Genomic DNA, 230,686 nt, shown 5'->3' with positions numbered 1-230,686 from the left:
GGGCGACGGATCGGAGCCAGACCAAGGCTTTTTTGGCAAACTCCTATCGGCTGGTTCGCGTTTAATTACCGGCGAATCGCTGTTTATGACTCATTTTACGCACCGGGGGCGTAATCCAAAAACCCGGGTAGGATTCTCGGCGCCTTATCCGGGTACTATTATTCCTATTGATTTAAGCCGTTCGTATAACGGTATTATTGTGCAGAAAGATGGTTTTTTGGCCGCCGCTTTGGGAACAAAAATTCAGGTTCACTTTAATCAAAAATTAGGGTCCGGCTTTTTTGGTGGCGAAGGTTTTATTCTGCAGCGATTAACTGGCGATGGGTTAGCTTTTATTCACGCGGGCGGTACTGTTATAGAAAGACAACTGAACAACGAAACTTTACGGGTAGATACTGGCTGCGTAGTAGCTTTTGAAAACGGTATTGATTTTAGTATTGAACGTTCGGGCGGCTTAAAATCAATGATATTTGGGGGCGAAGGTATTTTTCTGGCTACCCTACGCGGTACGGGGCGGGTGTGGCTACAATCTATGCCAATTAAAAAGCTCATCGAAGCCTTAATGCCCCGAGGGCAGAACACGAATAAAGAAGGCAGCATTTTAAGTTCTTTCTTGGAGTAAGAATTTACTATTTTTGTTAAAACAAAGCCGCCAAGTTTATACGCTTGACGGCTTTGTTAATTATTAAATTAAAGCTTTATCAATTATAAAGTGCAGGCATAATTGGGGCCTTTCCAGATAACCTTTTTATTCTTAATGCTATTATCTTGCTTCGCGTTTTGGCCTAAGGTAAACAGTTCTTGGCCTTTACAATTAAAGACAGTTGGTGGTGCCGTATTACAATAAGGGCAGCAGGTTCCGGTAAAAAATACAGTTTCACCTTTATAATTTGCCTGAACAATATATAAGTATTCAGAAATATCGGACGAATTCTTCTCTAGACTCTCTACCTCTGCTTTCAGCCACGGTAAATTTTGTAGGGGCTCGGTTACCCCGCAAGCACTGGTACCACATTCCGGTTCTTCCTTCTCACAGGAAAAAGCCATTAAACTTATCACTCCGGCTAGTAGAAGTAATTTTTTCATAGGCTTTACTTAAGTTAGTTTTATTCATGACCCTTAACTTGTTAATAGAGTTGCAAAGCCTAAAACTAAATTTGCAAATAGCCATCTTTTAGTAAATTCAGGCTTCCTCCATAAACGCCCAACACCATTAGGCTGTTGAACTTTGAAACGAACACCAAATTATTACCTAACCTGTAAGCAAAAAATAAATTATAGTACTAGGGAACAACTATTGGGCAAGCAATGCTAAAATTTCTTCTATGTACTCGCGGGAATTACTTAAACGAGGTACTTTATTCTGCCCGCCTAATTTACCTTTTTGCTGGAGCCATTGGTGAAAAGTGCCCGCTGGGGCAAGCTGAACAATAGGAGGTTGTAAAGCTAAATCATTCTGGCGTTTGGCATCATAATCGGAGTTTACGGTGCGTAGCGTTTGGTCTAATACTTCGCGGAAAGTTTCCAAGTTATCAGGCTGTTGCGAAAATTCAATTACCCACTCGTGCCCGCCCCGGTTTTTGCCTTCGAAGTACACGGGTGCCGCCGTAAAATTAGAAATAATAGCATTAGTTTTCTGGCAGGCTTTAATAATAGCGGATTCGGCGTTCTCTATAATTAACTCTTCTCCGAATGCATTAATAAAGTGCTTTGTACGACCTGAAATTTTAATGCGGAAAGGCTCCAGGTTCGTAAATTTAATAGTATCGCCAATTTTATAGCGCCATAAACCGGCATTAGTAGAAATAACTAAGGCGTAATTTTTATTTAATTCTACCTGGTCTAAAGTAAGAACTTTGGGGTTATCCGAATCAATTTCTTCCATTGGAATAAACTCGTAATACACGCCATAATCCAACATAAGCAGCATTTCGTCGTGAGTACCGGCCTGGTCCTGAATACCAAAAAAGCCTTCGGAAGCATTGTAAATTTCGAGGTAATGCATTTGGTCCGACGGAATAAGTTGCTTGAATAACTCGCGATAAGGCCCAAAAGCAACCGCTCCGTGCGCAAATAATTCTAAATTAGGCCAAACTTCCAGAATATTACTTTTGCCGGTAAGTTCCAGAATGCGGTTTAGTAGCACATAGGTCCAGGTGGGTACGCCCGTTATACTGGTTACATTTTCCTTAATGGTAATATCGGACATGGCTTCAATTTTTTCTTCCCATTTGTCCATTAAGGCAACTTTAAGGGGCGGAGTACGAATAGCTTCGGCCCAAATAGGTAAGTTTTGCATGATAACCGCCGAGACATCGCCGCAATAGGTGTTTGGATTGTACTCGTTTTCGCGTAAACTGCCTCCAATTGATAAACTTTTACCGTTAAATACACGGGTATCCGGGTACAGATTGGTATAGATGGAAAGCATGTCTTTCCCACCTTTATAATGACAATCTTCCAACGACTCCGGCGATACCGGGATGTACTTACTACGGGCATTAGTTGTGCCTGACGATTTAGCAAACCAGGAAATAGTAGAAGGCCACAGCACATTTTGTTCGCCTTTCATTACCCGTTCGATACAAGGGAACAAATCTTCGTAAGTAGATATGGGTACGCGCCGTTTAAATTCTTCTACGGAAGTAATTTCAGCGTATCCATATTTTTTTCCCCATTCGGTATTCTTGGCGGTATCCAGTAAGTTTGAAAATAATTCATTCTGAACATCGTGTGGGTATTTACGAAAAAGGTCAATTTGGTGTATACGCTTTTTCATGACCCAAGTCATGATCGAATTTATTATTTCCATTCAAGTTTTATTTGTAGTTAGTTGATATTCAAGAGCACTTAATATAATCTGAAAGATTTACTTTCAGACTTGGATACAATCCGCTAAACCTTTCTTTTTAATTCGAAATGCTTGCCCAGGTAAACCCGGCGCACTTGTTCATCGGCAGCTAACTCTTCGGCAGTGCCCGATTTTAGAATTTTACCTTCAAAAAGTAAGTAAGCCCGGTCCACGATAGAAAGTGTTTCGTTTACGTTGTGGTCGGTAATGAGGATACCAATATTTTTGGTTTTTAATTTAGCTACAATAGATTGGATTTCTTCAACAGCTATTGGGTCTACGCCGGCAAAAGGCTCATCCAGTAAAACAAATTTAGGATCTACGGCCAAGGCACGGGCAATTTCGGTGCGGCGGCGTTCGCCCCCGGATAATACAATACCTTTATTATGGCGCACATGCGTTAGGGAGAATTCTTCGAGTAAGGCTTCTACTTTATCTCGCTGCTCTTGCTTGGGCTTATTGGTCATTTCGAGCACCGCCAGGATATTTTCTTCTACGGTAAGGTCCCGAAACACCGAAGCTTCCTGCGCCAGATAACCTACTCCCTTTTTGGCCCGCCGGTACATGGGCAATAAAGTAATTTCTTCGTTCTCTAAATAAATTTTACCGGAATTAGGTTTTACCAGACCCACAATCATATAAAATGAAGTGGTTTTGCCGGCTCCATTTGGGCCAAGTAATCCTACAATTTCGCCTTGTTTTACCTCCACCGATACGTCGTTTACAACTGTTCGGGATTTATATTTTTTAATAAGGTGCTCCGCTCTTAGTATCATTCATTCAAAATTATATAATTAAAGCAGAAGTCTAATAATAATGCCGGGCTTTGCTTTTAAAATTTACTTTTAATTAAAATTTAAATCTATTAAACAGCTTTTATTTACTAAAAAAGTATTACGGATAAACGCATTATTGTACAGGTGGCCAGTACAAATTACTTTTACTCGTCATCTTTTTTTTATCTACTAACTGCTCGGCTAGTTGCCCGTAATTAGCTTCCGGATATTCGTAAGCGGCCTGCCGTAAAAGCGGATATACCGATGCAGACTCCATGCTTTTTATTTGTTCTTTTTCCCACACTTTCTCGCCCCGGGCAAATGGAAGCAAATAATCTAAAGCTTGTTGAATACTACGCCCATCAGAAGTTGTATAATGCCAATAGTCAAGGCCTACATTATCGGCTAAAGAGGCTAAGGCAAAAAAGGCATTCAGGTTCATGACACTATACGTATAGGAAAGAGTACGGGAAAGCTCAAAGGGCTGGCGGCCATCCGGATTAATTTGCGTTGCCAAACGTTTTTTTAAAGCCGCTTGCAGAATATTTTTAGCTACCCCATTTTTATTTACGAACAAGGCAATGGAGGCAGCCTGCACATCGTACCAGGTGCCATGATTATTTTTTTCTTTCGCCGCTTCGCGGCCATTCTGGTTATCCTGCAACCATGCTAAGTACTCGCTAAACCAATCCTGCAGGCCTTGCTGATCAGCTTTAGACCAATTGGGCGATTCTTCTAACAGGCCGATGTCATCTATTAAAGAAGGAAACTTGTGCGTATCAATAATTCCAATTCCGCGTCCGTGGCTTACGCCCGGAATTGCTTGCCCAAAGTTTAAGTTAGGATTCATCCGGGTATCTTCCTCTAGAAACCAGGTACGCAATAATTGAGCGGCTTTTTCGGCGTATTTCTCGTCGCCGAAGAAATAATAAGCCAAGGCAGTATTTTCTACCCCTTTTATCATATTATCTAAATCCTTATCATTCTTCAGGAGTTTTATTTCTGGGTTTGCTTGTCCATCGCGACGAACATACGGTAAGCCATTTGGGGTAAGCGGATTCGGCCACCAGTACGTGCCCATGCTCATATAATCATGCTTATCGCCGCTGGGAGGTAAAAATTGTTTATTTACTACCGAGTAAAGCGGTCCGGCTACTACTTTATCGGCTGCTCCGCGTAAGCTTTTGGCCGCTGGCATAATCGCCGGATTATTTACTGAAATTTCTTGCCTGGTTTTAGCCAGCAACTCAGGCTTTAAAATAAATACGCGCAGGGATGATTCTAATGGATTTTTCTTGGTTTTAGCTTGGGTGAATAACAAGGGAATAGTTGTTGCAATTAAACCAAATAAGCAAACTTTATAAATAAATCTCATGAGCTCTTTTACTATAAACATTCTTTAAACGAAAATAAAGACAATAAATGACAGCCCAACCTAAAATAAATAGTCGGTTCCTTTAAAGGAGTATGGTAATAGGGTGCCTGAGGGTAGTTTAACTTATATCGAGCATGCAATTATTGAGGTATTTCATTGCTTCTTTTTCCGTTAATATTTCGTAGGTGGTTTGCAGCGACATATCAACTAACCTAAAAGTTGTTGTTTCTAACAGATACATCCCGGAACCGGTGCGGTAAACAGCGAAAGTATCGGGTATATAGGTTTGATCCTTTATAAATTTTTCGGACTCAATAACTCCTACAGCTACTTGCTCAAATCGATCAATCTTAAAAGTTTGGCCGCAAACAGTAGTAATAAAATTAGAAAGTGTCATGATATAACAACCAAATAAGTTAAGAGAACAGGAAATTAGTAAAAGAACATACGAAAATAGAAAGCAATTAGCTTTACGTACTATTTTTACATATTAATAATTTATGCATTTTAATTAGAACTTTCTGTCGCTTTAATGTTTTGCCTTGTTAGATAACATATTTACCTCTAAAAGTTTCATGCATCTAATTAATACTAAGCTTATTAATTCATAAATTTTTTAGCAGGACTATAGACCGGCAAAACCAGCTTAAGCTATATTACAAATAATTGCGTAAGCAGAATTTTGACGGTTAATTACGCACCATTACCTTATGGATTCTTTGTATCAAAAACTTACTATCCGGGAGATTCGGGAAGAAGCAAGAGGGGTAAAAATATTTTATTTTGAGGAAGACTCTGCTAATAAAGTAAATTATCAGGCAGGACAATATTTAACACTGGTGCGGCAAACCTCTACCGGCGAAATCCGGCGTTCTTATTCTATCACTTCGTCGCCGGTGTTATTTGAGCCGTTGGCTATTGGCGTGAAACGAATTGAAAACGGTTTTTTTTCCCGGTATTTAGTAGATCATGCCCAACCCGGCGATCAGGTATGCACCACGGGCGCGGCTGGTTTTTTTACCTTACCGCCAAATGTCAACGGGTACCAGCATGTTTTATTTTGTGCTGCAGGAAGCGGCATTACCCCCATTTACTCTTTGCTGAAAACAATTTTACACGCGCAGCCTACTTTAAAAGTAACCTTAATCTACAGTAATCATTCCTTAGGAGATACTATTTTCCGGGAAGAACTTGAGGAATTAGCGCAGCGCTATCCGGATAAGTTGCAAATTGAGTTTTTATATAGTAATAATCGTAATTTAAATCGGGCTAGGCTGCATAAATCTTTACTGCATACCTTCTGGCAACAATACGTGGCCGTTCCGCCGGAGCAGGTGCTAAGCTATATATGTGGGCCGTTAAATTACATGCGCATGTGTACCTATGCCTTGCGTGAGGTGGGTATCTCTGGTGATAATATTCGCAAAGAAAATTTTAGTACTGAGAAACCTATAACCCGAAACGAACCGCCGGACACAGAACCGCACGTAGTAAATATTACTTATCAAGAACAAACCTATTCGTTGGTAGTACAATACCCGAAAACCATTTTGCAAACGGCTAAAGATGCAAGTATTGTTTTACCTTATAGTTGCGAGGCGGGTAGGTGCGGCAATTGTGTAGCCCAGTGTATTAAAGGGGAAGTATGGTTGTCGTACAACGAAGTATTAACAGATCGAAATTTAGCAAATGGATTAACGCTTACCTGTGTAGGTTATCCCATAAAGGGAGATGTTGTACTAAGTATTTAGCTATTTAAGCTATTTAAAAGACATCTGCTCCCATCAGGAGCGTTTAATTGCTTTACTTACTGATTGATTTTTTACTTTATATACTATCAGGCAGGAATACGAAACGGGCTTACTATAAGTCTGAGTATTTATTTTCTTAGAAATACCAGTAGTTCTGTTCGCTTTACTTAACCAGTTAGTCATATTATCTGCTACCAGCACCATACCTTTTATAGATTTTTCTTTTACCTGGCCTTTCTCGTAACCATTCGTTTGTCCTGAACTGGAGAATACCGGCAAAAGAAGAGCCACAACAATAATAAGGGTTGTACTCCATTTCTTCCACTGGAAAGCTAATAAGAGTGATTTTGCTGGCTTCATGACATTAAGACTTAAAATAGCACATCTAACGGTACAAAGATAAACATAGTATTATGTATTGCAAGGTACCTTGGTGATTTTTTTTGAAATCAATTTAAATAAAAAAAGGCTGCCCTATTTGGGCAGCCTTCTGTAAGAATTTAATAAACCAGATTAACTAGTAGTAGTTTTTAATTTAGCCTTAAACTGTTTTTCAAATTTATGCACTTTAGGCGCTGTTACCGATTGAACGTAAGGGTTGTTAGGGTTATGTTCGTAGTAATCCTGGTGGTAATCTTCGGCAGGATAAAATATTTTATAGGGTTGTAACTGGGTAACTATCCGGTTAGGAAATGCTTTTTTTGCTTCCAGTTCTTTCAAGTAAGCGGCGGCTTGCTGTTTCTGCTCCTCGTTGTGGTAAAATATGGCAGACCGGTATTGCTTGCCCACATCTGGCCCTTGCCGGTTTAAGGTGGTAGGGTCATGGGTAGCGAAAAATACTTCCAGTAATTCGGGGTAAGTAACTTGTTTTGGATCAAAGTAAATTTGTACTGATTCAGCGTGCCCAGTCTCACCCGAGCCAACTTGCTCGTACGTAGGATTCTTTTCAGGGCCGCCGGTGTAACCCGAAATTACCCGATCAACTCCCCGCAAACGCTCAAATACCGCTTCGGTACACCAAAAACAACCACCAGCAAAGGTAGCTATCTCCAATCCTTTTGCTTTTACTTCTGCCGCAGAAAAAGCTGGTAACGCTGGCGCGGTTACTGGTTTGGTTTTGCCTTCGGTACAAGCTTGTAGCAGCAGTACCAAAAAGGTTAATAAACTAAAATATATCCGGTTCATGTTATAAATAAATTTTATGTGGTAAGTCTACTGGAATTTATAAGAACAACTTTATAACAATAAAAAATGAATCTTGATTTAATTTTAGGATGAATTTAGTAAATTATTAGTAGCATTATAACTCTGGCAGGTGGCTAATTTACTTAACGTACGAAATAAAATTACTGTCAGCTTTACGCAGGTGAAAGCAATAAAAATAGAAAGCAAAAAACTGTCCGATTCTATTTAAATAAATTAGACAATCCTAATAAATCTACTATCGGAAACAATTACCTAAATTCTTAAGGAATTCTTTAGTAATTACGTCAAACTGTCTGTTTATTTCTTTAACAACGACAATATGGCTATTTTATAGCTCTAATTTAGCCTGTTGATAGTCTTACGGTAGCTGGTACAGCATTTGTATAATACCCAGTACAACATTACCTTGGAGATAGAGATGAAGCTAATAAAAAATAAAGAATTCTTACAGCAAATTGCCCATCAAATTGACGTGTTAAATACTCTGGGTGGCGGAATTAGTCTGCCTCAGGTAAAGGTAGATAAACTCGAAAAAGGGGCAATTATCTGGGTAGCCATTCCTTCGGTAAGTCCAGAAGCTTATCAGATTGCTTTAAATCACAACCAATTAACCATTATGGCTACTCACCAATCTGACGCTGACTCAGAGGAGGCTATTCCGTTGTTCAGCCAGCATTTTATGCTGCCGCCGCAAGTAGATTTATCGCGGATCGACGCCGTGTTCGCTGACCAGGAATTACAGGTACGTTTGCCGTATCATACCTCGGTTTACCAAACGCGTAGTATTGATATTAAATACTAAACAACAAACTATATAAAAGTAACAATGAAGGATACTCAAAAGGTATCCTTTTTTATTTTATAGCTTACCAGATAGAATAATCTGCAATACGGTTAGTTGTTCGTGAATAGCTCTCCACTAATATTTACTTTCTAAAGCGGGTATTCAGCAGAAAGTTTACGTGCATTGTTTATAAACTTTATGAAAAACGCTTACATTGCCCAATACGCTAACTTGGGTTAGATTCGTTTCTTTCAAATGAAAAATTACTTTTTAATTCTTTTACTCGGTCTGTTCTCTCCTTTTTCCTGGGGGCAGACCGTACAGACTAATATTCAGGAACCTGGCTTGTTTATTGGCTTAAACAATGGCCAGCGAGTATATGCCCGTAAGCTGCAAATTAAATCGCCCATATTTAAAAAAAGCTTTTTTCTTATAAACGATTCGGCGCAGTACGACATGACAGCCGTGCAATACTTTCAGGATGAGGAAGGTTTTTATACCCGGATAAGCAATAACAAACGTTCTGATTTTGCTAAAAGAGTATCCGCTGGCAAAATTTCTAAATTTTACACTTCTAAAACTTCCTACGATAATTATTATCCGGGCATGTATGGTCCTTACGGCTACGGGGGTTACGGCTATGGCATGCCTTCTACGCGTAGGGTATATTATTTCTCGAAAGATGGTGGTCCGTTAGCTGATTTAAATTACCAGAACTTACGACAAGCCCTCAGCGACAATGCCGGCAGCGTAGAAGTTCTGGAGAAGTACCGCCGCAGCAAACGCGTTGAAACCGGTTTAACGGTGGCTGGGTCCGGCGTTTTTATTTATGGTTTAATTAATTCTTTAAAAGCCCCTGCGACGGGTGTGGTGCAGCGGGCCGATCCTACTATGTTTGTAGGTCTAGGTTTAGCGGCTATTCCGTGGGTAATGCACTTTTTCCGCAAAGATCATTTAAGCGAAGCCATTGAGCTGTATAATTACGACCTAGCCCAACAACCATCGGCACCTCGCTAATAGGATAGGGTTTGGGTAAGCTTCTATGAATTGGTAGAGGAAAATCCTCACTTAACGAAAAATATTTTAAACTAAATCAGGTACTTGTACGGGTCAATTTAATTGACTCTCTCACTATTAATTTATAAAATAGAATGGATGAATTTATGCAAATGGCCATTGCCGAAGCGCAACAAGGTTTAGCAGAAGGAGGTATTCCGATTGGCTCGGTATTAGTAAAAGATGGGCAATTAGTAGCTCGCGGCCACAACAAACGCGTGCAGGAAAATAACCCCATTCTGCACGGCGAAATGGATTGTTTGAACAATGCCGGGCGCATTGGAAGTTACCGCAATACCGTTATTTATTCTACTTTAATGCCTTGTTACATGTGTGCCGGTACTATTGTTCAGTTTAAAATACCCAAGGTAATAGTGGGAGAATCGCAAACCTTTAGTGGTGCCCGCGCCTTTTTGGAAGCCCACGGAGTTGAAGTTATTGATTTAAACTTGCCCGAATGCGTAGAAATGATGCAGCAATTTATTCAGGAGAAACCCCAATTATGGTTCGAGGATATTATGGAACTTTAAGGAGGGCGCCATTAGCTGCTTATTTTCAAATTTTATTTTGGGCGCTAATTTTAATTGGGCTTTTAAGCGGCTGTGCCAGCAGTACTGGTACCTGGAAAGGCTACACCGAAAAAGGCAATGCTTCATTTTATTCAGATAAATTTCAGGGTAAAAAAATGGCTAATGGCCAGCCTTACCGTAAAGGAAAGTTAACGGCCGCTCATAAGAAAATACCGTTAGGTTCCCGGGTAAAAGTTACTAATCTTAAAACCCATCGGTCGGTAAAAGTAAAAATTACCGATCGGGGACCGCATAGCCGCAACCGATCTATTGATTTATCGCGGGCGGCCGCTAAAAAAGTCGGAATGATTCAGGCGGGAGTAGTTCCGGTAAAAATTAAAGTACTTAAACCTAAAAAAAGCAAAGCTCAAGCTAGTTCCACTAAGTAACGAGAAAAGTTTTTTCTGATTTGCAACGAATTACACCTGAAACTTACTCTCTAAAAGTAATAGGTTGCTATGCTATCTTTGGCCAAAGCTGAAAATAACAGCAAAGCAATCAGGTCTCGAAACTTCTTAATATATTAGAGTTCAGAATTAGCGGGTATGAAGCGACTTTTCTCACTTTTTAGCAGCTTGGTATTTAGCTGGCTTTTCTTTATTTCAGTTTCACAAGCGCAGATAACAAAACCCTTGGCTCTACCGGCACGGGTAAGCAACCAGCCCGTAACCGATAAAAGCCTGCAATTTGTTCAAAATAAAAACCAGTGGCCAGCGGCTGTACGGTTCGCAGCTAACTTACCAAATGGCCGTCTTTTCCTGAAAGAAAATGGTTTGGTTTATAATTTTGTAGATGGTTCCCAAATACCGCAGCACCACGGCGAGCAGGTGGCAATAAAAAGCAGCGCTGTTCCGGGTAAAGCTAAAGGCCATGCGTACCAAGTAAATTTTTTGCATGCTGCTAAATCAAACCTTCAAACAATAGGTGCCGACGAACGGCCCGGCATCCGAAATTACTATCTGGGAAAAGATCCAAAAAAATGGGCTTCCGGAGTTAAAAGTTACGGCGAGGTAACGTACCAGAGTTTGTATCCTGGGGTAAATATGCACCTGTATCAGAAAGGTAGTCATTTAAAATACGAGTTTCTGCTTCAGCCCCGTGCCAATCCTGACCAGATTCAGCTACAATACGATGGAGCCGAAGTTGTACTGCTAAACACCGGCGACTTGCAAATTAAAACAACTGTTACTACTATTCTGGAACGAAAACCAATCGCTTTCCAAACCATAAATGGTCAGCAACGCGAAGTTGCCTGCCGGTTTAAATTAATTAATAAGGTGCTTTCATTTGAGTTTCCCGAAGGTTATAACCAGGACGTACCTTTACTGATTGATCCGGAGCTAATTTTTTCGTCGTATAGCGGTTCAACAGCCGATAACTGGGGTTTTACCGCTACTTATGATAATGCGGGTAATATGTATTCCGGCGGAATTACGAATGAAGTAGGTTTCCCAACTAAAATGGGCGCTTACGATTCCACGTGGAACGGCAACCTCGATGGCAGCGATGCACCGGATGGAGGCTGGGATATGGCCATTCTTAAATTTGATCCTGCCGCTAATGGAGAGGCCTCGCTGGTGTATGCTACTTATTTAGGAGGTAGCCGGGCAGATATTCCCAGTAGTTTGGTAGTAAACACCAAAAACGAATTAATGATTTTAGGTACTACCAGTTCCTTAGATTACCCAATAACGTCGGGAGTGGTAGGACCTTCGTATAAAGGTGGGGGGCAAATAAGCCCTTTGGGGGAAGGACGAGGTATTACTTACAGCCAGGGCTCCGATTTAGTAATTAGTCGCTTGAGCGCCGATGGCACCGCCTTACTGGCTTCCACGTTTATGGGCGGCTCGCAAAACGATGGCTTGCTGGAACGTACGTCCGAGCTTACCCGTAATTACGGCGATCAGTTCCGGAGCGATATTATCACCGATACGGCTGACAATGTATATGTAGTTTCTTCCACAGCCTCTACTGATTTCCCGGTTAAAAATGCTTTTCAAACCAGTACCGGTGGTCAAACAGATGCTGTTATTTTTAAAATAGATGCTAATTTAAGTAACGTAGCCTGGAGTTCGTACCTGGGTGGTTCCGGAGCCGACGCCGCTTATTCTATTCAACTCGAACCAACAACCAACACTATATTTATTTGCGGCGGTACTAATAGTTCTACTTTACCGGGTGTATCGGGCGCTTACCGGCCAGTTTTTCTGGGAGGCTCCGCCGATGGGTTTGTGGCGAAAATTAGTAATGATGGGCAACAGTTACAACGGGTATCGTATTTGGGTACGAATGATTTTGATCTGGCGTATTTTGTGCAGCTAGATGGCGCTGGGGATGTGTACTTACTAGGTCAAACTTTAGGCAATTACCCGGTTACCCGGGGCGTTTATACTGCGCGTAGTGGCCGCCAGTTTATTCAGAAATTAAATAATAATTTAACTGCTTCCATTTTTTCGACGGTTTTTGGAAGTAACGACAACCCCGTTGTGCCCAATATATCGCCAACGGCTTTTCTGGTGGATGATTGTAATAGAATTTACGTTTGCGGTTGGGGCGGTGGTGCTAACGCACCCTATGGCAATGGCACTACGGATGGTTTACCAGTAACAGCTAATGCTTACCAACGCACCACAGATGGCCAGGACTTTTATTTAATGTTATTATCGCGCGATGCGGCCACCTTAGAATATGCTACATTTATGGGAGGCGCGCAGGGAGCCAACCTTTCCGGCGAACACGTAGACGGTGGTACCAGCCGGTTTGATAAACGGGGTTTTGTATATCAAGCGGTTTGTGGGGGTTGCGGTGCTAATTCTTTGTTTCCGACTACTCCTAACGTATGGTCCAATACCAATCAATCGACTACTAATTGCAATAATGCTGCTTTTAAGTTTGATTTTAACATTGTTCAAGCCCGAGCCGGCGATAGTGAATCAGTATGCGCTAATTCCGCTCCTATTCAATTAACCGGGTTTTCTCCGGCTGGTGGTGTTTGGTCGGGACCAGGCGTAACTTCCGAAGGGGTTTTTACGCCCAGTAAAGAGTTAATTGGGGTGCAAACCATAAACTATACCGTAGCCAATGGTAGCTGCGTTAGTACCGGCACTAAAACCATTACCGTAGTTGCGGTACCCGAAGCTACTTTTAGTAATTTGCCACCCAAAATTTGCTTACCAAATAGCCCTGTTACTTTAATTCCAACACCAGCGGGCGGCACTTTTACCGGACCGGGTATTACCGGCGATGTATTTGACCCAGCCGTGGCAGGTATAGGCACCCACACCATTACGTACACCATAGGTAATGCAACCGGTTGTGCTTCTATTAGTACCCAACAAGTAGTAGTTGGCGAAACACCGGTGGTGGTTGCTGGTCCGGATGCGCGTATTTGTTCTGGCTCTTCTCCCATTCAATTAACTGGTTTTTCCCCGGCGGGAGGCACCTGGTCCGGAACGGGCGTAAGCTCAACGGGGCTTTTTACTCCCACTGAATCTATGTCGGGCACTTACGTGCTTACTTACACCGTTACGGCTAATAATTGTACTGCTTCGGCTACCAAAACTATTATTATTGATCCTACAAGTGCGTTTACTCAAGGACCTGATCAACTAGTTTGTGCCGATAGTGCCCCTTTTATGATTACCGATGCCATGCCACTCGGTGGCACCTGGTCTGGTAATGGAGTTAGTCCTGCTGGCTTATTTACGCCGGGGCCACAAGTAATTGGTACGAATGTACTTACATATACCGTTACAGTAGGGGCTTGCAGCGGCATTAGCACCAAAACAATTACGGTAGTGCCCGCTCCCGAAATAAAAGCCGGTGCAGAACCTACCGAATGCGGTACAGCTACAGCTATTCAAGGCTACGCACCTTTTACGGCCAAATTTACCAATACTACAACGGGCGCTACTGGCTATCTCTGGAACTTTGGCGATGGTACTACTTCTACGGAAGTTTCTCCCAGCCACGTATATACTAACGATGGTAATTATCAGGTAACACTTACTGTTTATTTTGGCGATGGTTGCCAGACTACCCGCGAAGTGGTTTCAGTACTCACCGATAAAAATCAACTTATTCCCAATATTTTTACTCCTAACGGAGACGGTAAAAACGACACTTTTGCGCCGCGCGTTACTTGCTTGCCCACCGATTTAAAAGTATTTAACCGTTGGGGACAGGTGGTATACAACCAAAAGAATTACCAGAATACCTGGGATGGCAACAGCTTACCCGAAGGCATTTACTATTATCATTTAACCAATAGCAAAGGCAATAACTGGAAAGGCTGGGTAGAGATTGTGCGGTAAGGGTTGGAGATGTACGTTTGAGGTTGCATGTACTTCCAATGTTATTAACAATAATAACATTGTTAATAAAAATTGTAAAGCGTTTTATCAAAAAGCCTGAAAGCTTCAGTTGAATTAGAACCTGTTTAGAGTTTTGGACTTTTATTGATTTTACGAATGAGTTGGACGGTAAAAGCTAAAAAGTGAAAAGCCCTCCAATGCTGGGCTTTCGTTTCAAAGCGGATGAGCAAAGTCTTGAAGCTTTCGAGCCAGGCATTCGCTCGTTCAATGACGTTTCTTCTTTTGAAGAGTTCTGCATCAAAGTACACATATTCTTCTGATGGTTCTCCCTTTCTGGGGTTAAAGGCAATATTGGCTTCTATCTTCATTTCCGAACATTGTTGTCGAAACACTTGGCTGTCAAAGCCCGCATCGGCGTTTAAGAACAATCCGGCTATGTCAATGTCCGCCTCTTTTAACAAGGCACCTAGTTCTTCAAACACCTGCCTGATCTGATACAGATCATGATGTTGTCCCGCTACCGGATAGCTACCAGCCAGCATTAAGCCTTGATTATCGGCTAAAAACAAGCTGTTACAACTTTTAGCCGCTTTTCTGTTTTGATAGCCAATACAATCGCCCCCATTCTTACAAATAGTTTGGCTGCCATCCAACTGCACACAAGATAAATCCAGCAGCCCGCGTTGTTGTTTGAGTAGTTCTACCCACACTTTTCTGATGCTCCCGGCACTTACCCATTTCCGAAAGTGATGATACACTCCTTGCCAGCTTAAGCTTTTCTCTCCAAAGAATTGCTTGACGGGTAGCTGCCGCCACTGGCAGCCACTTTTGAGCTTATACAAAATGGCTCCTACAATTTCCGATAACTCTACTTGGGGCTTTCTGCCCCTCTTTCCGGTGCTTAAAAAAGGAACTATCCACTCCTTTATGCTATCTTTGCTTATTACTTCCATTGAATTAGGACTAGGTAGAAAATGTCTGCAAACACTTTTACCTCCTAATTCTTTGGAAGTTCTTATATTCTAAACAGCTTCAAAGTAAATATTACTAAGAACTTACAACCTAAGACCTAAAGCCTTCTACAACCAATCGCTAAGTAGTGAGAGCAACACACCCGCCAGAGTAGCTAATAATTTACGCCGATTAAATTGGTGTTCAGGACTGGTTTCAAAAAGAATAGTGGTAGAGATATGCAGGAAGTTTCCGGCTACCAAACCGGTTAAAACAGTATAAACAGTGCCCGTTTGCACCTGATCGTGGAGTACATAATTACTAAACCATAAACCCAACGGAGATGCTATAGCAAAAAAGCTTAAATAAAAGAAAGCTTTCCGGAAGTTACGTAACCGCGAAACTAAAATAGACATCAGGGCAAAAGCGGCCGGAATATGATGAATGGCAATACCCGCTAAAATCCGGTAAAAGTTACCTGAACTAACATGGTGATGATGCCCAGGTTGTTCCCCTCCTTGCACAAGAATACTACCCTCCAGAAAAGAATGAACCATTAACGAGAATAAGAGCAAATACGGGATAGTATCGGTTTGCTGCTCGTGGTGGTGCATGTGGCCGTGCTCAATACCATGGGAGAACATCTCTAAAATGAGTTGTAGAAAAAAGCCGGCCAATATATAATACCCTACTGCGTGCGGATTAGGAGCTTCTACCAGTACATCGGGTAATACATGGATTATGGTTAAGGTAAATAAGTACGCTCCGCTAAAAGCTAAAATTAATTTAAGCCATTTTTGGTTTTGCTGCGGAAAAAAATGCACCAAGCTACCCGAAAATAAAACGGTAAGAAATAAAATAATACTGGCCAGAAACATGCCGGTTATTTTTTAAGAATAAAAATCATCCGTTCGCTGGTTTCCGGATGATAAGGTTCCAGGCTGTACGACCCAAATACATTTACCATTCGTAAACTGGTCATCCGGAAGTACTCCATAAAATGATCGTACGTGAGCGCGCGTACTTTTTCGTGAAACGTATGCGACTGATCGGCATCTTTAATAGAAATGGTTTTTACGATATAACCTTTTTCTACCTTGCGACTAATGTTGAAGTGGACACCCTCTGTTTCTTTTTCTTCGGTATGAACTAAGTGCCGGATGGCATAATTGGTATTCATGAAATCTAACACCAGTTTTCCGCCGGGTTTTATAGCCGCTACCGTAGAACGTAAAGCAACCACGTTTTCCGTTTCGGAGTTAAAATGGCCAAAGTTAGTAAATAAGTTTAAAATTAAATCGTAGTAAGCCGTCCGGAAAATATCGCGCATATCGTGCTGATAAAAATGCAGTTTTTCGTTCTCAAACTGCTGCGCAAAAGCAATATTCTGTTCCGATATATCGAGGCCGGTAACATTAAATCCTTTCTTATTCAGAAAAAGAGCGTGCTGGCCTTTACCGCACCCCATTTCTAATAGCCTATAGGTGAGTTTGGTTTGCAGATGCCCAATTAAATTAGTAATAAACGTTTGGGCTTCTAGTACATCGTTGTTTTTATATAGAAGGTCGTAGTACGGGGAATTGAGCCAGGTGCTGAACCACTCCTCTTCTTGCTGGTGCATGGGCATAATTTTAGTAAATGGCCGCAAAGGTAAGGGTTATTTTACAAATCAAGCTCATGAAAAATTAATTTTACTAGTTATGTTCTTTTAGGGAAAGTAAGACGCACGGTTTTAGAAAAAATTTCAAGTAGACTTTATTTAAATAAAGAATCAAACCGCCTAAATGCACATTGGTATCCGCTTTTATCTATTTAAAAATAGTTTTATTTACCACAGCGAAACTCTCTTTCTGCATTTAAAACGCTTCTTTGGAAAACAGACCTGAAAACTGGACAGATAATAGTAAACCAACATGTATTCAATAAAAAAGACAGATATTTCTACCTGTCTTTTTACTGTATGTAATAATTTTAATCATCTATAAAGCTGTTGAGTCTGCAACAGTAGTACCTTTAAAATCAGGGTTCTTTACCAAATCCATGGTACAAACCGGGCATTTACCCGGCGTGTTGCTGGCGCTGCCTTCGCACTGCATCGGGCAGATATACGCCAACTGGGCGGTGCTAGCTGAGTCCGGAGCCGTATTTGTTTCGGCCGTTTCAGTAGCGGTACTCTTTTCAGAATTTGTGTTATTACAAGCTCCTAAGAAGCTGCTGCTTGCAATAAGTATGGCAAATGCAATATTTTTTAATTTCATGCTTTAAAATAGGTCTAACGCAAAATAATCCGGAAGAATAAAACGTATTCCTTTTTACTGATTATTCGTGGTTTTCTACTGCATCTTTCTGAGTAGTTTTAGTAGAATCAACTACTTGTTCTTTTGTATTATCAAGCGATTGATTGGAGTGCTCATCGTGGTTCAGCATAACATCTTCACGGGAATTATCATGCGCACTGTTGTCGGCCGCGTTGTCCAGGTTACCGCTAGTACGGGTTCCTGGCGGTACTTGATCCACGGAAACTTTGTTCTCTGGTCGTAAATCTGAAGGTTCGCTGCTGCAGGCCACTAACCACGAAGTACCCAAAGCAAGGGCTAAAGTAAGAGCTTTTGTTGTCATTTATTTCTTAATCTATTGAGTATAACAGCAATTTTATTATTTGCTAGAACGATTCTTTAAAAGAATGGATACCTTTAATGCTGAATATTTACTAAATCCAGCGCTATTATTGTCTTCGGCTAGTTACTAAAGTTAAGCAATCAGATTCTTACGTTTTAAATAAGCATCCATCATTTTAAGGTCGTTAGGTCCGGAAAATATCCGGAAAGGTAAGTGAATAAACTGAGCTTTTGATAACGAAAGTAGGTAGGCATCGTTGGTTTTCTTGGCACTTTTGATCATTTCCCAAGTTACCGGCATTCCTTGCTTTTCGTTTATTTTCATTAAAATCTGACGACCATCGATCTCGTAAGCCATTTTCTCGAAGATTATTTTATTTTGTTCTAATTGGGTAACGCCGGTAAACTGTACGGCCCAGAACAGTAAATAGAGCACTACAATTAAAATAGCGCCGGAAATAAACCACCACGAAGGCCAGATAAAGGCCAGGCAAGCCACGGCAATTGGCCCAATAATGAACCACCATTGCTTGCGCAATAATTCGAACATGGCCATTTTAATGTACGTACTCGTTTCTAACTTGTACTTTTTGGTTTTAATAATCACGCGTTGGGTAATTAGGAATTAATAAATTTAAAGCGGCACAAAAGTAGATAAAATTTAACTTGTTAAAAAAGCCAGATTAGATTTTTGCCGCTTACTTAATGGCTTTTTGATTTGGAGGTTTAAATAAATTATTTTCTTGCTTTCAGGCTTATATCCATGCTTCGTACCGAATGGGTAAGAGCTCCCACGGAAATATAATCGACGCTGGTAGCTGCTATGGCCGCAATTGTTTCGTTTGTAATACCACCCGAAGCTTCGGTAGTAACACGTCCGCCAATAAGTTGCACGGCTTCCCGCAACTGATCAGGTGTCATGTTATCCAGCATAATGCGATCTATACCACTGGTTTCTAATACTTGTTGTACTTCCTGTAAATTACGGGTTTCCACTACTATTTTTAATTGCCGGTTTGTTCGTTGCAGGTAATCTTTAGTGGCCGCAATAGCTTGCTTAATACCGCCGGCATAATCTACGTGGTTATCTTTCAGAATAATCATGTCGAAAAGACCATACCGGTGGTTTACGCCGCCACCAATTAATACCGCCCATTTTTCCATCATCCGGAAGTTGGGCGTAGTTTTGCGGGTATCCAGTAAACGAGCGTTTGTACCGGCAATTAGTTGATTTAATTGGTGGGTATAGGTAGCAATGCCACTCATGCGCTGCATGCAATTTAAAACCAGACGTTCGGCGGTTAAAATAGACTGGGCTTTACCAGAAACAATAAAGGCGACATCGCCGGGTTTAACCGTAGCGCCATCGGTTAAATATACATTTACGCGCAAAGCAGGATCTACGCAACGAATAATTTCCTGGGCCAGTTCTACGCCTGCCAATATTCCCGTACCTTTTATTAACAACTGGGCTTCATTTTGGGCACTATCCGGAATAGAGGCCAGCGACGAATGGTCACCATCTCCTACGTCTTCGGCTAATGCTTGCTTAATAAATTGTTCCAGGGCTTCGTCGGTTATATAAGATGGTCTCACAAATCAGTTATTTAATACACGTTAAAGGTTGCAAGTTACAGGTTAATTTAGTTTTAGGCTTTAAAAGCACCAACTGTTTCATTCCTCAACTATTCGTCATTACGCCAAAACGCCTCATAAGATTAATGCTGAATTTATTTTTTAACACAAAAAAGTAAATAGAAAAAGGTATTTGCCATAAAATAAAAAAGCGCAGAACTTTTTGGTTCTGCGCTTACTAATAACTAGTTGGTAATTTATTTCTATCAACTATAGGCTATACACCCACTATTACTATTCTTTTGTAAATTCAATAGTGTCTATCAGATTAGCGCCTCTAAATTGTTTAATGTACACCATTACCCGATAAGAACCACCGTTATATTTGTATTTCATAATTTCGTACGTTAGCCCCTGGTCAGATGAACCATTGTGTAAGCGTTCTAAACCTGTTGGAGCTTGTTTACTAAAAAAATCACGGAGTACAAATTCAGCTTGCGTTTGGCTGTAAGTAGATTTATTACCATCAATTCCTATTTCAACGGAAGTATTAAAATATTGCGCTAATTGTTTTGAATCTCCGGTACTGAGTGCTGTCCGAACACCACTCAGCACATCGTCCTGAGCATATACCTGACCTGTAAATACCCAAGAGGTAATGACAAATGTCAGCATTGTCAGAACTAATTTAATCGTTTTCATAAGTGACCTAAAGTAATCTGATGGCCTAAGTGCTAAAACTGTGCCAAGGTGTTCGCTACCAATAATTGTATTATTCGGATTTTAATGCAGCAAGTTAACAAAAATTATACATTTTAATGCAGAATATTATCTTTGCAACATGAACAAAAAGGTTATTTTAATAATTCTGGATGGCTGGGGAATTGCTAATGATACCCGGGTATCCGCTGTGGACCAAGCTCAGACTCCTTTTGTAGACTCTCTTTACCAACGTTTCCCGCACGCTAAACTTGAAGCCTCGGGCGAAGCGGTAGGTTTGCCGGAAGGACAGATGGGGAATTCAGAAGTAGGTCACATGAACATTGGTGCGGGCCGGGTTGTTTACCAGGATTTGGTAAAAATAAACGTTTCTATTCGGGAACACGAACTCGAAACAATGCCGGTTTTAGCCGAAGCTCTGGAATATGCCCAAACGCAGAATAAAAAAGTGCATTTTATGGGCCTTGTTTCCGATGGAGGGGTACACTCGCACCTAGACCACCTGAAAGCCTTATGTTCTATTGCCGCTGATAAAGGCTTAAAGCACGTGTACGTGCACGCTTTTACCGATGGCCGCGATACTGACCCCAAAGGTGGGGTAGGTTATTTGCAAAGCTTGGAAAGCCACATGGCTCAAACCACCGGTGAACTAGCCTCTATTGTGGGTCGCTATTACGCTATGGACCGGGATAACCGCTGGGAACGGGTAAAAGAGGCCTATGATCTAATGGTACATGGCATCGGGCAAACCACTACTAATCCTATTGCGGCCTTACAAGATTCTTATGTTGCTGGCATTACCGATGAGTTTGTAAAACCGATTGTGAAAGTTGATACGGGCGGTAAACCTGTAGCAATTATTGAAGAAGGCGATGTAGTTTTGTGTTTTAACTTCCGTACCGACCGGGGCCGTGAAATAACCCAAGCTTTAACGCAGCGCGATTTTCATGAGCAAAATATGCACAAGCTCAACCTGTATTACCTTACTCTTACTAATTACGACGATAGTTTTGTTGGGGTAAAGCCTATTTTTGATAAAGATAATTTAAATAATACGCTGGGCGAAGTAGTTGCCAATGCCGGAAAAACGCAAATCCGGATTGCTGAAACCGAAAAATACCCGCACGTTACCTTTTTCTTCTCGGGTGGCCGCGAAGCCGTTTTTAACGGTGAAAAACGTTTATTGTGTGCTTCGCCTAAAGTAGCTACTTACGACCTGCAACCAGAAATGAGCGCTTTTGAACTTCGCGATACAATTGTGCCGGAACTGCGTGACAAAACCGCTGATTTTATCTGTCTTAATTTTGCGAATCCGGATATGGTAGGCCATACCGGGGTGTTTGAAGCAGCCGTAAAAGCCGTAGAAACCGTAGACCAGTGTGCCGAGGCAGTAGTAACCACTGCTTTAGCCAGCGATTATGCCTGTATAGTTATTGCCGATCATGGCAATGCCGAAATGATGATTAATCCGGATGGAACTCCTAATACTGCTCATACTACTAACCTGGTGCCGTTTATTTTGGCTTCTAATGATTATCAGGGAACTTTACAGAATGGCAAGTTAGGCGATTTAGCTCCTACTATTCTGGAATTGATGGGCATACCGCAACCACCAGATATGACCGGAAATTCGTTATTACAGCACGTTTAATTATTTTATTTGTCTTGATTCGTTATCTGAAATATAGTTTGCTGATAGGAGCAGGCTGGTTGATTAGTTGTAACAACCAGTCTGCTGCACCGGCACGTTCTACAACGGTGGCTGCACCGTATTTTAATTTGAATGAATTTATTGCCGGTCAGGTAAAGCAATTAGAAACAACCCGTGCGCAAGTAGAAAAAAAAGTAAGTACGCAACCAGGCTCTCCGGAAACTACCTTATTACCTCAGGTAAATTGGGCGCGGGAATTAGAAACTTTTAGTCAGGCAGATATAAACAAACCGGCTCTTCGGGCTGCCTACGACATATCAAAATTAACCACTTCCGATGGTCAGAGTAAAACTACTTACCGCAAACGCGCCGGTTACCGCGATGCTACCGTGGAATACCTGGAAGTTAGTCTTTCGCCTGAGCAGCGGGTAATCCAAATTTCCGGTAAATACCGGGAAGATAATTATCTGGTATCATCGGCAAAAGATTTTTCCCTTACTTGCGCTCCCGTAAACGGTAAAAACCAGATTGCAACTTACCAGATCAGTGGCACTCAAAAAACTATTTTCTTTGATCCTCTGCGCTACCAGGTACAGGCTACTATCCGATAATACGCCTGCGGCATATTTTAGTAAATGCTTTGTTTTACTTTAACTGTGGCTTACTTTCTTAATAGTTTTTAAGCAGATTTAATCAGCCGCCGCATCAGGTTAAACATAAATTTTACTTTTTTCAATTACTATTTATTTTCTAACCCAAGTTGTCCCAACTCAAATAATCTTACTTGTTATAATTTCAAAATAATTTATTACTTTCGGCTAGCACGTTTGTGTACAAAACGAAATCATCTTTTTAACAACCATGACCAACAGTTCGGTATCTCAAAAGCCTGTTCCAAGTCCGGCCGCCACAAATGCACATTATATGCGCTCCATTGTAATAATAGGGGCGCTGTTTTTTATTTTCGGGTTTGTAACCTGGTTAAATTCGGTATTAATTCCTTATCTAAAAATTGCTTGTGAGCTTAATAATTTTGAATCGTATTTAGTAGCCTTTGCTTTTTATATTTCTTACCTGGTCATGGCTATTCCATCGGCGTGGGTGCTTAAGGTTACTGGTTTTAAGAAAGGGATGTCGGTTGGGTTATTAATAATGGCCGTAGGCGCCGTAATATTTATTCCAGCGGCTCTTACCCGGCAGTATGCCTTGTTTTTACTGGGATTATTTATTCAGGGTACCGGGTTAGCCATTCTGCAAACAGCCTCTAACCCGTACATTACTATTTTGGGGCCATTAGAAAGTGCCGCCAAACGCATTAGTATTATGGGTATTTGTAATAAAGTAGCGGGGGCTTTAGCTCCTATTATTTTAGGGGCCATTGTATTACAAGATGCCGATGCGCTTAATGCCCGTATCAGCAGCATGGATGCCGTACAAAAAGCCGCCGAATTAAATGAACTGGCGGCTCGGGTTATTACGCCTTATTTAATTATGGTAGCGGTGCTGGTTGTTTTAGCTATAATGATTTATTTCTCCGGCTTACCCGAAATTGATACCGACAAGGAAGATGAAACAGTAGCAGCGGCTAATGTACGTAAAACCAGTGTATTCCAATTCCCACATTTAGTAATAGGCGTGCTCACCTTTTTCTTATACGTGGGGGTAGAAGTAATGGCCGGTGATACTGTTATCAGCTACGCGAATAATTATCATCAGATTCCACTTACGGTGGCTAAGTTTTTTACCACGTATACGCTTATTGCTATGATTGTAGGCTACATTGTGGGAATTATTTGTATTCCGAAGTACTTTACGCAAGACAAAGCCCTTAAAGTATGTGCTATTATTGGGGTGATATTATCTTTAGCCGCCATATTTACAGATGGGTATGTATCCGTATTATTTATTTCGCTATTAGGCTTAGCCAACTCGCTTATGTGGCCGGCGCTTTGGCCTCTGGCCCTGGCAGATTTAGGCCGTTTTACTAAAATAGGTTCTTCTTATATTATTATGGCAATTTCTGGGGGAGCCATTATTCCTTTACTTTACGGTAAATTAGGCGATGTTATTAACTTACAGCAGGCTTACTGGATTATGGTACCATGTTACCTGTTTATATGGTATTATGCCGTTGCTGGTCACAAAATCAGAACCTAGTTTTTAAGAAATTAAATTACACGAAAGCCTGGCTTTATGCCGGGCTTTTGTATGATTATACCTTTTACATTAATAATGAAGTAAATGGTTCTTGTAATTATTAAACGAAAAGTAAATAGTTTATCGTTTTAATAACCAGGCATATGATTTTAACGAATTACCATATGTATGCTTAAACTTCTACCAGTTTTGAAAATTATCTCCTTGCGTTTAACTAATTCTGTTTGTATTATCTGGCTACTTTTACTAGCGGGTACTGTTATGGCGCAACAACCAAATCCAAAACCTCGCTGCGCCACCAACGAAGTAACACAACGCTTGCAGCAACTTCACCCGGATTTACTTAATCAAATGCAAAAAGCAAAGAAACGGGCTCAAAAGTATCGGCAGCAGAAAAAGTTGGCGCGGTTGCAACAACCAGTAACCGTAGTGCCGGTGGTATTTCATGTGGTGTATCACACTAGTCAGGAAAACATATCTACCGAGCAGATACTCTCGCAATTAGAAATTTTAAACGAAGATTATCGTCGCCTTAATGCGGATTCTTCCCAAACATTGCCGCAGTTTAAAGGCGTGGCTGCCGACTCCCGCATTCAATTTTGTTTAGCTACCCGTGACCCCAAAGGTAATCCTACTACGGGTGTTACACGCAAGTTTACCTCCACTACTGAATTTGATCAGGACGATGCCGTTAAATTTTCAGTTTATGGCGGTCAGAATGCTTGGGATAGTGAACGGTATTTAAATATTTGGGTATGTAACCTTCAAAGTAAAACTCTTGGTTACGCGCAATATCCAGGTAGTCTTGCCGAAACAGATGGAGTAGTGTTGGATTATACCACTATTGGCCGGGCACCCGCTAATCCGTTTGCCTCCAGATTTAATTTAGGCCGTACGGGTACGCATGAAATTGCTCATTGGTTGGGATTACAACATATCTGGGGCACTAACGATACAGGTAGTTGTAACGACTCCGATGATATTAATGATACCCCTAATCAGGATAAGCCTTCTACTGGTTGCCCAACGGGCAAAGTAGAATCCTGTAGCAATGGCTCGGCAGGCGGCAATATGTACCAGAACTTTCTCGATTATACCGATGATGCCTGTATGAATTTGTTTACGCAGGATCAGGCCGAATACATGCAAAGCATCTTAAGTACTGTCCGTCAGAATATATTAACTACGGCAGTGGTGTGTACCAGTCCGCTCACCGCCGATTTCGAAGTATCTGATACTATTATTGTAGCTGGAACAACGGTGCAGTTTCAGGATGCTAGTATTGGAGTACGAGCCAACGGATGGGCCTGGGCGTTTGAAGGGGGTAACATCGCTACTTCTACAGAACAGAACCCAATGGTTCGGTACGATCAGCCAGGTATTTACGCCGTTTCGTTTACGGCCAGTTTTAGTTCTATATCCGATGCGGTTACTAAAACGCAATACATCCGCGTAACTGGAACAGAACCGGTTATTTTTCCTAATCCGGCTCAAGAGCAAGTTTCAATAGTAGCTCCCGCGAATAAAGAATTACAGCAAGTTCAAATAGTAAATAGTGTGGGACAAGTAGTCTTAACCCAAGCTGCTACAGATAACTTTGTACTTTTAAAGCTCCCGAACCTTGCTAATGGAATGTACTATTGTCGGTTATGGTATGCCAATAAATTAATTGAAACAAAAAAGTTAATAATATCAAGGTAATTTTTAAAATGTAAAATTCTTTGGGGTTTGGTACTGGTAAAGGTTATGAATCTATAATTTTAAAAGTTTTACGGAACAATTACCTAATAAAAATGTTATTTGCTTGCATAAGCCGCAATTGTTTTGGAGCTTTCTTAAAAAAAATAAATCTAAGCTGCTGGAAGTTCGTAACATACCTTTATATTTACGGCATTAAATAAAATAATGAATACACAAAACGCTTTTTCTGCTATTTTCTGCAATTCCATGGCATGCTGTGGTTTCTGTTGTATGGCTTTGGCAGGGAAGGCTTGATTGTAAAATATATTTTTAATTAAGGCCTTTTCTGCAAACCAGGAAAGGCCTTTTTAATTCCGGGCTAATTCTATTAAAACGATATAGATAATATGGTATATACTCTTGCTTCCTGTTGTTGTATGTGTTGTTGTGCTGCGAATGATGGGCCATTATAAGCTATTGCCTTTTATAAAGTAAATAGTTGTGTGTTGGGCCTTTCTTTAAGTAAGAAAAGGCCTTTTTAGTATTAAGTTGGATAAAAGAAAATAAAGAAATATAGTATGTTAAGTTTTCGGACAGAATTCGAGAATCCATTGGTTTCAAAAGAAATAATTGATCTCGACAAGAAAATACGCCAATTCCGGGGCGGTCAGCTACCAGACGAAAAATTCCGGAGTTTACGTTTAACCCGGGGTATTTACGGCCAGCGCCAACCTGGGGTGCAAATGGTGCGCATTAAATTGCCTTTTGGCCGTTTTACTGTAAAGCAATTACTCAAAATTGCCGATGTATCCGATGAGTACGCTAGCAAAAACTTGCATTTAACTACCCGGCAGGATATTCAGATTCACTTTGTGAGCCTCGACCGCACTCCGGAACTATGGTCTAAGTTAGCCGAAGATGATATTACTTTACGCGAAGCTTGCGGTAATACTGTACGTAACGTAACCGCTTCCCCCGACGCCGGTATCGACCCGAACGAGCCATTTGATGTATCGCCTTATGCCTACGAAACGTTCCGGTATTTTGTGCGCAATCCTATTTGCCAGGATATGGGCCGGAAGTTTAAAATTAGTTTTTCCGCTTCAGAAGCAGATACGGCCATGGCCTATATGCACGATGTAGGATTTGTGCCTAAAGTTAAAATGGAGAATGGCGAAGAAGTACGCGGTTTCCGGGTAGTGTTAGGCGGAGGTTTAGGAGCACAGCCTATGTTGGCCAAACTCGGTTATGAATTTTTACCCGAAGACCAGGTTATTCCGTTAATCGAAGCGGTTATTCGGGTATTTGACCGCCACGGGGAACGTACCAGCCGCAATAAAGCCCGTTTGAAATACCTGATTGCTAAAATTGGCTTTGAAGCTTTTATAGATTTAGTAGCACAGGAACGTACGGCTAATAAAAGTAAATCGTACGTTATCGATCGCAACGCTATTCCACAACCCGAGCCAGCTCCTGAACGGGAAATACCGGCCGTAGAAATTTTAAATCAAAATCATTACGAGGCCTGGTTGAAAACCAACGTAGTGGAGCAAAAGCAAAAAGGTTTTTATTCGGTAAGAACACGGGTGCTAATGGGCGATATCAAAACCGATGTTGCCCGTAAAATAGCCGATTTAGTAAAAGATTTTGCCGCCAATGATATTCGGGTAACGGCTAACCAAGGCTTACTGTTTAAATATATCCGGCTCGAAGCTTTACCTTACTTTTTTCAGGAATTAAATAAATTAGGGTTAGCTAAACCAGGTTTTGACAGTACCGCCGATATTACTACCTGCCCCGGTACCGATACTTGTAATTTAGGAATTACCAACAGCATGGGTATTGCCGAAGTGCTGGAAAATATGATTGCCGAAGAGTTTCCAGATTTAGTATATAACCACGACATTAAAATAAAAATTAGTGGTTGCATGAACTCTTGCGGGCAGCACGGTTTAGCAAATATTGGTTTCCACGGCAGCTCTATTAAACACGGCAATGCCGTTGTTCCTGCTTTACAGGTAATGCTGGGTGGCGGTACGCTGGGTAACGGCGAAGGCCGTGTAGCTGACCGGGTAATTAAAGTGCCAACTAAGCGGGGGCCACACATTTTGCGCTTCCTGTTCAACGATTTTGAAACTAACGCTTACGACGGCGAATATTTTAACTCGTACTACGACCGTCAGGGTAAAAATTATTTTTATCAGTTATTAAAACCACTTGCCGATTTAAGTACCATGGCTCCCGACGATTACAAAGACTGGGGCCACGTAGAAGAATACGCCACTGCAATTGGAGTAGGAGAATGCGCTGGGGTAATGATTGATTTGGTAGCTACTTTGTTGTATGAGGTAGAAGAAAAACTGGAATGGTCAGTAGAAGCCTTAAAAAACGGCATGTACGCGGATTCTATCTATCATAGCTACAGCATTTTTGTGGGTACCGCCAAAGCATTATTGTTGAGTAAAGGAATAGCCTGCAATACGCAAATTGGTATTATCAACGATTTTGATACGCATTTTGTAGCCAATGGCACTTTTACCTTCGATCCGGATTTTAAAACGCATGTGCTGCAAATTAACCAGAACGAACCAAGTCAGGAATTTGCCCTGCAATTTTTAACCGAAGCCGATAGTTTCTTAACCGCTGCTAAAACTTATCGCGGCGAAGAAGTAAAACGTCCGGAAGTATTAGCCGATTTGCTGAATGTTTGAAGCGCGGATTAACGCGAATTCCACTACTATGATTAACATATTGAATCAGAATAATTAAGTTAATCCTCTTAATTATTCTGATTCAATATGTTAATCATAGTAGTTTATTTTGAAATAAGTAAAGTCTCTTTAAACTTTACAAGTTTTTAGGTAAACCCGTGGAATCCGCGTCAATCTGTATATCAGAAATAAATCTGCTAAATCTGTGTAATCCGTTTAATCTGTGATTTAAAATTTGTGTTAACTGAACCTAATTCCTTAACTGCTACCGACCAGGAAAATTATCTTTTTCCGGTTTTCCTGAAACTACACGAACTGCATACCTTAATTGTGGGCGGGGGGCTAGTGGGAGAAGAAAAAATATCAGCAGTGCTTCGTAACAGTCCGGAAGCTAGGGTTACGCTGGTTGCAACGCAAATTTTACCGCAAATAAAAGAACTGGCCGAACAGCATCCCCACGTAACCTTACTGGAAAGGCCTTATACTATTACCGATCTAGAAGAAAAAGATTTAGTAATTGTAGCCACCAATGATAAAGCCCTAAATAGGCAGATTAAACAAGAAGCAAAAGATCAGAAATTACTGGCCAACGTAGCCGATACGCCAGATGAATGCGATTTTTACCTGAGTTCTATCGTGCAGAAAGGCAATCTAAAAATTGCTATTTCTACTAATGGTAAATCCCCAACGGTAGCTAAACGAGTAAAAGAAGTATTAAACGAAACTTTCCCGGACGAATTAGAAGCTGTGCTAGACAACTTGCAGCAAATCCGGAATAGTTTAAAAGGCGATTTCGCGGAAAAAGTAAAACAACTAAATACCATAACTTCGGTTTTGGTAGAAAAACCGGGAACTTCAACTGAAGTGATTGCAGCTGAACCACCTAAACCTGCTCCCATTCCTTTAATACCGCATATTAAACATTCCCGGAGGTATCAGTTTATAGTTGCCTTTGCCTGTTTAGGATTAATGATTTCCGGGCATTTGCTTTTTAGCCTTTTACCCATGGATACTCTTGGCGTTTATGCCCGCCAGGCCGCTCAAAACATTGATTCTAAAATACTTTGGTTTATGTTGGCTGGTTTCGTTGCTCAAATGATTGACGGCGCCTTGGGTATGGCTTACGGCGTAAGTGCCACTACTTTTTTGCTTACGGTGGGCGTTCCACCAGCCTTTGCCAGCGCCAGCGTGCATGCTTCCGAAATATTTACCAGCGGCGTATCCGGATTAATGCACCTGCGTTTCCGGAATGTAAATAGTAAATTATTTAAGAATTTGTTATTACCCGGCGTAATAGGCGCTATCTTAGGAGCTTACGTACTTTCTTCCGCCGAAAATTACGTGTATATCATTAAACCATTGGTAGCATTATACACTTTGTTTTTAGGGGGTGTTATCATTAAGAAAGCTTTAAAGAAAACTACTAAGCGTAAACCTATCCGGAAATTAGGCATACTCGCTACGGCAGGTGGCTTCCTGGATTCGGTAGGTGGCGGGGGCTGGGGACCAATTGTGTCGTCTTCGTTAATTGCCAGTGGCCGTAGTCCTTTGTACACTATTGGCTCCGTAAACCTGGCAGAATTTTTTGTTTCACTGGCAAGCTCCATTACTTTCTTTGCCCTTATTGGCTTTAACCATTGGCAGGTAATAGCCGGATTAGTACTCGGTGGCGTGGTGGCAGCCCCCATTGCAGCAATCCTAGCCCGTAAACTTCCGATAAAAACCATGATGATCTTAGTAGGATTAATTGTGATCCTCGTAAGTTTGCGAAATATCATCACAATGCTTTTTTAATTTTAGATAGGAAAAAGTAAAATTTAGTTTACAACTGATTAAGCCAGTAAGAGTAAGCTAGCTTTTATTCTTTAGCCTGTAACTTGCAACTAGTAATTACAAATTGTGGAAAATAACGAAACCAAAGTAATACGTACTCATCCGAATCGTAGCGAATTTCGGGAGCATTCAACGCCGCTTTACCTTACCTCCAGTTTCACTTTCGAAACGGCCGAGCAGGGACGTGCCTTATTTGCCGATGAACTGGAAGGGAATATCTATTCCCGCTTTTCCAATCCGAATACATCTGAGTTCATTGATAAGATGTGTTTGTTAGAAGGTGCCGAAGATGGCTTTGCCTTTGCTACAGGTATGGCGGCAGTTTTTTCTGGTTTTGGAGCCATCTTGCAATCCGGCGATCATATTCTGGCTTCACGTTCGGTGTTTGGGTCGTCGCACCAATTGCTTACCAAAGTTCTGTCTAAGTGGGGTATTACGCATACCTATGCCGATGCAGCTCGTCCGGAAGAATGGGAAGCGCTAATTCAGCCAAATACTAAATTAATTTTTATCGAAACTCCTTCAAATCCGCAGTTGGAGTTGATAGATTTAGAATGGCTGGGCAACTTAAAAAAGAAACACAATTTAATTTTAAGTGTTGATAACTGTTTTGCCACACCTTACCTGCAAACCCCAATATCTTACGGCGCAGATTTGGTTATTCATTCGGCTACTAAATTTATTGATGGCCAAGGCCGGGTATTAGGTGGTATAATTGTAGGACGGCAAGATTTAATCGACGAAATTCGTTTTTTTGCGCGCCATACAGGGCCGGCTTTATCGCCGTTTAATGCCTGGATTTTAAGTAAAAGCCTTGAAACTTTACCTGTCCGGATGGATCGGCACTGTCAGAGTGCTTTAACTTTAGCAGAGTTCTTAGATAATCATCCTGAATTGGAGAGCGTTTTGTATCCGTTTTTACCCTCGCACCCGCAATACGAGTTGGCTAAAAAACAAATGAAACAAGGCGGTGGCATTGTTACCTTCGTGGTAAAAGGTGGTTATGCGCGCGCGCACCAATTTATGGATGCTTTACAAATCGCTTCTAAAACAGCTAACCTGGGCGATACGCGTACTACTGTTACGCATCCGGCTTCTACTACCCATTCTAAACTGACCGAATCTGAACGGACGGCAGTAGGTATTTCTGATGGTCTTATCCGGATATCCGTTGGATTAGAAAACGTGAACGATTTAATTGCGGATATTGATCAAGCTCTGGTAGCTACTAAAGCATGAAAAAAGTATTGTATTATTTAGCGGACGTTTTCACGGATGAGGTATTCGGAGGTAACCAACTAGCGGTTTTTCCGGATGGTCAGGAAGTGCCCGAACATTTAATGCAACGCATCGCGAAAGAATTAAACCTTTCTGAAACAACCTTTGTACTGCCCCCAGAAAATCCGCAGAATGATATAAAATTGCGAATTTTCACGCCGGGCAAGGAATTGCCAATGGCAGGCCACCCAACTATTGGCACTGCATACGTGTTATTACAACAAAAATTATTATCGGCGGAAGGTCGGAACCGGTTAATTTTTGAAGAAGGAGTAGGAGATATACCAATAGTATTTGAGCAGAATGGTCAGGATTTGGGATTAATTACCATGTCGCAACCCTTACCGGAGTTTGGGCAAACCGTAACAAATGCGCAGGTTTTAGCAGATTTACTTTCAGTTGATGTAGCAGATATTGTAACGGAACAACCGGCACAAGTAGTTTCGTGCGGTGTACCTTACTTGTATGTTCCATTAAAAAGTATGGCGGCGGTTAAAAAAGCGCGTTTGCGTACCGAAGTACTCGAAAATCAGCTACGTTATATAAATACCGACAGCATTTTTCTGTTCTCCCTAGAAACAGAGCAAGCGGCACATACTGTACACGGTCGCATGTTCGCTCCTGCTTTTGGCATTCCGGAAGATCCTGCTACAGGTAGTGCTTGCGGTCCTTTGGGTTGTTACTTGGTGCATCACGGCTTGGTACCAACAGAAACGGACACAACCGAAGTTAAAATTATCTGTGAACAAGGCTTTGAAATGGGTCGCCCCAGTTTATTGTATATTACCATTGGGCACGAGAACGATACCATTACCGGAGTTAAAGTTGGGGGTAAAAGTGTTTTAGTAGGAGAAGGTTACTTTTACTTATAAGTTAACTCACCTGCATAAAAAAGGCAGTTATATAACTGCCTTTTTGTTTATAACTTAATTTTTTTTCTTTGCCTTTCATTAATAGAGATTCGCTTCTCAAGCTCATTAAAGTGATTCTTGATTTCTTTCCGCTGAGTTACTCTTCCATTTAGCTTTTCTACCGTCTAAATTTTTAAATTAGCAGCTTTTTTTTACATCCAATGAATAGGAACAAATTCTGTTCGCGGAACTACACGTGTATTTTCAATCGGGTAAATTAGCCCGAGTTTTTCGGTTGAATAAAAAATGTATTTAGTAAAAAAATTAAATTTTGCTTTAATTTTCTGCAATATAACTTAGCTTGTTTTCGTACTATTTGGGTATTCTTCTAAATCAATCCAAACTTTAAAACTTATTTCTTTTTGCACTGTTTTGCTCCTGTTTATTCTGCTGATTCAGGCAGTATAAATTATTAGTTTCCTATATGAGATTAATTCACATTATTTCTGTAAATTATCTTCTGTAAAGGAAATCTGCTAATAGGGTAAAATATAAATTACCCTTTCGTATAAAATCAGGATTTATATGCATCAAAATAATTACCCAAATAAAGTACGACGATTAAAAATTATATTTTTACTAGGTTCCCTAAGCTTTTCCTCGTTGTCTGTTCCAACAGTAGCCCGTGAGCACATCGTTACGGTTTGGGATGTTCCCGTAGGCGGTACTGTAAAAGTACAAGGCGCTGGTGGTACCGAAAATGGTGCTGGGGTAACGGTAGTGGAAAAGGGAACTAATAACGGTACTACCACCGATGCCAACGGTAATTTTAAATTAACCGTGAAAGACAATGCTGCGGTACTGGTATTTTCAATGATTGGTTATAAAAGTCAGGAAATTCCGGTAGCGGGCCGTACTTCTTTTAATGTTACTTTGTCTGAAGATATTAGTGCTTTAAATGAAGTGGTGGTTACTGGTTACCAAACTATTGATCGAAAGCTATTTACTGGTTCGGCCGCTCTCCTGAAAGCCGATGATTCGAAGCGGGAAGGAGTAAATGATGTAAGCCGCATGCTGGAAGGGCGGGTTGCCGGTGTATCGGTACAGAACGTATCGGGAACCTTTGGTGCGGCGCCTAAAATACGGGTACGGGGCGCTACTTCCATTACCGGCGAAAACAAACCGTTGTGGGTAGTAGACGGCATTCCCTTAGAAGATATTGTAAACGTATCGAATGAACAATTATCTACCGGCGACCCTTCTACTTTAGTGGGTTCTTCGGTGGCTGGTTTAAACCCGAACGACATTGAAAGCTTTCAGATTCTAAAAGATGCCTCGGCTACGGCCTTGTACGGAGCCCGCGCCATGAACGGCGTAATTGTAATAACTACAAAAAAAGGAAAAGTAGGTAAACCTATTGTTTCCTATACGGGCAATTTTACTACTTACTTAAAGCCTACCTACAGTAATTTCAACATCATGAACTCCGCCGACCAAATGTCGGTGTACAGTGAGCTGCAACGTAAAGGCTGGCTGAACCATTCAGATGCTTCGCGGCGGCAAGATGGGGGCGTATTTACTAAAATGTACGACGAGATTAATCGTTTCGACCCTGCTACTGGCCAGTTTGGCTTACAAAATACGCCGGAGGCGAGAGCTGCTTTCTTAGAGCCCTATGCCCGCGCGAATACCGATTGGTTTGATACATTATTCCGCAATTCGTTCATGCAGGAGCATTCCTTAAGCGTATCATCGGGAACCGAAAAATCACAATTTTATATTTCTACTAGTTATTTACAGGATAACGGTTGGACCGTGGCCGACCAGGTAAAGCGCTTTACCGGCAACGTACGGGCTAACTTCAATGTGTCGGATAAAATTTCGTTTGGTTTGATTTCGCAAGGCTCCATCCGCGACCAACAGGCACCGGGTACTATTGGCCGGGTAAGTAATGCCGTAAGCGGGCAGTACGACCGCGATTTTGATATCAACCCTTACAGCTATGCTTTAAACACCAGCCGAACCCTGCGGGCTTACGACCAAAACGGTAACCGCGAATATTTCCGCCGCAACTATGCTCCCTTTAATATTCTCGACGAACTCGAAAATAATACCCTTGATATTTCTTTACTGGACTTAAAGCTGCAAGGCGAATTTACTTACAAGATTCTGCCTAATTTAAAATATAGCTTTTTAGGAGCCCTGCGGTACGCCAGAACCGGCCAGGAGCACAAAGTGCGGGAAAATTCGAATATGGCTAATGCTTACCGCGCCGCTGGTGATGCTACTATTCGGGAACGGAATAAATTTTTGTACCGTGACCCGGATAATCCGGAGGCAGAACCTGTAGTAGTATTGCCTTACGGCGGATTTTATAATACCAACGATGATAATTTGGTTAACTACAACTTTCGCAACCAGTTAGAATGGGATAAAACTTTCAACGAAATTCATACGATACGTCTTTTTACTTCGCAGGAATTACGTTACACCGACCGGCAAAATAAAATTTTTAATGGCTACGGTTACCAGTACGACAAAGGTGGGGTACCCTACGTAGATTACCGCCTGATTAAACAAAATGTAGAAGGTAATTTTAATTACTATGGCATGACCATGCGCTACGAGCGCTTTCTGGCCTTTATGGCCAACGGAGCATATTCGTATAAGGGTAAGTATAACCTAAACGGAACGGTTCGCTACGACGGTTCTAACCTACTCGGTCAGGCCCGTGCCGCCCGCTGGTTACCTACCTGGAATGTGAGCGGCTCCTGGAACGTAGATACCGAAGGCTTTATGCAAGCTTTCTTAAACAAAGTAAACCGGCTCACTTTACGGGCTACCTACGGACTTACCGCCAGTATGGGAAATGCCACTAACTCCAGTCTAGTTTTAGAAAATATCAGCACCCGGCGGCCTTATTTATCCGAAGTAGAATCAGCTATTGGGATTCAATATCTCGAAAACTCTGAATTAACCTGGGAGAAGCAATATGAAACCAATGTGGGTATGGATATTGGTTTGTTTAATGACCGGGTATCAGTAACCATAGATGCTTACAAACGCAACGGTTTTGACCTGATCGGTAGTATCCGGACTTCGGGTATTGGCGGGGAAGAATATAAAGTAGCGAACTACGCTGATATGGAGTCGAAAGGCTTGGAATTAACGCTAGGTAGCAACATTATAAACGAACAAGATTACGGCTTCCGCACTCAGCTTACCGGCGCCTATAATAAAGGCAAAATTACCGAACTACGAAACGACCCCGATATCTGGGCATTAGTTGGTCCGAATGGCGGCGCTCTGCAAGGTTATCCGTACCGCGGTTTATTTTCCATTGATTTCCAAGGGCTCGATTCCCAAAACGGCTCGCCCATCTTTATAAACGAAGACGGGGAAAAGAGCGGCGACGTGTACCTGCAAAGCGACAAAATACAGCATTTAAAATACGAAGGTTCCGTTGATCCTATAGTTACTGGTGGTTGGTTTAACTCTTTCCGATATAAAAATTTCTCGTTATCCGCTTTAGTAACCTATAGCGCTGGTAACGTAATCCGGCTGAACCCCGCCTTTAAATCGAGCTATACTGATTTAGATGCCATGCCTAAAGAATTCTTAAACCGCTGGACTTTACCCGGCGACGAGAATACTACTAATATTCCTTCTATTCTAGACCGTATTGAAGTAGCGCAGTTAACGGGTTATCCTTATAATAACTACAATTATTCTACTGCCCGGGTGGCTGATGGTGATTTTGTGCGCCTGAAACAAGCAACCCTTACTTATAATTTACCAGCAGCTCGCTTAAGCGGGATAGGTTTTAATACGGTATCTGTAAGCTTAGTAGCTAATAATATCTGGCTGATTTATGCGGATAAAAAATTGAATGGTCAGGATCCGGAGTTTTTTGGCGCGGGCGGAGTAGCTACTCCTATTCCCCGGCAATTTACTTTATCGCTGAAAGCCGGATTTTAATAAGTTAGAAGGCTAAATAAAAAGTTGGAAAGTTAAAAAAGGGAGAAGAGTTAATTTGTTAGGTCTTATAAAAAGTTTTCTCTCTAAGTGCAGAAAGGAATGTTTTACGAACAGAGTACCAATTTTCAAAAAGTTTAAGATGAAGCATATATTTAAATATACTTTACTATGCAGTATTATGACTCTATCCGGCTGCCAGGACGATTACCTGGAACAGGCCGTAGACCAGCGTACGCAGTTAAATACCGTAGAAAAAGTAAGTGAATTACTCGTTACAGCCTATCCTCAGGCCGATTACGCCACCTTTACAGAAGCAATGTCGGACCTGGCCGAAGATAAAGGCACAAACTCCGTTATTACGGAAGATGTTAACCGCGACCCGTATTTTTTTCGTGATGTAGAAAGCAAAGCGCAAGGTTCAGCCGATAATTACTGGAATGCGAGCTATGCGGCTATTGCCGCCGCCAATCATGCACTTGAAGCTATTGCGAATGCTCCCAATCCAAATGATTATAGTGCGCAAAAAGGCGAGGCTTTAGTAGCCCGGGCTTATGCTCATTTTATGTTGGTAACACTTTATTCAAAAGTTTACGATCCGGCTACTGCTGCTACTGATCCGGGGATTCCATATGTAACAACTCCGGAAAAAGTAGTATTAGGCAAATATGAACGTAAAACGGTAGCCTACGTGTACGAACAAATCGAGAAAGATTTGATGGAAGGATTGCCCTTAATTGTAAATACGGTTTATCGGGTTCCTAAATACCATTTTACCACTGCCGCCGCGCATGCATTTGCCACCCGTTTTTATTTATTTAAGCAAGATTACCAGAAAGTAGTGGAGCACGCTAACCAAGTATTCCCGGGCGGAAACATTGGCCCCAATTTACGGCCTTGGGTAAGTGTATACAGCAATTTAACTGCCAACGAGGGTCTGGCTATTTACACGCAAGCTACCGAAAATGCAAACTTACTTTTAGTAGAAACGCCTTCTAACTGGGCCCGTTACAATGCGCAGTACCGCTATGGATTATCTACCCGTTTAGTTGATAATCTTTTTCGGCAACCTAATGTAACCGGCGACACTTGGGTATATCCTTTGTACACGCAAAGAGCTGATAATTGGCTCATTCTTAAATTCCGGGAGCATTTTGTTCGCACAGATTTAAATGCTACCACCGGTGTTCCTTACACCATTTTCCCGTTATTTACCGCCGAAGAAGTTTTGTTTAACCGCGCCGAAGCTAATCTGGCACTTGGTAATATAGAAGCTACCCGCACCGACTTAAATTTGTACGCCAGCGCCCGCATTGCCGACTATAATCGTACTACCCACAACATCAGCAATACTAAGATTGCGAATTATTATGGCACTGGTTCTAACGTAAGGTTAGGTATGCTCTATACCATTTTAGATTTTAAAGCGGCTGAGTTTGTGCAGCAAGGAATGCGCTGGTTCGACCTATTGCGGCATAAAATTCCGGTAACGCACTATACAGTTGATGGTCAAGTAATTCAATTGGGTCCCGAAGATCCCCACCGGTTACTCCAGTTACCCCAGGAAGTTACGCTAGCCGGCATAGAACGCAATCCTCGATAAAGAATATAGATATTATATCATGGAAAAAAAATATTTTAAATTATTCCTCCTGTTTTTTGCGCTTAGCTTTTTATCAGCTTGCTCCGAAGAGGATGACCCGGATACCGTATTAACGGATTTAGGCGGAGAAACCTGGACCAAAGGTCCTCTGGATAATTGGCTGCTTGAGAATTTTGTAACACCCTACAATATTGAAGTAAAATATCGCTTCGACCGTTACGAGCTCGCCCTGGATAAAACTTTAGTTCCCCCGCAAGAAGATAAAATTATTCCGGCGCTGGAAACCATCAAGAAAACCTGGATTGCACCTTACGAGCAAGTAGCTGGCCCTAACTTTATAAAGCGTTTATCTCCTAAACAATTTGTGCTGGTAGGTAGCCCCGAGTATAATACTGATGGAACTATTACATTAGGTACCGCTGAAGGTGGCCGCAAAATTGTGTTGTACCAGATTAACAGCTTTGATAAAGCTAATAAAGCCCAATTAAAGCTCACGCTACGAATAATTCACCACGAGTTTGGCCATATTTTGCACCAAACTATCCAGTATCCGCCGGAATTTAAGAGCATCACTCCCATTTATACTGCCAATTGGTTTGATTACCCGCTGGCAGATGCCCGATCAAGAGGATTTATTACTGAGTACGCTCGTAATATACCTGACGATGATTTTGTAGAGATGATAGCTATTATGATGATTGAAGGACGGACAAACTTTGACGCCATCATTAACAATATTAAGATGCCTGACCCATCTGATCCAACTAAAACCATTTCTAATACTAGGGCGCAAGCGGCTTTACGCCAGAAAGAGCAAATAATTGTTCGTTATTTTAAAGAAGCCTGGAATATTGACTTTTACACTTTACAAACAAGTGCCCAAACGGCTATCAATTCCTTATAATCATTCAGCTATAATGCTTCGCGCTATCTGCTGTTACCGCAACATCTACATGAAAAAAATATATTTCCTGAGTTTGGTTTTACTTACCCTGCTCTCGGCCTGCCAGAAAGACGATAACGATCCAGCGCCTGGCCAACGCCCCGATGAGCGTCTGGTCAAAGCTCTCGCCGATTACAAAGTCCAACTTACTGGGGCACCCTACGGTTGGAAGGCGACTTTGATAACGGGCCAAAACCGGAGATATAACTTTTTCCTGAAATTTAACGAGAACGATCGGGTAAGTATGTCAGCGGATGTAAGTTCCAGTTCGGCAGGTACGCCTACCGAAAGTTCTTACCGTTTAAAAGCCATGCAGCAACCCGCATTAATTTTCGATACCTACTCGCCGCTGCATCTCTTGGCCGATCCTGATCCTGCTGTATTATTCAATTTATCGGGGCAAGAAGGCGATGAGGGCCAAGGTATGTATTCGGATTTTGAATTTACTATTGATTCTGTTACTACCAATGTTGTTCGATTAACCGGTAATCTGCAACAAAGCAAAATGGTTTTAGTTCAGGCTACCCAAGAGGAGTTTGATGCTTATACAGCAGGAAAACTCAAAACTATAATCGACGAAACTGCTGCTTACTCCAAAGCCAATCCTTTTCTTTTTTTGCCAAGTGCCAGTGGCACGAAACTACAGGTAGATATTAACGCTGCCAACAGAACTTTTTCATTAGTAGCCCTGCAGAATGGTACGGTGCAAATTATTTCTACTTCGTTTACCTACACGCCCCGTGGATTATTATTTGAGCCGCCATTGGTACTTAATGGCATCACTATTTCGGAGTTGCTCTGGGACAGCGCGCAGCAAGTATATTACGCCGAAGTTAATGGTAACCGGGTAGTAGTGCAGTCCTCGCCAACGGCTATTATTCCGTTGTATAATTTTATTGGGGTTACGTTTAACACCGTAGCAGTACCACCTCAGCCCTTACCAGGCTGGTCGCCGGATTTTACCAGTAAGCAACAACAAATTGCAACCACTTTGCTAAACGGTAATTATAATTTACGATTAGATTACATGTTGTTTTTATTTAATCCTCAAAGTAGATCTATGCAATTATATGTAGTAATATATCAGGGTAGCGCACAATTTTATGCCGTTTATCCTTATACTTATACCCAAACTGCTGATGGGGTATATAAATTTACGGCACAAACTCCTAATGGCAACGGGCAGGTAATAGCAGAGGATATGAGCCCTATTTTAAATCATTTAAACACCGAAAGTTTTGTTTTAGATTATTTCCGAGACCCAACCGAAGGACCCTTGGGCCAGATGAAGAGCATAGAAAACCCGGATTTTTATTTTACCGGTTCTTTAGAAACTTTACAGTAGCAGCAATAACAAGAAGGTCTTATATTTAATTATAAGACCTTCTATATTTTAATATAAATCTTCTTTTGTCTTACTTTTAAAATATTAACCTGAACCGGGTAAGTACGTAATCAGGGTAGTTTAAAAGTTATAATAAACGTACTTTTTCTGCGAATACCTATGTTTAAGTAAAGTAACCTCCCGTTAAAGTTTATACTTTTGCCTGTGTTAAATCGTTTTTTCTCTAATCAACTTATAAATTAACCTGTTATGGATAAAAGAACTTTTCTTAAATCGGCGGCCCTGCTTGGGTTAGCCGGGCTGGTTAAGCCATTAAAAATTATGGCGGAGCCCGTAGCCGATACCTTTACGCTTCCTAAATTGCCTTACGAGTTTAATGCGCTGGAGCCGCATATCGATAAGCAAACCATGGAAATTCATTATACCAAGCACCACCAGGCTTATGTAACGAACTTAAACAAAGCCGTAACCGGTACCGCATTAGCCAGCATGAAACTGGAAGACATCCTGAAAGATATTAGCAAGCATCCGGTAGCCGTGCGTAACAACGGAGGAGGACACTGGAACCATACTTTTTTCTGGAATATTTTATCGGCGCAAGGGGGCAAACCTACCGGTAAATTAGCCGCCGCTATTGACAGCGATTTAGGTGGGTTAGACAAGCTTAAAGAAACGTTTAACCAAGCGGCTACTACCCGCTTCGGTTCGGGTTGGGCCTGGCTAATTGTGGATCCGGCAGGCAAACTGGCGGTTACTTCTACTCCTAACCAGGATAATCCTTTAATGGACGTAGCCGAAAAGAAAGGCAAGCCCATTATTGGTTTAGATGTGTGGGAACACGCTTATTACCTTAAGTACCAAAACCGTCGGCCCGAATACATTGCCGCTTTCTGGAATATTGTAAACTGGGCAGGAGCCGAGAAAAATTACTTAGCCGCGCTTCAGAAATAATTTATTTAAAATAACAAAATAGCTTTTAGTAGGGATGTAAAACTATCCTTACTTAAAGCTATTTTGTTTTAAAGTCCTATAGAAACGCCAAATTTTAAAAATAAGCTGCCGGGAACGCGGCAAAACGCCTGGAGCCAGTAAAGTAGATTTACCAACAGCGTTTACCGAAAGAGTTTTATTGCGTACTTTTGCATAAGGTTGACAGGCTGTTATCCGGCAAGTAAAGCAGGACAAATCAGACCAGTTTTTTAAACTTTTATCTTTTACATTACTACTATATGGATACTATAACCGAGAAATTAGTTGATAAAATCCCGTCGTTAGATTTAGCTGATTTTACTTCCGGGAATGCGGAGCGTAAACATAAATTTGTACAGGATTTAGGGGAGGCATTTCAAAGTATTGGCTTTGTGGCAATCCGCAACCACGGCTTAAGTGATGAGCTATCCGGCCAATTATACAATGCAGTTAAAAAATTCTTCAGCCTCCCCGACGAAGTAAAACAAAAATACGAAAATCCAACTTTAGCGGGGCAGCGTGGCTACGTTGGTAAAGGAAAAGAACACGCAAAAGGCCGTAATACCGGCGATTTAAAAGAATTTTACCACGTAGGCCAGGACTTGCCGCAAGAAGAGTTAAAAGCCGAAAGCTACCCGGCCAATATCTGGCCCAACGAAGTGCCCGAATTTAAAGAAATGACTTTGGCGGCTTACCGGGCCTTAGAACAGGCTGGTACGCATATGCTACGTGCCATTGCTCTTTATTTGGGCCTCAACGAAGATTATTTTGACGCAAAAGTTTACCACGGCAACAGTATTTTAAGGGCTATTCATTACTTCCCGATTGAAGATCCGGATAGCGTACCAACTGATGCTGTAAGAGCCGCAGAGCACGGTGATATAAATTTAATTACTTTATTGATGGGAGCTAGCGCTGATGGCTTGCAGGTATTACGGCGTGATGGCAAATGGATTCCAATAACGGCCTTGCCCGAGCAAATTGTAGTAAACGTAGGCGATATGTTATCGCGGCATACGAATAACAAATTAAAATCTACCATTCACCGGGTAGTAAATCCGCCCCGCGAGCTTATGCACACTTCCCGGTATTCTATTCCGTTTTTTATGCATCCTCGTACCGAAATGGATCTAACTTGCCTGGAAGGTTGTATTGACACCGAAAACCCGAAGGCTTATCCCGATACCACCGCCGGCGAATTCTTAACGGAGCGTTTGATTGAACTAGGCTTACTGAAGAAGTAGAGTTATTCATGGTCCATAGTCTACAGGCTACGAAAATCATCCTCATAGAAAGAAACGAAATAGTAAAAACGTACAGGTAGTAACAAATCAGGTAGCCTACGTAGGCTACGCTTTTAAATATTTTACTAAATTTATCGACCACGAACTACGGTTTATCAACTGTAGAATATGAACTAATAATTATCAATTATAAAAACTGGAGACTTTGGACCATGGATTATTAACGGACCCTAAATTAGTGGACTCTAAGCCATGGTCCAAAGGTCAGAAAATCTTAAGCCCCAGAAATTACATTTTCCTGAAAGATGTACTTTGGTTGGCGCTAGCTGCCTTTGGTGGGCCTCAGGCGCATATCTCCATGATGTTTAAGTTGCTGGTAGAAAAACGTCGGTATCTTACCGAGAGCGAGCTAATTGAGCTAAATGCATTGTGCCAGATTTTACCAGGACCCACTTCTACCCAAACTATTACGGCTATTGGCTTTCGATTAGGAGGGCCCAATTTAGCTTACCTTACTTTGCTCATCTGGATTGCGCCCGCTACTATAATTATGACTCTGGCGGGGTTAGCCATGTCGTACCTGCAAGCCAACGAAATTTCGCTTAGATTTACGCGTTTTATTCAGCCCATGGCCGTAGGCTTTGTATCATTTGCGGCTTACCGTATCAGCTCCAAAGTGGTTAATACCAAAACAGGTATTGGCATGATGGTGATTTCGGCTAATATTTCTTACTTTTTTAATATGCCTTGGGTGTATCCTATCTTACTGGTATTAGGAGGTGCCGTTACTGCCCTGCGTTACAAAGCGCAACCCATTGAACCAGACAAAAACATAAGAATTAATTGGAGTAATTTTATTTTATATACGGCAGTATTTATTGCAGCAGCAGTATTGGGTGGAGCAACGCAACTACGCGGCTTTAAACTTTTTGAAAATTTCTACCGCAACGGCAGCTTAATTTTCGGTGGGGGACAGGTACTGATTCCACTTATGTATTCACAGTTTGTAGAATTTAAGCAGTATTTAACTTCCGAAGAATTTCTATCGGGGTTTGCGATTGTGCAGGCGCTCCCCGGGCCGGTTTTTGCTTTTTGTACTTACCTGGGAGCTTTAGCCATGCGCGATTACGGTATTGGCGGAGAACTGTTAGGAGCCTTTATTGGTACAGTAGGCATTTTTCTGCCAGGTACCTTCCTGATATTTTTTGTAATCCGGTTTTGGGGCGAATTAAGAAAGTACCGCGTTATTAAAGCTTCTTTAGAAGGAATAAATGCGGTAAGCTCCGGCATGGTAGCTGCTGCTGCTATTTTATTGTATCACCCTATTGAATCGAATCTGGCAAATGTGGCCATTGTTGTAGTAACTTTCTGTATTCTGCTCTGGACTAAAGTTCCGCCGCCCTATATTATTTTAACTGGTTTATTAACCGGCCTTCTTTTTTAAAAAAGTAAATTTTGCTTACTCCCCCTGAAGTGTAATTACTAGCCAGCGACGGGTAGCCTGATTGCGGTGTTCGCCGAGGTAAATGCCTTGCCAGGTACCTAAATTAAAGGTTCCATTAGTAATCGGCACAGTTACTGAACTACCCATTAGCGAAGCTTTAATGTGTGCCGGCATATCGTCGGGTCCTTCTAGCGTGTGCCGGTAATAGGAGGCATTTTCAGGTACCATTTTATTTAAATGACTTTCAAAATCCTGCCTTACCGTAAAATCGGCATTTTCGTTAATGGTTAAACTCGCGGAAGTATGCTGAATAAAAATATGGGCTAAGCCAATTTTAATTTCTTCCAGTTCCGGCAATTCGGCAGTAAGCAAATCGGTAATTAAATGATAGCCGCGTTTAAGAGCAGGCAAGCGAATACTTTTCTGGTACCATTTCATGGGTTCAGGCGTTCGTAAGCACCCGGGTCGGGTGTAGTTAAATGACGATTTTTATCTACTAAATCTTTTAATATTGCTGGTGTAGCTACTGCCGTGTTACTAACCGGTGATAAACTATCGAGCCGAAAATCGAGCAAGTTAGATTCCGCGCTTTCAATAGGTGCTTTAAACAGTGGGTCTACATTTAGTAAATTATCACAACAGGCAAAAGCCGGATGGTCCTGGTAACTTTTTGTTTGTACAACCGAATGATTAATTTGTAACTGCGGCGTCGTTCCAGCTTCATTTTTCAATTGAATTTGATCTTGAGCGATTAACGAGTTGTGCTTACCTGCCCAAACTATCGAATTCTGCATTAGTAATTGAACGCGGTATTCCTGATTAGGTCGATCAGCTACCTTTAATTGGTCTGTTAATAACAAAGTAACACTCCCAGGCCGAAAACCAACGGTATAATTAGCTAAAGTACAATACGTAAAGTTGTAATTGCCTCCACCTAAACCCAATACAGCACTTTGTCCGCAATTCGTAATTAGAGTGTTCGTAACTTGTACATCTGCCCCGTGGCTTAAAATACCCGTTTCGAACATATTCTGAATTATGGATTGTTCTATTTTTAAATCATAATCCGTTTCGTCCTGATCCGGATTAGCTGCCCAAAGCCCAAAAGTAGCATTTTTAATATCGGCAAACTGAATGTAGTTATAAGTACTAGTAGCTTCAAACTTAATTCCCAGCCATTGCCCGGGCACTGCCGCGTATAATCGTTCGCGCCGGTCGCCGGTAAACAAGACACGTTTGTTGACTGTACCCTTAACTTCTAAGCTTCCTTTTACAATTAAGGCAGCATCCTTGTGAAAATAAATTTTAGATCCAGGTTCAATAATTAGCTTACCCCCAGCCGCCACACTTACCGAGCCATATACTACGTGCGGTTTGTCGGCTTTCCAGGTTGTGTTAGTCGTTATCTCGGTTTTGGAATGGAAGTAGGCATTTTGCCCGTAACTTACTAAAACTACCCGCTGCTGATTTGAATTAACCAAAAACGAAAGCGCATCCGTCTGGATAAAAGCAGCTGTATCTTGAGTAGCCGGAATCGTAACTTTTACTATCACAAGCAAGCTGTCTTTACCGCGCAGTAAAACATTATTGGCTTGGGTAGTTTCCTGACCATCTACAATTAATTGGTAAGCAGGATTAGCCTGTTCCAGTTTAATTTCAGTTATTTTTATTGCATTAGAACGGCGATTATACACCCAAACTGCCCTGCTGGCACTAGCAGTATTTACAAAAACGGTATTAAACTTTAATGAATCCGTTGAAAACTCCAGTTGAGCTTTACTATCGGTGGTAACAATTTCTTCTTTGGGTTCGCAAGAACCTAATCCGTAAATAAACAAGCAGAATAGGCAGCAACGCAACAGTCCTTGGAAAAGTAATTTACTTCCATTTTTAAGTGGAAAGCTACTTTTGGCTTTATGAAGTCGCAACCGTTTAATCAATAGCATTAAATCAGGAAAGCTTTTCTACTAATAATTTACAATTGCTGGGTAGTACTTATTATAAAATATAATCTACCTATGCCTTAAAACAAATGTAGCGAGTTCTTGACACCCGCTACTCTGTTCTTCTCTATAAAAATCAACTTGCAACCTATAACCTGCAACTTGTAACTATTGAATCCTTACGCCACACCTTCTTTCAAGCGTTCAGCATTTTCGGCAATACGTAACTCTTCAATAAAATCATCGATCTGGCCGTCCATTACGCTGGGCAAGTTATAAACGGTATAACCAATGCGGTGATCGGTAACACGGCCTTGTGGGTAATTATAAGTCCGGATTTTATCGGAGCGGTCGCCGCCACCTACCATGCTTTTACGCTGAGCACCCATTTCTTCGTTCTTTTTAGCCAGTTCTACTTCGTAAATCCGGGAACGCAATACTTTCAGAGCTTTTTCGTAATTCTTAATCTGCGATTTCTGGTCCTGGCACTGAGCCATAATACCGGTAGGTAAGTGGGTTAAACGAACTGCCGAGTAAGTAGTATTTACCGACTGACCACCTGGCCCGGAAGCACAGAATAAGTCTTTCCGGATTTCGTTCATATCCAGTTCAATGTCAAATTCTTCTACTTCGGGCAATACTACCACGCTGGCTACCGAAGTGTGAATACGACCTTGTGTTTCGGTGGCTGGTACGCGTTGTACCCGGTGCACGCCCGATTCGAACTTCATTTTACCATAAACATCTTCGCCGGAAATACTACTGATAATCTCTTTGTAACCACCAGAAGTACCTTCCTGGGCATCAATCAGCTCCATGCGCCAGCCTTGCTTTTCTGCCAGGCGGGAATACATGCGGTGTAAATCGCCGGCAAAAATAGAAGCCTCATCGCCACCAGCGCCAGCCCGGATCTCAATAATAATATTTTTACTATCGTCTGGATCTTTAGGAATAAGCAAGTTTTTAATCACTTCTTCCAACTCTTCTAACTGCGGGTACAGTTCATCGAGTTCTTCTTTGGCCATTTCCCGGAATTCCTCGTCTTTTTCAGTAGCAATTACCTGCTTGGCATTGTCAATGTTGCCGAGTAAATTTTGGTATTTTTTATACTCAATTACAATTTTTTCAAGGTCTTTGTATTCTTTATTAAGCGACTTATATTTTTTCATGTCGCTCATGCTTTCGGGTTGTTGTAAAAGCTGATTTACTTCGTCGAAACGTTCTTTAATAGCCTCTAACTTATCTAACATAACTGTAAGTATCTGTTTTAAAACGCAAAGATAATAAAAAGTTACTGGTTGGTAGTTGCCGAAACAGGTAAATTGCTCGCTGGATCAATGCGCCACTTCTCTTTGTTTCTTTTTTACCTAACACTGATATTTGCAGGTAGTAAAACGCCATTACCCACCAGTACGTTTTATTCTTATAAAACTCTTTTTTATGCAGATTCGTTCTTTTTTGAATAAGCTACTATTGCCAGTTGTTTGGATAGTTCTAGCCATTTTTGCTTTACTTGCTAACAGCAGTTGCGAACCTAAAAAGCTGTCTAACGGCAAAGAAATAGCCGATGAGATGGAACGCCACCTAGTGAAACGCATTACGGGCTCTATGATATTACAGGAAACCCGCCGGGTAGGTGATAGCCTTATTCGTACCGCAGAGCAAAACATGCTTACCCATTTAAAAACAACCTTAGATTCCGGTAACTTTAAAGCTGCCTTAGATTACCATAAATTAGAGAAGTATCCTGAAGTACAAGAAATAGCAAAGAAGTACCTGGCAGATGTGGGGCGAACCGGTAAAGTTTGGCCAAATTCAGCTACTGATCCGGCTAGCTTGCTCTTGCAGGAACAACTGCAACAATATACGGCACTTAATAATCAAAAACAGGTTTTAGAACCCCAGATAAGCCGGGTGGGTGCCACAGAATTACTTTATACCAAACCTATCCGAATGACAGATCCACTTTGCTTACAATGCCACGGGCAGCCGGAAAAATTAGTAAATCTAGAAACTCAGAAAGCTTTACCAGAAAATTTTGCAACACCCCGTACCGGCTATCAGTCTGGCGAATGGGCCGGAATGTGGTATGTTCGGTTTAAAACGCAAGGTATTTTAGATAGTATTACCCAGAAACGTAAAAAGTCCCGGCGCGGACAATCGCTATTTAGTAAACCTGATTCGACAAAAAGTAAATAATAAAGTAAATGCTGAATTAAATTACCCAGGAAAGGGCGCCAAAAAACAAGAACTGCAAAAGAAAAACAAAAGGCGCTAAAGAATTAGTTTTTCGAAAAGCTGCTTGCTGAAAGTAAATTTGCAGTACTAACGCCACCAGAAACCAACCCACAAAATTAGAAAGAGGGATTACATTTGCTTGCCACGACCAAAAATCCAGATGTACCGCAACCGGTTCGATGAAGTAATCTAAAGCTACCATTAGAGCTGCTCCCAGAACAGCTTTTATCCACCACGTAAACCGCCCTAAATAATTTACTGTATGACCTGCAGTATAAACCAGCATTAGCCAGTTTAGTCCAATAATTAAAGGTACTTTAAAAAGTTGCCAGCCTAAGGCCGCTCCGTAAGTATAATGCCCGAAGAGTAAGGCCGTATGAATACCTATCACTTCTGCCAGAAATCCTACGCTAAAAACAATAAAGGCAAACAACCAAAACGGACGGGAAAAATCTTGGTGAAAAAAGAATAAAATAAGGTTTGTAAGTAGCAGATTAAAAGGGACTAAGCTTAAAAAAAGTGCTTGGTAATTACTAAAAACTAAACCATAAAAGCCCACGGCATAAAAAATAACTAATACAAATATGGCTAGTAGTTCTTTTCTTTTAACAGGCAAGTACGGGTTCAAATCTTTCGGTTTTAAAATTTTACTTTATAAATTATTTATCACTCGGAGATGGTACCAAATCACCAACAATTTTAGCGGAAAGTAAACATAATGGAATACCACCTCCGGGATGTACACTGCCGCCGCAAAAATATAATCCTTTTACTTTACTTGTAAAATTTGGGTGCCGCAGAAAGGCAGCTAATCGATTATTAGAGCTGCTACCATATAAAGCTCCCGCAAACGAAGAAGTGTCTGCTTCAATGCCTATCGGGTCCCAAACTTGCTCGCAGGTAATGTAAGCGTTTACATCCGTTTGTAGTGCTTTGCTTAGCTTGCTGATAACTGTTTCACGTGTAACTTTTACTAAATCAGCCCAATCCTGACCGCTGTTATGCGGCACATTTACCATTACAAACCAGTTCTCGCTGGCTTCCGGAGCATCTTCCGGCGAAAGCTTAGAAGTAATATTTACATATACTGTTGGGTCGGGGCTAATGGTTTTTCGCTGGAAAATATGCTCGAATTCAATCTTATAATCCTTACTGAAAAATATATTATGGAGGTGCAATTCCTTAAACTCCCGGTTAATTCCCCAGTAAAATATTAAGGCTGAACTGGATCGCGGTTGTTGTAATGTTTTCTCGGGAGCGGTTAGTTGCGGTAATAATTTCCGGTAAGTGGGCACCACATCCATGTTACTCACCACAATTTCGGCCGGTATTAATGTTTGTTTAACCGTACGTACACCTGTTGTTTTGTTATTTTCCGTAAGTATTTCTTCTGCTCTTTCGTTGTAAAGGAAATGTACTCCGAGTTCTTCGGCCAGTTTAACCAAGCTTTGGGCAATCGCATAAATACCTCCTTCAGGATAGAATGCTCCCAGGTTGTGCTCCAGGTGCGGAATTAGATTTAGCGTAGCCGGAGCTTGATACGGGTCGGAACCATTGTAAGTAGCAAAACGGTCGAGAAGTTGTACAAAGCGCTTATCCTTAAATTCCTTAGTGTTAGCCGCGTGCATGGTGGTAGTTAAGCCCAGTTCTGGTAAAACCGGAATGGTTTTGAGTACGTCGCCGCTCAAGTACGTTTGTACTTGATGCAGCGATTTATGCAGAAAAGTAGGGGCGGTAGCTTCGTAAATACGGCGGCTTTTAATTAAATATTTTTCTACTTTTTCCCGCGAAATCTTTAGCTTCTGTTCTACTTCGGCGGCAAACTTCGCTGGTTCCTGATAAGCTGTTAAGCGTGTTCCATCTGCAAAAAAGTATTGGGTAATAACGTCTAACCGTTGGTAACGAAAATAATCTGATGAATTACGGCCAGCCAAAGTAAAAAGCTCATCTACTAATTGGGGCATAGTAAACAACGAAGGACCTTTATCGAAACGATAGCCATTAAGCGTAAACTGGGTCATTTTGCCGCCAAAACTGTTATTTGCCTCCAGCACGTTAACGGCATAACCTTTTACCGCTAACCGAATGGCTGCTGCAATACCACCTATTCCCGCCCCAATAACAATGGCTTTTTTCATTTTTTACTTGCAAATAGCTTCACTCCGCACATTTAACTGGCAGTTATCCGAAATGTTTTCATTGATTTTTATTTTACATCCCAATATTCCAAATAAATTGCTCCAATAAACTAAGCTGTTTCTCCTATGACCTTCACTGAATTTAAAGCTACGCTTACTAAATCTACCCCACCCGCTGATCTTAGCCCGGAATTACAAGCTTTGTGGTACGATGGCAAAGGCGACTGGCACCAATCGCACGAAATAGCCCAGGAAAAGAATACTCCTGCATATTGCTGGATTCATGCGTATTTGCACCGCAAAGAAGGCGACCAATGGAACGCGAATTACTGGTACCAACGCGCTGGACGTAAAATGCCTAGCGTTTCGCTGGAACAAGAATGGGAAAGTATTACTATCGAATTACTTCAAAGTTAACAAGCAAGGTGCGCAAAAGATATAATTAAACCCATAGTTATGCTTAGGATGCGGATAAGCGGACTGCACCCATAACTGAATAGCCAATCTCCCGATCCATGTCATTAAGTTAAGGACTTCCGCCCGAATCTACCTTTAATTATAGGCCATTAATCAAAAGAGAGGCACGGAAGTAACTTCCGTACCATAGATTGGCGCTCGAAAGAGGATTTTTTTCTTCTGATTGGCTTAACTTAATGACATGGATCTCCCGATTGGCGAATCTACTTACTAAATTGATTTGTTAAGCCTACAATTAGGACTAGTAAAATATCTATTATAACAGCATTTTAATAAAAATAAACCCGATAGCGTTTGAAAACTATCGGGTTTAACCATGTTTAGTTTTAAATTTTGCTACGCCAGTAAACTCTCAATATCGTCTTTAGTCAAACTCTTGATAATAGTTTCGTCAGTAGAAATAAGGTCGGTTACCAATTGGATTTTCTTATTTTGCAGGGCCAGTATTTTTTCTTCCACGGTATTCTTTGTAATAAATTTATAAGTAAATACCTTGTTCTGCTGGCCAATGCGGTGTGCCCGATCAACGGCCTGAGCTTCAATGGCCGGATTCCACCACGGGTCGAGAATAAACACGTAATCGGCGGCCGTTAAATTTAACCCCACGCCACCGGCTTTCAGCGATATTAAAAATACCCGAATATTTTCATCCGTCTGGAAACGTTCTACCTGTTTGTGACGGTCTTTGGTGTTGCCATCTAAGTAAGTAAACGGAATTTGTTTTTCATTAAGCGAGGCCCGCACAATGTCTAAATGCTTCACAAATTGACTAAAGATTAAAACCTTGTGTCCTTCAGCAACTACGCTGCGCGTCATCCGAATTACTTCTTTCATTTTACCCGAATCTCCTTCGTAGTTTTCGTCGGCCATACGCGGGTGGTTGGCAATCTGGCGTAATTTCATCAAGCCTTGTAAGAGCATAAATTGAGTATTTACGCTGCCACTTTCTTCAATATTTTTTAAAATTTTATTGCGGTAAAACGACTTCGTTTCTTCGTAAGCGTGCTCTTGCTCTTCGGTCATTTTGCAATAAGTTGTATTCTCAATTTTCTCGGGCAGTTCCGTAGCTACCTGCGATTTATGCCGCCGCAAAATAAACGGTTTAATGAGCGCGTGTAGTTTTTTAGTTTTTTCCTCATTCTTTTCTTTTTCAATCGGTCGTAAAAACTCGTTTTTAAAGAAAGTTTGATTACCTAATAAACCCGGATTGATAAACGACATTTGCGACCATAAATCCATCGTGCTGTTCTCTACGGGCGTACCGGTTAAGATTAACCGATGTTTTGATTTTAAGCCACGTACTGCCAATGAAGTATTGGAACCAGGATTTTTAATGGCCTGTGATTCGTCGAGAATAATAAAATCGAAATAATAATTTTGCAGCAGTTCAGCATCCAGGCGCACAATACCGTACGAAGTCAAAATCAAATCGTAATGCTTAAACTGCGATACGGTTTTCTCGCGGTAGGTGCCGGTGTAGTTTAAAACCCGTAAACCAGGGGTGAATTTTTGCGCTTCGTGCAGCCAGTTATAAATTAGCGAAGTGGGCATTACCAACAACGAAGCACTCTGCGCTCCGCTTTCTTTCTGGTGCTGCAGCATGGCTAAAGTCTGGATCGTTTTACCTAAACCCATATCATCGGCCAGGCAGCCGCCGAACTTATAATCTTTAATAAAATGCAGCCAGTTGTAGCCCGCTTTCTGGTAAGGGCGCAGTTGGCCTTTAAAACCTTGCGGTAATGGTTTATCTTCAATGGTTTCAAATTCCCGCAGTTTTTCGAGCTTGCGGGTCATGGTTACTACTGCCAGATTCCCGTTCTGCAATTCGTTTACTAAGGTTAAATGATGCTTGCGCAGCTTTAACTCCCCTTCGCCTTCCGAAAAAGCAAATAATTCAATGTACTGGGTAAACCACTCTTCTGGAATTATCGCAATTTGACCGTTGGGTAACTGGTATTCGTTATTTTTGGTGAGAATATGATTCTTTAGTTTAATAAACGGTACTTCAAACTCCCCAAACTTTACCACCCCGTAAATATCAAACCAATCGGCATTTTCGCGGATGCCTACGCTTACGCTTACTTCCCCGATAAAGTAATTTTTTGCCGAAGCATTAGTTTGTTTAATCGTAAAGCCGATGCGTTCGAGTTCCTGCACGTGGTTATTTAACCAGGAGAAAGCATTGGCTTTTTCCAGCACGGCTTTCCCGTTCTTCACTTCGAGCGCCCGGTTGGTTAGTTCCCGGATATATTCTTTCTCGTGGTCAATGTTGCGGATCAGGCGATGGAAAATATACGAATCCTGCGTTTTCTCTACGTTTACGCTTATACGTTTTGCTTCCTGATTATTATGGACAGTATGCGCCCCGTATTTAAAACTCAGATTAAATAAAATTTTGTCTGAACGGCTGGCGCTTCCATTGCCATTAGTACCATTTAGTTTGCCATTTAACCGGGTAGTAGGAGTGCCGAATAACTGGGGAGTGGCATCTACATCGGTAATTTCAGTAAAAGTAAGAAAAGGATCCGGGTTATATTTTTCTGATTTTATATCAAAACCTTTGGCATAAACATCGAACGATTCAACCAACGGTGCTACAAACTTCTGGTAATACGTTTCTTCTACTTTACGCGGAATAACAATAAATTTTTTATTTAAAAAAGGCTGCAATTTTTTACCATCAACTTCTTTCTGAAAAGAATACAGAACATCGTCGAGTAAAAGCCAGGCCGGTTCGTTACAAACTAAAGTGGCATTCCGATTTTGAAACTCCAGCTTTTCGTTTTGGTATTTTATGGTCGGGAAATAATGCGTATTATCTTCGTTGCGCCGGAAGTGAAACAAGATGCTGGCTTTCTGCGGAGCTACCGAGATTTGCTTCCAGGTAGGTTCGCCGTCTTTTCCCATTATAAAAACCTGCTTACCTCCTAGTAATTCTAGAATTTTAGCCATGCGGTGTTGCACATAGCTATCAATGGCTTCTTGTACTGCTTTATCCCCCTTTTCTGGGTCGTACGTTTTTAGAAAAAAATCAGCTACCGAAAGCTTCTTCGTTGAGAATTTCTTTAAGATAGCATCTTGTTGGATTTGGTCGGTTAGATTAATTAGTTTAAAGTCAGTGGAGTCGAGCCGGGCCGAAAACTCAGCAGCATTTTTTTCGGCCACGTTTTGGTGCTGCAAGGTTAATTGACCTTTTGAATTAACCTGCACCACAAACGACTCGAATAAATAACCCAGATACTCGTGCTCGAACAACGAGTAGACTATCTGAAAAGGTTGAGTAGTATATACTTTCATAGTTAAGGGCAAAGATGCAATGTGAATATTAGTATTCTTTACTAATAAAACAACTATTTGATTAAATATTTTTTAAAGAATCAAACAATTACTTATGGTATTTTTTACAAAAAGGTACTTAGAGTTAATATTTTATAATGCCTAAATCGCACGCATAATGTTTGTTGAAAATGCTACTATACTATTAAGTGGAACTTAAACCGGAGTTAGAACAGAAAGGTTTGAGGAACTAGGTAGGAAATAGATTCTGCTTCTGGCAAACCAGGAAAGAATTATTAAATAGGAAAAAGATTTAACCTATTCTGTTTAAGAAAAGCGAAAAGAAAATTAGATGTTATCCCGCACTTCGGTAGCGGCTGCCGCCCGGGCCGGACGAATAGATACAAGTAGGGTAATAATGAATATAGCCAAGCCGGTAAGTAAGAAATCCTGCAACTTCATTTTAACGGGATAAGCTTCTACTAAGGCCGTAGCCATGTTCATAGAAATTAAACCAAAGGTTTCTTGTATCCAGCAAACGAGCAGCCCCAAAGCTAACCCAATAAATGCCCCTACAAACGCCACAATAGCACCTTCTGCCAAAAATATATTCCGGATTACCTGCGGACTAGCGCCAATAGAAGCCAGAATAGCAATATCTTTTTTCTTATCAATTACTAACATAGAAAGAGAAAAGAAAATATTAAGCGAGGCGATAAGCAAAATAAAGGCAAAAGTGATAAACACGAACATTTTCTCAACTTTCACGGCGCGCAATAAACTCAGGTGTTGTTCGTCGCTGTTTTTTATTTCGAACTTAGGGCCTAATACCTCTTCCAGCCTTTTCTCGACTGTTTTTAACTCCCGTTTACTTTCTACGCGCACTTCCAGCGAAGTTCTTTTATTCCCATAAGCCAGTAAGTCGCGGGCAAAATCTAGCGGTACAAAAATATAATTATCGTCGTACTGCCGTTCAATTACAAATACGCCCCCAACCATTATGGGTTTTTCACGGAAAGTATTTTCCGGGTCCAGCGAAAGCGATGCCTTAGCTTTAGGGTAAAGCAGAAACATGGGTACGATGGCGTTAGTGGCCCGGATGGATAGCTGGTACTGCACTCCCCGCCCAATTAAGGCATAGTTATTTCCGCCCCGCTGCAATTGGTAGTTGCCTTCTATAACCGCCGAATCTATTTTGTTCTGGGCAAAAAAGTTGGGGCTCACGCCTTTCATTTTTATTACCATCTGGCGGTCTTCGTAACGCAGTAAAGCATTATCTTCTATTACTTCGGTAACAAGTAAAACACCCGGGGTTTTCCGGATGCGGGTTATAAGATCCTCATTTAATTCAAAGCCTTTCCCCTCTATGGAAGTAATTTTTAAATCCGGATCAAAGCTGCCGTAAATACTCCGGATTAAATCTTCAAGTCCGTTAAATACCGAAAGCACAATAATTAAAGCTGCCGTACCAACGGCTACCCCAACCATGGAAATAATAGAAATAATATTAATAATGTTTCTTTTCTTCTTGGAGATAAAGTAGCGTTTTGCAATGAGAAAAGGAACGTTCATAATTTGCAGGGGCTGATAAAGCAGTAATTAAACTAACGGTTTAATAAAAATAAATTAGTAAAGTATACAACTCTTTGGCCTTACGGTTAAATAAATAAATGGGTATATCTTTCTTTATTAAAAGGAGAAAGTATGATAGATATTCATTTAGTAAATAAATGAGCCTTTTTTATAAGTTTTATGGCTGATGTTTCGGCTCTTTGCTAACCTTACAACCTTACAACTTTTTAACTTTTCAACTAACAGCTACTTCCACGCTTTTACGATTAAACCGGTGCCCGAAGCGTGTTTGTTATTCGTATCTAACCAATTTAAAATTAGGCAAAACGGAAAAGTAATTAGGTAATAGAAAGGTAATAATAAGAAAAAAGCTTTGGATTTACCCAACAGCAGAATAGGGTACTTCATTGAAAGCCGCCACGATACCTGACCGGGTTTGCCATACGAATACCGGGCTTGCACTTGCGTAAAACCAGCAATCTTAAGTTTATCGGCTATTTCGTTTATATTATACCCATCGCGTACATGTTCTTCAATAAAAGAACTTTCGTCGTTGTCATGTACGTCGGAGCCACCTTGGTCAGAAGGGGTAGAGATAAGCAGCATGCCGCCTTTCTTAAGAGACGCGTAAATATTTTTAAATACTTCTACGTCTTCCAGAATATGTTCCATCACATCCACGGACAAAGCCAGGTCAAAAGTTTCCGGTTGCTGAAAAGTTACTAAATCGGCTACAGTAAAATGTACTTTAGGGCGGCCAATCTGCTGGAAAAATTGATTACTATCGGCTATTTGTTCTTCTTTTACATCAACGGCCAAAATCTGCCAATTCGAGCTCATGCCCGACAGGTAATACGTATACTGCCCGTAACCCGAACCCGCATCTAATATAGAAATAGCTTTAGAACGTTTGCCCTGCGCCCAAGCCCGCAGTTCTTTGTGTACGTGCCAGGTACGAAGTAAGAGTAAATCGAGTAAGTGGTAAAATAAGCGTCTGAGAAAGGGAGTTTTATTAAATGCTTCGCCGAGAGCGCGTTTTATCGGGTCGTATTGCATGCCAGATTTGCAAAAAAGTAAGAGCGCAAGTTACGCCTGCGCCTATTAATAGAGCTGAAAAATTTATTTTTCTTCTTCGGTTTCAGAATCTTCTTTATCGGCGGGAGGTATATCTAAACCAGAGAACAATTCATCCATCCGGGCAGCGTATTCGGCCGTATCATCCAGATAAAAAATTAATTCCGGAATAACCCGCACTTGATTTTTTATGCGTTGCGCCAGTAAATGACGAATGGTTTTGGTATTTACTTTTATTTCCTGAAGTAGTTCTTTCGCGTTAGCACCCACCAACACACTTAAATATACTTTAGCCACGCCTAAATCGGGCGATACCCGCACGACACTCACCGACACATATGCCCCTTGAAACAAATGCGAGCATTCCCGCTGAAACACTTCGGCTAACTCTTTCTGAATCAGTTTCGCGAACTTTTGTTGTCTTTTACTTTCCATCTGCCTGCAAATATCACATTATTTTCGCACTTTTACCTGCTTGATACTTTACGTATAATTAAAAATTATGAATCAAGCCTTGGTAATTAGAAATTGAAAATTATGAATTAGTAATTGTTTTTACCTGGAAAGACACTCCTAATATTAATGAAAGTGCCTTCTATAGATCTACCTAATCCTAAATAGTATCCACATGCATCCATATTAAGTAAAGAGACACAAGTATCATGATATTAGATGTTAGACTTTTTTGATAATAAGTAACTGCTTAGTAATAGTATACCATCAAGCATCTACATCAAGTATAGTAAATTAATTTTGTCTGGTTACTTTAAATAGTCTTCAAAATTTCTAATTAAATAAAATTTGATTGGTTACTTCCGCAGCCTGCTTTTGTCGCGGCTTTTTTCTTTGGTACTACTATTTCTGGCTATTCGGATGCCTTTGGTATTTTGGGGCATGCCGTTAACCCTACCAGAGCTGAAATCGATGGTACTCGGCGAGCGCATGGCCGATGGTTACCTGCTGTACCGGGATATCTTCGATAGCGAAGCACCACTAGCGGCCGGTATCTTTTGGTTGATTGATTTGCTGGCGGGCCGTTCTTTACTGGTGTACCGGGTATTACCCATTATCTTACTTTTTTTACAAGCCATTCGCCTGAATTCAATTTTTAACCGGCACAACGTACACTCCGAACGCACTTTTATACCCGCTTTACTTTATTTAGTAGGAGGCAGTGTTTTTTTTGAGCTCGATACACTCACGCCTCTGCTACTGGGCATGACCTTCGTGGTGTTCTCGCTAAATTATTTAATTTCTTTTTCGAAGGAAGGAGAAAATAACCGGCAATTATTTAAAGCGGGCTTTATTTTAGGATTAGGTGCTTTATGTTATTTACCGTTAGTGTTGTTCTTAATAGTAGCTTTTTTTGCTATAATTTTATTCGCTTCCAGTTCTCTGCGTAGCTCCTTGCTGTTATTATGCGGATTTATTTTTCCCTATAGTTTGGTGCTTACCTATTATCTCTATACCAATACTTTAACTAATTTCTTCGACTTTCATTTATTTCCGAACTGGAATTTTCAGGTAGATTTTTTATTAGAACCCTTAGCTGTTTTTAAAATTTTACTATTACCGTTGCTCTTTTTAGTTATTAGCGTGGCGTATAATATTGCAAACGCACCGGGGCTAAACTATCAGGTTAAAATTTTGCAGCTAATGCTTATTTGGCTACCGGTAGCTATTGCAACGGCAATTATTGGCAAGAAAATTTCCACGGAAGCATTGCTGCTGCTTTTACCTGCTTTGGCGTATTTTGGTACGGCATTTTTTCTGCACTTTCGGAAAGCTTTGGTCCGGGAAGTATTTTTTCTGATATTTTTGGTAGGTATTATGTTGCTGCGTTATAGCCCTTTTTTAGGCTTAGCCCCTTTACTAAAGATTAATACGCCTAATTTATTTATTAGCTCAGATCCTAAATACCAAGCTATTCAAAACAAAAGCTTTCTGGTGCTTAATCGTGATTTAAATTATTATATTCATAACACCGTAACTACGCCGTATCTGAACTGGGAAATTGCGCAGCGCGATTTTAAAAAGCTCGATACCTACCAGGCAGTTTATCAAATTTACCGACACATTGCACCCAACTACCCGGATTATATAGTGGCCGACCCAAAGCTTATGCGCGAGCTACAGTATAAAATTCCTACTGCGTTCAGCAACTATAAACCAGTAGCGAACAATCAGCAGCTTTTTGAAAGAGTTAAATAAACAAAAGCCCGGTAAGCATAAACTTACCGGGCTTTTGTTTATTTAAATTTACTTTATTTAAGAGTTATGCAGCCACAATACTTTCTTTGTAAAATTAACAGCTAATTTTGGAAACTCTTGTCTGATGGCGGCCACCTTCAAAAGAAGTGCTTAAAAATTCTTCCACCATTTCGTGGGCAATCTGTTCTGTAACAAAACGGGCCGGAATACAAAGAATGTTGGCATTGTTGTGACTGCGGGCTAATTGGGCTAATTCGGGTAACCAGCACAAAGCCGCTCGTACTTGCGGGTGCTTATTAGCAGTTATAGCTACCCCATTTCCACTGCCGCAAATTAAAATACCAAAGTCTACTTCTTTATTCTCCACCGCTTTTGCCAAGGGATGCACGTGGTCGGGGTAATCTACTGACGCATCTGAATCGGGACCAAAATCGCGCACGGTATGCTTTTGTTCCTGTAACAAAGCTATTAAGTTCTTTTTATACTGGTATCCGGCGTGATCGCCGCCAACGGCAATTACTAATGCCATAATAATTAAAGTATAGGTTTTAAGTTAAAGATTATCAATGTATTACCCAGTAGAACCGTACCAGTAGTAAAGGCTATGTTCCGTTAAGAACTTACAATTTTACTTATCCGTTTAGTTCTTCGTTCAAACGTTTTATATCATTCTTCCGGACAACCTTTGCAATAGTAATACTTACTTCGTACAATAAAAGCAACGGTATTGCAATCAGCATCATACTCATTACATCGGGCGGAGAAATAACGGCAGCCACAATTAAAATAACTACCACTGAGTGCCGGCGATATACTTTCATAATTTCGGGAGAAAGAATACCGGCTTTTGCCAGGAAGAACACGATCATGGGCAACTCAAACATGAGCGCACAGGAAAATGTCATGGTAGTAAGGGTAGAAATGTAAGAAGCTAAGTCAAACTCATTCAGAATGCTGGCATCTACCTGGTACGAAGCCAAGAAATTAATAGATAGAGGAGCTGCTATGAAATAACCGAATAACGTACCCACGAAAAATAAAAAGGATACAAAAAACACAGCACCCCTTGAGTTCTTCTGTTCGCGTGGGTACAAGCCTGGTTTTATAAAGCGCCAGATTTCCCAGAAAGTATACGGAAAGGCCATTACCAAACCTATAATAGCCGATACCGTCATGTGCGTCGTAAACTGGCTACTCATTTCCCGACTTTGCAGCGTAAACGAGATTTTATCGATGCATAATTCAGGTCGGCCCAGATAGGCACCTAGTTCGCATAACTTGCGGTAAGTAAAGAAATCCGGGCGCGAAGGCCCCAGAATTAAGTCATGAAAAATAAAATCTTTCGAAAGGAATGCCGCCGTGGCAAAAACCAAAATAGATGCTACCGAACGAATTAAATGCCATCTTAATTCTTCCAGATGGTCGATAAACGACATTTCGTTTTCACCACTTACTACAATTTCTTCTTCCACCGCTGCTTCTCCGGGCTAGATGTAAATACTGATTTTAAAAATTAAATAAAGGAACGTTACTCATCCAAGCGTTTATTTCCTGCTTCACAGCGCTAATTTTGGCGTCATTATCATAATTGGTTAGAACTTCGTCGATTAAGGCTATAATTCGTTCCATATCATTTTCTTTTAAGCCCCGCGTGGTAACAGCCGCCGAACCAATACGCATCCCCGATGTAACAAACGGCGATTTATCATCAAAAGGCACCATGTTTTTGTTAATCGTAATATCGGCTTTAATTAAAGTATTCTCTGCTAGTTTACCAGAAAGGCCTTTGGAACGTAAGTCGATTAACATTAAATGATTATCGGTACCACCTGAAATTATCTGGTAACCGCGCTCGGTTAACGCTTTGGCCAGCGCTTTCGCATTTTTTTGTACCTGAATTATATACTGCAAATATTCTTCGGATAAAGCTTCGTAAAATGAAACTGCTTTAGAAGCAATAACGTGCTCTAACGGACCACCCTGCGTGCCCGGGAAAACAGCGGCATCTAATATGGAAGACATCATCCGGAGATCGCCTTTCGGTGTTTTTAAGCCCCAAGGATTTTCAAAATCCTGCGGCATCATTATCATGCCACCCCGTGGTCCCCGCAAGGTTTTGTGCGTGGTAGTTGTAACAATATGGCAATATTCAAACGGATCGTTTAGTAAACCACGGGCAATTAACCCGGCCGGGTGCGAAATATCGGCCATTAACAAAGCGCCAACGGCATCGGCTGCTTCGCGTAAGCGTTCGTAATTCCAATCGCGGGAATAAGCCGATGCGCCGCAAATTATTAACTTTGGTTTTTCTTTTACGGCAATATCATATACTTTATTCCAATCAATTAAACCAGATTCTTGTTCTACCCCGTAAAAGAGTGGCTGGTATAATTTGCCAGAAAAATTTACCGGCGAACCGTGGGTTAAATGACCACCGTGCGATAAGTCAAATCCTAATATTTTATCGCCGGGATTAATAACTCCAAGCATAACGGCTGCATTGGCTTGTGCGCCTGAATGTGGCTGCACGTTTACCCAGGCCGCATTAAACAATTCTTTCGCCCGATCAATCGCTAACTGTTCTGCCTGATCGACAATTTCACAGCCGCCATAATACCGTTTGCCGGGCAAGCCTTCGGCGTATTTGTTGGTTAACTCGCTGCCCATTGCCTGCATTACCTGCTCCGATACAAAATTTTCGGAAGCAATTAACTCAAGGCCGTGCATCTGGCGTTCTTTCTCCTGGCGGATTAAATCAAAAATGGCGGTGTCTTTCTGCATTTTAAATAATTATTGAATGATAAAGCGAGCCCAAAATTACAGTAAGAAGTTTAATAAACCAATGCCATTTTTTAGCTAAATCTATATTAAGATCAACGCGTTCTATTGTTCGGATTAAAGCACATTGCCAGTATAAACGACAAAATTTTAAATTCAGATTGCGGAAATAAAAAAGGAAAGCATTTGCTTCCCTTTCCCTAAAAGTATGGAATGGCATATACCAGCTAGTATTTACTAATTCCCAGAGCAGTTATGAGAAAGAGGCAAAACCAGTTGGTTATCAAAATAGGAGTGTCCGAAACGTGAATAACCCAGTATAAAGAAAGCAAAGATATGTAGAATAAGAATTGGTTATGAAAACAAGAGGCTTTCGGTAAAGGATTTACTAAATTACCTATCTGAAAGCCTGCTAGATGCGTTAGCCACGAAGATGAAGGTGGATTTTCAAGTCAATATGTATGCTCTTGCTTTATGCTGGGCTCATCGAGGAACAGCACGGCGGTATTAGCAGGGGCTACTTTTTGAGCCAGGGCTATTGCTTCCCGGAAGGCCGGCGTTTGCCCGATTATATTCCAGAAGGTATAATTATAAAATAAAGTGTGTTCCGTCTTTCGGAACGGTTTATTAATCGGCTAAACAGGATTCTATAACGGAGGTAGTTTCTAAAGGAGAACTTAAATTGGGGCAATGACCAGTAGCTTGCAATTTAATAAACACACTTTCTTCTATTACCTGGCTCATGAAACGGCCTACTTCTTCCGGGGCAATCATATCGTCTGAACATTGTAGAATATAAGTCTTGGTTTTGACCAAGGCTAAATCCGACCGATTATCTGATAAAAAACAAACTTGAGCAAAATGCTTCGCTATTTCCGGGTGGGTATTGCAAAAACTATCTGTCATTTCTTGAACATGAGCAGGATGGGGCTTATTGCCTAAGATAAACTGAGCAAAGGTAAGAGACCAGTTTACATAGTCTGTTTCCATGTGGTTCAGCATATCCTGAATATCCGTATAAGTAAAGCCGCTGTAGTATTCTTCCTGCTGAAAATAGCAGGGCGAAGGCCCAACCAGAATGAGTTTTTGGAAATACTCTGGTTGACGGATCGCACTTAAAATACCAATCATGGCACCAACGGAATGACCAATTAAAATAACATTGCTTAAGTTAAGTGCCTGGCAAATAGCCAGTAAATCTTCGGCGTATCCGTTCAAGGAATTATACTTTTGCTTATCATAGGCAGATAAATCCGAATTGCCCGCTCCTACATGATCGAACAGAACTATTTGGTAGTCGGTCACAAAGTTGGCTGTAATTAAACGCCACATGTTCTGGTCACAACCAAACCCATGACTAAATAACAGCGTTTTATCTCCCTGCCCGAAAACCTTTACATTGTTTCTTTTTAAAACGTCCATTCTGTGTATAAAGCTGTTTCGTATTTTTCTATTTAAAACCCCATCCTTATTGCGGAAATAACAGCAAGTAATCTAAAGGATTTCTTAAAAATGAGCAATGATCCCATTAGCTACTTGTTTTAAGTAAAAATACGAAACAGCTTCTTTAGATGGGTAAATGCTACAAAATAATTTTAAGATAATTAGATAAGAAAAAAGCGGCCTTTTAGAAAGCCGCTTTTTTCTTGTGTTTCAATATAGATTTCTGGCGATGCAGCCAGTTGGTAAGTATTATTTCAAAGAACCGGTCATATCTTCCGGACGAACCCATTCGGTGAATTGCTCATCAGTTACGTAACCGGTGGCGATGGCAGCCTGGCGTAAAGTAGTGCCTTCTTTATGGGCTTTTTTAGCAATTTCGGCGGCTTTGTAGTAGCCAATGTGCGGGTTAAGGGCCGTTACCAGCATTAAAGAGTTTTCCAGGTGGCGCTGAATAATTTCGTGGTTGGCCTGAATACCATCAGAGCATTTTTCGGTAAACGATACGCAGGCATCGCCTAATAACCGGGCCGATTGTAACACATTGGCGGCGATCAATGGTTTAAATACGTTCAGTTCAAAATGCCCCATCGAGCCACCTATTGAAACCGCTACATCGTTCCCCATTACCTGGGCGCACACCATGGTTAAAGCTTCGGGTTGCGTAGGATTTACTTTACCCGGCATAATAGACGAACCCGGCTCGTTATCCGGAATAATAATTTCGCCGATACCACTCCGGGGGCCGGAAGAAAGCATGCGGATATCGTTACCAACTTTCATTAATGCCACGGCGGTGCGTTTTAAAGCGCCGGATAATTCTACCATGGCATCGTGGGCGGCTAAAGCTTCGAACTTATTAGGAGCTGTAACAAACGGGAAGCCGGTAAAATCGGCAATTTTTTGCGCTACTAAAACGTCGTACCCTTGCGGCGTATTCAAACCAGTACCTACGGCAGTTCCGCCCAGAGCTAATTCTTTTACTACTTCCAAAGCGTTTTTAATGGCGCGCATGCTGTTATCAATCTGCTGCACATAACCCGAAAACTCCTGACCTAGCGTAAGCGGAGTGGCATCCATAAAGTGGGTGCGGCCGGTTTTTACCACGTCTTTAAATTCTTCTACTTTGCGCTGCAAGGAGTCGCGCAGGGTTTGCAGGCCTGGTAAAGTGATTTCGGCTACTTGCTTGTAAGCCGCAATGTGCATGGCCGTCGGAAAAGTATCGTTTGACGACTGCGACTTGTTTACGTCGTCGTTGGGGTTAATTTGTTTTTTTTCGTCGTTTAAAGAACCGCCCAGTAATACGTGCGCACGGTTGGCAATTACCTCGTTTACGTTCATGTTGCTCTGAGTACCCGAACCCGTTTGCCAGATTACCAGCGGAAATTCGCCGTTGTGCTGACCAGCCAAAATTTCGTCGCACACCTGGCTGATAATATCGCATTTATCTTGAGTTAATACGCCTAGTTCTAAGTTGGCGTGGGCAGCTGCTTTTTTGAGGTAAGCAAACGCATACACTATTTCTTTGGGCATGCTGCCTTCCGGACCAATTTTAAAATTATTGCGCGAACGCTCAGTTTGCGCTCCCCAGTATTTATCGGCGGGCACGTTTACCGGTCCCATGGTATCTTTTTCTACGCGAAATTCCATATTGTTTTTCTTAAAAGGTAAGTTTTACAAAACGGCTCGAAAGTAAAGAATAAATTTCCGAAAGCAGAGCGGATACTTCTTAAAAAAGTAAGTACCCCCTCGACCAGGCAGCCTCTCCTCCTCTGTTTTTAAGGGAGGAGAGGCTGCTTGGTTCATTAAATTCAGATGTTCTTTTTCGTGAGTGTCGTCGTCCGGTCTATGGCTGATGGAGTATTTAGCTTCTCTTAGTAAAAGTAAATCGGTTGGCCCGGCCAGAGGCCTACCGGAGTAGACACGAGCGAAGACGCTCGCGCTAGATTTTCTACCAGAGAACTTAACGGCCCTGTCCTCAAAAAAGGAAAGGTGTCGCAAGCGAAGGAGTTTACAAGTAGTTGAGTAACAGTAAAACTAAACCAATTACTACTACTAAGCCGCCTAAACCATACAGGAACGGAACAACCAGACCTAATAATACCAGTATCAAACCAATTACAATAATTTTAATAGCTACATCATTGGTTACCGGTCCAGCTGCCTGAACTTTTTTAGTATCTGCTTTCTTTAGTTGTTTTATTTCTTTTTTGGCTTTTTTTACTTCTTTAAAAGCCGTTTTCAAAGCTGTTATTTTTTCTTTCCGGGTAAGGTCTTTGGTTTCCGGAGCCGATACAGCGCTAGTAGACTTTGCTAATTCAGTAGCCAGAGCCTTCGCATTTATTTGGGCAGATGTCGAAATATCTTCTGCGGCAAGGGCCGAAGCAGCAGGCTCCGTACTGGCCGTTAAAGAACCGGCAGCCTGGTTGGTAGTAGCCGCCACTTTAACAGGTTCTGCTACTTTTTTGTATTCAGTTGGGTGGTTCGAAAACAAGAGTCGCTGCGGCTCGTGGGCACAGGAGCTAACTAAAATTGTTAAAAGAAGAGCTAGAAAAGAATTAACCGGACGGGCAAAAAAAGAGATAAAGTTTTTCATAGGATAGCGGATTAAATAATTTAACCCTAATATACTCTTGCTTGAATAAAAAAGATTTGTTTTTTACCTGCCTAAAAGCGGCTTCCCGCGGAATTAAGTAAGATTCAGGTAACTAATTAAACGAATTACCCGCATGTCTTTATTTTTTCTGCTAAAATTGAGCCGCCGCCGAGTTGCACAATAAGTAAATTACTACTTTTAATGGTGCTTTTTTTAGGGTAAAAGGAAGAGTAATTATGGTCTCTAATCTGCTTTTATAGCCCCGAAAAAATCTGCCTTAAAAAAGCGGAATTATGCTTAAAAATGTTTTCATTTGTTAAAACCCTTACCTTTATGACTAAAATAAGCCGTCGGGATTTTACTTCTTTGGCCATAACCGGAGTTGCCGGATTGTTGCTTCCCCGGGCCCTACAAGCCGCTAAGCCGGGCGTTATCATCGGGGTGCAAAGTTACAGTTTCCGCGATCGTTCCCTTGACGAAGCTTTAGCGGCCATGCAGGAAATCGGGCTGAAAAGCTGCGAACTCTGGAGCGGGCACCTGGAGCCGAAAGGTATTTCCAGAGAAGAATTAACGGCCTGGCGCAACAACAAAGCTTTAAGCGTTTGCCAGGAAGTAAAGCAAAAATTTGCGCAGGCAAAAGTGAACATTCAAGCCTTCAATTATTCATTCCGCGAAGATTTTTCGGATGCTGAAATAGAACAAGGATTTAAAATGGCGCAAGCCTTAGGTACCAACACCATTACTTGTTCTTCTACGGTAAAAGTAATGCCCCGGGTAGGTAGGTACGCTAATCAGTATAAAATTAAGGTGGGCATGCACAACCACGATCATACCGAAGACCCGAATGAGTTTTCAACTCCCGAAAGTTTTACGAAAGGAATGGAAGGCAGTAACTCGCCTTACGTACAGATGAATTTAGATATAGGCCACTTTACGGCGGCTAACTTTGATGCGGTAGAATACATTAAACAACACCACGCTAAAATTTTGTGTTTGCACATAAAAGACCGCAAGCGCGACCACGGCGCAAACCTGCCTTTTGGCGAGGGCGATACTCCTATTAAAGCTGTATTAACCTTGTTGCGCGATAATAAATGGAATATTCCGGCTAATATTGAGTACGAATACAAAGGTGCGGATACCGTAGCCGAAGTAAAAAAATGCTTTGCATATTGTCAGAAACAACTTGCCTGAAAATTAAAGAATTTAATTAAAAAGAAGACCAGCCCAGCCAGGACTGGTTTTCGCATTTCTAGTGTATGATAACCACCTCTTCTCCTACTCAGCCTTCTAAAATAAAGCAATTATTGCAGATACCGGTAGTGGTAGCTGCCTTAGGGTATTTTGTAGATATTTACGATTTACTATTGTTTAGCATTGTGCGGGTTCCTAGTTTAAAAGCTATGGGCTTAAGCGGCGACCAATTGCTCGAAGATGGATTTTTCCTGATTAATACCCAAATGAGCGGCATGTTGGTTGGGGGCGTTTTATGGGGCATTTTAGGCGATAAAAAAGGTAGATTATCGGTGCTGTTTGGTTCTATTTTACTGTATTCGCTGGCGAACATTGCCAATGGATTTGCTACTAATGTTACCCAGTATGCTTTGCTTCGCTTTATTGCCGGTATTGGCTTGGCCGGCGAATTAGGTGCCGGTATTACTTTGGTGGCCGAAATTTTACCTAAAGAAATCAGGGGTTACGGTACATCGCTGGTAGCTTCAGTAGGTATTTTGGGGGCAGTATTGGCTTATTTTATGGCCGATTTATTTGACTGGCGCATTGCTTACTTTATTGGCGGTGGTTTGGGTTTGCTGCTGTTAGTATTACGGTTCAGCGTATTTGAATCCGGAATGTTTACAAACGTAAAAGAGCAAGAAGTAGCCCGGGGTAATTTTTTTCAGTTATTTTCTTCGGGAGGTACTTTTATGAAATACCTGCGCTGCATTTTAATTGGTTTGCCTATCTGGTTTGTAATTGGCGTGCTGGTTACTTTTTCGCCGGAATTTGCCGTAGCTATGGGCATTAGTGAGCCGGTACAGGCAGGTAAATCGGTGATGTTTGCGTACCTGGGTTTATCCGTTGGTGATTTAAGTTCCGGCTTAATTAGTCAGTACTTTAAAAGTAGAAGAAAAGTAGTATTAGGCTTTATTCTGCTGAGTATGGTATGCGTGCTGGGGTATTTGCTGGTAGATTTACCTACAGCCGAAGCAGTTTATTTTGTTTGTATGGCCTTAGGATTTTCTATTGGCTACTGGGCTTTATTTGTAACTATCGCCGCCGAACAGTTTGGCACCAACATCCGGGCTACCGTAGCTACAACCGTTCCTAATTTTGTGCGGGGCAGTTTAATTCCGGTAATCTGGCTGTTTGACTATCTTAAAACGCATGCCGGCTTAATGCAAAGCGGCTTAATCGTGGGCACGCTCACCTTTATTATTGCCTTGATAGCGCTTTGGGGGATGTCCGAAACTTTTGGAAAGGATCTGGATTTTATTGAAAGATAGAAACTGCCACCTCCTACAAATTGGGCAACATTAAATAGTATCCGGAGTACTTATTTAAAAAGAAGTACTTATTTACAATTAGATCGTATTTTCGCCAAATAATCCTGACCCCTTGAAAATGGGTGGGCGAATTTTAAATTTTAAAATATCCGGTATATGGATGCATATTACGTCGATAAAATGGCGGGAAAAACGGAGGTAGAATTACTGGAATATTTTCAGAACCACCAGAAATACGTGCCAGCCGCCGTACTGGCCGCTGTTAACGAATTACAAAAACGAGGACGCACATTTACCGAAGCGGAACTAGCCACTCTGGAACCTGAGCGCCAAGCCGTAAAACAAGCGGCCCTGGAAGAGGCTTCTGAAAATACGGAAGCGGAGGAAGCAGAGGAAGTTCCTCGATTATACACTCCCAGTGCTATTTTAGGTTTTTCGGTGTTTTTTAGTTTACTGTTTGGCGGTATATTGCTAGCTACTAATATCCGGCAAATTGGCAATCGGCGGGGTAGTTGGGCTGTTATCGGGTTCAGCCTTTTGTTTATGTTTATAGAAGTAGTGGTTATGTACCAGTTAAAACGCAGTTCTACCTTAACAGTAGCGTTTAACCTGGCCGGCGCTTTTATTTTAAATTATTACTTTTGGCCGAAATACGTGGGAGTGCAGCGGCCTTACGAAGCAAAACCCATCTGGCGGGCGCTTCTTATTTCTATTTTAATTGTGTTGCCGCTAATTGTTATCATAGCCTTATTCCCGCCGCAGCAATAACTTGTTTTTTTTTAATCGAAAATGTTTTGCTTATCCATTATTGAATGGGGCTTACTTTTTTTAGGAAGTTTTGGCTGATTGCTCCATCTTAATTTTTGATTTTATAATTCTTTCAGGGACGGAAAATTAGTAAATTTTTGTTCTATAAAGACGGATTTACTGGAACGAGCACACCAACTGTTTCTTCTGTCTAGAAGTTTTCCGTTACCTTTATTCATTCAAAAATTAATAAATGGCGAAAATAAAAACCTCTTACTTCTGCCAGAACTGCGGGGCTCAATCGGCCAAATGGATTGGCCGTTGCCCGGCGTGCGGCGAATGGAACACCTACGTAGAAGAAGTACTGCAACGCGAAGAGGCCGCTGGTCCGGCTTCCTGGAAATCTTCTTCGTCGTTGCAAATTGCAAATAAACCCCGGCCCATTGCCGAAATAAGCTACTCCGAAGAATCGCGCATTGACACCCACGACCAGGAATTAAACCGGGTGCTGGGCAGCGGTATTGTACCGGGTTCTATGATTTTAATTGGCGGCGAACCCGGGATTGGCAAATCAACCTTAATGCTGCAAATTGCTTTAAACTTAAAGAACCAGCGGGTATTATATATTTCCGGAGAGGAAAGCGAACAGCAAATAAAAATGCGTGCCGAGCGCCTGGGCGTGCAGCACCCTAACTGCTTTATTTTAACCGAAACGGCTACGCAAAATATTTTCAAGCAGATCGAGCAATTACAGCCCGAAGTTTTAATAGTAGATTCTATCCAAACCTTACACTCGGCTTTTATTGAAAGTGGAGCGGGTAGTATTTCGCAGGTACGCGAGTGTACCGCCGAGTTGTTAAAATACGCCAAAGAAAGTGGAACCCCGGTTTTTTTAATTGGGCATATAACCAAAGAAGGCAACCTGGCCGGGCCAAAAATCCTGGAGCACATGGTAGATACGGTGTTGCAGTTCGAAGGCGACCGGCACATGACGTACCGCATTCTACGGACTACTAAAAACCGTTTTGGCTCCACCTCTGAGTTGGGTATTTACGAAATGTTAGGCACGGGTTTGCGGCAGGTAAGTAATCCTTCGGAAATATTGATTTCGCAGCGCGAAGAAAATTTTAGCGGTATTACCATTGGTGCTACTTTAGAAGGTAACCGGCCTTTGCTGATTGAAGTACAAAGTTTAGTAAGCCCGGCTACGTACGGTACGCCGCAGCGGTCTAGTACCGGCTACGATGCCAAACGGTTAAATATGCTGCTGGCCGTTTTAGAAAAACGCAGCGGCTTTAAATTAGGCGCGCAAGATGTATTTCTGAATATTGCGGGCGGCATAAAAGTAGAAGATCCAGCCATTGATTTAGCGGTTTGTGCTTCTATATTGTCGTCGTTTGAAGATTTGGCTATTCCGCATACTACTTGTTTTGCCGCGGAGGTAGGTTTAAGTGGGGAAATACGTGCCGTAAACCGCATTGAAAACCGGATTAGTGAAGCCGAAAAGCTAGGATTCCAGGAAATTTATATTTCTAAGTTTAATTTAAAGGGCATCAACCTTAAACGATTAGGAATTAAGGTAAACGCGGTAAGTAAACTGGAAGAAGTTTTAAGCTCTTTATTTGGATAATTATAAGAAAATAAGATAACTTTATTAATGAAAGCAGAATTATCAAGAAAAAGTTTGGATTATTTCATAAATATAGTATAGAGATTCCATATATTAGGGACAGATGGAGATTCTGTAGGTTCAAGTTTCTTGAAGTAACAGACCCGATTTAGCATCCTGCTTTTATTCAGGAGATTTTTATACATAAATAATTAATCCAATCCGAACGAAGCCCTGGTTTCCATTACGTGAAATCAGGGCTATTTCATTTTTACTCCTTCACATAAGTCAGGCTTTCTTAATTTTTATATCCTATTTCTTATAGACATAAATATCAAGATAGTAGAAGTTAGACTTTTATGTGTATAAGTAAACTAATTTTAAGGTTTTTACTTGTACACTTAGTTGTGCTTAGAGTTAGCGCAGCGCTATAAGTGCATCCCGGACAGCCAATCTCTGATTGGCGTTTACCATAATTTTGAGTTACGCCAATCAGAGATTGGCTGTCCGAAAATGAGTAGAAACCACTAGCGTGAGTTCTACTCATAACTTTTGTATGATTCCTAAATTGAAGGTCAATTCATTAATTACACAAAAGTCTAACATCTAATATCCGTTTACTTGTGGCTGTTTATTTAACTGGTTTAAAGCATAAAAAGTAAATAAGGTAAGTTTATGCACAACATTTTGCCGAAATACCGCCTAAACTCGTTACTTTGTTTAGAGCAAAATGGGTTGCTCGGCCATTAGCATGACCGGAAAATTATCGGATACTTTAAACTTACTTTCTAAACTTACCTGGCGACGGTTAAGTAATATGGGGCAGGTAGCCGGCAGTTATTTACTTTCTAAATGGACAAAACAAGCAAGGCACTGGGGCAGTCCTATCAGTATTTCTTTTGAACCTACTACTTCCTGCAATTTGCGTTGCCCCGAGTGCCCGAGCGGTTTGCGGTCTTTTACCCGCCCTACCGGCATGTTGCCCGACGATTTATATAAAGATACGCTCGATCAGTTACATAAAAATTTACTTTATCTGATTTTCTATTTTCAGGGCGAGCCGTATTTACATCCACGGTTTTTAGAATTAGTAAAATATGCCACCCGTAAAAAAATATACACGGCCACTTCTACCAACGCCCATTATTTATCCGATGAAAATGCCCGCAAAACCATAGAATCGGGCTTAGACCGGATTATTATTTCCATTGATGGCACCACCCAGGAAACGTACCAGGCTTACCGCGTGGGTGGCAGCCTAAACAAAGTACTGGAAGGCACCCAAAACCTGATAAAATGGAAAAAACAATTAAAATCGAAAACGCCTTTTGTGGTTTTTCAGTTTCTGGTAGTACGGCCTAACGAGCACCAACTGGCAGAGGTGAAACAATTAGCCAAAGAAATAGGGGTGGATGCCGTCTGGTTTAAAACGGCCCAAATTTACGATTACACACAAGGCTCCCCGCTTATACCTACCATTGATTATTATTCGCGTTACCAGAATAATGGGGATGGCAGCTATCGGATAAAAAATAAATTATTAAATCATTGCTGGCGCATCTGGCATTCGTGCGTTATTACCTGGGATGGCTTGGTAGTACCCTGTTGTTTCGATAAAGACGCCGATTACCGACTCGGAGATTTAAAAAAAGAAGATTTTCGTACCTTATGGCAAGGTACTCTTTACACTAAATTCAGGCAAGCCGTATTACAATCCAGAAGTCAGGTAGAGATGTGTAAAAATTGTACCGAAGGCACCAAAGTATGGGGGTAAGCTATACCTTTATACTGTAACAGTTAAAGCTAAATTTTTAACGTACAACTGTTTACCTTTTTACACCTACAATTAAAGAAACAAAGTTACCCCCACGCACATGGCAAATAAATTAATTACTATTGCCACTTTTCCGGATGCGGTAAAAGCCCAGATTATGAGGGGGCGTTTAGAAGCAGAAGGAATACTGGCCTTTATTGCCGATGAACATACACTTACCAATCAGCCTTTTTTATATATGGCTTACGGGGGCGTGCGCCTGCAGGTAGCCGAACAAGATCGGGAACAGGCACAAGCCATTTTAAACACCGGTGATTCTTTCGTGGTAGAAACTACGCCGGAGTACTTACCGGACCAATGCCCCAACTGCCATTCCGATAAAGTAAAAGAAACAACCTCGGCTGCTAAGCAATCGTTATTAACTTTTCTCCGCAATGCACTTACCGCCCGCAGTCACCAGCCTGTGGTCCGGCGATTTACCTGCAATAACTGCGGCTACAAATGGATAATTGAGAACTAAAAGAATGACCGAGTTGGAAGAAGCCTTAAGTTTATTAGTTAAAAAATTAGAGATATGGATGAAGCAACTCGTATTAATGTTGCCTAATCTGTTTATCGCTTTAGTTTTACTGGTAGTTACTTTTTACGTAGCCCGGCAAATGCGCCGGTTTTCCGACAAATTATTGCCCCGGGTATCTCATAGTGCCGCCCTTAATAATTTATTTGCCACTATGGTGCAAACGAGTACTCTCCTACTGGGTGTCTTCTTTGTGCTTACTATATTAAAACTCGATAAAACGGTTACTACCATGCTGGCCGGGGTAGGTATTATTGGTTTGGCCCTGGGTTTTGCTTTTCAGGATATTGCTGCCAATTTTATTTCGGGGGTGATAATAGCGGTGCGCAAGCCTTTTGGGGTAGGCGACGTAATCGAAACCAACGAATATTTTGGCACTATTGAGCGCATTAACATGCGTACTATTGATTTGCGCCGTGTTACCGGCGAATTAGTAAAAGTACCCAACCGCAAAGTGTTCGAAAATGCCATGATTATCTACACACATTATGGTCTGCGGCGAATTGATATAAAAATGGGCGTATCGTATGCCGAAGACCTGGAACGGGTACAAGACATTGTAAAAGCATCGGTTACCGGTATTAAAGGTATGATTGAAAACCGGGAGGTGGAAATGGTGTACGAAGAATTTGGGGAAAGCTCGGTTAATTTTTTAGTCCGGTTTTGGATTCAATACAAACGGCAAACCGACTTTGTGTACGCCAGAAGTGCGGCAATAATAAAAATTAAAAAAGCTTTCGACGACAACCATATTCAGATTCCATTCCCAATCCGTACCCTGGATTTTGCCATTAAAGGTGGTGAATCCCTGAACCAGCAATTAAGAGAAACTTTAGAAGAAACCCGGGAAAGTAACAGAAAAATACCTTCGCAAAATGGCAAAAAAGAAGCGGAAGAATAAGAATTCTACCGCTTTTTGCTGTATAGTTAAAGAAAATAGCCTAGGTTCGTTTTTCCAGGTTTTTTCCTAAATTTTCTACTTCTACCAGAAACTGGTCTACTTCGGTATCAGCTTTTGGCCCATATGAGTTGCTAATAGTGCCTTTCGTGCCATCGTTGCATTCAATGGCGTATAAGATAGACATATCATCCGGGTCGGTTTCTCCTTCGAAACGGTAAAAATTTACAATCCGGACGTCTTCTACGCCGTAGGATTTATCGCTGTTCAGAGAACAAAGCCGTCCTTCTGAAACGCGGAAGTCTTCTGTGAAACCATCGCTGTTCAGGCGGTTTTCCACTTTAATCATTGTTGTTAACTCCTCTTTATCTTGCATAGCTTTATAGATTTTTCGATTTTATAGGTCAGATAAAAAATATAGTATAGAGACTATACGCAAAAACTAAAATTTGTTCTACTGCGCTAGTGGTTTTTTTCGATATTGGCGGTATAAATTAATGCATCCATCTGGTTTAACTGCCAGCTATCGCATTTATCACGTACGAGCCATTAACTTTTTGTTATACGTAGTACTTACCTTAACTAGAGAAGATAATTAGCCCTACTTTTTCTAATTTCGCCAACTATGAAAAACAAGCTACTCTTCTTTTTACTTTTTCTACTACCCTTACGTAATGCGCTCGCGCAAAAAGTAGGCCCTGATACTACAGCCATTCTACAGGTATTAAACCAACAAGTTCAGGCCTGGAACCAAGGCGATATTGATAGCTTTATGCGCACGTACTGGAATTCACCGGACTTGGTTTTTGTATCGGGAACTACTGTAACTAAAGGCTGGCGACCAACCCTGGAACGGTACAAAAAAACGTATGGTTCGCGGGCGAAAATGGGGACCTTACAATTTACTAAATTACAGGTTAGTGCCATCGCCAAAGATTCAGCTACGGTTTTAGGCAATTGGGCTTTAACGCGGGCTGGCGATCATCCACACGGAAAATTTACTTTAAAATTCCGTAAGTTTAATAACCAATGGTTTATTGTACGGGATCAAACTATTCAGGAATAAACCCCACCAGGTAGTAAATCTAAAATTTTTGAAGCAGGGAACGGTAGCAGATGAACGGAATAATTTTAGCGTTACCGCAGCAAAGTGGATTTAGCTTCCAAATCGTTTTTAATTTTATTAAAATCAATAGTAGAACAGGCACCACCGCAGCCTTTAGCGCAACCCCCGCCTTGTTTTGGCCGGAAGTTGGCAATAAGTAACCGAATAACATAAGCGGCTGCTAAAGCAAAAATGATAAAAATAATAATTTCCTGTACCATTATTTAGGGAGCATTACTTATTCTATAACCTTTACCTGGCTAAAAAAGTTTAGCTAGCTTGGCAAGTGGTATTTATTAGTACTACAACGTAGTTTTACCCTTGCCAGTACTCGCCAATTACTTGCAGCATTTCGGTGTGGATTTGTCCATTGCTGGCTACAATTTCGCGGTCGAATACCGGGTCGCCGTTATTATCCGTGAACATGGTTACGTGCCCACCGGCTTCTCTTACTAAAATAACTCCGGCCGCTACATCGTAAGAATTCAGGTTAAATTCAAAAAAGCCCTCGAAAATACCTTTTGCCACGTAGGCCAGATCAACTGCGGCCGAGCCTAAACGCCGTACGCCGTGCGATTTCTGCATGTAGCTTTTCAGAATTTGCAGGTAAATATCAGTCTTTCCAAAATCGGTATATGGGTAACCTGTTACAATGAGAGAATCGGCAAGTTTTTCCGCCCCCGATACCCGGATGGGCTGATCGTTACAAAAAGCACCATTGCCTTTAGACGCATAAAAACACTCATCGCGGTTTATTTCGTACACTACTCCCAGCACAATTTCGGAATGCTGCATTAAAGCAACGCTAATAGAAAAAAGCGGTAAGCCGTGAATAAAATTAGTAGTGCCGTCCAGCGGGTCGATTATCCAGTTGTACTCGGCTTCTCTTTCGGTTATGGTACCTTCTTCGGTTATAAATCCGGCTTCGGGTAATAATCGCTGCAAGCCTTTTACCAGTTGTTCTTCGGCTTGTTTATCTACGTACGATACTAAATCGTTTAAGCCTTTATGCTCAATCCGGTTACGATCGAACGATTGAGCTTCGGTGCGAATAAAGGTACCGGTAGTTTTAGTAACCGCAATTACTTGTTGGCAAAGTTCAGAGAGCAGCATAATAAAAATTTGTTAAAAATACATCAGGCAATTAAGCAACTTACTTTTATGTGCCGCAAAGGTTATAAATACTAATGAAAAAATGGCTATAGATTTTTTAAATTTTACTAATTAACCGAGGAAATTACCCAACAACTTTGATGCGGAAATTATTGAAATTGTTAGTTTGATTTATTTTAAAACCAAGTCTGATACCTTGATACCATGTCATTTTATTTAATAGCTTACTCTTTGTTGAGTTCTTTTTTGAATAAAATGTTTTTGGGTGAAATAAATATATCCTGCCCGCAATCCTAACAATAGTAACACAGGAAAAAAAGCCGGATGGTATTCCTGCGGAATCCACTGCCACAGAATAAGTAAAAGCCCTGTTACAATAGCCGTAATTAAAAAATAGGTTTTTACAAAGGGCAAAGTTTTTTTGCGGAGCAATAATAAACCTACTGGCAAATGCAGCGGAATAGCCCAAAGTAAATTTAAGTTTCTGCCAAAAGCTTTATAATCGCTGCTCGTAGTTAAAAATAATAAAACAAAGCCTAGTAAGCCAACTACGCTAAAAAGTACCACATCAAAGCTGTAATCGGGACGTTTCTGCCGCCATTGCCACCAGGTAAGTACTACTCCTAAAATAAATAAAGCCCAACAAATAATACCTGGCCGGAGAGGCACAAGTACCAAAACCGGTGAATCAGCTTTAAAAAGAGTAGCAACAGGTTGTGCAAATGGTGCTTTGCCATTTCTGTTTTGTAACGTAGCTGTTGAAAATCCTTCTTGCAGGTAATCCGGAATAAACATATATTCAGATGCAGTTGCTTGCCGATCGCTAGTTGCACCCATGGCCAGGTCTACGCCAAAATCAGCCCACGGAAAAGGGTTCTGGTAAATACCCACAATTTGCCGAAAGCTCAGCTTTTTATGATTTAATGCAGGATTAAACCGTAAGCTATCGCCCAAAGTATTTTGAAATACATCCCGGATGCGGGTCGCGCAATTATCAAAGAAAAAATCATAATAATATTCGCGGTTTTCGGGCAAATAGTTGGTTTGTAAAAACCGAAATACATTATTTTTTTGAGGTAGGGTTAAGTTTAGTACTTGCTCGTATACCGATCGATTATAATATTGGTAAGCTGCCAGAAAATCGGATAAATTGGATACTGCTAGTTTGTACTTAAGTTTACCCATTACAAATTTAGGGTAAAAGTTAGGCGTGCTAAAATCAAAAGTGCCATAATTAAATACGTAATCAATCCCGTAAGTGGGGTCGGCTACCCGAATAGCGCTATGCCCGTACATAGAGTACAATTCGTCGCCGGGCGAACAGGTAATTAAACTAATGCGGGCTTGCGGCGATAAATTTTGCGCTATGGCCAAACCTTTGCCTAAGCCGAATAAAAATAAAGTGATCAGAAGCCACTTATTTATAAAAGAGCGCGATAAAATCATGAATAAATTTTAAAATAGTAAATGAAAGAGAGCAAAAATAAATGTAAGTAATAAGCTTTATTTTTAATTAAACACTTTGTAGCAATTGTTTAAGGTTACTTTATGCTGTTACTATTTCTATCTAAAGCTTATTTTAGTTGATTATGAGTTTTTACTTTGCCCAAAAATACAGTTAAATCCTGGATAAACTGCTTGGGGCGTTCATAATGGATATTATGGCCGGTATCTTTATATATATTATGGGTAATGTAGTTTGGATGTTGCTTTTGAAGGGAGCTGTTTTCTGCTTCAAATGGCATAAAATCATCTTTACTAATCGGGTCTAAAATCAAAAGTGGCACATTTAAATTGCGGTATACAATTTTAGGTTCCAGTATCGACATGGACTCCGCAAAAAGAGGAACCCGGGTAAAATGAAGAATATTATCGGACCATTGCCTGGCAGAGCGCATATGAAACAAATCTATAACTCCCGGGCTTATGGCCCACCGGCCTTTATTGTTTTTCGTAATCCAGGCTAATAAGTTAAATTGATTGCCATTGGTACTAGTATCATAATTAGCGTAATAGGCTTCAAATTCGCTGGCATAGGAAGTGTCGGCAGGCCAATCTTTTTCAATTTTTTGCAAGGTGCTGCCCAGTTTCTCTGGGTCCATTTGATGATAATAGGTGTTCATATTTACCGATCCCCCATCTTCTAATACTAAACCCAAAACTCTGTCGGGATAAGCGTCATAAAATGCCGTGCTGATATAACCACCTCGGGACCACCCGCCAATAATTGCTTTTTTAATTTTTAGCTTATCCATTAACTCTTTTAGGTCGTCGGCAATGTGGTACAAGGATACTTCATGCGTAGGAATTGTGGTTTGACCATGCCCATAATAATCAATGGCAATAACGTAATAGCCAGCTTTTACCAGGCTAGGTGCTACATCAAAAAGTTCGTAACCGTTCGTTAAACTACCATGCGACCAGATGAAAGGTGTACCGGATGGGCTGCCCCAGGTTAGATAGTGCATCCGGACATTTTTAGTTTGAATAAATGCTCCGTGTTCTTTTTCGAAGCGAACAAATTCTGCTTTGGCTTCTTTATACAAGGCTTGGGCTTTAGCTCGCTCCAGAATAGGAGTTTTATTTTGGGCATTTAATAGTAAAGCAGGATACAGGAATAGCAAGATAAAGAAACAAAATCTCATGGGCAGGATAGCGTATTTTGTTCAACGAGAAGGGCTATTTTAAAAACTTTAACAGCATTAATGGTTTAAATAACTCCTGATTATTTCGTAACAAAATTTACTTTAGCCCTTCCAGCACTAGCACAAATTCACCTTTAATGGCTTTTTGCTGAAAAATAATAATTACCTCGGCCAGGGTACCGGTTATGGTTTCTTCAAATAATTTAGTAAGCTCCCGCGATACCGAGACCATTCGCTCTTCGCCGAAAGTTTCTTTAAACTGGTCTAACGTTTTTAGAATACGGTGCGGCGACTCGTAAAAGATCATAGTACGCTCTTCGGTACTTAAACTTTGCAATCGGGTTTGCCGGCCTTTTTTAATAGGCAAAAAACCTTCGAAGGTAAAACGATCGGTGCTAAAACCCGATTTTACCAGGGCCGGCACAAAAGCCGTTGGGCCAGGTAAGCATTCTACCGCTACACCGCTTTTCAGGCATTCGCGCACCAGTAAAAAACCCGGGTCAGAGATAGCCGGCGTGCCCGCATCCGAAATCAAGGCCATTTTTTCGCCGTCGAGTAAGCGTTGTACCAAATGAGAGGCCGCTTTGTGCTCGTTATGCAAATGATGGCTGTGCATCCGTTTTTCAATACCTAAGTGCTGCAATAATTTGCCACTAGTACGGGTATCTTCGGCCAGAATGGTATCTACCTCCTTTAATATCCGGATAGCGCGCAGGGTAATATCTTCGAGGTTGCCGATAGGCGTAGGCACCAGGTACAATCTGGTTTCGTTGGGAGTAGCCATGCTACAAAGGTAGATAATTTGACTTAAGGAAGTAAAAGGTTTTTGAGGTAATAAGTAGCAGGTAAGAAGTATTTCAATTATACAATGTCATTACATTACATTACATTATCTGCCGGCAAGGGATAGGCAATCTTATTTTCTACTTAGTTAAGCAAGTTTTATTTACTAATTCAAGCTAGAGTTAGAGACACAGGTAATTACTTGGCCAACCTACAACTTAAAACCATCTACTCCTTTGCATTATAAGTAGCAGCTATTTCATCAATGCGTTCAGCCAGTTTATGATCGCGTTTGGTTACTGTGTTGCCCGCATCAAACGTATATAGTTCAAAATGAACAACGTTGTACATGTTTCGCCATTCCGGGTGGTGATCCATTTCTTCAGCCGCTGCGGCTACTTCGGTCATAAAAGCAAAGGCTGTTTTAAAATCCGGAAACCGGAACGTCTTTTTTAATCTATTATCAGTTTCCTGCCACATAACAGCTTTCATTATAAAAAGTAAATTTTAATCGTTGCCTAACTGTGCTATCTATTTGATTTAACGTTAATAATAAAAATAAAGCAGATAAAAAGGACTATAAAAATTAAGGCTATAGCAAGTTTTAGTAAGTTTAATTAACTAAGAACAGGTGCTTTCCTCTGCGATTACGCGAATAAATTTAAATAATTAAGCCGAAGTTAAAATTTTTAAAACTGCGATAAAAGGGTTGCGTATAGAATGGCTCTCGTTCGATTTTTTTACCAATAAAACTATGGAAAACAAACCAACATCGCAGCCGGACCAACACCAGTCGGACCAGCCCGGTGATGAATATAAAATGACGCCGAAGCCCGAGATAATTCGGGATAATTATAAAGGTAGCGATAAATTAGCCGGTAAGGTTGCTTTTATTACGGGTGGGGATAGTGGTATTGGCCGGGCAGTGGCCGTCCATTTCGCCCGCGAAGGTGCCGATATAGCCATTGTTTACCTCGACGAAAACGAAGATGCCCGCGAAACCAAACGGTTAATTGAAGCCGAAAGCCGCAAATGCTTATTAATTAAAGGCGACCTGCGCGAAGAAAGTTTCTGTAAAAATGCTGTGCAGCAAGCCGTTGACGAATTTGGTGGTAAACTAAATATTGTGGTAAATAATGCCGCAGAACAACACGAGCAAAAAGAATTGGAAAGCATCAGTCAGGAACAACTGGAAGCTACTTTCCGGACGAATATTTTTGCTTATTTCTATATTGCGCAGGCAGCCATACCGCACCTGCAAAAAGGCGATAGTATTATTAACACCACGTCGGTTACTTCTTTCCGGGGTAGCAGCCATTTAATGGATTACTCCGCTACCAAAGGCGCTATTACTACTTTTACCCGTTCGCTGTCGCAAAATTTAGCGGAGAAAGGGATTCGCGTAAACGCCGTGGCTCCGGGGCCTATCTGGACACCTCTTATTCCGGCCACGCTCGAAAAAGTAGCTGATTTTGGTTCTGATACTCCTTTAGGTAGAGCCGGGCAGCCTTCAGAAGTAGCACCCGCGTACGTATTCCTCGCCTCCGAAGATGGCTCTTATATTACAGGCCAAATAATTCACGTAAACGGCGGCGAAGTAGTAGCCGGTTAATTTTTTAAACCCATTACCCTAAAAAGCAGTAAAATACTCCATCCGTACAGGAGTGATTTGTAATTGTATAACTTTAACCTATTTTAAAATGGCAACTGTAACAAACAAGGCCTTGGGCGACCAAACAACTAACCGCTCCGGGAGAGTTCGGGTTTTAGACACCGACACCGATTTTGACGAAATGAACGCTGGGCATATTATACCGGGAGCTGATCCACCTAAAAATGAGCATGCTCGCGGCGGATTTGGCGACCGGGACGGTCGCAATGGCTACGGCACTGATTCTCCTAACGGAAGTACCGCTTTATCTTTAAACGAAGATTCCGAAGATGTGAATACGCATACCGATGGCTTACAAACCAGCGACCAATTAAACCGTGGTCAAACCATTTACGCTCTCGGCGATGACGATGACGTGGCTGATGACGATGATGATTTTGATGATGTAGACACCGATGATGATTTCGACGATGATGATTTAGACATCAGCGAAATACCAGACGATGATTTTGATACCGATCTGGACGATGACTTCGATGATGACGACGATCTGGACCTGGATGAGGACGATGAAGACGACGATGATCGTTTATAAAAAATAAATTAGCGGCTGCTTCAGGGTTTACCTCAGAAAAACTACCGGCACTAAATAATACAGTAAGAAAATACTTAAGCTGTATTGGTGTTAGCCGTTAGGATTTTCTATTGCTTTTACATAAAACTTAGTATACCAAAGAGCCGCCATTAAACTTTTAGTAAATTTTAAATAAAAGAAGGAGGTAGTTATGCCGTACAAAAGTAATAATACCAGTAAGCAATCTAAAAGACCAATAGGCGATCCGACTGGCGATGGAGTAGGAGGAATGAAAGATATTGATGCCGAAAGCTCGCTTAAGGCAATGGATGAGCTAGGGGAAAAATATACCGACGAAAACGGAGAACCAGATCTTCCTCAAACACCTGGCAGCCATCCTAACCGGAATACCAATAAACCCAATATTGATAAACCCGCCTACGGGTAATAAACTACTATGGCAAAAAATTAAAAAAGCTCTGTGTAATACAGAGCTTTTTATTTTTATAACTATTTAATGTTTAAAACTTGTACTTATTTTAAAATATTGAATAAAAATTCATAAACAAGGCAGGGTATTGGAATAAGAATAAATCAGATTAGGTTAAAACACCGTACCTTTTACTTTTTTGAGTGAATAGTAGCTTTATGATTATATAATTGTTGAAATAAATTTACTAAAACCTAAACAGTACCTGTTTCAAAATTCTTTTCTTCTTTCCTTATTAAATAAAAAGAACAGAGTAAGCTTTGTTTACCTAGCTATGGACAAAATGCAGCCAGTAACTTTTAAATAGTAAGGAAATATTATTTAAATAGCCTAGCGATGAACATTATTTACCCAAGTTATAACTGTAAAGTACCATCCAGCCTAAAGGTTGTATTTCTATTTTCTTTACTTCTGATAACAGAATTAGCATACGGAGAAACTAATACTCCGGAAATTAATTTAAAACAGGGAACTACTAATAAACTAAGCGGCAGCGATTATACATTTGCCAACCAAAATGTTAAAACTACGGGCCCAACGGTAACATTTACCATCGAAAATAGCGGCACAGGCAATTTAACTATTTCGAATATTACTTTAACCGGTGCCAATGCCGACCAGTTTACCCTTAACAAAACCGCCACGACCTTAGTAATAGCCCCGGGTACCAATACTACTTTTACGTTAGATTTTTCGCCGAAAAATAATGTACCAGGCATTAAGAATGCCGTAATTACTATTGTAAATAATGATGCAGATGAGGAAACGTATATCCTTAATGTAACGGGTACAGCAGTAATTTTAGCGGCTACTATATCTTCGCTTTCTCCTGTTGGTGGGGCTGCTGAAGGAGCTACTGCTACTATTAATGGTACTAATTTAATTAATACTACTGGTGTTACTTTTAACGGAGTCCCCGCGGCTAGCTTTTCTATAGTTAGTAATACTAGGGTTACTGCTATTATACCACCGGGCGCTACTTCCGGGCCCATAAGTGTAAGTAATGCCGGTGGCACGATTATAAGTGCCCAGACGTTTTATATTTTACCCAAAATCACCAGTTTTACGCCAACATTTGGCCCAACAGACGCTTCTGTGGTAATTACCGGCACTAGTTTTACTGGAACAACATCCGTTAAGTTTAATGGAACGGAAGCCAGTTTTACTGTAAATAGTGCCACTAAAATTACTGCTTTAGTACCAGCGAATGCTAGTACCGGTATCATATCAGTGACTACCCCGAGCGGTACGGGAACCAGTTCCGCCTCATTTACTCCCCCGCCCTCTATTATTTCCATAATTGGTCCCGGTAGCGCTTCATCGGCTATAATTGGGAACACCATTACTATTAATGGTACCAGTTTTACTTCTGCTGCTACCGTTAAATTTACAGATAAATCCGGTAACAGTAACAGCGTAACAGCTACTAAAACGTTTGTGAATAATACCCAATTAACCGCCGTTATTCCGGTTGGGGCAGCTACAGGTTTAGTAACTGTAACTACAACCTCGGGCTCTGCAAGTGCTCCTTTTAACATAACAAATACCACATATACCTGGAATAACACTTCTGCTAGCTGGGCTAACCCAAACAGCTGGACACCAGCCCGTACTTCGCCTTCTACTAATGATTTACTTATATTTGAAAGTGTTTCTGTAAATCCAGTTCTGGATTTTGCTTCTTCTGAAGAAACAATTGGTTATCTGAATGTTGTAAAGGATGTTAATGTTACTTTTAGTGTTGCTACGGATAAAACTTTAAATATTAACAATGATGTAGCAGTAGGCACCGCGCAAGATTTTATAATAGCTACCGGAGCCAAACTTGTTGTAACTAATTCAACCGCTGGAGCCGATCTCATTATTAATATTTTACCGGGAGCAACGGGTACCGTGGTGGGTACTATTACTTTTCTGGGGGTAGGATTAGCCGAGCATCGGTTATATGCCAATAATATATCAACCGGAGGTAATACACTAGTATTTCAATCGGGCAGCACCTTTTATGCCGGAGCTAACTTTTCGGGTTCTCCTTTTGGTAGTACTTACAACAACTCGGTTCAATTTTCTTCTAACTCCGTCTACTATAATCAGTCTGTTACGGGTGGTTCCCCTTTTGGTACCAGTACCAGTAACGTAGTTGTATTTGAGGTAAATACCGTTTACCGCCACGACGTAAATACGGTTCCGGATCTACTAAACCGCACGTATGGCACTATTAGTTTTAATGCTGCGTCTTTTAATCAAACCATAACCGGTACCGGAAACTTAACAATATTAAAAGACTTAATCTTATCGGCTCCTTCCGGATCTCCTAACCCTGTTTGTAACTTAAATCTGGTCGGCACTATAACCATAGGCAGAAATATAACAGTAACCAAAGGTTCGTTAAGTTTTAATCCGGCGACAGCAACTACTATAAAGTTAACCGGTAGTGCGGGCGGAGCAGCTAAAGCCGGAACTATATCCGGAGCGGGTACTGCTTTTAATCTTGGACCTAATGCTAATTTAACTATTGAACCAGGAGCGGTTATAACACTAACCCGAAATATTGTTGGTACCGGAAAAGCAACTATAAACGGAACGGTAACTACGGCTAATAGTAATGGTTTAATGAGCGGCACCAATACTTCCTTTGCCAGTTCTTTAAGAGTTACTTTAAATCCGGGTTCAACGGTAGAGTACAATGGTACAGCCTCCCAAACAGTTTCCGCTGGAAACTACGCGAACTTAACTATTTCCAGTACTAGGGCAGATAACTCCACCATTACTTTACCAACTTTACCAGCTACCTTAAAAATTTCGGAAGTATTTTCCCCGGTTGCTGTTGGGGTGAGTTATACCACCACTACCACAACTATCGAGTTTAATGGGGGCGAACAAACAATTCCACCTTTCAATTACTATAATTTAGTTATTTCCGGTACGGGAGATAAATTGCTGGGAGAGAGTTTTATCGTGGGCAATAATGTAAATATGGTAGCTAATAATATTATTACGGAAAGCAATTTCTTGATATTAGGTACTGCGGCCACTATTACCGGAGAAGCGGAAGGGAGATACGTAGTGGGCAATTTAAGTGTTAACCGAATAATAGATAATGCTGGTTCTGATTTTGGCGGCATTGGATTTACACTAGGCAACGGAGCACAAACGGGTAGTACTAGTGTAACCCGGGTGGCGGGTCCTGGTAGTAGTATTTTGATACCAGAAAATGGCCATGAAGGCATTAACCGCCGCTGGGAGGTGCTACCCACTAACCAACCTGCTGGCCCCGTTAATGTTACTTTAGCCTGGGTAGCCGACGATGATAACGGAAAAGATTTAAGTAGCGCCCGGGTCTGGAAAACGCAAGGCGACGATTTAAGTACGTATTATGATGTAAGCAAAGTTAACCAGGATGCCAGTAACCATCAAATTTCAGCTACCGTAACTTCTTTTTCTACCTTAACTGTTTCGGATGAGAATAACCCACTACCGGTAGAATTAACTTATTTTAATGTGGTAAAAAAAGGCCAAAATGCGGTATTAACCTGGCAAACGGCTACGGAAAAAAATAATGCTGGGTTTGGTATAGAAGCATCATCGGATGCTATTCATTTTGAAGGAGTAGGTTTTGTAAAATCTCTTAATCCGAATGCAACTACCTTGCAGGACTATACATTTACGCACCGCCCATTAGGAACCGGAACCATTTACTACCGCTTGAAGCAAACCGATTGGAATGGAACCAATAAGTATTACGGACCTAAGGCCCTCCGTTTCGACCAGGTTGTTCCAACGCTGTTAGCTTATCCAAATCCGGTTACAGATAAAGATGCCGAAGTAACGGTTCAAGTTGGAGCGATGCCCTTGGAAAAAGTAACAATAACGGTAACAGATGCTTTGGGTAAAGTAGTTTACCATCGAACAGAATCAAAGAATTCAACTGGCAACGAGCTAAAAGTAAATGTACAACATCTACCGGCCGGTATTTATATCTTAAATATTACTACTCCTACCAATGCTGCCCAAACGAAAATAGTGAAGCAGTAGGTAATACCCAATCTTCTAAATTAACTACTTTAAGCCATAGCCCTTATGATAGTTAATTTAGAAGATTTTGCATTATTTTAAATGAACTGCTAATCTACTTGCCAGCATCATTCAAAACATCTTATTGCTCCAGCGGAAAAGACACGGAAGTGAATCCGCAGGCCAGGAGGCAAACTGGTTACGGTTCCACCACATCAGGGCCATAGAATGGAGACGGTAACTGGCTTAAAGTACACAGATAACGAACTCTTTTTTGTATTAGCAAAAAGCTTAATCTAAACCACCCCGGCGAGTAGGCTGACGCGGTTCTGGCCAGGAGCCCGGCTGCCCGGTTTGGGAGTTAATCGGCAATACGCTTTTATCGCGCGAAGTTTTATCAGGGTCTTCGCTGGCCATGTACGCTAGAATTGCGGTTAAAATGGCATTACTCCGTACATCATCAAACACAATTTTATCGTAGGTATCGCGGTTGGTGTGCCAGGTATAGGTGCCGTACGACCAGTTTAAAGAACTTAAGGAAAACGCGGGTGCTCCGGCCGCCACAAACGAAGCAAAATCAGAGCCACCGGTACCCGGAGACCCGGGGAAACTGGTTTGAATTTGCGAACGAATTTCATCGGGCACTTTGGTTAACCAACGGCCCAGGTACTCGTACGAATTTAAAAATCCTTGTCCCGCTAAGTTTACTACCCGGCCAGTGCCGTTATCCTGGTTAAATACTGCCTGCACGTTCTGCACAATTTCCAGGTGATCGGCCACAAAAGCCCGCGAACCGTTTAAACCTTGTTCTTCGCTGCCCCAGTGACCAACTAAAATCGTGCGTTTCGGGTTCGGATAAACTTTCTTTAAAATGCGCATGGCTTCCATCATGGTTAAGGTGCCGGTGCCATTATCCGTTGCGCCGGTGCCTCCATCCCAGGAATCAAAATGCGCCGACAAAATAACGTACTCGTTTGGTTTTTCAGAGCCTTTTATTTCGGCAATGGTGTTAAAAGCAGGCACCCTCCCTTTTTCCTTCGACTCGGTTTGCACCCGTATTTTAGGTTTATGGCCCGATTCGGTGAGGCGGTAAAGCAAGCCGTAATCTTCCAGCGAAATATCAATCGTAGGTATTTTTTTAGTGTAGGCGGCAAATATTTTATTCACGCCAAAACCATTCGACCAATTACAGGTAACAACGCCGGCTGCTCCAGCTTTCTCTAAGGCTACGGATAAAGTACGCGGGGTATGCCCGGTTTTGCTAATGCGATTCCGCCAAGCTTCGGTTTGCGCGGTGCGGTCGGCTTTCATTTTCTCGAAAGATTCTTTTTTAGCAAATTCCTGCCAGTTATAATCGGGCCGGCCGGTGGGCTGGTTCATCGAAATCAGGACAAACTTACCTTTTACCGCTGGCATCCATTTCTTAAATTCCATCGAATCGGTTACATCCGGAATAATAATGAGCTCGGCAGTTACGGCTTTCTTCATGCCCGGGCTCCAGGCTAATTGCATTCCTTCCAGCGATTCGGTGCGGGGATAAACTAAATCAATGTGCGAAATACCCCGTTCCCAACCACGCCACTCGCCCCAATTTTCCGTGCGAGCGCTAATGTTCCAGTCTTTGTATTTGGCTACTGCCCAATCGCCGGCTTGTTTCATTTGCGGCGTACCTACCAACCTCGGCCCAATTACATCCATAAGTTCGTGCGCCAGTTTTTCTAATTGTGAATTCTCGTTTGCTTCTTTCACAATGCTTTCTATCACAGGATCTTTTACCTGCGCTATCGCTAAACTTCCGGAAAGCAGAAATGTGAGAAATAATAAAACCCCTTTTTTCATGTAAGAAATTTAAAGATTAAGCCTTTTATTTAGAATCCGAAAGTACAGAATTAATCCTTATCTTTCCTTGCTCACCCTATTTTACCTTCTTCCAGCTAAATCATTGGTATATTTTATTCGCTTCGCTGGATTGGTGAATAATTTAATTTTAATTAAAACGGCATCTGTTATTTTTCAGCCAGCGGCTCTTTTCTTTGCTACATTCCTTAACTTTTAAGCACTAAGTAAAGAGACACAAGTATCAAGATATTAGCTGTTAGACTTTTGTTTAGTTAAGTCTTTTATTATTAGTAAGATATTGCAAATTCCGCATCCTGTATAAGAAATTAAATTTGTTTAGTTACTTATTTTAAGAAAGGATAAGGTGTTGCCTATGGGGTAAAATTATTATCTTGTATTTTTGAAAAAAGACCTAATACTGAATTTGCCCGAAGGAATAAGTCTTTGGGGAGCAGATGAATTACTAAAAAGAAAAAAATAATTTGAGCTATTTGCTAGTAACAACTTAAACTATTGAAACTATGACCTTTACTTCTCGCCGCGACGCTATTAAGATTCTGGCTTTAAGCAGCGCAACTGCTATATTCTCGCCCAACACCTTGTTGGCCGCTACCCGCCCGCAGAAAACCCGCTTGGGGGTAGCCTTAGTGGGTTTGGGCTATTACAGCACCGATTTACTGGCTCCGGCTTTGCAGCAAACCAAAAATTGTTACCTGGCCGGTATTGTAACCGGCTCTCCGGATAAAGCCGAAACCTGGAAAAAGAAGTATAACATTCCGGATAAAAATATTTACAACTACCAAAACTTTGATACCATTGCCAATAACCCGGATATAGATGTGGTGTACGTGGTGCTACCCCCTTCTATGCACCGGGAGTACGTGGTTCGGGCAGCTAATGCGGGGAAAGCGGTGTGGTGCGAGAAACCAATGGCAGTAACCTCTGAAGAGTGCCAGGCCATGATAGATGCTTGCCGGAAAAATAAGCAACCGTTGGCTATTGGGTACCGTTTGCAGCACGAGCCGAACACGCAAGAGTACCGGCGCATTGTAAAGCAACAATTGTTAGGTAAAGTTCAGAGCCTAAAATGCGCCGCCGGTTACCGCGATGACCGCACCACTCACTGGAAACAGAAAAAAGAAATGGGCGGTGGCGTAATGCACGACATGGGCGTATACGCCATACAAGGAGCCCGCTTAGGTACCGGTATGGAACCTATTGCCGTAGTAATGGCTAAAACATCTACCACTCGCCCCGAAATTTACAAGAATGGTTTAGCCGAAACCGCAGTTGCTACCTTAGAGTTTCCGGGTGGAATTTTGGCCGATATTAAAAGCAGTTTTGGGGAGAATGTAAACTTCATGAACATTAACTGCGAAAAAGGAGACATTAGATTGGCGCCTTTCTCGGCGTACGATGGCGTGAAAGGTAGCAGCCCACTCGGAGAAATTAACCATCCGTATAAAGCTCCCTGGCAGCAAGCCAAGCAAATGGACGACGATGCTCAAGCTATTATGCAAGGCAAACCCCTACTGGTGACCGGCGAAGAAGGTTTACGCGATGTAAGAATTGTGGAGGCCATTTATAAAGCGGCGGCTACCGGCAAGCAGGTGAATTTAACAGCTTAGTTTGCGGTTGCAAGTTGCTGGTTTTTGCAGGAATTTTCCTCATTCTTGCTATTCAGAAGAAACCTGGGTAGCAACTTAACCCGATGATTTGTTCCTGAATAACAGGAAAATAATTCTTTACTGGAATGGTCTTCCAGCCATTAATTGTCAGATTAAAAGTTTAATGGCTTTATATTGGTGACTATTTACTAAAACCAATTTGTATTTTTAAAAATTTAAAACTTTAACTTAATTTCTGCTTCTATGAAACGCATTTTTGTTTTGCTTTTAGTTTTTGTTTTCGCTGGTTTATTGCCGCACGTTTATGGCCAAACGCAACCGAAAGGTGGCTCCGTTGCAGATGTTAGCTTTATTCAGGGTAACTGGAAAGCTACTGCTGCCGATGGAAGAACGATAGATGGGGTTTGGCTGGCACCGGAAAACGGTAATATACTAGGCTTTATGCGCATGATGAAGGACGGCAAAGCAAATTTATACGAAATTCTGGCTTACGAGCAAACGTCAAATGGATTGGTTTCGTTGGTGAAACACTTTCAGCCGGGCTTAGTGGGAACAGAAGAAAAAGATAAACAAGACCGTTATAATTTCGTGGAAGCGAGTAAAGACCGGGCTATTTTCCAGAAAGAAGGAGAAGATTTAAGAATTTTATACGAGAAACGGTCGCCTACCCAATTTGTTATTGCCCGGGGTAATCAGGAAAATGGCAAGTGGGTGTTTAAAGATTTATTCGTGTTTAATCGGGCTAAGTAAATTTTACTATTTCACCTATGACTCAAGCGCCTAACTATTTTAAAATTGGTTAGGCGTTTTTTTTAACAGCAGATTCGGTTCATCCGTTGATACTTTTCAAGTCTCAATAGAATAGTGCAGATACGATTTTAACAGTCCGTGTTTGCCTCGTGGCCGGCGGGCCTCGTTTGGCTATGGAGGGCGGTTTAGCGAACCTTGGCTCGTTGCACTGCGCCATGCTGCTTTGCAGCACCGGAACGGTAAAAGGCCCGAGAGAGCCAAACTGGTGTTGGTTGCCTGTAGTTACCGGGTACTATCGCATAGCGTTATATAATTTGAATTTAATATTATTCATTCCTTATTTTTCTTTGCTATTTGTACTTGTTTAGCCTGGCTTAAATAAATTTTTCTGGTTTAAAAACACACTGCCATAGGGTTGTCAGTGGCGGTTATTTACTTTGTAGCATAACACTAAAACTATAAAACTATGCCCGAAATTCAAACTTTGTCCGTACTCGATTTGCTTCCCAAAGAACTGGCCCAGGAAGTAGAAACTACCCGTAAAATGTTATCCCGCATTCCGGATGACAAGTACGACTGGCAACCCCATCCCAAAAGTATGACTATTCGGCAATTGGCTACGCACATTGCCGAATTACCCACTTGGATAACTATGGGCCTTACTACCGACGAACTGGATTTTGCCACAAGCCCGTATAATCCGAGAAAAATAAATACTACCGCCGAGCTATTACAGCTTTTAGAAGAATCAATTGCTTCTGGTACTGAATCCTTGAATAAAGCTTCCGAAGAAGACTTGTTACCTAACTGGACCTTACGTAACGGTGATCAGGTTTACGCTGTTTACACCAAATATGAAGTTATCCGGCATGCCCTTAGCCAGCTCATCCATCACCGGGCACAGCTAGGCGTTTACCTGCGGTTGTTAAACATTCCTATCCCAGGCAGCTACGGACCCAGCGCCGACGAAATGGGTTCTTAACATAATAGATTATAAAAAGAAAAGTATTATAAAAGAAAAGGTCTGCTTCTACTATTGAAGAAGACCTTTTCTTTGCCAGAAAATTAAAATTTACTTTTTTCAAAAGGATCCTTTATCTACTTAAATACTATATTAAAACCAATTTAATACTGCGCTTATATTTTAGAAGAATGTTTAGATTTAGAGCTTTAACCAATTTTTAACTTCGTTTAAGGCGCATAAATCCTAACATATTAGTATTAATATGTTAGGAAGGAAAACGTGATCATTCATTCTATTACCGCAATGTGACAGAACCCAGAAGCTACAAGCACTGACACCAGTTTGGCTATGGAGGGCCTTTTAGTGTTCCGGTGCTGCAAAGCAGCATGGCGCAGTGCAACGAGCCAAGGTTCGCTAAACCGCCCGAAAGAGCCAAACTAGGCCCGCCGGCCACGAGGCAAACTCAGCCTTGTCAAATCTCATTAGCACCGCCGCCTGGAGACTTGAAAAGGCTCGCGGAACAACTTTTATTAACTCTGTTATAACAAGCTAACCTATCAAATCAAACTTTTTAATGCGCCATTATCCGGCTAACTTGCTAGTTATAACTCCATTCTTATGCAAACCTACATAGCTTTATTGCGCGGCATTAATGTAAGCGGACAAAAAATGATGAAAATGCCTGAGCTGCTTGCTCTGTTTCAAAGTTTAAATTTAAAAAATGTTAAAACGTATGTGCAAAGCGGGAATGTTGTTTTTCAGACTGAAAAACAAGGTGCAACTAATTTAGAAGAACAAATAGCTCGTGCCATTACCGAAAAATTCCAGTTTTCTGTTCCCGTGCTGGTAAAAGATCAAACCGAGTGGGAGCGGGTTTTACAAAATAACCCTTTTATCATCAACCAAGACGAAGACACTTCCAAACTGCACGTTACCCTCTTAGCCAGCGAACCCACTCCTGATCGAGTAGCCAAAATAAATCCTGCCCTGTACCTGCCAGATGAATTTAGAATAGTCAAAAATACCATTTACCTGTCTTGCCCGAATGGCTACGGCCGAACCAAACTGCACAATAATTTTTTCGAGAGTAAATTAAAAGTAAATGCGACTACCCGCAACTGGAAAACCATGCAAGCGTTAATGAACCTGGTAGAAAGTATAAACTCTTAAAAAAATAGTAAAAATTCGGGTTTACTCCACAGCCAGTATTCATTTTATGTCCTTTTAGTCTTTTCTGTTTAGTACCCGGTTATTTATAGCTTGCACTTAGTAAATACCAGCGAACACGGCACGTATAATTGCGTTAGTTAGAGCAAACGTAGAGGTAAAACATGAGTTATCAACCAATAGAAAATTACGGGGTTATAGGAGATTTAAATACAGTTGCCTTGGTAGGCCTAAACGGCTCCATCGATTTCATGTGTTTCCCTAACTTCGATTCGCCGAGCATTTTTGCCGCCTTATTGGACGCAGAAAAAGGCGGAAGCTTCTGGATTAGACCGGAGTTTACTCAAGTAAAAACAAAACAGCTCTACCTGCCCGATACCAATGTGCTGCTTACCCGCTTTTTATCTCCGGATGGTGTGGGGGAAGTCACTGATTTTATGCCGGTAGAAGAACTGTATAACGGCAAAGAATTAATTAGAAGGGTAACTACCGTACGCGGCGAAGTAAAGTATACCATGCACTGCCAGCCCCGTTTTAACTACGGCCGCAGCGGTCATACCGTAGAAGCTAAATCTGAAACAGTGGTAATTTTCACCAGCGACGGTCCCGACAAAACCGTTTTAAAATTAATGAGTTCGGTTCCGCTCCAAATTAGAAACGGAGATGTGGTGGCAGAATTCTCCTTATCTCCCAACCAAACGGCCGATTTCCTTTTAGAGCATATTGATCAAAACCATAACCAGCAAAAAGACTTCGAAAACTTTATTACCGAAAGTCTTTTTAGAACGGTTAATTATTGGAAAAACTGGATTGCCCAGTCTACTTACAAAGGCCGGTGGCTGGAAATAGTAAATCGCTCCGCTTTAGTTTTAAAATTGCTTACCTCTTATAAGTATGGTTCCATAATAGCCGCTCCTACTTTTAGTTTGCCCGAAAGCATTAGAGGCAAACGGAACTGGGATTATCGTTATACCTGGATTCGGGATGCCTCTTTTACCGTGTATGCCTTTATCCGGTTGGGTTATACCAAAGAAGCAAGTGCCTTTATGAACTGGATAGAAAAGATTTGTCCGGACGTGAAGGGGCAAAATCGTCTGGGCATTATGTACTCCATAGACGGAAATCGACAGCTGGAAGAAACTATCCTGGAAAACCTGGAAGGTTACCAGCAATCAGCTCCGGTCCGGATTGGCAATAATGCTTATAGCCAATTACAACTGGATATTTACGGCGAGCTAATGGACTCCGTTTACCTGTATAACAAATACGGCGATCCTATTTCGTACGATTTCTGGAAAAACCTGGAAGAACAAATAAACTGGCTGAGCCAAAACTGGAACCAACCCGATGAAGGTATTTGGGAAGTAAGAGGTGGGCAAAAGAATTTCCTTTACTCCCGTTTACTGTGCTGGGTAGCGCTGGACCGCGCCGTTAAAATTGCTGAAATGCGGTCTTTCCCCTTAAATGAAAACTGGCGCAAAGAAAGAGATCGTATTTTTGACAGCATTTTCACTGATTTCTGGAATCCGGAAAAAGCCGCCTTTATGCAGTTCCCCGGCTCCACTACCGTCGATGCTTCTTCGTTACTCATGCCCTTAATCCGGTTTATCAGTCCCAAAGATCCCAGATGGCTATCTACGTTAAAAAGAATTGAAAGCGAACTTGTTTCTGATTCGCTCGTGTACCGGTACAACCCCGAAGTGGCAGCTTCGGACGGTTTAATTAGCCGGGAAGGAACGTTCTCTATGTGTACGTTTTGGTACGTGGAGTGCTTATCCCGGGCCGGTGAACTGGAAAAAGCCCGGTTTTATTTCGAAAAAATGTTGGGCTATGCAAATCACCTGGGGCTCTATGCCGAGCAGTTAGGCTTTCAGGGCGAACACCTGGGTAACTTTCCGCAGGCGTTTACCCACATGGGCTTAATTAGTGCCGCGTATAGCTTGGATCGGAAATTAAACGACAGCAGAAACAAAGATATCCACTACTAACCGAGCAATTTAGTAAAGTTGAATTTTATAAAGTTAAGTTATTGTACAAAATGAATGTACTATACTTGAGGTCGAGATCATAGTAAAAAGAATAAACCTTTGATTACTTATTAATTACACAAAAGTCCAACATCTAATATCCAGATAATTGTGTCTCTTTACTTTGTATTCCGAAAGAGGGTAATTGTTCTTATCAATTTTAATTTAAAATCAGCGGCACAGTAAAAACAAAAAGGGGCTGAGCCAATTAAAAAACTAAGATTTATTTTACAACCATCTATCTTCTGTTTACAATTCATCTTATATTTCAAATTATATTTCAAACTTAAATAATTAACCGGTTTAAACTTTAAGATGAAAATAAGTACTACTCTACAGGTAACGCTGTTTTGCCTGCTACTCTTATCTGCTACAATTACTCTGGCTCAAACAGCTTCAACCTTGCCGCTGATAAGTGTGCAGGGAAATAAGTTTGTGACGGCTGGCGGTAAGCCCATTGTTTTTAGAGGTTTAGATACCAGCGACCCCGATAAACTGCAGCGCGACAGCCACTGGAATAAAGAATATTTTGAAGTAATGAAAAGCTGGGGTGCCAATGTGGTACGGTTCCCGGTTCACCCGAATGCCTGGCGTAAACAAGGTTCTGAAAATTATATAAAACTACTCGACCAGGGCGTACAATGGGCTACCGAATTGGGTTTGTACGTGATCATCGATTGGCACAGCATCGGTAATTTGCGCTCAGAGTTGTACCAGAACCCCATGTACGAAACTACCAAGAAAGAAACTCTGGAATTTTGGCGCACCATGGCCAAGCATTATAAAGGCAATACCACCGTGGCTATGTTCGAGCTGTTTAACGAGCCTACCGTAATGGGCGGACAAGCCGGTACCTGCACCTGGCCGCAATGGAAAGAGATAATGGAAGAAATAATTGTTGTAATCCGGGCGAATGGCTCGCAAGCCGTACCATTGGTAGCCGGCTTTAACTGGGCCTACGATCTTACGCCGGTAAACCAAGATCCTATCAACGCTCAAGGCATTGCCTACGTTAGCCACCCGTACCCCATGAAAAGGGAGAAACCCTGGGAACCGCAATGGGCCTTGGACTGGGGCAATGTAGCCAAAAAATACCCAGTTATTTTAACCGAGATCGGCTTTTGCGGCCCCGATGATAAAGGCGCCCATGTGCCGGTAATCAGCGATGAATCCTACGGCGATGCTATTACCAAATACGCCGATGCAAATGGGATTTCCTACACCATCTGGGTTTTCGATCCGCAGTGGGCGCCCATGCTCATCAGCGACTGGAAATTTACCCCCACCCGCCAGGGCCGTTATTTTAAAGCTGCTTTGCAGAAGTACGGCAAGAAGTAGGCTTATTCTACCTGATTACAAAACGATCAATGTGTTATGCGTAGAGTTAGCAAAGCGCTCTACGCATAACAGAACAGCCAATCTCCTGATTGGCGCATTGGTATGATAAAAGGGTAGAGCCCGCTGACGCGAGTTCTACCCTTAACTGAAACATTTTAAAAAATCAGGCCAGCGCTTTACGGGCTTCGCGATCTGGGTCGTTTTTAATAACGGGAACATCGTCCAGGAACATGGTTTCACCGTTTTCCGGAGTGTATTTAGGCCAGGTGGGCAAACCACCGCCGTTCGGATTACCGGTACGGGCAAATTTTAAAAACGAATCCGCCATTTTCGCCGAAAGTTTTCTAGGACGTGAACCACCACCGGTATGGGTGTACATTAAATCGGTATTGTAGAACCAGAAACTAATATCGCTGCAATGGAAGGCACGCATGCGGTTGTCGAATAAGGGCGGTTGCCAGCCAAACCAGGCCACGTATACCGGCGCTTTCTGCTTGGATTTAGCATTCGCCAGGGCCACTACATTCTGCCGGTTACTTACCGCCATCGACCATATTTCAATAGGTTTTCTCTCGGGGAAAGCTTTGGCATAAGAATCAATTACTTTTCCGGCATTATCACCAAAACGGTCTTTTACTTTTTCTTTTACCGCATCTAAAGTAATATTTTCCAGGGAAGCATCGGAGCGGCTCGGCGACGATTCATTCAACGTGGAGCATAGTATCAATGGCACATCAGCCGACAGGGGAGAAGCAACCGGATCGAAAGGATGTTGCGGCAGGAAATGACCATCGGCTACCGGCGCCCAATTTCCGCCTCGCTTACCAGCGGCTTTCATTTCATCGGCTAATTTCTTACTGGCTCTAGTGGCTATTTCGTAGTATTCTTTCCAGGGCATTGCTTGCAGCTTATCTACCTGGTCGTTGGTTAAACCAGCTTCCTGTAAAATATAAGCTCCTAACTTTTCGGAAGTTTCTTTTTCGGTAACTTTTAAGGTTGCTCCACTCAAGGCTACTCCTTTATGAAATAAACCTTTCGCCGAAGGCATCGCCATTAAAGTACAAACCTTACCACCGCCCCCGGATTGGCCAATAATGGTAACGCTACCCGGGTCGCCACCAAAGTTGGTGATATTGGCTTTTACCCATTCCAAAGCCGCTACGCAATCCAGCATTCCTACATTACCCGAAGCCGCGTACTTGGTGGCATTAGCACCGGCAAAGTTGGCAAAGCCCATGGGTCCTAAGCGGTGGTTAATCGAAACGTATACCACATCGCCGCGGCGGCTAATATTTTCGCCGTGGTAACCGTCTTGCTCAATGGCGTTGCCATTGGTATACCCGCCGCCGTGTAACCATACAATCACCGGCCGTTTTTTACCATCGGCAATGGCGGGTGTCCACACGTTCAGACGCAAACAATCTTCGCTTACATCGTCGTAGTTCCAGTGGTCGATAAACGAACTAACTGGGTCGGCGTAGCGCTTTTCCATGTTTTGCGGGGCGGTATTGCCCCACCAGATAGTAGGTTTTATCTCGGTCCAGGGAGTTGGTTTTTTAGGTGGCATAAACCGGTTTTCGCCGGAAGTATCGGCCCCGTATGGAATACCTAAATACGTATAAATGCCTCGGAGTTTAAAACCGCGTACTTTGCCATAAGCGGTATTAGCTATTGCTATTTTTTCCCCGATGTACAAAATCTGCTCCTCTTCCTCCTTTTTTACTTTAGCAGATCTAGCCAACGAAGGCAAAGAAAAAGCGGTGCTCAGGCCAAAGGCAGTAGTGCCTAAACCAAGCTTTTGCAGGAAACTTCTACGGTTATTTGCCATGAATTTGAATATGGATGCGTTAGATGATTGCTAAGTAAAACCAGACTAAAAATTCTGAGTAGCCAGAGTAATTTCAGGTTTATGACCTCCAATTTAAGTAAATTACCGGCAGAAAAAATGATTTGCTCTTATTTTAAATAACACTTTTAGTTTTGAAAGTCACTTGGTTAGCCGGAATTCTGTAATCATTTACTTATTAATTAATTTGCGGTTCCCATAACAATTTATAGTTAGTTCTGGTTATTTTTAATCTGTTCCTCTTCTGCCCTTAATCTATCCGTATGAAATTGCTTTTTGAATATTTAAAACAATACAAATGGTTGGTTTTTCTGGCCTTGTTGCTAGCCGCCATCAATCAAACTTTTTCGCTCTTAGACCCGCTTATCCTGCGCAAAATAATTGACGATTACGCCACAGCCGCCGTTACTAAAAAATTAAAATTATCTACCCCGGAGTTCTTTAAAGGAGCTGGTACTTTAATTTTACTGGCCATGGGCGTTGCCATGGTATCCCGGATAGCCAAAGCTTTTCAGGATTACTACGTGAATGTAATTACCCAACGGCTGGGCGCGCAAATTTATTCGGATGGTTTGCGTCATTCCCTGGATTTGCCTTATTCCGTGTTTGAAGATCAGCGCAGCGGCGAAACTTTAGGTAAGCTGCAAAAAGTACGTACCGATGTAGAGAAGCTTATTTCTAACTTTATCAACGTTCTGTTTACGTCTTTAATCGGTATTATCTTCGTGGTGGTATATGCCATGAATGTGTACTGGGTGATTGCACCGGTTTATTTTTCGGCAGTGCCTATTTTGGGGATTCTAAGCTCGGTATTAAGTAAAAAAATTAAGGTAATTCAGAAAACCATTGTAGCCGAAACCACCTCATTGGCCGGGGCTACTACCGAATCGCTGCGCAACATTGAACTGGTAAAAAGCTTAGGCTTAGCGCAACAGGAAACCATTCGGTTGAACAACACCACCGATAAAATTTTAAAGCTCGAACTAAAAAAAGTAAAATACATCCGCAGTTTAAGCTTTGTGCAAGGTACCTGTGTGAATTTGCTGCGCAATGTTATTCTGCTACTCATGCTTTATCTGGTTTTTGTTAACCGCATTACCGTAGGTGATTTTATTTCTATGTTTATTTACTCGTTCTTTATTTTTGGGCCTTTGCAGGAACTGGGTAACATTATTAATATTTACCGCGAAACCGAAGTCTCCCTGGATAACTTCCAGAAAATACTGGACACTCCCAAAGAAGCTCGTCCGCACCAGCCGGTTCCGTTGCGTACTATCCAGACTTTGGCTTTTGAGAACGTGGGCTTTAAGCACCAAACCGCCGCTAACCGGGCTTTAGATGGTATTTCCTTTGAAACGCACTTAGGCGAAACCATTGCTTTCGTGGGGCCATCGGGCTCTGGTAAAACTACACTGGTAAAATTGCTGGTAGGCTTGTACAAACCCGAGCAAGGACGCATTTTATACAACAATATTCCGGGCGAGGAACTGGATTTAGACACCTTGCGCGAACAAATCGGCTTTGTTACCCAGGACACGCAATTATTTGCCGGCACCATCCGCGAAAATTTACTTTTTGTAGCTCCCAGCGCTACCGATGCCGATTGTTTAGAAGCTCTTCGGAAAGCGGCTTGCAGCTCTTTGCTGGCTCGCGCCGATAAAGGTTTGGATACCGTAATTGGCGAAGGTGGAGTAAAAGTATCGGGTGGTGAAAAGCAGCGGTTAAGTATTGCCCGGGCTTTATTGCGGAACCCTGCTATATTGGTTTTCGACGAAGCCACTTCCGCCCTGGATTCTTTAACCGAAGAAGAAATTAGTAAAACGGTACGCGATGTTTCTTTAAGCGCCAGCCACATGACCATTTTAATTGCGCACCGCCTTTCTACGGTGCTGCACGCCGATTGCATTTACGTTTTGGAACGCGGTAAAATCGCTGAATCTGGTAAACACTTAGAATTACTGGAACAAAAAGGCTTGTATTACGCCATGTGGCGCCAGCAAATCGGCGAACGGCACCTGGAAGAAAAACCGGCTTTGGTATAAGTGTTCTGAATCGCGGATTAAACGGATTATTGTCGGAAACTTGATTTACTTTATTAAAGGATTAACTTGATAATAAGTAAATTATAGAGCGGATTATTTAGTAACACCAGATGGTCGTGAAACGATTTTCCTGCTTTTGAGAAAATGATTTTCCAACATTATCTTTCCATACCAACAATTTATAATCTGCGAAATCCGTTTAATCCGGGATTCTGACAAATAGTATTGAATGCATAAATATAAACCAGTCCGAAAAGTAGTTCTATTTAATGCTTTCTTATTGCTGCAGGTCTTAAGCTGGCCTGGCATTCTAGCCGCGCAACAACCATCTACTGGCCGCTTGGAAGTACAAGTACTAGATGCCTCAACCAATAGATTAACGCCGGTTCGGGTACGTTTAAGCCGGAATGGGTGGGCGGTAAAAGAATTGCCGAAAGAAGCCGTGGCTGTGATGTATGGCGTCTGGGATCATGCCGATGGTTACAATTATCAACCGGATAGTTCTTTTTATGTGGTCGGTCAGTTTAGCTTGAATTTGCCACCGGGCACGTATCATTTATCCTTGGCGAAAGGACCGGAATATGTAGAACAACAACACGACTTGCAAATAACTGCCGGACAAGTACACCAAGAAAAATACCAGTTGAAGCGGTGGGTCAACATGCCCGCAAAAGGTTGGTATTCCGCGGATGACCACATTCATATCCGGCGTTCGCCGCGCGAAGATTCCTTGCTTTTAAACTGGACCCAGGCCGAAGATGTGCACGTAGGCGTAATGCTGCGCATGGGCGATTTTTGGGAAACGTATTATCCGCAATATGCCTGGGGCGAAAAAGGCGTTTACCAGAAAGAAATTTTTTTACTTACCTCCGGTCAGGAAGACCCACGCACTCCCGAATTAGGTCATGCTTTAGGAATAGGAGCCTCCGACAAGGTTCGGTACTCCAAAGAATATTATTACTACGATAAGGTTTTTGATAAACTCCGCGAATTGGGCGGATTGAGCGGTTATGCGCATCAGGCCGAAACGTTTCACGGGTACCGGGGCCTTACTCTGGATGGTTTACGGGGGAAAGTAGATGTGCTGGAACTGCTGCAATTCTGCGCTTCAGATAAACCTTTAATTACTAATCATTACTACCACTTGCTGGATTTAGGTATTCCGGTTACTGCTGTAGCCGGCTCTGATTTTCCGTGGTGCGGCAACGATCACGACAAAGGTCCACCGGAACGCTCGGCTCGCTTGGGTAATGTTCGTTTTTATACCTACGTAAACGGTCCTTTTAATTATAATAACTGGAAAGCAGGATTAGCTGCCGGACATACGTTTGTTTCCAGCGGTCCCATGTTAAGCTTTGAAGTAAATGGCCAACTTCCCGGTAGTAAATTGCCGGTAAGTAAAGGCACGACTTTGCACATAACGGCTCACGTTTACGGCCATTCCACGCAGGTACCTTTACAAGCGCTAGAAATTATTGGGCACGGCAAGGTATTAAGCCGGATTACCGTTGAGGAAGCTGGCCAGTCGCTGGAACATCTTTCTGTAACCCTCGATATTCCGGCGGAGCAAGGCATCTGGCTCGCTGCCCGTGCTTACGGAAATCCTACTCAAGCCGCTCATACTACCCCAGTATACGTGCAGGTAGATGGGAAAAACTTTCATAATCCGGCCACGGCCCCGCACTATTTAAAATTAAGCGAGAAATACTTAAAGGAACTTAAAAAAGAACTAAAAAACCGCCAAGCCGACCCCCAATACCAAGCCTGGCATTATCGGGCTGGTTTAGAAAGACGTATTGCCGAAACGCAGCAAGTAATCAAGGGCATGAAGAAGCAGTTAAAATAAAGTGCCTTCACTTACTACTTTAAGGTAATAACTTCTTAATATCTCCAAATTCTTTTACTTGTTTACTAATAAATATTCCACGCATTTAACATCATCTTACTAAAATAAGAAAATTAGTAAAAGCAGCAGCTACTAGTAACCAACACCAGTTTGGCTATGGAGGGCCTTTTAGCGTTCCGGTGCCATAGCGCAGTGCAACGAGCCAAGGTTCGCTAAACCAGAATCCTCCCCTTTTTTCAAGGGGAGGTGCCGAAGGCGGAGGGGTGAGCCAAACGAGGCCCGCTGGCTAGGAGGCAAACTTAGGCTCCTAACGGGCATCAGCCCCGAACCTTAGAGCCTTGCAATGGCTCCACAAATAACCCCCAAAGCCCCTAACATATTTGCTAACACAAAATTAACTCAGCCAATACCCGAAAAATTTTGTAAAGCCGAAGCAAATAAACTAGCTTTAATACCGTTTTTAAGTTGTCGCGTAAATCCGGTACAATACCTCCGAAGAGACTCTTTTGACTTGCCGTGGGCTTGCCTCTCTTTTTTAATAACCGGCTAATAAGCTTTGCTTAACCAATAACTTTCTAGTACCCAATTAGTGCATTTACAAGGTGGAATAATAGTGTTATACACGGTTATTCCTGCTCGCCATGCCTATAATTACTTTGCCCGCAGTTGGATTTTCAAGTTTGTTTATAACCGGTTCTAATGAAACAATTTTTAGCTATCCTCTTCCTTAATCTGGGTTGTTGTTTATTTTCATTCGCTCAAGATAATGCACCTGCTTTTCCTGTTATTTCCGGCACCGTAAAAGGAATTATTCAGGATTCCTTAAAAAAGGAGCCTTTAGGTTACGTTACCGTTATTCTATTGGAAAAAGGAAAAAACGAGCCCGTTAAAACAACTCTGTCAAAAGACGACGGCTCCTTCGAAGTAAATAACTTACCGGCTAAGCCGTATCAGTTAGCGCTGGCTTTTGTGGGGTACCGTAATAAGAAAATAGATTTACCGGCTTTTACACCCGAAAAATTAATGGTAGACGTGGGTATAATGTATCTGACTACTACTACCAAACAGCTGAAGGAAGTAGAAATAGTAACCGAACGGCCCCTGGTAAAACAAGACATTGACAAAATTACCTACGATGTAGGGGCCGACCCGGAAAGTAAAAACCTGACGGCCCTGGACATGCTCCGCAAAGTGCCGCTTATTACCGTAGATGCCGACGATAACATTGAACTAAAAGGCAACAGCAACTACAAAGTGCTGGTAAACGGCAAAACCTCGTCGTTGTTTGTGCGCAACCCCAAGGATGTTTTTAAAAGCATGCCCGCCAGTTCCATTAAAAACATCGAGGTTATTACCAATCCACCGTCTAAATACGAGGCCGAAGGCGTGGGTGGCATTATTAATATTATCACCAATAAAAAAACCATGGGTGGTTATAACGGCTCCATAAATATTGGGGCCGGACAACCGCAGAGTTACCTGGGAGGCGCTTACATAACGGCTAAAATAAAAAAGTTTGGTGCTACCGGTAATTACTTTTTCAACGATTACACCTCACCAGCGGGCCGCAATAATTTGTTCCGGCGCGATGCTTTCAATAATCAATTAAACCAGGTGGGCGAAAGCCAGTACAACGGCGATTACCGGTATGCGGGCGGGGAGTTGAGTTACGAAATAGATACACTAAACTTACTAACGGCTAACTTAGGTTTTAACCGGGGCCGCAACAACAACGACTTAACCCAGAAAGTACAAAACCTGAATAATACCGGCGCGTTAACGCAAGCCTACGACCGGTTAAATAACGGCAGCGGCCAGTGGCGCGGGGTAGATGTAGGCCTCGATTACCAACATACGTTTAAGCGCAACAAAGAGCAGATATTTACTTTATCTTACAAATTTAACCAAAACGGCGACGATTCTTATTCGGATTTTAGGGTAGTGCCCGTCCTGAATTATCCGGAAAGTATTATCAGCAAAACCGAAAATAACGGTAAAACCAACGAGCAAACTTTTCAGGCCGATTACGTGCAGCCCATTAAAAAGCAAACCTTGGAAGTGGGCGTAAAATCTATTCTCCGCAATAGTAAAAGCGATTATTATTACTCCGACCTGGACGAAAGCAGTCAGGCTTACATCGTAGACCCTACCCGCACCAACAACTTTGAATACCAACAAGATATTTACGCGGCCTATACTTCCTTAAGTTTAAAGAAAAATAAATGGGGCCTACGGGTGGGCAGCCGTCTGGAAGAAACGCGGATTGATGCTAATTTTAAATCGTCGGGCGAGTTTGTGAAACAGGATTATTTTAATTTGATTCCGAGTGTGGCGCTTTCCCGGCAATTAAAAGGTACGGCTTCCTTAAAAACTTCGTATACGCAGCGCATCGAACGCCCCGGGCTTTGGTACTTAAACCCGTACCGCAACGAGATCGATCCCCGGAACATTTTCTTTGGTAACCCCGCTTTACAGCCCGCCGTTAATCATGCTTTTGATGTATCGTACAGTAATTTTATAAAAGGTTCTTCTATAAACGGCAGCTTGTTTTATAATTTCACGAACGAGTCTATTCAGTCTTTTACTACCTTAAACGGCGATACCGCCATTACTACTTACGGGAACATTGGTAAAAACCATACGGTGGGTTTGTCGCTGAACGGGAACGTGGTAATTACCAAAAAGTTTAACGTAAATATTAACGGCAGCGCCAGCTACGTGCGGTTAAGTAGTTTTTTAAGGGGTTTACCGGTAAACAACGAAGGTGTTACTGCCAACGTTTTTGGCTATGCCAGTTACCGCCTGGACAAAGGCTGGCGGTTAAGCGCGAATCTGGGTGTAAATTCGCCGCGCATTACCTTGCAGGGTACTTCGGCTTCGTATTCCTTCCACTCGTTCTCCGTGAACAAACAATTGTTTAAAGGCGAAAAAGGCAGTGTGTCCTTTTCGGTAAATAGTCCTTTCCAGAAGCGGCGGCGTTGGTTAAGCGAGATTAACGATATTCAGTTTTACCAGCGGCAAGAATCTTATTACGTGATGCGGAGGTTTAACTTATCGTTTAATTACCGTTTCGGTAAACTCCAAAGCGGCATTGCCCGCAAAAAACGCGGCATCCAAAACGACGACGTAAAAAGCGGCGGTGGCCAAAGCTCCGGCACCGGCAATTAAGGCAACGCTTCAGTAAATTTCCTTTATTCTTTAATGGTGAAGTTCCGGTTATCTGCTTATTTTAACAAATAACTGGAATCTTACTCTGTTTATACTGCCAGAATGGGAGTATATGTGGAATAACTCCGTTTATCTGCTAGTTGGCAGTAATAGAAGTAATAAGGTTTGCGACAGTTGATTATAGAATTAATAAATAATGTATCCTATGAAAAAAATGCACTTACTCATTTCGCTCTTGGCTATAGTGGCGAGCATAGTTAGTTGTAAAGAAGATAATGAGCCTACCGCTCAGTTGGATGGTGTTTGGATCGAGCAAACAGATAGGTCGGATACAATTGTTTTTAAAAGACTCGATGGTGGGTCGTTTTTATCACTGGGTAGAGGAAGGGAAATCAGGAATGGAAATGAACTTCCAAAATACGGTTCTGGCTTATACAACTATCAAATAAAGGGCGATTCCATATCTCTGCTTAGCTTGTTTTCAAGCTGTTCTACATGCCATGAGACCTACTATTTTGTGATTAATGGCGCAGAATTAAAAGTTGGTGACTTTTACAGAAAGAATTCAGCAAATCCCCAGCCCCTAACCTTTATAAAAGAATAGAAAACTACTCCTGCCAACAAAGTATATAAGGCATGAACGCCTCATACACGAGGCAGTTAGCCGATATGCTAAACCAAACTCAAACTTGTCAATAAATCATGTACGAACAATATTCAATACAAGCATTACCGCCGAAACATTATCGAGAATTACTCGGTTCAGCAATTTGTGTTTTTAACTCTAATAATCAATTCGTAACTGAAAACATACTGAGAATTGACAATGCAAACTTTAATTGGTATAATTTGATAGATAAAACATCAGGTCAATTCAACGACCCAATTAAAAATACTATAACAGAGAATTCAAGCGATGAAATTGCTGTAATATTTAAAAGTTTAGTTTACAAAAGAAATCGAATTGTTCATAGTTTCCAAATAACACATGAAGACGAGCAAATATTAGCTACAAAAGATAAAAATCATAATCAATTTATAATTACTGAGGAATATTTATTAGAATTTATAAAAGAGAATGAGTTACTATCTTCCAAGCTACATGAACTTAGGGGGCATTAAAAAAGCACAATCGGCTAACAAGGGTTTTGCAATAGTGGGGCGGAACTGCAAATTTCAACGGTTGTTCTTCAATTGAAGTTTTGTGCAAAATTGAAGATTTGTCCTTCGATTTCCCCCCATCGCATAGCCCCGAACCGTTAGCAACAAGTAAAAATATAAATATGGAAAATTTTGACTGGTCTTCTTTTACGAAGCGAATAGCAGTTAAATCTAGCTTGTCGGAAATTTATGATGCTTGGACGAAACCTAGGGAATTGGAAAAATGGTTCTTAAAGAAAGTTAATTTCTTCAATTCAGATAAAACCTCGTTCGAATACCAAGTTAACGTTTTAGAAGACACACTTTATGAGTGGTTTTGGTATTTGTATGATGAACCTATGAAAGGAAGGATTACAAGTGTGAATGGGAAGGATTTTATACAGTTTACTTTTGAAGGCGAATGTTTAGTGGATGTGAACCTCGAGGAAATTGACGAATATGTTATAGTTACACTGCGGCATCATAATATCCCATTAGATAATAATTCTAAACAATATGTCCGCTTGGGTTGCTCCAATGGATGGGCTTTCTATTTGACTAACTTAAAGTCAATTTATGAAGGTGGATTGGATTTAAGGAATAAAGATGAGAAGTTACGCCCAATGATTAATAATTAAAAGTACCACTTGCTAACGGTTAGTGCATAAGCCATGCTACGACTGACGGCCTTGCACGTCTCAAGCACTAGCCGTTAGTAGCAATCCTATTTGATAAACTCTGCTATTTAAACAGCACGATTAGGAGACAAAAACATGCATCTTTACATTAAAAATATGGTATGCAACCGCTGCGTTATGGTTGTTGACCAGGAAATGCAGAAACTCGGCATTGCAGGCAGCAAAGTGTCTTTAGGAGAAGTAGACACTATTGCGGATATACCAAAAGACAAATTGGTGCAGTTTCAAATGAACTTAGATGCATTGGGGGTTGAATTATTAGACAATTCCAAACAACAGCTAATTGAGAAAACCAAAAATATCATAATAACACGGGTTCACTATTCCGAAGAAGAATAGCAGCACAATCTTTCTGACATTCTTTCAAAAGCCCTGCATAAAGATTACTCTTACCTAAGCAGCCTCTTTTCTGAAGTTGAGAACATCACAATTGAAAAATACTTGATCAATCAAAAGATTGAGAAAGTGAAAGAGTTTATCATCTATGATGAACTAAGCCTTTCAGAAATAGCATACATATTTGGGTACAGTAGTGTGGCTCATCCTTCCAATCAGTTTTAAAAAGTCACCGGCTTAACTCCCCGCCATTTCAAAAAGTTAGGGAAAACAAACGAAAGCTCTTAGATAAGGTTTAAGAGTAACCTCAAAATCTTGTAAGTCTTCTCCATAATTGTGTAACGCCTACCCCTTCAGACATTCGTAATTTTGTGTCATAAATAATAACTTATAACACATACATATAACATTACCGGAATGACCTATGACAACTGTGTAGCGAAAGCGAAAAGCCAATTGTTAATGTTAGGAGACGTTACAGAAGCTGACGTACAGCTTTCAGCAACACAGGCAAAAACTACAATGCAGAAGCATATTCCTGTGAGTGCTTTACAAAATGCACTAAGCAAAGCGGGAAACTATACCATAACAGAAGCAGATGGCGGGATGCACCACATGGCTGCAGCTGAAGAAAAAACTTCATGGCTTGCCACTTATAAACCCATTTTTCTCATTGGTGCTTTCATTACAGGCATTACTTTATTGGCCGAGATAACAAGCAGTGCTTTTGTTGGGAAAGCTGGATGCAGAATTTCATGGCAGCGTTCTTTCTGGTTTTCTCATTCTACAAAATGCTAGACCTGAAAGGCTTTGCTGAAAGCTATTCCACCTACGACATCATAGCGAAAAAATGGGTAGTTGGGGTTATGTATATGCCTTTATTGAACTCTTGTTAGGCGTAGCCTTTATTACGGGGTCTAATCCATTTATTACCAATGCTGTCACCTTTGCTGTAGTGACAATAAGCATTATAGGAGTATTTCAAACAGGTCTCAACAAACGGAAAATCAAATGTGCATGGTTGGGTGCAGTATTCAATCTGCCGATGAGCACCGTAACAATAATTGAAGACGGGTTAATGATTGCCATGTCTGGGTTAATGCTTACACAGTTCATCTAATTCATCAAAGTAGCTAAATCAGATTTTAAAGAGGAGTTAGTAAAAATAATTTAGTAATGAAAATGATAACAAGAATAGAAGAACAAAGAATAGAAGCAAAGAAAGGTAGCCACCTTAAAATGGCGCTGGCTGTGATTGCAACGGCACAGTTGATGTTCGTTTTAGACGATACCATTGCCAATATTGCCCTGCCCAGCATACAAAGGGAAATGAATGTATCATCGTTGACCCTTCTTTGGGTTATCAATGCTTACATTTTGGCTTTCGGCGGGCTTTTGCTTTTTGGCGGCAGGGTCGGAGACCTTTATGGAAGACGTAAAGTACTTCGCGTTGGATTAGTAGTATTCTCAACTGCCTCACTAATCGGGGGATTGGCAAACAATATCGGTTTTTTGATAGCTGCACGTGCTTTACAAGGTATCGGAGCAGCATTGGCTGCACCAAATGCACTTGCCCTGATTACAACGAACTTCCCCGTAGGTAAGCCACGTAATTCTGCTATGGCTGTTTATGGCGCTATGTCTGCACTGGGCATCATCATTGGTGTTCTGTTAGGTGGCTTTCTGGTTGCAGTGCTAAATTGGCGGTGGGTCTTTTTTATTAATGTTCCGATTGGTTTAGCCGTGCTTCTTGGTTCCAAGCTACTTTTGGAAGGTGAGCGCAATAGCGGCAAACTGGACTTTGTAGGAGCTGTAAGTGGTGTTGCGGCAACAGTTGCCCTTACTTACGGTATTACACGGGGCGGTGAGCATGGATGGAGCGACCCATTTACAATAGGTAGCTTTGTGATTGCTGCACTCGCAACAATTATTTTCATCATACTTCAGAAACGTAGCAACAACCCAATTCTTCCTTTGAGCTTATTTAGTGACCGTAACCGGTCTGGCTCCTATGTGACAATGCTTTTTGCCGGTATGGGGTTGATGGGAACGGCTTATTTGCTCATCTTATTCTTGCAGCAGGTAGTGTAATTCAGTCCTTTAAAGACGGGTCTTTCTTTACTCCCTTTTAGCTTTGGTATCATTTTCGGTTCAGTTGCAAGCTCCAAATTAGCTGAACGTTTTGCGCCTCGTTTCCTTGCCACTCCCGGTTTTTTAGTAGCTGCAATAGGTATGTATTGGCTTTCTACCTTAACAGCCAGTTCTTCTTATTGGGGTCATGTGCTACCAGCCGTATTTACGACCTCTTTTGGTTTAGGACTTGCCGCAGTTACCTTAACGTTAACAGCAGTTCATCGGGTAGCAGAGCAGCAAACAGGTGTTGCTTCAGCCCTGGTAAACATGGCACAACAGGTTGGAGCAGCGTTTGGTCTTGCGATATTCACGACGATAGCAACTACAGTTACCAACAAACAATTACCCGAAGCTGTCAGTGCTCTACAAAATGGATTGGCAAACAAAAACAAAGGGATAGTGATACAAGCCGCAGAAGCACTAAACTATGGATATACGGCAGCTTACTTTGCCGGTGCAGTATTACTTCTAATTGCCGCTGTAGTTGTGCTGCTAATGATAACGACAAAGCATACACAAAGTGCTGCTAAACCCGAGGCAGTAGTTTAATTGAAAAGTGTAGTAATTGTTCATCTAACAACAGACGAAACATGAAAAAGGTCTTTTTACTTGCAGGCTTTGCATCTATTGTACTTGCTTGTAATACTAATTCAAATACCAGTTCCGCAGGTCAAGATACATTAAATCATGCAGCTCATAATGAAAGTAATTCCAACACTCAAAATCAAAATAAAATGAACCCGATTACAGCAACAATGGATAAGATGATGCATGATATGCACGCTGCTAAACCAACCGGCAATAACGATATAGATTTTGCTGCAATGATGCTTGAACATCATAAAGGGGCTGTAGAAATGTCTAAAGTAGTAGTTGATAAGGGAAGCAATGCAGAACTTAAAGCATTTGCTCAAAAGGTAATTGACGACCAAAACAAAGAGATAGGATTGATGCACGACTTTATTTCTAAAGTTGAAAAAACAGCATCATCAAATTCAGAAGAATTTCAAAAAGCATTGACCCATTCCATGATGGCAATGATGAATGACAATACAATCATCTACAACGACATTGATAAGGATTTTGCAGCCCAAATGATACCACACCATCAAAGTGCTGTTGATATGGCTAAGGCATATCTTGAATATGGGCATGAAAAGAGTTTGACAACACTTTGCGAGAATATTATCAGTTCGCAGGCTAAAGAAATTGATTGGCTGAAACAGTGGTTAAAGAACAAGATCATATAAGGAGTTTTAGCTTCAGAGCTGATACGCCAAAAGAAGGGAATGCTGCTAACATCGGCTTTGCAATATGGTGGCTGACAAACATGTGCTCAACTATAGAATTCTATCTACTTTATTGATAAATTTACTCTGACATAACACGGAATACCGCCACATCGCAAAGCCGTTTTCCGTTAGCTCTAAGCTTAGAAAAAATGAATACTAGCCAATTTCCGGAAATAAAAACTGATCGGTTGCTTCTGAGAAAATTAAAGTATTCGGATTGGAAAGAAATTTCTTTTTTACGCTCCGATGAGACTGTGAATCAATATGTGGACAGGCCAAGTGCGGAGTCACAAGAGGAGGCAAACAATTTTATAAAAAGAATTAACGAAAATGTGGACCTGCACAGATCATTTTATTGGTGCATTTCACAGCTCGGCAATAATGAAATGATCGGAAGTATTTGTCTTTGGAATATTTCAGAGGACCGAAAAACAGCAGAAGTGGGATATGACTTACACCCGCACTTCCAAGGATGCGGAATAATGAGCGAAGCATTAATAAGTATTTTGCATTATGGATTTAATAATTTGAATTTAGAAAAAATAGAAGCATTTACTCATCGTAATAATGAAAGTTCACGAAGGTTACTGTTAAAGAATAATTTTGTTTTAGTCGAATACAGGAATGACGATGATAATGAAAATAATGTAATTTATGTGATTGAAAATAAACAAGCCAAGCGCTAACAACACCTTTAAGGTAGCTGCGCCACCGCAAAGATCCAGGTCAGGGTTTAGAACATTGCACCCAAAGCGCAACTTGTTTAATGCGGGAAGGCAATGCGGAGAAAGATTCCTTCTTAATGTTGGGTTTCGAAATGTGCTAGCATTGCAAATAGCGGGTTGCTGCCTCTCTTAAATAAAGAAATATTAGTAGAAGTTGGGAAGGTAATACCCCTATTATTTAGGAATAAATAAATTTAGAAAGGTAATAAAACTTGCGCCGACACGATGTATTGCAGGCCCTTAGCAGTCAGCCTTTAGCCCTTCATCTATATCCATGGGTATTTTCCGACAATACTGCCTGTGATTAAGCTCCTCCATTATAGGCGTAATACTTTGGCGGCCGCGCACACTTCAACCAGCAAACAAAAAATTACTAATTAATTAAATGAAACAGAATGAGAAAGCTAATTGCCGCTATTAATATGACCGTTGATGGGTTTTGCGACCATACCTCAGGTATCCCTGGCGAAGAAATACATCAGCATTACGCCGACTTGTTAAATAACGCAGGCACTATTCTATACGGCAGAACAACCTATCAACTGATGGAATATTGGCGAACTGTATTGGAAAATCCGACGGGTGAAAAAGCAATGGACGAATTTGCTGTAGCAATCGATAAGATACCTAAAATTGTTTTTTCGCGCACGCTGCAAAATGTTGACTGGGAAAGCGCCAAATTAGCAAACCAAGACATGGAAGAAGAAGTTTCAGAACTTAAACAACAGGTAGATAAAGATATTTTTGTGGGCAGTCCGGGTTTAATAGTAGCCTTAACTAACCTAAATTTAATAGACGAATACCAACTTTGTGTTCATCCGCTTATAGCAGGAAGCGGTTTGCCTTTATTTAAAAATATATCTGAAAAGATTACTCTTAAACTAGTAAATACAAAAACCTTTGGTGGTGGGGCAATAATTCTCTACTATGAACCACTTAAAAATAGCAATAGCCCATCCGCATAATAGACTATTGACAGTAAGCAGTCTCACGAGCTTCGATTTAGTACATGGGCATAACTCAATTTCTGGTTTCTAATGCAGCTTTAGCACTAAGAATACCTCCTATTGCTAAACTGCGCCACGTAAGCAGCAAATGGATGAAAGCTAAATCAGACAAGACAATACCTTATATTATTATTGGGTATGGATTAGTTTTTATCATTCCGGCCTTGCTATCGCCTTCTTTAGGGCTTACTTCCCCTGCCGGAATAATTTGGTGCAGCCTGGGAATAATTCTTTTTGTGCTGCCGGGATTATGGAAAATAGAAACCTATGAATTAGTAAATACAAATTTATTTAAATCTAATTTTTGGGGCTTATACAAAAGAACTGTTGACCTGACTGATTTAATGCATTATAAAGTAAAGCTAGTTAATATGGATTTTGCATCCAATCCCTTGAATGTTGTCCGATTCTTTTCAAAAGATATAAAGTATTTAAAGTATAGGAAATTAACTCTGAAATTTGAACATGGTTCAAAAATAACAATAGACGAAAGAACAATAGATAAGGCTGACTATAATAAACTTTTAAATAAAATAAGAGGAATCAAGAGTACAAGAAAAAAATAACTTACAGCTATTACCGGCTACCGTTAAGGTTAATAGGGGGAATGCTTTTGTTCCGGCTGATTTTTTTCCTCAAGTAGCGCCTCACTGGTATATCATAGAACTTCATTACCAGATAAGCAAAAACGACCAGGACAATGATACTGGGTATAATGATATAGGGTAATTCGCTGAGCTGCGGCTTTTTACTGGTAAAATAATTCCCAAAGATCCATAGTACGGCGTAATGCGTCATGTAAAGCGGGTAAGAAATGTTACCGGAAAACCGACAAACTTTTTTCCATTGCGGCGATAGGCTGGAGCCAGCTCCCAGGGAAACCAACAGTGGAAAATAAAAGAGTACCACCAGGGCTTCCGTCAGCCAGTTCCATTTAGACCCGGGCAGGAGAAAGGCTAAAAACAACAAAATACCCAGGCCGGCAAACCCCAACCGGTTTTTAATAATCCAATTAGAACGGTACAGTAACAAGCCCGCTAAAAAAGAGTAAGCCACCCGGGCACCACCGTCTAAGAAAGTATCTTTCGACCATCCGCCCAGCAGGTTGCCGGCCCGGTAACTAACCAGGCAAATGCCAATAGCCGCCAGAATTGTTAATACAGTTAGGGAGCGACGGCCTAACCGGTAAAGAATCAAAGCATAGAAAAGATTGGCCACGTATTCGTAAAAAAGTGACCAGGAAGGCGCATTAAGCCCAAAAAGATTAAAGGCGCGGTCTTCCATTACCGGGAAAGGAATGAGGAAAGCGGAGCAAACAAACAGCAAAAAAAGTTTACCGGCGTTGTACGTAATAGGTGAGGCAAAAGGATCTAAAAGAAGGGCTAATAATCCTAAAACAGAACCCAATACTACTAAAGGGTGTAATCGTATCAGCCTTAACTTAAAAAACGTTCCTGTCCCCATTCCCCGGATGCGGTCATCGTACGCGTAGCCAATAACAAAGCCCGATAAACAAAAGAAAAAATCAACGGCTAAAAAGCCATGCCCAATAATGTTTTTGTTGATATCAGTAAAAATCCATTCCATAAAGTGGAAAATGACCACTGCCAGTGCGGCAATGCCTCTTAGCCCATCTAAAATCTCAAAATGCTGCTTCGTATTTAAAGTACCCTGGTTCAGATTTTCCTTGTTCATGGTGCTAAGATAGAGCGAAAAAGTAATGCGCCGCTAACCTGGGCTGTAAGCAATAACGGCTGAAAGCAGTAAATTTAAGTAACAAACCAGATTCAGGCTATAATGCTGAGAGGATCTGAGAACTCGCCAAAGCGGCTACTGCTTAAAGCGCCTTTTTAATAAAAATATTTCTTACCTAAAGTGGTTATACCTATAATGCAGATAAGTAAATTGTGTATCAGGTAATAGTAAGCTGGGATACTTCCAAGACCACTCCTTGATTACAAAATTTATTTATAAACTCGAAAAAGCTATTATCTGCTTTATTAGCGTGGTCTATCTATAAAGGCTATTTTTTGACGAGTATACAAGAGAAACATTAATATAAAAAAAGTAAAATTATCTCCTAAGTAAAACCTATTCCATGAAGCTCGACATATACGTTAATTATCCGGGCACTTGCAAAGAAGCCTTCCAATTTTATGAGCAACATCTGGGCGGCAAAATCACCATGATGATGCCCCACCAACAGCAAACTAATAGCGCCAACATTCCGGAGAATTGGAAAGAGGCCATTCTGCACGCCAGAATTGAGATTGGCAATACAGTGCTCATGGGAGCCGATATTCCGAATGCCGAGCCCATGCGTAGTGCTTATCTTTCTCTTAGACTAAATACCGTAGAGGAAGCGGAAAAACTGTATGCCCTACTTTCCGTAGATGGGCAAGTTTTCATGAAAATGGAAGAAACCTTTTTTGCCACTCGCTTTGCCATGCTCCGCGATAAGTTCGGTACGTCGTGGATGCTTCTTCATGAAAGTTAAAAGAAGTGCAATAAAGACTTTCAGTCGGCAAAATTGGAAAAAATAGCTACGCTCTCTTTATTTATTTACTAAAATACCGGCGAATAAATCTTTGTAGAACAGCAAAAATTTTTGTTTAATTTAGAATTGAAAGCAACAACCGAACTGCTATTGCCGAGCCGTAGCAGTTACCAGCAATATTTGTCAACAGCACCCGCTAAAATACCCGATATGAACACGTCCGCCACCCACAATCAACGTATCGCAAAAATGACTTTCGCATTGGTTTATCCTCTGTATCTCGCGAAGGTAGAGAAGAAAGGCAGAACCAAAGAAGAACTGCACCAGGTTATAGAATGGTTAACTGGCTTCGATGCTAATAAACTGCAGGACCTCATAAAAGAAAAAGTAACTTTTGAGCTGTTTTTCCAGCAGGCCACGCTCAACCCCAATGCGCACCTCATTACTGGCGTAATCTGTGGGTATCGCATAGAAGATATTGAAAATACTTTAACGCAGCAGGTTAGGTATTTAGATAAGTTGGTGGATGAATTGGCAAAAGGCAGAAAGATGGAAAAGATTTTACGCGGCTTGTAGGGGCTGGTAAAGCATTGTTGCCGAAAACGCCGGCAAATTAGCAGAAACACTGCTGGTAAAAGCAATTTTGTGCATGGGCACCTGACAGGAAACCTGCGAATGGGCCGACAATTGCGCCCTATGTAACCGCTACTAAAGCAAAGCCGCAAATTTAAAAGTACAACCAGAAATTACATGAAAGTTCATACTACCAACTATCCAAATACCTTTATTCAAATTGCAGAAGATTGCCCCGCCGCAACCGGAGAAATACCACCCGTGAAAGGAGATACAAAAACTGTTGCGAATATTCAGTTTGAGCTCGTTATTAAAAATCCTTACACGTTTACTTCCGATGATGTGCTTTTTCAAGTATTTGCGGAACGGAATGCGTTAACGGAAAGCGAACTGGAGCAGGCAAGAGAAGTGTTTTTCTCCAAGGGCCAACCTTGCTTTAGAGCATCTCCCTTAACAAAACGTTATGGCTGGGGAGTACACAGCGACAAAGACGGAAGAATTGCCTTAGTAGCCTGTGATACGCCTGAGTACAAAAAATTAGCATCAGACAGCAATTTGAAAGTTTTTAAAGCAATGCGATCCAGTAAGTAATAATTAAACAGATTTAGTAATTTTTTAATAAAGTAAGAACAATCTACAGAAGAAACAGAAATATGGAGCAAACAAAAATTAAGGTTGAGGCCACAATTGCCGGGGAAATTAGCAAAGTTTGGGAATATTACACCAAGCCCGAACATATTACAAATTGGAATTTTGCCACCGATGACTGGCAATGCCCCCGCGCAGAAAATGATTTAACGCCCGGTGGAAAGTATAGTGCCAGAATGGAAGCGAAGGACGGTAGTTTTGGATTCGACTTTGAAGCTGTTTATGATGAAGTGGTGGACCAAAAGAAGCTAACCTACACCATGGGCGACGGCAGACAAGCCACAACCGATTTTAAAAACCTGGAAGGAACCACAAAAGTTACCACAACTTTCGACGCTGAAAACACCAATGAGGTAGAAATGCAACGCTCCGGTTGGCAGGCAATATTAAACAATTTTAAAAAGTACGTTGAAGCCAATTAACTAGCTTTAATACAAATTATTTACAGGAGCTTTGCGTTCGGCGCAGTTTGAAAATAGATTCGTTATCCAGCTTTTTACTTAATACTTTATCTTGTATTGGGCCGGATAGTACGCTATTTCTACCCTCAATGCAAAGCTCCCTACCGTTAAGCGAAATACTCAATCTAAAACCATGAACGGCAACCGCGAAAGAACCATTTATTTTATTACGGGTGCTTCTGGTGCAGGGAAAACAACTTTAATTACTCAACTCGAAAATAAATACAAAAGCAAACCTTGGGAATTCTTTCACTTTGATTCAATCGGCGTTCCTTCCGTACCGGAAATGATAAATGAATTTGGGTCGCCTTCCGGCTGGCAAGAAGCTAAAACGTACGAATGGATTGATAGGATTTTGCAAGAACATGAAAAGAAGAAAATCTTTTTAGAAGGGCAGGTAAACTTAGAATTTATTCGCGCGGGTTTTGCCAAACAAGGCTTTAATGAATACACCATTATCCTATTAGATTGTAGCGAAGAAGAAATGAGGAAAAGGCTCACCTACAATCGTAGGCAACCCGGGTTATTTACTGCCGATATGAAAAACTGGCTTAAATATTTGAGAAAACAAGCCGAAGAACTAGGAACCCCGCGCATTGATACCAGTCTCTTATCAGAGAAAGAAGTACTGCAGGTATTTGAGGAAATAATTAAACTTTAATTTATTAAATATACCGCTCCCAACGCTGTATTTGCTTAGGCACCTTTAAAATCCCAAACAAAATTTACTATTTTAGACACTAATATTTTTTATATCTTATTTATAATAAACTATTTAGCTACACAAAAATCTGGTATCTATTATCGGGATACTTGTGTCTCTTTATTTATTTTGAATAACATACACCATTATTTCTCGTCGGGTTTGAAAGCCAATTTTTGTGTATAAGTTATAAGCCGAGTTATTATCGGTATTTAAATGAAGCATGGGAATACGAGATTCGGCCAGTATCTTATTTACCAGAGCAGTGACTATCTTTTGCGCCAATCCCCTTCCAGTATAAGCCGGGTCGGTGCAAACGGCACTGATTTCGGTATACACGCCTGGCTTTAAACGCTGACCGGCCATGGCTATTAACTTACTGCCCTCAAAAATTCCGATATAATTACCCAACTCAATGGTGCCGGATAAGAAAGGCCCCGGTTTCGTTCTTTGGGTTAAATCGAGCATGGCCGGAACGTCTTTTTCTTCTAAAACCACCAGGTTAGTATCGGCTACTATAGATGGAGGCGAAGGGTGCAAATATACCATTTGCGTTATGGTTTTCTCCACCAAAGTTGTCCAGCTGGCCGGCACCTTAATTTTTTCGTGGGTAAAAAGAATAAAATAATCTCCTGGCTTACTTTGTTCCAGTAAATAGACAAAGTTACTTTCAGAGTACTCTTCCATAGCCGCAAAAGGGCCAATATCCCGTTGCATGAATTTAACTTGCGCGTTGCCGCTAGCTATGTTCTTGTTTCCGGATTGAAGCGCAAACCAGATTGGATTATTGAGTAGGTGTTCCAAGGGTATTAGATTATATCCTATTATAAATTTACTTGTCAATTGTGGTTATACAACAAATAATAGCTTGCTAAACGTAATAATGATGTTTAGCCGTTAGTTAGTGACAATGCTATACCGACTTTAAAAGTACATTGATAAAAACTAAGTTTATAAATTGAGTTAGCAAAATGAAGACACCTATTTTTATAATCGCCCTAAAGATATTTGCTTACACATTTTTCATGTCAGCTATAGTAAGTTGTAAATCCAACTCAGACAATAAAAAAGTACTCAAAAGTGATTCATTAGTGGCTGCCACCACTTCTGAAAATAAGGAATCCATACCTGACTCCATTGTTCAATTCTTAATTACTTCGGCATCTAGTGATTTTCGTCATCACCAGCCTCCTACTCCCATTGATTTCCGTAAAGTAAAAGTGGGATATTTAATATCATCTACTAATGAAAAGACCTTCCTTTTATGTGGTGAGTTCCTCTCTCAAGAGAAAAAGGAAGAATGGGAAACATTTGCCACTGTTAAGACATCTGGATACGAACAATATATAGGAAATCAGGCCCTGCCATTCTGTCAAAAAGCTACTATAATTTCACCTGATGAAACCAATTTATCAGTTGAATTAAAAAATAGACTGGTTGAGTTAAGAAAACAAAAATGAGTTTAAAGTAACATGAATTCAAAAAGCTGTTAAAACCAATTTTTGACTTTCCAATTTGGTATTTTTAGGTTAAGGGTCACCGGACAGATCACTTTTCTTTCGCAGTCCCCCTTGTTTGGGTGTGAGGGGATTACGAAAGAAAAATTTAAGCTAAAGCTACTTGGTAATATCTGATCCAAATACCTCTGTTTGTAAGCCCAAATGGTTACTTTTATAGCACAGGTATCATAATCGGCTGATACCTTACTCGGTGCTAGTACGGCGCCTTTTAGCTACCATTTAGCAATTTACAGCAAACATTATCTGAAATATTTTAGCCATACCCCTTGATTTTCCGTAAACTAATTTTAACTTTGAAACACAAAGTACTTTAATATGAATCAGCAGCAAGATCAGTTAGAAACCCTGCACGAAATCCGCAGCATTATGGAGCGTTCTTCCCGCTTCCTCTCGTTGAGCGGATTGTCCGGAATTTCGGCCGGTTTGTCGGCGCTTGCTGGAGCGGCGGTGGTTAAATGGTACTTTACTCAACACAGCATTAACTACTACCAACAGGTGGGCGGCAACTTAACCCGCGAAGATATCTTGTTTCTGCTAGCCGTTGCGGTAGGCGTTCTTATACTGGGTTTTTGTACCGCTACTTACTTTACTATGCGTAATGTCCGTAAAAAGAACCTTCGCTTCTGGGACAATCAATCCAGGCGGTTACTTTTAAATCTGGCTATACCCTTGGCTACAGGAGGTGCTTTTTGTGCAATACTTATTTACCACAATATTTTATTTCTGGTGGCACCGGCTATGTTGGTTTTTTACGGATTGGCCCTGCTAAACGGTAGCAAGTATACTTTAAGCGACATACGTTATTTAGGTATTTTCGAGATTGTACTGGGTTTGTTCGCCAGCGTTTTTGTGGGTTATGGATTGTTGCTCTGGACAGTAGGATTTGGTGTACTGCACATTGTATATGGGACACTGGTGTACTTTAAATACGAACGCTAGCAACCGGTGAAGGAGTATCTGGAAAATATAAACAAGGCCTTCGAGAGCAAAGTACGACTGGGCATTATGTCGGTGCTGCTGGTGCAAGAGAAAGTTGATTTTAACACTTTAAAAGAAACCTTGCAACTAACCGATGGTAACCTGGCTAGCCACTTGCGGGCGCTGGAAGAAGCAGAGTACCTGCGCGTGGAAAAACAGTTTGTCGGGCGTAAGCCAAACACAACCTATTACCCTACATACGCGGGTTCTAAAGCTTTTAAGAACCATTTAGATGCTTTAGAGCAGTTAATTTTAAACAACAGACAGAATGATGCATTTTTTTTATAGTTATACTTTGAATTACAAAGTTCTTTAAATACAAATCAATTTACTATTCACTTAAAATTTTAAACCATGACAGAGCAAAACAAATCTCAAAACCAGTCCATTTATCGGGCATCATTCGTTAAACCAGTAGTAGTAGGAGCAGGAATTGCTTTACTCGTAATCTCATTTTTTGTATTTGGAGTAGATAACCCTCATCCGGAATGGGGCAAGTTCTGGCAAGTTCGACCATTAATTATTACGCCATTAGCCGGGGCGATAGGTGGTGCATTTTACTCTTTCCTGGATTATCAGAGTTCCCGCGGGTTCAACAGAACAGTGGCTATTCTCCTGAGCATTGTGGTATACCTCATTGGATTGTGGCTGGGTATTGTTTTAGGGTTAGCCGGTACTATGTGGGATTAAAAAAAAGTAAAAATCAGAATGAAAATTCCTGATTAAAAAAGTTTAAAGCATAAACGGATGAAGAACGAAATCCTCTCTAATCTAAACGATCCGAGGCAATTAGAGAAACTGTACCGGGAAAATAAGGCCGATTTTAAGCAGGAATTCAGGCGCCTATACCCGCAACTTAGCGGTAATGTACTAGCCGATTTCTGGCACGAAAGGCTAAACTACGAATCGGATGAAATCTCCTGGGGTTCCGGTAAAGAGTTCCGGTTCGTTGTAGTGACATCTTTAATAGCGGGGTTACTAGCTAAAATGCCCGCTATTTTAGCCATTAGCGAGGAGTTTTTTTATCCGAGGAACATTGGTTTTATTGTGTTCCCGTTTTTAGCGGCCTACTTTGCCTGGAAAAACACATTACCGGTTACTAAAATAGCCTTTATCAGTGGCGTTATAGTAGTGTGTTTAGGGTACATCAATTCTCTACCCGATAATGTTAAAAGTGACACGCTTATACTAGCCTGCATCCATTTGCCTTTACTGCTGTGGGCTTTACTGGGCGTATCGTTTGCCGGCAACGAACTCCGTCATTTTAAAAAGCGACTCGAATTTTTGCGTTTTAACGGCGATCTGGCTGTAATGTCCGCTTTGTTGGTAATAGCCGGCATATTAATGACAGGCATAACCATCGGGTTATTTAACCTGATTGGTTTTAAGATTGAGGATTTTTACTTTGAATACGTAGTGGCTTTTGGGGCACCTGCCGTACCTATAGTAGCTACTTACCTTACCCAAACCAATCCGCAATTAGTAAACAAAGTATCGCCGGTTATTGCTAAAATATTCAGCCCGTTGGTTTTAGTAATGCTGGTTATTTATTTGGGAGCCATTATTTATTCGGGTAAAGACCCTTATAACGATAGAGAATTTCTGTTACTGTTTAACCTGCTTCTAATTGGCGTAATGGCATTGATATTCTTTTCCGTGGCCGAAAGCTCCACCAAATCAACCTCTTTTTTAGATGTATGGGTGCTCTTTCTATTGTCAATAGTAACGATTGTAGTAAATGGAATTGCGCTATCGGCTATTTCTTTCCGGATATCGGAATGGGGAATTACTCCTAACCGGGTGGCGGTGCTGGGCGGTAATATTTTAATGCTGGTACATCTGCTGTTAGTAACGGTTATGCTGTTTAAAGCAATCACTAAGAAAGCCGCCCTTACCGAAGTAGGGAGGGCTATTACCTTATACTTACCCGTTTACTTTACCTGGACAGTTATAGTAGTTTTTCTTTTCCCCGTGCTTTTCCATTTTAAATAAATAAGATAAATAGACACAAGTATCAAGATATTAGATGTTAGACTTGTGTATGCGTAAGTAATTGATTAATAATTATTTTTTACTGCAATCCCTGCATCCAGTATATAGAATTAATTATGTTCAGTTACTTAAGATAAACCGGCAATTTTTAAAATGAACAAAATAAAGAATTCGCAATTAAATAGAGCTTTATAAAAAGTTAAAAAGTAAGGAGACATAATTATGATTACGCAGAATAAAAGACTTGTTAGTATTGTGCTCACCGTAGCGCTTCTACTGCTTATCCCATTCATAGCCATGCAGTTCACCAATGAAGTAGATTGGTCGTTGTTTGATTTTATGGTGGCGGGATTTCTACTGCTCAGTACGGGGTTCCTGTGTGAGTTAGTATTAAGAAGGATAGATAAAATGGAGCACCGAATTGCTATTTGTGCGGCTATTCTGGTAGCGTTGTTCCTTATGTGGGCAGAACTTGCCGTTGGTATTTTCGGCACCCCGTTCGCCGGAAGTTAGACGGTGAAATCTAGATATGCTTGTCTAAGGAATATAAACGGGAATAATAAAGTATATCCGGTAATTATGCGCAACCGCTTTCGGCAATATGGCTTTCATTAGGGAGACTAACTTTAGTAAATAGTGTTAAAATATTTAGCAGTAATGGACATTAAAACGGACTATAATTAATAGGCCATGCACATTTCCAGAACAAAGTTTATTTCCGGCTTCCTTATTTGGGCGTTTGCCTTTCTTGTGGGCACCAACTTGCTTTTAAACCAGCCACCTGAATCTTTCCTGGGATCAGAATCACAAGCAGCTTGGCAATCGGTCTTATCCCTATTCTGGCTCCTGTTAAATTTATTTTAATAGTACCTCTGTTACCTTTTATTAAACTCTTGCATTAAGATCCGGATACACCGCCTCTATTTTTTCTGGTTGGTTTTGCTTGCTACTGGACTATCCTGACCCTGATTTTCTATTCTATCTTCAGAAAAAAAATCAATTAGAAGACTTTTTTAACAAGATTGCATTCGGGCAGCTTTTGGAAAATTTGAAAAAAAGTAATAACGGTTGAAAGGGTTGAGTGGCCCGTTAAAAATATGGGGTAAAACATCTTTCTGAGTCATTGAAATTCAACGAGGTTATTTGCTAACCAAGTCAAAGGATTTAACGGCTTTTTCCTCACCGTTTAAAATTAAACCTAGCCGGTGCCCGCCCGGGTAAAACGTGCGGGTAGTAATTCGTTTGAAACTTTGCTGCCGGGTAATGGTAACTTCTTCGAGGGGTAAAAACAAGCGCTCGCTTATTTTAAATACTTTTTTGGCGTAAGTATTATTTTGCTTTAGGTAGTAAACAGCGTATTCTACCCGGATTATTTGGTTAGCCGATTGCTCGTTTTTAACCTTAAAAACAAATTCTAAGTTGCCACCAATAGGAACTACCGGAGTATTTACTTCGAAGCCGGAAAGAATTACGTTTTTAGCGGACAGGCCGTAATGGGTTAAGATCTCCGGGTGGCCTTGTTTAAGCAAAGTACGGCAGCCGTGTTTTATCAGCGCATCGGTTTCTTTGCTGGCACCCTTCCATTGAGTGGCAGTTTGTACTACCAGGTTCGGATGGTCTTTAGCAATATCGTTCAGGTTATTAGCTACACTACGCCGGACAATCTCCGATGGATCAGCTTTTAAATTTTCCAGAATAGGAAATATAGGAGTAGGATCTTTCTTTAAAGCCGGTACTGCCATTGCCCAGGGCAGTCGGGGGCGGGAGCCTTCGCTGGCCAGCCGCCGTACCTGGTATTTTTCGTGCCCCGACCAGACGAGCATTTGAGCCAGGGTTGGTTCGTAATAATGCCGCAAAAATGGCCGGATGGCAAATTCACAGGTAATGTATTGGGTAACGTGCTCCAGCAACTTTATCGAGTTTTCGTAATGGTTTAAGCCATAGGTTTCAATATAATCCGGCAAAAACAGGAACTCCAATCGACCTTCTCCGAAGCCATCGGCTTTTAACTGAGTGATAGTAGTTGGCAGTAATTCAGCGGCTTCGGCAAAATTAGCGGGCATAAAGGCGTGCAAAGCCTGGGTAGTATGCCGCATCCGCTCTTTTAACTCCTTCAATTCAAAATTTTCTGTCAGAACCAAAGAGATGAACTTCTGCTTATCAAAACTTGGTAGTACTTTTTCTAAACTTGCGGCTAACCGGTTATAAAAATTTGGCGAATAAATATCTTTCAGCAGCGTACTCATAAAAAACAAGAATCAAAATGTTCGGCGGTGCAAGTAAACGAATAGTTAATTAAAATCAGATACTTTAGAATGGCCGCAAAGTATCTTTTTTGAAGTTATAGTTTTATTTTACACCTGCCGTTTTACGCTCCTCTATAATCATTTACGTAACTGGATAAAATTAAATTTACTAAATTGATTATCAGGATTGTGGTAAGATACTATGGCTAGATAATCGGTTAATATCACCAAAGTCTAACATCTAATAGCTTGAAAATTTTGCTTCGTTATCTATAAGTTATTATAGTAAAACTAGTTAGCTTACTCCTTTGAGCAATTAACTTTATGCTGCTCTAATTATTAAATCGCACCTTATTTATTATTGCTTAATAATTCGGCAGTAACTCATTCCAACAATAATAATTTCTGTAAAAGAAAAATTGTTAAACTTTTTGCTCCTGAAATTTGTATAATATACCAAGTGGTATAAATTTGTACCATCATCAGTATTAACAAAGTGAGCAAAGCAGAAAGAACCCGGCAGTTTATTATAGAAAAAACGGCGCCTATTTTCAACACCAAAGGCTATGCGGGTACTTCTATGTCTGATATTACCGATGCTACGGGTTTAACTAAGGGCAGCATTTATGGTAATTTCGAGAACAAAGACGAGGTAGCATTAGCCGCTTTTGATTTTAATCTGGCACAGGTCCAAAAGATCTTAAATACCGAAGTAGAAAAGCAAACTACCCTTACGGATAAATTGCTGGTGTATGTGCAGGTATACGATAACTTTTTAAAATATCCCTTTCCGGTGGGGGGATGCCCCATTTTAAACACGGCTATTGAAGCCGATGATACCCACCCACTTTTAAAAAATAAAGCCGCTGAAGCCATTACGGATTGGAAAAGTAAACTAGCGCAGCTAATAAGTAAAGGGGTGCAAAATAAAGAATTTAGAGCCGACGTAAACCCTGAACAAACAGCCTTAACCATTATCGCCATGATTGAAGGTGCCATTATGATTACTAAACTCACCGGCAAAACCAATTTCCGGAAAGCCATCCTGCAATCCGTCGAAAAATTAATCCAAGGACTAGCTTGATTTTTTTGGTTATAAATATACCGATTGGTATAAATATAAATTGTGGAAACTACCAACCTGCAACCAGAATACTATTCCGCATTTAACCAACCAATATCCGGATTAGATTATTTAACCGTTATTATGAATGGTAATATTCCTTATCCGCCTTTGCTGCAAACGCTGGATTTTAAAGCTGTAAATATTACCGAAGGAGAAGTCGTTTTTAGTTTTATTCCGCAGCTGCTTCATAATAATTCTATTAATACGGTACACGGTGGTGTTATTTCGGCTATTCTGGATACCGCCATGGGTTGCGCTTTACATAGCACCTTGCCGGCTGGTACGAGCTATACCACTATAGAACTTAAAACTAATTTCTTAAGGGCCGTCACGCTTAAAAGTGGGGAACTGCGGGCAATAGGTAAAATAATTTATTTGGGCGGCCAAACGGCGCTAACCGAAGCGCAATTACTGGATACACAAAACCGGCTGTTTGCGCACGGGGTAAGCACTTGCCTCATTTTTAAAATTTAAAAAATTAAAACCAATACAACTTTATGAAAACAACTAAAAACACCATCCTGATTACCGGCGGGAGTGCCGGTATTGGTTTAGAATTAGCCAAACTATTAACGCAGAACCACAATAAAGTAATTATTACCGGCCGCAACCAAGAGCGCTTACAACAAGCAGCCATTCAATTGCCCAATGTTACCACCATTGCCTCAGATGTGAGTAAAGAAGCAGACGTAAATAATCTGGTAAACACGTTATATACTGATTTCCCAGACTTAAATATTGTTATTAATAATGCCGGACACGCTTTATTGTACGATATTACTAATCCCACGGCCAATGCCTTTGGTAAAGCAGCCGACGAAATGCATACTAATTATTTATCAGTCATCCGGCTAAATGAAAAGCTGTTACCAATTTTAAAGAATCAACCCGAAGCGGCTATTGTTAATGTGTCGTCGATCGTGGCTTTTGTGCCTGGAGCTTTGGCGGGCTACTCTGCGAGTAAAGCGGCCTTGCATTCGTATACCCAATCGCTCCGGATGGCTTTAGCCGAAACTTCAGCCATTAAAGTTTTTGAATTAATGCCGCCCTTGGTAGATACCGAATTTTCGCGACCAATTGGCGGACAAAATGGGATTTCAGCACGCGCCGTTGCCGAAGCTTTTGTGAATGCACTGGAAAAGAACGAATATGAAATACGGGTAGGCAATACCGAGCAAATTTATCAATTATTCCGTTCGTCGCCGGAGGCTGCCCTGCAAGCCATGAATAAATCGCGGGAGCAAGCGCAAACGCATAATAGTTAAGTTTTAAAGCTGCCTTAAATCTACTAAAATGAAGCAGAAAGTGGCTTTTGCTTTTACGATGGCTTTAATTACTACTGGTCTGGTATCTTTTACAATTATCTTTGTTAATTTAGGCTTTACTTTAAATTTTCTGCAAATCTGGTTTAAATCCTGGTTAATAGGTTACTTTGTAGCCATTCCGGCAATTTTATTTATTGGCCCACGGGTACAATGGCTGGTAAACAGGATGTTTTAAGCAAACTCTGGGATATCAGGGATATTATATGAAAAGAGTAGTAATAACAGGTTTGGGCGCCATAACGCCCCTGGGTAATACCGTAACAGAATTCTGGGAAAACATTGTAGCCGGTAAAAGCGGTGCGGCTCCCATTACTAAATTTGACTCTAGTAAGTTTAAAACGCAGTTTGCCTGCGAAGTAAAAAACTTTCACCCGGAAGAGTTTCTGGAAAAAAAGGAAATCCGGAAGTACGATTTATTTACCCAGTACGCTATTGCGGCTAGCGACCAGGCTATTCAGGATGCCGGGCTGGATTTTGCGCAAATGTCGGAAGCAGAAAGATACGAAGTTGGTGTTATTTGGGGAACGGGTAACGGAGGCATTGGTACATTTGAAGAACAACTGCGGGAGTTCCATAGCGGCGATGGCACGCCCCGGTTTAATCCCTTCTTTATTCCCAAAATGATTGTGGATATAGCGGCGGGCGTTATCTCGATCCGGCACAAATTGTATGGTCCTAATTATTGTACGGTTTCGGCGTGTGCTTCTTCCAATACGGCTATCATCAGCGCTTTCGATACCATCCGGATGGGCAAGGCCAGCATTATGGTAGCGGGCGGTTCCGAAGCGGCTATCACGGAATCATCGGTGGGTGGTTTTAGTTCGGCGCAAGCTTTATCCAAACGCAACGATCATCCCGAAACTGCCTCGCGGCCTTTCGACCAGGACCGCGATGGTTTTGTAATGGGGGAAGGTGCCGGCGCTTTAATTTTAGAAGAATTAGAACACGCCGTTAAAAGAGGTGCCCGCATCTACGCCGAAATGGTAGGCGGAGGCATGGCAGGCGATGCTTACCATTTAACCGGTACTTCGTCGAATGGATTAGGAGCGGCCCTGGGCATGGAAAAAGCGCTCCGCGATGCGCAACTTACCCCGAACCAAATTGATTACATAAACGCCCACGCTACCTCTACCGGAATCGGCGACTTGAGCGAACTAAACGGTGTTAAAAAAGTATTTGACGCCGTACCCGTAACTATTAGTGCCACCAAATCTATGACCGGGCATTTACTGGGAGCAGCTGGGGCCGTAGAAAGTATTATTAGTGTAATGGCGGTGAAGGAAGATATTATTCCGCCCACCATTAATACTCAAAATCTGGATCCAGCTATTCCGGAAGGATTAGAGTTAGTATTAAATAAATCTATTTCGAAACCGCTACATTATGTTCTAAACAATACGTTTGGGTTTGGCGGCCATACGGCAAGTTCTATTTTTAAAAAATATACGGATTAGATTATCAAGTATTCCTTTTTTCTGGGCGCTAGGATGAATTTGGAATTGGGAGATGGTAATAATAGCAATAGTATGAACGAGATCTCATTCTTACACTAGGTTGAATTAAAAAGGACTTTTGATAGAAATCAAGGCTTTACTTTGGAGCCGGTTCCCGCCTCCATGCTCGGGTGCTATCTAGTTTGATGCTTCAAGTTTGCCTCGTGGCCGGCTGGCCTCGTTTGGCTCTTTCGGGCGGTTTAGCAAACCTTGGCTCGTTTCACTACGCCATGCTGCTTTGCAGCACCGGAACGCTAAAAGGCCCTCAACAGCCAAACTGGTGTCAGTTGCTAGTAGCTACCTGGCTCAAGTTATTAGAGATAATAGAAAGAAGAGGTATTTATAAATTACAAAATTTATAAATACCTCTTGTTGTTTCCGGATTAGCATTCCCTTTCTCAAACACAATTCACAAAATTTGGGTACGAACAGTGCTTACCCTTAACGGATAAAGCCAGAAAAGCAGATGCTATTGGAAAGAACAGCAGTCGGGGCAACGAGGGCCTGCTGGTTTTCCAGTGCTGCAAGCAGCATTTCGACGTCAGGAGAAAAGGGAAAGCAGCCCGCCCTCATTGCCCCGACGAGGCCCGCCGGCTACGAGGCAAAACTTGAAGTCTCAAATTAGATAGCACCGCAGCTTGGAGACTTGAAAAGGCTCCACAGAAAAGCCCTTAATCCAACTGTATACAGCGTTGAATTTATACTCTTTGGTAGAAGTCAGGAGTATAAAGATATTTTCTAGGCGGAAGCAATCAAGAGCTAAAAATACAATCTAATCATTCTCAAACTGCCGCCGCAGCTTTTCTTCTTCCAGGTCCAGTAAGGCCAGGTGTTTGCGTATCACTTCTTCGTCTACTTCGGCCTTTTTGTTTATTTGGTGCAACAATTGGCGTTCGTGGGTTAATAAGCCACCCATAATTTCGCGGTAGCTTTCTATGTTATCGTCGGCCCATTTTTCGCCGGTTTCCGGCTTAGTAAAATGATCCAGAAAAGTAATATCGCTTTGCAGCCGAACATTTAAAATTTTTATTAATTCGTTGGTATCTAACTCTGCCGCGTATTTCTCCTGGATTAAATCTAATGCGGCATTTTTTAATTTTTTACGCACTTTTAAATCTTGCTCAGTTAAAGATAAGGGGTAATCCGTTTCTTTTGGGTTTACCCACCGGATAACCAAAGGCAGCGTTAAGCCCTGAAATACCAGCGTTACCAGAATTACCGTGAAGGTGATAAACAAAATAAGATTTCGCTGCGGAAAAACTTCGCCGTTACTCAGTAGTAGCGGAATAGATAAGGCCGAAGCTAACGAAACAACGCCTCGCATACCGGCCCAACCCACAATTAAAGGTTGCCGCCAACCTGGTTTGCTATCGGCGGTGGTAATAAACCGGCTGATAAACCTAGTAAATACCGAAGCGCCCATAACACACAAAAGGCGGGTAATAATAACCACCAGCGAAATAAGTAAACCGTATTTAATGGCATCGTTTAAAGAAGTATGGTCGCCGAGCTGTTTAACAATAATAGGCAGTTCCAGGCCAATCAGCATAAAGATAAAACCATTCAGGGCAAAGCCCACGGTAGCCCACACATTGGCTCCTCTGATCCGGCTCAAATGACTCAACATCCGGTGACTGTGATGTGATAAAAATAAACCACCACTTACCACGGCTAAGACGCCCGAAAAATGGAATTTCTCGGCGGTAATGTACATGAGGTAAGGCGCGATAAAAGTAAGCACGGTATCCATGCTGGGGGTAGTGGGCAACCACCTATGGATGGCGTAAAACACAACCGCCACGCCTAAACCGGTAAGCGTGCCCATAATAATAACCACAAAAAAACTGGTAACGGCTTCGTGCAAAACAAAACTGCCCGAAACTACTGCGGTTAAAGCAAACCGGAAAACAATTAAGCTCGACGCATCATTAAGCAAACTTTCGCCTTCCAGAATAGAAACTACGCGCTTGGGTACCTGCACGTCTTTTAAAACCGAAGTAGCCGAAACCGCATCTGGCGGCGAAATAATAGCCCCCAATAAAAAACCCAATGCCAAAGTAAAGCCCGGAATGAGCGCCTGCGAAATAAACGCAATAACGGTAGCGGTGAGAATGACCACTAAAAAAGCAAACGAACCAATTACCCGACGCCATTTCCAGAATTCTTTCCAGGAGGTATACCAGGCCGCTTCGTAGAGGAGCGGCGGTAAAAATATCAGGAATATAAGCTCTGGATTAACTTCAATATTGGGCAGTCCCGGAATAAAGCTTAGCAGTAATCCGCCTAAAACCAGAATAATGGGGTACGACACTTTTAAACGCCGGGCCAGCATCACTAAAAATAAAATAACCAGCAACAGTGCCAGGTAAAAGAACAGGGTATTTTGCATAGAGGCTACAAGTAGATACCGGCCTTAATGTTATTTAAAAAATTACATATTATAGCCATGTTCCGGCTAATTTTACAAGATCGCAAGATGTTTGTTTTCTGTTAATTCTGCTTTTTAGTTTCAGGAATTAATTACAGGTAGTTGCTGCCAAAACCCGGCGGTATTCTATTTTACCAATTCCTATTTTTAAATTTTTCTTAAATAATCATCCCCTGTAAAGCAGCTTCAATAATTTAATTAAACAACTCATAATTAATAGTTTAATTAGTATCCAGGCTATTTAAAACATAAATTTTAAATTTTCTTTCACCCCAAAAAAGTAAAGGCGTGTCTTTATAAGCAGAAAGACTTAAAGTCTACCCAGATTAAGCGCTAATCTTTAAACATCCATACTGAAGTCGATTTGTACGCAAGCATGGGAAGTAGGGTAAGGAACATTACTTTTGCCGGAAGAAAACGGTTCGTCTTTTCAAACTTCTTCCTTTAAAAGTAAATAAGGTGTAGCCGGGTTAATGGTTAATGGTTGGCTACACCCTTTACCGCACAAAGTAGTTTTAAATAAAACAGATACTTGCTTCTCTGGTAAACGGAATTAGGTGCTCCGGTTACCCTGGTACAAATCGACCTCCTTTATATAAGTATTATTTACTTTAAACAAGAAAGGAGAACCGCTTAAAGTTATAAAAATTTACTAATTCCATCCCTCTTTTAGTACCTGCTTCCCGGTTGGCTCTACGTCCGTAGTGCCTTACAATTCCTTTGCTTCGGGTTTTAAATCAAAAAAATACTAAAATGTTTTTGTATGAAAAGTGCTCTACTTTGGCTTAAAAGTAGGCTGTGGCCTATTTTATTTTTTAAAAATTCAGGTTCGCCTTATTATCTAAGTATGTTGTTGGCAGTATTCCTGTCTTTGACTGGGATAAATGCTTTGGCCCAAACAACTGCCGTAAAAGGCACGGTGCGCGATGAAAAAGGCGAAGGTTTGCCGGGAGTAAGTATTCAGGTAAACGGTACTACTCAGGGTACTATTACAGATGTGAATGGGAGCTTCACTATTAATGCGCCAGATAACGGCAACTTAGTTTTTTCTTACATTGGTTTTGTAAACCAAACCGTGCCGGTAAACGGCCGTTCCGTGATTGATATTGTTCTGGCGCCCGATGCTAAATCGCTGGACGAAGTAGTAGTAACAGCTTTAGGAATAAAACGAGAAAAGAAGGCGCTAACCTACGCAGTCACCGAAGTGGGCGGCGAAGCGCTGACCAAAGCTCGGGAAGTAAATTTAGGGAATGCCTTAGCAGGTAGAGTAGCTGGGGTTACCGCTAGTAATACCGCCACCGGACCTAACGGTTCCAGTCGGGTAATTATCCGGGGCAATGGTTCTTTAAGCGGCGATAACCAGCCTTTGTACGTGGTAAACGGCGTACCTATTAACAATACTACCCAAGGTTCGGCGGGTACCTTTGGCGGCATCGACCGGGGCGATGGTTTAAGCAGCATTAACCCCGACGATATTGAAAGTATTTCGGTGCTAAAAGGCGGTACGGCGGCAGCTTTGTATGGCTCCCGGGCTGCCAACGGCGTTATTTTAATTACAACTAAATCGGGTAGGGCGCAGAAAGGCTTAGGCGTAGAATTTAACTCCACGAGTACCTTTGAACGGCCGCTAACTTACCCCGACTGGCAGTACGAATATGGTTCCGGTTCCCGGGGTGCCAAACCTACCATCCAAAGCGAAGCCATTGCCAATGGCCGTATGTCGTGGGGAGCAAAGCTGGATGGTTCATCGGTTATTCAGGCAGATGGAGTTGCCCGGCCTTACGTGGCGCAGAAAGATAACATCAAAAACTTTTACCAGACCGGTACCACTTTTTCCAATACCTTGGCTCTGACGGGCGGCAACGAAACGGCCAACTTTCGGTTTTCAGCTTCAGATTTAAATAACAAAGGCATCGTGGAAAATGCTTCCATGAACCGCAAAACCTTTAATTTAAATGCCAATGCGAATCTGGGTAAGAAGATCATTTTTGAAGGTAATGCGCAATACAACATCGAAGTAAACAAAAACCGGAGCAACATCGCCGATTTTACCATGAACCCCAATGCGTCGGTGGGGGTACTGGCTACCAGTATTGATGTGCGCACTTTAGCTCCCGGCTACGACGAGAGAGGCTATGAAACCCCCTGGAACGATTATAACTTTGTGGTGAACCCATATTTTGCCATTAACAAAGTCCGTAACCAGGACGAACGTCGGCGCTTTATCGGGACCTTCAGTACCCGCTTTAACATCACTGATTTTCTGTATGCCCGGGCGCGCATCGGCATTGATTATTTTAACATCGAAGGTAATAACATTACTCCCACCGGTATTTTGTACAATGCCCAGGGCCAGATGAGTACCAATCAAAATACCACTTACGAAAACAACGCCGAAGTATTAATAGGGTTCGAGAAGACTTTCGGTAAGTTTTCGGTAAATGCCTTAGCGGGTGGCAACAAAATGCACAACCAGGTAAACGGCACTGATCTTTCCAGCGGTTTGCTCAACGCTCCGTTTCAGTACTTTATTGGCAATGGCAGCAGCCAAACCTTTGCTACTACTTTCCGCGAATCGGGCATTAATTCCTTGTTTGCCTCCGCCGACGTCAGTTTTAACAACATTTTATATTTAACCTTAACTGGCCGGCAAGATTGGTTTTCTACTTTATCGGTAAATAATAACAGCTTGTTTTATCCTTCGGCGGGTTTAAGTTTTGTTTTCTCTGATGCCTGGAACAGCAAACCCGCCTGGCTGGATTACGCCAAAGTAAGAACATCCTGGGCGCAAGTGGGCGGTGGCGCTCCAAATCCCTACGGCCTGGATTTATCTTATACCGCGCAATCGGTTACGCACCTGGGTCAGCAATTAATGGGTATTACCGGCAATACTATTCCCAATTCTTTAAAACCTTACACTTCTACTACCGCTGAAGCCGGCTTGGAAATGAAAGTTTTCCAAAATCGTTTAGGCGTGGACGTAACCGTTTATGACCGGACGACCACCAACGACATTGTTAACGCTACGGTGCCTATTTCTTCCAGTTATAACAGCGTGTCGTTAAACGTGGGAAAAATGCGCAACCGGGGCATTGAGTTGCTCTTAACCGGTACGCCCATTAAATCGGCCAAAGGTTTTAGCTGGGATGTAAGTTACAATATGGCCTACAATCAGAATACGGTAATTAAAATTGCCGAAGGCTTAACTAGTCTGGCTTTACCGGGTGCCCGCCCCCGCACCGAAAACGCGTATATCTACCATTACGAAGGCCAGCCCTTTGGCATGATTGCCGGGTTCCAAATGAAGCGGGATGCCAACGGGAATATCGTGTACAATAAGGCTAATGGTTTGCCCATGCAAAGTGCCATTACGCCTTTGGGCCGCGGCGTACCGCCTTTAACCACTGGCTTAACCAACAATTTTAATTACAAGAATTTCTCGTTTAGCTTTTTACTGGATGGTCGGTTTGGTTCTAAATTATATGCCTCTACCAATGCCTACGGCACTTATTTTGGCCTGGATAAACGGACCGTGGAAAATAACGTGCGCGAAACCGGCGTAACCGTAAACGGCGTAGACCAGAACGGCGACCAATTCTCGAAAGTGGTGCCGGCGCAGGATTATTACCAAGGCATTGCTTATACCATCACGGACCAGTTTGTGTATGATGCCAGTTTTGTAAAAGTGCGGCAGCTTACGTTCGGGTATTCTTTACCGCAAGCCATTCTGGCCAAAACGCCTTTCCAATCCATTAGCTTGTCGCTGGTAGCCCGCAATTTGTGGTTGCTGTACAGCAAAGTACCTAACGTAGATCCGGAGTCGAATTACAACAACTCCAACGCGCAGGGTTTAGAAAACTTTGGGGTGCCTACTACCCGCAGTTACGGGGTTAACTTGCACGTGCGGTTTTAACCTTTTTTGTACTGGTTAATTAGTATTCTTTCTATTTAAAATAATCGATATGAAAAATATACAAATACCTTTCTTTCGTCATGTTCGGCAGATAATGGTGGCAGGCGCCCTGTTGTTAACGGCTTGCGATAATGGTTTTGAAGAAATGAACAAAAACCCGAACGCTTACATTGAGCCGGTGGTGGGCAGTTTATTTTCTTACAACATTATCCGGACAGCCGGAGCCAGCGACGATAATACGTTGTACCCCAACGATAAGCTTTCCGGGGCTTTCATGCAGTTTTTTGCTTCACTCAACCCTTACCAATGGACCGGCGATAAATATTTAGCCAAAGCTGGTTACTCCGATGGTTTGTTCAATGCTGGGTACAACGTGGAGCTAAAAGAAAATATTCAAATTTTAAATTTAACTAAGGACAACCCGACCCAGAGTAACTTGTACAACATTGCCCGTATCTGGCGGGTGTACATCATGCACCGCATTACTGATATGTACGGCGATGTGCCTTACTTTGAAGCGGGTCAGGGTTATATTAACGGTCTGTACAAACCCAAATACGATCCTCAGTCGGCTATTTACGCCGATATGCTGAAAGAACTGGACGAAGCGGCACTGGCCCTGGACCCGGCCAAGCCATCTTACGGTGCCGCTGATTTTCTGTATGCCGGCAACACTGATAAATGGAAGAAGTTTGCTTATTCGTTGATGTTGCGCCTGGGCATGCGTCTCACCAAAGTAGATGCGGGCATGGCCGAAAGCTGGGTAAAGAAAGCCATTGCCGGCGGCGTGATGCAGAGCAATGCCGATTTAGCCAAACTGAACCATACCGATGGAACGGCACTACAATTTTACTGGAGTGGCCGCGAGTTGCGGGGTGGGGAAGGCGTACCGCCTTCGGCCAAAGGAAAAGGCTACGGCAAAATGGCCCAAACTTTTGTGGAACATTTAAAAACCACCCAAGACCCGCGCCTGCCGTTTTACATTACACTGTGGCCCGGCAACGCCGACCCGACGCAATTACCCACTAGTACTGAGCCGAGCAAGCAAAAAGGCTTACCCAATGGTTACGATTATTCTACTATCAAAACTATTATCCCCAACTGGACGGACGATATGCTGGCGGAGTATTCCGAAATCAATTTAAATACGGTGGGCAACAACGCTACTCCCAGCATTTTCCAAAGTTACGCCGAAGTAGAGTTGTATTTAGCCGAAGCCGCTTTGCGGGGTTGGGGGCCCGGCGATGCCAAAACGCACTACGAAACCGCGGTAAAAGCTTCCATGGATATGCAGCCTTTGTACCCGGGCGGCATGAGTGTTACCGAAGAAGAATACGCTGCTTACCTAGTCGCTAATCCTTACGTGGGAGGTAGCTTTGACGAACAGATGGAGCAAATCCATACGCAATTATGGGCTTCGCTTTTCATGAACAATATTGAGGTGTACGCTAACTGGCGCCGTACCGGTTACCCGAAGCTAACTCCTACCAACTACTCTGGTAACGAAACGGGTGGCCAGATTCCTCGTCGCTTGCCTTATCCGCAATCCGAGGCCAGCTTAAATACGGAGAACTACGCCGAGGCAGTGAAGAATCAAGGCCCGGATTTATTTTCGACGCGGGTGTGGTGGGATAAAGAGTAAATTAGTAAAATCAAAAAGAGCCGGTAAGTTATACCGGCTCTTTTTGATTTTACTAATTTACTTTTCTTACCTGGAGCCTGTGCCAGTCTCCAGTTGGCAGCGCTGATGCGGTTTGAATCGGCTGAGTTTGCCTCGTGGCCGGCAGACCTCGTTTAGCTGTTTCGGGCGGTTTAGCGAACCTTGGCTCACTCCGTTGCGCCATGCTGCTTTGCAGCACCGGAACGCTAAAAGGCTCTCAACAGCCAAACTGGTATCATTGCATTTAACTACGGCTTTCCTGAATCTTTAATAAATGAATGAAGCTCAAAATGAAATTTTAAAAGTTGTTTGCTATACACCAAACGTCTTTCCTTCAGGTGTAGACATTGCCTTTCTTTTGATAAGTGATTAGTGACCTAATTTATAAAATAGTAAGTGTATTTGCAGGCTCGAAAATAAATTCTGCGGCATAAGCGAAAGAAGCTTAGAGCGAGATGATTTATCCTTTAAAAGAAAAGGCATCCGGCAGATTTTAAACCTGCCGGGTGCTTTTTCTTTTAATCAACAATAAGTTTTACTAAATCGAGAAGTCATTACTTCATTAATGTCTAGAATCTAGATTCTTGTGTCTAATTTTACTTGTGTCTAAAAGTTAAGCTTTCTTTTTAGTTTTAGGCGTATTTTGCGCGCTGGCTTTGGAGCTTTTCGGTAAAGTTATCTTCCAGATATTTGCGTCGGATTGGCCGGCATATTCCATGATATACACTTCGTTTCCAACCATTACCGCATCAACCGGAGCATTAAAATTGTCCACGAGGCGGTAGGTTTTAACAAAATAATTATCGGTGGCCGGGTCATAAGTTAATTTTAAATGCAGTAAGTCTCTGCCTTCTTTCCGGAGTAGGTTATTGGCCCCAACTCTGCCGCCACCTGTATAGCGCATTACAAATCCATCGCCTCTAAATTCTTCGGATAAAACTTTTTTGGTATCAAAAAATAAAGCCAGTGGTGAGCTGTGCGCATTAAAGGTGCTAACTGCCTGACCGGTTAAATCGCCATCGGTAACTTTGCCGGAGGCTATGTCGCGGTATTCGTTGGCGGCCGGACCTAAGTTTTGGACCCCTGGAGTAAACTTAACTCCAGTTGGAGGTTTCGGAAAAGTAGGATCGTCGTGGAAGTATTTTACAATCCAGGCGTGGGCATTTTTACTAATAAACGGGTCGGTTTCGGGACTAGGGTTCCATCCCGGATATTGCTGCGGATTATCAATGCCGCCAAATACCCAAGGAAAACCATAATGATGACCTTGCCGGAGCCAGAACATATCTTCGGGCGCGTCATAATCTGGTGAGTTGGATACCCCAAATAAATTTCCGCTCGGGTCAAAAGCCATGTCAAAAACATTTCGTACACCTTCGGCAAATAAATAGCCATCAGCTTTTAGCTTTTGCACGTCATCAGGTAATAGCAAATTCTTCGCATTAATTGGGAAACGGTAAATTTTAGCGGTTAAAGCGTTGTCGCGGGCATTGGGGTAGGCTCCCCGGTTATCCTGTACTTCGCCATGGTCGGTACGAGCCCCGGTATTTACGTAAATAAATTTTCCATCCGGACTTACTTCCAAAGCATTCCAGCCGTGGTCGAAGGTGGTAGCGTTAGTGCCGTATTCTACGGTGTTAAATACTTCGGTCATTGTAGGTTTTCTGCCGGTACCTAAATCGTAGCGTACCATGCGGCCGGTAGTGCCTTTGCCGTTATTTACGCTGGTATTGCCGCACAAAAACAAGCTGTTGTTATGGAAAACGGCTCCTTGTAAACGGATAATACCATGCTCCGCTGCGGTAAATATTTTTTGCGTGCGGGCATCTTTTTTATCAATATTAATAATTCTATAAACGTCGCCTTCAAAAGTGTTATACCAGAATTCGCCGGTTTGCGGGTGGCGGAATAAACGAATAGCCGATGGTCCAATTTTCATTACGTGCGATACTTTTATATCGGGCCGTAAGGAAGTGGGTGTTTTAATTTCAGGCCCGGCTTTAGTCGCTTCAGCCGCAGGAGTATTAGCGGTTGTAGAAGCAGGTGGAGCAGAAGGAGAAATATTTTGCTTCGGTTCCGGCGATTTAGTAGGCGTTGCGGCAGTCTTCGTCTCCGGAGATGGTTTTGCCGGAGTTGTATTGGGTTGTGCGGTTGGTTTAGAAGTTGGAGCACCTGCCGCTGTGTTATCTACGGTTTCGCCTAATTTACGCAGGTAGGCTACTAATTGCCATCTTTGTTCTTCGGATAAGGATTCTTTAAAAGGTGGCATGTTGCCCCGCCCTTCGGATAATTTCCAGAATAAGGCTCCATCGCTTTGTTTTTGTACTACCGGCGAATGGAAGTTGGCCGGCTTTATTCCCATGGCACCACCGGCCGCGCCATCGCCGTAGCCATTTTCGCCGTGGCAAGGAGAACAATACATTACAAATAATTCTTCGCCCTGGGTTAAGGTAAGTGGTTCTACCGGGTACGGGCTTTTTAATTTGTCGGCGGTAGGTGGCGCTACCCATCTTCCTCCGTCCTGTAAAAAGGCCGAGGTATCAGTTACAGAAATATAAGAAGTTAGCCCACAAATACAGATACTAGCGGCTACTAAATACTTGGTTAAGGTTGGTTTAAGCATTTATAATGGTAAACTTTTTAGCTGATGCTAAATTTAAAATCCGGCAATTACTAATATAAGGTTTATTTAGCAGATAGAGGCGCTTTTAAGGGTAATTATTAAATGGAGTAAATGCTTCGGCTATTTATTTCTTAAGGCACTTTCCCGAATTTTCTTTTCGCAATATTGTCAGATATTGGTTAAATAAACTTCCAGAGTATTTACAGGAAGAGCTTAAATTTTACTTCCTAAAAACTTCCAAAAGCTTAAAAGAAGAAGGTAGAAATTCAACTACTTAATTCCTCTTTGAAGCAGAAATATCAAATAATTAAGCATTAAGGTAAATGCAGTTGAAGTAGGAGAACAGCCCTCTGTTTCTGTCCTTCAGAAGGAAACTATTTAGCTACGTAGTTAAATAGTTTCCTCCTGAAGGACAACTTTACTTTGCAATTTACCTCAGTCACAATTAAAGATTTACTTTATTGCTTAGCTAGATAAAGGCGGACCAATTGGTACGAATATGGTTTGGTGCGAATCGGGGTAAACGTATTTTTTAGCGGTAAATTTGGCCGTCAGGTACTCGCCCATGTGGATATCGCCGGACATGGTATCGCCGGCAACGGTGCCGGAGAAAGTAAAACTGATACCATCGCCGGGTGCCCGGTACATACTTCGGAAAATTACTTTATCGCCTTCTAACGTGCCAGACATATCCCGTACATCAAAGTCGCCTTTGTGCGAACCTTGCAACCAATTGCCGTCTTGTTTTTCAACGAACAGCGTGTGCTGGCTCTGGCTATTAAAAAAGTTAATAGTAGCATCCCAGCGGCCGGTAATATTAGTGCTCGGCGACTTCATGGTAGTAACCCGCGGCGGGCGTTTCCGGGCAAGTACGTCATAAATCCGGTCGGCCACTACTTTATCGTTGCCTGGTTGCATCATCCAGGAACTAATGGATAGACCTGTTACATTTGGATCGGGAGTACCGTTGCGGTTACCGTTGTAGGTACTTAGGGCAATGCGGGGTTTGGTGCTGGATAGCTCGTTGGCTAATTCAATCCCAATAATATTTAATTTAGCCGGGTCCCAGGAAATGATTAGGCTAGGTGTGTGGTTAGCTAAACCGGTTGGTTCTTTAATGGTGGTTTGTACGCCGTCAATCTTTTTAACCCGGTTGGCAATGGTGTCCAGGTAACCCATCCAGGTTTTGTACTCTTTGTCGTGGTCGCGTTTTACCCAGGTTTCTACGGCGGCTAACATGCCCATTACTTCTTCGCGGCCTACTTTATTATCCCGGCCAGGTCCGTGGTGCGGGGCACTGGCTTGCCAGGCAGCCATTAAAATGTCTTTTTTACCTAGCAGCAAACCGGCGCATTGCGGGCCCCGGATACCTTTACCACCGCTGTAAGCTACCACCGAAGCACCTTTCTGCAAATGTACGTTCGGGATGGTTAACATTTCCGCGGCCGCATCTACCAGAATTGGAACGTTTTTCGGTTTGGCAATGGCGGCAATACTTTCTAAAGAAAGCGGACCCGAAGCAGGTAAGCCATCGGCGTTGGCGTAAATCATGGCCGTACGTGGGCTAATGGCGCTGCGTAGTTCATCCTCCGAATCAACCATTATAATTTTTACCCCAATGTTCCGGATGGCGTGGTCGTACACGTTGCGGGAGTCTTTCGGAATAATTACTTCGGTTTTATCGAAACCGGCTAAATCCGGAATCCGAATTAATTTTTCCGGATTGCCGCCCGTTACACAGGCTGCCGTAACGTGCTTCATACCCGCGGCACAACCCGACGAAACCATACCCCATTCGGCTCCGGTAATTTCTGAAAGTCGTTTGCCCACTCCCAGCGCTAACTCATCTAATTGTACAAAATAACGACAGGCATATTCCATGGCTTCCCGTACTTCGGGCAATTCCACGGAAGCACCAATAATGGTGAAAGTTCCGCGGCAATTAATAATAGGTTCCACCCCGATAGATTGATAAATATTGGGTCCTGCTTTGAGTGGTCCCATCATTTCCGGGCTTTCCGTGCGCTTCATGTAATTTAATAAATCGAACTCGGAAGGCGCTTCCGAATGCGCCATAGCCGATTGACTAGCGGCCACCACTCCGCTAATTGGCAAAACGGACAAGCCTTTAAGAATATCTCTGCGTTTCATACTACTATTTAAAATGAGGGCATTTTTATTTTTGAATGGATGAATTTTGGTTTCTAATCTGTATCCAGGAAAGTAAAATAATTTCTTTTCTGATTAAGGTTACATTTAGTAAAATATTACAATGTAATGAATATAAATAAGGAGTAAATGGGGAGTCAAACAATAAAAAACTAATTTGTTCCTGCTAGATTTTAATTGAACTCATTTAATTCCTATCCTTTATTGGTTTGTTCTCGCCCATTTAATTTCCTGATTATTTAAATGCTGTTTTCTGTTTTGTTACGCCGATGAAAAAACGATTAGTACAAATTCCGGGCACTATTAATCTTTAAAAAATACTTATTAATATAGTGTTAATTTAAAGTAACAGAAGAGATTTAGCAATTTTTATCGGTTTAAGTAAAGACACGCCACTAAGCTTTTCGGGTGAAAGAAGGGAAGAATTTCCTGTAATTTATTTAAGAAAGAAAAACAAATGATTTCTTCTGCTTTTAACAAGAGAAGGTTATAGTTTATGAAGTAGGAAGTAATGCCTATACGTTGTGCTAAATATTTAACTAGCAGGTATTTACTGATTAAATAACTAATAACTACTATTTGCTTAACAAAATGGATAATCAAATAAAACCAGCAGTAAGGCAAACGTTTCTGGGTTAAGCCGCAGACGGAGTAACTGCATGGCCCGTTGTTTTTGAGTTTTAACGGTGTTAATGGAAATGCCTAATGTAGCCGCGATCTCGTGGTTTTTCATGCCTTCCAGATAACCCATCCGCGAAATGCGTTGGCAACTTTCCGGTAAAGTTTGAATGGCCTGGTGAATTTCAGCCAGTACTTCAGATTGAATAATATAATTAACTACAGTGGTTTCTTCTACTTCGGCGGGGGTAAAATTACTCTTATATTTTTCTACTACCTTTTCATGCCGGACAATATTCAGGCTGGAATTCTTAACGGTAGAATATAGAAAGTTTTTAATAGCCACCGGATTCATGGTAACCTCTTCTTTGTGGTCCCAGAATTTAATAAACGCTTCCTGTACAATGTCCTCGGCTTTAGATTTATCCGCCAGAATCTGGTAAGCGAAGTAAACTAACCGGGAGTAATAGCTTTTAAAAAATTGTTCAAAAACTTCTTCCTTGGTAAGTTCTGCAAAGTTAGGCTCCGACTTTTGGCATATTTTCATAACTTTTAGAAAGGGGCAAGTTAAAATTTTATGGGTTTATGGTTTAAAAGTAATAGTTTTATCTAAAGATAGGTAATATTTGCAGTATAATTTGCAATAAAAACCACTTTTTGTAGAAATATGCTTAAAATTTAAACTCACTTCTAGTTAGCAGAAGTTGCCTGCCGAGTATTAAGGATTGGGTTTGGGTTTGTTTATTTGTTAACGGATTACCCGTAATTTATCAAATTGTAATCAAATTATAAAGCCCTCCTTTATATTTAGTAAAATTTTTAGTAAACTTTTTCAATATAGAGTAATTCTTTACAAAAGTATTCCAAGATTTTAGGTCTGATTCAATTAAAATTTAACTTGTAAGGAAACATAAAAGAGGTTTTCTGATCTGAAAATCAGGCAAGTTGGGGATATTTAGTGGTATAAATCCAGTACTGTATTAAGTTGAATAAAAGGTATTCTTTGGAGCCTTTTTAAGACTACATACTAGGGTGCTATCTGGTTTGATATTTCAAGTTTTGCCTCGTGGCCGGCCGGCCTCGTTCGGCTCTCTCGCACTCGCTATCCTTTTTTTTCCTCGAATCCGTCTGCGGAATACTGATGCGCAGTACCGGAAGCTTAGCAGGTGCTCCATAGCCAAACTGGTATTGTTGGGAGTAGCTACTGTTGCCTCCAGAATATTAACTATAGTATTTTAGTAAAATTATAATTTTTAAAGCTTACCGTTTCATATGGGTTTGCCTTCCTGATGGATTTGCTTCCTAAATTGAACCCTTCAATCGTATTCATCATTCAGGAGGAAACTAGTTGGTTACGTAGTTAACTAGTTTCCTCCTGAATGATGAATACATTTAGCTTATTTTATGCAGGCACTCAATTAGTAGATGCTCTAATTGGTTAAAACTCAAGAACAGTAGCTACTAGCAAAGACACCAGTTTGGCTGTGGAGGGCCTTTTAGCGTTCCGGTGCTGCAGAGCAGCATGGCGCAACGCAGTGAGCCAAGGTTCGCTAAACCGCCCGAAAGAGCCAAACGAGGCCAGCCGGCCACGAGGCAAACTTAGGCTTGTCAAACTAGATAGCACCGCAGCCTGGAGGCTTGAAAAGGCTCCAAAGAAAAATAGTAAATAGGCATAGGTAATTTAAAAACCTTTAAGCCGAAATTTGATCCTATTCGTTATAGAATAACGTTTACACAATTAGTTATTAAAAGCAAAAATCCCAGATTTTATCCGAACTGCATCCGGTAAAATCTGGGACATAGATTAAAGTTTAGCTAAATTTCTTTGTTAAGTCGGATATAATAAATTAAAAATCTTAATAGGCTTATTTGCTGTTATTTTGACTGACAAACTCGGTTATTTTGGCTTTAGAATCTTTGGGTAAAGTAATTTTCCAAAGATTGCCGCCTACCCGGCCGCCGTATTCAATTACATATACTTCGTTGCCCACCATTACGGCATCACTTGCTTCTTTAAAGCCATCTACCAGGCGAGTGGTTTTTACGAAATAATTATCAGCGGCTTTGTTATAGGTTAAATCCAGGTGTAATAAATCGGCTCCTTCTTCGGTAAAAGGTTTCATTAAACTGGAACGGGCGCCTAAAGAATACCGGATTACAAAACCATCGCCTTTTAAATCTTTGGCCAAAACTTTCTTCTTATCAAAAAGCAAACCCAGCGGCGAAGCGTGCGGTGTAAACGTACTAATGGTAATTCCGGTTTGGTCACCGTCTACTACTTTGCCTGCGTTGGTGCGGTACTCGTTGGCATCTGGTCCCAGGTTTTGTACGCCGGGGGTAAACTTTACGCCTTCCGGTCTTTTCGGAAATTCAGGGTCGTTGTGGAAATACCGTACCTGCCAGGCATGCGCAAATTTATTGATGAATGGGTCGGTTTCCGGACTTGGTTGCCAATCGGGGTATTGCTGCGGATTTTCGATGCCGCCCATTACCCATGGAAAACCGTAATGGTGCCCTTCCCGGATCCAGAACATATCTTCGGGCATATCATAATCCGGGGAGTTGGAGACGCCAAACAAGTTGCCTTCACCATCAAATGCCAGATCGTAAGCATTGCGAATTCCTTCGGCGTATAGATAACCATCGGCTTTTAATTTAACTAAATCGTTGGGTAAAAGAACGTTTTTAGCAGAAATTGGAAAGCGGAAGATATTGCCCGTTAAAGCGCCATTACGGGCATTGGGGTAAAGCCCGCCGTTGTCCTGTACCTCGCCGTGATCGGTACGGGCCCCGCTGTTAACGTAAATGTATTTCCCGTCGGGGCTTACTTCCAGGGCGTTCCAGCCGTGGTCGAAGGTAGTTTTGTTGGTGCCATATTCTACGGTATTAAATACTTCCGTCATGGTAGGCTTGCCCGGAGTGCCCAGGTCGTAGCGTACCATGCGGCCGGTAGTGCCTTTGCCATTATTTACACTTGTATTGCCGCATAAAAACAAGGTATTATCTAAAAAAACAGCTCCCTGCAAACGGATAATGCCATGTTCCTGCGCCGAGAATACTTTCTGGCTGGCAGGCGTAGCATCTTTATTATTTTTTATCTGATACACGTCGCCATCGAAAGTAGTATACCACAAATCACCGGTTTTGGCTTGATACAACAACCGGACGGCTTTGGGTTCTACCGTCATCACGTGGCTTATTTGAATATCTGGCCGTAATGCCCGCAATGGTTTAATGGCCGGAGCATTGGTAGGCTGCGTGTTGGGAGTAGTTTTTTCAGGGTCTTTAATATCCTGACTCAGGCATAATCCGGGAATGGCCAATAAAGCACCCAGAAAGCAAGCCCGGTTTAAAAAAGTAGAAATAATTGCCATTGTGGGTATCCTAAAATTTTCTTGTTCACATTTATAAGTCAATTATTCTGAATCTGGAGGAGCCAACCCCTTAACTGAATCTAGTTTTTAAATTTTTAATTAAGAAGTTGGTTCTGATTTAAGAAAATGGCTTACGCTACCGTTTAATGTGTTCGGGATGATTGCGTAGTTGGGCGCGAAGCAGGAGCGTTCCGGGGTAATACCACCGGCGTAGTAATACCATTTAAATTGTATACTACTTTGCCGTCGCGTACGGTAAGTTCGCATTCCAGCCTTTTATCGGTATCAATTTTATAACCGGTATAATCAAACAAACCAAATTTACCTTTGCGCACCCCCAATACCGCCACGTCGGCCGGGGCACCTACGGATAAATGACCTAGTTCTTCGTGTTTAATTACCTGAGCAGGGGTCCAGGTGCTGGCTTTAATAACACTTTGCAGATCCATGCCCATCGCCAAAAATTTAGACATGGTGGTAAGCATATCTTTCATGGCCTCGTTCATGCTACCAATGTGAATGTCGGTGCTGATGGTGTTAGGATAAAATTTATTAGCCAGGGCGGGTACGGCCTGTGAAAAGGCAAAACTAATTCCGCCGTAACCCACGTCAAATATAATTCCGCGTTTCTGGGCTTCCCACACAAATGGCTTTACTTTTTTGGTAGTTAAATCCACAATGTATTCACGGCTAGCTAACTGGCCGAAAGCGTGCGTGTAAATATCGCCGGGGCGTAAGTGTTTGGTAAACAATTCTTCAATAGAAAGAGGAGGGTTGCTGCCCCCAAAGTCAATCATTACCGGCAGGCCACCAGCTAATTTACCCGCTTCCACGGCGCGGTCTACGGGAGTCCAGTCCGGACCTTCGAAGTGGGCTACTTTAAAACCTACCACGTAATCTTTGTATTGCCGTGCGGTATTAGCCGATAATTTAGCATCCATGTCGCTGGTGTTTTGCTCGTAATTGCCCCCACGCATGCCTTCTCCGGAAATATTTAAAAAAGCCAGTACGCGGGTTTTAGAAGCATCAATGGTTTGTTTTTTATAGATGGGGAAGGTGCGCCAACCTGGGCTACCGGCATCTACCACGGTAGTTACGCCATTCCGGAAAGTAAAACCATCCGGCGGAAAAGCATTGGGTCCATTCATGTACGTCTGGTCCATGTTGGTGCCGTAAAAATGGTGCGTATGGATATCAATTAAACCCGGTGTAACGTACAATCCTTTGGCATCTACCACCTGTATGCCTTGTTTAGCGTCGATGTTTTTAGCTACCAGAGCTATTTTTCCATCTGTAATGGCTACATCCATGGGGCTATCAATATTGTTCTTCGGATCAATCACGTGCCCACCTTTAATAACAATGTTGTAAGGTTGGTTCTGAGCAAAAACGAGCGTGTAAGGTAACAGGCACAAAGCGGCAATTAAAGTTTTTAGCATTGCTTCTAAGTTAAATTCTTAAACAATAATCAATTAGTCCTTCAGCTTAAAATGAAGAATGAAGGATAAAGAATCGGGTAATTATATTTCTCTAAAAAAGTAATTTAATAAAGGAAAATTGTTTTAATAATTATGATTTACTAAAGGTAAATCGTGTTTTTAAATACAGCAAAGCATTAAAGTAGATATCCTAAATCCTCCCCCAGCCCCCTCCAAAGGGGAACTTCTCTTCAAAGCAGCGTTTTAAATTAAATAGGTGCCTTAAAAGGCTCATAAAATTTGATCTGCTGCTGCTCCGTAGCTAAATAGGTTCATTCTGAATGACACCATGGATAGAATTTTAAAAATTTAAAATTTTGCTAATCTACTATGCAACAAGTAGCACTAACCAGGTGCAAAGAATGACGATAAACTATTCGAGCGGTCAGCGAATTTATAGCGTCTTGACTTTTTTGGTTCTTTTTGTGTCAAGACAAAAAGAACAAGAAAGCGAGCAATGAAACAACTTCAGGTAGAAATCACAGCTAATCAGCTAGTTATGCGAACGAAAGCTTTAGATAATTATAACCAGCTTGCATTTAAAGTAAGACACGGAAGTAACTTCCGCGCCATAGTAGTTATTTAAAAAATTTCTTTTCTAGGCCAAAAGCTTTTCTCAAAGATAAACAATACAGGAAAAAAGCCTTCGAACCCAGAAAAGAAAAAATTTAAAAAATTACACGTAAGCGATGCAATCCATTTCTACGAGCGAATCGCCGGGTACACCGCCGTAAGTTGCAACTGTGGTACGTACCGGAGGTTTGCTGCCGAATTTGCCTTTGTACACTTCGTTCATGGCTTTGTAATCGTTTAAGTCAGCGAGGTAAACGTTTACTTTTAACACCTTCTGCATAGAAGAACCCGCCTTGGTTAGCTCGGTTTCTAATTCTTTTAATACGTGTTCGGTATGCGCTTTAATATCGCCATCAAAGTGAGCTCCTTTACCCGCAACAAAAATTAAATTACCGTGCTTGGTAGAACCAGAAAATAAGGGTACATCCTGGTAGTTGGTAATGTTAAAAGCTTCTTTTTCTGAGCTTTCCAAACCGTTCGCTTTGGCAGCTAAACCAAATCCGCTAATGCCAGCCACAGAGGCAAGTAACTTTTTTAAGATGGATCTTCTAGGCGTCTTGTTCATTTTTATAATGGTTTTAAATTATTTAAGGTTGTAAGTTACACAATGCATTTTTATTTATCCCACCAGATGCGGGTTAAGAAAGTATTACCCCCTAAGCGATTTACAGCTTCCTGCAGATTCTCTGGGTTTAAGCTTTCTTCAATGGTTGGGTATAACATGCGCCGGAAAATAGTGGCATTAGTAGCATTACCCGGAACATTGTTCGGAACTAAAGCCGGATAGCCCGTGCGCCGCCAGTTGGCAAATACTTCCTGCGAATCAGGGAAAAGTGAGGCCCAGAACTGTGTATGAATTTGCTCCATTTGCTGCTCTAAAGTACCAGCAGCATTGTAAGGATGGCTGGCTAAATAAGTAGTAATTTGTGCATCGGAAATAAGGCCGGCGCCGCCCCATGCGCCCCATTGTTTCATGGCGGAACGCACCCCGTTGTTATATAATTGTTCCGGAGTTTCGCCGGTATACCAGCTCCGCAAAGCGGCTTCGGCGAGTAAGAAATTCATTTCGGCGCTGGTCATAAGTAAAACCGGTGTATCTAAGCGCAGCAAAGTGGCTGGGTTCGGTTCGGAATACGTTACAAAATCGGCGGGTTTGGTTTGGAAATTCTGCGGCATGCCTTTTTGAATAGCGGCCGTAGTATCGGGTTTGCCATTTACCCAAACTACCGAAAGTACTCTTAAGCGCGGGTCGTTATTGTTTTGTAAATAGTTGATGAACGTATTGGCATATTTACCGCCTTCGCGGTTGGTGCTGCCATTGGCCGCAGAGTAATCGCTGGAAAGGTAAGAATTGGCTAAGGGGTTTTGATTGATCGCCTGGCCGCCGGCCACGAATAGTACTTGCGCAATATCCGCATCGTTTACGATTACTCCGCCCGCAATGGCTTTTCTCACCCAGGCTTCGGCCAGAGTTGGGTCTACTTTGGTCAGGCGCATGCCCAGGCGTAACATCAGGGAATAACCAAATTTTTTCCATTTATCAATATTGCCGCCGTAAATAACATCGGCATTACCAAAAGTTGGTTTAGAAGCATCAAACTGACTGGTAGCTTCTTCCAGCTCTTTCAGCATGTCTTTGTAAATATCTTCCTGTTTGTCGTATTTCGGTTTTAATATTCCTTCGCGGTAACCCAAACCAGCCTGGGTGTACGGAATGTCGCCGTATAAATCAGTAACTCTATGGAAGCTGTAAGCCCGCCAAATGCGCGATGCTGCCAGTTTATTACTATTATTCGGGTCGTCTTTAATGCTTAAAATAACATCGGTAATTTCCTGAATTTCGTTGGTGTAGGCGCTGGTAAATACGCCGTAAGGCGCCGAGCCTTGGAGGAAAATGTATTTAGAACCAAAACCGGCTACTTCGTTAAAACTGGTGGTGTACTGCATGGCACCATCGGCGCCGCCCAGCCGGTTGCGGGTACCGTCGTACAAAGCTTTACTGAACATAAATTCCGGAACTACTTTTTCGTAAGCGTTCGGATTCACGTTCATTTCTTCAAATCCATCGTCGCAGGCTGTGACTAAGCATAAAGAAGCGCAGAGACTAAGGCTATATATAAAGGAGGATAATTTGCTATTTATTTTCATGATGATTACTCGCTAAAAATTAAAATCTAACCATAAAATTCACACCCATGCTGCGGGTACGGGGCAAACCAAACGATTCAAAACCCTGCGCATTACCGTTGGTAAAGCTGGATTCCGGGTCGAAGTTGTCGGTTTTGCGGTATAGAATGGCCAGGTTACGCGCCACAAAAGAGATAGAAGCGTTCTGTAACTTGAGTATAGGAATTTTATTGGCCGGGATATTATAGGTGAAAATTACCTGACGAAGCTTCACGAAACTACCATCGTGTAAAAACACATCGGAGTAATTCTTGTAATTATCATACCATACCCGCAAATCTTTTACAGGTACCGTACGCGAATAAGGAGCACCTTCCGGGGTTACGCCATTAACTTCTAAGCCATTTTCCCGGCCGGGTAAAGTCATTTTAAGCAAACCCATCCGGATCCCGTACACTTCCATCATCGAGAAAACTTTGTTGCCAAACTTTCCGTCGAGCAACACATTTAAAGAGAAGTTTTTATAAGTAAACTCGTTGGTTAAGCCCATGGTGAGCGGGGCTACCCCGTTACCTAATTGTTTTAAAGGCGAGCGTACCGGAAAGCCTGATTTCGGGTCGAAAATAATGTTGTTATTTTCGTCGCGGGCCATGGTATAACCGGTAATTACCCCGTAAGGCTGACCTACCGTGCTGTTTACGTTGGCGTAGTTATTTACCGTAGTAGCCATCTGAATGGTGTTTAAGCCTTCGGCTAAGCGCACTACTTCGTTTTTGTTATAGGCAAAATTGTAGCTGGTATTCCATGAGAAATTGTTGGTTTTAACCGGTGTACCGGTAATTAAAGTCTCAATTCCTTTATTGTACATTTCGCCCACGTTTAAAATTATGTTCTCGAAACCGGAAGTAGGGCTAATAGCGGTAGAAACAATATCATTGGTGGTTTTGCGGTTGTAAAGTGTTACATCTAAACCTAAGCGGCGTTCAAAGAATTGTAAATCCAAGCCTACTTCGGCGGTAGTAGAAGTTAAAGGACCTAAAACCTGGTTAGAAATGGTAGTGCTGGTTACGTCCTGCAAGGGCACGGTACTGCTGGGAACCATGCTGTACGATAAATTAATCTGGTACGGATTAGGTCCGCCGCCGCCAACCTGCGCCCAGGAAGCTCTTAACTTAGCTAAGCTAATGGCCCGGGGCAATTGCAGCGCCTGTGATAAGATAAAGCTACCACCAACCGATGGATAAAAAACACTGTTGTTCTTCGGGCTTAAGGTCGAAAACCAGTCGTTTCGACCAGTGAAAGTTAAATACGCAAAACCTTTGTAATCTAAATCTACGGAACCGAATAAGGAATTAGTAGCGGTTTCGGAAAAACTCTGCGATTGGGTGGTATTGGTTAAGTTAGAGAAAGTATAGAAAAAAGGAATAATAAACTGGTTACCCGCTAAATTATAGCTCCGGATGTAATTATTACGCCGGTTAGCACCGGCTAATACATTCAGACCAAAGTTTTCGCTAAGATTGGTGTTGTAGTTGGCGGTGACCATGGCGTTGGTTTCACTCGATTCGTTGGTGAACTGGCTCATTTCGCCTTTGCTACCCGTGGTATAAATAGTACCGGTTGGAATAGTCGATTCGAAGTTGTAGTTACTAAAATCGCGGGCTACCTGGCCTTTGATGTATAAGTTGTCGAGCAAATTAAACTGGATGCTGGCCTGACCGATAAAGCGGTTTTTGCTATCGTTATTCTGAAATTTATTTACTACAAAGTAAGCGTTGGTAGCTACGCCGGCATCGTTCCAGGGAGTTTCCATGCCGTTGGCATCGTAGCCCGGTCTTAGCCACCGCATGTCTACGGTGTTGGCAATCATGTAAGGCGTCCAGTTGGGGTTACCGGTAGCATCGCCGGCACTAGGGCGATTATGGGCTTTTTCGTTGTTGTACTGGGCTAAACCTTCAATGGTAATTCTTTTGCCAATTTTGCTGTTTAAACTTAAAGTGGCGTTTTTGCGGTCGTAAGTAGAATTAGGAAGAATGGCTTTGCTGTCGAGGTCGGATAAAGAAAGCCGGAAATTTAAAGCTTCGGTGCCGCCGTTAAAAGCCAGCGTATTAGTAAAAGTTTTACCAGTCTGGTAGAAATTTTTAATGTTATTTTTCTGAGCTACGTACGGGTGGGTTTTGCCATCGGCTGCAATAAAATCAGAGCCATCAATCTTAGCTCCCCACGACCAGCGGCCCGTTTGAATCGCCTGCGAAGCATCGGCTGGTTTCCGGCCTTCCAAGCCCTGGCCGTATTCGTATTGCCAATCCGGGAAAACAGAAACGTTCTCGGCGGTAAAGGTAGAATTATACTGCACGCCAATACCTTGCTGCGCCCGGCCTTTTTTAGTGGTAATTAAAATAACGCCGTTGGCGGCCCGGGAACCGTACAAAGCCGCCGCCGTACCACCTTTTAGCACGGAAATACTTTCTATATCGTCGGGGTTAATGCCGGCAATACCATCGCCGCGGTCTACGTTGGTGCCACCTCCGTTGGTAGTAGCGCTACCACCTGGCGTAGAGTTATCCAGGGGCATACCGTTAATTACATATAAAGGCGTGTTAGAACCAGCCAAAGAACCATTGCCCCGGATAATTACCCGGCTGGAACCACCCGGGCCCGTAGATAAACCCGTAGCATTTACCCCGGCAATTTTTCCGGTTAAAGCATTGGCAAGGTTGTTTTCGCGGGCTTGGGTAAATTCATCGCCTTTTACTTCGGATACCGAATAAGCTAAGGCTTTCTTTTCCCGGGAAATACCTAAAGCCGTAACCACTACTTCGTTTAAAACCTTTTCATCGGCGGCCATGGTAACGGTAATTTCAACCCGGCCATTTACTGCTACGGTTTGGTTGGCATAGCCAATGTAGGAAAAAATTAAACTGGCATTTTCCGGGACATTAATCGAAAAATTTCCAGAAGCATCGGTTACGGTACCTTGGGAAGTGCCGCTTATCTGAATGCTCACACCGGGTAAGGGTTCCCCTTTTTCGTCCTGAACTTTTCCTTTTACATCAATATTTAATATTGCTGCTTTCGGAGGAGCGGCTTTCGCCCGGATAATAATAGTTTTATCCAGCAAGGTATAGGTAAGGGGCTGGCCTTCCAGAATAGAGCTTAGTGCTTGTTCCAGGGAAACGGCTCTTAAATTTAACGTTACCGGTTTGGCCGTTTTTAACAGTTCGTTGTTGTAGATAAATAAATAGCCACTCTGCTTATGAATAATTTCAAAAACTTTTTCCAGCGAAGTGTTTTTCTCTGAGATAGAGATATTCTGGGAATTTGCTTTTGCACTTACTTGCAGAAACGCAACGGTTAGCAGCATTATAGTAAGTTTCATAATAATTAATTTTTTGAAAGAGTACAAATAGAGGTTTGGTAAGCTCTTGCCGCGTCGATTTACTTTCATAAATTTGCTTAAGGATGAATAAAAGATTTAGTACAGGGAAATATTAAGTCTAACAGATTAGTCCGGTTAAGGCCAGCCGTGCGCCAACACGGCTGGCCTTTGTTTTAAAGACTTATCTATTAGGTAGTATCTTCTGTTTTAAGGCAGTATAATTACTTTTTTGCCTTCTATTTTAAAGTTTAATTTTCCGGATAATTGAATCATTTTTAGTACCTGGGCAATGTCGTTTTGCTGCGAAATAATGCCGGTAAAATGCTGATTACGGATAGCACCTTTAAAACTAATTTCTATCCCGTACCATCTTTCCAGTTGTCGCATAATCGTTTTTAAATCTGTGTTCTGGAACTGAAACAAACCTTTTTTCCAGGCAACCGCAGCGTCTACATTTACTTTTTCTACTTCAATGGTTTTTCCGGCTTTGGCCTGGTAGCCGGGTTTTATAATGGTATGGCTGTTGTTGTTACTAATTTTAACCGAGCCTTCCAGCAAAGTAGTATTAATGGATTTTTCTTCCTGGTAAGCCATCACATTAAAATGAGTGCCCAGCACTTCTACCGTGGTATTATTAGCCATTACTAAAAAAGGTTTATGTTTATCTTTGGCTACTTCAAAATAAGCTTCGCCGCTTAGCTCTACCACGCGGTTTTTCTTTTTAAAAGAATTCGAAAAACTTAAGGTCGACGAAGCATTCAGCCACACCTCACTACCATCGGGTAAAGTTATTTTATATTGACTGCCCGCCGGAGTAGTTAAAGTATTTACTCCACTTTTATCGGTATTATGAATGGCATCAGGCGAAAAAGAAAAATGCAATTCTGTTTTGTTTTTTGTAATCCGGGCACCGTTTTTATTCCAGATAATGCCATTCTGTTGGTTCTCCAGATCAATGACCGAGCCGCTTGCTAAAAGAAGTTGCGCCTTATTTTTTTTAATTTTTGTAGCAGGAGTTACTCTTTTGGGCTTTTCAGCGATACTTAAATTTGCTTTATTATTGGTGTTCTGGTTAAAATAAATTTTTTTAAAAGCAAAAGCTCCCGCCAGGCAAACGAGTAGAAGAACCGCCGCGTATTTCAGGTATTCGGTGTTGCGCCAAAAGCTAATGTCCTTTTTTGAATCACTAAGCTGCGGCGCTATTTTTTTCCAAGCTGCCGCCGTATCAACAGAACCAAAAAAGTCTAATTGTTCTTGTAGGGTATCTTCGTCTTTTAAGCTTTCGGCAAAGTGTCGGTTTGCTTCGTCCTCGGCTAACCATTGTTCCAGTCTTTCGCTTTCCTGGCTATTTAATTCACCTTGGTAGTAGCGCAAAATCAGATCAGCTTTTTCAAAAATATGCGGGTCCAAGGGATATTCCTTATTTTCCATAATTATTCTTCTGCTTGTAAAGACACCTTCCTGACCGGAAAGGGTGAAATAGCGCCTGGTTTATTTTTTAGACGCAAACTTTTTGAAAGTAGGCAGGTTCAAAAAAGTAAATTTAAAGGCGCAGGTAGGCAAGGGCAAGGAGAAAAATGTAACCTGAAGGAAGAATATTGTCCGGCTGTACTACAACTTACCTCTAATACGTAGAGGTGCTTCAGAATTAGTACAAAATTGAGCATTAGATTAGCCGGCCTTGACTGTATTTGATTTTTTCTCGTACTAACCCATAATCCTTAAACCGCTTACCATCTGTTTATTAAAAAATGCAAAAGTTTTTACTCCTGTTAATTTGTTCTCTAAGTTTTTTTCCAATTTATGCGCAACGTCTAGCGGTTTTTGGTTCGGTGCAGAGTGCGGCCGATAAAAGTTTTTTGCCCGGAGCTACTGTAATTCTAACCAAAGAAACCGATTCGGTTCCTATTATGGGCGGCACCACTGATGTAGAAGGAAAATTTAGATTAGAACCCGTAACTCCCGGTAAGTATATGCTGCGGGTGCAATTTATTGGCTTCTATCCTTTGGCTAAGTCCATCGAAATCGGGCAGACGTCTTTAAATATGGGCACTTTGGCTATTCAGGAGGAAGCCGTTACTTTAAGTGCTGTCGAAATTATTGGTCGTACGCCACCCGGAGAATTAAAAGGCGACACGGCTCAGTTTAACGCTGCCGCTTTTAAAACTGCCGCCGATGCCAGCGCCCAGGATTTAGTTCAGAAAATGCCCGGCATCATGATTCAGGACGGAGCCATTCAGGCACAGGGCGAAAACGTGCAGCAAATTTTAATTGACGGTAAGCCTTTCTTTGGTACCGATGTTAATACCGCTTTGCAGAACTTACCCGCCGATGTAATTGCCAATATTCAGGTATTTGATAAAAAAAGCGATAAAGCCGAACTAAGCGGTTTTGACGATGGCGAAAGAATTAAAACCATTAATATTGTTACTAAGCCAACCCGCAAAATAGGTCGTTTTGGCCGGGTATCGGGTGGGTATGGTTCCGATAACCGGTATCTGGCCGGAGCGAGCGTTAATTTTTTCAGCGACGACCGCCGCATTACCGTTACAGGGCTGGGCAACAATATAAATACTTTAAATTTTTCGGCCGATCCTAATTCCGGCGACCAAAGACCTCAAAATGGCATTATTACTTCCAACGCCATAGGATTGAATTACGCCAATAAATGGGGAAAAAAAATAGACGTTTCGGGCAGCTACTTTTACAATAATCGTCGCAATCTTACCACGCAAAACCGCTACCGCGACTACATTATTCCTACGGATGTAGAACAAGCCAGTGCCGACTCCGGGCAGGTATACACCGAAAATAGCCGTTCCAGGAACGTAGATGCCAACCACCGTTTTGCCATGCGCCTGGAATACAAAATAGACGACCGCAACCGCATCCTTTTTCGGCCGAACTTAAATTTGCAAAATTATGATTACAACTCGTATTTTCTGGGCCGTACCGATTACGATTTAGGAATTTTAAATCAAACGGAGAACCAGTCTAATGGCGACCAGTTGAACGGTGATTTTAATAATACGCTTTTGTATAGCCACCGCTTTTTAAAAGAAGGTCGCAGCATTACCTTTAATGTACGCAGCGGGTACCATACAGATGGCGGCGATAGCTACCGTTTAGCTACGAATACTTTTTACAACCCCGATAGCAGCCAGACTTTAAACCAATACACCAACCTGGACAGAAAAGGCTTTAACTGGGAAGGTGAAGTTTCCTACACCGAACCCATTGGTAAAAACGGACAGGTAGAGCTGGAATACGAAATTGGTAACCGCTTAAACGATTCAGATAAACGCACCTACGATTACCTCGAACAACTAGGCGATTTTTCTTTGCTTAGTCCGGGCTTGAGCAATACCTTTAACAATGCTTATTTAACGCAGGAAGCAGAAGCCGGTTACCGGTACAACACTGAAAAAATCAGGTTGCAGGTAGAAGCATCGTACCAGCAGGCTACCCTGCGGAATGAACAAGAATACCCCAGTGTGTACAACATTAACCGTACTTTTGAAAGTATTTTGCCAAATGCCCGCCTGGAATACCGGTTTTCTAAATCAAACAACATTCAATTAAACTACCGGGCCTCTACCAGCGCTCCTTCCATCAATCAGTTGCAGGATGTAATTGATTATTCGAACCCACTACAGGTAAGAAGAGGTAACACCGACTTGCAGCAATCTTACCAAAATTGGTTAAGGCTCGAATACCGGGCCCATAATCCGGAAACCAACAAATCTTTTTACGCGAACGTGCAGGGTACTTTTATCCAGGATTATATTACCAATAGCACCTTAATTGTAAGAGAACCCCTCCAACTAAACGAGAGTGTTACTTTGGGTCGGGGCGCCCAGCTTATCCGGCCGGTAAATTTAAATGGTTATTATGATGTTCGCTCTTACTTTAGCTACGGCCAGCCGGTTACTTTTATTTCCTCTAACGTAAATGTGAATGGTTCAATAGGTCGTACCCGGCGGCCGGGTTTAATTGATAATGATCAAAACATAGCCAACACCAGCAATTTCCGTTTGGGGTTATCTGTAAGTAGTAACATCAGCGAGAATTTAGATTTTACCGTTTCTACCAACTCCCGATATAATATTGTAAAAAATACCCTGCGCCCGAACATGAACAACAATTATTTTATGCAGAATACCCGCCTGCGTTTTAATTGGGTGTTTTGGAGGGGCTTTGTTTACCGTACCGATTTAAACCACCAGGCAAACGCAGGTCTTTCGGATATCAGCAACAACTTTTTGCTTTGGAACATGAGCGTAGGTAAAAAAATATTTGCCAATAAGCGCGGCGAAATTAATTTAAGCGTTTACGATTTACTAAAACAAAACAACAGTATCTGGCGCAACATTTCCGATGCTTACGTAGAAGACGTACAAACCAACGTGCTGCAACGCTACTTTATGCTCACCTTTACCTACAACATCCGCTACTTTGGCGTGGGAGCCAGCGAAAAAGATTTTGAAAATAAGAATAGCAACGGCAATAATCGTAGCCGGAATTAATCTGTTTTTAAATTTTTACCGGAACTGCGGACTTAGTACGCTTCCTATAGTATCAGTAAAACTTAACTTATTCTTTGTCAGACTAAATAGCGAAAGCATAAACCAGAAAGCCATGTGGCAGTGCCCGTAATTCCAGTTTTATCTGGTTTGTTTTCGTATAATAGATAATGGTTAAATTGATCAATCTTACCTCATTTAAAAAGTTTATTCAATCGGGTTCGGCCGGCGGTTTTTTGCTCTTAGCTTTTTTAGTTCTTTCGCTTGGCATTGCTAATTCTCCTTTAGGCCAACCTTTTGAAAATTTGCTCGCGCTTGAAATAGGTTATTCTTCAAGTCAGGTGCAGTTAAAGTACCCGATTCTGCTCTGGATTAACGATGGTCTGATGGCCATTTTTTTCCTGCTCGTTGGTTTGGAGATAAAGCGCGAACTAGTAGAAGGCGAATTGTCTTCTTTTAAGCAAGCTGCCTTACCGGTTTTTGCAGCCATAGGAGGTATGCTGGTGCCGGCAGCCATTTATGCTTTACTTAACGGCGGTACGCTTACCGCCAAAGGTTGGGGTATACCAATGGCTACCGACATTGCCTTTGCCATTGGCATACTTTCGTTGTTGGGTAACCGCGTGCCTTTATCGTTAAAAGTATTTTTAACGGCTCTGGCTATTGTAGATGATCTGGGTGCGATTCTGGTAATTGCTTTTTTCTATTCCACAGAAATGCACCCGGTGTACTTACTGTATGCGGCCGGAGTTTTTGCACTGTTACTGCTCTTTAACCGCTTAGGCGTTAAAAATATATTTCTTTACCTGATACCCGGGCTATTTATGTGGTATTTTGTGCACCACTCCGGGGTGCATGCTACTATTGCCGGGGTGCTCACTGCCGTAACGCTACCTACTACCCCCGATGCTACCGAATCGCCGTTAGAAAAACTGGAGCATGCCTTAACCAACCCGGTTAATTTTGTAATTATGCCTTTATTTGCCTTGGCTAACACCAACATCCGATTCGAAGCGGGCATGCTAGAAGGATTATCCAGTAATTTAGGTATGGGGATTGTGTTGGGACTAGTTATAGGAAAACCGCTGGGTATTACTTTATTGTCCTGGCTTTCGGTTAAACTCGGCATTAGCGCTTTGCCCCCGGATATAAAATGGGTGCAGTTGCTTGGAGCTGGTTTGCTGGCCGGAATTGGTTTTACCATGTCTATTTTTGTGGCCCTATTATCTTTCGACGCTCCCGAACTGCAAGCCGAAGCTAAATTTTCTATATTGGTTGCTTCCTTGTTAGCTGGTGTTTCAGGCTACTTATTTTTAAAAAAAATGTATAAAAGCTCCTGATTTACCTTGCCTTGATGCGATTCTGACTCATGTAATCCTGGGTTAAAGCTAACGCATTTTGTGTTTGTCAAATTTGCCTTTGTTAAATATCCTGTGACTTTCTTCTTAAAATTAGCCAGTTGGTGAACGAACAATTTACACAAGTACTTTACAAAGTAGTGAATTAGTTGTGGGGCAAGTCACGGAAGTAAATCCGCGCCATAGTAAGGGCTTTTTCTAATATCTCTATCCAGTAGAACCAGGCAATTAATAGTAACGGACATCAGTTTGGCTGTTGAGGGCCTTTTAGCGTTCTGGTGCTGCAGAGCAGCATGGCGCAACGCAGTGAGCCAAGGTTCGCTAAACCGCCTGAAAGAGCCGAACGAGACCTGCCTGCCACGAGGCAAAACTTGAAATATCAAACAAGTTAGCACCGCCGCCTGGAGACGGGAAAAGGCTTCATAGAAAAACAGTTATTAATTCAACTTGCATTCCGAAGATAACCACTTTCAAGTTTACCGTTCAAAATTTGGCTTAGTATCAAACTTATCCGATTGCAAGCCTTTTAATTTAACTTTTAAAATAACGCCTTCCGGCGTTAAAGTAGAATGATACACTTCGTCGCCGTTCCAATTCCGGATTTTCTGCCAAACGCTGTCTACATAGGTTCCTTCTTCCACGGCAATAAACTCCGCAGTAGAAAACCCCGAACCTAATTTGGGGCGGAACTGAAATTTAGTATCGAAACCCATTAAAATAAATTCGTTAGGGTTTAGCTCTCCTATGAGTACCCGGCCCGTCATTTCATTGCCGGTTTTGTAAGTAGGAAAACCATAAGTAAGCAGCAAATCATACTGGCTAAAGTGCAGCAATTCGTCGCCTAAACCATCTTCTTCGGCGGCGGCCTGTAATTTGCCCGTTCCTTGTAAAGAAGTAATGATAGGAATAGCCGGCCGAAGCAAGCGGTAATTAGCCGCAATACCCGCAAATTTAATATCGAGCTTTTCTTTATCGCGTTTGTCATTGGGGTCGGCGTGGAAAGGGTCGATGCCGTAAGGAGCGACGCCAATGGCATTATAATCGCCAAAAGCATAAAAATGAAAACGGGCGAAAGTAATTCCCCGACCGGTTTCCGGAATAAACAAAGCATTATCAGCCCTGCCGTACTTTTCGCAAAGGTCGCGGAATTGCATGTAATTGCGGTGGTAAATATCTACGGCCAGCAAATCAATGCTGGGAGCGGCTGCTTTGTAAATATCCAGCATGTTAGAGGTTGGTCCGCCGCTAGGATGCTCACCCGCTCGACCAAAGCGGTTTTCCCGAATCCAGGCGTTCACGTACATGGGTAAAGAGTATTCTTTTTTACCAGCCTCCGTGATGTAGTTAATGTATCTTGCCATATTGTAAGCCGAAAATGCTTCAGCGGCATCCGGCCCAAAAACCTGCTCCCAGGTACCAACTGGTTTCTTCAGGGCGGTAGTTAACGCCGCTGGCACCGGGCCTTTAAAAAGTTGAGTGGCTTCTGGTGAATAATCCCGGTCGGTACCTAACGAACCCGGTTCATTTTCCGGCTGCATCATGATTACGGTGCGGTAATTTTCATCTATCTGCCGGATGTGGGCCATAACTGCGGTAAAGGCGCGGGCATCGGCATCGCGGTTTTTAGTAGAAAGCGAGGAAAGAACTGCAATTGGGCGGCCGGTAGCATCCTGCATGCGCGGGTATTCCTGCGGATTTTCTTTTACCCAGGCGGGCGTATACTGCGATTGCCCGTTTTTGTAAGAAGCAAACCACAGCAACACTAAACGAATATTTTCACGCCGGGCATCTTTTATTAATTTATCCAGGTTAGTAAAATTAAATTTTCCGGGTTCGGGTTCTATCTGCTCCCAGTAAATAGGTACTTCTAAAGTGTTGCAGTTTAATTCTTTTAATTGAGGCCAGGTTTTATCCAGAATAGTAGGCCACCCGCTGGAATTCCACATTTGCGCACCTAAAATCAGGTAAGGTTTGCCATCTACCAGTAAGGTATGTTTCCCGTTCTCGGTTACTAGCCTCGGTAAAGGCAATGCTGACCGGTTACTGCTATTGCGCGTTTTCCCGGATTGGGCATTCGTAGTTAAGAAGTTGATTGAAAGAAGAAAAAGTACAAATGCTTTAAGGATAATTATTCGCATACGTATAACCTGAAACCTGAAAAGGATTAACAGAAAAAAACTTCTTTAAAAGTATACTGGACTTAATATTAAAGGATCACTCCCTACTAATCAGATATATTTCCCTCTAAAATAAGAAAGCCGCCCCAATGGGCGGCTTTCTTATTTACTTTTTGCCGGCGTATGTAATCCGGTAAATCGTGCCTTTTAAATCATCAGACACATACAAAGCACCATCCGGGCCTTGAGCCAAACCACAAGGACGGTGTTGAATGGGACCAGTGGGCTGCACTAAATCTACCCCGGCAAAATTATCAGCAAAAATTTCCCAATCGCCGGATGGTTTGCCGTTTTTGAAAGGTACAAAGGCTACCATATACCCCTTCTGTAACTCCGTTGATTTCCCGTGAAAGGCTATAAAAGCGCCGTTTTTATACCGGGCCGGAAACATAGTGCCTGTGTAAAATAACAAGCCATTAGGACCCAGGTGGGCCGGAAAAGCTACTACCGGATCCAGGGCTTTTTCGCCGCCCGTTTTTTTGCCGTCACCACCGTATTCCGGGGTAAGCATTTTCTTCTTTTGCTTGTGGTCGTAGTAAACATAAGGCCAGCCCGCATCTGCTCCCGGTGCTTTTAGTTCAAACATGGTTTCGGCGGGTAATTGCATCGATTGCTCCGGCGTATAATATTGCGGAAACTTATCGTGGAATTGCCCGCGGCCGTGCATCATCGCAAATAAAGAATTCGTGCTGGTATTCCAGTCCAAGCCTACTACATTTTTTAACCCGGTGGCATAATGCACGGCATCGCTGTAGCTCTGGTTCTTTTTGTTTGTTTTAAACTGCCAGATGCCACCTACCGAATCTAGTAGCGGACAAGGCATTATCCCTTTGCCGCTGTCATCGCGACAGGTTTCATCCGGTGAACCCACTGTAACGTATAAATTTCCTTTATTATCTACCGCAATTGATTTAGAAACATCGCGGGTTTTGGCTACCAAACCTTTAACAATTTCTTCGGGTTGTTCCGGCTGCATTACTTCTTCTTTGGCGTTAAGTTGATAGCGGTACACACCTGTATTAGAAGCCGAATACAAATAATTATTTTTAAGCGCAATGCCGGTGCCCGGGTAATTACCAATTCCGGTTTGCTGGTCCAAAAATCCGTCCTTATTGGTGTCGCGCAAATGATACAAACCTTTGCCGTCTTTCAGTTTAGACAATTTAACGTAAATATCGCCGCTCTTACTTACTACCAAATGCCGGGCAGCTACCAGGTCATCGGCTACAACAGTAGCCTTAAAGCCAGTTGGCAACTTTAAATTAGCTTGTTCTGTAGTTCTTTTAATTTTTTTTGCATCCAAATCCTCGGAGTTGTAAGCCGATAAGCAGGTAATGCCAGCTAAGAGAGTTAAAAAGTAAGTAGTTTGTAATAAAGTTTTTTTCATGAATTTGCTTTAACGGAATGGTATCCAAAATAATTTTGCAGCCTACTGCACTAATAAATTTCGTTAAAAGAATCAGTTTAACAAAGGCAGTGTTTTATAAATGCAATTCTTCTTTATTTAATTTACCAGGTTTAAGAACGAGCAGTCATTTATCAGCGTGCGCAATATATTATTTTGCCGGAGGAATACTTCCATTCTTCTAAAGGATTCTTAAAATTTATGCGAAGCGGCTCTTAAACAGAAAATGTTGTAGAGGAGCAACAATTTACTGCAAATTCGGTTGTTTTATTTGCTAACCATAAAGCAAAACCGGGCCTCATATAAATACTTAAGTATAACTACAGTGCTATTTTGGGTATTTGTTATTTTTCTAAGTGTTTATACGGTGCCAAACGTAACTATTATTAAAAATTTAGGTAAACCTTAGGGTATAACTTACTCGTAAGAGCATATAATTAATTTCTTTTTTGTTTAATAAAATGGAGCAACTGAATAAAGTTTTAATAGTAGATGATGATACGGTTGCCCGTTTTCTGGTGGAGAGGATATTGACCCGAGAGAAAATCAGTAAACAAATTTTAACGGCCTCCAATGGAGAAGAAGCCTTAGAATTGTTAAAGAGCATTAGTAACCACGAAAGCTATCCGGATTTAATATTTCTTGATATTAAAATGCCCGTAATGGATGGCTTTGAGTTTTTAGAAGCTTTGCAGCATTCCGGATTAAGCGAATTGCCTATAAAAATAGTTTTATTAACCTCTTCTCATAATCAGCATGATGTAGAAAGAGCGAAAAACTATTCTGTGGCGGCTTACCTTATTAAACCGCTTGTAGGCGAGAACTTAAGCACCATTATAGCATAAACAGTTAGTTCTCTATTCCAAGCTTGCTAAGGTAAAAGCATTGAAATCATTGCGACTGGTAAAAATATTAATTTTCTAATAAGAAAATTATTCACTTCCTTTTAAATAATGGCTTTTATTCAAATAAGGATGGCTTAATAGATTAAAACTAACGTATACCACTCTCTCAAAGCATAACTATAACTCCTTTAAGGCTACCCATCCGGCCGCATGAAAAATTACAAAAATTACCTTGTTGATCTTACCAATTGCGATAAAGAACCTATCCATATTATTGGCCGCATTCAACCGCATGGTTTTTTGTTGGTAATAGATAAAGTTACCCATGCGGTAGAGCAGGTTAGCGATAATCTGGCAACATTTACGGGCTTTGATCCGGAAGATGTGATAAGTGCACCATTGCAATCCTTACTTACCGCCGAAGAGTATTGTTTTATTGCCGAAATAGTAAATCAGGAATTGTTTGTACAGCCGCAGCTTATCTCGTGGCGAGGGCAGCCTTTTTTTGGTTTCTTTCACTTTTCCGGCGATAAAATTATTCTGGAATGCGAGCCCTATAACAACCAACCAGATAACGATCAGTTACGACATAACAACCGGGTGGCGCAACTAAGTCAACAACTAAACCAAATGGAAGACTTAACCCACGTGGCGAAAGCAGTAGCCTTAGCTATGGCCGAGGTTCTGGCTTACGACCGGGTAGAAGTTATTCAGTTTGATCCGGAATGGAACTCCGAAGTAATTGGCGAAGCGCATAATTCTTCTTTACCGGCGTACTTGGGGCATCATTTTCCGGCCAGTGATATTCCGGCTCCGGCCCGCGAACTGTTACTAAAAAAACATATCCGCCAAATTCCGGATGTCCATGCCGAAGCGGCCGAAATTATCCCGTATCATAATTCTGTAACCGGAGCTCCCACTAATATTCTATTATCGGAGTTGCGCAATCCTTCGGAAATTCATCTGGAATACGTGAAAAATATGGGGGTAGCTGCTACCATTTCGTTTTCTATTTTGGTAAAAGGAAAATTATGGGGCTTAATTTCCTGCCATAACGTAAAGCCGGTTTTTCTAAACGTTTGGCAACGGCAGGTAGGCGATTTAATTACGAAAACGTTTGCTAATGTTATTTTATCAATTCAGGAAAAACGGGATGTAAAACAATGGGCTCGGTACCGGCACAATGAAGAACTGCTCATTAACCAAATAAACCAGAGTAAAGATATTCGGGCGGGATTACTACATAAAGATTTAACCTTATTAACTATTACAGAAAGCACCGGCGCTGCTTTATTTTTAGATAACAAATTAACCACATTCGGCCAGGTACCCACCGAAGAGCAGATGCTGCATTTAATTAATTGGCTCACCGCTAACGAAGTAGAACGCATGTTTTGCACACGCGAACTATCTAAAAGATTACCGGAAGCCGTTGCTTATCGAAACGTAGCAAGTGGTTTATTGGCTCTGGAAATATCGCGGTATAACAAAGAATACTTATTGTTTTATAAACCCGAAATGAAAGAAACCCGGGTTTGGGCGGGTAATCCGGAGCAACCTAAAATGGGGGCCGACTTGCGCTTGCATCCCCGGAAGTCATTCGAGAAATGGGAAGAAGAAATTAAAGGAAAATCTTTGCCCTGGTCGCTCAACGAACAAGAAATCACGCAGACTTTACTAAAAGATATTATTGCTATTCAGTTAAGAAACCAGGCATCCGAACTGGAAAGCTTAAATAAAGGCTTAACTAATGCCGCCGGCAAGCTTCAGGCTAAAAATACGCAACTTGAAGATTTTGCTTTCATTATGTCGCATAATCTAAAATCGCCATTAAATAACATTAATGGCTTGCACCAGGTGTACCAGCAAGAACCTAATCCGGAAATGGCTACTATGGTACTGGACCGGATTAAACTGGTAAGCGATAATATGGCCAAAACCATCGATGATTTAAACGTTATTTTAAAAACCCGTATCGATAACCAGTTGCCGTGGGAAGAAATATATTTGCCGGATCTTATTCTAAAAGAAACGCAGAATTTAGCAGCTATTATCGAGCAAACGCAGGCTGAGGTCCAAATAGATTTGCAGGCACCGTTTATTTACCTGCCTAAGATTTACGCGGAAAGCATTTTGCACAACTTCCTGTCGAACGCTTTAAAATACCGGTCGCCTAGCCGGAAACCTTACATTCAGGTAAAATCGTGGTTCGAAAACGCCCGCACTTTCCTCTCCGTAACCGACAATGGTTTGGGAATGGATTTAGATAGAATGGGGAGCAAGCTTTTTGGCTTGTACAAAACGTTTCACCGCCACGAGCATGCCAAAGGTTTAGGCTTGTATCTGACTAAACTGCAAATTGAAGCTTTAGGTGGCGAAATAAAAGTAGCCAGTGAACCAGATAAAGGCACTACGTTTACGGTAAGTTTTAGCACTGTAGGAGATTGATTGTTAAATGTTTAAGAGAAGATAGGGGAAGTCTTTGTCTTCTTAATTTATCTTTTAATAAAATACGTATTGACAGTTGGTCTTTGGCGCCTTTTCAAGTCTCCAGGCTGGGTTGCTAATGCACTTTGAACAGTAACCAGTTTGCCTCGTGGCCGGCGGGCCTCTTTTTGCTCTTTCGGGCGGGTCTAAGCTTCCTTTGTTCGTTCCTCACAATGCTAAAGCACCGGAACCTTAGAAGGCCCTCTACAGCCAAACTAGTGTCAATTTCACTTAGTAACCGCCCTTGCCATTCATAAATCAGTTGGACTATTGAATAAGTAAATATCTCTTACTTATTTCTATTTAGTAAACCTGATTTGGATTTTACATTCTAAAATATCATCTTACTTAGTTAAAATCGGAGTTTGCGGTTTGGCTATTATATTGGCCGTATTGCTGATTTTTCTTGTTTTTACCTGAATTTATAACCAGCCTAATTTTAGCTTTTATGCTCGTAAACCGGAGAGATTTTTTAAAACAAATAGGTGCCGGAGCAGTCGGCGTTAGCTTTATTCCGTGGGTACCCAGCCCACTAATAGCTTCTACCTTAAAAGCAGGCGGTTTGCCCCGGAGCACGCCGGAACAACAAGGCCTTTCTTCGGCGCATATTTTAGCTTTTATAAAGGCAGTTGAAGAAAAAAAACTGGGTTTACACAGCCTAATGGTAGTGCGCAACGGGCAGGTAGTGGCCGAAGGCTGGTGGGCACCGTACGCCCCGGAGTTAAAACACACCTTATTTTCGTTAAGTAAAAGCTTTACTTCCACGGCAATTGGCCTGGCTGTGGCCGAAGGTAAATTAAAAGTAACCGACAAGGTAATTTCTTTTTTTTCCGACGACAAACCTGCAACTGTTAGCCCCAATCTAGCGGCCATGCGCATAAAAGACTTACTTACCATGACCACCGGCCACGAGCAGGATACTATACCGCCTTTGTTAAAGGAAAAATCGGGTGATTGGGCGCGTAAATTTTTGTCGTTGCCGGTAGAGCGGGAGCCGGGAACCCATTTCTTGTATAATACCGGGGCTACCTATATGTTATCGGCTATTTTGCAAAAAGTAACCGGCCAAACAGTGTTGGATTACTTAACACCGCGTTTATTTAAACCCCTGGGCATTGAAGGCGCTGACTGGGAGAATAGTCCGGATGGTATAAATACGGGTGGTTTTGGCTTACGGGTGCGCACCGAAGATATTGCTAAATTCGGACAGCTTTACCTGCAAAAAGGTAAATGGAACGGAAAGCAAATTTTACCGGCTGCCTGGGTAGAAGAAGCCACTGCTTACCAGGTACCAAATGCCGCCAGTACTACTCCGGCTACTGACTGGAACCAAGGGTATGGCTATCAGTTCTGGCGTAGCCAGCACGGCAATTACCGTGGCGACGGCGCTATGGGCCAGTATTGTTTAGTAATGCCGGAGCAAAACACTATAATAGCCATTACCAGCGAAACCCACGACATGCAGGCCATTTTGACGCAAGTATGGGATATAATTTTTCCTAATTTAAAGCCTTCGGCCTTACTCCCAGATAAAAAAGCACAAACAGAATTAAAGCAAAAATTAGCTTCGCTTACTTTATTACCCGCTAAGACCAGCGCTACTTCGCCCTTAATTGCCAGTATTTCGGGTAAAACGTTCCGGTTGCAGGATAATCCATTACACATAGAAACGGTAGCTTTTTCTTTCGCAAAAAATGCCTGCACCGTAGAGTTAAAAGATAACAAAGAAACGTACCGGATTGTGTGCGGCTTAAACAACTGGGTGCAAGGCGAAACCCGGGTTCCCGGAAATCCACCTTCGTTTGTGGCGATGGAGAAAAAAGAACCTGTGCCCAAAGAAAAAATAGCAGCCTTCGGCACCTGGACTTCCCCGGACACTTTTACTATGACCTGGGTCTTCAACCAAACGCCTCACTCCGAAACCATCACCTGTAATTTCGAAAATAATTCCGTTCGGCTGGAGTTTAAAGACAGCATTAGTGCTAAAGCACCAAGCCGGAAAAAAGAGCAACCAATATTAATAGGGCAAATGATTGGGTAATCTCCTTTTTCACCCATGATCCGTTCTTTTTTCCTCTGGTTAGTTCCTTTCAGGATGACTAAAGAAAATTAAGTAGCTACTATCAGGCTATAGTTCTGGCAAGTTTTCGATAATACTGTTTATTAAACCTACCAAGTTTAAGACGTAGCCCTTATGGCAGTTAATTTAGTAGATTGGGTATTAGTTAGAGGCCCAAAATAAGATAAAGTAGAATAGCTTCTTTCCATAGATGTTCTTTCCTTATCTCGAACGCTCGTTATTTAGTAAAGTAACACCAGTTTAGCTGTGGAGGCCTTTTAGCGTTCCGGTGCTCAGGAAGAAGGCATGGCGCAACGGAGTGAGCCTAACGAGACCTGCCGACTATAAGGCAATTTTAGCCTTTTCAACTAAGTTAGCCCAAGTACCTGGAGACTTAGAAAGGCTCCAAGTAATCGCAGAAAATTATTCAAATAATGTATTGTCCTTCCCCAATCCCCACCGAAGGGGGCATTCTCCTCATTGGCTCTATTCATTTAAAGAAAGTTGTAGAAAGCTCCAAAGTGAAACAGAAGATAAAAGAATGCCTTAGGCCAGAAACAATCCAAAAAATACCACTTACCACTGCAATCTCACCATTCGTCAAAAAAAGTTGAGCGGCAGAAGTTTCCAGCGCATTATTACCGGAAACAGAAACTATGGAAACAAATTACTCCCGCCAATCTTACCTCGACTGGTTACGCATTATGGCCATTGTAGGCGTGCTGTTTTTTCACTCGGCCATGCCTTTTGTGCCCGAAGAAGTCTGGCACATTAAAAACAAAGAAACGAGTAATCTACTGCTGGAATTTAATTTTTGGCTAAGTCGATTTAGGATGCCGTTGTTGTTTTTTATTTCGGGTACCGTTACTTTTTTTATGATGAAAAACCGGACGGGCAGCGATTTTGTACTATTGCGCTTGAGACGGTTATTTATTCCCTTGTTGTTTAGTATTTTAGTAATTGTTCCCCCGCAAGTTTACTTGGAACGGCTCACCCAAGGCTTCCAAGGTAATTTTTTAGATTTTTATCCTTCTATTTTCAATTTTGAGCCTTACCCCAAAGGTAATTTCAGCTGGCACCACCTGTGGTTTATTGCCTATTTGTTTGTGTACGATATATTGTTCGCTCCACTTTTCGTATGGCTGAAACAAGAACCCGGGAAAATTTTTTTGCAAAAAGTAAGTGCATTAGCCATGGGCAAAAGAATTTACGCATTAATGCTGCCGGGAGTAATACTATTTACCAGCATGGTTTTAAAATACGATCAAACCAACGACTTATTTCATGATTATTGTTTCTTTTTGTATTGGTTGTGTTTCTTGCTCGCCGGATACTTTTGCATTGCTAGTCCGGCTTTAATGGATAGCCTGGAACGGAACCGCCAATTTTCTTTAACCCTGGCTTTTTTAGCAATTTTACTTTTAAATTACTTCCGCTGGAACGACATTGAACCGTTTAATTTACTGCCGGATTATAGGAATGACTGGCGGACTTATGTTTACCTGGCTATTTTTCCGCTGAATGCCTGGCTTTGGGTATTTGCGGCCATTGGTTACGGCAAACGTTATTTAAATAAATTTCACCCGGCTATAAACTATATCAACCAGGCAGTTTATCCTTTTTACATTCTGCACCAAACGGTAATTGTTATTATTGTATATTATGTGGTGCAAACGTCTGATACTATTTTAATGAAGTATCTTTTTACGGTATCGGTATCTTTCGCGGTGTCCATGCTGTTGTACCATTTGCTGATAAAAGAATTTGCCTTAACCCGGTTTTTATTCGGCATGAAACCCAAAAAGGCCAGCAAAGACTTATTAGCAAGGATTGATAAAAATGAAACAACTGCCACTGAACAACTAACCCCAAGCATCTATTCTGTTTAAGCAGCATGAACAAAAATTTTAACTATTTCTTTCCGGCTTTGTTTGGCTTGCTTATTTATGCCAATATCCGGCTGGTGAACGACACCGTGGCGGGCGAGAAGTTCTGGGAACGGCCCTGGCAAACCAACGTTATTGAAATAGTTTTTGTGGTGGGCTTTGGTTATATCATGCAATTTCAGCTCAACTACCTTATTCAGAAGTTTAGTTCAGATACCACCCGAACCATAAATCCCAAAGTTATTTTAAAAGAATTTGCCACGGTGTTTATTGCTTGTCTGATTCTGTTAAATCTGTTCCTGATACCTTTTATGGCCGTAACCGACGATGGCTTGCAGATTCAGGATGTGGTAATTGGTAACATTATTCCGGGTTTGTATTTGTTGTTGTATTTTGCCATTGTGCGAGGCAACCGGTATTTGCAAGCTTTTATTCAGCAAAGAGTAAAACTAGAACAAATTGAAAAAGACCAGCTTCAGACCGAGCTTAAATTTTTAAAAGCTCAATACCATCCGCATTTCTTGTTTAATGCCCTTAATACCATTTATTTTCAGATGGATGAAGACGTAGAAGCCGCTAAAAAAACAGTAGAGAAGTTTTCGGAATTGCTGCGTTACCAATTGTACGGCCAAAACCAGACCGTGCCTATTGGCCGCGAGCTAGGCTATCTGCAAACTTACATCGATTTACAAAAAGCTAGAATGAATGAGCATTTGCAACTGGAAGTTTGTTTTGAGTGGCAGTTAAAAGAACAGCCTATTTACCCGATGTTGTTGTTGCCCTTAATAGAAAACGCTTTTAAATATGTAGGCGGAAATTACTGGATAAAGATAACCGCAAAGTGGCAAGATCATAAGCTTTTGTTCCGGGTAGAAAATGCCATTCCGGCGAATACGGTTAGAACGAATAAGGATGGCGGCATTGGTTTAGAAAATTTACGGCGCCGCTTAAATATGCTGTACCCCAACGCCCACTGTTTACAACTGGAAAAAAATACCGAAAGTTATCAGGCTACCCTGGCGCTTACCATATGAAAATACGTTGCGTTATTACCGACGATGAACCCATGGCCCGCAAAGGCTTACAGGGCTACGTAGATAAAATAGACTTTTTAGAGTTAATTGGTGTGTGTAGCAGTGCCATTGAACTAAATAATTTACTAAAAAGTAACGAGGTAGATTTGGTATTCCTCGACATTGAAATGCCTTACTTATCAGGTATTGAGTTGTTGCAAAACCTACCCCAGCCGCCCAAAGTAATTTTTACCACCGCCTACGAACAGTACGCCCTTAAAGGCTACGACTTAAATATAGTCGATTACCTGCTTAAGCCCATTTCTTTCGAACGGTTCCTGAAAGCCGTTAATAAAGCGCACGACTTATTTCTAAATGCCAAAGCTCCAGCTGTTGATTTTATTTTTGTAAAAAGTAATAACAAGCTGGAGAAAGTTTTTTTCCAAGATATTCTCTACCTGGAAGCCCTGGAAAACTACGTAATTATTCAAACTTCTACTTCCAAAATAATTACTCATACCACTCTTAAACACCTGCTGGAAAATCTACCGCCCAGTAACTTCCTGCAAACCCATAAATCTTTTGTAGTGAACATCGATAAAATTAAAACCATCGAGGGCAATACCTTGGGCATTCAGCAGTTTACCGTTCCTGTTTCGCGTAATTTAAGAGAACTGGTGATGGAGAAAATCTTAAAAAACCGCTTTTTGAAGAAGTAAAAGTGTTTAGTGATTTGCGTCTAACCTTAGAAGATACAGTTGATTTGTTGTTTATCGGTTCAACCGTTGCGACTGTACCAGTCGCAACGGTTGAACCTAATCTATATTAAAATAACTATCTGAATAGTAATAATTCGGGGTTTATTTAAATTTTAATGATTCCTAAGACTATCTGAAACTTAGTCCGCAACTGGTACATGGTTTGTAAGTGCCCCATTTTTCGGACAGTGTAGATGAGACTATTCTCATTGTTTTTACTACCACTATTATGAAGTAGGAATGTGGTAAACTGGCTGCGCTGAAGGAGTGTGCTGGGGCGAGTTTTCCATATTCCCACTTCTGCTTTTCAGCAACCACTCGTTTGGGGTCAGATTTCCTAAAGCTTCATGCGGCCTACGGGTATTATATTCTTCTAGCCAATTTTCTGTCAGTTGCCGGACTTCCGCCAGTTCAAAAAACAGATAAGCATCTAATATTTCCCGGCGATAACTGCCGTTAAAGCGTTCGATAAAGCCATTCTGCATGGGTTTACCCGGCTGAATATAATGGATGTTAATTTCTTTTTCTTTACACCAGTTCGTAAAATCAACACTAGTAAACTCCGGGCCATTATCTACCCGGATGGCCGTTGGCTTACCGCGCCAGTCAATCAGCTGCTCTAAGGTGCGAATCACTCTTTTGGCGGCAATTGAAGTTGCTATTTCAATGACCAGTGCTTCCCGGTTACAATCATCTAGCACATTCAAGGTCCGAAACTTATTACCTGATGCTAAGCTATCACTCATAAAATCCATGCTCCAGCTACTGTTAATCTCTACCGGTTGCAGCAATGGTTGCTTTACTCGGGTTGGTAGCCTACGTTTTCCTTTTCTTTTTTTGTTGAACTTTAACAGTTTATAAACTCGGTATACCCGTTTGTGATTCCACGGCTGACCGGCTCTTTTCAGATAAGCTAACAGCTTCCGAAAACCATAAGCTGGATGAGCAGCAGCTAACTCCTGCAAGGCAGTGATCACTTCGGAATCATCTTTACAGCTCTTGTAATAAAATTGAGAACGGGTCAGACCAGTTAAGTGGCAGGCCCTGACAACGGGTAAGTCGTAGTCCGAGATGATTTCATCGGTTAACTGCTTTTGCTGCCAGAGCCCCAACCTTTTTTTGTGATGACCTCCTTCAGGATAGAGTGATCCAAGCTTAAATCGGCATACATTTTCTTTAACCGGGCATTCTCCTCTTCTAACTCTTTGAGCCGCTTTACATCCGAAGCTTCCATACCTCCGTATTGGCTCTTCCACCGGTAAAAGGTAGACCGGCTAACTTCTAATTCCCGGCAAATGTCTTCTGTCTTCCGACCCGACTCATTTTCCTGTAGCGATTTGATAATCTGACTCTCGGTAATCCTTGTCTTTTTCATCTTTTCAGTTTTAAAGTATCCATTTTCTGTCTCCTTTCAAACTGTCCGATTTTTAGGGATACTTACAGGTTAGGGCAAATTCGGGTATGAGTTAGTGCATAAAGCGGTAAGAACCTCTGTTGTCTCAACTAAAAATGTAAAAGTGTTTTACCTCGAAACACTATAAACTTACTCCCAATTCAGGATATTGAGTTTGTAGCTTACTGCCTTTATTGCTATTACTCGCCTGAATAAAGATACAAGGTTCGCTATCTTAAATGTAACAAGCCTGCCTCACTTACTTTTAAAATCAAGTGCTTCATACTCTCATTTTAGTACTGCTTGGGAGTGAGCCACTTTTTTTAATTCTTTCATTTCTTTTTCTGGGTTCTCTTTAGACCTGAACAGTATAATTACGTTACAAATGCTTAAGAACTAAGTTTTTGTGTCCCGGAAACTTGCTGAAACCACCCGCATTTTTTATATTTATTCAAACGTGTTGCTGACTGCTATGATAAAACGTTTTACGCTGCTTTTATTTATATTCTGGTTGGTGGGTTTCCCCTCGTTCGCCTCCCGAATACTCGTTGCCATGGACGACACGCAGAAAGACCACCTGAAAGCGTATGGCGTTACTTACTGGGTTTTACAGCATGAGCAGGAAGCCGACTGGCTTCTGAATTACCGCGGCGGTAGTTTTGGTTTCCAGCACGCCCCAGAAACGGAAAATGAACTGCGGGTGCGGGGTGTTTCTTACGAAGTAATTTCGGATGCCCAATACAACCAGATAGTGGCCCAGATTGCTGCCCCGGATGCCAATATGGATGTAATAAAACTAGAAAAAGCGCCCCGTATTGCCATTTACTCACCTAAAATAAAGCAACCCTGGGACGATGCCGTTATGCTGGTGTTAACCTACGCCGAAATACCTTACGATTTACTTTTCGACGAAGAAGTATTAGAAGAAAAATTATTAAAATACGATTGGCTGCACTTGCACCACGAAGACTTTACGGGGCAATACGGAAAATCGGTTCGGTGGCAATGGAACCAAGATTGGTTTCAGGCGCAAAAGCAGGAATCCGAAGCATTGGCTAAAAGATTTAATTTTGCCAAAGTACCGCAAATGAAACTGGCCGTAGTGCAAAAAATTAAAGCCTTTGTGGCAGGAGGTGGGTTTATGTTCGCGATGTGTTCGGCCACTGATACGTATGATATTGCCCTGGCCGCTAACGGAGTAGATATGGTAGATGCCCTATTTGATGGTGATGGCGTGGACCCGCAAGCGCAGCAGAAACTGGATTTTACAAAAACGTTTGCTTTTAAAGATTTTACCATTGTGTCCAGTCCATACGACGGGGAATTTTCGAGTATTGATAACCAGCGCCGGGAGCGGAATGTGTATCAGGATAACGATTTTTTCTCGCTGTTTACTTTTTCGGCTAAATGGGACCAGATTCCGACCATGCTCACCCAAAATCACGAAAAAATTATCAAAGGTTTTATGGGGCAGACCACCGCTTTTAAAAAGCAATATGTGAAATCGGAGGTGGTAATAATGGGCGAGAACAAAGTAGCCAATGAGGTGCGCTACATGCATGGTACCGTAGCCAAAGGTACCTGGACTTTTTACGGTGGCCACGACCCCGAAGATTATCAGCACATGCCCGGCGAAGATCCTACTGATTTGGCTCTTCATCCTAACTCACCAGGTTATCGCCTTATTTTAAATAATATTCTATTTCCAGCCGCTAAAAAGAAGAAGCCTAAAACTTAGCTGGTTTTTACCTTTTATTTTTAAGTTTCTGAGATTGACTGTTTGTCTTTGGAGCTTTTTCAAGTCTCCAGGCGGCGGTGCTATTTACCTCTATTACTAGCAATATCAGAGCTACTAGCAACCACCACCAGTTTGGCTATTGAGGGCCTTTTAGCGTTCTGGTGCTGCAAAGCAGCATGGCGCAGTGTAACGAGCCAAGGTTCGCTAAACTGCTCTAAAGAGCCAAACGAGTCCCGCCGGCTAGGAGGTAAACTTGAAATATCAAACTAGTTAGCACCACCATCTGGAGACTTGAAAAAGCTCCAAAGAAAAAACATTTACTTAACTTATAGGGCAGGCACTAGCAACGTAAAACCTATTACTTAAAACTTTTAACATTTTAACTAGTTTTAGGCAGCTCTATTTCATTTTCTTCTTCCAGTTTTTTTCTGATTTCTACGTTTTGCTCCCGGAGTTGGGGCTCTCTCATCGGGCTTTCACTGGGGCGTTCATCACCTAATAATACTCCCCATTGATTCATTTTATCGGTGCGGTCGAATATAACTTTTAATATAGCAATAATTGGCAAAGACAAAAACATACCGGCTATTCCGGCTATAGCCCCACCGGTAAAAACGCCTATTAAAGTAGCCAGTACATTAATTCTAACTTTTGAGCCCACAATGCGCGGCATTAAAATATTATTATCCAGAAATTGAGCCCCGGCAATGGTAATTAATACGGTAAAAATAGGCCATAAATCCTGCGAAGAAGCCAGCGTTAACAATACGCCCAGAATATTCCCAATTAAAGCGCCGATGTATGGTATTAAATTTAGAAATGCGAATAGTACCCCAATAAGTAAAGCGTGCTTTATGCCTACCAGAAATAAGGTGCCACCTACCAGTACCGTCATGTACGTAATTTGAATGAGCAAGCCAATCAGGTAACTTTTTATTATAGTTTCGGTTTCCGACAAAACTTCCCGTACATGTTCGTTGCGTTCTTTCGGGAACCATAAGAATACAAACCGTATAATCAGGTTTTTATAGTAAAGAATTAAAAAAGTATAAAGCGGCAGGAGCGCAAAGAAAAGTAAAACCGAAGTAACGGAACCTACGGCTCCCTGAAGCAAATTGCCGGCATAGCTCAATAGTCGGTTGCTTTGCTGGTTAATAAACCTTACTTGTTCATCCGGAGAAAAGCTGGTTTTCTTATTTATCCAGGCGCTTAAAGCCGAAAGGTGGATGTTTATATTGTTGCGGATAACCGGTAAATCGGCTAATAGATTACTGATTTGAGAGGTGAAGAACCAGATGATAATGCCAAATACCGTAACAAGTACCAGAACACTAAGCGTAATGGCTAATACTTCGGGTAAGTGTTTATTAAAAAAACGGTAAACTGGCAACATAACCATGCTAAGGAAAAAAGCCATTAAGATGGGGGCAATAATGGGTTTACCCAATACTAATATCCAACCTAAAAAAAACAGTCCCATCAATTCAATTGAACGACGGACTGTAACCGGCATAGTTTTCATAAAGAAGCTTTTTCTTTCAAGTTAATTTTATAGTGGTGTTCTATTTTATAATTGGTTGGTATCCAACAAGTTTTTAATTTAACGTAATTGCGGGTAGTTTGGGCAGGCTCCGAAAACAAAAATTGCCTTTATAAGTTGGCGTTCATCAAAAAGATTTACTTTTTAGAAAAATATACGGTAATCTAGAGCTTAATTTTAGATAAAGGAAGAGCAGAAAGGCTACAATTTACTAATCGCTACTTGGTAAAAGTTTAAATTTAATTAACCCCAAAGTGGCTATACGTCGTTTATGCGTATATTTTGCCGCTAAATGAATTACTAGTTCCCCCGCTATGAACCTTAACGAAGCTTTAACCATCCTTTCGGCCATGATAACGCCGGCCGTACTGATAGTTGCCAGCGGTTCTTTAATCCTGACCACTTCGCAGCGCCTTAGCCGCTCCGTAGAACGGGTAAGAACCTTATCGGATCAATTGCGAAAATTAATTATGCACCCGGAAGAAAGTAATTGGTTTGAAGATGAACATAACATTTTGGTTGAGCTAATTCATTATGCCAGCAGAAGAAGCCGTTTGTTGCAGCAATCGCTTACTATCTTATATATCACCCTTGGTACTTTTGTTGCCATTAGCATTACCATTGGTATTCTGGAGTTTTCGGGCATGCAACACACCTGGGTGCTTACCCTGCTCACCGTATTGGGCGCCGGTTTTTTATTTTATGCGAGTATTTTACTTATCGTAGAATCGCAGATTGCTTTTAGAGCCGTGAATTACGAAATGAATACCGTACTAAACCGGGTAAAAAGGTATAAAAAATCGAAAGCCGACTAAGTTAAAGTTAACTGATCAACCAGGTAGATTCAAAAATATTGAAAACCTAACTGGTTTACCCGGGTATTATTAAAGAACAATCCATAGATGAAGGATGGAAATTCTAAAATTTAAGACCAACGTAACCAGTCAGGATGAGGTAAATAAAGTAACGCCACTGTTAGATAAACTAGATGGAATTAGTAAGTGGCAAATCAGTACCGATTCAGAAGAAAATATATTGAGTATTTCGGGCGATAACGTAAACCCGCAACAAGTAGAAAATGCCTTAACCGAAGCAGGATTTACCGGGGAATTTTTGCGCGTTTTAGGCATTAGCGGCGAAGAGCTATAACGGGAGCCTAAACCGCAAATTATTGTAGACTGTCCACTAACCCCCGACTCCGGGAAAGAAGCTTTCAGCTTAATTAAAAATAATACGTTAACGGCTGTTAAGGGCAGCATTGCCCTAAATCTGGAAGGATACGGTTACAACTGGCTGGGGGTAGGTAGTGCTATCCGGTAAAGAATAATGCTTTATTCTTATTACATCCATAAAGTAAATTTTCTTCAAAGAAATATAAATACTGGCATACTTTACCAAAAAGTAAGTGCTGGAAGGTTAGAGATTTACCTGGATGGAAGAAATCAGGTTGATTTTTAGTAAAAATAAGGTTCTGGCCCGAAACACAGCAAACCTAGGGAAAGGCTTCGGAGTAGAAAGAAATTCAAATAAAATAACATCCCCAATTTCTTATCTGAGCAATGAAAGACCTTAACGATACTATTGATTCTCCGATAGAAGGCGAATATACTCGCCGCGATTTTTTAACCAACGCGGGTAAAGGCATTTTGGCCGCTACCGTGCTGAGCAGCATTGCTTCCTGTACTGCCGATGCGCAGGAAGGAGGAAGTAAAAGCCCCACGGATAAAGATATTCACGCGAACTCGGTTACCAAACCCATTGAATTAAAACCACTAGAAGATAAATCGGAGAAGCCCCAGGAACCATTACCCGCCCCTTTGGAACCAGGTAAACGGGTAGGTTTTGCCTTAGTGGGCTTAGGCAACCTAACCTTGGCCGAACTGTTACCCGCTTTTGGGGCTTGCCAGTACGCCAAAGTAACGGCTTTAGTAAGCGGCAACCCCGAAAAAGCAAAAAAAGTAGCCAAGCAATACGGGGTACCGGAAAAAAGCATATACTCTTACCAGAACTTCGATAATATCAAAAATAATCCGGATGTGCAGGTAGTGTATATTGTGCTGCCTAACTCCATGCACGAAGAATTTACTATTCGGTCGGCGAAAGCCGGTAAGCATGTGCTGTGCGAAAAACCTATGTCTATTAATTCGCAGTCGGCCCAACGCATGATTGAGGCCTGCGAACAAGCCGGTAAAAAATTAATGATTGCCTACCGGATTCAATACGAGCCTAATAACAAAAAGGCTAAAGAATGGACCCGTAGCGAGAAAATGGGCAAAGTAAAAGTGATTGATGCGGCTAATAATCAAAATCAAGGCGATCCCGGACAATGGCGTTTAAAGAAAGCATTAGCCGGCGGTGGTTCCTTGCCCGACATTGGTATATATTGTTTAAATACTATCCGGTATTTGCTCGGCGAAGAACCCGTGCAAGTAACGGGTACTATTTACAGCACTCCCAACGATCCGCGGTTTAAAGAGGTAGAAGAAACCGTATTATTTCAGCTCCAGTTTCCTAGCGGGGTGCTGGCTAATTGTACTACCAGTTATGGCGTGCACGATGCGCAGTGGTACCGTTGTTATGCCGATAAAGGTGGTTATTTTGGCTTAGATCCGGCTTTTTCTTATCAGGGTTTACAGATAGATGGTGCGCAGGTGCAGGATGGATTAGACCTGAAATTAAAATCGAGTGCCGGAGAGAAGAACCAGTTTGCGTTGGAAATAGACCATATGGCGCAATGCGTACTGCAAGATAAAAAGCCTTTTACTCCCGGCGAAGAAGGCCTGCAAGACCACCTAATCATGGAAGCCATTTACGAATCGGCGAGAACCGGAAAACCCGTTAAATTAAAGAAAATAGATAAGCAAGACGCCTTTCGGGGCACGTCGCCGGATGATTTGAAAATAGCCTGAGTAGTAAAATAATTACTGCTTCGGAAATATACGGAGAGTAAAAGATTATGCAAGGATAGACGTATGCCCGGTTGATGGAAAGCTTTTTTTATGAAAGATAAAGTAAGTGTCGGGTACCACATTTCCCACGAGCAATTTAAACCTAGTCAGTTGCTAACGTTGGCGCAGCAAGCCGAACAGGCTGGGTTTACGCATGCTTTATCTTCAGATCATTATTACCCGTGGAGCCCAGGGCGTGAGCGGTTTTGCCTGGAGTTGTCAACTCTTCATGCTAACTCCTTCCATTTAGGTAATAATTGCTTTAGGTATCGAGTGTTCTCTTAACCAAGGGTTTGAAATTTCATCTAAAGCCTTAAATTTCGCTTTTCTTTTACTCTAACGCATATACCTATCAAAACAACTTTACTTTTTATCTTTGCCTGAATCTTTACCAGCTATTAAGTAAGGGCTCAAGGTTGTGTAGCTATTCGGAGTACGGGTGGTTTGTGCACAATGGCTTCCCATCCGGATAGTGTTATGTCTACGGGTAGTTGGGTGTTGGCAACAAATAACCGGTACTTTAAATCTTTCCGTCATTTTAAGGGCCGGGAAGAATAGAAAGAAAGACTACAATTAGGCACCGAAGTAATTAACCATCAATTCGCGATGGATATTTCCTTAACCCGTAACATAAATAGCCGTTGGTCGGTGATGGTGGATGTGCCGTTACTCTTTAATTCGCGGTCTTCTTTGTATGAACATGGCCGTACGGAACGCGGCGTGATGCATTCATCCGGTATCGGTGATGTTCGGGTAGCGGCTTACCGCTGGCTTTTAAATCCGGCGAAGCATCATCAGGGTAATGTTCAGGTAGGTTTAGGTTTAAAACTACCCACCGGCGATTATGATTACAAAGATTACTGGCAGAATGTAGGCCCAAATGGAATTAAAGAACTGCGCACCGTTGATCAATCTATTCAATTAGGGGATGGCGGCACAGGAATATCGGCCGAGGTAAATGCTTTTTATTCTATAACCACTGGCTTAGGGGTTTATGGTAATTTTTACTACCTGGCTAATCCTCGGGAGCAAAACGGTGTGCGTACCTACCGCGAATTGGTAAGCCCTACTTTAGCCAACGAAGCTATTATGAGTGTTCCGGATCAATACATGGGTCGAGCCGGCGTTAACTACTCGTACCGGGGAATAATTTTATCTGCAGGCATGCGTTTAGAAGGTATTCCGGTTTACGATTTAATTGGCGGTAGCGGCGATTTCCGGCGTCCGGGTTACATTTGGTCAGCAGAGCCAGGCTTGACTTACCAAATGAAAAAAGTAAATCTTTTTGCTACGGTTCCGGTGGCTTTAGTCCGTAACCGCACTCAAAGTGTAACCGATAAAGAAAATTCAGCTATCCGGCAAACATTTGTGCAGGGCGATGCAGCCTTCGCCGATTATTCCGTTAACCTTGGCTTTTCAGTAAGGCTATAAAATTTAAAATCTTTTTAATAACCAGAAAGCCACTTCGTAAAGGAGTGGCTTTCTGGTTTATTCAACTTTTTTAATCTGATTTTTTGCTACCAAAAGTTTATATCTGGAAGGTTAGCGGGCTCGTATGGCTCTCTAAAAAAATTAAATTATTCACTTTCTTCTGATAATATAAATAGATGCAGAAGTGCTTAACAATACTTTAAATTAAACGTAAATAATATAAAATTACACAATACTAAGGCAGGTAATTAATAAACAGGATTTTATTTAAAATTTTAAAGTTCTTGTTAGACTCTCTTTTCTATTTAGGTTATCCATGTATTTAAGATAGTAACCATTACCTGGATCTATCAGCTTACTGCTTATTTAAATAAAGATTTTCTAGTTTAACTATATTCATCTTTTAATATGTGGGTATGATAGTGTTCGAGAAAAATAATATTGAATTAGAAGTCCATCCGCAGTTTAAAATTATGGAGGTAAGATGGATGGGCGTATTAGAAGAGGAAGAATTAAAAATAATGATTCATAAGATAGTAGAAGTGGCGAATAAGTATGCTATAGAAAATATATTATTAGATGCTACTTACGTGGAAGCTTCTAAAAGCATAGCTATTTACGATGTACGGGTGCAACAGCATTTTCAACAAAAGTTCGCCATGCCTACCGTTAAAAAAATTGCCCGAGTTTCGTCCGGATTTGCTTCTTACGATGAAGCTATATCGCAACATTATAATACTTTATTACAGTACAATCCGGCTAATTTTGAGTTCCGGAATTTTAATCACCATTATGAAGCCATGGACTGGATCATCGGGAGGTAAATTATTTCCTTAAACTTAATTGTTACCTCACCTGAATAAAATAAAAGACTGGGCAAAAAATTGATTTTATATACATGCTATCCGGATCGTAGTAAAAAGATTTAGTAATTAATAGCTTATAAAAAACAAGTTTAACATCTAATATCAAATAGTAAGGAGTAGTTGTTATAACAGATTTTGGTGTTGTCCTTTGGAGCCGGTTCCCGTCTCCAGGCGGCGGTGCTAACTTGTTTGATATTTCAAGATTTGCCTCGTGGCCGGCGGGCCTCATTCGGCTCTCTCGGGCGGTTTAGCGAACCTTGGCTCGTTGCACTGCGCCATGCTGCTTTGCAGCACCGGAACGCTAAAAGGCCCTCCACAGCCAAACTGGTGTCTTTGCACTTAGCTACGGCTTTTCTTCACATTCTGTATAATTAACTTGTTTTATTAAGGAGAAGGAAAATAGCTTTTATGATTGATAATAATTTCAAGATTAACGGAATTAAATTTCCTGTTCTACTTCCTCTCTCAGCAGATTCTAATAAATCCGACTTAATACAAGCTAATACTACTAAAAAAGTAAAAGCCGTAGCTAAGAATAGTTAACATCAGTTTGGCTGTGGAGTACCTGCTAGCGTTCCGGTGCCGCAGGCATTCCGCAGACGGAGTCGAGGAAAGAAAGACTAGCGAGGGCGGAAGAGCCAAACGTGGCCCGTCGGCCAGGAGGCAAACTGGTTACTTGTCAAATCGCATTAGTACCAATAAATGGAGGCTTGAAAAGGCTCCAAAGAAAACGCTTACCAGCAAGTAAAATCTAGGATAGCTCTTTGATAAGATTTGGTATAATATCTTGATGCTTGTGTCTCTTTACTTAACAATAGCTTCAGTATTTTTTCTTTAAAATATAATCCCGGCTCATTGCCAAGCTTTCGAAAGGTTCGCGGCTGGTTTGGTCTTGCTCTACAAACCAATACTTTAATCCGGCTATTTCCCTGGCGGCAAAAATCCGGTCGAAATTAATAACACCGTGGCCCACTTCGGCAAATTGCTCCGAACCTCTTTCCATATCTTTTACATGCCACAACGGAAACCGCCCGGGATGTTTCTGGAAATAAGCTACCGGATCTACGCCCGCTTTGGTAATCCAGAAAAGATCGGCTTCCATTTTTAGTAAATCTTTATCTGTGCGTTCCAATAAAAGATCATAAGGAACAATGCCGTCTATTGCCGGAAATTCAAAATTATGGCTATGATAACCTAACTGGATTTTTACTTTTTGGCAAGCCTCGCCCGCTTTGTTTAACTTATCGGCTAATTCTTTATAAAGGTCAAGGCTGGTGCGCTCTTCTTTAAATAACCAGGCACAAACCATATACGGAATGTTCATGAGAGCGGTATCTTCTACGGCTTTATCCCAACCATACCACAAAGTACCTTTGGCTTTATCAATGCGGCCGGTTTCAAAGTGAGCGCTTATAATAGTAAAGCCTAAGTCGGTACAAATTTTACTAAATTCTTTCGGAGTTTTGCCCCAGTAAGTACCATCATAACCAAAGAGTTCTAATTGGTTATAACCTAATTTAGCCAGCTTAGCTAAAGAGCCGGTTACATCTTTTTTAAGATATTCCCGGATATTCCAGAGTTGAACGCCTAATGATTTTGGTGGGAGAAAAGGCTCCAGGTTAGGCAGTATAGAAAGGCTCGTAGCCCCTAGTGCAAGCGATTTTACAAAATTTCTTCTTTGCATAACCTGTTGTTTTTTATCCGAAAACCAGTTTAAGGTACTAAAATAAACTTATGATTACCAAAAGCATTTGAGCAGAAATAAGGTAGAAAATATAGATACCTTACTTTATTAAATTTTTTTTAGTAAAAAGATTGATTTCAAAATTTTAAGGCCTTGCTGTTCCTAATTGGATTTACTTTATTTTCTTAAGGCAAACACGTTCCTTTTTAAATATTAAAAACGGTATATGTATAAACCTTTTAATTTTTTAATGGATTCGTTGAGATTATTATAAAAAAAATAAAGGTTTATTAAAGCTAAGCATCTATTTAGCCGGGATTTATAGATGTATTTGAAAGTTAATGGTTTCCTGAAAGGTAAAGGGTTGCAAACTTCCCAGGCATAGATTACATTTGAAATAATTTAATAAATGTATTTTTAACACTTAAATATTTTAGAAATCTGGTTCTACTTTGAGGTAAGTTCTCTCCTGAAAATAGTTGAAGTGCTATTTCATTTCTAAAGCGAAAGTTAAAACTAGGTAATTGTAGTAACTCCTGGTTTATAGGTTAATTTTTAAAATATTTTAATTCCAATCTATTGTTAGGCACACTGCCATAGGTTTAAAAATTATAAGACGAAAACAAGTAAAATTTATAACACCTTTACAATGAATAAAATAAAATTAAGTTTGCTTTTTCTGGTCAGTGGTTTTTCTGCATTTGCCCAGAATTCTATCAAAATTAATCCGGCCGGAACAGGCAAGGCTGAAGTAAAAATTAATAAACACATTTACGGCCATTTTGCCGAACATTTAGGCGCTTGTATTTACGGTGGCTTTTACGTAGGCGAAAATTCCAAAATACCTAATACCAACGGGGTTCGGAACGATGTGGTGGCGGCCCTTAAAAATTTAAAAATTCCTAATTTACGTTGGCCGGGCGGCTGTTTTGCCGATACCTACCATTGGAAAGATGGTATTGGCCCGAAAGAAAAACGCCCCACAATTGTAAATACCTGGTGGGGTGGTGTAACCGAGAACAACAGCTTTGGTACCCACGATTTTTTAAATATGTGCGAACTTATCGGCACTGAACCTTACCTGGCCGGTAATATTGGTAGCGGCAGCGTGCAGGAACTCGCCGATTGGGTACAGTACACTAACTTCGACGGCGAAAGTCCAATGTCGAAGCAGCGTCGCGAGAACGGCCGCGAAAAGCCCTGGAAAGTTAAATACTGGGGCGTGGGTAACGAAGCCTGGGGTTGCGGCGGCAACATGACCGCGGACTATTATGCCAACGAATACCGCAAATACGCCACTTTTATTACAGATTGGAACAAATCCGGCGACTTGTTCCGGATTGCTTCCGGCGCCAATTCTGCCGATTACAACTGGACCGAAACTTTAATGAAAAATATTCCGGGTACTTTGTTAGAAGGGGTAGCCTTGCACCATTATTCGGTAATCGACTGGAATAAAAAAGGGCCTTCTACCGATTTTAACGAGCAGCAGTATTTTACCACCATGCAAAAAGCTTTGCAAATGGAAGAATTAGTAACCAAACATTCGGCCATTATGGATAAGTACGACCCACAAAAGAAAATTGCCTTAGTGGTAGATGAGTGGGGCGGCTGGTACGAAGTTGAACCGGGTACCAATCCGGGCTTTTTATATCAGCAAAATACCATGCGCGATGCCATGATTGCCGGGGTAACCTTAAACATTTTTAATAACCACAGCGACCGTGTGCGGATGGCAAATCTGGCCCAGGCTATTAACGTGTTGCAAGCCGTTATTCTGACGAAAGACGAAAAAATGATATTAACGCCTACCTACCACGTAATGGAAATGTACAACGTGCACCAGGATGCTACTTTGCTACCGATAGAAATTAAAACGAAAGATTATGTAATGGGTGATAAAAAGCTGCCGGCTGTTTCAGCCTCGGCTTCCCGCGATGCCAAAGGACTAACTCATATCTCGCTAACAAACATTGATAGTAAAAATGCTCAGGAAGTAAGCATCGATATGCCCAGTGCAAAAAATGGTGGTGTAACCGGTAGAGTATTAGCTTCCGGAAAATTGCAGGATTATAATTCTTTCGAAAACCCTAAAAAAATACAACCAGCTACTTTTAAAGATGCCAAGTTAAACGCCGGTAAATTAACCGTGAAAGTGCCGCCGTTTTCAGTTGTTGTGTTGGAAGTAAAGTAGTTAAGTAAGCGTAATTACGCGAAAGACTAAAGAGTTATTCTGAAGTTTCCTTCGGACAGGCTGTAATTCATTTAGAAATTCATGGGGCTTGAAACAGATTACCCGAAACCCATAACGTGCCTGGAACACTCGTGCTTCGCCAATTTAATTTTTAGAGTAAGCTTTATCCAAATACTTAGCAGAAAATGAATTTAAACCTCACTTCTAATTCATAATTCTAATTTTTGATTTAGCGAGGCACGAGTTTTAGTTTGGATTTTAGCTGCCAGAGAGAATAATCCTTTATAAAAATTTAAATATCAGTGCAATTAACGATGCGGAAAAACTGTGTAATAGCCTGTTCAATGGCCATTGGTTTATTTACTAATTACCAGGAAAGTAACGCCCAAACCAAAACATTTACGGTAAAAGCCAACGAAGTGAAAGCCTCGGTTCCGGCTACTTTATGGGGAGTTTTCTTCGAAGATATTAACCTGGGAGCAGATGGGGGAATTTACGCTGAATTAGTAAAAAATCGCTCTTTTGAGTTCGATACTCCTTTAATGGGTTGGAAATTGCTGCAAAAAGGAGAAGAAACAGGCAGTTTGCTGGTAAATAACTGGGGCGAGTTAAACGGGGCAAATTCACGTTTTATCCGGATTACTTCTAAAACCCCAACCGGTAATTTTGGTTTCTCAAACGAAGGCTTCCGGGGAATGGGCATTAAGAAGGGAAATCAGTATGATTTTTCTGTTTTAGCCAGCCAACAAGAAGGTGCTGTTTCGCTGGTAATAGAATTAGTAAATAGTAAAGGCGAAAAATTAGGATCAACCACGGTTACGCCGGCTGGTAAACCCTGGAAAAAATATAATGCCAGCTTTACCGCTACTGTTACCGAACCCAAAGCCGTTTTAAATATTTATGTTAAAGGACAGGGAGTGGTGGATCTGGATATGATTTCTTTGTTTCCGAAAGATACCTGGAAAAACCGGCCTAATGGTATGCGTGCTGATTTAGTGCAACTTTTAGCCGATATGAAACCAGGCTTTTTACGCTTTCCGGGTGGTTGTATTGTAGAAGGCCGGACGTTAGACGAACGTTTTCAGTGGAAGAAAACCATTGGTCCGGTGGAAGACCGGGGCTATTTGATTAACCGCTGGAACACCGAATTTAAACACCGCCTTACCACCGATTACTATCAATCGTTTGGTTTAGGTTTTTACGAATATTTTCAATTGGCTGAAGATATTGGGGCCGAGCCGCTTCCTATTTTAAACTGTGGCATGGCCTGTCAGTTTAACACCGCCGAAGTAGTACCGCTGGAAAGTTTAGATCCTTACGTGCAGGATGCCCTGGATTTAATTGAATTTGCGAACGGCTCTGCGGATACAAAATGGGGTAAAATACGGTCCGAAATGGGTCATCCGGCGCCATTTAATTTAAAAATGATGGGCGTGGGTAACGAAAACTGGGGAGAGCAGTACATCGACCGGTTAAAGATTTTTACCCAAGCCATCAAGGCTAAATACCCCAATATTCAACTAGTGAATAGCTCGGGTACTGACCCGAATGGCGAGCGTTTTGATTATTTAAATGGCGAGCTACGGAAAATGAACGCCGATATTATTGACGAACATTATTACCGGGCACCGCAGTGGTTCCTGGATAATGCCAAACGTTACGACAACTACGACCGCAAAGGACCTAAAATATTTGCCGGCGAATATGCCGCACAAAGTGTAGCCATTGCTAGTCCTGATAATAAAAACAACTGGCAATGCGCTCTCTCCGAAGCAGCCTTTATGACGGGTTTGGAGCGCAACGCCGATGTAGTAGCCATGGCGTCGTATGCTCCTTTGTTTGCCCACGCCGAAGGCTGGCAATGGACTCCCGATATGATTTGGGTAGATAATTTAAAATCCTACGGTACGCCTAATTACCAGGTGCAGAAATTATTTTCGACTAACAAAGGAACGAACGTAGTACCCTTATTACTCAACAACGAAACCGTAACCGGTCAGGAGGGTTATTACGCTTCGGCGGTACTGGATAAAAATAAAAAAGAGATAATCTTGAAAGTAGTAAATGCTTCGGATAAAACCCAAGATACGGATTTTGTAATTGATGGCTTAAACAAAGTAGCTGCAAAAGGCACCGTAACCGTACTGCGTAGCGACCAACTGGACCAGGTAAACTCTTTTGAAAATCCAACAGCCATTAGCCCGGTAGTAAAAGATATAACCGTAAAAAATAAAAAAGTAAAGGTAGCGCTTCAGCCTTATTCCGTGAACGTGATCAAGCTAAAGTTTTCTTAATAAAAAATAAACTTTCCTTATTAAGTAGAGCTACCATTAGGACTCAAGTAGAAAATTTAAAGGGAAAAGCCAGAAAAGCATTAGCTAAGAGAAACAGACAGCAGTCGGGGCAACGAAGGCCTGCTAGTTTTCCAGTGCCTTTAGGCATTTCGACGTCAGGAGAAAAGGAAAAGTAGCCCGCCCGAGTGCCCCGACGAGGCCCGCCGGCCACGAGGCAAACAGGGACCGTTGGACAGCATCAGCACCATCAACTGGAGACGGGAACCGGCTCCAAAGATAAGCAGTCGGTTTTAGGAGTTTTTTTCGAAATGTTATTTAATATCGGAGAAGATCGAAGAATCAGGAAAAACTCGATTAAAATATCAAAACGAGTATGAAATCAATATTTAAATTTTTGCCTGTGCTCGGGCTACTTTCAGGAACAAGCCTGGCTCAAACCTCCGGTTACAAAGATTACCCGATTGCAGCGGTAGACATTAATAAAGTAGAACTAACGGATAATTTCTGGCTGCCGAAAATTAAAACGGTACAAAATACTACCATTCAGTTTGGCTTTAAAAAGTGTGAAGAAGAAGGGCGATTAGAAAACTTCCTGATTGCCGGTGGTAAAATGGAAGGTAAAACGCGGGGGAAAATGCCTTTCGACGATACCGACGTGTATAAATTAATTGAAGGGGCCTCTAATTCTTTAATCAGCGCTCCGAACAAAAAACTGGACGCGTACCTGGATTCGGTTATTGCTATTATTAAAGTAGGGCAGCAACCCGATGGTTACCTCACCACCTGGCATAGCATCGACCCGAACCATCCGCCAGCCACTTGGGTAAAACCTGGCCCGAGGTGGAAGAGTGAGGCTATGAGTCATGAATTGTATAATGCCGGCCATTTGTACGAAGCCGCCGCTACGCATTACATTGCTACAGGCAAGCGTAACTTTTTGGAAATAGCCCTCCGGAATGCTGATTTACTGGTTAAAACTTTCGGACCGGAACCAGGTAAATTACAACTCCCACCCGGCCACCAGATTGTTGAAACGGGATTAATTAAATTGTACCGGATTACCGGGAAAGAAGATTATTTAAAACTTGCCAAATTTTTCCTAGATCAGCGTGGTGTAAAATCTAACGGGCGGGAACTCTACGGACCTTACAGCCAGGATCATTTGCCAGTATCCCAACAAACCGAAGCAGTAGGGCATGCCGTACGGGCAGTGTACATGTACGCCGGTATGACCGATGTAGCCGCTATTTACGGCGATAAAGCTTACCTGAACGCGGTGAAAACCATTTGGGATAACATGGTAGGCAAGAAAATGTACGTAACCGGCGGTTTGGGAGCCCTCTACGAAGGCGAATCTTTCGGGAAGAATTACGAATTGCCCAATAAAACAGCTTACAGCGAAACCTGTGCGGCAATCGGCGATGTGTATTTTAACCACCGTTTGTTTTTACTCACCGGCGATAGTAAATACTACGATGTTATTGAGCGAACCTTGTACAATGGACTAATTGCCGGTATTTCTTTATCCGGTGATAAATTCTTTTACCCAAACCCACTGGAATCGGATGGCAAATACGCTTTTAACTTTGGCTCCTGTACCCGCCAGACCTGGTTCGATTGTTCTTGCTGCCCTACTAACCTGGTTCGTTTCGTGCCAGCTATGCCGAGCTTAATCTACGCTACCCAAAATAACAATTTATTTATCAACTTATTTGCCGCAAATAAAGCTCAGGTTAAGGTAAACAATACTAATGTTACCGTAGCGCAGCAAACCGATTACCCATGGCAAGGTAAAGTTACCGTAGCCGTTGATCCGGAAAAAGCCACTAATTTTAATTTAAAAATCAGAATTCCGGGTTGGGCCCGCAATGAGGTTGCTCCGGGTAATTTGTACGCGTATGCTGATAAAGTGCAGGGAGAAGTTACGGTAAAAGTAAACGGCCAAAAAGTAAATATTACTCCCAATCAGGGTTACGCTGTTATTAACCGCCAATGGCAAAAAGGCGATAAAGTGGAGGTAGGGCTTCCCATGAACATCCGGCAGGTAATTACCAGCACCCAGGTAAAAGAAAACCAAAACCAGGTAGCCCTGGAATACGGGCCGTTGGTGTATTGCGCCGAAGCAGTAGATAATAATGGTAGTCTGGCCAAAATCCGGATGCCAGCTAGTGCGCCTTTAAAAGTTGAGAAAAGACCTGAATTGCTGCAAGGAGTAAGTGTTATATCCGGTCAGTTAGCCGGGCAAAAGTTTGTGGCCATTCCGTACTACGCCTGGTCTAACCGGGGAGTAAACGAGATGAAAGTATGGTTACCGAAAGCTAGTCCGGATAACAAAAATTAAAATTAGAAGCTGATATTTTGCAAAGGTATTTAGGGTACCGTTGGCGGAGTAGAGCTGTTTAGTTTATTATTTATTCTATCGCGAGCGTTCCACTCGTGAGAAGTATCGCCTGGCCACTGACGGGTAGAAATTTAACTGAATTACTTTTAAAGAACGTTTAATAGTATGCCCGGCCAGAGGCCTACCGGATGGTTAGACACAAGCGTGGACGCTCGCGCCAGTTTAGATATTAAATAGATTGTTGGTCCGACTTTCCAGGAAAACTGCTTAACGTTTGGCTTCACATTCAATAATTAAAATGAATATCAGGTTTAAAGATTTTCTCCTTATTCAAGTTCTAAATGAATAAACCTTAGGTAAATAATATTAGGATGCGTTCTTCAGACTTGGTTTTAAGTTTTTTTCTGTGTTTTCTTAGTCCGTGGTTTGTGCAGGCGCAGGTAACTACGCCACCTACAGAAACTAGCCAAAGCCAGGAATTACAGAAAAATATCTCCGTACACGATCCGGTAATGATTAAACAAGACGATACATATTACTTGTTTGCTACTGGTCGGGGGATTGCCGTTTGGTCGTCGAAAGATTTACAGCAATGGAAGCGCGAAGAACCGGTATTTTCATTGGCTCCGGAGTGGGCAGTGCAAGCCATTCCTACTTTCAAGAATCATATCTGGGCGCCTGATATTAGCTACTACAAAGGCACATATTACCTGTATTATTCGGTTTCGGCCTTTGGTAAAAATACTTCAGCTATTGGGTTAGTTACTAATACTACCCTGAACCCGGCAGATAAAAAATTTAAATGGGTAGATCATGGTCAAGTAATTCAATCGATACCCGGTAAAACTAACTGGAATGCCATTGATCCTAATTTAGTAACCGATAAAAAGGGCGATGCTTACCTGGCTTTCGGTTCTTTCTGGGAAGGTTTAAAATTAGTTAAATTAAATAAAGACCGGAAAAGTCTGGCGCAAAGTATCGAGAGTTTACCAACCATTGCCAGCCGCAAAACGGAAGGGACTTCTGCCAATAATTTGCCTACTGCTGATAACAAACCAGTAAATGCGGGCGACAACGCCATTGAAGCACCTTTTATATTTAAAAAGAACGGGTACTATTATCTTTTCGCTTCTATTGATTATTGTTGTAAAGGGGTAAACAGTACTTATAAAATAATAGTAGGTCGGTCCAAAGAAGTGCAAGGTCCTTACCTGGATAAAGTGGGTAAAACAATGGCTCAAGGCGGCGGTTCCATAGTGCTTGCCGGTAACAATAGCTGGTACGGGGTGGGGCATAATGCGGCGTACACGTTTAACAACCAGGGCTTTTTAATTTTTCACGGGTATGATGCCGCGGATAAGGGTAAATCTAAATTGCGCATCGAACCTTTAACCTGGGATGAACAAGGTTGGCCGGTAGTTTCAGGAAATACCTCGGGGAAATAGATTAAATTGTTACTTTTAAAGCCAATTAGTAAATTTTTAAAAATAAAAGCTATACTTTAAACTTTCCACTTTCATACGTAAAACTAGAAAATGAACCTTCGACTGAAATTACCTTTTTCTATTCTGGGAATCTTTTTATTGTCCTTAAGTGCCTGTAACAATGGTAGCAAAAACCAAGCGGCCGAGTCGGATAACAGCCAGTCCACCGATTCTACGGCTACAGCTTCGTCTTCGTCGGAGGACGTAAGTTTACCCTCCAAATCTGATTTTCAGAATGTTTTTGCTGATAGGAAAACGGACTTGTATGTGCTGAAGAACAAAAATAACGTGCAGGCGGCTATTACCAATTATGGAGGACGGGTAATAAGCTTACTAGTTCCGGACAAATCCGGAAAAATGACCGACGTAATTGTGGGCTTCGATAAATTAAAACCTTTTACCGAAGGAGGTGATACCTATTTCGGCGCTTTAGTTGGCAGATATGGCAACCGGATTGCGAAAGGAAAATTTACCCTTGATGGAAAAACGTACACCCTCGCTACCAATAACGGCCCGAACCATTTACACGGCGGTAAAGTAGGTTTTTCGCGGGTTATCTGGGATGGCAACCAAAGCAACGACAGCACTGTGGTGTTAACCTATGTATCTAAAGATGGGGAAGAAGGTTATCCGGGTACTCTAACTTCTAAAATAACGTACACCCTCAGCAGCGCAAATGAGCTGAAGATAGATTACGAAGCTACTACCAATAAAAAAACGGTAGTGAACTTAACCAATCACTCGTATTTCAACTTAAACGGTGCGGGCAGCGGTACCATCCTGGGCCACCAATTACAAATTAACGCCGACCGGTATACGCCCGTAGATTCTACTTTAATCCCTACGGGTAAAATAGAAGCGCTGGCTGGTACGCCGCTCGATTTCAAAAATGCTACTGCCATTGGTGACCGGATTAACGATGCGCATCAGCAAATAAAATTTGGCAAAGGCTACGATCATAACTACGTATTAGCTACCCAAAGAAGCGCTACTTTAAAGCCAGCGGCTGCCGTGCTCGGCGATAAAACCGGGATCTACATGGAAGTATCTACCCAGGAACCTGGTATCCAATTTTACAGTGGTAACTTTTTAGAAGGTAAGAATCAAATAAAAGGTGGCAAGCAAGACGAATACCGCTCGGCCTTTTGCCTCGAAACCCAACACTTCCCTGATTCCCCGAATCAACGTAATTTCCCTTCCACGGTATTAGCGCCGGGGCAAACCTATAAAACTTCCACCGTTTATAAGTTTTCGGTAAAGCAGTAAGTAATGGAGAAGTGGGATAATCAAATTTTTAAAAATTTGATTATCCCACTTTGCTGTTTCGTTCTACAGGAATGGTATATTCTTTAAAAAGATTACTTCTGAAGTATACTATTCCTCATTAAAAATTACTTTCGTTAAGCTTACTACCTAGCCGTACCCGCAGTTTTACTTTAAAAAAGATACAAGTATCTAAATATTAGCTGTTAGATTTTTGTGTAAATTATCTATAAGTCAGCAATTTATTGCAGCAATATCAGAATCAAGTAGATTAAATTAACTCTGGCCAGGTACTTGGGATATGGGCAAAAGCAGGCAGTGAGGACACTGCCCACGGGCGATTAGATTGTGGTGCTGGTTCCAGTGTTGGTGACTTCATAAACGACTTTGGTGCCGTTCCGATGCCATCGTTTGTGTCTTCACAAACGATTTTACATGTCAAACGACTTTTTGCGTGCCTTCGCAAACAACTATATTTACCTTTTGCGAAAGCCCGCTAGAAGAAATATTTCCTGCAACAATCAAGGTTTATTCCGGAATTTACTTTTATTTAAATCACGTAGTCCTCAGGTAGTAAATTTTAAAATTTTATATTTCCCGGAAGATTAATTGTTCATCCTTCCTTACTCTATACGCTAAATGATGAAGTATATAGGTCAAACCCGGATATTAGTCGCGGTAGACTGCATTATATTCGGTTTTGATGGTACCGATTTTAAATTATTGTTAATTCAAAGAGGGTTTGCGCCGGAAAAAAAGAAGTGGAGTTTAATGGGCGGGTTTATTCAGCCGGAAGAAACTTTGGAAGTAGCCGCTAACCGGGTGCTAAAGCAATTAACTGGTTTAGAAGACGTGTACCTGGAACAATTACCCGCGTTTAGCGGTCCGAACCGCGACCCCGTGGAAAGAACCATTGCCGTACCTTATTTTGCTTTGATTGATATTCATAAATACGAAAAGCAAATTAGCCACGAGTACCACGCCGAATGGTTTTTACTAAACGACATGCCGCAGTTAATTTTCGACCACGGCGAAATGGTAGAATTAGCAAAAAAACGACTGCGCTACAAAGCTGCCTTGCATCCGGTTTTATTTGAATTATTGCCCGAAAAATTTACCATTCCGCAATTACAAGCCCTGTACGAAGGTTTGTACGAAGCTGAATTTGACAAGCGCAATTTCAGCCGGAAGCTTTTATCAACTGGTTTGCTGGTGAAGCAAAATGAAAAAGACAAAGAAAACTCCCGCAAAGGCGCCTTTTATTATAAATTGGATAAGAGAAAGTACTCCGAAAACTTCCAGGCATTTCTAAAATTTATTCCGAACCCAGATAAATTTCTGGTGTAACCCATAATTTAAAAAATTTTTAAAATTTTCGTTCACTGATACAATACAGCTATGAAGAAATTACTCTTAATAATTGGTGTTACAACAAGTGTATGGGTATCTGCTTGTTCAAACGAAAAATCCGGAACCAGTAATACATCATCTGAATCCGGAACTTCTGCCAACACGGATTCCAGCACCACCAATCCCATTAATTCTGAATACGGCACCCCGAACGCTTCCGAAAACCCGGTAGATTCTGCCCAGAGCGCCAATCAGGATACAGTCTCAAATTAACCTTATTTCTTAAAAAAAATATTTTGGTAAAAAAAGCCGAAAAGAACCCGGATATTTTTTTCTAAAAATAATAAGCGTTAATTTGACATTTTAAAATTTTTTATGGATAAAGAGGCATATGTAATTGGGATTGATTACGGCACGGATTCGGTAAGATCGGTTGTGGTAAATGCGCTAAATGGGCAGGAAGTTGCTGCTGCCGTGTACCAGTACCCGCGCTGGCAAAAAGGCTTGTATTGCATCCCCACCGAAAACCAGTTCCGGCAACATCCTTTGGATTATATCGAAGGTTTAGAGCATACAGTTAAAGCTTGTCTGGCGGAAGCCGGACCGAAAGTAGCCGCAGCAGTAAAAGGCATAGCCGTTGATACAACGGGGTCTAGTCCGGTAGCCGTGGATCAATCGGGTACCCCGCTGGCTTTGCTGCCGGGTTTTGAAGAAAATCCGCACGCAATGTTTGTGCTCTGGAAAGACCATACGGCCGTAAACGAAGCCGCCGAAATAAACGAACACGCTAAAATTTTTGATACAAATTACCTGCAATACGTAGGCGGAATTTATTCTTCGGAGTGGTTCTGGGCCAAGTTATTGCGGACTTTACGCGCCGACGAACAAGTGCGAGCCGCTGCCTATTCCTGGGTAGAGCACTGCGATTGGATTCCTTTTCTGCTAACCGGCGGTACCGAAGTACAGGAGATGAAACGCAGCGTGTGCGCCGCCGGTCATAAATCGTTGTGGGCCGCAGAATTTAATGGTTTACCCCCCGAAGAGTTCTTTGCCTCTTTAGATTCTTTGCTGGCTGGTTTCCGCGAACGTTTGTTTAACGATACTTATACCTCTGATAAACCGGCCGGTAAACTAAGTGCAGAATGGGCGGAACGTTTGGGGTTATCTACGGACGTAATAGTAGGAGTAGGGGCTTTCGATGCGCACATGGGTGCTGTTGGTGGCCAGGTTGAGCCTTATCATTTAAGCAAAGTAATGGGTACTTCTACCTGCGACATGCTGGTTGCCCCTTTAAATGAAGTAAAAGATAAACTGGTAAACGGCATTTGCGGTCAGGTGCCGGGTTCAGTTATTCCGGGTATGATGGGTATGGAAGCTGGCCAATCGGCCTTTGGTGATACCTACGCTTGGTTCAAAAAAGTTTTACTCTGGCCTTTGCAACAATTGCTTGCTCAGTCAAAAGTAATTAACGCTGAAACGGCAAATGATTTATTAGCTGAAATTTCTGCCCGCATTATTCCGGAACTTAGCGCCGAAGCAGCTAAAATACAAGTGTCGGGAAACCTGGAATATGTCCTCGACTGGCTCAACGGTCGACGTACTCCCGATGCGAACCAGCTTTTAAAAGGCGCTATCTCGGGATTGGGTTTAGGCAGCGATGCTCCCCGCATTTTTCGGGCTTTAGTAGAGGCTACTTGCTTTGGCGCTAAAAAAATTGTAGACCGGTTTAACGAACAAGGCGTGCCGGTGAAAGGCTTAATTGGCTTGGGCGGGGTGGCTAAAAAATCGCCGTTTATCATGCAAATGATGGCCGATGTGATGAATATGCCTATCCGGATTCATAAATCGGAGCAAACCTGCGCGATTGGAGCCGCTATGTTTGCTGCTACTGCTGCCGGTATTTACTCTAGAGTAGAAGAGGCTATGGCAGCCATGGGGCAAGGATTTGACGCTGAATACTTCCCGGATGCCGAACGGGCGAAAGTGTATGCCCAACGTTATGAAAAATACACCGAATTAGGCGGATTTGTGGAAGGCCAGTTACGCACCGTAAAATCACCGCTGATTTCTGATTTACCCGAAACGGGCACCAAAGCCCAGGAGCCGCACACCAACGAGGAAAAGCAAAAAGAAGATACTCTGGAAACGGCTTCTAATAATAGCAATTAAAAAATATGAGTATCTACGCCCACATTCAGGAAGAGGCCTACCGGGCCAATATGCAATTACCTAAATTAGGATTAGTACTATTTACTTTTGGCAATGTAAGCGCCGCCGACCGCAGCCAAGGCGTTTTTGCCATCAAGCCTAGCGGTGTACCCTACGAGGACCTGACCCCCGGAAAAATGGTTATCGTGGATTTTGACGGCAACACCGTAGCCGGCAATCTTCGTCCTTCATCGGATACCAAAACCCATGCGGTGTTGTACAAACATTGGGACAAGATTGGCGGCATCGTGCATACGCATTCTACGTACGCTACCGCCTGGGCGCAGGCGCAACGCGATATTCCGATTTACGGCACCACACACGCCGACCATAATACTGTAGACATTCCGTGTGCGCCACCCATGAGCGACGAAATGATTCAGGGGGATTATGAATACCAAACCGGTTTCCAGATTATGAATTATCTGCAGGAGAAAGGCATGAGCTACGAAGAAGTAGAAATGATACTGGTAGGCAACCATGCACCTTTTACCTGGGGCAAAAACGCCGACAAAGCGGTTTATAATAGTGCCGTGGTGGAAGAAATCGCTCGGATGGCTTACTTAACAGAACAGATCCGGGCAGACGTACCCCGTTTACAGAACTCCTTAATCAAAAAACATTTCGAACGTAAACACGGACCGCATTCTTATTACGGACAATAATCTTAGACCATAGTCCATGGTCAATGGACCACAGACATAGGTTTTTTGATACTAAGTCTGTAAACCGATTGATTGCAGTAGCTGTAGGGCGAACTTAATTAAAATTTAAAAATTTTTAATCTCTTCCATGGACCGTGGCCCATGGACTATCGACTAAAATACATGATAAACTTAAAAGAATTGGAAGTCTGGTTTATTACGGGTAGCCAGCATTTATACGGTGAAGAAACGTTAAACCAGGTAGCCGAGCATTCGCAGCAAATAGCCCAATCCTTAGATCAGGCCGAGCAGATTCCGGTTAAGGTTGTTTTTAAACCCACCGTTAAAACTACTGAAGAAATTTACCGCATTTGTCAGGAAGCCAATGTGGCCGAAAAATGCATTGGGGTAATTACCTGGATGCATACTTTTTCACCGGCTAAAATGTGGATTACCGGCTTAAAAATTTTACGAAAACCTTTGCTGCACCTGCATACCCAGTTCAACCGCGATATTCCGTGGAATTCTATTGACATGGATTTCATGAACCTGAACCAAAGCGCTCACGGCGACCGAGAGTTCGGTTTTATGGTATCGCGGATGCGCATTAACCGCAAAGTGGTAGTTGGTCATTGGCAAGACCCTGAAGTACTGAGCCAGGTAGGTGGCTGGAGCCGGGCAGCAGCCGGTTGGTACGATTGGCAAGGTGCTAAATTCGTGCGTTTCGGCGATAACATGCGCTACGTAGCAGTAACTGATGGCGATAAAGTTGAGGCCGAAATGCAGTTCGGGTTTTCGGTAAATACCCACGGCATCGGCGATTTAGTAAAAGTAATCAATGAAGTTCCGGATTTGGCAATCGAACAGCTTATTCAGGAATACGAAGCAAGTTATACCTTAACCGACTCGCTACGTAAAGGCGGCGAGCAATACACTTCCTTGTGGGAAGCCGCCAAAATTGAAATTGGCTTACGTACCTTTTTAGAAGAAGGTAACTACAAAGGCTTTTCCGATACTTTCGAAGATTTGCACGGCATGGTGCAATTGCCGGGTATTGCGGCCCAACGGTTAATGGCCCAGGGCTATGGCTTTGCTGGCGAAGGCGACTGGAAAACGGCCGCTTTGGTTCGGGCCATGAAAGTTATGGGTAGCGGCTTGCCGGGTGGTAACGCCTTTATGGAAGACTATACTTACCACTTCGATCCCAATAATGCTTTAGTACTTGGTTCGCACATGCTGGAGGTAGATGAAGCTATTGCTACGGGCAAGCCTTCCTGCGAAGTACATCCCTTAGGTATTGGCGGTAAAGCCGACCCAGTGCGGTTGGTATTTAACGTAGCCGGTGGACCTGCTTTAAATGCCTCGGTAGTAGATATGGGTAACCGTTTCCGGTTAATTGTAAACGAAGTAGAAGCTGTAGAGCCGCAGCACAATTTACCTAAATTACCGGTAGCCCGCGTGCTTTGGAAACCATACCCAGATATGAAAACCGGTTGTGCCGCTTGGATTCTGGCCGGCGGAGCGCACCATACCTGCTATAGCCAAAATTTAAGTTCCGAAATCCTGCAGGATTTTGCCGAAATGGCCAACATAGAATTCGTTTTGATCGACAAAGAAACCAAGCTGAATCAATTGCGCAACGAGTTGCGCTGGAGCGAAGTGTACTATCAGGTAAACAAGAAATTTTAAATTTTTAAAAATTTAGGCTTTAAACTTTTGATGTAAATCAAATTCTGGAAGAGATGATCCTTTCCAGAATTTGATTCTGGTATTTAGATTTTAGCTGATGAAATCTTCCGTTAAAGTAGGCAGTGAGGCACTGCCTACGGCGGGCTCTTGGATTGCGCCTTCTATGCCGCCGTTTATGTTAATGCCCTCGTTTGTGTCCTCACAAACGACTTGCGAAGAAATATTACCAGCATCGCTAAATATTTAAAAAATTTGCCCGACCATAAGCAATCTGCTGGAATGCTTATGCAAGATTTAGATTAAGGTTCTTTAAAAAACATAATCCGAAACTATTATAACGAAAATTTAATCTTATCACTTTTAATTAATCCGGCATGAGCAAATTCGCTACCATTGATTACGTTATTTTTTTCGTCTACTTTATTGTAGTATCCGGTTATGGCTACTGGGTTTACCGGCGCGACCGCAACGTAAACGCCGACAGTAAAGATTATTTCCTGGCCGAAGGAACCCTTACCTGGTGGGCCATTGGCGCTTCTTTAATTGCTTCTAACATTTCAGCGGAGCAATTTATTGGTATGAGCGGGAATGGTTTTGTGGTAGGTATTGCCGTGGCCGCTTACGAGTGGATTGCTGCCATTGCTTTAATTATTGTGGCTGTCTGGTTTATTCCGGTATACCTTAAAAACCGGATTTTTACGATGCCGCAGTTTTTGCAGAACCGCTACAACAGCACCGTAGCTTTAATTATGGCTATTTTCTGGCTGTTCCTGTACGTTTTTGTAAACTTAACGTCTATTTTATACTTGGGAGCATTAGCCATTAATAATTTGGCTGGTGGCGCTAATTTTCATTTGATTGTAATTGCCTTAGCCATATTTGCTATTATTATCACGCTGGGCGGGATGAATGTGATTGGTTATACCGATGTAATACAAGTAACCGTGTTGATTTTGGGAGGTTTGGCTACTACTTATACTGCTTTAACACTGGTAAGCGAAAAGTTTGGTTTAGGTAGCGATGTGATTGCCGGTTTTAACGCTCTCTTGCGAGACTCGCCGGAACACTTCCGGATGATTATTGATAAACCTGGACCGAATTCATCACAAGCCGATATTAATAAATACCTGATGCTACCCGGTATTGCCATGTATTTTGCCGGTATCTGGATTGTAAACCTGAACTACTGGGGTTGTAATCAATACATCACTCAACGGGCTTTGGGCGCTAACTTAGAAACTGCCCGTACCGGTATTTTATTTGCCGGTTTATTAAAGTTAATGATGCCTATTATTGTAATGTTGCCGGGTATTGCGGCTTACGTGTTGTACAAGAATGGTTCTTTGCAGGAAGAAATGGCGCCGGGTGGGGTATTCAACGCCGATAATGCTTACTCCGCTATTCTGGGCTTTTTACCAACCGGCATGAAAGGTTTGTCTTTAGCGGCATTAACGGCAGCTATAGTGGCCTCGCTGGCTGGTAAAGCCAATAGTATTTCCACCATCTTTACTCTGGATATTTATAAAAAGTACATCAACCCAACATCCGACGAGAAAAACTTAATTCGGATTGGTAAAATTACTATTATCGTGGCCATGCTGTTCTCTATTTTCCTGACTTGGGACGATTTACTAGGCATTGGCGGCGAAGGTGGATTTACTTTTATTCAGAAGTATACCGGTTTCATCAGTCCGGGAGTATTTGCCATGTTTTTACTAGGTATGTTCTGGAAACGTACTACGGGCACCGCAGCAGTAGCAGGTTTGCTAACCGGGTTTATTTTATCGGTAATCTTTAACAACTACGCCCCAGCCTGGTTTGGTAACGAAACTTTCCTGTACACGGCTTATCCCAACGGCAAAGGTGGCTATGAAATTCCGTTCCAGATTTGTATGGGCTTAGCCTTTCTGTTTACCATGATTGTCATGATTGCGCTCAGCTTAGCTGGTCCAAAAGTAAATCCAAAAGCCTTCGAACTTGATAAAACCATGTTCCGGGTTTCTAAACCTACTTTAGCTTTAATTGTAATTACGATGTTACTCATCACGGTGCTGTACGTTCGGTTCTGGTAAAAAAGCGAAGCAAAAATTTAAAAATCGGGCTGAAAGGCTCGCTTTTTAAATTTTATATTAAAAGATATTGCCACCACGAAGCACATTCCAATACCAACAAGTTACCTAATAGTAAACAATAGCTACTCGCAACGACACCAGTTTGTCTGTTGAGCGCCTTCTAAGGTTCCGGTTCTGCGCAGCAGAATTCCGCAGACGGAGTCGAGGAAAGGAAGCTTAGACCGCCCGAAAGAGCCAAACGAGGCCCGCCGGCCACGAGGCAAAACTTGAAGCTTACAAGTTAGATAGCACTTGAGCCTGGAGACGGGAACCGGCTCCAAGTAAATAGCCTTCATCAAAAAAGAAATTTTAAAACGCTCCCGGTCTTCCCTTTAAAGTTACATCGCGAGCGTCCCGCTCATGAGAAGTATCGTCCGGCTTCTGATCAGTAGGAATTTAATTACTAATAGGGAAAAGCTTACGGGTTCGCCCGGCCAGAGGCCTCCCAGATAGTAGACACGAGGCTAGAGCCTCGCGCCAGTTACATATTTGAGAATTCAATAACCTTGTCTACATAGGTCGATTCTTTTTAAAGATAATTCTAACTTAACGACTTTAATCTAAAATTAGGAATCATCTTAACAAATAAGAAACATTCCTAGTATTAGCTAAAAAGAAAATAAGTTTGAACCAGAAAAGTGCGCGAACCCAGTTTAAAAATCCGGTGTGAGAGAATACTTACTATTTATTGATACCGAAGCTTCCGGACTACCTAAAAATTGGAACGCCCCGTTTTCCTTAATAGGTAACTGGCCGTACGCGGTACAGGTATCCTGGTTAATTTACACGCGAGATGGACAGCAAATAAAATTTGAAAATCACTACATCAACGAAGGCGATTTCGAGATTACTCCTTCAGCTTTTAACGTGCATGGCATTACCCATGATTTTTTAAAAAAACAAGGCGAAAGCAGAAGATCAATTTTAACATTATTGGCAGATGATTTACAGCATTATCAACCGCTGGTAGTGGGTCATTTTATGAAATTTGATGCTTCGGTACTGGGTGCGGATTATTACCGGATTGGCTGGAAAAACCCACTAGATCTTCTGCCGACCTTCTGTACGATGGAAGCTACTACTTCTTACGTGCGAAACCCCCGGATAAAATATTTGCGGCTGGGCGATTTGTATTACATTCTTTTTAAAAATAATTTAGAACAACAACACAATGCGCTGGTAGATGTCCGGGCCACCGCCGATTGCTTTTTTGAACTGGTAAAAAGGTGCGAAATTGATCTGCCTGCCATTTTGCAGCAGGAAATAAAACAAAAACCAACACCAGCCACCCTGGAAATAAAAACTCCTCCCCAAAGAATAAAATACGGTATTGTTGCTTTCATTTTATTTTTGTTAACTCTTTTACTGTATTATTGGCTATGACCGACCGATTTCAAGTTCTAAAAAACGCTGTTCCCTTTAACTTATTACCAGATGAGGTATTAATGGGAGTAGTGGATTTGCTGGAAGAAGTAAAGTATACCAAAGACACAACCGTTTACCATCAGGAAGTGAGTAAGCTGCGGGGAGTTGATATTATAGCAGCCGGCGAATACGAATCTTTCTTTTACGATAGCGCCCAAAATAAACGTTTATTGGAGCATCACCGGACCGGGTATTGTTACGGTGGTATTTCGGTGTTGCTTAACCGCCGCAAATCCCTGCGTACGGTTATTGCCAAAAAAGGAACTGTAGTTTATTTCTTGCACCGCCGAGATTTCCGGGCACTTTGCCAGGCTTACGACGCATTTTTTCATTTTTTCACTACTGATTACGGCAAGCGCATGCTCAACGATGAGTTTGCGCATTTTGCGAAACGCCCGGCGGCTTTCGAAGAAAGTTACATTGCCTCGGAGCAACTATATTCCCGCAAAATTGAAAGCCTGGAATACCGCGAAATAGTGGCGTGCCCGCCAGAAACGCCTGTGTACCAGGTAGCGCAAATGATGGCTGAGCATAAAGTAAGTTGTTCGTTTGTGGAGGAAGAACCCGGAAAAATCATTGGTTTTGTAACCGATATTACCCTCCGCGATAATGTAGTAGCCAAACAAGCCGATGCGCAGCAACCGGTTAAAAGCTTCATGGACAATCCTATTGTCACCATTAATGCCCAGGCTTATATCTACGAAGCTATTTTGCTCATGTTCCAGACGAATACCCGCTATTTATTGGTGGAGCAAAACGGACAATTTAAGGGTTTCCTGAGCCGCAACCGCTTGTTAAGCGAACAGGCGCAATCGCCGTTCATGTTTATTCAATCGGTAAAACTAGCGCTGTCACTGGATGAATTAAAAGGTAAGTGGCAAAAAGTACCCGAAATAGTAACGCAGCTCTTAAGCCGAGGCGTGAACGCCGAAATTGTGAACCAGGTAATTACCACGGTAGCTGATACCATTGCTTTAAAAGTAATTCAGGGCGTGCTGGACGAAATGGGTACGCCGCCGGCGAAGTTTGTTTTTATGGTATTGGGCAGCGAAGGCCGTAAAGAACAAACTTTAAAAACGGACCAGGACAATGCGATTATTTACGAAGACAAAGCTAACGAGCAACGTGAACTGGTGCGGGAGTATTTTCTAAAATTTGCCGATTTAATTTCAGAACGATTAGATAAAATAGGCTTTAGTTTTTGCACGGGTGGTCTTATGGCGAAAAATCCGAAGTGGACGCATTCTTTGTCGCACTGGAAACGCAATTACGAAAGCTGGATGCAGGAAATTGTACCCGAAACGGTGATGAATTTCTCTACTTTTTTCGATTGCCGCTACTTGTACGGTGAAAAAGCTATTATGGACGAATTGCAATCTTTCCTGAACCAGGAACTGCAGAAACCCATGGAGCAACTTTACTTTCACCTAGCCAAGAATGCTTTGCAATACGAACCGCCGCTTACATTTTTCCGGAATATCAGAACATTTACCGTAGGTAGCCAGGAGGTTTTTAATATTAAAAAAGCCATGACACCCATCGTGGATTTGGTGCGGGTATACGCGTTACAAAATCGTATTTTTGTTACCAATACCGGCGAGCGACTGGCGGCTTTAAAAGAAAAAGGCATTTTCACAGAAAAGCAGTATCTGGAACTGATTCAATCGTATTATTACCTGATGAGTGTTCGCCTGAAAAAACAAGCCAACCAGATTACGCGCGACAAAGCCGAACCTGAAAATTACATGGACGTGCGCAGCCTCACCAAAATTGAACAGGTAACGATTATCGAAATTTTTAAAATTATTAAAGATTTCCAGGCCGGAATAAGATTGAAGTTTACGAATAATCTTTTTGGTTGAGACGGTAATGCTACTCTATAAATTAAAAACCCTGTTACTTTTTTGTAACAGGGTTTTTAATTGCGGTTACTACCATTAAGTTAGGTGGGGTAAAGAACAGGAAAATCAATAGCCTATTTTACTCATTGCACCAACGTACCAAACAGACGCTGGTTAACAGGTGTAAGCCATAATTAATGGCCTAAGTAAATTTACTTCATCCGGCTACTGATTATGTCGCAGGCTACTACTCCTATAGTTAAGAGTATAGCCGGACAAATTAAGATAACAGTAATTAATAAAGGTGACGACATTGTATTAAGCATTAAGTTTAAGCTAATTTACGAATATTAAATAAATTAGATATATAATATGCTTAATATTGTTTTAAATTTTACTATTTTAATTTTATAAGGTAAAAACAGAAAGTTAAAACCAATAAAATTAAGTTATCCTGAGGGTAGTTGAGAAATAATGCTCATACCTTAATAGAGAAGTTATATAGGAAAAGCTAAAGCTTTAAGTAAACCCTTAAAGAAGAAAGCATTTAAATTAGAACAAGTAAGGACAGAGTAAAGTAAAAAAGAAAAATTAGCCGGAAAGAAAATTTATTAATACCGGCTAATTTACGTTTTACAATAACTTATCTCGTGTGCAGAAAAGGCGACGAGTGGTACTTAACCTAAAGGAAAATGAGTTTAGGTTTTACTTATTACAGTTTCGGAAAGGGAAGCTGCCTGTATGGTTCTTTTTTGTCTTAAAAGCTACTATAAATTACCTGTTTTATGTTCCGGGAGAGTAAAACCTCCAGAAGAAAAAGTGTTATCAACTACTACTTTATAGCTCTTAGCCTTATGGTTTTTAGCGCGATAAAGCTTTTTCTTTTTTAACTTTTTCTGATAAATGTAATAATAAGCTGCTAAATAAAGACAAATTAATAAACCTAAAAAAGGAATGCTCCACAAGAGAAATACTACCATATTTTAGTTGTTTCGCGTTTAATTCCTTTTACTCCTTTTTTCAAATAAAGATTTAAAAAACACGCGGATTATTTAATTATTTTTATAATATAAAATTAAAAGATAGTTCTGAATTTTGCCCGGCACTTATTTTTGTTTAGTCATAAAGTCATATTTATCTGGAAGCAAGAGGGTTAATACAAGTAATATGTAAAGGTTTGCTTTTAATTAGTCCATAATAGCTAATAGTATTTTTAACTTGATTTACCTGTCGGAGCTTTAGTCAAAAATTGAAATCATAAAAGAAATAGGAATAAACCCATTGAAAATACAAAAACCAATTACTATTTACTGATTAATTACGGTTTTTACTGGCTCCCCGGCTGGTTGGTCAGAGGTATAAGGAAGACCTAATAAAGTAGTAATGGTTTGGGCGAGCTGTTTAGTGTAGTACTGGGCAGGTTGTTTTACTTCGCCGAGTGCCTTAGTATCCGGGCCAATAGCTATGAACCAAGTTTCATCGGCTTCTCCTATGTTGGAGCCGTGATTTTGCCAGGATTTTCTGGTATTTCCTCGTCCGTGGTCGGTGGTAATTACTAGAGTGGTTTTGTTGCGGTATTTCGGTGAGCGTTGTAACCAGGTCCAAAGGTCTTTAATAAACGCATCCGTTTGATGCGCTGATTTTAGATAGGCTTCGTAATTGCCATTATGAGCAAAATCGTCGGTTTCGCCGTAAGCCAGGTAAAGAACCCGTGGTGAATTTTTTCTAAGATGTTCCAGAGCGTAATGGTGGGTAAAGGCATCTAACCGCACACTCGACCAAGGACTGGGTACCTGAGCCTGCAACCGGTTCAGGAATTTTTCGCGGGAAGAAAGATGCGGTCCGCGGGCGGTATCGAAACCAGCATTTACCAGCAAGCCAGACCGTTTTACGTTTAATATATACGGGAAAACATCCCAGGAACTAAAAGCAGCTACTTTTTTCCGAAATCCTTTTTGTTGGTTAATAAACTCCAGTACGCTTTTATTCGGGTTATCTTTTTTATCATTACTATCTACCCGGCGGTCGTCGGTAAAACCGGTCAGAATTTCGTTATAACCGGGGTAAGAGAACCGGTGTCGGTTATCTACGTTTACTTTGTTGTCGTGCTTGCGATTACCGTAAATTTGGCCTTGCGTGGCAATGGTTGTCCAGATAAATGGCAGTAATTTTTTGCGACGTACGAGTGCGTCATCGTCCCAGAACTTGCTTTTCAGGGCTTTTTCATCCGATACGAAATCCTTTTCCGAAATTAAATCTTCGTCGGCTCCGGTAAACAGTTCCCGCCAGCGAAAGCCATCCAAAGTAACTAGAACAACATTTTCGGTTTTTAATTTTTTTTGGGCCAGTAAGGGGTGGTTACTTAAACAAAGAAAGCCTAAAACCAGGAACAAAGCTTTATTACGCATTTTTAGGTGTATATTTTAATTTTTTTAACTTAAAACATCTATTAGTATTCAAGCCCACCAGTCAAACCGCACCAAAATAAAAGATAAGATTTACAAGTTTAGGTAGCAATACCTGCAAAAGCAAAGGTTTTAATTGTACCTTTTTATCAGTTTTAATTCAGTAATCTAATCCTGTTTTACAATAGTGGGTTTATCTTAATTTACTAAAGCTAACTCAGCAGCATAATGTTTAATTATTTGCTACATGAATTTTGTATAATAAGTGGGTTTGTTGTTTGACCGGATTTTCGGTTTTAAGAATGAATTAGGCAGAACTAAGCAAATAGTATAAAATTCTGTAATTTGCTGCCTTAAAGGTAAATCCATAATACTCAGTAATTTCAATCCATCTCATCTATGAATGAAAAAGTAAAAATCCGGCAAACCGAAGTATTATCTGATAATTGGTACACCCTGCGAAAAGTTACCTACGATTATTTAACGGATGAAGGTGCCTGGCAAACCCAAAGCCGCGAAGCCTACGACCGGGGCAATGGCGCCACTATTCTGCTCTATAACAAAGAACAAAAAACGGTAATCTTAACCCGACAATTTCGCTTACCCACTTACGTAAACGGAAACCCAACGGGTATGCTCATTGAAGCCTGCGCCGGTTTGTTGGATAAAGACAACCCCGAAGAATGCATTAAACGCGAAACCGAAGAAGAAACCGGTTACAAAGTTTCGGAAGTACGAAAGATTTTTGAAGCCTACATGTCGCCGGGTTCGGTAACCGAAATCCTGTATTTTTTTGTGGCCGAATATGCTAAGGAAATGAAGGTGAACGAAGGCGGTGGGGTAGAACACGAACAGGAAAACATTGAGGTGCTGGAATTACCCTTAGACGAAGCTCTGCAAATGATTAAAACTGGCGAAATAAAAGACGCTAAAACTATTATGTTATTGCAATACGCTAAACTCGAAAATCTGCTGGGATGAAAACCGATAAACCTTTACTAATATTAGTGGCCGGTCCGTACCGGTCGGGCACTAACGACGAACCCGCTAAAATTGCCGCTAACGTGCATCATATGACTACTGTAGCCCTGGAGCTTTACCAAAGTGGGCACTTGCCGGTTCTGGGCGAGTGGTTTGCCTTACCCTTAGTAGAAGCTGCCGGCTCTAAACAAATCGGCGACGAAGTATTTAATACCATCTTCCACCCGATAGCCATTCGATTAATAGACAAATGCGATGCCGTGCTCCGGGTAGGCGGACCTTCGGCGGGAGCCGACGAAATGGTAGCTGTTGGAAAAGCAAAAGGCAAGCTTATTTTCTATAACCAAGCCGATATACCAGTGGTGGAAGGATAACGTATTTACTAAATGGCAGTTGGAAGATTTGTTTCTAACCGCTATCAACTTTGCTGTATTTGTGTTTTGGTAAGTGAAATACTAAACTGGTAAAAATACTCGAAGTCAGGGGTAAGGCTTCCAATTACTAGTCCAGTGAGCGAGTACCATTTACGGAGCAGCAGAGTCAAGGGTAGCACAATCGCTGGATGAGAGAAAGTAAAAGGCATTTAGTTTGTCTATTCCTTTTTATTAATTGGGGTATTGTTAACTATAAATAATACCCTTTAAATAAAAATACGCTGGCCAGAAATTCTTATAAAGATTCTGACCAGCGTATTTTAACTTAACCGAATTTTAAATGTAAATCTATAACTCCTTGATTTCAATGTTTTTATAATATGCTTTGTTGCCGTGGTCCTGTAAGGCTATATAACCGGTGTTAGCTTTTGCGTAATCCGGATAGTCTTTCCATTTACCTTCAGCGCGTTGTTTTTTCCAGGCTTCGCTGTTACGGTCAAATTCCACAATTTTTTCGTCGTTTAACCAATGTTCTACGTGGCCATTATTATAAATAATTTTGCTGCTGTTCCATTCTCCCACCGGTTTCAGCTTTTTCTTTTCGTTGGCCGGGAACATGGCGTAATCGGCACCGGCTAATTGCCAATTTTCTAATTTTTCCGGAAAACCAATGTCGTCCATTACCTGGTATTCGGGACCGGTTTCGTAAGGGGCCTGGTATTTTTTATCTTCTATAACATGGTACATTACCCCGCTGTTACTACCTTTATCCACTTTCCAATCCCAGGTTAATTCAAAATTACTGTATTGTTTATCCGATACCAGATCACCGCCGTGGGCATCTTTAGCTGCACCCAGGCAAACCAGGGCACCATCCATTACAGTCCAGTTTTTTACTTCGCCGGTTTTGTTATAGCCGTGCCAGCCAGCCAACGTTTTGCCATCGAACAAATCAACAGCTTGATTAGAGGCACTGGCCGTTCCGGCTGAATCAGTAGCGGCTGAATCAGAGGGAGCGGAGGCTTCGTTGGTAGTAGCAGTTTCGGTTTTAGCATTTTGGTTACAACCTGCCGCTGCCAGGGCAAGCACGAACAAACTCATTTTTAGCTGTTTTTTTTTCATGTAGTATAAGTTTTATGTGGAGTAGATTTAACGGGCCAATATAGTAGTTACCCGCGGTATTTAGTTGTTTTTATTCTGAACAATTATTGTACAGTAGCTAATGCAAGAAGCAATTACGTTATGTCTTGAAGTTAGGTAAAGCCGCTCTGGTATTGGGAAAGTTGAAAACCAATGCGCTTTGCTTCAAATAAGCAACTACCATTTGCCGGCAATCAAATAGGTAAAAAAAATTAAATAGATCTAATTAGCCATTGGTACAATGCCTGGTTCAATATCTTTTACTTTTTTAACTGAAGCGTTTGTTGCATATTTCCAGGTTGATAAGTAAAGTTAATGCTGGCAGAACTAGTAAAATTAACAGTAAAAGGAATCCTATCCTGCGGTTGGCCTTCCCCTAAAGCTACCAACAAAATTTCTCCTTTAAAAGGTGAAGCTTCCGAAATAACACGATACCGTACTAACCGCATTTCGGAGCGTTTTTTATTTAAAATATTCAGTTTCCCGTCGGGGTAAAAGGTTAATTTGCTGATGTTCCCTTCTGTTAGATTCCCGGTTCTTTCCCATTCTCCTGTTAAAGAGAAAGCTTTATCTTTTGATTGGGTATAAACTGGCTTTTCAATAGTTCTGTAAGAAGCCAGTAAAAAGCTGATAAATAAAATTACTGCTTTCATGGCGCACCAAAATACTTAGTTTAAAATAGAACTTAATGTATACGTTATTTTGATACAGGAAAGATGCTCAAATCATTAAAATTATATAAAGTAAGTTCTTATTCGGTCTTAACTTTTCCGGAGTAATAGTAAATCTCGCCACACTTGTTTATATTGGTTCCTTACAACCACCCTCTTTCGGAACATTACCCATTTATGTTTAAGCCTATGAGAATGAACATCCGGTACTGGAGCCTGCCAACCATTTTATTTTTAATTTTTTTACTGAGTTGTTCGCAAAAAAAGCAAAATGCAGCTACAACTGCCGAAGCAACCACCAAAAATAAAACTGCTGCCGAGACTTATTATACGCTGGATGATTTTAAGCTGGTCAAAAAGTTTGATACGCACGTTCATATTAATACCACGGATGCTGGTTTAATAAAGCAAGCCGAAGAAGATAACTTCCGGCTGTTGACGATTAACGTAGATGCTCCCGGATACCCGGATATTACCGAGCAACAGCGATTGGCATTAGAACACGTAAAAGCTTATCCGGAAAGAATTGCTTATGCTACCAGTATTTCGGTAAAGGATTTTAATGCTCCCGATTGGCAGAATAAAACAATTGCCTATTTAAAAGATTCTTTCGCCAAAGGTGCAGTGGCGGTTAAATTCTGGAAAAATATCGGCATGGAGCTGAAAGATAAAAATAACAAGTTTGTAATGGTAGATAATCCGCAGTTTGACCCCATTATTGATTTTATTTCTCAGAATAAAAGAACGCTCATTGCTCACTTAGGCGAACCGCGGAACTGTTGGTTACCAATCGACAAAATGACAGTTAACGGAGATAAAAACTATTACCGGGAGCACCCGCAGTACCACATGTATTTGCATCCGGAATATCCTTCTTACGAACAGCACATACAAGCCCGAGACCATATGCTGGAAAAACATTCAGATGTAACTTTTGTCGGTGCCCATTTAGGTAGCCTGGAATGGAGCGTAGACGAACTGGCTAAGCGCCTGGATAAGTTTCCGAATATGGCCGTAGATATGGCCGCCCGGATTCCGCACTTTCAATATCAATCGGTAAAGGAGCGGGAAAAAGTCCGCGGGTTCTTTATAAAATACCAAGACCGGCTAATTTATGCCACGGATTTTGTTTTTAACAAAGATAGAAACTCAGCCGATGTCAGGAAACAAGCCCACGAAACCTGGTCCAGAGACTGGAAATTTTTTGCTTCTGACGAAAATATGAGCGTGCCCAGTATAGAGGGAACGTTTAACGGTTTAAAATTATCCCGGGAAGTAATTGATAAAATTTACTTTCAAAATGCAGAAAAACGATTCTCCAGTGTAAATCCAAAATGATAGTAATACCAAATTAGTAAAGAAGCACAAGTGCGAAGATAGTAGAGGTCAGACTTTCGTTTAGTTAACTTGCCTAATATCAGTGAATTATTTTAGTAGTTTCGGTATGGTAAAAGTTACTTAGATGTAGAGTTATTTACTAAATTCTAGTAGAACCAGGTAGTTAACACCGGTTTGGCTGTGAAGGGTATTTAACCAAACTGGTGTTTATTATTCTTGGGTATTCTGTTATTCTTAGCTTAAATGGCGTATTTACTATAATTTGATATTAACTTCTTATCTGCCCATTGCCTTTTACCACCCATTTATAGCTGGTTAGTTCTTCTAAACCCATGGGGCCACGGGCATGTAATTTTTGCGTACTAATACCAATTTCGGCACCTAAACCAAACTGCGCTCCATCGGTAAAGGCAGTGGATGTATTGGCGTAAACGGCAGCGGCATCTACGCTGTTTAAGAATTGCGCTACATTGGCGGCATCTTCCGAAATAATGGCTTCGCTGTGTTTTGAAGAATAAGTAGCAATGTGCATTAATGCTTCTTCTAAATTAGCTACGGTTTTTAGAGCCAGTTTTAACGACAAAAACTCAGTACCGAAATGCTCTTCTTGGGCAGGTTTTAATAAATCTTCCGGATATGCTTCTTTTAAAGCAGCGTGCGCCGGTGCATCCGCAAAAATTTCCACTTGTTTTTCGGCCAGGAGAGCGGTTAAAGCGGGCAAATCGTTCAAGCGGTTTTGGTGAACCAGCAGGCAATCCAAAGCATTACAAACGCTTACCCGACGGGTTTTGGCATTGGCAATAATGGCTTTGCCTCTTTCGAGGTTACCGGTTTCATCGAAAAAGGTATGTACAATGCCGGCTCCTGTTTCTATTACTGGTATTTTGGCATTTTGCCGCACCAAATCAATTAAAGCCTGGCTACCGCGCGGAATAAGAACATCTACGTAGCCGCGGGCTTGCAGTAAAGCTTCCGTGGCCTGGCGGTCAGGCGGTAATAAAGCAACAATGTCCGTATCTACCTGGTGTTGGGTTAATACCTGGTGAATAACCGATAAAATAGCCGCATTTGAAGCAGCAGCATCGCTGCCTCCTTTTAAAATACAAGCATTGCCCGTTTTCAGGCACAACGAAAATACATCGAACGTAACATTGGGGCGTGCTTCGTAAATAATGCCGATTACCCCTAATGGCACACTTATTTTTGATATTTCTAAACCATTTGGTAAATCTTTCTGCAACAGGGTACGACCAAGCGGCGAAGGTAAACTGGCCACATTGCGGAGGTCTTTGGCAATATCTTCCAGGCGGGCAGCCGTTAGTTTTAGCCGGTCGTATTTAGGGTCGTTAGAATCCATACGGGCCAAGTCTTTCTCGTTTTCGGCGAGTATAAAAGGCGTTTGAACTACGGCTGCATCGGCCAGGTCCAGCAGAATAGTATCTATTTTTTCGGCTGGCAATAACCCCAGATTCTGACTGGCTTTTTGGGTATTTTTAAAGGTATCTTGTAAGGTCATCATTTCTGAAATAAAACAAACTAAACTTTAAATGTTTATTTGTTTTAAGCTACATTATTGCGTTTTAGGCTTCTATTTTCTGTATTTCAGCCTTTACTATACAAATTATAAAAATGTATTTTTGATATACAACTGCTTTTCTTTGAAGCCTTTCCAAGTCTCCATGCTCAGGTGCTATTTTGCTTAATTGCTTCAAGTTTGCCTCCTGGCCGGCGGGCCTCGTTTGGCTCTCTCGGGCTTGTCTAAGCCTCCTTTGCTCGTTCCTCGCAATGCCTGCGGCACCAGAACCTTAGAAGGACCTCCATAGCCAAACTGGTGTTAATTATTCTTAGCTACTTTAATTGCGTGTATTTCTATTTTTAAGAGATTTACACAAATGTGTTCTGCTATCCCAATCAAATAGAAGTAATTTCCTAACAGTTTTATGTTATTCTATTTGAAACTTTTACTTAATCATTTATTTACCCAACCTCTGCATTTAGAAATAGATAATCGTAGTGCACGAGTGGTTTTTGGTTTTGCTGGCCCAGGCGCTCATGGGCCTTGTCGGAGCTATACTCAGCAATGCCTTGGCCGATTAATTTCTGGTTTTCGTCGAGTAGTTTAATAATATCTCCTTTCTGAAACTCACCAATAATTTTAATAATACCAACGGGTAGCAAACTAGTAGCTTTTGCCGAAGTAAGAGCAGTTTTGGCACCCGCATTAATTTGCACGGCTCCTTTGGCGTAATTCTCGGAGTGAGCAATCCATTTCTTGCGGCCCGAAGTGGTTTTACTCGGAATAAAGCGGGTATTTACTGCTTCTTCGTTTAATACTTTCGGAAGAATATTCTCGGTTTTACCGTTAGCAATGTGTACTGAAATGCCTAGTTGGGCAACTTTGCGGGCCATGTGGCTTTTGGTTAGCATACCACCCCGGCCAAACTGCGAACGTTGGGTAGTAACAAAGGCCCCAAAACCAGTGGTTTCGGGTTTAACTTCGGTAATTACTTCCGATTCAGGATTTTTTGGGTCACCGTTGTAAATACCGTTTACGTTGCTTAAAATAATTAAAGCATCGGCATTGAGCATAGAGGCAATTAAACCAGCCAGTTCATCATTATCCGTAAACATGAGTTCGGTTACTGAAATAACGTCATTTTCGTTTACAATTGGGATAACATTGTTTTGCAGCAGCACCTGAAAGCAGTTTTTTAAGTTAAGGTAATGCTGACGGTCGCGGAAATCTTCTTTGGTAACTAATACCTGCGCACAAATTAATTCGTGTTGGCTGAAAAGTTCGGAGTAGGTATTTATGAGTTTTACTTGTCCTACGGCTGCCAGTAATTGCCGACTGGTAACGGCATCGGCTTTTTCTGAAATTTTAATTAAACTGCGGCCCGAAGCCACTGCCCCCGAAGACACCACGATTACTTCCTTGCCTTGTTTTTTTAATTGCGTAATCTGCTCTACCAGGTGCTGCATGCGGGCAATGTCGGGCATGCCGTTTTCCTGGGTAAGTACGTTTGAGCCTATTTTTACAATTATTCTGCGGTAGGAGAGCGCCATAAAGTATTCGCACTAAATTTACTGGCGGCAATGTTAAGTGTTTCTGCGGAATATTGCAGCACAATTTTTATTTCATCCGGCAGATTACTTAATTTCCAGGCTAAAATAGCCATTTGTTTAGCTCGTTCGAAATGACTTTACTTAGCAATTTTATTATTCAACACAGCCTTTTATTAGCTGATTCTTTTAAGCAGGTCACCGGACAAGTGTTATTGGAGGGAAGTTTTACCCCCGAAGAACTGGCTCAGAAATTATACCAAGCCACCTTTGTATTGTTGTCGCATGGTACACAACCCGATCCAATATTTAATTATGCAAACCAAACGGCTCAACAGCTTTGGGAAATGCCTTGGGATGATTTTACCCAATTGCCTTCCCGTTTATCGGCCGAACCCGTGGCGGTAGCTGAAAGACAAGCCATGTTGGAAGAAGCTAAACAAAAAGGATTTATCTCTAATTACAACGGGGTGCGCATTTCGAGTACCAGCCAGCGGTTTATTATTAAAAAGGCCATTCTCTGGAATATTTACGATACTAATGGTACTTACCAAGGGCAGGCTGCTACTTTTAAGGAGTGGGAGTTTTTGTAGAAGAGTTTATTTTATGGTCTTTGAAGAGAATAGCTGCCCTTTAAAGATTAGGAGGGCAGCTTTCGATATTAAAAAATAACTACTGCTTAGTACCAAAATGCTCACTATGGCGCGGAAGTTACTTCCGTGCCTCTTGTTGAAAATAAGAAAATAGTCGTTGCTATCAGGAAAGAGCGGGTAAGGCACGGAAGTAACTTCCGCGCCCTATTTGCGAGAAAATGTAACCAGACAACCTGATGAGGTTGAATGGAATACCTTCCTTTGATTTAGCATGCGGCTTGAGAATAGCCTAAAACAGGAGGGGAGCTTTCAAAATTTAAAAAATTATCGGTTCTAACTACTGCTTATTACTAAATTGTTTATCAGCGAAGTCCAAGTACTGCTGCCAGTCATATAGGGTAACATCGTGTTTGCCGCTGCGGTTGTGGTAGCGAACTGTTTCACCTACTGGCTGGTTTAAACCGGGCATTTCGGGAGTTTCTATGCCTTTCTTGCTGAATAAGGCGTATACTGGGCCAACTGCCTGCGCACTTAAAAACTCACCTTTCGGATCCGACCATTGGTCTTCCTGGGCGCTGGCAACGTACAATGGGCGAGGTGCTATTAGAGCAAGTAATTGATGCTGATCAACGGGCAATTGGTTGGGCTTGTCGTTAAATTTCTTGTAATTAGGGTTAAACCAATGCGGAAAAGCTGAATTTAAACGAGCCACGGTTTCGCCGTACCAGCGTCGGGCCAAAGCCGCTCCTCCTTCGCCGGATTCGTTAGAGATAATCATAGCAAAGCGGGTATCGTTCGCTCCTGTCCAGAGGGCCGCCTTGCCAATGCGGGAATGTCCTTGTAAAGCAACTTGCTTCGCGTTAATGGCCGGGTCAGTTTCGAAATAATCCATAATGCGGCTCATGCCCCAGGCCCAGGCGCCAATTGCTCCCCACTCATTCGGCTGAATTTGTAAGGATTTGCTTAACTGCGTCCGGATACCGGTCTTATATCCTTCAGGGTAATCAGGTTCCAGGTCGCCGTAATACGCCGTAGCCAAGCCATAACCTCGGGTTAATATTTCTTCTACCACCCAGCGGCTGGCTTGCAAACCTCGCGTATTTTCGTTGGCTTTGTTACCGGTAATACCAGCATTCTTATCCTCGGCTACCCAGCGGGAAGTAATTTTAATTTCCGGGTCGGTATGCACCGTGTGATTGCCTTTAAAATTTAGACCGGCAAAAATAGGAACGGGTCCTTTGGCCTGTTTGGGTAAATACAACAACACATCCATGCTTGCTCCGGTATCAGCTGGCGTAAAGTAAATTGTAATTTGTTTCCGGATAGCTTTGCCGCCCAAGGCTTCTTTGTCTTCGGAAGTTACTTTAAAATGTAGGCCTTTCGGTTTGCCCGGCAATCTGCCGTAAACATTATCGGCGAATAATTTTAATAATGCTGGCCGCTGAATGTTGTTCCATTGCGTGGTAGTAGTTATTTTCTTACCATCGGGAGTTTGCAATAGTGGAGGCAATGTATAAGTGCCTACTTTTGTTTCGTCGTAATTAAATGTTTCCTGGGCATGTAGGTTCTGAGTAGGTATACCCGCCAAAGCAATTGCACAAACAGTAAAACAAACAAGCAGTTTTTTCATATTTTGCCATATTTAGAAAGAAAGATAAGTATTTACCCGGAACCCATACAAGTAGCTTAGCTTTTTCAGAGCTTTATTATTTTAACACAACCTCGGAAACTGAACAGGTAAGCTTACTTTTTAATCACCACGGTTGTTTCTGGAAATTAATATTTAGAAGAAACATAAGATAGGGTTTATTTTGTTTTTCTATAAGTTAAGAATGTTTTTTCATTGTGAGTCTATTTATGAATTTTAATGAATCTTACTCAGCCTTAAAAGCGGGTTTTATCTTTTTACTGGCGCTTTCTTTTATTACTAGTTGCCAGAGCAAATCAGAGAATAAAGTGAAAGTACCGGAGAAAGCAGTTAGTCAAAAAGCAACCGTTGTTTTAAATCAGGTGGCTGATACGGCAAAAACCAAAATGGTTTGGATAAAAGGCGGGACTTTTCAGATGGGTTCGGAAGAGCCGGAATTTCCGGATGCCAAGCCTGTACACGCTGTTACGGTAAACGGGTTTTGGATGGATGAGCATGAAGTTACCTATGGGCAATACGCCGAATTTGTAAGAGCAACTAACTACAAAACTGTGGCGGAAAGAGCTTTAAACCCCGCCGATTACCCGGGCGTTCCTGCTGATAAACTGGTGCCTGGCTCGGCGGTATTTTCTGCTCCTGCGCAAGAAGTAATTTTAGATAATCCGTTGCAGTGGTGGGAATATGTACCGGGAGCTAACTGGTTTCAGCCCCAAGGCCCGGAGGTAAGGGTAAAAAATTTAAAAAAATCGCCGGTGGTACAAGTTTCCTACGAAGATGCACTTGCCTACGCTCACTGGTCGGGCAAACGTTTACCCACCGAAGCCGAATGGGAATATGCGGCCCGTGGGGGCAAAGAAAAACAAAAATACTATTGGGGCAGTGAGTTAATGCCGGGTAATAAATGGGTGGCGAATATTTACCAAGGAAATTTTCCGGATAAAAATACCGGCGAAGATGGCTTCCTGGGCGTGGCTCCCATAAAATCGTTCCCGCCGAACGCTTACGGTTTATACGATATGGAAGGCAACGTGTGGGAATGGTGCAGCGATTTTTATCGTCCGGATTATTACAGCCAAAGTCCTGCTAAAAATCCCCAAGGCCCAACTGACAGTTACGACCCAGATGAGCCTAATGTAGTAAAACGGGTTCAGCGCGGAGGTTCTTTTTTGTGCAGCGATCAGTATTGTATCCGGTATAAAGCCGGCAGTCGCGGTAAAGGCGAAGTAACCAGTAGTTCCGATAATCTAGGCTTCCGTTGTGTGAAGGATAAAGTAAATTGAATGAGCCTGGGGCTGGTAAAAGCAACTTTATTATAGCGTTTTAGCCCTATAAAAAGTACTATAACGCAAGCTCTTTAGCAGAAGATTTAAATCAAGTTGGTAATACTGTAGGGATGCTGTATTTAAAGTAACTGCCTTTGGTTTATACTATTTGGTATAAGAAGGCAAATACAATAAGAAAGATAAAATCCTTGGTATTAGGTATATTCTGAATATACTTTGTACCAAGGATTTTACTTATAATCAGTCTTCCAGTTCTCGGCATACAAATCCGGCCTTGTTCAGGCTTTGGATAATAACAGGGGCTTGAATCCGAATGGCTTCGACCCGGAGAATGTAATCGCAATCCTCCAGATCAAAATTCCATTTTTCACCGGAGTGCATCAGGTTATCCAATACAGGTTTTACCTGATTCACGCGCTGGTGGGTAGTTACCGATGTTTGAAATACCAGTACCTCTTTCATGCAAGCTCCCGGGGTTTATCTTTGCCAAAAATAAGGCGGTTCTATGCCCAACGAGCGCAAATACACAAATCCCTGCGCGCGGTGGTGAATTTCGTTATCGATGTAATATAAAACAGTAGACCACACTGTGCCTTCGTACTGGCCAAAAGCCAGAATAGTCTCCTGAAATTTCTCTTCCGGAATTTGCGCCCACAATCGGTTAATTTCATCGGTAGATTGATCCCATAAAGCCAGCAACTGCGCTTTGTTGTTTTGGTGATCTAAGTGTTCGTTTAATTCTTCTGTATTCCCACCCACAATTTCCCGGAGACCAGGGGCGGCAATGGCTAGCAACTCCTGCACCATAGCGGCAAACGGGCGCATACCGCCAATAGAGTACTCAAAAAAATCTTTTTCCGGAAAGGCTTCTATTACCCGGCGGGTTAAGCCCCGGTGGCCTTGCCAGTGCTCTAATAAGTTTGCGGTTGAAATAAAGGATGCGGTTTGGTTTTTTTCAATAGTTTGCTCCATAGCTTAGTTTTTGTGGTGAAACAGATGATTTATAAAACAAAGCTACAGCCCACCACTGACAACGGTATGGCAGTCGTATTCCGGAAATTTTTAAATTTTTTACTTTTTTTCTTCTCTTGAACTCACGTTAAATAAGAAAATAAGGGTGAAAGGAATATAAGTGTATCGGTTAGAAGTAGAAGCTCAGATAAGAAAGCGTTTAAAAGTAATTTAGTAATTAGGCAAAGCGAAAGTAGCAGCACTAGATATTACTTGGGGAATCTGGATCATTAAATTCCTTTTTTACTCGTGGGGCATCCGGAAGCTGGGTATCTAAAGATTCGCGGTAGCGCAAACAACCCCGAATAAACTGCGGCCAGGCGGGTACGGCTATTTCGGGGATAGTCTTCTCGGGTAAAAGGTTCCACAGTTGCGGATGGTGCCAGCATAATTCGTGCATAGTGCTATCGCGGTGCGCCCGAATGCCCTTGCGCAATTTCACCACTTCTGCTATGAGTTCTTCCCGGGTAAGATGGGTTAAATCTTCGTTCATAAACCTTTTATTTATCTGTAATAAATAGCTAAAAAACAGTTTGCCGTAGTTTTGTATTTTATCAGAGTCTGACTTTTATAGTAATAAAACTGTTGTTTTAAATTGTAATAGTTTATTTTACCTGTGCCAATAAACTTTGGCAATTATAATAAGTTAGTGGAAGCAAGCTTAGCTTCTATTGGTGATTTAATCTTTTGATTGAATATCCCCTACTTATCATCTATCATTTAATTTGTCTTCTTACTTACTTTATATTTAACAGATTTAATATCTTACAACTATCAAATTGCCGTTCTGCGTAGAGCTAGCGAAGCGCTCTAGGCATTTGCAGATGGACAATCTCCTGATTGGCATTCTAGCACAAACAATATATTTGATAAAATACTACTATATGAAAAATATTTACATCTTACTTCTCAGTACCACATTGGCTCTACCAACTTTGGCGCAGCAAAATCCTCTTTCTACTAAAGTAGACCAGGGCGCCGATAAAGTGGAGCAAAAAGTTATTACCTGGCGTCGCGATTTTCATCAGAACCCGGAACTAAGCAATAACGAGAAACGAACAGCGGCAATTGTAGCCAAGCATTTGAAAGCCTTGGGCATGGAAGTAAAAACCGGAGTAGCTAAGACCGGAGTGGTAGGTATTCTGAAAGGAGGTAAACCGGGGCCGGTTATTGCCTTACGCGCCGACATGGATGCTTTGCCGGTTACCGAACGGGTGCCATTGCCTTTTGCATCTAAAGTTAAATCTACTTACAACGGCCAACCAGTAGGAGTGATGCACGCCTGTGGCCATGATTCGCACGTGGCTATTTTAATGGGTGCCGCTGAAGTACTGGCCGGAATGAAAAATGATCTTAGCGGTACAATAAAATTTATCTTTCAGCCCGCCGAAGAAGGAGCGCCTTTCGGGGAAGAGGGCGGCGCGGAGTTAATGATAAAAGAAGGCGTATTAGAAAACCCGAAAGTGGATGTGGCGTTTGGTCTGCATATTAATTCGCAAACAGAAGTTGGTAAAGTTACCTACCGTCCGGGCGGTACCATGGCCAGCGTAAACGACATGAAGATAACCGTAAAAGGTAAACAAGCGCACGGCGCTTACCCCTGGTCTTCCGTCGATCCGATTGTGGTTTCGGCTCAAATTATTAATAATTTACAAACTATTGTCAGCCGTAATTTAAATGTAACCGAAAACCCGGGTATTGTAACCATTGGAACTATTCAAGGCGGCAACCGGTCGAATATTATTCCGGAGCAGGTAGAAATGACAGGTACACTGCGGGCTCTAAGCGCCGAAGATGAGAAAATGATTATTGCCCGCGTAAAGCAAGTGGCTACAAAAACGGCCGAGAGCGCCGGTGCTACGGCCGAAGTACAAATTCCGTTGAGCATCCGCTATCCGGTAACGTACAACCAGCCAGCCCTAACCGAAAAAATGCTGCCTACATTACAACGAACGGCGGGCACCGAAAATGTGGAACTGCGCCCGGCAGTAACCGGTGCCGAAGATTTTTCTTTTTTCCAGGAGAAAGTACCTGGCTTGTTTGTTTTCCTGGGTGGTATGCCCAAAGGCAAAAAGCGCGAAGAAGCGCCTTCCCACCATACCCCCGACTTCTTCATCGACGAGAGTGGCTTTAAGTTGGGCATAAGAGCTCTTTGTAATTTGGTATTGGATTACCCGGGAAAGGTTAATTCTGGCGGTGGAAATTAAGAAAACAAAAACTATTAATGTTGCTGTAGTATTAGGCGAAAAATTACTACTAAAATGATTTATAATCTATAGTTCATGTTTTCCTTCTCGCAAGTCCGGATTGCCCGCCCAACAAACCAGTTACCTAAAGTTATTCAATTTTATACCGAAGGTTTAGGGCTGGAAAAGCTAAGTTCTTTTACCAACCATGCGGGGTATGATGGCGTGATGCTGGGTTTGCCCGATAAACAATATCATCTGGAGTTTACGCAACATGTGGCTGGTAGCCCTTGCCCGGCTCCAACTAAAGATAATTTGCTGGTTTTTTACATTCCGGATCAAGCCGTTTTAGATGCTGCTGCTACGCGCATGCAGAATCTGGGTTATTTCCCAATTCCGCCCGAAAACCCTTATTGGAATAGCAAAGGACTTACTTTTGAAGATCCGGATGGCTGGCGCGTGGTTTTGTTTGCCGGTACCTGGGGTGAAGAGATAAAAAGAGGTTAGTAATGGGAAAATTAAGTTTTTAGTAAATTCAGCTTGCCAAGTTTTAAAATTAATGGCTCTTTGTTAGATCTAAAGCGGCACCATGACACTCCATAAGCGATCGAACTCGTAACGAAAATCGGTAACTATATTTTTGGCTGAAGTAATTACCAGGTTTTCGTGGTTATATTTGGCGGCACTGCGGGTCCAGTTATACGAACCGGTTAGTACCAGGTAATCATCAACAATAGCAAATTTGTGGTGCATGTGGTTAGGTGAATTATCTACCCGAATAGAAATACCCGCCTGCGCCAGTTGTTTGATGTCCGAACCCATATCAAATAACTTTTCATTATCGGTAATAATTTTAATAGCTACCCGGTTGCGGTGCGCCTGTAAAATAGCCTTTGTAATGCGATCGTCGCTGATGGTAAAGACACAGATTTTTAGAGAAGTACGAGCAGTTTCTATTTGCTCCAGAATGGCATTTAAGCAATCAATGCCCGGACTAAAATATACTTGCTGTATTACTTTCTCAGGTTTCCGGAAAAGAGACGAAAAACTTACCATATTCTAATTCTGCCCCGAATACGGACCTCCCATTTGGCTTATTACCATTATCTGCACTTTTTGCGCTTCTTTTATATTATAATCAAAAGCCATCCGCCGGTAATTAATAGCGTCGATAATAGTACCAATAAAACAAAGTCCGGCCGTAAAAAAGTATAAAATCCCCATACCGATACTGCCAATTACAAACCGTTGAACGCCGGCAAAACCTACAAAGCCCAATAAGGTAGTAAATAAAATAAGTTCGGGCGTTTTGCGGCGCGCCCGGTAAATATCGGCGAATTGCTGCGCCTGTTGGTCATTCATATTTTGAAATATGCCTTGCAGAAAGGCCATTTCATCGGTTTCTAAATAAGGTAAGTAGTTTAAGATATTAGCCATGGTTGTTTGCGGTTACGGTAAAATAAAACGGTTCAATTGGTATTGTACAACAGGTAAGTTAAGCGGAAGAGTTAGTCAACTTAAAGCAAGCTATTAATTTTGGTTAATAGACAATTTAGTAAAATCTATAACTTAAATTGCACCGTTACCCGCACGTTTTCGGCTTGAGGCTGGCCTTGTAATTGGGTAGGCTGCCAGCCTGGCCCTTCTTGAATTACCCGAATAGCCTCGGCATCGCAGGCAGGATGTAGGCTTTTTAGAATTTTAAAGTTAGTTAATTTGCCTTCTGTCGTTACCGTAAAGCTTACCTCAACTATACCTTCTTGATTTTGTCTCTTCGCTTCGGCGGGATAACGTAAATTCTCCTGAATATATTGGTTAAAGGCTGGCATCCCCATTTGAGGCTTGGTCCGGGTAAGTCCATTTGTAATTTCTTTTACTGCACTGTAATGAATGGTTGCTGCTTCCGGTAACTGCTCCTGATTAGTAAAAGTAGTGGCGCTTTGTAAGGATATACTATTTATTGACTTACCCGTTAATGCAGCGCCGGTGAGTGCTCTTTTGGCCGTTAAGCTATTTTTAGCAATAGTAGTAGGTAATGGAACATCTGAAGCCATTTCAGAAGCATCTGCCGTTTTGTTAATCATGGCATCTAACACTATCGCGGTATCAATCGGGAAAAGTGTTTCTGCCGGTGCCGACGAATGAAGTGCAATTTCAGATTTTTCCTTTTTTATGGATTTAGCAACAGTGGCTTTCCGGGTTGGGGAGCTAACTTTACTCTTTACCGGAGCAATAGGTTCTGGTTCAGTAGGCTTTATAATGGGGTCCGGAGGAGCAGAAAGAGCCACCTGCGGTTCTTCGGCTTTAAGTTTTGTTTGAGTTTGTTGAGCAACTGAGCTTTCTGGGGTGGCCGTTAAAGTAGGTCGTTGCAAGTATCGGAATACACCAAAACTCACGAGTAAAATTAAAAATCCGGCGGCTATCCGCAAAGCTGGTCCGTAAAAAGACCGGGCTTTTAAACGTGGTTCCGACTGAACTTTACTTTTTATTTGCTGGCTTAACTGGTTTACGGCATTTTGAGTTTGGCCCCGGTTAGAAACAGCTATACCGGCCAATACGTCGGTGCATAGGTCACAATCCAGCAGGTGCTTTTCTACCTGATGCCGGGCTAGGGCCGACAAGTTTTCTTCCTGGTACAGCCGGAGCTGTTCCAACGAAAAATGCCCGTCGTCGGGTAAAAGCCATTTTAAGGTATCAGGTTGGGTCATGATGCTTCTCCACGTAAATTTTCATATTCCGGCGCCCGTTCTGAATATAACTGCGCACTCTGTTTAGGTCGTAACCCGTTTGTTCGGCAATTTGCTGGTAACTTTTCTCCTGCAGGTAAAATAATTCCAGGCAAAAACGTTGTTCCGGGGGCAAATCGGCTAAAGCTTTTTCAAGCAATTGCCAGTCTTGTTCCTGGTTTTCGTCCTCATTATTACCTAGATGCAAATGCTTACTAAATTGCATAGATAAAATGGGCTCGGCATCTAACGAGAGGGTAGGTTTACTTTTTTTCGCCCGTAACTGCATCAGGCAGTGATTTTTAGCTGTAGAATGCAGCCAACTTTTAAAATTAGTAACCTGGTGCTTTTTTAGATTTTCTATTAGCTGTTCAAACACTTGCATGGTCGCATCTTTGCTTTCGTCTTCGTCGGGCAGGTATTTGCGGCAGATGAGGTAAACCATTTCGGTATAACGTTCAAATAATTCTCCTACGTAGGCCAAGTCGCCGGTTTCCTGGTAGCGTTGTACCAGTTCCCGGTCGTCGGGTGGTTGCGGGTTTTTCGAGAAGAACTTAAGAAACATATCCGGCAAGGTAAAACTATCCTAAATAAAAGCATTTATTCCGGAAAAAAATATCAATGGGCGTGTGTAATTCTTTGAGTAGCTACATCATGAAAGAAATTTACGTTCTACGGCCATGAAAAACTACTGGTATTTGTTTGCTTTACTGTTGCTGATTACCTCGTGCCGGAGCCTGGCCCAAAACCGGACTCTTACCGGACAAGTAACCCATTCCCGCTATAATCAGCCTTTAGCCGGCGTAAACCTAACCATAAAAGGAACCAGCCTGGGTACGCTCACCGATTCGGCTGGCACCTTTACAATTCAGGTACCCGCTTCTGCTCGTTCACTGGTAGTAAGTCAGGTAGGTTACATTACCCAGGAAATTAGGCTCGGTACTCAAAAACGATTGAATATTAAGTTACAACCGGACACCAACACCTTACAGGAAGTAGTAGAAGTAGCGTTCGATCAGGCCGAACAGGCCGTGAAAGCAGCAGCGAATATGATGAGCAGGATTCAAATAAAAGCGAGCGTTGGCCCAATGAACTCCAGACGGATATTGATTGATTTACCCCGGACAAATTATAACACCGAAGAATACGACCGGGTAGAAGAAAATATTTTCTTGGAAACTACCCGCAATCCGCTTTCAACTTTTTCGATTGATGTGGATGCTGCTTCGTACAGCAACGTGCGTCGGTTTTTAAACAATGGGCGAAAGCCGCCCAAAGATGCCGTACGCATTGAGGAGATGGTTAATTACTTTAAGTATAGCTATCCACAACCAAAAAAGGAAGACCCGGTAGCTATGATAACGGAACTGGCAGCTTGCCCCTGGAACCCCGATAATCAATTGCTACACATCGGCTTGCAGGGCAAAAATATACCCACCGATAACCTGCCGCCCGCTAATCTTGTTTTCCTGATTGATGTGTCGGGTTCTATGGCTTCGGAAGATAAGTTGCCGCTGGTAATTGCCGGATTTAAATTACTGGTAAACCAATTGCGTCCGCAGGATAAAGTAGCCATTGCGGTATACGCCGGAGCCGCCGGCTTGGTACTTCCACCTACTCCGGGTAACCGTAAAGAAGTTATCCTTTCGGCATTAGAGAAGCTGGAAGCCGGAGGCTCTACTGCGGGCGGCGAAGGCATTAAGTTAGCTTACAAGGTAGCACAGGAAAATTTACTAAAAGAAGGCAATAACCGGGTAATTTTAGCCACCGACGGCGATTTTAACGTGGGCGTATCGAGTACTTCGGAACTGGAACGGCTCATTGAAGAAAAGCGGGAAAGCGGCGTATTTTTAACTGTTCTGGGGTTTGGTACCGGCAATTTAAAAGACAGCCGGATGGAAAAGCTGGCCGATATTGGAAATGGTAATTATGCTTACCTGGATAATATTCAGGAAGCGAAAAAGGTATTTGTGAATGAGTTTGGCGGCACATTGTTTACCATTGCCAAAGATGTAAAACTGCAACTGGAGTTTAACCCGGCCTACGTAAAAGCTTACCGCCTGATTGGTTACGAAAACCGGAATTTACACAACGAAGATTTTAAAAACGATAAAAAAGATGCCGGCGATTTAGGAGCGGGTCACACTGTAACGGCACTCTACGAAATTATCCCGGCCAGTAGTAAAAAATCTTCTACGCCATTAAGTGAAGTTGACGAACTGAAATACCAGCAGGTAAAAAGCCCTCCAACTGCTTTTGCCGGAGAGTTACTAACCTTAAAATTACGTTACAAAGCTCCTGATGGAAATACGAGTAAATTACTCGAGAAAATAGTAAATACAGATGTTACCACTAAACCGTCAGAGAATTTCCGGTTTGCGGCAGCCGTAGCTGAATTTGGCATGCTGCTCCGCGATTCCGAACATAAAGGTCAGGCAACTTACGCCAATGTACTTTCTTTAGCAGAAGGAGCGAAAGGGCAAGATCCGGAAGGTTATCGGGCTGAGTTTGTTCGTTTAGTGAAGACTACGCAATTACTGGATAATGGTATACCGGAAGCGCAGGTTGTTCCTAAGGAGAAGTAAATTTTCTAGCTACCTAACGAAAGGAAGTGCTTTCTGGGATTGGGATTACTACTTGGAGCCTTTTCAAGTCTCCAGGTTGCGGTGCTGATGCGGATTGAATAGGCTGAGTTTGCCTCATGGCCGGCAGGCCTCGTTTGGCTTCTTCGCGCAGTGTATCCCTCCTTTCCTCGCTTCGCTGCGGAATGTCTCGTTCCTCGGCACCGGAAGACTATAAGGCGCTCAAAAGCCAAACTGGTGTCAATTATTCTTAGCTGCCGTTGTAGCTGCCGTTGTAGTAACTGTATTGTTTAATAATCAAGTAAATTTAAAGCTCCCCTCCTAAGCTTAGGTGGGGTAGGGGTGGTTGATTACTAAGTTCGGTAAAAGTGGGAAATAAAATTTATCCTAGCCAAGTAATAAAGAATCACTACAATCCTTTAAAATCCACTTACTTCGGGAAGCCGGTGGCATCCAGGCGGGGAACAATTTTTAGGGCATTCTTATAGTAGAGTTTTTTTAGAACTTCGTCGGGTAAGTTTAAGCCGTACATTTTCCAGAAGGCGTGGCGTTTGCGGTAATAATCGAAGTATTCATCGTTGGTTTCGAGAACCCGGAAGTACGTATGGTATTCGGTTGGGGCGTAAATATCTTTTCCGAATAAAACGCGATCCTGGTATTTAATAAACCATTCGCGGGCAAAATGTGGTTGCCGACCTAGTTCCGCGAGTACCGCACCAATCTCGGTGTACACGTTGGGTAACTTATCTAATAACTTACCCAACCTGGCTAAATCGCCACCAAGCCAGCCCAAATGCGCGTTAATAAATATGGTTTTAGGGTTTTTCGCAAATAGACTGTGTTGCTCCTGCATTACTTGCTCCCAACTGGGGTATTCGCTACTCGGGCGGGCCCGGTTCGGAAATTGTTTTAATTCCAGCCAGCGCTCGTTGTTTTTATCAATCGGGTCGAAAAAGGATTGAGGTTCACCAGTATGAATAAGCACGGGGATTTTTAGTTCGGCGCACTTTTGCCAGATGGGGTTTAACCTTGGATCATCGGTCGGGATTCTTTTACCGTTTTTATCTTTCACGGTCATGCCCAAATTTTTAAAGATTTTTAATCCTTGGGCGCCATTTTTCACGTCTTGTTCTAATTGGGTAGCGGCTTTTTCGCCAAAGTTCGGGTCGTCGATCTTACTAAAATCCACATTGGCAAATACTACAAAACGATTTGGGTAACTTCCTTTTAAATTAGCTACTCCGCTTTTAAGTTCGCTGCCGCTGCCGCCGCTCAAATTAACCATGGTGCGCATATTTAAAGCATCCATCTCCTTCACTATTTTGGTCATTGCCTCTTTGCTCATGTTGGAGTTTTGGTGGCTATGCACATCAATAAAAGGGTACTTAGCTTTGGTTACCGGGTGTTCGGGCACCACCAGCGTAGATTTAGGCTCATATTCTTCAAAGCTCATTTCCTGAGCTTGCGCGATTAGTGAAATAAAAGAAAAAAGTATGCCGGCCAGAATTAAAATGAATTGTTTGTTGCGGATCATAGGGTGAGTAGTGGAATGTGGTTTAAATATAAGAAAGAGTTATTAATTTTTTTTCTGAACTTCCATGCACAGTCTCATGGAAGAAGTTACTATCTATTAACTTGGTGGCCTCATGGCCGGCGGGACTCGTTTTTGCTTTTCGGGCTGTTTAGCGAATCTTTCCTCGCTCCGCTGCGGAATGTGGCTGCGCCACACCGAATCGCTAAAAGGCCCTCAAAACAAAAATTGGTATTGTTTTATTTGGTAGATATTAACCCGCCAGTTGCAGTAGTTTTTATTTCGATGCAATTGGCTAAACTATCACAAGTCAACCATCCCTGCCCCTCCTTAGATAAGGAGGGGCAGGGATGGTTGACTATACTTTCAGTATTTAACTTTTTCTGATTTACATCCTGGTAAATAAAGTATCCTCTATTCCGAATAGAATTACTTAGTATTTGATGCAACTCTATCCTGCTGCTACTCTCAACCAGAAAAAGCAGTAGCTAAAAGCAACCTGAACCAGTTTGGCTATGGAGGGCCTTTTAGCGTTCCGGTGCCGACGCAGGAGGCATGGCGCAGTGCAACGAGCCAAGGTTCGCTAAACCGCCCGAGAGAGCCAAACGAGACCCGCCGGCCATGAGGCCTTAGAGAACTAGAAAGTAATGGCAAAAGTGAGACTATGCTAAACAAGCTCAAATACAAGAAAACCCTCTAAAACAAAATAAGCTACAAACAAAAAAAGGCTACCCTAAGGCAGCCTTTTTTGATATTAAAAATTTTAAAAAATTACTCAGCAACTTCAGCAGCTACTGGAGCATCAACCGGAACAACCGATACAAAAGAACGGTCTTTGCGGCCTTTTTTAAATTCTACTTTACCATCAACTAATGCAAACAAAGTATGGTCTTTACCAATACCCACGTTTAAACCAGGGTGGTGCGCAGTACCGCGCTGACGCACGATAATGTTACCAGCTATAATAGCTTGGCCACCATAAATTTTTACACCCAGTCGTTTGCTATGCGATTCGCGACCGTTGTTCGACGAACCTGCTCCTTTTTTGTGTGCCATTTTCTTTTATCTTTTAATTCGGGAACCCGAAAGTTTTACTAATTTAAATTACCTTTAAAATACTTGCTCTTTCTAATTAAGCAATGCTCTCGATTAATACTTTGGTATAATCCTGGCGGTGACCGTTTTTCTTTTTGTAACCTTTACGGCGTTTTTTCTTGAAGATAATTACTTTATCTCCTTTAACATGGCCAAGTATTTTACCGGTAACTTTAATGTTTTCCACAAACGGTGCTCCTACATTAAGAGTGCCGTTGTCGTCGGTTAATAATACATTGGCGAACTCTACGGCGTCACCCTCATTGCCGGAAAGCTTGTTGGTATAGATGAACTTGCCACCTTCTACCTTGGTCTGACGACCTGCGATATCAACTATTGCGTACATGAAGCTTACTTTTTTGGTTTTATAATTAGGGGGCAAAGGTAATATTTGTTGCCGTAATTACCAAATAAGCTTTATTTTAATTTAACTTATAAATCCAATATTTACTTCACTCATTTACAGTATCTTAACCTGCTTTCAGCTTGTATTAAAAAACTTACTGTGCATAAATTGGTTTATTTATACACATTCTAAGTGTGAATATCTGTGGAGAAATAGTGGAGAAATAAATGATCTTTTGGGGAATGAAAGAGGGGTTCTTCCGTATATTTGAATCAGATTCACCTTTAGAAACGCGCAGCGGAAAGTACAAACCGGTTATCCCGCTGGTAATCAGAGTGATTTAGAAAGTACCTATTTCGTTTACCTTTAATTAGTATCTATGGAGCCTATATTGCAAGAGAACCCGAATAGATTCGTTCTATTCCCAATTCAGAACGACGCCATTTGGCAAATGTACAAGAAAGCCGAAGCCAGTTTCTGGACGGCCGAAGAGATTGACTTATCGGCGGATAATAAAGACTGGGAACGTCTGAATGATGGCGAACGGCACTTTATTTCGCACGTTTTAGCCTTCTTTGCGGCCTCCGATGGTATCGTGAACGAAAACCTGGCTATAAATTTCATGCAGGAAGTGCAAATGCCCGAAGCCCGCTGTTTTTATGGTTTCCAGATTATGATGGAAAACATTCACTCCGAAACTTATTCCCTGCTGATTGACACTTATATAAAGAATCCGGAAGAAAAAGACCACTTATTTAACGCGCTCGAAACCGTAGATTGCGTGAAGAAAAAAGGCGAGTGGGCTTTAAAATGGATTAATTCCGAAAACTTTACCGAGCGTTTAATCGCGTTTGCTGCCGTAGAAGGTATCTTTTTCTCCGGCTCGTTTTGCTCTATCTTCTGGCTCAAAAAGCGTGGCCTGATGCCAGGTTTAACGTTTTCGAATGAGTTGATTTCCCGTGACGAAGGACTCCACTGTGATTTTGCCTGCTTGCTGTACTCGATGTTGGAAAACCCGCTACCCGAAGAACGCGTACAAACCATCATTCGCGACGCGGTTTCTATTGAACAAGAATTTGTAACCGACGCGCTACCCGTAGCCCTGATAGGAATGAACGCCAAACTGATGAGCCAGTACATCGAATTTGTAGCCGACCGGCTGCTGGTGGCGTTGGGCTGTTCTAAAATTTATAATGCCACTAATCCTTTCGATTTCATGGAAATGATTTCGTTACAGGGAAAAACAAACTTCTTCGAAAAACGCGTTGCCGAATACCAGAAATCGGGGGTAATGAGTGAGCGGACGGATAATGCGTTCTCGCTCGACGAAGATTTTTAATCAAAACATAACGAATGGGGCAACCGGAAAAAATAGCGAATAACATCTCGAAACTTTCCGGCCTCTTCGTCTCCCTTAAAAATCAAAAATTTTTTACTAAATCCTCGCCTGAAGGGGCTTTCCGCAATCAGGCTTTTACCGGGCGTTCTGCGCCTGGCCGGAACCCTTTAATCTATATTTTTACAGACTATGTTAGTTATAAAAAGAGACGGCCGGCGCGAGTCCGTCAAGTTCGACAAAATTACGGCCCGAATAGAGAAACTCTGCTACGGCCTGAACATGATTTATGTATCGCCGATTGAGGTGGCTAAAAAGGTAATTGATGGCATTTACGATGGTGTAACCACCGTAGAACTCGATAACCTGGCCGCAGAAATTTCGGCATCGCTCACCACCAAGCACCCGGATTATGCCATTCTGGCGGCCCGGATTGCGATCTCAAACTTGCATAAGGTTACAGCTAAGTCGTTCAGCAGCACCATGAAGCGGCTGTATACCTACGAAGACCCTAAAACCGGTGAAAACGCGTCTTTAATTGCGAAAGATGTGTACGAAATTATCCGGAAAAATGCTGCTTTGCTCGACTCCAGCATTATCTACGACCGCGACTACAATTACGATTACTTCGGCTACAAAACCCTGGAGCGTTCGTACTTACTGCGCATCGATGGCAAAATTGTAGAACGTCCGCAGCACATGCTCATGCGGGTAGCTATTGGTATTCACAAAAACGACATTGATTCGGCCTTGGAAACGTACACCCTGATGTCGGAGAAATGGTTTACCCACGCTACGCCTACTTTATTTAATGCCGGTTCACCCAAACCTCAGTTATCGAGCTGCTTCTTGCTTACCATGAAAGAAGACAGCATTGCCGGAATTTACGATACCCTGAAAAACTGCGCCATGATTTCGCAGAGTGCCGGTGGTATTGGTTTAAGCGCGCACAGCATCCGGGCAACGGGCTCTTATATTAAAGGCACCAATGGTACTTCTAATGGTTTAGTACCAATGCTGAAAGTATTTAACGATACGGCCCGTTACGTAGACCAAGGTGGAGGCAAGCGGAAAGGTGCTTTCGCGATTTATCTGGAGCCGTGGCATGCAGATGTATTCGAGTTTTTAGAATTGCGTAAGAACCACGGGAAAGAA

General features: G+C 41.8%; 202 protein-coding genes and 1 pseudogene (2 of these 203 running past the window's edge). 123 read left to right on the top strand and 80 right to left on the bottom strand.

The features are described 5' to 3' along the window. A protein-coding gene (locus HUW48_RS24555) for a TIGR00266 family protein (RefSeq protein WP_182413443.1) crosses the window boundary here: on the top strand, nt 1-622 show its 3' portion. It extends 143 nt beyond the left edge of the window; only the last 622 of its 765 coding nucleotides appear in the window; the start codon falls outside the window, past its left edge; its stop codon occupies nt 620-622. A gap of 83 nt (nt 623-705) precedes the next feature. Here HUW48_RS24555 and HUW48_RS24550 read toward each other — a convergent pair whose 3' ends face one another. The 5 genes from HUW48_RS24550 to HUW48_RS24530 form a co-directional block, all read right to left on the bottom strand. Beyond that, the gene (locus HUW48_RS24550; protein ID WP_182413442.1) at nt 706-1,086 is read right to left on the bottom strand and encodes a hypothetical protein; all 381 of its coding nucleotides are present in this window, start codon (nt 1,084-1,086) and stop codon (nt 706-708) included. A 208-nt stretch (nt 1,087-1,294) separates the two neighbouring features. After that, nucleotides 1,295-2,779 (bottom strand): GH3 auxin-responsive promoter family protein, encoded by a 1,485-nt coding sequence (locus tag HUW48_RS24545; protein ID WP_246343607.1) that lies wholly within the window; start codon nt 2,777-2,779, stop codon nt 1,295-1,297. 116 nt (nt 2,780-2,895) lie between these two features. Beyond that, nucleotides 2,896-3,627 carry an LPS export ABC transporter ATP-binding protein gene (gene lptB / locus HUW48_RS24540; protein ID WP_182413440.1) on the bottom strand — a complete coding sequence of 244 codons (732 nt, stop codon included), beginning with the start codon at nt 3,625-3,627 and terminating at the stop codon, nt 2,896-2,898. 133 nt (nt 3,628-3,760) lie between these two features. Further along, nucleotides 3,761-5,002: an alginate lyase family protein gene (locus HUW48_RS24535; RefSeq protein WP_182413439.1), complete on the bottom strand. Its 1,242-nt coding sequence runs from the start codon at nt 5,000-5,002 to the stop codon at nt 3,761-3,763. A gap of 118 nt (nt 5,003-5,120) precedes the next feature. Continuing rightward, complete coding sequence (locus tag HUW48_RS24530) at nt 5,121-5,399, bottom strand: hypothetical protein (protein ID WP_182413438.1); 279 nt, start codon at nt 5,397-5,399, stop codon at nt 5,121-5,123. Nucleotides 5,400-5,712: 313 nt separating this feature from the next. On the opposite strand from HUW48_RS24530, the gene HUW48_RS24525 reads away from it, so the two are divergent. Continuing rightward, nucleotides 5,713-6,753, top strand: a complete 1,041-nt coding sequence (locus tag HUW48_RS24525; RefSeq protein WP_182413437.1) for a ferredoxin--NADP reductase — start codon at nt 5,713-5,715, stop codon at nt 6,751-6,753. A 33-nt stretch (nt 6,754-6,786) separates the two neighbouring features. Here the strand turns inward: HUW48_RS24525 and HUW48_RS24520 are convergent, their stop codons facing one another. After that, nucleotides 6,787-7,113, bottom strand: a complete 327-nt coding sequence (locus tag HUW48_RS24520; RefSeq protein WP_182413436.1) for a hypothetical protein — start codon at nt 7,111-7,113, stop codon at nt 6,787-6,789. 153 nt (nt 7,114-7,266) lie between these two features. Then, nucleotides 7,267-7,938, bottom strand: a complete 672-nt coding sequence (msrA, locus tag HUW48_RS24515) for a peptide-methionine (S)-S-oxide reductase MsrA (RefSeq protein ID WP_182413435.1) — start codon at nt 7,936-7,938, stop codon at nt 7,267-7,269. A gap of 439 nt (nt 7,939-8,377) precedes the next feature. On the opposite strand from msrA, the gene HUW48_RS24510 reads away from it, so the two are divergent. The 5 genes from HUW48_RS24510 (at nt 8,378) to HUW48_RS24490 (ending at nt 14,681) form a co-directional block, all read left to right on the top strand. Next, on the top strand, nt 8,378-8,761 hold the full coding sequence (locus tag HUW48_RS24510; protein WP_182413434.1) for an Hsp20/alpha crystallin family protein: 384 nt from the start codon (nt 8,378-8,380) through the stop codon (nt 8,759-8,761). A gap of 237 nt (nt 8,762-8,998) precedes the next feature. Then, a complete protein-coding gene (locus HUW48_RS24505; RefSeq protein ID WP_182413433.1) occupies nt 8,999-9,760 on the top strand; it encodes a hypothetical protein in 762 nt (253 codons plus the stop codon). A gap of 134 nt (nt 9,761-9,894) precedes the next feature. Continuing rightward, a complete protein-coding gene (locus HUW48_RS24500) occupies nt 9,895-10,329 on the top strand; it encodes a nucleoside deaminase (protein WP_182413432.1) in 435 nt (144 codons plus the stop codon). Beyond that, a complete protein-coding gene (locus HUW48_RS24495; protein WP_182413431.1) occupies nt 10,302-10,757 on the top strand; it encodes a septal ring lytic transglycosylase RlpA family protein in 456 nt (151 codons plus the stop codon). The genes HUW48_RS24500 and HUW48_RS24495 overlap by 28 nt, the downstream gene beginning before the upstream one ends. 243 nt (nt 10,758-11,000) lie before the next feature. Further along, the gene (locus tag HUW48_RS24490) at nt 11,001-14,681 is read left to right on the top strand and encodes a DUF7948 domain-containing protein (RefSeq protein ID WP_182413430.1); all 3,681 of its coding nucleotides are present in this window, start codon (nt 11,001-11,003) and stop codon (nt 14,679-14,681) included. A gap of 125 nt (nt 14,682-14,806) precedes the next feature. Here the strand turns inward: HUW48_RS24490 and HUW48_RS24485 are convergent, their stop codons facing one another. The 8 genes from HUW48_RS24485 to HUW48_RS24450 form a co-directional block, all read right to left on the bottom strand. Then, nucleotides 14,807-15,634 (bottom strand): IS5 family transposase, encoded by an 828-nt coding sequence (locus tag HUW48_RS24485; RefSeq protein ID WP_182413429.1) that lies wholly within the window; start codon nt 15,632-15,634, stop codon nt 14,807-14,809. A 126-nt stretch (nt 15,635-15,760) separates the two neighbouring features. Continuing rightward, nucleotides 15,761-16,510, bottom strand: coding sequence for a ZIP family metal transporter (locus HUW48_RS24480; RefSeq protein ID WP_182413428.1), 750 nt, complete (start codon nt 16,508-16,510; stop codon nt 15,761-15,763). 5 nt (nt 16,511-16,515) lie between these two features. Beyond that, nucleotides 16,516-17,280, bottom strand: coding sequence for a class I SAM-dependent methyltransferase (locus HUW48_RS24475; RefSeq protein WP_246343606.1), 765 nt, complete (start codon nt 17,278-17,280; stop codon nt 16,516-16,518). 331 nt (nt 17,281-17,611) lie between these two features. Beyond that, the gene (locus HUW48_RS24470; protein ID WP_182413427.1) at nt 17,612-17,890 is read right to left on the bottom strand and encodes a heavy metal-binding domain-containing protein; all 279 of its coding nucleotides are present in this window, start codon (nt 17,888-17,890) and stop codon (nt 17,612-17,614) included. Nucleotides 17,891-17,951: 61 nt separating this feature from the next. Further along, nucleotides 17,952-18,251 (bottom strand): hypothetical protein, encoded by a 300-nt coding sequence (locus HUW48_RS24465; RefSeq protein ID WP_182413426.1) that lies wholly within the window; start codon nt 18,249-18,251, stop codon nt 17,952-17,954. 132 nt (nt 18,252-18,383) lie between these two features. Next, complete coding sequence (locus HUW48_RS24460; protein WP_182413425.1) at nt 18,384-18,857, bottom strand: YcxB family protein; 474 nt, start codon at nt 18,855-18,857, stop codon at nt 18,384-18,386. Between the two features lie 128 nt (nt 18,858-18,985). Next, nucleotides 18,986-19,846 (bottom strand): carboxylating nicotinate-nucleotide diphosphorylase, encoded by an 861-nt coding sequence (gene nadC, locus HUW48_RS24455; RefSeq protein ID WP_182413424.1) that lies wholly within the window; start codon nt 19,844-19,846, stop codon nt 18,986-18,988. A 273-nt stretch (nt 19,847-20,119) separates the two neighbouring features. Then, entirely contained in the window at nt 20,120-20,500 is a 381-nt protein-coding gene (locus tag HUW48_RS24450) for a DUF4783 domain-containing protein (RefSeq protein WP_182413423.1), read from the bottom strand. Nucleotides 20,501-20,666: 166 nt separating this feature from the next. Between HUW48_RS24450 and gpmI the strand changes: the two genes are divergently transcribed. The 16 genes and pseudogenes from gpmI to chrA all read left to right on the top strand — a co-directional run bounded on the left by gpmI (nt 20,667) and on the right by chrA (nt 44,229). Beyond that, nucleotides 20,667-22,196 (top strand): 2,3-bisphosphoglycerate-independent phosphoglycerate mutase, encoded by a 1,530-nt coding sequence (gene gpmI / locus HUW48_RS24445; protein ID WP_182413422.1) that lies wholly within the window; start codon nt 20,667-20,669, stop codon nt 22,194-22,196. Between the two features lie 14 nt (nt 22,197-22,210). Beyond that, a complete protein-coding gene (locus HUW48_RS24440; protein ID WP_182413421.1) occupies nt 22,211-22,807 on the top strand; it encodes a hypothetical protein in 597 nt (198 codons plus the stop codon). Between the two features lie 250 nt (nt 22,808-23,057). Then, complete coding sequence (locus HUW48_RS24435; RefSeq protein WP_182413420.1) at nt 23,058-24,353, top strand: sugar MFS transporter; 1,296 nt, start codon at nt 23,058-23,060, stop codon at nt 24,351-24,353. Nucleotides 24,354-24,542: 189 nt separating this feature from the next. Continuing rightward, nucleotides 24,543-26,054: a M43 family zinc metalloprotease gene (locus tag HUW48_RS24430; RefSeq protein WP_182413419.1), complete on the top strand. Its 1,512-nt coding sequence runs from the start codon at nt 24,543-24,545 to the stop codon at nt 26,052-26,054. Between the two features lie 557 nt (nt 26,055-26,611). Further along, nucleotides 26,612-28,744 carry a nitrite reductase gene (locus HUW48_RS24425; protein ID WP_182413418.1) on the top strand — a complete coding sequence of 711 codons (2,133 nt, stop codon included), beginning with the start codon at nt 26,612-26,614 and terminating at the stop codon, nt 28,742-28,744. A 237-nt stretch (nt 28,745-28,981) separates the two neighbouring features. Further along, nucleotides 28,982-29,581: pseudogene (locus HUW48_RS26895) on the top strand (precorrin-2 dehydrogenase/sirohydrochlorin ferrochelatase family protein); the annotation flags it as partial. A 132-nt stretch (nt 29,582-29,713) separates the two neighbouring features. Then, nucleotides 29,714-30,538, top strand: coding sequence for a sulfite exporter TauE/SafE family protein (locus tag HUW48_RS26890; RefSeq protein ID WP_220464078.1), 825 nt, complete (start codon nt 29,714-29,716; stop codon nt 30,536-30,538). 105 nt (nt 30,539-30,643) lie between these two features. Then, nucleotides 30,644-31,816 (top strand): O-succinylhomoserine sulfhydrylase, encoded by a 1,173-nt coding sequence (locus HUW48_RS24415; protein ID WP_182413416.1) that lies wholly within the window; start codon nt 30,644-30,646, stop codon nt 31,814-31,816. Continuing rightward, on the top strand, nt 31,813-32,727 hold the full coding sequence (locus tag HUW48_RS24410) for a PhzF family phenazine biosynthesis protein (protein ID WP_182413415.1): 915 nt from the start codon (nt 31,813-31,815) through the stop codon (nt 32,725-32,727). Before HUW48_RS24415 ends, HUW48_RS24410 begins: the two co-directional genes overlap by 4 nt. Before the next feature lie 564 nt (nt 32,728-33,291). Continuing rightward, on the top strand, nt 33,292-36,684 hold the full coding sequence (locus HUW48_RS24405) for a SusC/RagA family TonB-linked outer membrane protein (protein ID WP_182413414.1): 3,393 nt from the start codon (nt 33,292-33,294) through the stop codon (nt 36,682-36,684). A gap of 139 nt (nt 36,685-36,823) precedes the next feature. Beyond that, complete coding sequence (locus HUW48_RS24400; RefSeq protein WP_182413413.1) at nt 36,824-38,284, top strand: RagB/SusD family nutrient uptake outer membrane protein; 1,461 nt, start codon at nt 36,824-36,826, stop codon at nt 38,282-38,284. A gap of 19 nt (nt 38,285-38,303) precedes the next feature. Continuing rightward, complete coding sequence (locus tag HUW48_RS24395; RefSeq protein WP_182413412.1) at nt 38,304-39,188, top strand: zinc-binding metallopeptidase; 885 nt, start codon at nt 38,304-38,306, stop codon at nt 39,186-39,188. 49 nt (nt 39,189-39,237) lie between these two features. Beyond that, nucleotides 39,238-40,572: a DUF4302 domain-containing protein gene (locus tag HUW48_RS24390; protein ID WP_182413411.1), complete on the top strand. Its 1,335-nt coding sequence runs from the start codon at nt 39,238-39,240 to the stop codon at nt 40,570-40,572. Nucleotides 40,573-40,893: 321 nt separating this feature from the next. After that, nucleotides 40,894-41,523: a superoxide dismutase gene (locus HUW48_RS24385; protein WP_246343922.1), complete on the top strand. Its 630-nt coding sequence runs from the start codon at nt 40,894-40,896 to the stop codon at nt 41,521-41,523. A gap of 287 nt (nt 41,524-41,810) precedes the next feature. Continuing rightward, nucleotides 41,811-42,785 carry an isopenicillin N synthase family dioxygenase gene (locus HUW48_RS24380; protein ID WP_182416510.1) on the top strand — a complete coding sequence of 325 codons (975 nt, stop codon included), beginning with the start codon at nt 41,811-41,813 and terminating at the stop codon, nt 42,783-42,785. 271 nt (nt 42,786-43,056) lie between these two features. After that, nucleotides 43,057-44,229, top strand: a complete 1,173-nt coding sequence (gene chrA / locus HUW48_RS24375) for a chromate efflux transporter (RefSeq protein WP_182416509.1) — start codon at nt 43,057-43,059, stop codon at nt 44,227-44,229. A gap of 15 nt (nt 44,230-44,244) precedes the next feature. On the opposite strand, the gene HUW48_RS24370 is transcribed toward chrA, so the two are convergent. The 3 genes from HUW48_RS24370 to prfA form a co-directional block, all read right to left on the bottom strand. Then, nucleotides 44,245-44,667 carry a secondary thiamine-phosphate synthase enzyme YjbQ gene (locus HUW48_RS24370; RefSeq protein ID WP_182413409.1) on the bottom strand — a complete coding sequence of 141 codons (423 nt, stop codon included), beginning with the start codon at nt 44,665-44,667 and terminating at the stop codon, nt 44,245-44,247. Continuing rightward, nucleotides 44,664-46,067: a hypothetical protein gene (locus HUW48_RS24365; protein WP_182413408.1), complete on the bottom strand. Its 1,404-nt coding sequence runs from the start codon at nt 46,065-46,067 to the stop codon at nt 44,664-44,666. Before HUW48_RS24365 ends, HUW48_RS24370 begins: the two co-directional genes overlap by 4 nt. A 284-nt stretch (nt 46,068-46,351) precedes the next feature. After that, nucleotides 46,352-47,422: a peptide chain release factor 1 gene (prfA, locus tag HUW48_RS24360; protein WP_182413407.1), complete on the bottom strand. Its 1,071-nt coding sequence runs from the start codon at nt 47,420-47,422 to the stop codon at nt 46,352-46,354. 190 nt (nt 47,423-47,612) lie between these two features. On the opposite strand from prfA, the gene HUW48_RS24355 reads away from it, so the two are divergent. Then, nucleotides 47,613-48,371: a c-type heme family protein gene (locus tag HUW48_RS24355; RefSeq protein WP_182413406.1), complete on the top strand. Its 759-nt coding sequence runs from the start codon at nt 47,613-47,615 to the stop codon at nt 48,369-48,371. A gap of 16 nt (nt 48,372-48,387) precedes the next feature. Here the strand turns inward: HUW48_RS24355 and HUW48_RS24350 are convergent, their stop codons facing one another. After that, nucleotides 48,388-49,038, bottom strand: coding sequence for a carotenoid biosynthesis protein (locus tag HUW48_RS24350; protein ID WP_182413405.1), 651 nt, complete (start codon nt 49,036-49,038; stop codon nt 48,388-48,390). A 31-nt stretch (nt 49,039-49,069) separates the two neighbouring features. Then, the gene (gene crtD, locus HUW48_RS24345) at nt 49,070-50,548 is read right to left on the bottom strand and encodes a 1-hydroxycarotenoid 3,4-desaturase CrtD (protein ID WP_182413404.1); all 1,479 of its coding nucleotides are present in this window, start codon (nt 50,546-50,548) and stop codon (nt 49,070-49,072) included. Between the two features lie 126 nt (nt 50,549-50,674). Between crtD and HUW48_RS24340 the strand changes: the two genes are divergently transcribed. Continuing rightward, complete coding sequence (locus HUW48_RS24340; protein ID WP_182413403.1) at nt 50,675-50,965, top strand: hypothetical protein; 291 nt, start codon at nt 50,675-50,677, stop codon at nt 50,963-50,965. 396 nt (nt 50,966-51,361) lie between these two features. Here HUW48_RS24340 and HUW48_RS24335 read toward each other — a convergent pair whose 3' ends face one another. From HUW48_RS24335 to rbfA, 4 genes are all read right to left on the bottom strand, one after another. After that, nucleotides 51,362-54,322 carry a DEAD/DEAH box helicase gene (locus tag HUW48_RS24335; RefSeq protein WP_182413402.1) on the bottom strand — a complete coding sequence of 987 codons (2,961 nt, stop codon included), beginning with the start codon at nt 54,320-54,322 and terminating at the stop codon, nt 51,362-51,364. Nucleotides 54,323-54,649: 327 nt separating this feature from the next. After that, on the bottom strand, nt 54,650-55,873 hold the full coding sequence (locus HUW48_RS24330; protein WP_182413401.1) for an ABC transporter permease: 1,224 nt from the start codon (nt 55,871-55,873) through the stop codon (nt 54,650-54,652). Between the two features lie 246 nt (nt 55,874-56,119). Continuing rightward, nucleotides 56,120-56,929: a class I SAM-dependent methyltransferase gene (locus HUW48_RS24325; RefSeq protein ID WP_182413400.1), complete on the bottom strand. Its 810-nt coding sequence runs from the start codon at nt 56,927-56,929 to the stop codon at nt 56,120-56,122. Nucleotides 56,930-56,992: 63 nt separating this feature from the next. Then, nucleotides 56,993-57,382 carry a 30S ribosome-binding factor RbfA gene (gene rbfA, locus HUW48_RS24320; protein WP_182413399.1) on the bottom strand — a complete coding sequence of 130 codons (390 nt, stop codon included), beginning with the start codon at nt 57,380-57,382 and terminating at the stop codon, nt 56,993-56,995. A 366-nt stretch (nt 57,383-57,748) separates the two neighbouring features. Between rbfA and HUW48_RS24315 the strand changes: the two genes are divergently transcribed. Further along, nucleotides 57,749-59,158: a hypothetical protein gene (locus HUW48_RS24315; RefSeq protein WP_182413398.1), complete on the top strand. Its 1,410-nt coding sequence runs from the start codon at nt 57,749-57,751 to the stop codon at nt 59,156-59,158. 94 nt (nt 59,159-59,252) lie between these two features. Here HUW48_RS24315 and rpiB read toward each other — a convergent pair whose 3' ends face one another. The 3 genes from rpiB to HUW48_RS24300 all read right to left on the bottom strand — a co-directional run bounded on the left by rpiB (nt 59,253) and on the right by HUW48_RS24300 (nt 61,939). Then, nucleotides 59,253-59,687: a ribose 5-phosphate isomerase B gene (rpiB, locus tag HUW48_RS24310; protein ID WP_182413397.1), complete on the bottom strand. Its 435-nt coding sequence runs from the start codon at nt 59,685-59,687 to the stop codon at nt 59,253-59,255. A gap of 103 nt (nt 59,688-59,790) precedes the next feature. Next, on the bottom strand, nt 59,791-60,630 hold the full coding sequence (gene tatC / locus HUW48_RS24305) for a twin-arginine translocase subunit TatC (RefSeq protein ID WP_394368437.1): 840 nt from the start codon (nt 60,628-60,630) through the stop codon (nt 59,791-59,793). Between the two features lie 34 nt (nt 60,631-60,664). Beyond that, nucleotides 60,665-61,939, bottom strand: coding sequence for a serine hydroxymethyltransferase (locus tag HUW48_RS24300; protein ID WP_182413396.1), 1,275 nt, complete (start codon nt 61,937-61,939; stop codon nt 60,665-60,667). 458 nt (nt 61,940-62,397) lie between these two features. Here HUW48_RS24300 and HUW48_RS24295 point away from each other — a divergent pair, with 458 nt between their 5' ends. Continuing rightward, on the top strand, nt 62,398-62,535 hold the full coding sequence (locus tag HUW48_RS24295) for a hypothetical protein (protein ID WP_182413395.1): 138 nt from the start codon (nt 62,398-62,400) through the stop codon (nt 62,533-62,535). Between the two features lie 28 nt (nt 62,536-62,563). Here the strand turns inward: HUW48_RS24295 and HUW48_RS24290 are convergent, their stop codons facing one another. The 3 genes from HUW48_RS24290 to HUW48_RS24280 all read right to left on the bottom strand — a co-directional run bounded on the left by HUW48_RS24290 (nt 62,564) and on the right by HUW48_RS24280 (nt 65,972). Then, complete coding sequence (locus HUW48_RS24290; RefSeq protein WP_182413394.1) at nt 62,564-63,358, bottom strand: alpha/beta fold hydrolase; 795 nt, start codon at nt 63,356-63,358, stop codon at nt 62,564-62,566. Nucleotides 63,359-63,628: 270 nt separating this feature from the next. After that, the gene (fumC, locus tag HUW48_RS24285; RefSeq protein WP_182413393.1) at nt 63,629-65,026 is read right to left on the bottom strand and encodes a class II fumarate hydratase; all 1,398 of its coding nucleotides are present in this window, start codon (nt 65,024-65,026) and stop codon (nt 63,629-63,631) included. A 361-nt stretch (nt 65,027-65,387) separates the two neighbouring features. Then, on the bottom strand, nt 65,388-65,972 hold the full coding sequence (locus tag HUW48_RS24280; RefSeq protein WP_182413392.1) for a hypothetical protein: 585 nt from the start codon (nt 65,970-65,972) through the stop codon (nt 65,388-65,390). 333 nt (nt 65,973-66,305) lie between these two features. Here HUW48_RS24280 and HUW48_RS24275 point away from each other — a divergent pair, with 333 nt between their 5' ends. The 7 genes from HUW48_RS24275 (at nt 66,306) to HUW48_RS24245 (ending at nt 74,084) form a co-directional block, all read left to right on the top strand. Further along, entirely contained in the window at nt 66,306-67,166 is an 861-nt protein-coding gene (locus tag HUW48_RS24275) for a sugar phosphate isomerase/epimerase family protein (RefSeq protein ID WP_182413391.1), read from the top strand. A 65-nt stretch (nt 67,167-67,231) separates the two neighbouring features. Then, entirely contained in the window at nt 67,232-68,476 is a 1,245-nt protein-coding gene (locus HUW48_RS24270; RefSeq protein WP_182413390.1) for an MFS transporter, read from the top strand. Between the two features lie 156 nt (nt 68,477-68,632). Next, entirely contained in the window at nt 68,633-69,244 is a 612-nt protein-coding gene (locus HUW48_RS24265) for a hypothetical protein (RefSeq protein WP_182413389.1), read from the top strand. A 232-nt stretch (nt 69,245-69,476) separates the two neighbouring features. Further along, complete coding sequence (radA, locus tag HUW48_RS24260) at nt 69,477-70,853, top strand: DNA repair protein RadA (protein ID WP_182413388.1); 1,377 nt, start codon at nt 69,477-69,479, stop codon at nt 70,851-70,853. Between the two features lie 730 nt (nt 70,854-71,583). Next, nucleotides 71,584-72,606 (top strand): SPASM domain-containing protein, encoded by a 1,023-nt coding sequence (locus HUW48_RS24255; RefSeq protein ID WP_182413387.1) that lies wholly within the window; start codon nt 71,584-71,586, stop codon nt 72,604-72,606. A 100-nt stretch (nt 72,607-72,706) separates the two neighbouring features. Continuing rightward, on the top strand, nt 72,707-73,126 hold the full coding sequence (locus HUW48_RS24250) for a putative signal transducing protein (protein WP_182413386.1): 420 nt from the start codon (nt 72,707-72,709) through the stop codon (nt 73,124-73,126). Between the two features lie 4 nt (nt 73,127-73,130). After that, nucleotides 73,131-74,084, top strand: coding sequence for a mechanosensitive ion channel family protein (locus HUW48_RS24245; RefSeq protein ID WP_182413385.1), 954 nt, complete (start codon nt 73,131-73,133; stop codon nt 74,082-74,084). Between the two features lie 40 nt (nt 74,085-74,124). Here HUW48_RS24245 and HUW48_RS24240 read toward each other — a convergent pair whose 3' ends face one another. Then, on the bottom strand, nt 74,125-74,457 hold the full coding sequence (locus HUW48_RS24240; RefSeq protein WP_182413384.1) for a hypothetical protein: 333 nt from the start codon (nt 74,455-74,457) through the stop codon (nt 74,125-74,127). Nucleotides 74,458-74,706: 249 nt separating this feature from the next. Between HUW48_RS24240 and HUW48_RS24235 the strand changes: the two genes are divergently transcribed. Further along, complete coding sequence (locus HUW48_RS24235) at nt 74,707-75,147, top strand: YybH family protein (RefSeq protein ID WP_182413383.1); 441 nt, start codon at nt 74,707-74,709, stop codon at nt 75,145-75,147. A gap of 71 nt (nt 75,148-75,218) precedes the next feature. Here HUW48_RS24235 and HUW48_RS24230 read toward each other — a convergent pair whose 3' ends face one another. The 6 genes from HUW48_RS24230 to HUW48_RS24205 form a co-directional block, all read right to left on the bottom strand. After that, nucleotides 75,219-75,407, bottom strand: coding sequence for a FeoB-associated Cys-rich membrane protein (locus HUW48_RS24230; RefSeq protein WP_182413382.1), 189 nt, complete (start codon nt 75,405-75,407; stop codon nt 75,219-75,221). A 94-nt stretch (nt 75,408-75,501) separates the two neighbouring features. Then, on the bottom strand, nt 75,502-76,299 hold the full coding sequence (locus HUW48_RS24225) for an inositol monophosphatase family protein (protein WP_182413381.1): 798 nt from the start codon (nt 76,297-76,299) through the stop codon (nt 75,502-75,504). A gap of 216 nt (nt 76,300-76,515) precedes the next feature. Continuing rightward, complete coding sequence (locus HUW48_RS24220) at nt 76,516-77,745, bottom strand: Lnb N-terminal periplasmic domain-containing protein (protein ID WP_182413380.1); 1,230 nt, start codon at nt 77,743-77,745, stop codon at nt 76,516-76,518. Nucleotides 77,746-77,873: 128 nt separating this feature from the next. After that, nucleotides 77,874-78,944 (bottom strand): alpha/beta fold hydrolase, encoded by a 1,071-nt coding sequence (locus tag HUW48_RS24215; RefSeq protein WP_182413379.1) that lies wholly within the window; start codon nt 78,942-78,944, stop codon nt 77,874-77,876. Between the two features lie 97 nt (nt 78,945-79,041). Then, entirely contained in the window at nt 79,042-79,728 is a 687-nt protein-coding gene (gene rsmI / locus HUW48_RS24210; protein ID WP_182413378.1) for a 16S rRNA (cytidine(1402)-2'-O)-methyltransferase, read from the bottom strand. Nucleotides 79,729-79,955: 227 nt separating this feature from the next. Continuing rightward, on the bottom strand, nt 79,956-80,219 hold the full coding sequence (locus tag HUW48_RS24205) for a 4a-hydroxytetrahydrobiopterin dehydratase (protein ID WP_394368436.1): 264 nt from the start codon (nt 80,217-80,219) through the stop codon (nt 79,956-79,958). Between the two features lie 262 nt (nt 80,220-80,481). Here HUW48_RS24205 and HUW48_RS24200 point away from each other — a divergent pair, with 262 nt between their 5' ends. The 4 genes from HUW48_RS24200 to HUW48_RS24185 all read left to right on the top strand — a co-directional run bounded on the left by HUW48_RS24200 (nt 80,482) and on the right by HUW48_RS24185 (nt 86,438). Then, the gene (locus HUW48_RS24200; RefSeq protein ID WP_182413377.1) at nt 80,482-81,339 is read left to right on the top strand and encodes an SDR family oxidoreductase; all 858 of its coding nucleotides are present in this window, start codon (nt 80,482-80,484) and stop codon (nt 81,337-81,339) included. A gap of 88 nt (nt 81,340-81,427) precedes the next feature. Beyond that, nucleotides 81,428-81,934, top strand: coding sequence for a hypothetical protein (locus tag HUW48_RS24195; protein WP_182413376.1), 507 nt, complete (start codon nt 81,428-81,430; stop codon nt 81,932-81,934). A 190-nt stretch (nt 81,935-82,124) separates the two neighbouring features. Further along, nucleotides 82,125-82,361 (top strand): hypothetical protein, encoded by a 237-nt coding sequence (locus HUW48_RS24190; RefSeq protein ID WP_182413375.1) that lies wholly within the window; start codon nt 82,125-82,127, stop codon nt 82,359-82,361. A gap of 378 nt (nt 82,362-82,739) precedes the next feature. Further along, nucleotides 82,740-86,438 carry a choice-of-anchor D domain-containing protein gene (locus HUW48_RS24185; RefSeq protein ID WP_182413374.1) on the top strand — a complete coding sequence of 1,233 codons (3,699 nt, stop codon included), beginning with the start codon at nt 82,740-82,742 and terminating at the stop codon, nt 86,436-86,438. A gap of 270 nt (nt 86,439-86,708) precedes the next feature. Here the strand turns inward: HUW48_RS24185 and HUW48_RS24180 are convergent, their stop codons facing one another. Beyond that, nucleotides 86,709-88,256 (bottom strand): M20/M25/M40 family metallo-hydrolase, encoded by a 1,548-nt coding sequence (locus HUW48_RS24180; RefSeq protein WP_182413373.1) that lies wholly within the window; start codon nt 88,254-88,256, stop codon nt 86,709-86,711. A gap of 521 nt (nt 88,257-88,777) precedes the next feature. On the opposite strand from HUW48_RS24180, the gene HUW48_RS24175 reads away from it, so the two are divergent. From HUW48_RS24175 to HUW48_RS24145, 7 genes are all read left to right on the top strand, one after another. Then, nucleotides 88,778-89,884, top strand: a complete 1,107-nt coding sequence (locus HUW48_RS24175) for a Gfo/Idh/MocA family protein (RefSeq protein WP_182413372.1) — start codon at nt 88,778-88,780, stop codon at nt 89,882-89,884. Nucleotides 89,885-90,127: 243 nt separating this feature from the next. Then, a complete protein-coding gene (locus HUW48_RS24170; RefSeq protein ID WP_182413371.1) occupies nt 90,128-90,634 on the top strand; it encodes a DUF6265 family protein in 507 nt (168 codons plus the stop codon). Nucleotides 90,635-90,783: 149 nt separating this feature from the next. Continuing rightward, nucleotides 90,784-91,002 (top strand): hypothetical protein, encoded by a 219-nt coding sequence (locus HUW48_RS24165; RefSeq protein ID WP_182413370.1) that lies wholly within the window; start codon nt 90,784-90,786, stop codon nt 91,000-91,002. A gap of 98 nt (nt 91,003-91,100) precedes the next feature. Continuing rightward, nucleotides 91,101-91,616, top strand: a complete 516-nt coding sequence (locus tag HUW48_RS24160) for a DinB family protein (protein ID WP_246343604.1) — start codon at nt 91,101-91,103, stop codon at nt 91,614-91,616. A 600-nt stretch (nt 91,617-92,216) separates the two neighbouring features. After that, on the top strand, nt 92,217-92,768 hold the full coding sequence (locus HUW48_RS24155; RefSeq protein ID WP_182413369.1) for a DUF1697 domain-containing protein: 552 nt from the start codon (nt 92,217-92,219) through the stop codon (nt 92,766-92,768). A gap of 161 nt (nt 92,769-92,929) precedes the next feature. Beyond that, nucleotides 92,930-94,753: a glycoside hydrolase family 15 protein gene (locus tag HUW48_RS24150; protein ID WP_182413368.1), complete on the top strand. Its 1,824-nt coding sequence runs from the start codon at nt 92,930-92,932 to the stop codon at nt 94,751-94,753. A gap of 354 nt (nt 94,754-95,107) precedes the next feature. Beyond that, nucleotides 95,108-96,130, top strand: coding sequence for a glycoside hydrolase family 5 protein (locus tag HUW48_RS24145; protein ID WP_182413367.1), 1,023 nt, complete (start codon nt 95,108-95,110; stop codon nt 96,128-96,130). A 163-nt stretch (nt 96,131-96,293) separates the two neighbouring features. Here HUW48_RS24145 and HUW48_RS24140 read toward each other — a convergent pair whose 3' ends face one another. Next, nucleotides 96,294-97,958, bottom strand: coding sequence for a carboxylesterase/lipase family protein (locus HUW48_RS24140; protein ID WP_182413366.1), 1,665 nt, complete (start codon nt 97,956-97,958; stop codon nt 96,294-96,296). Nucleotides 97,959-98,239: 281 nt separating this feature from the next. Between HUW48_RS24140 and HUW48_RS24135 the strand changes: the two genes are divergently transcribed. Then, a complete protein-coding gene (locus HUW48_RS24135; protein ID WP_182413365.1) occupies nt 98,240-100,018 on the top strand; it encodes an ABC transporter ATP-binding protein in 1,779 nt (592 codons plus the stop codon). A 229-nt stretch (nt 100,019-100,247) separates the two neighbouring features. Then, the gene (locus tag HUW48_RS24130; RefSeq protein ID WP_182413364.1) at nt 100,248-101,864 is read left to right on the top strand and encodes a CehA/McbA family metallohydrolase; all 1,617 of its coding nucleotides are present in this window, start codon (nt 100,248-100,250) and stop codon (nt 101,862-101,864) included. A 168-nt stretch (nt 101,865-102,032) separates the two neighbouring features. Here the strand turns inward: HUW48_RS24130 and HUW48_RS24125 are convergent, their stop codons facing one another. Continuing rightward, nucleotides 102,033-102,182, bottom strand: coding sequence for a hypothetical protein (locus tag HUW48_RS24125; RefSeq protein WP_182413363.1), 150 nt, complete (start codon nt 102,180-102,182; stop codon nt 102,033-102,035). A 381-nt stretch (nt 102,183-102,563) separates the two neighbouring features. Between HUW48_RS24125 and HUW48_RS24120 the strand changes: the two genes are divergently transcribed. The 14 genes from HUW48_RS24120 (at nt 102,564) to HUW48_RS24070 (ending at nt 112,929) form a co-directional block, all read left to right on the top strand. After that, on the top strand, nt 102,564-105,032 hold the full coding sequence (locus HUW48_RS24120; protein WP_182413362.1) for an outer membrane beta-barrel family protein: 2,469 nt from the start codon (nt 102,564-102,566) through the stop codon (nt 105,030-105,032). A 205-nt stretch (nt 105,033-105,237) separates the two neighbouring features. Next, entirely contained in the window at nt 105,238-105,636 is a 399-nt protein-coding gene (locus tag HUW48_RS24115) for a hypothetical protein (protein ID WP_182413361.1), read from the top strand. Nucleotides 105,637-105,734: 98 nt separating this feature from the next. After that, complete coding sequence (locus HUW48_RS24110) at nt 105,735-106,154, top strand: selenium binding protein (RefSeq protein WP_182413360.1); 420 nt, start codon at nt 105,735-105,737, stop codon at nt 106,152-106,154. Nucleotides 106,155-106,315: 161 nt separating this feature from the next. After that, the gene (locus HUW48_RS24105) at nt 106,316-106,810 is read left to right on the top strand and encodes an SRPBCC family protein (RefSeq protein WP_182413359.1); all 495 of its coding nucleotides are present in this window, start codon (nt 106,316-106,318) and stop codon (nt 106,808-106,810) included. 156 nt (nt 106,811-106,966) lie between these two features. Further along, entirely contained in the window at nt 106,967-107,209 is a 243-nt protein-coding gene (locus HUW48_RS27515; protein WP_317173730.1) for a hypothetical protein, read from the top strand. 18 nt (nt 107,210-107,227) lie between these two features. Further along, nucleotides 107,228-107,431, top strand: coding sequence for a helix-turn-helix domain-containing protein (locus HUW48_RS27655; RefSeq protein ID WP_394368477.1), 204 nt, complete (start codon nt 107,228-107,230; stop codon nt 107,429-107,431). A 192-nt stretch (nt 107,432-107,623) separates the two neighbouring features. Continuing rightward, complete coding sequence (locus HUW48_RS26885) at nt 107,624-108,004, top strand: heavy-metal-associated domain-containing protein (RefSeq protein WP_220463970.1); 381 nt, start codon at nt 107,624-107,626, stop codon at nt 108,002-108,004. 52 nt (nt 108,005-108,056) lie between these two features. Next, nucleotides 108,057-108,326 carry a hypothetical protein gene (locus tag HUW48_RS26880; protein ID WP_220463969.1) on the top strand — a complete coding sequence of 90 codons (270 nt, stop codon included), beginning with the start codon at nt 108,057-108,059 and terminating at the stop codon, nt 108,324-108,326. A 56-nt stretch (nt 108,327-108,382) separates the two neighbouring features. Next, on the top strand, nt 108,383-109,297 hold the full coding sequence (locus tag HUW48_RS27650) for an MFS transporter (RefSeq protein WP_220463968.1): 915 nt from the start codon (nt 108,383-108,385) through the stop codon (nt 109,295-109,297). A gap of 141 nt (nt 109,298-109,438) precedes the next feature. Then, a complete protein-coding gene (locus tag HUW48_RS27645; RefSeq protein WP_394368435.1) occupies nt 109,439-109,888 on the top strand; it encodes an MFS transporter in 450 nt (149 codons plus the stop codon). A gap of 41 nt (nt 109,889-109,929) precedes the next feature. Continuing rightward, nucleotides 109,930-110,589 carry a DUF305 domain-containing protein gene (locus tag HUW48_RS24085; protein WP_182413358.1) on the top strand — a complete coding sequence of 220 codons (660 nt, stop codon included), beginning with the start codon at nt 109,930-109,932 and terminating at the stop codon, nt 110,587-110,589. A 191-nt stretch (nt 110,590-110,780) separates the two neighbouring features. Continuing rightward, nucleotides 110,781-111,317 carry a GNAT family N-acetyltransferase gene (locus HUW48_RS24080; RefSeq protein ID WP_182413357.1) on the top strand — a complete coding sequence of 179 codons (537 nt, stop codon included), beginning with the start codon at nt 110,781-110,783 and terminating at the stop codon, nt 111,315-111,317. Between the two features lie 434 nt (nt 111,318-111,751). After that, nucleotides 111,752-112,321, top strand: coding sequence for a dihydrofolate reductase family protein (locus tag HUW48_RS24075; RefSeq protein ID WP_182413356.1), 570 nt, complete (start codon nt 111,752-111,754; stop codon nt 112,319-112,321). Nucleotides 112,322-112,365: 44 nt separating this feature from the next. Continuing rightward, a complete protein-coding gene (locus HUW48_RS24070) occupies nt 112,366-112,929 on the top strand; it encodes a hypothetical protein (protein ID WP_182413355.1) in 564 nt (187 codons plus the stop codon). A gap of 10 nt (nt 112,930-112,939) precedes the next feature. Here HUW48_RS24070 and HUW48_RS24065 read toward each other — a convergent pair whose 3' ends face one another. Beyond that, nucleotides 112,940-114,058, bottom strand: coding sequence for an acyltransferase family protein (locus HUW48_RS24065; protein WP_182413354.1), 1,119 nt, complete (start codon nt 114,056-114,058; stop codon nt 112,940-112,942). Between the two features lie 403 nt (nt 114,059-114,461). On the opposite strand from HUW48_RS24065, the gene HUW48_RS24060 reads away from it, so the two are divergent. From HUW48_RS24060 to HUW48_RS24040, 5 genes are all read left to right on the top strand, one after another. Continuing rightward, entirely contained in the window at nt 114,462-114,860 is a 399-nt protein-coding gene (locus HUW48_RS24060; RefSeq protein WP_182413353.1) for a VOC family protein, read from the top strand. Between the two features lie 210 nt (nt 114,861-115,070). Further along, nucleotides 115,071-115,436 (top strand): DUF2200 domain-containing protein, encoded by a 366-nt coding sequence (locus HUW48_RS24055; RefSeq protein WP_182416505.1) that lies wholly within the window; start codon nt 115,071-115,073, stop codon nt 115,434-115,436. Between the two features lie 174 nt (nt 115,437-115,610). Continuing rightward, on the top strand, nt 115,611-116,024 hold the full coding sequence (locus HUW48_RS24050) for a DUF6157 family protein (RefSeq protein WP_182413352.1): 414 nt from the start codon (nt 115,611-115,613) through the stop codon (nt 116,022-116,024). A 62-nt stretch (nt 116,025-116,086) separates the two neighbouring features. After that, nucleotides 116,087-116,503 carry an SRPBCC family protein gene (locus HUW48_RS24045; RefSeq protein ID WP_182413351.1) on the top strand — a complete coding sequence of 139 codons (417 nt, stop codon included), beginning with the start codon at nt 116,087-116,089 and terminating at the stop codon, nt 116,501-116,503. Between the two features lie 172 nt (nt 116,504-116,675). Further along, nucleotides 116,676-117,203, top strand: a complete 528-nt coding sequence (locus HUW48_RS24040) for an AAA family ATPase (RefSeq protein WP_182413350.1) — start codon at nt 116,676-116,678, stop codon at nt 117,201-117,203. Between the two features lie 162 nt (nt 117,204-117,365). Here HUW48_RS24040 and HUW48_RS24035 read toward each other — a convergent pair whose 3' ends face one another. Further along, nucleotides 117,366-118,049, bottom strand: coding sequence for a GNAT family N-acetyltransferase (locus HUW48_RS24035; protein ID WP_182413349.1), 684 nt, complete (start codon nt 118,047-118,049; stop codon nt 117,366-117,368). A 167-nt stretch (nt 118,050-118,216) separates the two neighbouring features. Here HUW48_RS24035 and HUW48_RS24030 point away from each other — a divergent pair, with 167 nt between their 5' ends. The 6 genes from HUW48_RS24030 (at nt 118,217) to HUW48_RS24005 (ending at nt 122,248) form a co-directional block, all read left to right on the top strand. Further along, nucleotides 118,217-118,705, top strand: a complete 489-nt coding sequence (locus HUW48_RS24030) for a hypothetical protein (protein WP_182413348.1) — start codon at nt 118,217-118,219, stop codon at nt 118,703-118,705. A 375-nt stretch (nt 118,706-119,080) separates the two neighbouring features. Next, the gene (locus HUW48_RS24025) at nt 119,081-119,704 is read left to right on the top strand and encodes a hypothetical protein (protein WP_182413347.1); all 624 of its coding nucleotides are present in this window, start codon (nt 119,081-119,083) and stop codon (nt 119,702-119,704) included. A 6-nt stretch (nt 119,705-119,710) separates the two neighbouring features. Beyond that, complete coding sequence (locus tag HUW48_RS24020; protein WP_182413346.1) at nt 119,711-120,031, top strand: winged helix-turn-helix domain-containing protein; 321 nt, start codon at nt 119,711-119,713, stop codon at nt 120,029-120,031. Nucleotides 120,032-120,097: 66 nt separating this feature from the next. After that, nucleotides 120,098-120,433, top strand: a complete 336-nt coding sequence (locus HUW48_RS24015; protein ID WP_182413345.1) for a potassium transporter KefB — start codon at nt 120,098-120,100, stop codon at nt 120,431-120,433. Between the two features lie 57 nt (nt 120,434-120,490). Then, nucleotides 120,491-121,735, top strand: coding sequence for a DUF4153 domain-containing protein (locus HUW48_RS24010; RefSeq protein WP_182413344.1), 1,245 nt, complete (start codon nt 120,491-120,493; stop codon nt 121,733-121,735). A gap of 222 nt (nt 121,736-121,957) precedes the next feature. Further along, entirely contained in the window at nt 121,958-122,248 is a 291-nt protein-coding gene (locus HUW48_RS24005; protein ID WP_182413343.1) for a hypothetical protein, read from the top strand. Nucleotides 122,249-122,874: 626 nt separating this feature from the next. On the opposite strand, the gene HUW48_RS24000 is transcribed toward HUW48_RS24005, so the two are convergent. Continuing rightward, entirely contained in the window at nt 122,875-123,981 is a 1,107-nt protein-coding gene (locus HUW48_RS24000; protein ID WP_182413342.1) for a DNA alkylation repair protein, read from the bottom strand. A gap of 496 nt (nt 123,982-124,477) precedes the next feature. Here HUW48_RS24000 and HUW48_RS23995 point away from each other — a divergent pair, with 496 nt between their 5' ends. From HUW48_RS23995 to HUW48_RS23970, 6 genes are all read left to right on the top strand, one after another. Then, a complete protein-coding gene (locus HUW48_RS23995; RefSeq protein ID WP_182413341.1) occupies nt 124,478-125,065 on the top strand; it encodes a TetR/AcrR family transcriptional regulator in 588 nt (195 codons plus the stop codon). Nucleotides 125,066-125,107: 42 nt separating this feature from the next. Next, complete coding sequence (locus tag HUW48_RS23990) at nt 125,108-125,581, top strand: PaaI family thioesterase (protein ID WP_182413340.1); 474 nt, start codon at nt 125,108-125,110, stop codon at nt 125,579-125,581. 23 nt (nt 125,582-125,604) lie between these two features. Then, the gene (locus tag HUW48_RS23985; protein ID WP_182413339.1) at nt 125,605-126,372 is read left to right on the top strand and encodes an SDR family oxidoreductase; all 768 of its coding nucleotides are present in this window, start codon (nt 125,605-125,607) and stop codon (nt 126,370-126,372) included. A gap of 28 nt (nt 126,373-126,400) precedes the next feature. Further along, nucleotides 126,401-126,607, top strand: coding sequence for a DUF2798 domain-containing protein (locus tag HUW48_RS23980; protein WP_182413338.1), 207 nt, complete (start codon nt 126,401-126,403; stop codon nt 126,605-126,607). Nucleotides 126,608-126,635: 28 nt separating this feature from the next. Continuing rightward, complete coding sequence (fabF, locus tag HUW48_RS23975) at nt 126,636-127,886, top strand: beta-ketoacyl-ACP synthase II (RefSeq protein ID WP_182413337.1); 1,251 nt, start codon at nt 126,636-126,638, stop codon at nt 127,884-127,886. A gap of 203 nt (nt 127,887-128,089) precedes the next feature. After that, the gene (locus HUW48_RS23970) at nt 128,090-128,287 is read left to right on the top strand and encodes a hypothetical protein (RefSeq protein WP_182413336.1); all 198 of its coding nucleotides are present in this window, start codon (nt 128,090-128,092) and stop codon (nt 128,285-128,287) included. Between the two features lie 410 nt (nt 128,288-128,697). On the opposite strand, the gene HUW48_RS23965 is transcribed toward HUW48_RS23970, so the two are convergent. Beyond that, nucleotides 128,698-130,314 (bottom strand): Na+/H+ antiporter, encoded by a 1,617-nt coding sequence (locus tag HUW48_RS23965; protein ID WP_182413335.1) that lies wholly within the window; start codon nt 130,312-130,314, stop codon nt 128,698-128,700. A gap of 802 nt (nt 130,315-131,116) precedes the next feature. Between HUW48_RS23965 and HUW48_RS23960 the strand changes: the two genes are divergently transcribed. The 3 genes from HUW48_RS23960 to HUW48_RS27410 all read left to right on the top strand — a co-directional run bounded on the left by HUW48_RS23960 (nt 131,117) and on the right by HUW48_RS27410 (nt 136,174). Beyond that, complete coding sequence (locus HUW48_RS23960; protein WP_182413334.1) at nt 131,117-134,266, top strand: SusC/RagA family TonB-linked outer membrane protein; 3,150 nt, start codon at nt 131,117-131,119, stop codon at nt 134,264-134,266. A gap of 49 nt (nt 134,267-134,315) precedes the next feature. Beyond that, nucleotides 134,316-135,908 (top strand): SusD/RagB family nutrient-binding outer membrane lipoprotein, encoded by a 1,593-nt coding sequence (locus HUW48_RS23955; RefSeq protein ID WP_246343602.1) that lies wholly within the window; start codon nt 134,316-134,318, stop codon nt 135,906-135,908. Between the two features lie 134 nt (nt 135,909-136,042). Then, nucleotides 136,043-136,174, top strand: coding sequence for a hypothetical protein (locus HUW48_RS27410; RefSeq protein WP_262891474.1), 132 nt, complete (start codon nt 136,043-136,045; stop codon nt 136,172-136,174). A gap of 365 nt (nt 136,175-136,539) precedes the next feature. On the opposite strand, the gene HUW48_RS27095 is transcribed toward HUW48_RS27410, so the two are convergent. The 10 genes from HUW48_RS27095 to HUW48_RS23910 all read right to left on the bottom strand — a co-directional run bounded on the left by HUW48_RS27095 (nt 136,540) and on the right by HUW48_RS23910 (nt 153,698). After that, nucleotides 136,540-138,549 carry a c-type cytochrome gene (locus HUW48_RS27095; protein WP_246343600.1) on the bottom strand — a complete coding sequence of 670 codons (2,010 nt, stop codon included), beginning with the start codon at nt 138,547-138,549 and terminating at the stop codon, nt 136,540-136,542. 465 nt (nt 138,550-139,014) lie between these two features. Continuing rightward, on the bottom strand, nt 139,015-140,700 hold the full coding sequence (locus HUW48_RS23945; RefSeq protein WP_182413333.1) for a PLP-dependent transferase: 1,686 nt from the start codon (nt 140,698-140,700) through the stop codon (nt 139,015-139,017). Nucleotides 140,701-141,301: 601 nt separating this feature from the next. After that, a complete protein-coding gene (locus HUW48_RS23940; RefSeq protein WP_182413332.1) occupies nt 141,302-141,883 on the bottom strand; it encodes an RNA polymerase sigma-70 factor in 582 nt (193 codons plus the stop codon). Nucleotides 141,884-142,797: 914 nt separating this feature from the next. After that, nucleotides 142,798-142,926, bottom strand: a complete 129-nt coding sequence (locus tag HUW48_RS27405) for a hypothetical protein (RefSeq protein WP_262891473.1) — start codon at nt 142,924-142,926, stop codon at nt 142,798-142,800. Between the two features lie 275 nt (nt 142,927-143,201). Next, a complete protein-coding gene (locus tag HUW48_RS23935) occupies nt 143,202-144,710 on the bottom strand; it encodes a PQQ-dependent sugar dehydrogenase (protein ID WP_182413331.1) in 1,509 nt (502 codons plus the stop codon). A gap of 143 nt (nt 144,711-144,853) precedes the next feature. After that, on the bottom strand, nt 144,854-146,149 hold the full coding sequence (locus HUW48_RS23930; protein ID WP_182413330.1) for an amidohydrolase/deacetylase family metallohydrolase: 1,296 nt from the start codon (nt 146,147-146,149) through the stop codon (nt 144,854-144,856). A 715-nt stretch (nt 146,150-146,864) separates the two neighbouring features. After that, on the bottom strand, nt 146,865-147,326 hold the full coding sequence (locus tag HUW48_RS23925) for a RidA family protein (protein WP_182413329.1): 462 nt from the start codon (nt 147,324-147,326) through the stop codon (nt 146,865-146,867). 50 nt (nt 147,327-147,376) lie between these two features. Next, nucleotides 147,377-148,909 (bottom strand): SusD/RagB family nutrient-binding outer membrane lipoprotein, encoded by a 1,533-nt coding sequence (locus HUW48_RS23920; RefSeq protein ID WP_182413328.1) that lies wholly within the window; start codon nt 148,907-148,909, stop codon nt 147,377-147,379. A gap of 19 nt (nt 148,910-148,928) precedes the next feature. Next, a complete protein-coding gene (locus HUW48_RS23915; RefSeq protein ID WP_246343598.1) occupies nt 148,929-152,267 on the bottom strand; it encodes a SusC/RagA family TonB-linked outer membrane protein in 3,339 nt (1,112 codons plus the stop codon). Between the two features lie 207 nt (nt 152,268-152,474). Then, a complete protein-coding gene (locus HUW48_RS23910) occupies nt 152,475-153,698 on the bottom strand; it encodes a FecR family protein (RefSeq protein WP_182413326.1) in 1,224 nt (407 codons plus the stop codon). A 320-nt stretch (nt 153,699-154,018) separates the two neighbouring features. On the opposite strand from HUW48_RS23910, the gene HUW48_RS23905 reads away from it, so the two are divergent. After that, nucleotides 154,019-156,793: an outer membrane beta-barrel protein gene (locus HUW48_RS23905; protein WP_182413325.1), complete on the top strand. Its 2,775-nt coding sequence runs from the start codon at nt 154,019-154,021 to the stop codon at nt 156,791-156,793. A gap of 167 nt (nt 156,794-156,960) precedes the next feature. Further along, entirely contained in the window at nt 156,961-158,130 is a 1,170-nt protein-coding gene (nhaA, locus tag HUW48_RS23900) for a Na+/H+ antiporter NhaA (RefSeq protein ID WP_182413324.1), read from the top strand. 494 nt (nt 158,131-158,624) lie between these two features. On the opposite strand, the gene HUW48_RS23895 is transcribed toward nhaA, so the two are convergent. Both HUW48_RS23895 and HUW48_RS23890 read right to left on the bottom strand, forming a co-directional pair. Continuing rightward, nucleotides 158,625-160,286, bottom strand: a complete 1,662-nt coding sequence (locus HUW48_RS23895; protein WP_182413323.1) for a DUF5597 domain-containing protein — start codon at nt 160,284-160,286, stop codon at nt 158,625-158,627. A 145-nt stretch (nt 160,287-160,431) separates the two neighbouring features. Continuing rightward, a complete protein-coding gene (locus HUW48_RS23890; RefSeq protein WP_182413322.1) occupies nt 160,432-161,712 on the bottom strand; it encodes a PQQ-dependent sugar dehydrogenase in 1,281 nt (426 codons plus the stop codon). 479 nt (nt 161,713-162,191) lie between these two features. Between HUW48_RS23890 and HUW48_RS23885 the strand changes: the two genes are divergently transcribed. The 6 genes from HUW48_RS23885 to HUW48_RS23860 all read left to right on the top strand — a co-directional run bounded on the left by HUW48_RS23885 (nt 162,192) and on the right by HUW48_RS23860 (nt 170,739). After that, nucleotides 162,192-162,575 (top strand): response regulator, encoded by a 384-nt coding sequence (locus tag HUW48_RS23885; protein WP_182413321.1) that lies wholly within the window; start codon nt 162,192-162,194, stop codon nt 162,573-162,575. Between the two features lie 210 nt (nt 162,576-162,785). Continuing rightward, nucleotides 162,786-165,023: an ATP-binding protein gene (locus tag HUW48_RS23880; protein ID WP_182413320.1), complete on the top strand. Its 2,238-nt coding sequence runs from the start codon at nt 162,786-162,788 to the stop codon at nt 165,021-165,023. A gap of 487 nt (nt 165,024-165,510) precedes the next feature. Continuing rightward, nucleotides 165,511-167,103 carry a serine hydrolase domain-containing protein gene (locus tag HUW48_RS23875; protein ID WP_182413319.1) on the top strand — a complete coding sequence of 531 codons (1,593 nt, stop codon included), beginning with the start codon at nt 165,511-165,513 and terminating at the stop codon, nt 167,101-167,103. 674 nt (nt 167,104-167,777) lie between these two features. Further along, the gene (locus HUW48_RS23870; RefSeq protein WP_182413318.1) at nt 167,778-169,010 is read left to right on the top strand and encodes an acyltransferase family protein; all 1,233 of its coding nucleotides are present in this window, start codon (nt 167,778-167,780) and stop codon (nt 169,008-169,010) included. Nucleotides 169,011-169,015: 5 nt separating this feature from the next. Continuing rightward, nucleotides 169,016-170,041: a sensor histidine kinase gene (locus HUW48_RS23865; protein WP_182413317.1), complete on the top strand. Its 1,026-nt coding sequence runs from the start codon at nt 169,016-169,018 to the stop codon at nt 170,039-170,041. Next, entirely contained in the window at nt 170,038-170,739 is a 702-nt protein-coding gene (locus HUW48_RS23860; protein WP_182413316.1) for a LytR/AlgR family response regulator transcription factor, read from the top strand. The genes HUW48_RS23865 and HUW48_RS23860 overlap by 4 nt, the downstream gene beginning before the upstream one ends. Before the next feature lie 266 nt (nt 170,740-171,005). Here HUW48_RS23860 and HUW48_RS23855 read toward each other — a convergent pair. Continuing rightward, nucleotides 171,006-172,153 (bottom strand): IS3 family transposase gene (locus HUW48_RS23855; RefSeq protein ID WP_394368432.1). Its coding sequence is split into 2 segments (ribosomal slippage): nt 171,006-171,877 and nt 171,877-172,153, totalling 1,149 coding nucleotides; the frame shifts between segments, so codons are not numbered across the junction. Between the two features lie 490 nt (nt 172,154-172,643). Between HUW48_RS23855 and HUW48_RS23850 the strand changes: the two genes are divergently transcribed. Continuing rightward, nucleotides 172,644-173,909 carry an asparagine synthetase B gene (locus HUW48_RS23850; protein ID WP_182416503.1) on the top strand — a complete coding sequence of 422 codons (1,266 nt, stop codon included), beginning with the start codon at nt 172,644-172,646 and terminating at the stop codon, nt 173,907-173,909. A gap of 379 nt (nt 173,910-174,288) precedes the next feature. Here HUW48_RS23850 and HUW48_RS23845 read toward each other — a convergent pair whose 3' ends face one another. Further along, complete coding sequence (locus HUW48_RS23845; RefSeq protein ID WP_182413315.1) at nt 174,289-175,431, bottom strand: AI-2E family transporter; 1,143 nt, start codon at nt 175,429-175,431, stop codon at nt 174,289-174,291. A 332-nt stretch (nt 175,432-175,763) separates the two neighbouring features. Here HUW48_RS23845 and HUW48_RS23840 point away from each other — a divergent pair, with 332 nt between their 5' ends. From HUW48_RS23840 to HUW48_RS23830, 3 genes are all read left to right on the top strand, one after another. Continuing rightward, a complete protein-coding gene (locus tag HUW48_RS23840; RefSeq protein ID WP_182413314.1) occupies nt 175,764-176,264 on the top strand; it encodes a DUF2721 domain-containing protein in 501 nt (166 codons plus the stop codon). 94 nt (nt 176,265-176,358) lie between these two features. Next, nucleotides 176,359-176,598, top strand: coding sequence for a heavy-metal-associated domain-containing protein (locus tag HUW48_RS23835; RefSeq protein ID WP_182413313.1), 240 nt, complete (start codon nt 176,359-176,361; stop codon nt 176,596-176,598). A gap of 410 nt (nt 176,599-177,008) precedes the next feature. Then, nucleotides 177,009-178,358: a Gfo/Idh/MocA family protein gene (locus HUW48_RS23830; RefSeq protein WP_182413312.1), complete on the top strand. Its 1,350-nt coding sequence runs from the start codon at nt 177,009-177,011 to the stop codon at nt 178,356-178,358. Between the two features lie 402 nt (nt 178,359-178,760). On the opposite strand, the gene HUW48_RS23820 is transcribed toward HUW48_RS23830, so the two are convergent. Beyond that, nucleotides 178,761-178,934, bottom strand: a complete 174-nt coding sequence (locus tag HUW48_RS23820; protein WP_182416541.1) for a hypothetical protein — start codon at nt 178,932-178,934, stop codon at nt 178,761-178,763. A gap of 69 nt (nt 178,935-179,003) precedes the next feature. On the opposite strand from HUW48_RS23820, the gene HUW48_RS23815 reads away from it, so the two are divergent. The 3 genes from HUW48_RS23815 (at nt 179,004) to HUW48_RS27400 (ending at nt 181,037) form a co-directional block, all read left to right on the top strand. Next, nucleotides 179,004-179,828 (top strand): transporter, encoded by an 825-nt coding sequence (locus HUW48_RS23815; RefSeq protein ID WP_220463967.1) that lies wholly within the window; start codon nt 179,004-179,006, stop codon nt 179,826-179,828. 416 nt (nt 179,829-180,244) lie between these two features. Continuing rightward, nucleotides 180,245-180,652: a hypothetical protein gene (locus HUW48_RS23810; RefSeq protein WP_182413311.1), complete on the top strand. Its 408-nt coding sequence runs from the start codon at nt 180,245-180,247 to the stop codon at nt 180,650-180,652. Between the two features lie 253 nt (nt 180,653-180,905). Beyond that, nucleotides 180,906-181,037, top strand: coding sequence for a hypothetical protein (locus tag HUW48_RS27400; RefSeq protein WP_262891472.1), 132 nt, complete (start codon nt 180,906-180,908; stop codon nt 181,035-181,037). 477 nt (nt 181,038-181,514) lie between these two features. Here the strand turns inward: HUW48_RS27400 and HUW48_RS23805 are convergent, their stop codons facing one another. After that, on the bottom strand, nt 181,515-182,378 hold the full coding sequence (locus tag HUW48_RS23805; protein ID WP_182413310.1) for a sugar phosphate isomerase/epimerase family protein: 864 nt from the start codon (nt 182,376-182,378) through the stop codon (nt 181,515-181,517). A gap of 649 nt (nt 182,379-183,027) precedes the next feature. On the opposite strand from HUW48_RS23805, the gene HUW48_RS23800 reads away from it, so the two are divergent. Continuing rightward, nucleotides 183,028-184,572, top strand: coding sequence for an alpha-N-arabinofuranosidase (locus tag HUW48_RS23800; protein WP_182413309.1), 1,545 nt, complete (start codon nt 183,028-183,030; stop codon nt 184,570-184,572). Nucleotides 184,573-184,886: 314 nt separating this feature from the next. Continuing rightward, nucleotides 184,887-186,866, top strand: a complete 1,980-nt coding sequence (locus HUW48_RS23795; RefSeq protein ID WP_220463966.1) for an alpha-L-arabinofuranosidase C-terminal domain-containing protein — start codon at nt 184,887-184,889, stop codon at nt 186,864-186,866. A gap of 43 nt (nt 186,867-186,909) precedes the next feature. On the opposite strand, the gene HUW48_RS23790 is transcribed toward HUW48_RS23795, so the two are convergent. After that, nucleotides 186,910-187,077, bottom strand: coding sequence for a hypothetical protein (locus HUW48_RS23790; RefSeq protein WP_182413308.1), 168 nt, complete (start codon nt 187,075-187,077; stop codon nt 186,910-186,912). Between the two features lie 162 nt (nt 187,078-187,239). Here HUW48_RS23790 and HUW48_RS23785 point away from each other — a divergent pair, with 162 nt between their 5' ends. From HUW48_RS23785 to HUW48_RS23740, 10 genes are all read left to right on the top strand, one after another. Then, the gene (locus tag HUW48_RS23785) at nt 187,240-189,207 is read left to right on the top strand and encodes a glycoside hydrolase family 127 protein (protein ID WP_182413307.1); all 1,968 of its coding nucleotides are present in this window, start codon (nt 187,240-187,242) and stop codon (nt 189,205-189,207) included. Between the two features lie 371 nt (nt 189,208-189,578). Next, nucleotides 189,579-190,652, top strand: a complete 1,074-nt coding sequence (locus HUW48_RS23780; RefSeq protein ID WP_182413306.1) for a family 43 glycosylhydrolase — start codon at nt 189,579-189,581, stop codon at nt 190,650-190,652. 90 nt (nt 190,653-190,742) lie between these two features. Next, entirely contained in the window at nt 190,743-191,957 is a 1,215-nt protein-coding gene (locus tag HUW48_RS23775; RefSeq protein WP_182413305.1) for an aldose epimerase family protein, read from the top strand. A 636-nt stretch (nt 191,958-192,593) separates the two neighbouring features. Then, on the top strand, nt 192,594-193,301 hold the full coding sequence (locus tag HUW48_RS23770; protein ID WP_182413304.1) for an NUDIX hydrolase: 708 nt from the start codon (nt 192,594-192,596) through the stop codon (nt 193,299-193,301). Between the two features lie 51 nt (nt 193,302-193,352). Next, nucleotides 193,353-193,577 (top strand): hypothetical protein, encoded by a 225-nt coding sequence (locus HUW48_RS23765; RefSeq protein WP_182413303.1) that lies wholly within the window; start codon nt 193,353-193,355, stop codon nt 193,575-193,577. Nucleotides 193,578-193,679: 102 nt separating this feature from the next. Then, a complete protein-coding gene (locus HUW48_RS23760; protein WP_182413302.1) occupies nt 193,680-195,473 on the top strand; it encodes a ribulokinase in 1,794 nt (597 codons plus the stop codon). 5 nt (nt 195,474-195,478) lie between these two features. Next, nucleotides 195,479-196,177, top strand: coding sequence for an L-ribulose-5-phosphate 4-epimerase (locus HUW48_RS23755; RefSeq protein WP_182413301.1), 699 nt, complete (start codon nt 195,479-195,481; stop codon nt 196,175-196,177). A gap of 162 nt (nt 196,178-196,339) precedes the next feature. Further along, entirely contained in the window at nt 196,340-197,845 is a 1,506-nt protein-coding gene (araA, locus tag HUW48_RS23750) for an L-arabinose isomerase (RefSeq protein WP_182413300.1), read from the top strand. Nucleotides 197,846-197,942: 97 nt separating this feature from the next. Further along, entirely contained in the window at nt 197,943-198,092 is a 150-nt protein-coding gene (locus tag HUW48_RS23745; RefSeq protein ID WP_182413299.1) for a hypothetical protein, read from the top strand. A 127-nt stretch (nt 198,093-198,219) separates the two neighbouring features. Then, complete coding sequence (locus HUW48_RS23740; protein ID WP_182413298.1) at nt 198,220-199,917, top strand: sodium:solute symporter family transporter; 1,698 nt, start codon at nt 198,220-198,222, stop codon at nt 199,915-199,917. A 122-nt stretch (nt 199,918-200,039) separates the two neighbouring features. Here the strand turns inward: HUW48_RS23740 and HUW48_RS23735 are convergent, their stop codons facing one another. Then, nucleotides 200,040-200,180, bottom strand: a complete 141-nt coding sequence (locus tag HUW48_RS23735; RefSeq protein WP_182413297.1) for a hypothetical protein — start codon at nt 200,178-200,180, stop codon at nt 200,040-200,042. A gap of 442 nt (nt 200,181-200,622) precedes the next feature. On the opposite strand from HUW48_RS23735, the gene HUW48_RS23730 reads away from it, so the two are divergent. Both HUW48_RS23730 and HUW48_RS23725 read left to right on the top strand, forming a co-directional pair. After that, on the top strand, nt 200,623-201,339 hold the full coding sequence (locus HUW48_RS23730; RefSeq protein ID WP_182413296.1) for a 3'-5' exonuclease: 717 nt from the start codon (nt 200,623-200,625) through the stop codon (nt 201,337-201,339). Beyond that, the gene (locus HUW48_RS23725; protein WP_182413295.1) at nt 201,336-203,243 is read left to right on the top strand and encodes a DUF294 nucleotidyltransferase-like domain-containing protein; all 1,908 of its coding nucleotides are present in this window, start codon (nt 201,336-201,338) and stop codon (nt 203,241-203,243) included. Before HUW48_RS23730 ends, HUW48_RS23725 begins: the two co-directional genes overlap by 4 nt. A 1,286-nt stretch (nt 203,244-204,529) precedes the next feature. Here HUW48_RS23725 and HUW48_RS23720 read toward each other — a convergent pair. Continuing rightward, a complete protein-coding gene (locus HUW48_RS23720) occupies nt 204,530-205,630 on the bottom strand; it encodes an alkaline phosphatase family protein (protein WP_182413294.1) in 1,101 nt (366 codons plus the stop codon). Nucleotides 205,631-206,026: 396 nt separating this feature from the next. On the opposite strand from HUW48_RS23720, the gene nudK reads away from it, so the two are divergent. Both nudK and HUW48_RS23710 read left to right on the top strand, forming a co-directional pair. Further along, complete coding sequence (gene nudK / locus HUW48_RS23715; RefSeq protein ID WP_182413293.1) at nt 206,027-206,608, top strand: GDP-mannose pyrophosphatase NudK; 582 nt, start codon at nt 206,027-206,029, stop codon at nt 206,606-206,608. After that, nucleotides 206,605-206,982, top strand: a complete 378-nt coding sequence (locus tag HUW48_RS23710) for a DUF4406 domain-containing protein (protein WP_182413292.1) — start codon at nt 206,605-206,607, stop codon at nt 206,980-206,982. Before nudK ends, HUW48_RS23710 begins: the two co-directional genes overlap by 4 nt. A 44-nt stretch (nt 206,983-207,026) precedes the next feature. On the opposite strand, the gene HUW48_RS23705 is transcribed toward HUW48_RS23710, so the two are convergent. The 3 genes from HUW48_RS23705 to HUW48_RS23695 all read right to left on the bottom strand — a co-directional run bounded on the left by HUW48_RS23705 (nt 207,027) and on the right by HUW48_RS23695 (nt 208,775). Next, complete coding sequence (locus HUW48_RS23705) at nt 207,027-207,191, bottom strand: DUF4184 family protein (protein ID WP_220463965.1); 165 nt, start codon at nt 207,189-207,191, stop codon at nt 207,027-207,029. 139 nt (nt 207,192-207,330) lie between these two features. Further along, entirely contained in the window at nt 207,331-208,104 is a 774-nt protein-coding gene (locus HUW48_RS23700; RefSeq protein WP_220463964.1) for a 3-keto-disaccharide hydrolase, read from the bottom strand. Between the two features lie 278 nt (nt 208,105-208,382). After that, on the bottom strand, nt 208,383-208,775 hold the full coding sequence (locus tag HUW48_RS23695) for a hypothetical protein (protein ID WP_182413291.1): 393 nt from the start codon (nt 208,773-208,775) through the stop codon (nt 208,383-208,385). Nucleotides 208,776-208,982: 207 nt separating this feature from the next. On the opposite strand from HUW48_RS23695, the gene HUW48_RS23690 reads away from it, so the two are divergent. Beyond that, nucleotides 208,983-210,131: an amidohydrolase family protein gene (locus HUW48_RS23690; protein ID WP_246343596.1), complete on the top strand. Its 1,149-nt coding sequence runs from the start codon at nt 208,983-208,985 to the stop codon at nt 210,129-210,131. Between the two features lie 268 nt (nt 210,132-210,399). Here the strand turns inward: HUW48_RS23690 and HUW48_RS23685 are convergent, their stop codons facing one another. From HUW48_RS23685 to HUW48_RS23675, 3 genes are all read right to left on the bottom strand, one after another. Further along, nucleotides 210,400-211,650: a glutamate-5-semialdehyde dehydrogenase gene (locus tag HUW48_RS23685; protein ID WP_182413290.1), complete on the bottom strand. Its 1,251-nt coding sequence runs from the start codon at nt 211,648-211,650 to the stop codon at nt 210,400-210,402. 458 nt (nt 211,651-212,108) lie between these two features. Then, nucleotides 212,109-213,197 (bottom strand): glutamate 5-kinase, encoded by a 1,089-nt coding sequence (gene proB, locus HUW48_RS23680; protein WP_182413289.1) that lies wholly within the window; start codon nt 213,195-213,197, stop codon nt 212,109-212,111. Beyond that, the gene (locus HUW48_RS23675; RefSeq protein ID WP_182413288.1) at nt 213,173-213,310 is read right to left on the bottom strand and encodes a hypothetical protein; all 138 of its coding nucleotides are present in this window, start codon (nt 213,308-213,310) and stop codon (nt 213,173-213,175) included. The genes proB and HUW48_RS23675 overlap by 25 nt, the downstream gene beginning before the upstream one ends. Before the next feature lie 18 nt (nt 213,311-213,328). Between HUW48_RS23675 and HUW48_RS23670 the strand changes: the two genes are divergently transcribed. Next, nucleotides 213,329-213,787 carry an MEKHLA domain-containing protein gene (locus HUW48_RS23670; RefSeq protein ID WP_182413287.1) on the top strand — a complete coding sequence of 153 codons (459 nt, stop codon included), beginning with the start codon at nt 213,329-213,331 and terminating at the stop codon, nt 213,785-213,787. 337 nt (nt 213,788-214,124) lie between these two features. Here HUW48_RS23670 and HUW48_RS23665 read toward each other — a convergent pair whose 3' ends face one another. Beyond that, a complete protein-coding gene (locus HUW48_RS23665) occupies nt 214,125-215,417 on the bottom strand; it encodes a glucuronyl esterase domain-containing protein (protein ID WP_246343595.1) in 1,293 nt (430 codons plus the stop codon). Nucleotides 215,418-215,644: 227 nt separating this feature from the next. Here HUW48_RS23665 and HUW48_RS23660 point away from each other — a divergent pair, with 227 nt between their 5' ends. Continuing rightward, the gene (locus HUW48_RS23660; RefSeq protein ID WP_182413286.1) at nt 215,645-216,715 is read left to right on the top strand and encodes a formylglycine-generating enzyme family protein; all 1,071 of its coding nucleotides are present in this window, start codon (nt 215,645-215,647) and stop codon (nt 216,713-216,715) included. Nucleotides 216,716-216,958: 243 nt separating this feature from the next. Here the strand turns inward: HUW48_RS23660 and HUW48_RS23655 are convergent, their stop codons facing one another. From HUW48_RS23655 to HUW48_RS23645, 3 genes are all read right to left on the bottom strand, one after another. Continuing rightward, nucleotides 216,959-217,180 carry a hypothetical protein gene (locus HUW48_RS23655; RefSeq protein ID WP_182413285.1) on the bottom strand — a complete coding sequence of 74 codons (222 nt, stop codon included), beginning with the start codon at nt 217,178-217,180 and terminating at the stop codon, nt 216,959-216,961. A 15-nt stretch (nt 217,181-217,195) separates the two neighbouring features. After that, entirely contained in the window at nt 217,196-217,690 is a 495-nt protein-coding gene (locus tag HUW48_RS23650) for a DinB family protein (protein ID WP_182413284.1), read from the bottom strand. A gap of 241 nt (nt 217,691-217,931) precedes the next feature. Further along, nucleotides 217,932-218,222: a hypothetical protein gene (locus HUW48_RS23645; protein ID WP_182413283.1), complete on the bottom strand. Its 291-nt coding sequence runs from the start codon at nt 218,220-218,222 to the stop codon at nt 217,932-217,934. 391 nt (nt 218,223-218,613) lie between these two features. On the opposite strand from HUW48_RS23645, the gene HUW48_RS23640 reads away from it, so the two are divergent. After that, nucleotides 218,614-219,936, top strand: coding sequence for an amidohydrolase (locus tag HUW48_RS23640; RefSeq protein ID WP_182413282.1), 1,323 nt, complete (start codon nt 218,614-218,616; stop codon nt 219,934-219,936). Nucleotides 219,937-220,011: 75 nt separating this feature from the next. Continuing rightward, entirely contained in the window at nt 220,012-220,422 is a 411-nt protein-coding gene (locus tag HUW48_RS23635; protein ID WP_182413281.1) for a VOC family protein, read from the top strand. 69 nt (nt 220,423-220,491) lie between these two features. Here the strand turns inward: HUW48_RS23635 and HUW48_RS23630 are convergent, their stop codons facing one another. The 4 genes from HUW48_RS23630 to HUW48_RS23615 form a co-directional block, all read right to left on the bottom strand. Next, nucleotides 220,492-220,971: a phospholipase D-like domain-containing protein gene (locus tag HUW48_RS23630; RefSeq protein ID WP_182413280.1), complete on the bottom strand. Its 480-nt coding sequence runs from the start codon at nt 220,969-220,971 to the stop codon at nt 220,492-220,494. A 3-nt stretch (nt 220,972-220,974) separates the two neighbouring features. After that, the gene (locus HUW48_RS23625; protein ID WP_182413279.1) at nt 220,975-221,352 is read right to left on the bottom strand and encodes a TM2 domain-containing protein; all 378 of its coding nucleotides are present in this window, start codon (nt 221,350-221,352) and stop codon (nt 220,975-220,977) included. Nucleotides 221,353-221,477: 125 nt separating this feature from the next. Next, nucleotides 221,478-222,623, bottom strand: a complete 1,146-nt coding sequence (locus HUW48_RS23620; RefSeq protein WP_182413278.1) for an energy transducer TonB — start codon at nt 222,621-222,623, stop codon at nt 221,478-221,480. Beyond that, on the bottom strand, nt 222,610-223,206 hold the full coding sequence (locus HUW48_RS23615) for an RNA polymerase sigma factor (protein ID WP_182413277.1): 597 nt from the start codon (nt 223,204-223,206) through the stop codon (nt 222,610-222,612). Before HUW48_RS23615 ends, HUW48_RS23620 begins: the two co-directional genes overlap by 14 nt. Nucleotides 223,207-223,321: 115 nt before the next feature. Here HUW48_RS23615 and HUW48_RS23610 point away from each other — a divergent pair, with 115 nt between their 5' ends. Beyond that, nucleotides 223,322-225,226 carry a vWA domain-containing protein gene (locus HUW48_RS23610; protein ID WP_182413276.1) on the top strand — a complete coding sequence of 635 codons (1,905 nt, stop codon included), beginning with the start codon at nt 223,322-223,324 and terminating at the stop codon, nt 225,224-225,226. A gap of 116 nt (nt 225,227-225,342) precedes the next feature. After that, nucleotides 225,343-225,477 (top strand): hypothetical protein, encoded by a 135-nt coding sequence (locus HUW48_RS27395; protein WP_262891471.1) that lies wholly within the window; start codon nt 225,343-225,345, stop codon nt 225,475-225,477. Nucleotides 225,478-225,653: 176 nt separating this feature from the next. On the opposite strand, the gene HUW48_RS23605 is transcribed toward HUW48_RS27395, so the two are convergent. Beyond that, nucleotides 225,654-226,757, bottom strand: a complete 1,104-nt coding sequence (locus HUW48_RS23605) for an amidohydrolase family protein (protein WP_182413275.1) — start codon at nt 226,755-226,757, stop codon at nt 225,654-225,656. Between the two features lie 112 nt (nt 226,758-226,869). On the opposite strand from HUW48_RS23605, the gene HUW48_RS27390 reads away from it, so the two are divergent. Then, nucleotides 226,870-227,004, top strand: a complete 135-nt coding sequence (locus HUW48_RS27390; RefSeq protein ID WP_262891470.1) for a hypothetical protein — start codon at nt 226,870-226,872, stop codon at nt 227,002-227,004. Nucleotides 227,005-227,525: 521 nt separating this feature from the next. Here the strand turns inward: HUW48_RS27390 and rpmA are convergent. Together rpmA and rplU are read right to left on the bottom strand one after the other, a co-directional pair. Further along, on the bottom strand, nt 227,526-227,810 hold the full coding sequence (rpmA, locus tag HUW48_RS23600; protein ID WP_182413274.1) for a 50S ribosomal protein L27: 285 nt from the start codon (nt 227,808-227,810) through the stop codon (nt 227,526-227,528). A 76-nt stretch (nt 227,811-227,886) separates the two neighbouring features. Further along, nucleotides 227,887-228,195, bottom strand: coding sequence for a 50S ribosomal protein L21 (gene rplU, locus HUW48_RS23595; RefSeq protein WP_182413273.1), 309 nt, complete (start codon nt 228,193-228,195; stop codon nt 227,887-227,889). A gap of 379 nt (nt 228,196-228,574) precedes the next feature. On the opposite strand from rplU, the gene HUW48_RS23590 reads away from it, so the two are divergent. Both HUW48_RS23590 and HUW48_RS23585 read left to right on the top strand, forming a co-directional pair. Next, nucleotides 228,575-229,534 (top strand): ribonucleoside-diphosphate reductase small subunit, encoded by a 960-nt coding sequence (locus HUW48_RS23590; protein WP_182413272.1) that lies wholly within the window; start codon nt 228,575-228,577, stop codon nt 229,532-229,534. A gap of 189 nt (nt 229,535-229,723) precedes the next feature. Further along, nucleotides 229,724-230,686, top strand: the 5' end (the start) of a protein-coding gene (locus HUW48_RS23585) for a ribonucleoside-diphosphate reductase subunit alpha (protein WP_182413271.1). 1,416 nt of this gene lie beyond the right edge of the window; only the first 963 of its 2,379 coding nucleotides appear in the window; it begins with the start codon at nt 229,724-229,726; the stop codon falls past the right edge of the window.

The organism is Adhaeribacter radiodurans (genome assembly GCF_014075995.1).
GTDB classification, from domain to species: Bacteria; Bacteroidota; Bacteroidia; order Cytophagales; family Hymenobacteraceae; genus Adhaeribacter; species Adhaeribacter radiodurans.
This window is presented reverse-complemented; position numbering and strand designations above follow the sequence as displayed.

What these genes read in the sequence shown, in the direction of transcription:
- HUW48_RS23640 (WP_182413282.1), top strand. Translation starts at nt 218,614, where the DNA reads ATGAAAAATATTTACATCTTACTTCTCAGTACCACATTGGCTCTACCA.
- HUW48_RS24250 (WP_182413386.1), top strand. Translation starts at nt 72,707, where the DNA reads ATGGCAAATAAATTAATTACTATTGCCACTTTTCCGGATGCGGTAAAA.
- HUW48_RS23610 (WP_182413276.1), top strand. Translation starts at nt 223,322, where the DNA reads ATGAAAAACTACTGGTATTTGTTTGCTTTACTGTTGCTGATTACCTCG.
- HUW48_RS24255 (WP_182413387.1), top strand. Translation starts at nt 71,584, where the DNA reads ATGACCGGAAAATTATCGGATACTTTAAACTTACTTTCTAAACTTACC.
- HUW48_RS23700 (WP_220463964.1), bottom strand. Translation starts at nt 208,104, where the DNA reads ATGAAAAAAAAACAGCTAAAAATGAGTTTGTTCGTGCTTGCCCTGGCA.
- HUW48_RS23710 (WP_182413292.1), top strand. Translation starts at nt 206,605, where the DNA reads ATGAAAACCGATAAACCTTTACTAATATTAGTGGCCGGTCCGTACCGG.
- HUW48_RS24465 (WP_182413426.1), bottom strand. Translation starts at nt 18,251, where the DNA reads ATGACAACAAAAGCTCTTACTTTAGCCCTTGCTTTGGGTACTTCGTGG.
- HUW48_RS24085 (WP_182413358.1), top strand. Translation starts at nt 109,930, where the DNA reads ATGAAAAAGGTCTTTTTACTTGCAGGCTTTGCATCTATTGTACTTGCT.
- msrA (WP_182413435.1), bottom strand. Translation starts at nt 7,938, where the DNA reads ATGAACCGGATATATTTTAGTTTATTAACCTTTTTGGTACTGCTGCTA.
- HUW48_RS23785 (WP_182413307.1), top strand. Translation starts at nt 187,240, where the DNA reads ATGAAATCAATATTTAAATTTTTGCCTGTGCTCGGGCTACTTTCAGGA.
- HUW48_RS23985 (WP_182413339.1), top strand. Translation starts at nt 125,605, where the DNA reads ATGAAAACAACTAAAAACACCATCCTGATTACCGGCGGGAGTGCCGGT.
- HUW48_RS24200 (WP_182413377.1), top strand. Translation starts at nt 80,482, where the DNA reads ATGGAAAACAAACCAACATCGCAGCCGGACCAACACCAGTCGGACCAG.
- HUW48_RS23725 (WP_182413295.1), top strand. Translation starts at nt 201,336, where the DNA reads ATGACCGACCGATTTCAAGTTCTAAAAAACGCTGTTCCCTTTAACTTA.
- HUW48_RS23910 (WP_182413326.1), bottom strand. Translation starts at nt 153,698, where the DNA reads ATGGAAAATAAGGAATATCCCTTGGACCCGCATATTTTTGAAAAAGCT.
- HUW48_RS23955 (WP_246343602.1), top strand. Translation starts at nt 134,316, where the DNA reads ATGAAAAATATACAAATACCTTTCTTTCGTCATGTTCGGCAGATAATG.
- HUW48_RS24070 (WP_182413355.1), top strand. Translation starts at nt 112,366, where the DNA reads ATGGGCATAACTCAATTTCTGGTTTCTAATGCAGCTTTAGCACTAAGA.
- HUW48_RS23880 (WP_182413320.1), top strand. Translation starts at nt 162,786, where the DNA reads ATGAAAAATTACAAAAATTACCTTGTTGATCTTACCAATTGCGATAAA.
- HUW48_RS27390 (WP_262891470.1), top strand. Translation starts at nt 226,870, where the DNA reads ATGGCCGGCGGGACTCGTTTTTGCTTTTCGGGCTGTTTAGCGAATCTT.
- HUW48_RS24405 (WP_182413414.1), top strand. Translation starts at nt 33,292, where the DNA reads ATGCATCAAAATAATTACCCAAATAAAGTACGACGATTAAAAATTATA.
- rpmA (WP_182413274.1), bottom strand. Translation starts at nt 227,810, where the DNA reads ATGGCACACAAAAAAGGAGCAGGTTCGTCGAACAACGGTCGCGAATCG.
- HUW48_RS24005 (WP_182413343.1), top strand. Translation starts at nt 121,958, where the DNA reads ATGATTACGCAGAATAAAAGACTTGTTAGTATTGTGCTCACCGTAGCG.
- HUW48_RS24450 (WP_182413423.1), bottom strand. Translation starts at nt 20,500, where the DNA reads ATGCTGACATTTGTCATTACCTCTTGGGTATTTACAGGTCAGGTATAT.
- crtD (WP_182413404.1), bottom strand. Translation starts at nt 50,548, where the DNA reads ATGAAAAAAGCCATTGTTATTGGGGCGGGAATAGGTGGTATTGCAGCA.
- HUW48_RS24325 (WP_182413400.1), bottom strand. Translation starts at nt 56,929, where the DNA reads ATGCAATACGACCCGATAAAACGCGCTCTCGGCGAAGCATTTAATAAA.
- HUW48_RS24125 (WP_182413363.1), bottom strand. Translation starts at nt 102,182, where the DNA reads ATGCCCGTTAGGAGCCTAAGTTTGCCTCCTAGCCAGCGGGCCTCGTTT.
- HUW48_RS27395 (WP_262891471.1), top strand. Translation starts at nt 225,343, where the DNA reads ATGGCCGGCAGGCCTCGTTTGGCTTCTTCGCGCAGTGTATCCCTCCTT.
- HUW48_RS24155 (WP_182413369.1), top strand. Translation starts at nt 92,217, where the DNA reads ATGCAAACCTACATAGCTTTATTGCGCGGCATTAATGTAAGCGGACAA.
- HUW48_RS24080 (WP_182413357.1), top strand. Translation starts at nt 110,781, where the DNA reads ATGAATACTAGCCAATTTCCGGAAATAAAAACTGATCGGTTGCTTCTG.
- HUW48_RS23695 (WP_182413291.1), bottom strand. Translation starts at nt 208,775, where the DNA reads ATGAAAGCAGTAATTTTATTTATCAGCTTTTTACTGGCTTCTTACAGA.
- HUW48_RS23935 (WP_182413331.1), bottom strand. Translation starts at nt 144,710, where the DNA reads ATGGCAATTATTTCTACTTTTTTAAACCGGGCTTGCTTTCTGGGTGCT.
- HUW48_RS24205 (WP_394368436.1), bottom strand. Translation starts at nt 80,219, where the DNA reads ATGAAAGCTGTTATGTGGCAGGAAACTGATAATAGATTAAAAAAGACG.
- HUW48_RS23800 (WP_182413309.1), top strand. Translation starts at nt 183,028, where the DNA reads ATGAATAAAATAAAATTAAGTTTGCTTTTTCTGGTCAGTGGTTTTTCT.
- rplU (WP_182413273.1), bottom strand. Translation starts at nt 228,195, where the DNA reads ATGTACGCAATAGTTGATATCGCAGGTCGTCAGACCAAGGTAGAAGGT.
- HUW48_RS23650 (WP_182413284.1), bottom strand. Translation starts at nt 217,690, where the DNA reads ATGGAGCAAACTATTGAAAAAAACCAAACCGCATCCTTTATTTCAACC.
- HUW48_RS23745 (WP_182413299.1), top strand. Translation starts at nt 197,943, where the DNA reads ATGAAATCTTCCGTTAAAGTAGGCAGTGAGGCACTGCCTACGGCGGGC.
- HUW48_RS24235 (WP_182413383.1), top strand. Translation starts at nt 74,707, where the DNA reads ATGAAAAACAAGCTACTCTTCTTTTTACTTTTTCTACTACCCTTACGT.
- HUW48_RS23670 (WP_182413287.1), top strand. Translation starts at nt 213,329, where the DNA reads ATGACTTTACTTAGCAATTTTATTATTCAACACAGCCTTTTATTAGCT.
- HUW48_RS24115 (WP_182413361.1), top strand. Translation starts at nt 105,238, where the DNA reads ATGAAAAAAATGCACTTACTCATTTCGCTCTTGGCTATAGTGGCGAGC.
- HUW48_RS24030 (WP_182413348.1), top strand. Translation starts at nt 118,217, where the DNA reads ATGAAGACACCTATTTTTATAATCGCCCTAAAGATATTTGCTTACACA.
- rpiB (WP_182413397.1), bottom strand. Translation starts at nt 59,687, where the DNA reads ATGGCATTAGTAATTGCCGTTGGCGGCGATCACGCCGGATACCAGTAT.
- HUW48_RS23865 (WP_182413317.1), top strand. Translation starts at nt 169,016, where the DNA reads ATGAACAAAAATTTTAACTATTTCTTTCCGGCTTTGTTTGGCTTGCTT.
- HUW48_RS23905 (WP_182413325.1), top strand. Translation starts at nt 154,019, where the DNA reads ATGCAAAAGTTTTTACTCCTGTTAATTTGTTCTCTAAGTTTTTTTCCA.
- HUW48_RS23805 (WP_182413310.1), bottom strand. Translation starts at nt 182,378, where the DNA reads ATGCAAAGAAGAAATTTTGTAAAATCGCTTGCACTAGGGGCTACGAGC.
- nhaA (WP_182413324.1), top strand. Translation starts at nt 156,961, where the DNA reads ATGGTTAAATTGATCAATCTTACCTCATTTAAAAAGTTTATTCAATCG.
- HUW48_RS24145 (WP_182413367.1), top strand. Translation starts at nt 95,108, where the DNA reads ATGAAAATAAGTACTACTCTACAGGTAACGCTGTTTTGCCTGCTACTC.
- HUW48_RS27095 (WP_246343600.1), bottom strand. Translation starts at nt 138,549, where the DNA reads ATGCTTAAACCAACCTTAACCAAGTATTTAGTAGCCGCTAGTATCTGT.
- rsmI (WP_182413378.1), bottom strand. Translation starts at nt 79,728, where the DNA reads ATGGCTACTCCCAACGAAACCAGATTGTACCTGGTGCCTACGCCTATC.
- HUW48_RS24180 (WP_182413373.1), bottom strand. Translation starts at nt 88,256, where the DNA reads ATGAAAAAAGGGGTTTTATTATTTCTCACATTTCTGCTTTCCGGAAGT.
- nudK (WP_182413293.1), top strand. Translation starts at nt 206,027, where the DNA reads ATGAATGAAAAAGTAAAAATCCGGCAAACCGAAGTATTATCTGATAAT.
- HUW48_RS24505 (WP_182413433.1), top strand. Translation starts at nt 8,999, where the DNA reads ATGAAAAATTACTTTTTAATTCTTTTACTCGGTCTGTTCTCTCCTTTT.
- HUW48_RS24215 (WP_182413379.1), bottom strand. Translation starts at nt 78,944, where the DNA reads ATGAGATTTTGTTTCTTTATCTTGCTATTCCTGTATCCTGCTTTACTA.
- HUW48_RS24425 (WP_182413418.1), top strand. Translation starts at nt 26,612, where the DNA reads ATGTTAAGTTTTCGGACAGAATTCGAGAATCCATTGGTTTCAAAAGAA.
- HUW48_RS24015 (WP_182413345.1), top strand. Translation starts at nt 120,098, where the DNA reads ATGACAGAGCAAAACAAATCTCAAAACCAGTCCATTTATCGGGCATCA.
- HUW48_RS23925 (WP_182413329.1), bottom strand. Translation starts at nt 147,326, where the DNA reads ATGAACAAGACGCCTAGAAGATCCATCTTAAAAAAGTTACTTGCCTCT.
- HUW48_RS23775 (WP_182413305.1), top strand. Translation starts at nt 190,743, where the DNA reads ATGAACCTTCGACTGAAATTACCTTTTTCTATTCTGGGAATCTTTTTA.
- HUW48_RS24390 (WP_182413411.1), top strand. Translation starts at nt 39,238, where the DNA reads ATGAAAAAAATATATTTCCTGAGTTTGGTTTTACTTACCCTGCTCTCG.
- HUW48_RS24525 (WP_182413437.1), top strand. Translation starts at nt 5,713, where the DNA reads ATGGATTCTTTGTATCAAAAACTTACTATCCGGGAGATTCGGGAAGAA.
- HUW48_RS23840 (WP_182413314.1), top strand. Translation starts at nt 175,764, where the DNA reads ATGAACCTTAACGAAGCTTTAACCATCCTTTCGGCCATGATAACGCCG.
- gpmI (WP_182413422.1), top strand. Translation starts at nt 20,667, where the DNA reads ATGAACAAAAAGGTTATTTTAATAATTCTGGATGGCTGGGGAATTGCT.
- HUW48_RS23940 (WP_182413332.1), bottom strand. Translation starts at nt 141,883, where the DNA reads ATGAAAATATGCCAAAAGTCGGAGCCTAACTTTGCAGAACTTACCAAG.
- HUW48_RS24370 (WP_182413409.1), bottom strand. Translation starts at nt 44,667, where the DNA reads ATGAAATGGTACCAGAAAAGTATTCGCTTGCCTGCTCTTAAACGCGGC.
- HUW48_RS24220 (WP_182413380.1), bottom strand. Translation starts at nt 77,745, where the DNA reads ATGATTTTATCGCGCTCTTTTATAAATAAGTGGCTTCTGATCACTTTA.
- HUW48_RS24550 (WP_182413442.1), bottom strand. Translation starts at nt 1,086, where the DNA reads ATGAAAAAATTACTTCTACTAGCCGGAGTGATAAGTTTAATGGCTTTT.
- HUW48_RS23820 (WP_182416541.1), bottom strand. Translation starts at nt 178,934, where the DNA reads ATGACGGAAAGATTTAAAGTACCGGTTATTTGTTGCCAACACCCAACT.
- HUW48_RS23920 (WP_182413328.1), bottom strand. Translation starts at nt 148,909, where the DNA reads ATGAAAATAAATAGCAAATTATCCTCCTTTATATATAGCCTTAGTCTC.
- HUW48_RS24050 (WP_182413352.1), top strand. Translation starts at nt 115,611, where the DNA reads ATGAAAGTTCATACTACCAACTATCCAAATACCTTTATTCAAATTGCA.
- HUW48_RS23760 (WP_182413302.1), top strand. Translation starts at nt 193,680, where the DNA reads ATGGATAAAGAGGCATATGTAATTGGGATTGATTACGGCACGGATTCG.
- HUW48_RS23835 (WP_182413313.1), top strand. Translation starts at nt 176,359, where the DNA reads ATGGAAATTCTAAAATTTAAGACCAACGTAACCAGTCAGGATGAGGTA.
- HUW48_RS24065 (WP_182413354.1), bottom strand. Translation starts at nt 114,058, where the DNA reads ATGAACAAGGAAAATCTGAACCAGGGTACTTTAAATACGAAGCAGCAT.
- HUW48_RS23830 (WP_182413312.1), top strand. Translation starts at nt 177,009, where the DNA reads ATGAAAGACCTTAACGATACTATTGATTCTCCGATAGAAGGCGAATAT.
- HUW48_RS24355 (WP_182413406.1), top strand. Translation starts at nt 47,613, where the DNA reads ATGCAGATTCGTTCTTTTTTGAATAAGCTACTATTGCCAGTTGTTTGG.
- HUW48_RS24110 (WP_182413360.1), top strand. Translation starts at nt 105,735, where the DNA reads ATGTACGAACAATATTCAATACAAGCATTACCGCCGAAACATTATCGA.
- HUW48_RS24470 (WP_182413427.1), bottom strand. Translation starts at nt 17,890, where the DNA reads ATGAAATTAAAAAATATTGCATTTGCCATACTTATTGCAAGCAGCAGC.
- HUW48_RS24055 (WP_182416505.1), top strand. Translation starts at nt 115,071, where the DNA reads ATGAACACGTCCGCCACCCACAATCAACGTATCGCAAAAATGACTTTC.
- HUW48_RS24395 (WP_182413412.1), top strand. Translation starts at nt 38,304, where the DNA reads ATGGAAAAAAAATATTTTAAATTATTCCTCCTGTTTTTTGCGCTTAGC.
- HUW48_RS24240 (WP_182413384.1), bottom strand. Translation starts at nt 74,457, where the DNA reads ATGCAAGATAAAGAGGAGTTAACAACAATGATTAAAGTGGAAAACCGC.
- HUW48_RS23590 (WP_182413272.1), top strand. Translation starts at nt 228,575, where the DNA reads ATGGAGCCTATATTGCAAGAGAACCCGAATAGATTCGTTCTATTCCCA.
- HUW48_RS24500 (WP_182413432.1), top strand. Translation starts at nt 9,895, where the DNA reads ATGGATGAATTTATGCAAATGGCCATTGCCGAAGCGCAACAAGGTTTA.
- HUW48_RS24140 (WP_182413366.1), bottom strand. Translation starts at nt 97,958, where the DNA reads ATGGCAAATAACCGTAGAAGTTTCCTGCAAAAGCTTGGTTTAGGCACT.
- HUW48_RS23850 (WP_182416503.1), top strand. Translation starts at nt 172,644, where the DNA reads ATGATAAAACGTTTTACGCTGCTTTTATTTATATTCTGGTTGGTGGGT.
- HUW48_RS23605 (WP_182413275.1), bottom strand. Translation starts at nt 226,757, where the DNA reads ATGATCCGCAACAAACAATTCATTTTAATTCTGGCCGGCATACTTTTT.
- prfA (WP_182413407.1), bottom strand. Translation starts at nt 47,422, where the DNA reads ATGTTAGATAAGTTAGAGGCTATTAAAGAACGTTTCGACGAAGTAAAT.
- HUW48_RS27645 (WP_394368435.1), top strand. Translation starts at nt 109,439, where the DNA reads ATGTATTGGCTTTCTACCTTAACAGCCAGTTCTTCTTATTGGGGTCAT.
- HUW48_RS24290 (WP_182413394.1), bottom strand. Translation starts at nt 63,358, where the DNA reads ATGGACGTTTTAAAAAGAAACAATGTAAAGGTTTTCGGGCAGGGAGAT.
- proB (WP_182413289.1), bottom strand. Translation starts at nt 213,197, where the DNA reads ATGGCGCTCTCCTACCGCAGAATAATTGTAAAAATAGGCTCAAACGTA.
- HUW48_RS23630 (WP_182413280.1), bottom strand. Translation starts at nt 220,971, where the DNA reads ATGGTAAGTTTTTCGTCTCTTTTCCGGAAACCTGAGAAAGTAATACAG.
- HUW48_RS23770 (WP_182413304.1), top strand. Translation starts at nt 192,594, where the DNA reads ATGATGAAGTATATAGGTCAAACCCGGATATTAGTCGCGGTAGACTGC.
- HUW48_RS24520 (WP_182413436.1), bottom strand. Translation starts at nt 7,113, where the DNA reads ATGAAGCCAGCAAAATCACTCTTATTAGCTTTCCAGTGGAAGAAATGG.
- HUW48_RS23615 (WP_182413277.1), bottom strand. Translation starts at nt 223,206, where the DNA reads ATGTTTCTTAAGTTCTTCTCGAAAAACCCGCAACCACCCGACGACCGG.
- HUW48_RS24025 (WP_182413347.1), top strand. Translation starts at nt 119,081, where the DNA reads ATGAATCAGCAGCAAGATCAGTTAGAAACCCTGCACGAAATCCGCAGC.
- HUW48_RS23620 (WP_182413278.1), bottom strand. Translation starts at nt 222,623, where the DNA reads ATGACCCAACCTGATACCTTAAAATGGCTTTTACCCGACGACGGGCAT.
- HUW48_RS24485 (WP_182413429.1), bottom strand. Translation starts at nt 15,634, where the DNA reads ATGGAAGTAATAAGCAAAGATAGCATAAAGGAGTGGATAGTTCCTTTT.
- HUW48_RS23885 (WP_182413321.1), top strand. Translation starts at nt 162,192, where the DNA reads ATGGAGCAACTGAATAAAGTTTTAATAGTAGATGATGATACGGTTGCC.
- HUW48_RS23665 (WP_246343595.1), bottom strand. Translation starts at nt 215,417, where the DNA reads ATGAAAAAACTGCTTGTTTGTTTTACTGTTTGTGCAATTGCTTTGGCG.
- HUW48_RS24435 (WP_182413420.1), top strand. Translation starts at nt 23,058, where the DNA reads ATGACCAACAGTTCGGTATCTCAAAAGCCTGTTCCAAGTCCGGCCGCC.
- HUW48_RS27515 (WP_317173730.1), top strand. Translation starts at nt 106,967, where the DNA reads ATGGTATGCAACCGCTGCGTTATGGTTGTTGACCAGGAAATGCAGAAA.
- HUW48_RS23675 (WP_182413288.1), bottom strand. Translation starts at nt 213,310, where the DNA reads ATGGCTATTTTAGCCTGGAAATTAAGTAATCTGCCGGATGAAATAAAA.
- HUW48_RS24295 (WP_182413395.1), top strand. Translation starts at nt 62,398, where the DNA reads ATGCTCTTGCTTTATGCTGGGCTCATCGAGGAACAGCACGGCGGTATT.
- HUW48_RS26885 (WP_220463970.1), top strand. Translation starts at nt 107,624, where the DNA reads ATGACCTATGACAACTGTGTAGCGAAAGCGAAAAGCCAATTGTTAATG.
- lptB (WP_182413440.1), bottom strand. Translation starts at nt 3,627, where the DNA reads ATGATACTAAGAGCGGAGCACCTTATTAAAAAATATAAATCCCGAACA.
- HUW48_RS24410 (WP_182413415.1), top strand. Translation starts at nt 31,813, where the DNA reads ATGAAAAAAGTATTGTATTATTTAGCGGACGTTTTCACGGATGAGGTA.
- HUW48_RS24150 (WP_182413368.1), top strand. Translation starts at nt 92,930, where the DNA reads ATGAGTTATCAACCAATAGAAAATTACGGGGTTATAGGAGATTTAAAT.
- HUW48_RS23685 (WP_182413290.1), bottom strand. Translation starts at nt 211,650, where the DNA reads ATGATGACCTTACAAGATACCTTTAAAAATACCCAAAAAGCCAGTCAG.
- fabF (WP_182413337.1), top strand. Translation starts at nt 126,636, where the DNA reads ATGAAAAGAGTAGTAATAACAGGTTTGGGCGCCATAACGCCCCTGGGT.
- HUW48_RS24265 (WP_182413389.1), top strand. Translation starts at nt 68,633, where the DNA reads ATGGATGCATATTACGTCGATAAAATGGCGGGAAAAACGGAGGTAGAA.
- HUW48_RS24060 (WP_182413353.1), top strand. Translation starts at nt 114,462, where the DNA reads ATGAAGCTCGACATATACGTTAATTATCCGGGCACTTGCAAAGAAGCC.
- HUW48_RS23740 (WP_182413298.1), top strand. Translation starts at nt 198,220, where the DNA reads ATGAGCAAATTCGCTACCATTGATTACGTTATTTTTTTCGTCTACTTT.
- araA (WP_182413300.1), top strand. Translation starts at nt 196,340, where the DNA reads ATGATAAACTTAAAAGAATTGGAAGTCTGGTTTATTACGGGTAGCCAG.
- rbfA (WP_182413399.1), bottom strand. Translation starts at nt 57,382, where the DNA reads ATGGAAAGTAAAAGACAACAAAAGTTCGCGAAACTGATTCAGAAAGAG.
- HUW48_RS24135 (WP_182413365.1), top strand. Translation starts at nt 98,240, where the DNA reads ATGAAATTGCTTTTTGAATATTTAAAACAATACAAATGGTTGGTTTTT.
- HUW48_RS24010 (WP_182413344.1), top strand. Translation starts at nt 120,491, where the DNA reads ATGAAGAACGAAATCCTCTCTAATCTAAACGATCCGAGGCAATTAGAG.
- HUW48_RS24300 (WP_182413396.1), bottom strand. Translation starts at nt 61,939, where the DNA reads ATGCAGAAAGACACCGCCATTTTTGATTTAATCCGCCAGGAGAAAGAA.
- HUW48_RS23890 (WP_182413322.1), bottom strand. Translation starts at nt 161,712, where the DNA reads ATGAAAAAAACTTTATTACAAACTACTTACTTTTTAACTCTCTTAGCT.
- HUW48_RS23625 (WP_182413279.1), bottom strand. Translation starts at nt 221,352, where the DNA reads ATGGCTAATATCTTAAACTACTTACCTTATTTAGAAACCGATGAAATG.
- HUW48_RS24040 (WP_182413350.1), top strand. Translation starts at nt 116,676, where the DNA reads ATGAACGGCAACCGCGAAAGAACCATTTATTTTATTACGGGTGCTTCT.
- HUW48_RS23915 (WP_246343598.1), bottom strand. Translation starts at nt 152,267, where the DNA reads ATGAAACTTACTATAATGCTGCTAACCGTTGCGTTTCTGCAAGTAAGT.
- HUW48_RS24195 (WP_182413376.1), top strand. Translation starts at nt 81,428, where the DNA reads ATGGCAACTGTAACAAACAAGGCCTTGGGCGACCAAACAACTAACCGC.
- HUW48_RS27650 (WP_220463968.1), top strand. Translation starts at nt 108,383, where the DNA reads ATGAAAATGATAACAAGAATAGAAGAACAAAGAATAGAAGCAAAGAAA.
- HUW48_RS24495 (WP_182413431.1), top strand. Translation starts at nt 10,302, where the DNA reads ATGGTTCGAGGATATTATGGAACTTTAAGGAGGGCGCCATTAGCTGCT.
- HUW48_RS23815 (WP_220463967.1), top strand. Translation starts at nt 179,004, where the DNA reads ATGGATATTTCCTTAACCCGTAACATAAATAGCCGTTGGTCGGTGATG.
- HUW48_RS24535 (WP_182413439.1), bottom strand. Translation starts at nt 5,002, where the DNA reads ATGAGATTTATTTATAAAGTTTGCTTATTTGGTTTAATTGCAACAACT.
- HUW48_RS23945 (WP_182413333.1), bottom strand. Translation starts at nt 140,700, where the DNA reads ATGAAACGCAGAGATATTCTTAAAGGCTTGTCCGTTTTGCCAATTAGC.
- HUW48_RS24245 (WP_182413385.1), top strand. Translation starts at nt 73,131, where the DNA reads ATGACCGAGTTGGAAGAAGCCTTAAGTTTATTAGTTAAAAAATTAGAG.
- HUW48_RS23870 (WP_182413318.1), top strand. Translation starts at nt 167,778, where the DNA reads ATGGAAACAAATTACTCCCGCCAATCTTACCTCGACTGGTTACGCATT.
- HUW48_RS23810 (WP_182413311.1), top strand. Translation starts at nt 180,245, where the DNA reads ATGATAGTGTTCGAGAAAAATAATATTGAATTAGAAGTCCATCCGCAG.
- HUW48_RS23795 (WP_220463966.1), top strand. Translation starts at nt 184,887, where the DNA reads ATGCGGAAAAACTGTGTAATAGCCTGTTCAATGGCCATTGGTTTATTT.
- radA (WP_182413388.1), top strand. Translation starts at nt 69,477, where the DNA reads ATGGCGAAAATAAAAACCTCTTACTTCTGCCAGAACTGCGGGGCTCAA.
- HUW48_RS23780 (WP_182413306.1), top strand. Translation starts at nt 189,579, where the DNA reads ATGCGTTCTTCAGACTTGGTTTTAAGTTTTTTTCTGTGTTTTCTTAGT.
- HUW48_RS23875 (WP_182413319.1), top strand. Translation starts at nt 165,511, where the DNA reads ATGCTCGTAAACCGGAGAGATTTTTTAAAACAAATAGGTGCCGGAGCA.
- HUW48_RS23755 (WP_182413301.1), top strand. Translation starts at nt 195,479, where the DNA reads ATGAGTATCTACGCCCACATTCAGGAAGAGGCCTACCGGGCCAATATG.
- HUW48_RS23960 (WP_182413334.1), top strand. Translation starts at nt 131,117, where the DNA reads ATGAAAAGTGCTCTACTTTGGCTTAAAAGTAGGCTGTGGCCTATTTTA.
- HUW48_RS24130 (WP_182413364.1), top strand. Translation starts at nt 100,248, where the DNA reads ATGCATAAATATAAACCAGTCCGAAAAGTAGTTCTATTTAATGCTTTC.
- HUW48_RS24340 (WP_182413403.1), top strand. Translation starts at nt 50,675, where the DNA reads ATGACCTTCACTGAATTTAAAGCTACGCTTACTAAATCTACCCCACCC.
- HUW48_RS24385 (WP_246343922.1), top strand. Translation starts at nt 40,894, where the DNA reads ATGGCGGAGCCCGTAGCCGATACCTTTACGCTTCCTAAATTGCCTTAC.
- HUW48_RS23720 (WP_182413294.1), bottom strand. Translation starts at nt 205,630, where the DNA reads ATGCGTAATAAAGCTTTGTTCCTGGTTTTAGGCTTTCTTTGTTTAAGT.
- fumC (WP_182413393.1), bottom strand. Translation starts at nt 65,026, where the DNA reads ATGGAATTTCGCGTAGAAAAAGATACCATGGGACCGGTAAACGTGCCC.
- HUW48_RS24230 (WP_182413382.1), bottom strand. Translation starts at nt 75,407, where the DNA reads ATGGTACAGGAAATTATTATTTTTATCATTTTTGCTTTAGCAGCCGCT.
- HUW48_RS24335 (WP_182413402.1), bottom strand. Translation starts at nt 54,322, where the DNA reads ATGAAAGTATATACTACTCAACCTTTTCAGATAGTCTACTCGTTGTTC.
- HUW48_RS24280 (WP_182413392.1), bottom strand. Translation starts at nt 65,972, where the DNA reads ATGAAAAACTTTATCTCTTTTTTTGCCCGTCCGGTTAATTCTTTTCTA.
- HUW48_RS24400 (WP_182413413.1), top strand. Translation starts at nt 36,824, where the DNA reads ATGAAGCATATATTTAAATATACTTTACTATGCAGTATTATGACTCTA.
- HUW48_RS23690 (WP_246343596.1), top strand. Translation starts at nt 208,983, where the DNA reads ATGAGAATGAACATCCGGTACTGGAGCCTGCCAACCATTTTATTTTTA.
- HUW48_RS26880 (WP_220463969.1), top strand. Translation starts at nt 108,057, where the DNA reads ATGGGTAGTTGGGGTTATGTATATGCCTTTATTGAACTCTTGTTAGGC.
- HUW48_RS23860 (WP_182413316.1), top strand. Translation starts at nt 170,038, where the DNA reads ATGAAAATACGTTGCGTTATTACCGACGATGAACCCATGGCCCGCAAA.
- HUW48_RS24545 (WP_246343607.1), bottom strand. Translation starts at nt 2,779, where the DNA reads ATGAAAAAGCGTATACACCAAATTGACCTTTTTCGTAAATACCCACAC.
- HUW48_RS24510 (WP_182413434.1), top strand. Translation starts at nt 8,378, where the DNA reads ATGAAGCTAATAAAAAATAAAGAATTCTTACAGCAAATTGCCCATCAA.
- HUW48_RS23965 (WP_182413335.1), bottom strand. Translation starts at nt 130,314, where the DNA reads ATGCAAAATACCCTGTTCTTTTACCTGGCACTGTTGCTGGTTATTTTA.
- HUW48_RS24105 (WP_182413359.1), top strand. Translation starts at nt 106,316, where the DNA reads ATGGAAAATTTTGACTGGTCTTCTTTTACGAAGCGAATAGCAGTTAAA.
- HUW48_RS23845 (WP_182413315.1), bottom strand. Translation starts at nt 175,431, where the DNA reads ATGAAAACTATGCCGGTTACAGTCCGTCGTTCAATTGAATTGATGGGA.
- HUW48_RS24175 (WP_182413372.1), top strand. Translation starts at nt 88,778, where the DNA reads ATGACCTTTACTTCTCGCCGCGACGCTATTAAGATTCTGGCTTTAAGC.
- HUW48_RS24170 (WP_182413371.1), top strand. Translation starts at nt 90,128, where the DNA reads ATGAAACGCATTTTTGTTTTGCTTTTAGTTTTTGTTTTCGCTGGTTTA.
- HUW48_RS24270 (WP_182413390.1), top strand. Translation starts at nt 67,232, where the DNA reads ATGATAACCACCTCTTCTCCTACTCAGCCTTCTAAAATAAAGCAATTA.
- HUW48_RS24190 (WP_182413375.1), top strand. Translation starts at nt 82,125, where the DNA reads ATGCCGTACAAAAGTAATAATACCAGTAAGCAATCTAAAAGACCAATA.
- HUW48_RS24185 (WP_182413374.1), top strand. Translation starts at nt 82,740, where the DNA reads ATGAACATTATTTACCCAAGTTATAACTGTAAAGTACCATCCAGCCTA.
- HUW48_RS24225 (WP_182413381.1), bottom strand. Translation starts at nt 76,299, where the DNA reads ATGCTGCTCTCTGAACTTTGCCAACAAGTAATTGCGGTTACTAAAACT.
- HUW48_RS23645 (WP_182413283.1), bottom strand. Translation starts at nt 218,222, where the DNA reads ATGAACGAAGATTTAACCCATCTTACCCGGGAAGAACTCATAGCAGAA.
- HUW48_RS23705 (WP_220463965.1), bottom strand. Translation starts at nt 207,191, where the DNA reads ATGCCTTTTACTTTCTCTCATCCAGCGATTGTGCTACCCTTGACTCTG.
- HUW48_RS24160 (WP_246343604.1), top strand. Translation starts at nt 91,101, where the DNA reads ATGCCCGAAATTCAAACTTTGTCCGTACTCGATTTGCTTCCCAAAGAA.
- HUW48_RS24330 (WP_182413401.1), bottom strand. Translation starts at nt 55,873, where the DNA reads ATGAACGTTCCTTTTCTCATTGCAAAACGCTACTTTATCTCCAAGAAG.
- HUW48_RS24000 (WP_182413342.1), bottom strand. Translation starts at nt 123,981, where the DNA reads ATGAGTACGCTGCTGAAAGATATTTATTCGCCAAATTTTTATAACCGG.
- HUW48_RS23895 (WP_182413323.1), bottom strand. Translation starts at nt 160,286, where the DNA reads ATGCGAATAATTATCCTTAAAGCATTTGTACTTTTTCTTCTTTCAATC.
- HUW48_RS23980 (WP_182413338.1), top strand. Translation starts at nt 126,401, where the DNA reads ATGAAGCAGAAAGTGGCTTTTGCTTTTACGATGGCTTTAATTACTACT.
- HUW48_RS23655 (WP_182413285.1), bottom strand. Translation starts at nt 217,180, where the DNA reads ATGAAAGAGGTACTGGTATTTCAAACATCGGTAACTACCCACCAGCGC.
- HUW48_RS24530 (WP_182413438.1), bottom strand. Translation starts at nt 5,399, where the DNA reads ATGACACTTTCTAATTTTATTACTACTGTTTGCGGCCAAACTTTTAAG.
- HUW48_RS23635 (WP_182413281.1), top strand. Translation starts at nt 220,012, where the DNA reads ATGTTTTCCTTCTCGCAAGTCCGGATTGCCCGCCCAACAAACCAGTTA.
- HUW48_RS24045 (WP_182413351.1), top strand. Translation starts at nt 116,087, where the DNA reads ATGGAGCAAACAAAAATTAAGGTTGAGGCCACAATTGCCGGGGAAATT.
- HUW48_RS24275 (WP_182413391.1), top strand. Translation starts at nt 66,306, where the DNA reads ATGACTAAAATAAGCCGTCGGGATTTTACTTCTTTGGCCATAACCGGA.
- HUW48_RS23765 (WP_182413303.1), top strand. Translation starts at nt 193,353, where the DNA reads ATGAAGAAATTACTCTTAATAATTGGTGTTACAACAAGTGTATGGGTA.
- HUW48_RS24120 (WP_182413362.1), top strand. Translation starts at nt 102,564, where the DNA reads ATGAAACAATTTTTAGCTATCCTCTTCCTTAATCTGGGTTGTTGTTTA.
- HUW48_RS26890 (WP_220464078.1), top strand. Translation starts at nt 29,714, where the DNA reads ATGATTTCCGGGCATTTGCTTTTTAGCCTTTTACCCATGGATACTCTT.
- HUW48_RS24480 (WP_182413428.1), bottom strand. Translation starts at nt 16,510, where the DNA reads ATGTTTCTGGCCAGTATTATTTTATTTCTTACCGTTTTATTTTCGGGT.
- HUW48_RS23660 (WP_182413286.1), top strand. Translation starts at nt 215,645, where the DNA reads ATGAATTTTAATGAATCTTACTCAGCCTTAAAAGCGGGTTTTATCTTT.
- HUW48_RS24075 (WP_182413356.1), top strand. Translation starts at nt 111,752, where the DNA reads ATGAGAAAGCTAATTGCCGCTATTAATATGACCGTTGATGGGTTTTGC.
- HUW48_RS23930 (WP_182413330.1), bottom strand. Translation starts at nt 146,149, where the DNA reads ATGCTAAAAACTTTAATTGCCGCTTTGTGCCTGTTACCTTACACGCTC.